Source organism: Candidatus Fukatsuia endosymbiont of Tuberolachnus salignus (assembly GCF_964030845.1).
GTDB lineage: Bacteria > Pseudomonadota > Gammaproteobacteria > Enterobacterales > Enterobacteriaceae > Fukatsuia > Fukatsuia symbiotica.
Genome location: NZ_OZ034983.1, coordinates 2,532,689 through 2,763,374, shown reverse-complemented (window position 1 = coordinate 2,763,374; position 230,686 = coordinate 2,532,689). Strand labels below are relative to the sequence as shown.

Annotated in this window: 207 protein-coding genes, 4 tRNA genes, 1 other RNA gene and 25 pseudogenes (2 of these 237 cut by a window edge); 105 read left to right on the top strand and 132 right to left on the bottom strand. The window is 43.8% G+C overall.

Annotated features, from left to right (window positions below):
* Positions 1–334 carry the beginning of a TcdA/TcdB pore-forming domain-containing protein gene (locus tag AAHH42_RS13290; RefSeq protein WP_342221341.1) on the bottom strand. 5,855 nt of this gene lie to the left of the window's left edge, so 334 of the gene's 6,189 nt are visible here — the first part of the coding sequence; the start codon lies at positions 332–334; its stop codon lies off the left edge, out of view.
* A gap of 21 nt (positions 335–355) precedes the next feature.
* Between AAHH42_RS13290 and AAHH42_RS13285 the strand changes: the two genes are divergently transcribed.
* A complete protein-coding gene (locus tag AAHH42_RS13285; protein ID WP_342221106.1) occupies positions 356–1,600 on the top strand; it encodes an IS256 family transposase in 1,245 nt (414 codons plus the stop codon).
* A 33-nt stretch (positions 1,601–1,633) separates the two neighbouring features.
* Here the strand turns inward: AAHH42_RS13285 and AAHH42_RS13280 are convergent, their stop codons facing one another.
* Complete coding sequence (locus AAHH42_RS13280) at positions 1,634–2,425, bottom strand: IS630 family transposase (RefSeq protein WP_425286335.1); 792 nt, start codon at positions 2,423–2,425, stop codon at positions 1,634–1,636.
* Positions 2,426–2,601: 176 nt separating this feature from the next.
* Here AAHH42_RS13280 and AAHH42_RS13275 point away from each other — a divergent pair.
* From AAHH42_RS13275 to AAHH42_RS13260, 4 genes and pseudogenes are all read left to right on the top strand, one after another.
* A pseudogene (locus AAHH42_RS13275) lies at positions 2,602–2,919 on the top strand (transposase family protein); the annotation flags it as partial.
* An 85-nt stretch (positions 2,920–3,004) separates the two neighbouring features.
* The gene (locus AAHH42_RS13270; RefSeq protein WP_342221339.1) at positions 3,005–3,235 is read left to right on the top strand and encodes a tail fiber assembly protein; all 231 of its coding nucleotides are present in this window, start codon (positions 3,005–3,007) and stop codon (positions 3,233–3,235) included.
* A 282-nt stretch (positions 3,236–3,517) separates the two neighbouring features.
* The gene (locus AAHH42_RS13265) at positions 3,518–4,873 is read left to right on the top strand and encodes a hypothetical protein (RefSeq protein ID WP_342221338.1); all 1,356 of its coding nucleotides are present in this window, start codon (positions 3,518–3,520) and stop codon (positions 4,871–4,873) included.
* Positions 4,874–4,905: 32 nt separating this feature from the next.
* On the top strand, positions 4,906–5,067 hold the full coding sequence (locus AAHH42_RS13260; RefSeq protein WP_342221337.1) for a hypothetical protein: 162 nt from the start codon (positions 4,906–4,908) through the stop codon (positions 5,065–5,067).
* A gap of 77 nt (positions 5,068–5,144) precedes the next feature.
* Here AAHH42_RS13260 and AAHH42_RS13255 read toward each other — a convergent pair whose 3' ends face one another.
* Positions 5,145–5,573, bottom strand: a complete 429-nt coding sequence (locus AAHH42_RS13255; protein WP_119797553.1) for a hypothetical protein — start codon at positions 5,571–5,573, stop codon at positions 5,145–5,147.
* 14 nt (positions 5,574–5,587) lie between these two features.
* Positions 5,588–6,319, bottom strand: a complete 732-nt coding sequence (locus AAHH42_RS13250; protein WP_119797554.1) for a hypothetical protein — start codon at positions 6,317–6,319, stop codon at positions 5,588–5,590.
* A gap of 98 nt (positions 6,320–6,417) precedes the next feature.
* On the opposite strand from AAHH42_RS13250, the gene AAHH42_RS13245 reads away from it, so the two are divergent.
* From AAHH42_RS13245 to AAHH42_RS13205, 9 genes are all read left to right on the top strand, one after another.
* Positions 6,418–6,999, top strand: a complete 582-nt coding sequence (locus tag AAHH42_RS13245; RefSeq protein WP_342221336.1) for a recombinase family protein — start codon at positions 6,418–6,420, stop codon at positions 6,997–6,999.
* Between the two features lie 98 nt (positions 7,000–7,097).
* Positions 7,098–8,267, top strand: a complete 1,170-nt coding sequence (locus AAHH42_RS13240) for a phage tail sheath protein (protein ID WP_342221335.1) — start codon at positions 7,098–7,100, stop codon at positions 8,265–8,267.
* Between the two features lie 12 nt (positions 8,268–8,279).
* Positions 8,280–8,795 (top strand): phage major tail tube protein, encoded by a 516-nt coding sequence (locus AAHH42_RS13235; protein ID WP_119797556.1) that lies wholly within the window; start codon positions 8,280–8,282, stop codon positions 8,793–8,795.
* A gap of 161 nt (positions 8,796–8,956) precedes the next feature.
* The gene (locus tag AAHH42_RS13230) at positions 8,957–9,307 is read left to right on the top strand and encodes a phage tail assembly protein (RefSeq protein ID WP_342221334.1); all 351 of its coding nucleotides are present in this window, start codon (positions 8,957–8,959) and stop codon (positions 9,305–9,307) included.
* A gap of 14 nt (positions 9,308–9,321) precedes the next feature.
* Positions 9,322–9,441, top strand: coding sequence for a GpE family phage tail protein (locus AAHH42_RS13225; RefSeq protein WP_119797558.1), 120 nt, complete (start codon positions 9,322–9,324; stop codon positions 9,439–9,441).
* Positions 9,434–12,205 (top strand): phage tail tape measure protein, encoded by a 2,772-nt coding sequence (locus AAHH42_RS13220; RefSeq protein ID WP_342221333.1) that lies wholly within the window; start codon positions 9,434–9,436, stop codon positions 12,203–12,205. Before AAHH42_RS13225 ends, AAHH42_RS13220 begins: the two co-directional genes overlap by 8 nt.
* 12 nt (positions 12,206–12,217) lie before the next feature.
* Positions 12,218–12,682, top strand: a complete 465-nt coding sequence (locus AAHH42_RS13215; protein WP_342221332.1) for a phage tail protein — start codon at positions 12,218–12,220, stop codon at positions 12,680–12,682.
* On the top strand, positions 12,679–13,776 hold the full coding sequence (locus AAHH42_RS13210) for a phage late control D family protein (RefSeq protein WP_342221331.1): 1,098 nt from the start codon (positions 12,679–12,681) through the stop codon (positions 13,774–13,776). Before AAHH42_RS13215 ends, AAHH42_RS13210 begins: the two co-directional genes overlap by 4 nt.
* Positions 13,777–13,855: 79 nt before the next feature.
* Positions 13,856–14,071, top strand: coding sequence for an ogr/Delta-like zinc finger family protein (locus AAHH42_RS13205; RefSeq protein ID WP_342221330.1), 216 nt, complete (start codon positions 13,856–13,858; stop codon positions 14,069–14,071).
* Between the two features lie 1,526 nt (positions 14,072–15,597).
* On the opposite strand, the gene AAHH42_RS13200 is transcribed toward AAHH42_RS13205, so the two are convergent.
* The 9 genes and pseudogenes from AAHH42_RS13200 to AAHH42_RS14955 form a co-directional block, all read right to left on the bottom strand.
* Positions 15,598–16,119, bottom strand: a complete 522-nt coding sequence (locus AAHH42_RS13200) for a hypothetical protein (protein ID WP_342221329.1) — start codon at positions 16,117–16,119, stop codon at positions 15,598–15,600.
* A gap of 71 nt (positions 16,120–16,190) precedes the next feature.
* A pseudogene (locus tag AAHH42_RS14965) lies at positions 16,191–17,268 on the bottom strand (transposase).
* A 360-nt stretch (positions 17,269–17,628) separates the two neighbouring features.
* Positions 17,629–17,697: a hypothetical protein gene (locus AAHH42_RS14960; RefSeq protein WP_353962778.1), complete on the bottom strand. Its 69-nt coding sequence runs from the start codon at positions 17,695–17,697 to the stop codon at positions 17,629–17,631.
* The gene (locus AAHH42_RS13180; RefSeq protein WP_240313915.1) at positions 17,694–17,759 is read right to left on the bottom strand and encodes a hypothetical protein; all 66 of its coding nucleotides are present in this window, start codon (positions 17,757–17,759) and stop codon (positions 17,694–17,696) included. Before AAHH42_RS13180 ends, AAHH42_RS14960 begins: the two co-directional genes overlap by 4 nt.
* The gene (locus AAHH42_RS13175) at positions 17,743–18,012 is read right to left on the bottom strand and encodes a hypothetical protein (RefSeq protein ID WP_342222099.1); all 270 of its coding nucleotides are present in this window, start codon (positions 18,010–18,012) and stop codon (positions 17,743–17,745) included. Before AAHH42_RS13175 ends, AAHH42_RS13180 begins: the two co-directional genes overlap by 17 nt.
* 35 nt (positions 18,013–18,047) lie before the next feature.
* Positions 18,048–18,551, bottom strand: coding sequence for a lysozyme (locus tag AAHH42_RS13170; protein ID WP_342221328.1), 504 nt, complete (start codon positions 18,549–18,551; stop codon positions 18,048–18,050).
* Complete coding sequence (locus AAHH42_RS13165) at positions 18,548–18,751, bottom strand: class II holin family protein (protein ID WP_072550910.1); 204 nt, start codon at positions 18,749–18,751, stop codon at positions 18,548–18,550. The genes AAHH42_RS13170 and AAHH42_RS13165 overlap by 4 nt, the downstream gene beginning before the upstream one ends.
* A 323-nt stretch (positions 18,752–19,074) precedes the next feature.
* Positions 19,075–19,699, bottom strand: a pseudogene (locus AAHH42_RS13160) (IS1 family transposase).
* Positions 19,700–19,828: 129 nt separating this feature from the next.
* Positions 19,829–19,930 (bottom strand): annotated as a pseudogene (locus tag AAHH42_RS14955) (IS982 family transposase); the annotation flags it as partial.
* A gap of 481 nt (positions 19,931–20,411) precedes the next feature.
* Between AAHH42_RS14955 and AAHH42_RS13155 the strand changes: the two are divergent.
* Positions 20,412–24,791 (top strand): ankyrin repeat domain-containing protein, encoded by a 4,380-nt coding sequence (locus AAHH42_RS13155; RefSeq protein WP_342221327.1) that lies wholly within the window; start codon positions 20,412–20,414, stop codon positions 24,789–24,791.
* A gap of 191 nt (positions 24,792–24,982) precedes the next feature.
* Positions 24,983–25,498 (top strand): non-heme ferritin, encoded by a 516-nt coding sequence (ftnA, locus tag AAHH42_RS13150; RefSeq protein WP_342221326.1) that lies wholly within the window; start codon positions 24,983–24,985, stop codon positions 25,496–25,498.
* A 33-nt stretch (positions 25,499–25,531) separates the two neighbouring features.
* Here ftnA and AAHH42_RS13145 read toward each other — a convergent pair whose 3' ends face one another.
* Positions 25,532–26,374, bottom strand: a complete 843-nt coding sequence (locus AAHH42_RS13145) for a heme ABC transporter ATP-binding protein (RefSeq protein WP_342221325.1) — start codon at positions 26,372–26,374, stop codon at positions 25,532–25,534.
* 1,028 nt (positions 26,375–27,402) lie between these two features.
* Here AAHH42_RS13145 and AAHH42_RS13140 point away from each other — a divergent pair.
* From AAHH42_RS13140 to AAHH42_RS13130, 3 genes and pseudogenes are all read left to right on the top strand, one after another.
* A pseudogene (locus AAHH42_RS13140) lies at positions 27,403–28,424 on the top strand (IS630 family transposase).
* Between the two features lie 205 nt (positions 28,425–28,629).
* Positions 28,630–29,381: pseudogene (locus AAHH42_RS13135) on the top strand (IS5 family transposase).
* Positions 29,378–29,647, top strand: coding sequence for a hypothetical protein (locus AAHH42_RS13130; RefSeq protein WP_342221324.1), 270 nt, complete (start codon positions 29,378–29,380; stop codon positions 29,645–29,647). The pseudogene AAHH42_RS13135 and the gene AAHH42_RS13130 overlap by 4 nt, the downstream one beginning before the upstream one ends.
* Positions 29,648–29,744: 97 nt before the next feature.
* Here the strand turns inward: AAHH42_RS13130 and AAHH42_RS13125 are convergent, their stop codons facing one another.
* Positions 29,745–30,047 carry a transposase gene (locus AAHH42_RS13125; RefSeq protein ID WP_342221323.1) on the bottom strand — a complete coding sequence of 101 codons (303 nt, stop codon included), beginning with the start codon at positions 30,045–30,047 and terminating at the stop codon, positions 29,745–29,747.
* Between the two features lie 304 nt (positions 30,048–30,351).
* On the opposite strand from AAHH42_RS13125, the gene AAHH42_RS13120 reads away from it, so the two are divergent.
* Positions 30,352–31,490 (top strand): IS3 family transposase gene (locus AAHH42_RS13120; RefSeq protein ID WP_342221322.1). Its coding sequence is split into 2 segments (ribosomal slippage): positions 30,352–30,604 and positions 30,604–31,490, totalling 1,140 coding nucleotides; the frame shifts between segments, so codons are not numbered across the junction.
* A gap of 40 nt (positions 31,491–31,530) precedes the next feature.
* On the opposite strand, the pseudogene AAHH42_RS13115 reads toward AAHH42_RS13120, so the two are convergent.
* Positions 31,531–31,894 (bottom strand): annotated as a pseudogene (locus AAHH42_RS13115) (transposase); the annotation flags it as partial.
* A gap of 201 nt (positions 31,895–32,095) precedes the next feature.
* On the opposite strand from AAHH42_RS13115, the gene AAHH42_RS13110 reads away from it, so the two are divergent.
* Positions 32,096–32,918 (top strand): IS5 family transposase gene (locus AAHH42_RS13110; RefSeq protein ID WP_342221321.1). Its coding sequence is split into 2 segments (ribosomal slippage): positions 32,096–32,484 and positions 32,483–32,918, totalling 825 coding nucleotides; the frame shifts between segments, so codons are not numbered across the junction.
* A 247-nt stretch (positions 32,919–33,165) separates the two neighbouring features.
* Here AAHH42_RS13110 and AAHH42_RS13105 read toward each other — a convergent pair.
* Both AAHH42_RS13105 and AAHH42_RS13100 read right to left on the bottom strand, forming a co-directional pair.
* Positions 33,166–33,978 (bottom strand): hypothetical protein, encoded by an 813-nt coding sequence (locus tag AAHH42_RS13105; RefSeq protein WP_342221320.1) that lies wholly within the window; start codon positions 33,976–33,978, stop codon positions 33,166–33,168.
* A gap of 812 nt (positions 33,979–34,790) precedes the next feature.
* Complete coding sequence (locus AAHH42_RS13100; RefSeq protein ID WP_342221319.1) at positions 34,791–35,423, bottom strand: helix-turn-helix domain-containing protein; 633 nt, start codon at positions 35,421–35,423, stop codon at positions 34,791–34,793.
* Positions 35,424–35,643: 220 nt separating this feature from the next.
* On the opposite strand from AAHH42_RS13100, the gene AAHH42_RS13095 reads away from it, so the two are divergent.
* Together AAHH42_RS13095 and AAHH42_RS13090 are read left to right on the top strand one after the other, a co-directional pair.
* On the top strand, positions 35,644–36,666 hold the full coding sequence (locus AAHH42_RS13095; RefSeq protein WP_342222079.1) for an IS630 family transposase: 1,023 nt from the start codon (positions 35,644–35,646) through the stop codon (positions 36,664–36,666).
* A gap of 6 nt (positions 36,667–36,672) precedes the next feature.
* Complete coding sequence (locus tag AAHH42_RS13090; RefSeq protein WP_119797527.1) at positions 36,673–36,837, top strand: helix-turn-helix domain-containing protein; 165 nt, start codon at positions 36,673–36,675, stop codon at positions 36,835–36,837.
* 246 nt (positions 36,838–37,083) lie between these two features.
* On the opposite strand, the gene AAHH42_RS14950 is transcribed toward AAHH42_RS13090, so the two are convergent.
* On the bottom strand, positions 37,084–37,269 hold the full coding sequence (locus tag AAHH42_RS14950; protein WP_420836492.1) for a hypothetical protein: 186 nt from the start codon (positions 37,267–37,269) through the stop codon (positions 37,084–37,086).
* A 14-nt stretch (positions 37,270–37,283) separates the two neighbouring features.
* On the bottom strand, positions 37,284–38,306 hold the full coding sequence (locus tag AAHH42_RS13080; RefSeq protein ID WP_342064682.1) for an IS630 family transposase: 1,023 nt from the start codon (positions 38,304–38,306) through the stop codon (positions 37,284–37,286).
* A 59-nt stretch (positions 38,307–38,365) separates the two neighbouring features.
* Here AAHH42_RS13080 and AAHH42_RS13075 point away from each other — a divergent pair.
* Both AAHH42_RS13075 and AAHH42_RS13070 read left to right on the top strand, forming a co-directional pair.
* A pseudogene (locus AAHH42_RS13075) lies at positions 38,366–39,028 on the top strand (IS630 family transposase); the annotation flags it as partial.
* Positions 39,029–39,036: 8 nt separating this feature from the next.
* Positions 39,037–39,255 (top strand): annotated as a pseudogene (locus AAHH42_RS13070) (integrase); the annotation flags it as partial.
* 265 nt (positions 39,256–39,520) lie between these two features.
* Here the strand turns inward: AAHH42_RS13070 and AAHH42_RS13065 are convergent.
* Positions 39,521–39,634, bottom strand: a pseudogene (locus AAHH42_RS13065) (site-specific integrase); the annotation flags it as partial.
* A gap of 61 nt (positions 39,635–39,695) precedes the next feature.
* Between AAHH42_RS13065 and vapB the strand changes: the two are divergent.
* The 5 genes from vapB to AAHH42_RS13040 all read left to right on the top strand — a co-directional run bounded on the left by vapB (position 39,696) and on the right by AAHH42_RS13040 (position 44,062).
* Entirely contained in the window at positions 39,696–39,929 is a 234-nt protein-coding gene (gene vapB / locus AAHH42_RS13060) for a type II toxin-antitoxin system VapB family antitoxin (protein ID WP_119797192.1), read from the top strand.
* Positions 39,922–40,347, top strand: a complete 426-nt coding sequence (locus tag AAHH42_RS13055; RefSeq protein WP_119797191.1) for a type II toxin-antitoxin system VapC family toxin — start codon at positions 39,922–39,924, stop codon at positions 40,345–40,347. Before vapB ends, AAHH42_RS13055 begins: the two co-directional genes overlap by 8 nt.
* A gap of 557 nt (positions 40,348–40,904) precedes the next feature.
* A protein-coding gene (locus AAHH42_RS13050; protein WP_342221318.1) for an IS5 family transposase occupies positions 40,905–41,728 on the top strand; the annotation gives its coding sequence in 2 pieces (ribosomal slippage) (positions 40,905–41,292 and positions 41,292–41,728; 825 coding nt in all).
* Between the two features lie 98 nt (positions 41,729–41,826).
* The gene (locus AAHH42_RS13045; protein ID WP_342221317.1) at positions 41,827–42,756 is read left to right on the top strand and encodes an IS630 family transposase; all 930 of its coding nucleotides are present in this window, start codon (positions 41,827–41,829) and stop codon (positions 42,754–42,756) included.
* A 61-nt stretch (positions 42,757–42,817) separates the two neighbouring features.
* A complete protein-coding gene (locus AAHH42_RS13040) occupies positions 42,818–44,062 on the top strand; it encodes an IS256 family transposase (RefSeq protein WP_342221106.1) in 1,245 nt (414 codons plus the stop codon).
* A gap of 3 nt (positions 44,063–44,065) precedes the next feature.
* On the opposite strand, the pseudogene AAHH42_RS13035 reads toward AAHH42_RS13040, so the two are convergent.
* Positions 44,066–44,801: pseudogene (locus AAHH42_RS13035) on the bottom strand (IS5 family transposase); the annotation flags it as partial.
* A gap of 164 nt (positions 44,802–44,965) precedes the next feature.
* Positions 44,966–45,064, bottom strand: a pseudogene (locus AAHH42_RS13030) (IS5/IS1182 family transposase); the annotation flags it as partial.
* 187 nt (positions 45,065–45,251) lie between these two features.
* Between AAHH42_RS13030 and AAHH42_RS13025 the strand changes: the two are divergent.
* On the top strand, positions 45,252–45,386 hold the full coding sequence (locus AAHH42_RS13025; RefSeq protein ID WP_342221316.1) for a hypothetical protein: 135 nt from the start codon (positions 45,252–45,254) through the stop codon (positions 45,384–45,386).
* A 31-nt stretch (positions 45,387–45,417) separates the two neighbouring features.
* On the opposite strand, the gene AAHH42_RS13020 is transcribed toward AAHH42_RS13025, so the two are convergent.
* The 6 genes and pseudogenes from AAHH42_RS13020 to lptF all read right to left on the bottom strand — a co-directional run bounded on the left by AAHH42_RS13020 (position 45,418) and on the right by lptF (position 50,487).
* Positions 45,418–45,615, bottom strand: coding sequence for a helix-turn-helix transcriptional regulator (locus tag AAHH42_RS13020; protein WP_072550837.1), 198 nt, complete (start codon positions 45,613–45,615; stop codon positions 45,418–45,420).
* 227 nt (positions 45,616–45,842) lie between these two features.
* The gene (locus AAHH42_RS13015) at positions 45,843–46,550 is read right to left on the bottom strand and encodes a hypothetical protein (protein WP_342221315.1); all 708 of its coding nucleotides are present in this window, start codon (positions 46,548–46,550) and stop codon (positions 45,843–45,845) included.
* A gap of 118 nt (positions 46,551–46,668) precedes the next feature.
* Positions 46,669–47,960 (bottom strand): annotated as a pseudogene (locus tag AAHH42_RS13010) (tyrosine-type recombinase/integrase).
* 163 nt (positions 47,961–48,123) lie between these two features.
* Positions 48,124–48,209, bottom strand: a tRNA-Leu gene (locus AAHH42_RS13005).
* A gap of 101 nt (positions 48,210–48,310) precedes the next feature.
* Positions 48,311–49,381, bottom strand: coding sequence for an LPS export ABC transporter permease LptG (gene lptG / locus AAHH42_RS13000; RefSeq protein ID WP_342221314.1), 1,071 nt, complete (start codon positions 49,379–49,381; stop codon positions 48,311–48,313).
* Positions 49,381–50,487 carry an LPS export ABC transporter permease LptF gene (gene lptF, locus AAHH42_RS12995; protein ID WP_072550833.1) on the bottom strand — a complete coding sequence of 369 codons (1,107 nt, stop codon included), beginning with the start codon at positions 50,485–50,487 and terminating at the stop codon, positions 49,381–49,383. Before lptF ends, lptG begins: the two co-directional genes overlap by 1 nt.
* A gap of 369 nt (positions 50,488–50,856) precedes the next feature.
* On the opposite strand from lptF, the gene pepA reads away from it, so the two are divergent.
* From pepA to AAHH42_RS12975, 4 genes and pseudogenes are all read left to right on the top strand, one after another.
* Positions 50,857–52,380, top strand: a complete 1,524-nt coding sequence (gene pepA / locus AAHH42_RS12990; RefSeq protein ID WP_342221313.1) for a leucyl aminopeptidase — start codon at positions 50,857–50,859, stop codon at positions 52,378–52,380.
* A gap of 721 nt (positions 52,381–53,101) precedes the next feature.
* A pseudogene (ldtD, locus tag AAHH42_RS12985) lies at positions 53,102–54,484 on the top strand (L,D-transpeptidase); the annotation flags it as partial.
* Positions 54,485–54,592: 108 nt separating this feature from the next.
* Complete coding sequence (locus AAHH42_RS12980) at positions 54,593–54,841, top strand: hypothetical protein (RefSeq protein WP_342220947.1); 249 nt, start codon at positions 54,593–54,595, stop codon at positions 54,839–54,841.
* 15 nt (positions 54,842–54,856) lie between these two features.
* Positions 54,857–56,038, top strand: a complete 1,182-nt coding sequence (locus tag AAHH42_RS12975; protein WP_342221137.1) for an IS91 family transposase — start codon at positions 54,857–54,859, stop codon at positions 56,036–56,038.
* 176 nt (positions 56,039–56,214) lie between these two features.
* Here the strand turns inward: AAHH42_RS12975 and AAHH42_RS12970 are convergent, their stop codons facing one another.
* Positions 56,215–56,733, bottom strand: coding sequence for a D-alanyl-D-alanine carboxypeptidase (locus AAHH42_RS12970; RefSeq protein ID WP_342221312.1), 519 nt, complete (start codon positions 56,731–56,733; stop codon positions 56,215–56,217).
* Between the two features lie 131 nt (positions 56,734–56,864).
* On the bottom strand, positions 56,865–57,341 hold the full coding sequence (locus AAHH42_RS12965) for a hypothetical protein (protein WP_072550298.1): 477 nt from the start codon (positions 57,339–57,341) through the stop codon (positions 56,865–56,867).
* A gap of 442 nt (positions 57,342–57,783) precedes the next feature.
* Here AAHH42_RS12965 and AAHH42_RS12960 point away from each other — a divergent pair, with 442 nt between their 5' ends.
* Complete coding sequence (locus AAHH42_RS12960) at positions 57,784–59,421, top strand: CTP synthase (RefSeq protein WP_342221311.1); 1,638 nt, start codon at positions 57,784–57,786, stop codon at positions 59,419–59,421.
* A gap of 30 nt (positions 59,422–59,451) precedes the next feature.
* Complete coding sequence (eno, locus tag AAHH42_RS12955) at positions 59,452–60,762, top strand: phosphopyruvate hydratase (protein ID WP_342221310.1); 1,311 nt, start codon at positions 59,452–59,454, stop codon at positions 60,760–60,762.
* A gap of 117 nt (positions 60,763–60,879) precedes the next feature.
* On the opposite strand, the gene sodA is transcribed toward eno, so the two are convergent.
* Entirely contained in the window at positions 60,880–61,503 is a 624-nt protein-coding gene (sodA, locus tag AAHH42_RS12950) for a superoxide dismutase [Mn] (RefSeq protein ID WP_342221309.1), read from the bottom strand.
* 445 nt (positions 61,504–61,948) lie between these two features.
* Here sodA and AAHH42_RS12945 point away from each other — a divergent pair, with 445 nt between their 5' ends.
* Positions 61,949–63,193: an IS256 family transposase gene (locus tag AAHH42_RS12945; RefSeq protein WP_342221106.1), complete on the top strand. Its 1,245-nt coding sequence runs from the start codon at positions 61,949–61,951 to the stop codon at positions 63,191–63,193.
* On the opposite strand, the gene AAHH42_RS12940 is transcribed toward AAHH42_RS12945, so the two are convergent.
* Positions 63,153–64,322, bottom strand: coding sequence for a TcdA/TcdB catalytic glycosyltransferase domain-containing protein (locus AAHH42_RS12940; RefSeq protein WP_342221308.1), 1,170 nt, complete (start codon positions 64,320–64,322; stop codon positions 63,153–63,155). The two genes, AAHH42_RS12945 and AAHH42_RS12940, sit on opposite strands and share 41 nt — an antisense overlap.
* An 848-nt stretch (positions 64,323–65,170) precedes the next feature.
* The gene (pmbA, locus tag AAHH42_RS12935) at positions 65,171–66,511 is read right to left on the bottom strand and encodes a metalloprotease PmbA (protein ID WP_342221307.1); all 1,341 of its coding nucleotides are present in this window, start codon (positions 66,509–66,511) and stop codon (positions 65,171–65,173) included.
* 146 nt (positions 66,512–66,657) lie between these two features.
* Between pmbA and yjgA the strand changes: the two genes are divergently transcribed.
* On the top strand, positions 66,658–67,203 hold the full coding sequence (yjgA, locus tag AAHH42_RS12930) for a ribosome biogenesis factor YjgA (RefSeq protein WP_072550642.1): 546 nt from the start codon (positions 66,658–66,660) through the stop codon (positions 67,201–67,203).
* Between the two features lie 175 nt (positions 67,204–67,378).
* Here yjgA and hldE read toward each other — a convergent pair whose 3' ends face one another.
* The 17 genes from hldE to AAHH42_RS12845 form a co-directional block, all read right to left on the bottom strand.
* The gene (gene hldE / locus AAHH42_RS12925) at positions 67,379–68,815 is read right to left on the bottom strand and encodes a bifunctional D-glycero-beta-D-manno-heptose-7-phosphate kinase/D-glycero-beta-D-manno-heptose 1-phosphate adenylyltransferase HldE (RefSeq protein WP_342221306.1); all 1,437 of its coding nucleotides are present in this window, start codon (positions 68,813–68,815) and stop codon (positions 67,379–67,381) included.
* Positions 68,816–68,985: 170 nt separating this feature from the next.
* Positions 68,986–70,050 carry a site-specific integrase gene (locus tag AAHH42_RS12920; protein WP_072550644.1) on the bottom strand — a complete coding sequence of 355 codons (1,065 nt, stop codon included), beginning with the start codon at positions 70,048–70,050 and terminating at the stop codon, positions 68,986–68,988.
* Positions 70,025–70,255, bottom strand: coding sequence for an excisionase (locus tag AAHH42_RS12915; RefSeq protein WP_072550645.1), 231 nt, complete (start codon positions 70,253–70,255; stop codon positions 70,025–70,027). The genes AAHH42_RS12920 and AAHH42_RS12915 overlap by 26 nt, the downstream gene beginning before the upstream one ends.
* Positions 70,256–70,541: 286 nt before the next feature.
* Positions 70,542–70,739, bottom strand: coding sequence for a hypothetical protein (locus AAHH42_RS12910; protein WP_342221028.1), 198 nt, complete (start codon positions 70,737–70,739; stop codon positions 70,542–70,544).
* A 257-nt stretch (positions 70,740–70,996) separates the two neighbouring features.
* A complete protein-coding gene (locus AAHH42_RS12905) occupies positions 70,997–71,305 on the bottom strand; it encodes a hypothetical protein (protein ID WP_342221027.1) in 309 nt (102 codons plus the stop codon).
* Positions 71,266–71,697 carry a PAS domain-containing protein gene (locus tag AAHH42_RS12900; RefSeq protein WP_342221026.1) on the bottom strand — a complete coding sequence of 144 codons (432 nt, stop codon included), beginning with the start codon at positions 71,695–71,697 and terminating at the stop codon, positions 71,266–71,268. The genes AAHH42_RS12905 and AAHH42_RS12900 overlap by 40 nt, the downstream gene beginning before the upstream one ends.
* A 137-nt stretch (positions 71,698–71,834) precedes the next feature.
* Positions 71,835–72,101 (bottom strand): transcriptional regulator, encoded by a 267-nt coding sequence (locus AAHH42_RS12895; RefSeq protein WP_342221025.1) that lies wholly within the window; start codon positions 72,099–72,101, stop codon positions 71,835–71,837.
* A 159-nt stretch (positions 72,102–72,260) separates the two neighbouring features.
* Positions 72,261–73,025 carry a Rha family transcriptional regulator gene (locus AAHH42_RS12890; RefSeq protein ID WP_342221305.1) on the bottom strand — a complete coding sequence of 255 codons (765 nt, stop codon included), beginning with the start codon at positions 73,023–73,025 and terminating at the stop codon, positions 72,261–72,263.
* 269 nt (positions 73,026–73,294) lie between these two features.
* Entirely contained in the window at positions 73,295–73,501 is a 207-nt protein-coding gene (locus AAHH42_RS12885; protein WP_119797157.1) for an ORF6N domain-containing protein, read from the bottom strand.
* Positions 73,502–73,866: 365 nt separating this feature from the next.
* Positions 73,867–74,850: an Rpn family recombination-promoting nuclease/putative transposase gene (locus AAHH42_RS12880; protein WP_342221304.1), complete on the bottom strand. Its 984-nt coding sequence runs from the start codon at positions 74,848–74,850 to the stop codon at positions 73,867–73,869.
* Positions 74,851–74,960: 110 nt separating this feature from the next.
* The gene (locus AAHH42_RS12875) at positions 74,961–75,581 is read right to left on the bottom strand and encodes a lambda exonuclease family protein (protein WP_342221064.1); all 621 of its coding nucleotides are present in this window, start codon (positions 75,579–75,581) and stop codon (positions 74,961–74,963) included.
* 44 nt (positions 75,582–75,625) lie between these two features.
* Complete coding sequence (locus AAHH42_RS12870; protein ID WP_342221063.1) at positions 75,626–76,072, bottom strand: hypothetical protein; 447 nt, start codon at positions 76,070–76,072, stop codon at positions 75,626–75,628.
* Positions 76,072–76,686, bottom strand: coding sequence for an ERF family protein (locus AAHH42_RS12865; protein WP_342221062.1), 615 nt, complete (start codon positions 76,684–76,686; stop codon positions 76,072–76,074). Before AAHH42_RS12865 ends, AAHH42_RS12870 begins: the two co-directional genes overlap by 1 nt.
* Positions 76,676–76,981, bottom strand: a complete 306-nt coding sequence (locus tag AAHH42_RS12860) for a hypothetical protein (RefSeq protein WP_342221061.1) — start codon at positions 76,979–76,981, stop codon at positions 76,676–76,678. Before AAHH42_RS12860 ends, AAHH42_RS12865 begins: the two co-directional genes overlap by 11 nt.
* A 124-nt stretch (positions 76,982–77,105) precedes the next feature.
* Positions 77,106–77,240, bottom strand: a complete 135-nt coding sequence (locus tag AAHH42_RS12855; protein WP_275887663.1) for a hypothetical protein — start codon at positions 77,238–77,240, stop codon at positions 77,106–77,108.
* A 36-nt stretch (positions 77,241–77,276) separates the two neighbouring features.
* Positions 77,277–77,600 carry a hypothetical protein gene (locus tag AAHH42_RS12850; protein WP_342221303.1) on the bottom strand — a complete coding sequence of 108 codons (324 nt, stop codon included), beginning with the start codon at positions 77,598–77,600 and terminating at the stop codon, positions 77,277–77,279.
* Positions 77,601–77,918: 318 nt separating this feature from the next.
* Positions 77,919–78,587: a LexA family transcriptional regulator gene (locus AAHH42_RS12845; RefSeq protein WP_342221302.1), complete on the bottom strand. Its 669-nt coding sequence runs from the start codon at positions 78,585–78,587 to the stop codon at positions 77,919–77,921.
* Between the two features lie 86 nt (positions 78,588–78,673).
* Between AAHH42_RS12845 and AAHH42_RS12840 the strand changes: the two genes are divergently transcribed.
* The 8 genes from AAHH42_RS12840 (at position 78,674) to AAHH42_RS12805 (ending at position 84,053) form a co-directional block, all read left to right on the top strand.
* On the top strand, positions 78,674–78,922 hold the full coding sequence (locus AAHH42_RS12840; RefSeq protein ID WP_119797009.1) for a YdaS family helix-turn-helix protein: 249 nt from the start codon (positions 78,674–78,676) through the stop codon (positions 78,920–78,922).
* 139 nt (positions 78,923–79,061) lie between these two features.
* A complete protein-coding gene (locus tag AAHH42_RS12835; protein ID WP_342221301.1) occupies positions 79,062–79,508 on the top strand; it encodes a YmfL family putative regulatory protein in 447 nt (148 codons plus the stop codon).
* 54 nt (positions 79,509–79,562) lie between these two features.
* The gene (locus AAHH42_RS12830; RefSeq protein ID WP_342222078.1) at positions 79,563–80,267 is read left to right on the top strand and encodes a phage antirepressor KilAC domain-containing protein; all 705 of its coding nucleotides are present in this window, start codon (positions 79,563–79,565) and stop codon (positions 80,265–80,267) included.
* A gap of 10 nt (positions 80,268–80,277) precedes the next feature.
* Positions 80,278–81,156, top strand: coding sequence for a helix-turn-helix domain-containing protein (locus tag AAHH42_RS12825; protein WP_119797011.1), 879 nt, complete (start codon positions 80,278–80,280; stop codon positions 81,154–81,156).
* Positions 81,068–82,033, top strand: a complete 966-nt coding sequence (locus AAHH42_RS12820; RefSeq protein WP_342221124.1) for an ATP-binding protein — start codon at positions 81,068–81,070, stop codon at positions 82,031–82,033. The genes AAHH42_RS12825 and AAHH42_RS12820 overlap by 89 nt, the downstream gene beginning before the upstream one ends.
* A gap of 34 nt (positions 82,034–82,067) precedes the next feature.
* A complete protein-coding gene (locus AAHH42_RS12815) occupies positions 82,068–82,430 on the top strand; it encodes a RusA family crossover junction endodeoxyribonuclease (protein WP_342221125.1) in 363 nt (120 codons plus the stop codon).
* The gene (locus AAHH42_RS12810; RefSeq protein WP_342221300.1) at positions 82,427–82,915 is read left to right on the top strand and encodes an antiterminator Q family protein; all 489 of its coding nucleotides are present in this window, start codon (positions 82,427–82,429) and stop codon (positions 82,913–82,915) included. Before AAHH42_RS12815 ends, AAHH42_RS12810 begins: the two co-directional genes overlap by 4 nt.
* A 115-nt stretch (positions 82,916–83,030) precedes the next feature.
* Positions 83,031–84,053, top strand: coding sequence for an IS630 family transposase (locus AAHH42_RS12805; RefSeq protein ID WP_119797580.1), 1,023 nt, complete (start codon positions 83,031–83,033; stop codon positions 84,051–84,053).
* A gap of 330 nt (positions 84,054–84,383) precedes the next feature.
* On the opposite strand, the gene AAHH42_RS12800 is transcribed toward AAHH42_RS12805, so the two are convergent.
* Positions 84,384–86,105 carry a hypothetical protein gene (locus tag AAHH42_RS12800; RefSeq protein WP_342221299.1) on the bottom strand — a complete coding sequence of 574 codons (1,722 nt, stop codon included), beginning with the start codon at positions 86,103–86,105 and terminating at the stop codon, positions 84,384–84,386.
* Positions 86,106–86,550: 445 nt separating this feature from the next.
* Between AAHH42_RS12800 and AAHH42_RS12795 the strand changes: the two genes are divergently transcribed.
* Positions 86,551–86,754, top strand: a complete 204-nt coding sequence (locus tag AAHH42_RS12795) for a class II holin family protein (protein WP_119797356.1) — start codon at positions 86,551–86,553, stop codon at positions 86,752–86,754.
* Positions 86,751–87,077: pseudogene (locus AAHH42_RS12790) on the top strand (lysozyme); the annotation flags it as partial. The gene AAHH42_RS12795 and the pseudogene AAHH42_RS12790, both read left to right, overlap by 4 nt.
* Before the next feature lie 68 nt (positions 87,078–87,145).
* On the opposite strand, the gene AAHH42_RS12785 reads toward AAHH42_RS12790, so the two are convergent.
* The 3 genes from AAHH42_RS12785 to AAHH42_RS12775 form a co-directional block, all read right to left on the bottom strand.
* Complete coding sequence (locus tag AAHH42_RS12785; RefSeq protein ID WP_342221298.1) at positions 87,146–87,709, bottom strand: phage antirepressor KilAC domain-containing protein; 564 nt, start codon at positions 87,707–87,709, stop codon at positions 87,146–87,148.
* A 51-nt stretch (positions 87,710–87,760) separates the two neighbouring features.
* The gene (locus AAHH42_RS12780; RefSeq protein ID WP_342221297.1) at positions 87,761–88,204 is read right to left on the bottom strand and encodes a YmfL family putative regulatory protein; all 444 of its coding nucleotides are present in this window, start codon (positions 88,202–88,204) and stop codon (positions 87,761–87,763) included.
* Positions 88,205–88,271: 67 nt separating this feature from the next.
* Positions 88,272–88,499 (bottom strand): YdaS family helix-turn-helix protein, encoded by a 228-nt coding sequence (locus AAHH42_RS12775; RefSeq protein ID WP_162860100.1) that lies wholly within the window; start codon positions 88,497–88,499, stop codon positions 88,272–88,274.
* 111 nt (positions 88,500–88,610) lie between these two features.
* Here AAHH42_RS12775 and AAHH42_RS12770 point away from each other — a divergent pair, with 111 nt between their 5' ends.
* The 6 genes and pseudogenes from AAHH42_RS12770 to AAHH42_RS12745 form a co-directional block, all read left to right on the top strand.
* Positions 88,611–89,222: a helix-turn-helix domain-containing protein gene (locus AAHH42_RS12770; protein WP_119797351.1), complete on the top strand. Its 612-nt coding sequence runs from the start codon at positions 88,611–88,613 to the stop codon at positions 89,220–89,222.
* Between the two features lie 525 nt (positions 89,223–89,747).
* The gene (locus AAHH42_RS12765; protein ID WP_119797350.1) at positions 89,748–90,071 is read left to right on the top strand and encodes a hypothetical protein; all 324 of its coding nucleotides are present in this window, start codon (positions 89,748–89,750) and stop codon (positions 90,069–90,071) included.
* Positions 90,072–90,235: 164 nt separating this feature from the next.
* Positions 90,236–90,541 (top strand): hypothetical protein, encoded by a 306-nt coding sequence (locus AAHH42_RS12760; RefSeq protein ID WP_342221296.1) that lies wholly within the window; start codon positions 90,236–90,238, stop codon positions 90,539–90,541.
* Positions 90,516–91,145, top strand: a complete 630-nt coding sequence (locus AAHH42_RS12755; protein WP_254052036.1) for an ERF family protein — start codon at positions 90,516–90,518, stop codon at positions 91,143–91,145. Before AAHH42_RS12760 ends, AAHH42_RS12755 begins: the two co-directional genes overlap by 26 nt.
* Positions 91,145–91,585, top strand: a complete 441-nt coding sequence (locus tag AAHH42_RS12750; protein WP_119797349.1) for a hypothetical protein — start codon at positions 91,145–91,147, stop codon at positions 91,583–91,585. Before AAHH42_RS12755 ends, AAHH42_RS12750 begins: the two co-directional genes overlap by 1 nt.
* Positions 91,586–92,285: 700 nt before the next feature.
* Positions 92,286–92,783: pseudogene (locus tag AAHH42_RS12745) on the top strand (reverse transcriptase domain-containing protein); the annotation flags it as partial.
* Here AAHH42_RS12745 and AAHH42_RS12740 read toward each other — a convergent pair.
* Complete coding sequence (locus AAHH42_RS12740) at positions 92,700–94,493, bottom strand: recombinase family protein (RefSeq protein ID WP_342221223.1); 1,794 nt, start codon at positions 94,491–94,493, stop codon at positions 92,700–92,702. The pseudogene AAHH42_RS12745 and the gene AAHH42_RS12740 sit on opposite strands and share 84 nt — an antisense overlap.
* Positions 94,494–94,668: 175 nt before the next feature.
* Between AAHH42_RS12740 and AAHH42_RS12735 the strand changes: the two genes are divergently transcribed.
* The 11 genes from AAHH42_RS12735 to AAHH42_RS12690 all read left to right on the top strand — a co-directional run bounded on the left by AAHH42_RS12735 (position 94,669) and on the right by AAHH42_RS12690 (position 102,284).
* Entirely contained in the window at positions 94,669–95,487 is an 819-nt protein-coding gene (locus AAHH42_RS12735) for a group II intron maturase-specific domain-containing protein (protein WP_342220949.1), read from the top strand.
* A gap of 150 nt (positions 95,488–95,637) precedes the next feature.
* The gene (locus tag AAHH42_RS12730) at positions 95,638–96,258 is read left to right on the top strand and encodes a lambda exonuclease family protein (RefSeq protein WP_342222001.1); all 621 of its coding nucleotides are present in this window, start codon (positions 95,638–95,640) and stop codon (positions 96,256–96,258) included.
* Between the two features lie 110 nt (positions 96,259–96,368).
* Entirely contained in the window at positions 96,369–97,340 is a 972-nt protein-coding gene (locus tag AAHH42_RS12725; RefSeq protein ID WP_342221295.1) for an Rpn family recombination-promoting nuclease/putative transposase, read from the top strand.
* A gap of 365 nt (positions 97,341–97,705) precedes the next feature.
* The gene (locus tag AAHH42_RS12720) at positions 97,706–97,912 is read left to right on the top strand and encodes an ORF6N domain-containing protein (RefSeq protein ID WP_119797157.1); all 207 of its coding nucleotides are present in this window, start codon (positions 97,706–97,708) and stop codon (positions 97,910–97,912) included.
* A 269-nt stretch (positions 97,913–98,181) separates the two neighbouring features.
* On the top strand, positions 98,182–98,946 hold the full coding sequence (locus tag AAHH42_RS12715; RefSeq protein WP_342221294.1) for a Rha family transcriptional regulator: 765 nt from the start codon (positions 98,182–98,184) through the stop codon (positions 98,944–98,946).
* A gap of 160 nt (positions 98,947–99,106) precedes the next feature.
* On the top strand, positions 99,107–99,373 hold the full coding sequence (locus tag AAHH42_RS12710; protein WP_342221025.1) for a transcriptional regulator: 267 nt from the start codon (positions 99,107–99,109) through the stop codon (positions 99,371–99,373).
* A gap of 153 nt (positions 99,374–99,526) precedes the next feature.
* Positions 99,527–100,213 carry a helix-turn-helix transcriptional regulator gene (locus AAHH42_RS12705; protein WP_342221217.1) on the top strand — a complete coding sequence of 229 codons (687 nt, stop codon included), beginning with the start codon at positions 99,527–99,529 and terminating at the stop codon, positions 100,211–100,213.
* 11 nt (positions 100,214–100,224) lie between these two features.
* Positions 100,225–100,368, top strand: coding sequence for a hypothetical protein (locus AAHH42_RS12700; protein WP_162920480.1), 144 nt, complete (start codon positions 100,225–100,227; stop codon positions 100,366–100,368).
* Positions 100,369–100,472: 104 nt separating this feature from the next.
* Positions 100,473–100,670 (top strand): hypothetical protein, encoded by a 198-nt coding sequence (locus AAHH42_RS12695; protein WP_342221216.1) that lies wholly within the window; start codon positions 100,473–100,475, stop codon positions 100,668–100,670.
* A 205-nt stretch (positions 100,671–100,875) separates the two neighbouring features.
* Positions 100,876–101,262 carry a helix-turn-helix domain-containing protein gene (locus tag AAHH42_RS14945; RefSeq protein WP_072551071.1) on the top strand — a complete coding sequence of 129 codons (387 nt, stop codon included), beginning with the start codon at positions 100,876–100,878 and terminating at the stop codon, positions 101,260–101,262.
* Positions 101,151–102,284, top strand: a complete 1,134-nt coding sequence (locus AAHH42_RS12690) for a tyrosine-type recombinase/integrase (protein WP_425286328.1) — start codon at positions 101,151–101,153, stop codon at positions 102,282–102,284. Before AAHH42_RS14945 ends, AAHH42_RS12690 begins: the two co-directional genes overlap by 112 nt.
* 32 nt (positions 102,285–102,316) lie before the next feature.
* Here the strand turns inward: AAHH42_RS12690 and AAHH42_RS12685 are convergent.
* Together AAHH42_RS12685 and AAHH42_RS12680 are read right to left on the bottom strand one after the other, a co-directional pair.
* Positions 102,317–102,413: transfer RNA gene (locus tag AAHH42_RS12685), tRNA-Ser, on the bottom strand.
* Between the two features lie 234 nt (positions 102,414–102,647).
* Positions 102,648–102,833, bottom strand: a complete 186-nt coding sequence (locus AAHH42_RS12680; protein WP_119797379.1) for a hypothetical protein — start codon at positions 102,831–102,833, stop codon at positions 102,648–102,650.
* A 382-nt stretch (positions 102,834–103,215) separates the two neighbouring features.
* Here AAHH42_RS12680 and AAHH42_RS12675 point away from each other — a divergent pair, with 382 nt between their 5' ends.
* On the top strand, positions 103,216–104,517 hold the full coding sequence (locus AAHH42_RS12675; protein ID WP_342221293.1) for a YopT-type cysteine protease domain-containing protein: 1,302 nt from the start codon (positions 103,216–103,218) through the stop codon (positions 104,515–104,517).
* A gap of 164 nt (positions 104,518–104,681) precedes the next feature.
* Here AAHH42_RS12675 and AAHH42_RS12670 read toward each other — a convergent pair.
* A pseudogene (locus tag AAHH42_RS12670) lies at positions 104,682–105,505 on the bottom strand (IS5 family transposase).
* Positions 105,506–105,741: 236 nt separating this feature from the next.
* Entirely contained in the window at positions 105,742–106,044 is a 303-nt protein-coding gene (locus tag AAHH42_RS12665) for a hypothetical protein (protein WP_342221292.1), read from the bottom strand.
* 63 nt (positions 106,045–106,107) lie between these two features.
* Between AAHH42_RS12665 and AAHH42_RS12660 the strand changes: the two genes are divergently transcribed.
* Complete coding sequence (locus AAHH42_RS12660; protein WP_119797033.1) at positions 106,108–107,130, top strand: IS630 family transposase; 1,023 nt, start codon at positions 106,108–106,110, stop codon at positions 107,128–107,130.
* 153 nt (positions 107,131–107,283) lie between these two features.
* On the opposite strand, the gene AAHH42_RS12655 is transcribed toward AAHH42_RS12660, so the two are convergent.
* Genes AAHH42_RS12655 through AAHH42_RS12645 form a run of 3 tightly spaced genes read right to left on the bottom strand, consistent with a single transcriptional unit; the run spans position 107,284 to position 108,795 of the window.
* Entirely contained in the window at positions 107,284–108,015 is a 732-nt protein-coding gene (locus tag AAHH42_RS12655; protein ID WP_342221291.1) for an IS4 family transposase, read from the bottom strand.
* A complete protein-coding gene (locus tag AAHH42_RS12650; RefSeq protein WP_342221290.1) occupies positions 107,982–108,425 on the bottom strand; it encodes a hypothetical protein in 444 nt (147 codons plus the stop codon). Before AAHH42_RS12650 ends, AAHH42_RS12655 begins: the two co-directional genes overlap by 34 nt.
* The gene (locus AAHH42_RS12645; RefSeq protein ID WP_342221289.1) at positions 108,367–108,795 is read right to left on the bottom strand and encodes an IS4/Tn5 family transposase DNA-binding protein; all 429 of its coding nucleotides are present in this window, start codon (positions 108,793–108,795) and stop codon (positions 108,367–108,369) included. Before AAHH42_RS12645 ends, AAHH42_RS12650 begins: the two co-directional genes overlap by 59 nt.
* Positions 108,796–108,820: 25 nt before the next feature.
* Between AAHH42_RS12645 and AAHH42_RS12640 the strand changes: the two are divergent.
* The 7 genes and pseudogenes from AAHH42_RS12640 to AAHH42_RS12610 form a co-directional block, all read left to right on the top strand.
* Positions 108,821–109,045, top strand: a pseudogene (locus tag AAHH42_RS12640) (transposase); the annotation flags it as partial.
* A gap of 510 nt (positions 109,046–109,555) precedes the next feature.
* Positions 109,556–111,556, top strand: a complete 2,001-nt coding sequence (locus AAHH42_RS12635; protein ID WP_342221288.1) for an inositol phosphate phosphatase SopB — start codon at positions 109,556–109,558, stop codon at positions 111,554–111,556.
* Positions 111,557–111,565: 9 nt separating this feature from the next.
* Positions 111,566–111,928, top strand: coding sequence for a hypothetical protein (locus tag AAHH42_RS12630; protein ID WP_342221287.1), 363 nt, complete (start codon positions 111,566–111,568; stop codon positions 111,926–111,928).
* Positions 111,929–112,716: 788 nt separating this feature from the next.
* Positions 112,717–112,953, top strand: coding sequence for an IS630 transposase-related protein (locus AAHH42_RS12625; RefSeq protein WP_342221286.1), 237 nt, complete (start codon positions 112,717–112,719; stop codon positions 112,951–112,953).
* Between the two features lie 16 nt (positions 112,954–112,969).
* Complete coding sequence (locus AAHH42_RS12620; RefSeq protein WP_342221285.1) at positions 112,970–113,203, top strand: transposase; 234 nt, start codon at positions 112,970–112,972, stop codon at positions 113,201–113,203.
* Between the two features lie 741 nt (positions 113,204–113,944).
* Entirely contained in the window at positions 113,945–114,736 is a 792-nt protein-coding gene (locus tag AAHH42_RS12615) for a hypothetical protein (protein ID WP_342221284.1), read from the top strand.
* Positions 114,737–114,745: 9 nt separating this feature from the next.
* Positions 114,746–115,780 carry a S8 family peptidase gene (locus AAHH42_RS12610; RefSeq protein WP_342221283.1) on the top strand — a complete coding sequence of 345 codons (1,035 nt, stop codon included), beginning with the start codon at positions 114,746–114,748 and terminating at the stop codon, positions 115,778–115,780.
* A gap of 210 nt (positions 115,781–115,990) precedes the next feature.
* On the opposite strand, the gene AAHH42_RS12605 is transcribed toward AAHH42_RS12610, so the two are convergent.
* Entirely contained in the window at positions 115,991–117,013 is a 1,023-nt protein-coding gene (locus tag AAHH42_RS12605) for an IS630 family transposase (protein ID WP_342222006.1), read from the bottom strand.
* Positions 117,014–117,179: 166 nt separating this feature from the next.
* Here AAHH42_RS12605 and AAHH42_RS12600 point away from each other — a divergent pair.
* Positions 117,180–118,690 (top strand): annotated as a pseudogene (locus AAHH42_RS12600) (IS3 family transposase).
* On the opposite strand, the gene AAHH42_RS12595 reads toward AAHH42_RS12600, so the two are convergent.
* From AAHH42_RS12595 to cydA, 12 genes and pseudogenes are all read right to left on the bottom strand, one after another.
* Positions 118,592–118,963: an IS4/Tn5 family transposase DNA-binding protein gene (locus AAHH42_RS12595; RefSeq protein WP_072550258.1), complete on the bottom strand. Its 372-nt coding sequence runs from the start codon at positions 118,961–118,963 to the stop codon at positions 118,592–118,594. The pseudogene AAHH42_RS12600 and the gene AAHH42_RS12595 overlap by 99 nt on opposite strands.
* A 967-nt stretch (positions 118,964–119,930) precedes the next feature.
* A tRNA-Lys gene (locus tag AAHH42_RS12590) sits at positions 119,931–120,006 on the bottom strand.
* A 242-nt stretch (positions 120,007–120,248) separates the two neighbouring features.
* Positions 120,249–120,590, bottom strand: a pseudogene (gene ybgF / locus AAHH42_RS14940) (tol-pal system protein YbgF); the annotation flags it as partial.
* Positions 120,591–120,751: 161 nt separating this feature from the next.
* A pseudogene (locus AAHH42_RS14935) lies at positions 120,752–121,016 on the bottom strand (YbgF trimerization domain-containing protein); the annotation flags it as partial.
* A 9-nt stretch (positions 121,017–121,025) separates the two neighbouring features.
* On the bottom strand, positions 121,026–121,538 hold the full coding sequence (gene pal, locus AAHH42_RS12580; protein WP_072550260.1) for a peptidoglycan-associated lipoprotein Pal: 513 nt from the start codon (positions 121,536–121,538) through the stop codon (positions 121,026–121,028).
* Between the two features lie 46 nt (positions 121,539–121,584).
* Complete coding sequence (gene tolB, locus AAHH42_RS12575; RefSeq protein WP_072550261.1) at positions 121,585–122,880, bottom strand: Tol-Pal system beta propeller repeat protein TolB; 1,296 nt, start codon at positions 122,878–122,880, stop codon at positions 121,585–121,587.
* A 153-nt stretch (positions 122,881–123,033) separates the two neighbouring features.
* The gene (gene tolA / locus AAHH42_RS12570; protein WP_342221282.1) at positions 123,034–124,089 is read right to left on the bottom strand and encodes a cell envelope integrity protein TolA; all 1,056 of its coding nucleotides are present in this window, start codon (positions 124,087–124,089) and stop codon (positions 123,034–123,036) included.
* A gap of 181 nt (positions 124,090–124,270) precedes the next feature.
* Complete coding sequence (tolR, locus tag AAHH42_RS12565; RefSeq protein WP_342221281.1) at positions 124,271–124,699, bottom strand: colicin uptake protein TolR; 429 nt, start codon at positions 124,697–124,699, stop codon at positions 124,271–124,273.
* A 38-nt stretch (positions 124,700–124,737) separates the two neighbouring features.
* Positions 124,738–125,421 carry a Tol-Pal system protein TolQ gene (gene tolQ / locus AAHH42_RS12560; protein WP_072550264.1) on the bottom strand — a complete coding sequence of 228 codons (684 nt, stop codon included), beginning with the start codon at positions 125,419–125,421 and terminating at the stop codon, positions 124,738–124,740.
* Positions 125,422–125,527: 106 nt separating this feature from the next.
* Complete coding sequence (cydX, locus tag AAHH42_RS12555) at positions 125,528–125,668, bottom strand: cytochrome bd-I oxidase subunit CydX (RefSeq protein ID WP_072550265.1); 141 nt, start codon at positions 125,666–125,668, stop codon at positions 125,528–125,530.
* Between the two features lie 12 nt (positions 125,669–125,680).
* A complete protein-coding gene (gene cydB, locus AAHH42_RS12550; protein ID WP_072550266.1) occupies positions 125,681–126,820 on the bottom strand; it encodes a cytochrome d ubiquinol oxidase subunit II in 1,140 nt (379 codons plus the stop codon).
* Positions 126,821–126,836: 16 nt separating this feature from the next.
* Positions 126,837–128,402: a cytochrome ubiquinol oxidase subunit I gene (cydA, locus tag AAHH42_RS12545; protein ID WP_072550267.1), complete on the bottom strand. Its 1,566-nt coding sequence runs from the start codon at positions 128,400–128,402 to the stop codon at positions 126,837–126,839.
* A gap of 483 nt (positions 128,403–128,885) precedes the next feature.
* Here cydA and AAHH42_RS12540 point away from each other — a divergent pair, with 483 nt between their 5' ends.
* The gene (locus AAHH42_RS12540; protein WP_342221280.1) at positions 128,886–129,347 is read left to right on the top strand and encodes a hypothetical protein; all 462 of its coding nucleotides are present in this window, start codon (positions 128,886–128,888) and stop codon (positions 129,345–129,347) included.
* Positions 129,348–129,468: 121 nt separating this feature from the next.
* Here the strand turns inward: AAHH42_RS12540 and purL are convergent, their stop codons facing one another.
* Together purL and AAHH42_RS12530 are read right to left on the bottom strand one after the other, a co-directional pair.
* Positions 129,469–133,359: a phosphoribosylformylglycinamidine synthase gene (gene purL / locus AAHH42_RS12535; protein ID WP_342221279.1), complete on the bottom strand. Its 3,891-nt coding sequence runs from the start codon at positions 133,357–133,359 to the stop codon at positions 129,469–129,471.
* Between the two features lie 220 nt (positions 133,360–133,579).
* A complete protein-coding gene (locus AAHH42_RS12530; RefSeq protein WP_072550269.1) occupies positions 133,580–133,975 on the bottom strand; it encodes an MAPEG family protein in 396 nt (131 codons plus the stop codon).
* Between the two features lie 369 nt (positions 133,976–134,344).
* On the opposite strand from AAHH42_RS12530, the gene aspS reads away from it, so the two are divergent.
* The 4 genes from aspS to ruvA all read left to right on the top strand — a co-directional run bounded on the left by aspS (position 134,345) and on the right by ruvA (position 138,096).
* Positions 134,345–136,135, top strand: a complete 1,791-nt coding sequence (gene aspS / locus AAHH42_RS12525; protein WP_342221278.1) for an aspartate--tRNA ligase — start codon at positions 134,345–134,347, stop codon at positions 136,133–136,135.
* Positions 136,136–136,196: 61 nt separating this feature from the next.
* The gene (locus AAHH42_RS12520; protein WP_342221277.1) at positions 136,197–136,940 is read left to right on the top strand and encodes a YebC/PmpR family DNA-binding transcriptional regulator; all 744 of its coding nucleotides are present in this window, start codon (positions 136,197–136,199) and stop codon (positions 136,938–136,940) included.
* A gap of 38 nt (positions 136,941–136,978) precedes the next feature.
* Complete coding sequence (gene ruvC, locus AAHH42_RS12515) at positions 136,979–137,470, top strand: crossover junction endodeoxyribonuclease RuvC (RefSeq protein ID WP_072550272.1); 492 nt, start codon at positions 136,979–136,981, stop codon at positions 137,468–137,470.
* Positions 137,471–137,481: 11 nt separating this feature from the next.
* Complete coding sequence (ruvA, locus tag AAHH42_RS12510; RefSeq protein ID WP_072550273.1) at positions 137,482–138,096, top strand: Holliday junction branch migration protein RuvA; 615 nt, start codon at positions 137,482–137,484, stop codon at positions 138,094–138,096.
* Positions 138,097–138,306: 210 nt separating this feature from the next.
* Here ruvA and AAHH42_RS12505 read toward each other — a convergent pair whose 3' ends face one another.
* Positions 138,307–139,341 (bottom strand): hypothetical protein, encoded by a 1,035-nt coding sequence (locus AAHH42_RS12505; protein ID WP_342221276.1) that lies wholly within the window; start codon positions 139,339–139,341, stop codon positions 138,307–138,309.
* A 112-nt stretch (positions 139,342–139,453) separates the two neighbouring features.
* Positions 139,454–139,702 (bottom strand): ubiquinone biosynthesis accessory factor UbiK, encoded by a 249-nt coding sequence (ubiK, locus tag AAHH42_RS12500; RefSeq protein WP_072550275.1) that lies wholly within the window; start codon positions 139,700–139,702, stop codon positions 139,454–139,456.
* Positions 139,703–140,069: 367 nt separating this feature from the next.
* Here ubiK and ribB point away from each other — a divergent pair, with 367 nt between their 5' ends.
* Positions 140,070–140,762 (top strand): 3,4-dihydroxy-2-butanone-4-phosphate synthase, encoded by a 693-nt coding sequence (gene ribB / locus AAHH42_RS12495; protein ID WP_072550276.1) that lies wholly within the window; start codon positions 140,070–140,072, stop codon positions 140,760–140,762.
* Here the strand turns inward: ribB and AAHH42_RS12490 are convergent.
* The 3 genes from AAHH42_RS12490 to tolC form a co-directional block, all read right to left on the bottom strand.
* Entirely contained in the window at positions 140,748–141,914 is a 1,167-nt protein-coding gene (locus AAHH42_RS12490) for a glutathionylspermidine synthase family protein (RefSeq protein WP_072550277.1), read from the bottom strand. The genes ribB and AAHH42_RS12490 overlap by 15 nt on opposite strands.
* A gap of 10 nt (positions 141,915–141,924) precedes the next feature.
* Entirely contained in the window at positions 141,925–142,629 is a 705-nt protein-coding gene (locus AAHH42_RS12485; protein ID WP_342221275.1) for a DUF1190 family protein, read from the bottom strand.
* Positions 142,630–142,813: 184 nt separating this feature from the next.
* The gene (gene tolC / locus AAHH42_RS12480; RefSeq protein WP_072550279.1) at positions 142,814–144,289 is read right to left on the bottom strand and encodes an outer membrane channel protein TolC; all 1,476 of its coding nucleotides are present in this window, start codon (positions 144,287–144,289) and stop codon (positions 142,814–142,816) included.
* Between the two features lie 281 nt (positions 144,290–144,570).
* Here tolC and nudF point away from each other — a divergent pair, with 281 nt between their 5' ends.
* The 3 genes from nudF to parE all read left to right on the top strand — a co-directional run bounded on the left by nudF (position 144,571) and on the right by parE (position 148,243).
* Entirely contained in the window at positions 144,571–145,203 is a 633-nt protein-coding gene (nudF, locus tag AAHH42_RS12475; RefSeq protein ID WP_072550280.1) for an ADP-ribose diphosphatase, read from the top strand.
* A gap of 203 nt (positions 145,204–145,406) precedes the next feature.
* A complete protein-coding gene (gene cpdA / locus AAHH42_RS12470) occupies positions 145,407–146,234 on the top strand; it encodes a 3',5'-cyclic-AMP phosphodiesterase (RefSeq protein ID WP_072550281.1) in 828 nt (275 codons plus the stop codon).
* A gap of 113 nt (positions 146,235–146,347) precedes the next feature.
* Complete coding sequence (gene parE / locus AAHH42_RS12465; RefSeq protein ID WP_072550282.1) at positions 146,348–148,243, top strand: DNA topoisomerase IV subunit B; 1,896 nt, start codon at positions 146,348–146,350, stop codon at positions 148,241–148,243.
* A gap of 220 nt (positions 148,244–148,463) precedes the next feature.
* On the opposite strand, the gene pgl is transcribed toward parE, so the two are convergent.
* Genes pgl through AAHH42_RS12450 form a run of 3 tightly spaced genes read right to left on the bottom strand, consistent with a single transcriptional unit; the run spans position 148,464 to position 150,462 of the window.
* Complete coding sequence (gene pgl, locus AAHH42_RS12460; protein WP_072550283.1) at positions 148,464–149,486, bottom strand: 6-phosphogluconolactonase; 1,023 nt, start codon at positions 149,484–149,486, stop codon at positions 148,464–148,466.
* 28 nt (positions 149,487–149,514) lie between these two features.
* Complete coding sequence (modA, locus tag AAHH42_RS12455) at positions 149,515–150,297, bottom strand: molybdate ABC transporter substrate-binding protein (protein ID WP_072550284.1); 783 nt, start codon at positions 150,295–150,297, stop codon at positions 149,515–149,517.
* A 33-nt stretch (positions 150,298–150,330) separates the two neighbouring features.
* Positions 150,331–150,462, bottom strand: a complete 132-nt coding sequence (locus AAHH42_RS12450; RefSeq protein ID WP_072550285.1) for an AcrZ family multidrug efflux pump-associated protein — start codon at positions 150,460–150,462, stop codon at positions 150,331–150,333.
* 436 nt (positions 150,463–150,898) lie between these two features.
* Between AAHH42_RS12450 and AAHH42_RS12445 the strand changes: the two genes are divergently transcribed.
* The gene (locus tag AAHH42_RS12445) at positions 150,899–151,720 is read left to right on the top strand and encodes a CPBP family intramembrane glutamic endopeptidase (protein ID WP_072550286.1); all 822 of its coding nucleotides are present in this window, start codon (positions 150,899–150,901) and stop codon (positions 151,718–151,720) included.
* Between the two features lie 108 nt (positions 151,721–151,828).
* On the top strand, positions 151,829–152,581 hold the full coding sequence (gpmA, locus tag AAHH42_RS12440; RefSeq protein ID WP_072550287.1) for a 2,3-diphosphoglycerate-dependent phosphoglycerate mutase: 753 nt from the start codon (positions 151,829–151,831) through the stop codon (positions 152,579–152,581).
* A gap of 223 nt (positions 152,582–152,804) precedes the next feature.
* Here gpmA and glnE read toward each other — a convergent pair whose 3' ends face one another.
* From glnE to trmB, 3 genes are all read right to left on the bottom strand, one after another.
* Entirely contained in the window at positions 152,805–155,642 is a 2,838-nt protein-coding gene (glnE, locus tag AAHH42_RS12435) for a bifunctional [glutamate--ammonia ligase]-adenylyl-L-tyrosine phosphorylase/[glutamate--ammonia-ligase] adenylyltransferase (protein WP_072550305.1), read from the bottom strand.
* A 166-nt stretch (positions 155,643–155,808) separates the two neighbouring features.
* The gene (gene hemL, locus AAHH42_RS12430) at positions 155,809–157,086 is read right to left on the bottom strand and encodes a glutamate-1-semialdehyde 2,1-aminomutase (RefSeq protein WP_072550288.1); all 1,278 of its coding nucleotides are present in this window, start codon (positions 157,084–157,086) and stop codon (positions 155,809–155,811) included.
* Between the two features lie 44 nt (positions 157,087–157,130).
* Complete coding sequence (trmB, locus tag AAHH42_RS12425) at positions 157,131–157,850, bottom strand: tRNA (guanosine(46)-N7)-methyltransferase TrmB (protein ID WP_342221274.1); 720 nt, start codon at positions 157,848–157,850, stop codon at positions 157,131–157,133.
* Between the two features lie 216 nt (positions 157,851–158,066).
* Between trmB and mutY the strand changes: the two genes are divergently transcribed.
* From mutY to mltC, 3 genes are read left to right on the top strand one after another with little or no spacing between them, the layout of a single operon-like run.
* Positions 158,067–159,116 (top strand): A/G-specific adenine glycosylase, encoded by a 1,050-nt coding sequence (gene mutY / locus AAHH42_RS12420; RefSeq protein WP_342221273.1) that lies wholly within the window; start codon positions 158,067–158,069, stop codon positions 159,114–159,116.
* A 13-nt stretch (positions 159,117–159,129) separates the two neighbouring features.
* Positions 159,130–159,405 carry an oxidative damage protection protein gene (locus tag AAHH42_RS12415; protein WP_072550291.1) on the top strand — a complete coding sequence of 92 codons (276 nt, stop codon included), beginning with the start codon at positions 159,130–159,132 and terminating at the stop codon, positions 159,403–159,405.
* A 55-nt stretch (positions 159,406–159,460) separates the two neighbouring features.
* Positions 159,461–160,537, top strand: coding sequence for a membrane-bound lytic murein transglycosylase MltC (gene mltC / locus AAHH42_RS12410; protein WP_342221272.1), 1,077 nt, complete (start codon positions 159,461–159,463; stop codon positions 160,535–160,537).
* A 99-nt stretch (positions 160,538–160,636) separates the two neighbouring features.
* Here mltC and crp read toward each other — a convergent pair whose 3' ends face one another.
* The 4 genes from crp to AAHH42_RS12390 form a co-directional block, all read right to left on the bottom strand.
* A complete protein-coding gene (crp, locus tag AAHH42_RS12405) occupies positions 160,637–161,272 on the bottom strand; it encodes a cAMP-activated global transcriptional regulator CRP (RefSeq protein ID WP_072550292.1) in 636 nt (211 codons plus the stop codon).
* Between the two features lie 248 nt (positions 161,273–161,520).
* Complete coding sequence (locus AAHH42_RS12400; RefSeq protein WP_072550293.1) at positions 161,521–162,390, bottom strand: phosphoribulokinase; 870 nt, start codon at positions 162,388–162,390, stop codon at positions 161,521–161,523.
* Between the two features lie 61 nt (positions 162,391–162,451).
* Positions 162,452–162,697 carry a YheU family protein gene (locus tag AAHH42_RS12395; RefSeq protein WP_072550294.1) on the bottom strand — a complete coding sequence of 82 codons (246 nt, stop codon included), beginning with the start codon at positions 162,695–162,697 and terminating at the stop codon, positions 162,452–162,454.
* Between the two features lie 274 nt (positions 162,698–162,971).
* Positions 162,972–164,216, bottom strand: coding sequence for an IS256 family transposase (locus AAHH42_RS12390; protein ID WP_342220829.1), 1,245 nt, complete (start codon positions 164,214–164,216; stop codon positions 162,972–162,974).
* Between the two features lie 64 nt (positions 164,217–164,280).
* On the opposite strand from AAHH42_RS12390, the pseudogene AAHH42_RS12385 reads away from it, so the two are divergent.
* Positions 164,281–164,406: pseudogene (locus AAHH42_RS12385) on the top strand (IS5/IS1182 family transposase); the annotation flags it as partial.
* 20 nt (positions 164,407–164,426) lie between these two features.
* On the opposite strand, the gene AAHH42_RS12380 reads toward AAHH42_RS12385, so the two are convergent.
* The 5 genes from AAHH42_RS12380 to AAHH42_RS12360 all read right to left on the bottom strand — a co-directional run bounded on the left by AAHH42_RS12380 (position 164,427) and on the right by AAHH42_RS12360 (position 167,039).
* Positions 164,427–164,642: a helix-turn-helix transcriptional regulator gene (locus tag AAHH42_RS12380; protein ID WP_119797434.1), complete on the bottom strand. Its 216-nt coding sequence runs from the start codon at positions 164,640–164,642 to the stop codon at positions 164,427–164,429.
* Positions 164,643–164,757: 115 nt separating this feature from the next.
* A complete protein-coding gene (locus AAHH42_RS12375; protein ID WP_162860024.1) occupies positions 164,758–165,216 on the bottom strand; it encodes a hypothetical protein in 459 nt (152 codons plus the stop codon).
* Positions 165,182–165,352, bottom strand: coding sequence for a hypothetical protein (locus tag AAHH42_RS12370; RefSeq protein ID WP_205411507.1), 171 nt, complete (start codon positions 165,350–165,352; stop codon positions 165,182–165,184). The genes AAHH42_RS12375 and AAHH42_RS12370 overlap by 35 nt, the downstream gene beginning before the upstream one ends.
* A gap of 169 nt (positions 165,353–165,521) precedes the next feature.
* Complete coding sequence (locus AAHH42_RS12365) at positions 165,522–166,766, bottom strand: integrase domain-containing protein (protein WP_342221271.1); 1,245 nt, start codon at positions 166,764–166,766, stop codon at positions 165,522–165,524.
* A gap of 197 nt (positions 166,767–166,963) precedes the next feature.
* Positions 166,964–167,039 (bottom strand) — tRNA-Phe (locus AAHH42_RS12360).
* A 174-nt stretch (positions 167,040–167,213) separates the two neighbouring features.
* On the opposite strand from AAHH42_RS12360, the gene parC reads away from it, so the two are divergent.
* The 4 genes from parC (at position 167,214) to queE (ending at position 172,925) form a co-directional block, all read left to right on the top strand.
* A complete protein-coding gene (gene parC / locus AAHH42_RS12355) occupies positions 167,214–169,463 on the top strand; it encodes a DNA topoisomerase IV subunit A (protein ID WP_072550883.1) in 2,250 nt (749 codons plus the stop codon).
* A 50-nt stretch (positions 169,464–169,513) separates the two neighbouring features.
* On the top strand, positions 169,514–169,966 hold the full coding sequence (locus AAHH42_RS12350) for a DUF441 domain-containing protein (protein WP_072550884.1): 453 nt from the start codon (positions 169,514–169,516) through the stop codon (positions 169,964–169,966).
* 96 nt (positions 169,967–170,062) lie between these two features.
* On the top strand, positions 170,063–172,096 hold the full coding sequence (locus AAHH42_RS12345) for a tRNA(Met) cytidine acetyltransferase TmcA (protein WP_072550894.1): 2,034 nt from the start codon (positions 170,063–170,065) through the stop codon (positions 172,094–172,096).
* Between the two features lie 145 nt (positions 172,097–172,241).
* Positions 172,242–172,925: a 7-carboxy-7-deazaguanine synthase QueE gene (gene queE, locus AAHH42_RS12340; protein ID WP_342221270.1), complete on the top strand. Its 684-nt coding sequence runs from the start codon at positions 172,242–172,244 to the stop codon at positions 172,923–172,925.
* A gap of 19 nt (positions 172,926–172,944) precedes the next feature.
* Here the strand turns inward: queE and queD are convergent, their stop codons facing one another.
* The 4 genes from queD to dksA form a co-directional block, all read right to left on the bottom strand.
* Positions 172,945–173,307: a 6-carboxytetrahydropterin synthase QueD gene (gene queD / locus AAHH42_RS12335; protein ID WP_072550886.1), complete on the bottom strand. Its 363-nt coding sequence runs from the start codon at positions 173,305–173,307 to the stop codon at positions 172,945–172,947.
* A gap of 133 nt (positions 173,308–173,440) precedes the next feature.
* Positions 173,441–173,923, bottom strand: coding sequence for a 2-amino-4-hydroxy-6-hydroxymethyldihydropteridine diphosphokinase (gene folK / locus AAHH42_RS12330; RefSeq protein ID WP_072550887.1), 483 nt, complete (start codon positions 173,921–173,923; stop codon positions 173,441–173,443).
* Positions 173,920–175,356: a polynucleotide adenylyltransferase PcnB gene (gene pcnB / locus AAHH42_RS12325; RefSeq protein ID WP_342222077.1), complete on the bottom strand. Its 1,437-nt coding sequence runs from the start codon at positions 175,354–175,356 to the stop codon at positions 173,920–173,922. Before pcnB ends, folK begins: the two co-directional genes overlap by 4 nt.
* 49 nt (positions 175,357–175,405) lie before the next feature.
* Positions 175,406–175,861, bottom strand: coding sequence for an RNA polymerase-binding protein DksA (dksA, locus tag AAHH42_RS12320; RefSeq protein WP_072550888.1), 456 nt, complete (start codon positions 175,859–175,861; stop codon positions 175,406–175,408).
* A gap of 593 nt (positions 175,862–176,454) precedes the next feature.
* Between dksA and AAHH42_RS12315 the strand changes: the two genes are divergently transcribed.
* The gene (locus tag AAHH42_RS12315; RefSeq protein WP_342221269.1) at positions 176,455–186,543 is read left to right on the top strand and encodes a C80 family cysteine peptidase; all 10,089 of its coding nucleotides are present in this window, start codon (positions 176,455–176,457) and stop codon (positions 186,541–186,543) included.
* Between the two features lie 398 nt (positions 186,544–186,941).
* Here the strand turns inward: AAHH42_RS12315 and AAHH42_RS12310 are convergent, their stop codons facing one another.
* Positions 186,942–189,224: a family 10 glycosylhydrolase gene (locus tag AAHH42_RS12310; protein ID WP_342221268.1), complete on the bottom strand. Its 2,283-nt coding sequence runs from the start codon at positions 189,222–189,224 to the stop codon at positions 186,942–186,944.
* A gap of 687 nt (positions 189,225–189,911) precedes the next feature.
* On the opposite strand from AAHH42_RS12310, the gene AAHH42_RS12305 reads away from it, so the two are divergent.
* Positions 189,912–190,334, top strand: coding sequence for a GNAT family N-acetyltransferase (locus tag AAHH42_RS12305; protein WP_342221267.1), 423 nt, complete (start codon positions 189,912–189,914; stop codon positions 190,332–190,334).
* Between the two features lie 11 nt (positions 190,335–190,345).
* Here the strand turns inward: AAHH42_RS12305 and AAHH42_RS12300 are convergent, their stop codons facing one another.
* The 13 genes and pseudogenes from AAHH42_RS12300 to AAHH42_RS12240 all read right to left on the bottom strand — a co-directional run bounded on the left by AAHH42_RS12300 (position 190,346) and on the right by AAHH42_RS12240 (position 197,181).
* Positions 190,346–191,590, bottom strand: coding sequence for an IS256 family transposase (locus tag AAHH42_RS12300; protein WP_342221106.1), 1,245 nt, complete (start codon positions 191,588–191,590; stop codon positions 190,346–190,348).
* Between the two features lie 189 nt (positions 191,591–191,779).
* Positions 191,780–191,965: pseudogene (locus AAHH42_RS12295) on the bottom strand (IS5/IS1182 family transposase); the annotation flags it as partial.
* 215 nt (positions 191,966–192,180) lie between these two features.
* Positions 192,181–193,089: a baseplate assembly protein gene (locus tag AAHH42_RS12290; RefSeq protein WP_342221266.1), complete on the bottom strand. Its 909-nt coding sequence runs from the start codon at positions 193,087–193,089 to the stop codon at positions 192,181–192,183.
* Complete coding sequence (locus tag AAHH42_RS12285) at positions 193,089–193,436, bottom strand: GPW/gp25 family protein (RefSeq protein WP_119797037.1); 348 nt, start codon at positions 193,434–193,436, stop codon at positions 193,089–193,091. Before AAHH42_RS12285 ends, AAHH42_RS12290 begins: the two co-directional genes overlap by 1 nt.
* Positions 193,433–194,027: pseudogene (locus AAHH42_RS12280) on the bottom strand (phage baseplate assembly protein V). Before AAHH42_RS12280 ends, AAHH42_RS12285 begins: the two are co-directional and overlap by 4 nt.
* Before the next feature lie 134 nt (positions 194,028–194,161).
* Positions 194,162–194,455 (bottom strand): type II toxin-antitoxin system YafQ family toxin, encoded by a 294-nt coding sequence (locus tag AAHH42_RS12275; RefSeq protein ID WP_342221265.1) that lies wholly within the window; start codon positions 194,453–194,455, stop codon positions 194,162–194,164.
* A 10-nt stretch (positions 194,456–194,465) separates the two neighbouring features.
* Positions 194,466–194,747, bottom strand: coding sequence for a type II toxin-antitoxin system RelB/DinJ family antitoxin (locus tag AAHH42_RS12270; RefSeq protein WP_342221264.1), 282 nt, complete (start codon positions 194,745–194,747; stop codon positions 194,466–194,468).
* Between the two features lie 78 nt (positions 194,748–194,825).
* Entirely contained in the window at positions 194,826–195,281 is a 456-nt protein-coding gene (locus tag AAHH42_RS12265; protein ID WP_425286299.1) for a phage virion morphogenesis protein, read from the bottom strand.
* Positions 195,269–195,736 carry a phage tail protein gene (locus AAHH42_RS12260; RefSeq protein ID WP_342221263.1) on the bottom strand — a complete coding sequence of 156 codons (468 nt, stop codon included), beginning with the start codon at positions 195,734–195,736 and terminating at the stop codon, positions 195,269–195,271. Before AAHH42_RS12260 ends, AAHH42_RS12265 begins: the two co-directional genes overlap by 13 nt.
* A 6-nt stretch (positions 195,737–195,742) precedes the next feature.
* Entirely contained in the window at positions 195,743–196,213 is a 471-nt protein-coding gene (locus AAHH42_RS12255; protein ID WP_342221262.1) for a lysis protein, read from the bottom strand.
* Positions 196,206–196,724, bottom strand: a complete 519-nt coding sequence (locus AAHH42_RS12250) for a lysozyme (protein ID WP_342221261.1) — start codon at positions 196,722–196,724, stop codon at positions 196,206–196,208. The genes AAHH42_RS12255 and AAHH42_RS12250 overlap by 8 nt, the downstream gene beginning before the upstream one ends.
* Positions 196,708–196,959, bottom strand: a complete 252-nt coding sequence (locus AAHH42_RS12245) for an HP1 family phage holin (protein WP_342221260.1) — start codon at positions 196,957–196,959, stop codon at positions 196,708–196,710. The genes AAHH42_RS12250 and AAHH42_RS12245 overlap by 17 nt, the downstream gene beginning before the upstream one ends.
* 18 nt (positions 196,960–196,977) lie before the next feature.
* Positions 196,978–197,181 carry a tail protein X gene (locus AAHH42_RS12240; protein WP_342221259.1) on the bottom strand — a complete coding sequence of 68 codons (204 nt, stop codon included), beginning with the start codon at positions 197,179–197,181 and terminating at the stop codon, positions 196,978–196,980.
* A 188-nt stretch (positions 197,182–197,369) separates the two neighbouring features.
* Here AAHH42_RS12240 and AAHH42_RS12235 point away from each other — a divergent pair, with 188 nt between their 5' ends.
* On the top strand, positions 197,370–197,618 hold the full coding sequence (locus tag AAHH42_RS12235) for a hypothetical protein (RefSeq protein ID WP_342220947.1): 249 nt from the start codon (positions 197,370–197,372) through the stop codon (positions 197,616–197,618).
* A gap of 15 nt (positions 197,619–197,633) precedes the next feature.
* A pseudogene (locus AAHH42_RS12230) lies at positions 197,634–198,809 on the top strand (IS91 family transposase); the annotation flags it as partial.
* Between the two features lie 212 nt (positions 198,810–199,021).
* On the opposite strand, the gene AAHH42_RS12225 reads toward AAHH42_RS12230, so the two are convergent.
* The 4 genes from AAHH42_RS12225 to AAHH42_RS12210 all read right to left on the bottom strand — a co-directional run bounded on the left by AAHH42_RS12225 (position 199,022) and on the right by AAHH42_RS12210 (position 202,130).
* Positions 199,022–199,501, bottom strand: a complete 480-nt coding sequence (locus tag AAHH42_RS12225; RefSeq protein WP_342221257.1) for a head completion/stabilization protein — start codon at positions 199,499–199,501, stop codon at positions 199,022–199,024.
* A gap of 96 nt (positions 199,502–199,597) precedes the next feature.
* Positions 199,598–200,251 (bottom strand): phage terminase small subunit, encoded by a 654-nt coding sequence (gpM, locus tag AAHH42_RS12220; RefSeq protein ID WP_342221256.1) that lies wholly within the window; start codon positions 200,249–200,251, stop codon positions 199,598–199,600.
* 6 nt (positions 200,252–200,257) lie between these two features.
* A complete protein-coding gene (locus tag AAHH42_RS12215; RefSeq protein ID WP_342221255.1) occupies positions 200,258–201,313 on the bottom strand; it encodes a phage major capsid protein, P2 family in 1,056 nt (351 codons plus the stop codon).
* 1 nt (position 201,314) lies between these two features.
* Positions 201,315–202,130: a GPO family capsid scaffolding protein gene (locus AAHH42_RS12210; RefSeq protein WP_342221254.1), complete on the bottom strand. Its 816-nt coding sequence runs from the start codon at positions 202,128–202,130 to the stop codon at positions 201,315–201,317.
* A gap of 163 nt (positions 202,131–202,293) precedes the next feature.
* Here AAHH42_RS12210 and AAHH42_RS12205 point away from each other — a divergent pair, with 163 nt between their 5' ends.
* The 3 genes from AAHH42_RS12205 to AAHH42_RS12195 all read left to right on the top strand — a co-directional run bounded on the left by AAHH42_RS12205 (position 202,294) and on the right by AAHH42_RS12195 (position 205,464).
* Positions 202,294–204,057, top strand: coding sequence for a terminase large subunit domain-containing protein (locus AAHH42_RS12205; protein ID WP_342221253.1), 1,764 nt, complete (start codon positions 202,294–202,296; stop codon positions 204,055–204,057).
* Positions 204,057–205,100: a phage portal protein gene (locus tag AAHH42_RS12200; protein ID WP_342221252.1), complete on the top strand. Its 1,044-nt coding sequence runs from the start codon at positions 204,057–204,059 to the stop codon at positions 205,098–205,100. The genes AAHH42_RS12205 and AAHH42_RS12200 overlap by 1 nt, the downstream gene beginning before the upstream one ends.
* Before the next feature lie 241 nt (positions 205,101–205,341).
* Positions 205,342–205,464, top strand: a complete 123-nt coding sequence (locus AAHH42_RS12195) for a hypothetical protein (protein ID WP_275887668.1) — start codon at positions 205,342–205,344, stop codon at positions 205,462–205,464.
* A 64-nt stretch (positions 205,465–205,528) separates the two neighbouring features.
* Here AAHH42_RS12195 and AAHH42_RS12190 read toward each other — a convergent pair whose 3' ends face one another.
* The 7 genes from AAHH42_RS12190 to AAHH42_RS12160 all read right to left on the bottom strand — a co-directional run bounded on the left by AAHH42_RS12190 (position 205,529) and on the right by AAHH42_RS12160 (position 210,772).
* Complete coding sequence (locus tag AAHH42_RS12190) at positions 205,529–205,810, bottom strand: type II toxin-antitoxin system RelE family toxin (RefSeq protein ID WP_119797051.1); 282 nt, start codon at positions 205,808–205,810, stop codon at positions 205,529–205,531.
* Entirely contained in the window at positions 205,800–206,051 is a 252-nt protein-coding gene (locus AAHH42_RS12185; protein ID WP_119797052.1) for a type II toxin-antitoxin system Phd/YefM family antitoxin, read from the bottom strand. The genes AAHH42_RS12190 and AAHH42_RS12185 overlap by 11 nt, the downstream gene beginning before the upstream one ends.
* Positions 206,052–206,257: 206 nt before the next feature.
* The gene (locus AAHH42_RS12180) at positions 206,258–208,285 is read right to left on the bottom strand and encodes a replication endonuclease (protein ID WP_342221251.1); all 2,028 of its coding nucleotides are present in this window, start codon (positions 208,283–208,285) and stop codon (positions 206,258–206,260) included.
* Positions 208,286–208,808: 523 nt separating this feature from the next.
* Positions 208,809–209,156 carry a DUF5347 family protein gene (locus AAHH42_RS12175; RefSeq protein ID WP_342221250.1) on the bottom strand — a complete coding sequence of 116 codons (348 nt, stop codon included), beginning with the start codon at positions 209,154–209,156 and terminating at the stop codon, positions 208,809–208,811.
* A gap of 12 nt (positions 209,157–209,168) precedes the next feature.
* The gene (locus AAHH42_RS12170) at positions 209,169–209,549 is read right to left on the bottom strand and encodes a phage filamentation protein Fil family protein (protein ID WP_342221249.1); all 381 of its coding nucleotides are present in this window, start codon (positions 209,547–209,549) and stop codon (positions 209,169–209,171) included.
* Between the two features lie 468 nt (positions 209,550–210,017).
* Positions 210,018–210,374 carry a hypothetical protein gene (locus tag AAHH42_RS12165; protein WP_342221248.1) on the bottom strand — a complete coding sequence of 119 codons (357 nt, stop codon included), beginning with the start codon at positions 210,372–210,374 and terminating at the stop codon, positions 210,018–210,020.
* A complete protein-coding gene (locus AAHH42_RS12160; protein ID WP_240313792.1) occupies positions 210,371–210,772 on the bottom strand; it encodes a Cox family DNA-binding protein in 402 nt (133 codons plus the stop codon). The genes AAHH42_RS12165 and AAHH42_RS12160 overlap by 4 nt, the downstream gene beginning before the upstream one ends.
* 10 nt (positions 210,773–210,782) lie before the next feature.
* Between AAHH42_RS12160 and AAHH42_RS12155 the strand changes: the two genes are divergently transcribed.
* Positions 210,783–211,007, top strand: coding sequence for a helix-turn-helix domain-containing protein (locus AAHH42_RS12155; RefSeq protein WP_119797058.1), 225 nt, complete (start codon positions 210,783–210,785; stop codon positions 211,005–211,007).
* 781 nt (positions 211,008–211,788) lie between these two features.
* Here the strand turns inward: AAHH42_RS12155 and AAHH42_RS12150 are convergent.
* The 3 genes from AAHH42_RS12150 to smpB form a co-directional block, all read right to left on the bottom strand.
* Complete coding sequence (locus AAHH42_RS12150) at positions 211,789–213,030, bottom strand: integrase domain-containing protein (protein ID WP_342221247.1); 1,242 nt, start codon at positions 213,028–213,030, stop codon at positions 211,789–211,791.
* Between the two features lie 195 nt (positions 213,031–213,225).
* Positions 213,226–213,605: a transfer-messenger RNA gene (gene ssrA, locus AAHH42_RS12145) on the bottom strand.
* Positions 213,606–213,654: 49 nt separating this feature from the next.
* The gene (gene smpB / locus AAHH42_RS12140) at positions 213,655–214,137 is read right to left on the bottom strand and encodes an SsrA-binding protein SmpB (protein ID WP_119797698.1); all 483 of its coding nucleotides are present in this window, start codon (positions 214,135–214,137) and stop codon (positions 213,655–213,657) included.
* A gap of 148 nt (positions 214,138–214,285) precedes the next feature.
* On the opposite strand from smpB, the gene AAHH42_RS12135 reads away from it, so the two are divergent.
* Both AAHH42_RS12135 and AAHH42_RS12130 read left to right on the top strand, forming a co-directional pair.
* Positions 214,286–214,720: a type II toxin-antitoxin system RatA family toxin gene (locus AAHH42_RS12135; protein WP_342221246.1), complete on the top strand. Its 435-nt coding sequence runs from the start codon at positions 214,286–214,288 to the stop codon at positions 214,718–214,720.
* Complete coding sequence (locus tag AAHH42_RS12130) at positions 214,713–215,003, top strand: RnfH family protein (RefSeq protein WP_119797061.1); 291 nt, start codon at positions 214,713–214,715, stop codon at positions 215,001–215,003. The genes AAHH42_RS12135 and AAHH42_RS12130 overlap by 8 nt, the downstream gene beginning before the upstream one ends.
* A 236-nt stretch (positions 215,004–215,239) precedes the next feature.
* On the opposite strand, the gene AAHH42_RS12125 is transcribed toward AAHH42_RS12130, so the two are convergent.
* The gene (locus AAHH42_RS12125; RefSeq protein ID WP_342221245.1) at positions 215,240–223,312 is read right to left on the bottom strand and encodes a TcdA/TcdB catalytic glycosyltransferase domain-containing protein; all 8,073 of its coding nucleotides are present in this window, start codon (positions 223,310–223,312) and stop codon (positions 215,240–215,242) included.
* Between the two features lie 97 nt (positions 223,313–223,409).
* A protein-coding gene (locus AAHH42_RS12120) for a TcdA/TcdB catalytic glycosyltransferase domain-containing protein (protein ID WP_342221244.1) crosses the window boundary here: on the bottom strand, positions 223,410–230,686 show its 3' portion. Its footprint extends 727 nt past the window's final position; 7,277 of the gene's 8,004 nt are visible here — the last part of the coding sequence; its start codon lies beyond the right edge, outside the window; its stop codon occupies positions 223,410–223,412.

Here is a 230,686-nt window from a genome sequence, read left to right as displayed (position 1 = left end):
TGTCATAATTGCTGTGCTGTGGAAACACATCGTACGGCAATTTTATCCCCGGCCCTCGTAAACGCGAAAGATAAGCTTCTTCAGTAGCGAAGAAGGCTGGAGTGACAGGAGATAAAATCTTATGCAGGGATGATCGTGGGTATCTATCAGGTACTACTCCAATATCCTCGAGCAATGCGGCATAAGCATGATCGTAAGCAATGATACCGCCAATCTCGCGAGTACCTGGGATATTAGCCGTGACGATACCTTCAGAACGATAAGAAAGTAAGGAAGAGTTATCACAAAATAGGAGCCTGTCCTGAAAATTGTGTAATTGCCTATATTTAAACAATTTGTGAATAGGATATAGACAATGGTAAGAAAGAATAAATTACCGGATACCCCGCAACAATCTCAGCTACGTCAGGTAGCTCAGGCGCTGGTAAAAGACATTAAAACTGAATCTGATCTAAACAAGATACTCAATGAATTCGTTAAGATGACAGTAGAAGCGGCATTAGGTGCTGAAATGGAACATCACCTAGGTTATGCCAAAAATGCGGCTGAAGGACGTGGCAGCGGTAATAGTCGTAATGGCTATTCTGCAAAAAATATTACCTCTCAGTACGGTGAATTAGCGATAGAAACGCCCCGTGACCGTAACGGCGAGTTTTCCCCGATAATGGTTGAAAAAGGGCAAACTCGGCTGACCCATTTTGACGATCACATTTTAGCGTTTTACGCTCAAGGCATGACCACACGGGAAATTACCGAAACCTTTAAAAAAATCTATGATGCTGAGGTATCGCCAACCTTGATATCTAAAGTCACTGATGCGGTAATTGACCGAGTAACCACCTGGCGTAGTCGCCCACTGGACAATCTGTATCCGATTGTTTATCTGGATTGTATTGTCGTTAAAGTTCACCAGGATAAGCGGGTTATCAATAAATCTGTCTATATCGCGCTAGGCATCAATATGGAAGGACATAAGGAATGCCTTGGCTTGTGGATAGCGGAGACGGAAGGAGCAAAGACCTGGTTATCGATTCTGACCGAGTTAAAGAATCGGGGCTTAAATGATATATTAATTGCTTGTATGGATGGTTTAACCGGGTTTCCTGAGGCTGTCAACACGGTCTATCCTGAGACAAAAATCCAGCTTTGCATTGTCCATTTAGTCCGTAATTCGGTCAAATACGTCAGTTGGAAAGATCGACAAGCACTCTGTGCCGACCTAAAACTCATTTACCGTTCCGCTACAGAAGAAAATGCTTTGCAAGAGCTTGATAGTTTTGAAGGACGCTGGGGTGAAAAATACCCAACACTGGTACAAATTTGGCGCAGAAATTGGGATAACCTATCCACATTTTTTACTTATCCCGACGAAATTCGCAAGGTGATTTATACAACAAATGCGATAGAATCACTCAATAGTGTGATACGTAAAGCCATAAAAAAACGCAAAATATTTGCACATGATGGGTCTGCATTAAAAGTGATTTATCTGGCAATAGAATCTGCATCAGAAAAGTGGACAATGCCGATACCAAACTGGCGTCAGGCTCTCAATCACTTTATGATCGAATACCCTGAACGGTTATCAGTGTATTTATGAGGAATCGGCAGTTACACAGAATCTTGTACAGGCTCAACTCTGTTTAGATGGGTAATATCTATTGTTTCGTGTTTGCTCATTCATCACCTTCCACAATCGCTCTATCGGGTTTAGATTCGGGCTATACGGCGGAAGGTAATGAAGCTGGATATTCAACGTAAGCGCGGCGTCTTGCACAAGCTGTGAACGGTGATAGCCTGCACCCTCGAGGATCACATGTGCCGTTGTCGTGATGGGATAATGCGCGCGAATGGCAGACAGGAAGTGAACCACATTTTCGCTGTTAATCGTCTCATCATCACGGATTATGGGGTTAGCCACATTCTGGATGTTCAAGGCTCCCATGATATTCAACCGCGTTCTGCTCCCGGTGGTCTCTATCGTTTTATCCTGGCCTTTTCGTATCCAGCCGTAGCTTATTTTGGTGGTTTGTGTCGGATGAACGGCATCAATAAACAGTATGGGGTCATTACCCGCGGCGTCTTTCAATTCGCTGTAGGTCTTTATAAATTGCTGCTGTTTCTCAACGGCAAATTTATGCGGAACACCTTTCGGCTTTTTATAGCTAAAGCCCTGCTGCTTCAACCCTTTATACAGACCTGATACGGTAAAGGTGATGTTCCAGCGTCCAGCGATATAGGCCACAATTTGGTGATTGTGGTGGTAGAGCGGCTGGGTGAGATGTTCAACCAGCGACGTGGTCTGTTCCGCATTGAGATAGCCATCGGAGCCGCCATTTTCAGGCTTGAGCTTGTTGAGTTTATGATAGTCTGTAAGGTGGCGCCGCACCGTGGTTTCATTAATGAGCTGTGAGTGAGCAATCATAGGGGGAGTCCAGCCGTCTGCGGACAACAAAACACACCGGATCCTGTCACAGACACGGCGGTCATGGCTTTGACGATGTTGGGCTTCGAGGGTAATTTTCTGGTCAGCAGTCAGCTCTATTTTCATGGCTATGAGCATGATCCTCATCGACTTCAAAATCAAGCATCTTCATTGATCACGGGTATAGGTTGTTCAAAGAGTCTGGCGTGCGAATACATCCTGAAATCAAAACAGTGACAGATACAGATTACCAAGGGCTTGGCAAGATCCATTCAAACTCGGTGTTGCCTAAGAAAAAGACAAAGAAAAATCCCTTAACAAAAGAAGATAAACGCAACAATCGTGAGTTATCAAGCCAGCGTGTATTAAACGAAAATGTCATTGGTATGATTAAACGATTTAAAATCGTATCAGATCGTTATCGAAACAGGCGAAAACGTTTTGGATTACGATTTAATCTGATTGCAGCAATTTATAACATGGAAATTAGATAAATCAGAGTTTCCGAAGAGGTCTAATGTTCCCGCCGATCCATATCAACTCACTGAAATGGGCTTCAGCTGGCAGAAGGCTACCGCGTTGCATCAACAAGCCTTGGCTGCCCAGCGAATGAAAACACGTGCCGAGAAGCGTCGCGATTTACTTAGAGAAGCGACGACGAAAATCGCGCCTCTGCAAGATGCGGTGGAGTTAGGGATTGCTACTGAGGATGAAATAGCAGCACTTAACACGTGGAAACACTACCGCGTGGCGTTAAATAGGCTAGATACTACGACGGTAGAGAGTGAGTGGCCGGTGGTGCTGAGGTGATTTGAGATCAACATATACCTAATGAATTTCGAGTTACGGCAAGGCCGTAATCAATCGAATCCCAGGAGTGTACAGGGAGTATACATGACTGGGATGAGTGCGAGCCGCCAACGCCGTAGTAACTTGAAAGGCGAAGGGTATACACTTGGAATAACACTGGTTTTTACCTAAGTAGTACTGAATTTTAATGAAATAAATTTAGGGGGAATACCGTATGCTCTAATACATATTATATCATTAATAATGAAAAAAATTTAGTGTTCTTTCTGAGAATAAAAAAAGATGAGTATAGTTTTCCCTCAAAACCTACAGGTTGAAAATGCCCCAGAAAAGGTGTTGAACCGAAAAATTGATACATTATGGTCGGAAATCCGGGATTTTTTTCCTAGTCAGCACCTTACTCAAACACAAAAAAATATTACTGATATATTATCAATAGAAAAAATTGCGAGAAGATGGCTACTTAATGAAGAGGAGATAATAACTCTGTCAAACAGCATTCAGAAACTGGCCTCACATATCAAACCAGAATATAAAGATTTATTTGATACATCCTTTAATGAAGAAGGAATATTTGAAATTAAATTTAATGACAATCTTGGATCTATAATTACTATTCGTATAACCGAGAACTTAAATCATTTAGCAAAAAAGTCATTGGGTGAAAATTTAGATAAATTAATGTTAGTGATGCCTGAAGAGCATAGGAATAAAACTGTTTATTCATTCAGTGAGGCAGCGGATTTAAAAATAGATTTTTCTAAATCTTCCATTATTTTAGAGGATCCAAATTTAGATTTATTGTGTATTACTTTGGATGACTTTGACTTGTATCCAGAAGGGAAAACTAAGACTACCAGCATGCTCAGTTTAAACTATCAACGGCTAAAAGAATTTGTTGCAGATATCGTAATACGCTTAAAATTGTATTATTGGCAGATTGTATTGGGCGATTCTATTAATATAAAAAATCAGTGTAATCGATTAAAAGAGCGCTATCCAAACATCAAACCGATTGAAATTAGGTATATCTACTTACAAGCTTTACAAAAATGTAGTAGTACTCGTCATCCCTTAAACTCAGAAAATCTCATCACAATTTCAGCTCTGATACTTTATACTTATGAAGACTATAATAAAGAAATCAAGGTAGGACTGAATGCTCCACCGGAAGATTTTGTATCTTGGAAAGGTTTCTTTCAAGACTTATCTCAAGGTATTGAGCAGTTATCTCGGTTAGGTGGCAATAGAGGTGAATCTTGTAGTAATAATCTTGATGATAGCGAGTTGGTTTTAAATACAATGTTTCCAGGCCCACTATTTCGCGGTTCGCCGGTGCGCAGCTCCCGAGTGATTTTTGGTAAATCTGGCCCTCCTGAGCAATTTCAGGAGGGAGACGTCCTTGGTGATAGAAATTTTTTCTCCACTTCAAAACATGAAAAAACTGCAAAATTTTTTGTAGAAGATAGGTCAACGGACACCACCAAACCTGAACACAAGGAGATGATGTATATTTTTGGTCACTCTGGCGCCGATATTTCTGCCTTTTCCACTGATCCTTGTGAGAATGAAGTACTGTTTAAACCACTGACACCCTTCACCGTACTATTCAAATATTTTGATAAAAAAAGCAAATAGTTAAGCTTGTTCTTGAAGAAAAAGGAATGACAGTGAATAGCCGTAACCCGATAAATGCCTTATCAATTGATGCTATTAAGAAAAAAATAACTTTAGAAGAAAGCAGTGATACGACAGCCCTATCTCTGCTTGATGCCTTAACTGATGAACCTATTCAAAAAAAAGCAGGGAATAGGTTTCAGATGTGGGCGTAAATAAGTTTTAAAATAGCAAGATCGCTCTTTCATTGGTGGAAATGATTTTTAATGAGATAGCTATCGCTATATCTTTTTCACTGATTCTGTTTTTGCTCGGTAAGCAACACCACAGTAATATCATTCGATAAGTGGCTCATATCAGCCAGTACGCCTTGTGCTCCGCGAGGTTTGACCCTATAAGGTAATTTCAATGTACCCGCTTTCACTTCTGCATCGATCACAGTGAATATATCGGCCAAGGGTTGAGCCGCCGCCTTGATATCTGACACCGTTTTTGCCTGTGCCATCGCCATGGTCAGTTGCGAGAAATTGACCAGCATTAACCCCAACACATCCGCTAAAATTCCTTCACGTGAACGGGTATCCGCGAACGTTTCAATCTGTTGACGAATCCATTCTCTTGTTTTTACAGTCTCTTTGGATTCCAGACCTTTACGGGTCACGACATAGCCATCATCACGAGCAAAAGATGGCTTAAGATTATCAGTGTTAACTTCATCCATTTTTTATACCTCCATTATGTACCAAGGCCTGCGCCCACATTATAAAACTGTGGGCAACGGTGAGCGGGGTTCCATTTTCCGGCAATAACTTGTGGCAACGCGATGTACAGGACATCGCCTATGGTAGGCTTACCGCTGATGCCAATGTCAACATGGGTGTAAGCACCTGCTGCATGTTTTCGTGATAAATCAGACAGCTTCCCGCCACGATGGTAGGTGCTTGCGGCTTTGCCGCTGAAGAGATGATGTGTTTTCTGGTGCCATCGTCCCTTTACCGCGTTGTCACACCACCACCAATCCGTATTACCCACAATGTTGTGATACAGCACGAAGCTCATAAAACACCCTGTTTTGATATGTTGATTGGGAATATGGAAAACATAAGAACCAAACCCGTCGACGGTCTTTTTGATGGTTAACTTCATGATATTAAAGCCAGCGGTAAAATGAATAGTATCCATGTTCATATACTGTAACAATTCACGCACAATGGCTGGACGCGTAGCCGGATCAACGCCGGACGTGGCCGCCATCAATTCCACCTCAAATTTTCCCCAAAAATCGCCGCCAGCATGTAATCCCATGCCCACGGGAAGTTGTTGAGGAGCCTCTCCAGCAACGTCGGTGAGAGACGCGTTCTTGTTAACGGCTAAAAAAGCATGCTCGTTGATGTGATCAACATCACATTTCACAACTCTGGGATCATCCCCTTTCATGAGGGTATTTTGTGTAGTGCCGATAGGCATTTTGGCGGCTTCTCGCAAACCAAGGTTTCTGAGAAACTTTTTTTAACCTCACACGCTGTTTAATGGCATACTTTCGGGCTTTTTAGACGAGGCTAACGGTGTTAATAGGCTATATTCGGGTGTCAACAAATGACCAAAATACACAATTACAGCGAAATGCGTTAATCAGCGTCAATTGTGAACAGATTTTTGTAGATAAAATAAGCGGAAAATCCAGTACGAACCGCCCTGGATTAAAGAAAGCGCTTAAAAAACTTTCTGCCGGCGATACACTGGTTGTCTGGAAACTCGATAGACTGGGTCGTGGTGTCCATCACCTAATTTCCTTGATTGAACAGTTGAAGAGCCAAGGTATCCATTTTCGTAGTTTGACAGACAATATCGATACCGGTACCGCAATGGGACGTTTTTTCTTTCATGTGATGAGTGCATTGGCTGAAATGGAACGTGAATTGATTGTTGAGCGCACAAAAGCCGGTTTAGAGGCGGCAAGGTTGCAGGGGCGTATTGGCGGTAGAAAACGGGTGATGACCCCCGAAGTAATCGAAACAGCAAAACGACTCTTTGCCACGGGTACCCCATTACGTCACGTGGCAATCGTGCTGGGAGTTTCACCCAAGACGCTTTATCGCTACATTCCGGCCAAGGAACAACATGAATTATCCGCGTCAGCAGGGTGATGAATCGGTATTGTTCCCTCCCTCACACAAGGTCACTCCCCTGCAAACCACAGCAAAACCCCTCACACTAGCGGAAATCGTAACCGGAGATCCGCCCCATGGCGCAAGCTTATCATCACGGTGTCAGTGTGCAGGAAATCAACCAAGGCACCCGCACCGTCACCCCTATTAGCACCGCGATTGTCGGCATGGTCTGTACCGCTGACGATGCCGATGCAAAAACTTTCCCACTGAATACCCCGATCCTGCTCACCGATGTCCTCACCGCCAGTGGCAAAGCCGGTGAAACCGGCACCTTAGCCCGAGCATTGGAGGCCATCAGTGATCAAACTCAGCCACTCACTGTGGTGGTTCGTGTCGCACAGGGGGACAATGAAGCCGAAACGACTTCGAATATCATCGGAGGCAGCACCCCTGAGGGGCGAAAAACCGGCCTCAACGCCTTGCTCGCCGCCCAAGGCCAATGTGGGGTGACACCGCGTATTTTAGGCGTTCCGGGTCATGACACCCAGGCCGTTGCCAGCGAACTGGTTGCCCTTGCCCAACGCTTGCGAGGGTTCGCTTACCTCAGTGCTTACGGCTGTAAAACCAAAGAAGAGGCCATCCATTACCGCAAAAATTTCAGCCAACGTGAAGCTATGCTGATTTGGTCTGATTTTCTCAGCTGGGACAGCGTCACCCACGCGGAAACCACCGCCTTTGCTACCGCGCGTGCGCTCGGGCTGCGAGCAAAAATCGACCAGCAAACCGGTTGGCACAAAACGCTTTCTAACGTCGGTATCAACGGTGTCACCGGCATTTCTGCCGATGTCTATTGGGATTTACAAAACAGCGCGACCGATGCCAATCTCTTGAATCAGCATGCCGTTACCACGCTGATCCGCAAAGACGGCTACCGCTTTTGGGGGTCACGTACCTGCTCTGATGACCCGCTGTTTCAGTTTGAAAATTACACCCGCACGGCACAGGTGCTGGCCGATACCTTAGCGGATGCACACCTGTGGGCAGTAGACAAACCGATACATCCCTCATTAATCAAGGATATCGTGGAAAGCATCAGCGCCACCTTTCGCACACTGAAATCAGCGGGTCATCTTATCGACGGTAGCTGCTGGTTCGATGAAACCCGCAACGACAAAGACGCTCTTAAGGCCGGAAAACTGGTGATTGATTACGACTACACACCGGTGCCCCCACTGGAAAATCTGCTGCTCCGTCAACGCATTACTGATCGTTATCTTATCAATCTGGCACAACAGGGCACTTAAGGGGGGAACACTATGGCATTACCACGCAAACTCAAATATTTCAACCTGTTTAACGACGGCGATAATTATCAAGGCGTTGTTGAATCGATCACCTTGCCCAAACTGGTACGCAAACTGGAAGACTACCGTGGTGGTGGCATGAACGGCAGCGCTAAAATTGATTTAGGGCTGGAAGAAGGCGCAATCGACATGGAGTGGACAATTGGTGGTGTTGAAGCCCAGCTTTACCGACAATGGGGCAGTGCTAAAATCGACGGCGTGCAACTGCGCTTCGCCGGTTCATTGCAACGCGATGATAGCGGTGACATCACATCCATCGAGATAGTGACGCGCGGGCGTCATCAGGAAATTGACAGCGGTGACTACAAACAGGGCGATAACTCACAGACCAAGATTTCATCAAAAAACACCTACTACAAATTGACGATAAATAACGAGGTGATTGTCGAAATTGACACCCTCAATATGATTGAAATCTCGAATGGCAACGATTTATTGCAAGAACACCGACGGGCAATCGGTCTGTAAGTCGCGGTTCACACAGTAACCTCCTGATGAGGGAGCCGTGCAGATTTTGATTTACCCTTAAATAAATTAGGGTTTGCCTCACACGGCAAACACATTCTTAAAGGACGTTACAGTGTAGTCTGCGAACCTGATCGCATTCTTGTTTATTTTTGGAGCAAAACATGAGCAAACCCACGGCAACACAAAACAACGATGTTATTATCACCCCATCGGAAGAAAATAAAACCTCGGCCAGCGTGACACTGGATACCCCGCTGGTCAGAGGGGAGAGCACACTCAATGACATCACGGTGCGTAAACCCTTGGCAGGTGCCTTACGCGGAGCAAAAATTCAAGCATTATTAGAAACCGATGTCGATGCATTGATGATCGTCTTACCGCGTGTTACCACGCCAGCGCTCACAAAAAGTGACATCATGGCACTGGACCCGGCGGATTTGTATCGCCTCAGTGTCGAGCTGATCTATTTTTTGTTACCGAAGTCGGTGAAGTCCAGTTTCCAGCCCGATTAACGGTAGAAGATCTCATGGCTGACATTGCGATGCTTTTTCACTGGCCGCCGTCCGTTACTGGCAGCATGACATTAACCGAATTACTGGATTGGCGTGAGAAAGCCATTATTCGCCGTGGTGCACAAGATGAGTGACAAAAACCTCAGATTACAGGTGGTGATGAGTGCGGTAGACAAAGTCACTCGTCCCCTGAAAACGATGCAGGCCGGTCATAAAAAGCTGGCAGCGGCGGTGAAATCCTCGCGCGATGCCCTGGGGCAGCTGAACACCGCAGGAAGCAAACTCACCGCCTTTCAGTCGCTGCAAGCCTCGCTGAAAAAAGTGTCCACTGAATTAGGCAGCGCCCGTCTCAACGCTCAGCTGATGACGCAGGAAATGTCAGGGTTAACCGCGCCGACGAAAAAACAGACAAAAGCCTTAGACGCACAATGGAAAGCCGTCAGTCAGCTAGAACAGAAGCAACGCAGTGAAACCCAACAGTTACAGCAAGTACGGGCTGAACTCCACCGCATGGGGATATCCGCAAAAGACAGTGCCGGGGCGACAGCGCGTATCAGCAGAGAAACGGACCGTTACACGCAACGTTTACAACAACAGACACGCCGACTCAAACAGGCGGCAGACCAGCAACAACGGCTGACAGCCGCCAAAGCCCGTTACAATAGGCTGCGTGACACCCGTCATCGACTGGTAGGCGCGGGCGTGGCGGCAACGGGAGCCGGCATCGCGATGGGCCTGCCGGTGCTGGCTACGGTAAAACGCTACCGTGATATTGAAGATGCGATGAAAGGGGTTGCCAAACAGGTCAGTGGCTTACGTGACGACAACGGCCAGCGTACTTTACGGTTCCATGAGCTGCAAAAGGCCATCAAAGACACAGCAGAACAGCAACCGATGGAACAGGGTGCCGTTGATTTTGCCGCGTTGGTGGAAGGGGGTGCCCGCATGGGCGTCACGCAGGGTAGCGCCTCATGGCAAGAGCAAAAAGATAACCTGCTCAATTTTGCCTGCACAGCCGCCAAAGCGTTTGAATTACCGGCCGGTGAACTGGCAGAAGACCTGGGAAAAATCGCCGGATTGTATAAAATTCCGATCAAAAACATTGAAGCCTTGGGCGATACCCTCAATTTTTTGGATGATAACACCCAATCTAAAGGGGCAGACATCATCGATGTGCTCAAACGGATGGGCGATGTGGCCGATAAAATGGATTTCAGGCAAGCCGCTGCCTTGGGTTCCGCTTTCTTGTCGCTGGGTGCCACCCCCGAAATTGCCGCCAGCGCCAGCAAAGCGATGGTGCGTGAACTAGGGATAGCCACCATCAAAGCCAAAGACTTTCAAGAGGCGATTGACCGCCTGGGCCTCGACGGGAAGGCGCTGCAACGGGGTATTGCTTATGATGCGGTGGGTACCTTGCAAACAGTGTTGGCTAAAATCACAACACTGCCCAAAGACCAGCAATTAGTTAATATGACGCAGATTTTTGGTAAACAGTTTGGCGATGATGCCACCAAACTGGGGCTCAATATTGAAGAATTCAGCCGCCAGCTCGCCCTCACCCGCAGTCAAAAAGCGACCGGTTCCATGCAACGGGAATCGGAGATTGACAAAGACTCACTCTCTGCACAATGGCTGCTGCTCAAAACCAGCGCACATAACACCTTCAGCAGTCTGGGCGAAACCCTGCGCAGTCCACTGCTGGGCATCATAGCGAAAATGAAAGCCGTCACCCGCAAAATACGCGATTGGGTAGAAGCCAATCCGAAACTGGCCGCCACCCTCATGAAAATCGCCACTGTGCTGGCCGTGTTCACCGTCGGTGTTGCGACGCTGGCCTTATCGGTGGCAGCCTTGTTAGCCCCGCTGGCAGTGTTAAAATTAACCTTTTCCGTACTGGGGATACGACTGTTACCCGTGTTATCTCATGGATTACACAAAACAGGCCAGCGGGTTGCCTGGCTGGCGCGTTCCTCGTTGCCATTACTGCAAACCGGTCTACGTCTACTCTCTGCTGCGCTAATAGGGTTACTGAGTCCGATGGGACTCGTTATAGCAGCGATAGCGGGCACGGCACTCACCTTAACCCGTTACTGGCAGCCGATGACGGCATTCTTACGTGGACTGATCGAAGGATTTAGGCAAGCAGCCGCGCCGATCAAAGAGGCGTTTGCTCCGTTACAACCGCTATTTGACTGGCTGACAGAAAAAATCAGGGCGCTGTTTGGCGGGTTGAGCGAGCTGCTCAGTCCAATCACCGCCAGTGCGCAAGCATTGGATACGGCGGCTGCCAAGGGGGAAAAATTTGGCGACGCTTTAGCCGCAGGTATCACGCTCGCTCTGACGCCGCTCAAACGGTTAAGGGAAGGTGTGTCATGGTTACTGGAAAAATTGGGCGTGATTGAAGCCAAATCCACAAAATTACCCCAGATAGCGGCCACACAACCCGTACGGCCTCGCCCTCATTACACCGCCCCGCTTTACCAATCGTATAAAGGGAGCTACGCAGGGCAATACGACACAGGGGGTCATATTCCACGGGGAAAATGGGGTATTGTCGGTGAGAAAGGGGCAGAAATCGTCTCCGGTTCTGCTCATATCCTCAGCCGTAAAAAAACCGCGGTGATGGCTGCAACGGCGAGCATGATGTTAACCGGCTATCAGGCCATGGCGGCGCCCTTACACCCCCAAAGCTTACCGGCGACACAGTATCACACCCGTCCTGTTACCTATACGCATCACCGTCAGGAAACACCGGTATCGATTCATGCCCCGATCCAGATCATCACCCAGCCCAACCACAGCCCACAGGATATCGCGCGGGAAGTCACCCGTCAGCTAGATGCCCGAGAGCGCCGAGCCAGAGCACAAGTCAACAGCCTCTACCAGGATAATGATTAAGGAAACAGCAACATGATGATGGCATTAGGGCTGTTTGTCTTTATGTTAAAAACGGTACCCTATCAACGCGTTCAACATCAAATGGCCTGGCGACACCCGACCAACAGTCGAGTAGGACAACGGCCACAAAGCCAGTTTCTGGGTGCTGACGACGAAATCATCACCTTGAGCGGGGTACTCTATCCGGAACTGACCGGTGGGCGTCTTTCATTGAGGGGACTGCAACAGATGGCAGAAACCGGTAAAGCCTGGTCACTGATTGAAGGCAATGGGACGATTTACGGCATGTTTGTGATTGAAAGCCTCAGCCGCAGTAACAGTATTTTTTTCAGTGATGGATCAGCACGAAAAATCGACTTCACACTCAGTTTGAAACGCACCGATGACAGCCTAAAAACGCTATTTGGCGATCTGACTCAACAGTTTGATGACCTGTCGAAACAAATAGCCGACAGCGCCAAGCGGTTATTATCATGATCCCGCTCGACGACAAATTTCTTTCAGGCAACCCGAGTCCAGCCTATCGGATTGATGTTGACGGTAAAGACATCAGCTCGACCCTGCAACCGCGTTTAATGTCGCTCACACTGACGGATAATCGTGGCTTTGAAGCGGATCAACTCGATATTGAACTCGATGACAGTGACGGCGAGTTAGCTTTACCACGCAGAGGGGTGACACTCTCAGTATCATTAGGCTGGCAAGGTGAAGCACTAATCCACAAAGGCACTTTTACGGTGGATGAAATTGAACACAGCGGCGCACCGGATAAATTAACCCTGCGAGGCAGAAGTGCGGATTTCAGGGACAGCTTAAACATTCGCCGTGAGCAATCCTACCACAACGTCACGCTCGGTGACATCCTCACGCTGATTGCCCAGCGTAATAAACTCACGGCGGCGTTAACGCCCACGTTGGCTGCGATCACAATCACACACATCGACCAGACTAACGAATCAGATGGCAACTTTATCACACGCCTGGCTCAGCAACAGGGTGCCATTGCCGCGATCAAGAAAGGCACATTGCTCTTTATTCCGCCAGGCAGGGGCAAAACGGCGAGTGGAAAACCGATCCCCGCCTTCACTCTGATCCGTAATCTGGGCGACAGCCATCAATTCAGTGTCGCTGACCGCAGTGCCTATACCGGTGTAGTTGCCCATTGGTTCAACACCCGCAGCACAAAAAAAGAAACCGTCAGCGTCAAACGCCGCTCAAACTCGAGCACAGTACGAGAAGATAAAAAGACAGAAAAGAAAGGCCGTTATCTGATTGGCACGGATGAAAATATCTTACTGCTGCGCACCACCTATGCGACAAAAACCAATGCGCAGCGGGCAGCCCAAGCAAAATGGCAACAACTGCAACGGGGCGTGGCAAAATTCTCTCTTCAGCTCGCCAAAGGCCGTGCTGACCTCTACCCGGAAACACCGATCAACGTCAGCGGATTTAAACAGGAAATCGACGAGGCTAACTGGACACTCACCACCGCGACGCATACCCTGAGCGACAATGGCTTTACCACGGCGCTCACACTGGAAGTAAAAATTGATAAAGGGGACATGGCCTAGAAAGAAGATTTTTTATCAGTAATAACATATCATTACCGTAATACTGACCGGAGTCAGGATGATGATGGAGTACAAAATCATGATGAATTGTCATCTCTGTAAACAGGCCGCCCACACCCGCACGAGTAGTTATTTATCCAGCACCACCAAAGAACGTTATCACCAATGTACCAACATTAATTGTGGTCATACCTTTATCACCATGGAAACTTTTGTCCGTTCCATTGTGACCCCGCACGATGTGCAATCTGCACCGCCACACCTGAAAAAACAGAAGCAGGCTGGGGGTTGTTGAGGGGGAGGGGTGATTATCGTGACGAATACAGACCGGATTATTAATGCGCTAAAGTAGGATGACTCTTTTTTATGGGACTACAGCTGGGACTATAAATTCACTTGTAGTGTACAAATATTTAAATAAATCAATTAAATACATGCCTAGTTAACATCCTCTCATGCCGACCAAAATTAATCAATTAAACCAACCACTTAGTGTTGGTTTTTTTGTTTCTGGAATTCGCAAATGGTAAAACTCTGGTAAAACCCCGGACGAAAAACACCTTGAGCGCGCGGACGTGATGAGTTAAACATCACCTGAAGGCTGTTACTCGTCCAGTTGAATTCCACTTTGATCACACTATAATTTTGTATTAAACAGACTGTTTAAGAACAGGAGCTTAAACTCAGGTGGATACGGTGCTTAAGTTAATTTTTATCGGGTTAAAGCAACTTACAGCTATAAACGGATGAGAGGAGGATGGCGTGTGAAAATAATAAAGACTTTTTTAAAAACAGTAACAATTTTATTCTTGCCCACACCTGTTTTGGCCTCTCCTACTTGGGTTGTGCCCACGTGGAATTCAGGTGATTGCAAAGTGTGGATAAAATCTCGATCAACATGGATTTTGATATCACCCAGGGCATGTCATAAAGAGGAGTCTCCTAAGACCGTGCGACCCACTCCCACAGAAGCCGCTCAGCGTAGAGCACAGGAGCAAATAGAATCCAAATCCAGAGCACGCGATCAATTTACAGCATTTCGGGCGTCAGCAGATGTAGATTAGTCATACCCTCTTTCATTTATAAAAAAATGAAAAATAAATAAGTTAAAAGAGAGAGATAAATGATTTGAGGTACATCTGGAAAAGTGGGTTAACTCAATTCAGCGTGCTATTTTCAGCACTTCAGGGAATTTACTGGGTACACCCTACAGCTACAGGATGCGGACTAGCGACCTACGGCTTAAAATTTTGCAGCAGACGAAATTCTCTCATATGTTTAATTAATACATATAAATTGAGCGTTTTATAATCTAAAATTGGTTAATTAATGAGTTTAATCCCGCCCTGCACACATGGATGAGGGTGATGCAGGGTTGTTTTTAGTTAACACGATATTGTTAATCCAACAATCCTCTAAAATGCGACTAGGTACATAGGAGTAACCATTTTTATTCTTTCCGGATATTATTTTTAATATAAATAAAACAATTAACATTGTATTTATCAGTAGCCTCCTTTTTTACCAGTTAAAATTCTTGAATTGTTCAAGCGATTTAACACCTGCTTTATCGTAATATTCTCCACTGTCCGGAGAGCACAATCCAGTTCCTAGGCTACCATCTTAATGAACATTGATTATAATCGAAGGAAAAGCAGATCAAATTCTTTGTCAGCAAAAAATTCATCAGGTTTATCCAACACGACGGAGTCAGAATTTTCTCCACAGAATCGAAATTACCCAGCCTACATAATTATAGGGGGTGTAATCTTTTTGTCCTATTTCACAGGGAAAAAACTCTATGAAAACAGAGAAGCGACACTACAAACATTTCGGAACAGTTGGTCTACGTGGATACACACTGGCTATAAACCTTTTATCGATGGCAGAAAGCTCGGTTGGATCGACCACCGCATGGCCGTCTAGCGTATGCTCTTTGGGTATATAATAGCCCATAATAGATTTTGGGTCGTAGACTGTATATTGCGTCCTATTTTTGGCATACTTCTTAAACAGGTTGTACTCCGTTTTGGCAGCATCCCAACCAAACATATCCAAATAATAGGCTAACACAACCGGTTTATTCCATTGGATGCCACATTCCGGATTGTGGTGTTCGTGTAGCAAACCTAAAGCATGCCCAAACTCATGCAAGGTGGTCGATTTTAAGTAGGCTGCATCAGAAGGATCGTCGGTAAAACCGTCGAAATTCATGGTAGGTTCATTCATGGCTGTCTTTATACTATTTGTTCCTAAGTCTGACCAATTTCCATCGCCTTCCTTAAAAGCAATCCGGATATCTGCCTTCTTTTTGCTTCTTACAGGTAACCACTTAAATTTCAAATTGGCATATTTAAGCCATTCATTTGCATGGTGTCGAACTGTGTCTTGTACAGCACGAGTTACGCACGGATCTAACCTGGGGAAGCCAAGAGTGATCTGATGTGTTCAGTAATGGCGTTTTTAATGACAGCCCAATTTTGTTGGTAAAGAGTTATTTTTTCGGACAGACGGCGTTTATGTTGTTCAAACCAGGCAGCCATGGCCAGAAAAATATGATTTCTTTACGCCCGGCCTGTGCGGGCCTGACAGCGTTCTATGCCACAAGTTTGTTTGACTTCCCGATGATAAACTTCAACAGACCAACGGGCTTCGGTGACAGCACTAATTTGTCCCCGAGTGGGGGTCTCTTGGTTCGTAGCAACATAATCAATGCGACCGTGTTTGGCCACAAACTTGAAGACTGTCACCTAACCATAGCCCCGCAGGTGTACTGAAAGCCCTTCTTCTGGAATATCAAGTGAGGCTAATTTTACGTTACGATTAACTATCCGGTTCTTTCTCAACGTGGTGACCCCAATCCAGCCAGGAGAACGAATGGCGTTGAGATTATCTAAACTTGAATACCACGCATCCATCACCACCGCTTCAGGACTTATGCCCCTCGCTTTTGCCAGTTTGAGCATGTCGCAAAAATGCGAGCTTTTTGTTTTTCCGGCGGTCTCTTTGTCGTCAATTCGGTAGTCAATAGGCACTGACTCTCCCGTTTCAAGACCCCTGCCACAGCAGATTAACCAAACCAATACCTGCTATAGCAGGAGCCGTATAAGTTGATTATGAAAATCAGAAATAACATATTGATATTAATTAATATTTATTAACAAAAGTGATCACGTTACATGGCGCCTGCTATATCACATCATGTTCATTACCAGAATATTGATAATGAAACAGCTCTATCTTCTTACTCCGTTTTTTTGCTAGCACAGTATCAGCCGCAATCAGTAAACAAGGCGCTCCCCGCTCAATCGAGGGCGCGACAAGGTGCCACAACTCTTTGGGACGAAAACAGCGGCTCTTTAACCTGCGAATTACGCTATCATGGGATACCCTCGACGGGCTCACTTCTGACAACGCCAGACTAGAATATCTCACACGACTCGCTTGTAAAAATGCTTTATAAAGGTCTTTCGTACAGGGATAACCTGACATCTCATTACCATTCTTATCTTTTTTTCTACTCTCCTTTTACCATCATTTATTACAGTGCGAAACTCGTGACATCGTCCAAATCAGCGGTAACAGCTACCGATTAAAGGGAAAAAAAACAGTTGGAATTGTACCTATCACCGATCTGGAAAAGCACTCATTTTGGGATGAAAAATAATCAGAGTGGGTCAATTTTATATTGCCGTTTTTACCGGGTTAGTGGGTCAAAATTCGATTGCTGTTGACACTCAAGGGTAGGATTTCAAATCCGACCCTTTGAAAAGGCTTACGGGTGAATTCACCCTCGGCATTTCAAATGCGTATGGCGCTAACACCGTAACCCAACGTTATCTTTTCGATTATTTATTGAGCCAAACAAACCTGGGTAATGTACGCCTGCAAGCCCACAATTTGCTGCGTGACAATTGCTATTCCTTCCCGGAGACGGAAATAATCGTTGATAACGGTGTCGTCAAGTCAGACACCGGTAGCATCATCCAGGCGGGTGGTCGTGGGGGTGTCGGGCAATGTTTCACAGCGGGCAGCGAGCTGAGTTTTACCATCGGTTAATTCTCGGGTGTGTTTGTTATCGAGCACGGCTATTTGTTGGTGTTGCTTCTGCGTTGTTTGGAGCGTGATAAAGAGGTTATCGCGCTCATCCCTTATCGTTTTGATGACGCTGTCTTTTTTTGCTGATTCAGTATGGTAATAAACAGCCACCAGACTGACGAGCAGAATGAGACTCATCAGGATAAAAAATGAATCGGTTAAACATCGAGTCCTCAACAGGTGAGTTCACTTTCTTGCGCTTGTCTCATTACTTGACCCGCACAGTTATTAGCTCGAATGCGACAATCTTTACCGCCATCAAATGGCCAGCGTTTGATTTCTGCACAAGCACCGTGGTAGTCACCGGCATTCAATTTTCGATAAAAAGTCGACGAGAAGCATTTACTTGCACCGATGTTATACGGACAAAATGAAGCAATACCGGCTTTCTGGGCGTCGCTTAACGGTACCTGAACATGACGTTCTACCCAGGCGATCGCTTTATCTACCTCAAATTTGTTAACTTGCTCGCATTTTTTTGCACTGAGTTGCAGGCTTTGCCTCACCGGCTTGTCATCAACTCGTGTCGCACCGCGGCAAATTGTCCACACATTCGCGCCGTCTCGGTAAGCTGTCAGCCGATTGCTTTCTTTTTCATGCAGAAATTGAGCAAGGATGGTTGTCGCTGTCGCTCCTGCCAAAATAAGTCCCAGCATGGGTTTGCTTAGCTTACTCATTTGCCTGTCCTGCTCTTGCGCTTATCTTCTTTAATTTTGAAATATAAATTCGTCAAATACGTCAGCACAGCCAGCGAGACGCCCGCGAGTACGCCAATGGCGATCCATTGTTCCGGGCTGTAGCTGTTTAGCAAACCATTCAGGATGCTACCGGCAGAAGCACCATAGGCCGCGCCTGTCGTCAGTTTTTCCATTGTCATTTTCGTCTCTCAGTGGGGGGAGGCGCTAAAATAGAAAAAGGCCATGTGATGCGCAGCCCTAAATAAGCGTTTTTTGCAAGCATGTTACAAAAATATTCCGTATAACGTCTCTTTGTATTAATACGTAAAGATACGTCATGATTATATTGCTAAACGTAAATATACTATTTGAAAGAAGAGTTTTTTCGATTAAAAGCGGTTGGATTGGTATTATACAATACCTTTAATCATCACCTATTAAATATAAATAAATCTAATTAAATTTTTCATTTAATTGTATAGCACTCTATTTCAGATCATGTATTCAATAGGTTGTTAAGGTATCAAAAGTAGTATTCCCTTTCAATGAATGTGCCAATCACCTTATCGTGCATTTTTTCGGATTTTGAGTAATCTATGGTTTTACGATTGAATCGTTTAAGTCGCATTCTCAGTGTTAAATTTTTTTTCTGTCCTTTGCGTATAAAGCTTGCCGGTGATGTGATTGGCAGAAGGTAAGATAGAATAAGCCGTAAAATTATCTGTACAGAAGAAGGCCACCTGAAAAGGGGCTAACAGGTCAAGGAGTCTCTGTAGCGTTGAGGTATCTCGTCGTCCGAAAACATGGGCGATGATCCGCTTAAATAGGGGCTCCCAGGCATACCACAGCCATCGCTGATTTTTTTTGTTCGCTACAAAAGACCCCTGTTCATCCACTTCACAGATAATCTTAATTTCAGCTTTATCAATGGGTAAGTTGGTTACATTGCGGGGGGGTGAGTTTTTTAAAATGCGCATCACCGCATTAATACTGATAGATAGCACGCTTGCAGTGTCTCGAATACCTAAATTATTCATCGCTATATCAACAACTTGCTCTTTAATCCCCGCTTTGCAGGCCGTATAAGAATAATTCAGTTGAAAGGTGCATTTGCAGGACAGGCAACGAAAACAGGGGGTGTCCGCCACTTCCTATCCCCTATTTTTTTACGTCACTCGTTTCACCACAGTAGCGGCAACGAACTTCTATTTTTGCCACCGGCGATTATCCTGCAAAAACAGAAATTCTAACAGAGAATAAACCTATTGAATACATGACCGCTGCTTGGAGCCCTCCGTTAAGAGCTTTGCATTGAGTACTGGCTCAAATTTTTTGCAAAAATCATCCAGTAAGCAATAAAGTTCGGTAATATCGTTCATGAGTGCCTCGCTATTTCGTGATGAATAATGTCCGCAAACATCATTGTCTTGAAGTACGAGGCACTTATCTATTCTTGAGCAAAAAGTTAGAGAAAATAAACGTCAATTCCTTATCCCGAACTCAGGTTACCAATACACTGGCGCGTTCGAAAAAAGGTAGTGTCATTTTCATCCATTAACTCCTGAAATCCGCATTCATTTAGCTCCAAAATGAAATTATTAATAGAGGGCGGATATTACCACAAAAGTGCTTTATACCCTTTGCCTTTGAAGCCGCCGCGTTGTTGGCTGCAGGCATATGTGCATTTCATTTGCCTAGGCGGCGTAATATAAATTAATAATACTAATAATATAAAAGAATATTTTTTTTGCCATTACTTATCATTTTCAGTTAGCTTAAGAAAATTATTGAATGACATTGATCATCACGAGTCGCCCTACTTACACCTTATTTTATAACAATATTGTTAGGAAAATAATTATGCCAGATACTCATGCCACAGACACCGTTACTCCCGCAGCTGATACAGCCGTTGCCAACGACACTACCGTTCACTATAGGGGGCAGGAGGCTACTGCGATTGCTGGTTTTATGGCATCAAAGGATTACCCTCGATTTCAGCAGCAATATCAGCAGGCGATTGATAGTATTGTCGCATTTTATAATCAACACGAAAGCGACGAAGAGAAAAAAAGAACAGTAGCCGATAACTTTAATAAATTAAAAATCAAGATCTCCGAAAACAGTGATCAGCATTCAGATAATACCTGGCATCATTATTTTCAAGCCAAAGACTGTTTAGAAAGGATAGTGCAATATTTAACAACAGAGAGTTTAATAACAGAAGGCGGAGCACCACTTAACGTAAAATTAGAAGCTATTCACGATCTCGCTCCGCATGTCATTGTTTGTCCAGAGGGCACCAAAACACACATCTTACATGCAACAATGCAATTAGAGAGTTACTACAACAGCTTGCCGCATAAAGTAGAACAAATCAGACAAACTCTCATCCATGCTGCCATAACAGAATTTATTAGTACCAATAGTGGACCTAACACCCAATTGGGTGAAAGGGCCTGGGTGCACCAGCATAATGCCTATGTCAATAGATTAGCGGAACAATTTGGCATCCCTACCATTCAGGACCAACATACTGACCCTATCAATATCACGCGAGAAGATCTCCTTGCCTGTCAGCAAAAGATTAATAGCGTCTTAACGCTCCATGCTATTACCTATCAGTTAGCGAAAAATTTGCTAGATAATCTTGAGGATATGCTGCTGAATAAAGATATTGACAGGCAGACTAACCGGTTTATTGATCCTGACATTATTCCTGGCACCTTAGCGGGTCTCGAAAAAAATTATGGTGAACTTGAGAGCGCCTCGTTATTTGAAGAAACTGAAGATTATCGCTACCAGCTACGATCCGAGCCGATACTATTACAAATAGACATCGCTAAAAAATTACTGGCGAGTTTACCGCCAGAAAAATTACAACAGATGGGCTGGTCAATAGAGACGCTGACAGATGACGGCAAAGGAGTGACGATCAAACGCATCGATACTCTTTTTTGGAAAGAAATCACAGCAGAAGAGGTCACTGAAACGCTTGAATTAAGCTTGTCTGATATAAAAGGTTTACATAGAGCCCTTGTGGACAGAATAGCGCCGGAACAATTGATCCGTATCTTGGCAGGCGCCTCTGAGCAGGATGCAGAATTTCTCACCCGTATCGATCCTCGCAGCTTATCAAGCGCCAATAGCAAAGAAATTGAATCTTTTTTCACAAAAATGGGGCCGGAAGCCAGTGTTTTTTATGCCACCAAGCACAGTGAATGGTTTAAGCGATTGGGCAGCAATCCTTTACTAAAGGTTTTTTTAGCATGGCCGGTCGATCAAATAATGACTACCTCCACTGCTCTCTTCCACGGATTTAACCAAGAACAAATTAGCGCGCTATTTGCGAAATTAGGTGTAAAAGGCATTGATTATGCGAAAAATAATCTCGCATGGTTCAAAAAACTGCCTGTCAATCCATTATTACCGGCCCTGTTAACACTCCCTAAAGATCAACTGTTCAACACGACTACCGATCTATTGCACGGCATGACGACGCCACAACTTGCTAATTTTTTCTTAAGACTCGGTGGCGAGCGTGGTATGGATTATGTAAGGGATAAGAAGACATGGTTTAAACGCTTAAGATACAATCCATTGATACTGGCTCTATTAACATTACCCATTGAGAAATTGGTTCAGGTCCACTCTTATTTTTTTGAAAATATAAGTTATTTAAGGGCTAAAGATTTTTTTTCCAAATTAGGTCCTCAACAGAGCCTCGAATATGTAAAACGCAATCCAGGATGGCTAATTGATCTATCCTATGGCGGGGCTATTCTTAACCCCTTGAGGCTGAACCCGGTAATCCCGACGCTGTTAACCCTCAACGGTGAAGAACTGTTACAGACTGTTATTCCTGGCAATCTGAAACAGATTACAGAAACAGAACTCAACCAGTTATTTGTTAAATTGGGGCCCGCTTTGGGCATTGAGTATGCAAAACGTCATCCAGCGTGGTTTGAGACATTGCCTATTAACCCGCTGCTGCCGGTTCTTGCGGATCTGTCTGATAACGAGTTAATAAAAATCCCGCCAGAGGTGTTTTATCCGATGACCGCTGAAGCCATCAGCGAATTTTTCCAGCATCGTCAACCGACTTCTTTGTCAGCGGATTATATCAAGCGCTACCTTGATCCGTTCCAAAATCAGCAGGGGGGTGGCGATCATGTGCAAATAAACGCGTGGGGACAAGGAAATCATCCCTTTAGAGAATTCCTGTTAAACATAGTGATAATAAAAAAACAAGCGACTATGTTTGAAGCGGATTCTTTTTACTCTCCTCTTAAGCAATTATTGATCGCGGCGATTGAATTTGACGATGAGGCTACTACCCGTTCACTCTTACTAAGAACAACGGAAACGGAAACGGATGATGAAAATATAAAAGAAAGATTAGGGCTAGAACAAAAATATTATGGTCATCATAAAAATCCTTTATTTTTAGCCTTGGAAAAGAATCGTACCTGGTTAGTCACCGAATTGTTATTGCTGCATCCACTCAAGGATTATCAAGATCATGGACGATATCACGTCCTTTCCTACCCGATACAATTCAAAAATGTGGAGATCCTCGAGGCGTTGTTGCTTGCGGGTGCTGATGCAAACGAGAAAGATGCACTGACTCAGCGTCCACGAATTGAAGAAGCGGTGTTATCCGGGGATCCACGTTTGGTAAGGGTACTTTTACAGCACCAGGCAAAAGATGAGGCAGGTAATGCTTTGCTGCTCGCCATACGGCAGGGAAATAGTGAGATGGTACAGGCATTATCGACCATAACCCGGCCGAATCCTCCCAGCTCGCTTTATGATGAAGCACTAGCTGCCGCCAGAATCTTGGCAGATCCCGCCACGTCAGCCGCCATCATTGCCGTCCTTGAGCAACACACCCAACAATTATCTCATTCGCACTCTGTGGAGCCGCCGGATCTGTTTCAGCATGTGGTGACCTCCCTTGAGTCAATACAAGGCGAAAGGGCACGTAAAAAACAATTTATTGAACTATCCATACAAGATAACTTGGATCGATTACATCAGACATCGGGCACCCCCCAGTTAGAAATTGCATTTAGACTGAAACAGCAAATTCACGCTTATCTCAGCCAACAGCGCGATCCTCTACGCCATAGCACCTTATTAACGTTGGATAGCCAACTCAATCGTGTTCTCTTTACTGGAGAAATGTCACCTTTCGAAACAGAGATGCACCACATACTATCAAAAGACCCGGCATGGTTAGCCTATATCTATCAATCTGTACATAATGAACCCTCTTCTTCCCGTGCAACCTTAATGGCTTTTTTCATTGCGGCAATAAAACATGAACACTACCTCAATCTAGGGGGTTTTCCTGAGCCGGTACCGTCCAACCAACAATTAGGGTTTAATGCCACCTTCCATAGCTCTTTGGAAAACATGAATTCAGAAGAGTTGGATCATTTTATCTCTCAGTTGCGACAAGATCAGCAAAGTGGCGAGTTGCAAAAAATCAAGGTTGATCGTAGCAAGAAACAGCTGCACATCGGCTACAGTTATGACGAATTAGTTTTTCTAGCAGAAAAATATGAGATCATCCGTTCTATAAAAAGGAAGTGGTTCTCCTATTATGATTCTTATTCTGGTGTTGATAGCGATGCTGATTATAAATATCTACAGGATCATGGTAATCCAACTTATATACACCAGCGACAGCGAGAACAGTTAACACAGATCAAAGAAAGCTATGACAGTCTTTACAGTGCTGACTTGAACACCTGGGATAGCCATTACACAGGGCAAGGGCGTCTCCAGCTTAATCAGCAACTGGCTCAACAAGCGGATATTAACGGGCAACTGAGACTTCTGCTTGATCAACGGCAGGGATTACTGCTGGGTCGCGCGGATGATTGGAGAAGAAATAGTGGCATCCCTGAGTTTATTATTCACCACCTAGATACATTGAAACAGCAGGGGGTATCGACACTGTTTCTGGATCTGCCTAATACCAAACTCGTTTTATCGCTGATTGATGATTACCAACGCACCAAGAGGATGTCGCCGATATTGCGTAAGATACTGCGTAATAATGGCACTGAAACGCTTTTTAGCGCCGCCAGTGAAAAAGGGATGACCATTATTCCTATGGGCAAAAAAATTGCCCGCTACAGCATACATGAATATGCTGTGGCTAATAATGTGGCGATGCAAACGTTAACAGGGTTGCCAACGGGGGAAAAATTCATCTTTTATTTGTATTAAATATCATAATGATAATAATTATGATTGTGATTTAAAATTTTATTTAATAATTTTTTTATATTTTAATCTCAAAATACAAATTGTTAGCAGTATTTTTTTATTAATGAAAATCAGATGTTTTTATTTTTATTTTATTTTGGCATAATGGTATTCATTAATTTTTACACTGTCGATAAATAAGGGTAATCATCATGCTAGCCAAAGCGATGGTAGAACGTCTTAATGAACAATTAAATTTAGAATTTTACTCAGCCAATCTTTATTTGCAAATGAGTGCTTGGTGTCGTTATAAAGGTTTTGATGGTGCTGCTGCCTTTTTAAAAACGCATTCTCAAGAAGAGATGAAGCATATGCAACGTTTGTTTGACTACTTAAGTGACACTGGGGCACTGGCCTTAATAGGACCAATAAAGGAACCACCGGTTGAATTTGATTCATTGGAAGATGTTTTTAAACAGACCTATGCGCACGAACAAGAGATCACCGAAAAAATTAACAATCTCGCCAATATCGCGTTGAAGACAAAGGATTTTCCTGCTTTTAATTTTTTACAATGGTATGTTGCTGAGCAACATGAAGAAGAAAAACTGTTTAAATCTGTGGTAGATAAATTTACATTAGTTGGTGACAGTGGTAGCTCGTTGTTTTTGGTTGATAAAGATTTACAGCATATGGCAAGCAACCTGCAGCATCGTGCTGCAGAATAATTTTGTTAAGATAAAGATACCTTTAGGTTAAGTTTATTGACGTAAAAATACCTGGGGTAGCTGGCTATCTGGATGATGACAAACAGCCAAATCAGCTTGATACCAACGGGTTAGAATGTCACTACGCAGTACTTTATGCGGTGTGCCTGATGCAACTAATTTCCCTTGATGCAGTAATAGGATCCGATCGGCATAGAGCGCCGCCAGATTGAGGTCATGTAAGATACAGCAAACAGCAAAAGGTTGCTGCCGAGTTAGCTGTCGTAGCAGACGCAAGGTATGTTGCTGGTGATACAAATCCAAAGCAGAGGTAGGTTCGTCGAGAAATAAACAGCAGGGGATGGGCTGTGGGTACCAAAGTTGGGCTAGTGCTCGGGCCAGTTGTACCCGTTGCTGCTCGCCCCCCGATAATTGCCGGTAATCACGTTGTGTCAACGCGCTACAACCGGTTTGTTCCATCACTTGTTGCACAATCATTTGTTGCGTAATCCATGGTTTGATTTGCTGATTGCCGTGTGGGATGCGCCCCATTGCTACCACTTCCTCAACAGTAAACGGAAATTCTAACGAACTAGACTGCCTCATTACCGCACGAATCTTGGCCAGTTGTTGAGGATGCCATTCATGTAAAGGTTTATCCAACAAACGGCAGCTGCCGCCATTGCTTACTAAATAACCGCTTAACAGCCGCATTAAAGTGGATTTCCCCGCGCCATTTGTTCCGATAATAGCGACGATCTCTCCACTATTAAGGTGCAAGGAGATATTGTTAATCAGATTACGATCACCGATGTTGTAATGCAGATGTTTAGCTTCAAGTAACATGCTGTTGTTCGAGAAGGAATAGTTGGTACCCGATGTGAGAAAATTATTCATCCAACCTCCCCTATTGACGTAATACTAGCCATAAAATAACTCATTAAAAACAAATAGATAAAATATTTTTGCTTATATAATAGGTAACAAATTACGACAAAACACAACTTTTCAGTCATTATTTATCAATACGTTGCTTATTTATTTCGACCTATTATTTTGCACTGAACGAAGGTTCCTTTTTTGATCTATCATAAAGTTATCCACTCTCCCAACGTCCAAGATAGCCTTGTTTGAAATGTGTTTCGTCGACATCGGTCATGTTATCTTTTTCTTTGACTTCGTGTCACCAATCTTTAACTCATTTTAAATATTGGCTTGTTCTGTATTCACCAATCAGATGGAGGCAAACAGTGACACTATATGACATATACATACTACACTATCTGTTACCACGAAGAGAGTAAGCAGATTATCGTAAGAAAAATTTGATAGTGAGTAAGTTTGCGATAATCTTTTCTCCCGTTTATGCTCCATCTCTCTTTTTAACTACTCAGTGTGGTTGATGTTAAATTTTGAATAGGCTTTCATTTTAAGCTAGCCTGCTATTTATAGCAGGCGCCATGTAACTTGAGCGATTTTGTTAACAAATATTCATTAAAATCAATATATTATTGTTAACTTTCATAATCAACTGATACGGCACCTGCTATAACAGGTTTTTTCCTAGTGCCAGATTGTTTTTTTCTCCTATTTATCGGAACAGTGGATCTTACAATAATGGGACCACGACAGCAAAAAAGCCAACAACTACGGACTTAAGTAATCAAAATATAAGTAATTGGAAATACGTACATGATTCTGTACTTTAAAATCTTAATTTACGGATTCTTAATTTTAAAAACAACCAACTAGATCTTAACGAAATAGATGAAGTACGGTCTTTGCTCAATGTGATGCCTGAGCTTGAGGAGCTGGATCTGAGTGGCTTCCAGTCACAGCCCAACCAGGCAAATTGATCGAAACTTTTATACCCGTGATCAATGAAGATGCTTGATTTTGAAGTCGATAAGGATCTGCTCATAGCCATGAAACTAGAGCTGACTGCTGACCAGAAAATTACCCTCGAAGCCCAACATCGTCAAAGCCATGACCGCCGTGTCTGTGACAGGATCCGGTGTGTTTTGTTGTCCGCAGACGGCTGGACTCCCCCTATGATTGCTCACTCACAGCTCATTAATGAAACCACGGTGCGGCGCCACCTTACAGACTATCATAAACTCAACAAGCTCAAGCCTGAAAATGGCGGCTCCGATGGCTATCTCAATGCGGAACAGACCACGTCGCTGGTTGAACATCTCACCCAGCCGCTCTACCACCACAATCACCAAATTGTGGCGTATATCGCTGGACGCTGGAACATCACCTTTACCGTATCAGGTCTGTATAAAGGGTTGAAGCAGCATGGCTTTAGCTATAAAAAGCCGAAAGGTGTTCCGCATAAATTTGCCGTTGAGAAACAGCAGCAATTTATAAAGACCTACAGCGAATTGAAAGACGCCGCGGGTAATGACCCCATACTGTTTATTGATGCCGTTCATCCGACACAAGCCACCAAAATAAGCTACGGCTGGATACGAAAAGGCCAGGATAAAACGATAGAGACCACCGGGAGCAGAACGCGGTTGAATATCATGGGAGCCTTGAACATCCAGAATGTGGCTAACCCATAATCCGTGATGATGAGACGATTAACAGCGAAAATGTGGTTCACTTCCTGTCTGCCATTCGCGCGCATTATCCCATCACGACAACGGCACATGTGATCCTCGAGGGTGCAGGCTATCACCGTTCACAGCTTGTGCAAGACGCCGCGCTTACGTTGAATATCCAGCTTCATTACCTTCCGCCGTATAGCCCGAATCTAAACCCGATAGAGCGATTGTGGAAGGTGATGAATGAGCAAACACGAAACAATAGATATTACCCATCTAAACAGAGTTTTAAGAACGATATCTTAAACTTCTTTGAAGTGAAGCTACCACAAATGGCAAGTTCTCTGGTATCTCGCTTAAACGATAATTTCCAGGCGCTAAATCCTGCATCTTGATTTCACTTGGGTATAGACGAAATGGCGAAAAGCAAAAAGCCAATAAAACTTATTTTCAGTGATAGACTGGCTGATGACTTGGACAAGCTAGCACTGTCAGAAAAAACACGAAAAAATTTAGTGATACCTTATAAATAGTGTCGTCACGTAATAAAAAATAGATTATCATGTAACAAATAGCGATAACTGTTGAGATGATTTAAAAATGAGTTTAGCCCCTCGCCATCACGATATATCCGATCCTGTTTGGAGCCGGCTGGAACCTCATCTAGCTGGAAGAAAAGGCACCTGGGGTGGTATAGCTCGGGATAACCGGCAATTTATTAATGCGGTGTTCTGGATATTGAGAACCGGCGCCCCCTGGCGTGATTTACCTCCTGATTATGGAGGTTGGAAAAATACTCATCGCCGGTTTTGTCGCTGGCGTGACAAAGGGCTGTGGGAGTCTCTCCTCGAAGAGCTGATTGTGGAGCCAGATTTTGAATGGCTGATGATTGATGCCACTCATAGTAAAGTTCACCCTCACGCGGCGGGCGCAAAAGGAAGCAATCAAGGTATGGGTCGCACAACAGCAAGATACACTTGGCCATGGATGCGCATGGTATGCCGGTCAGAGCGATTATTACATCAGGTACCACAGCGGATTGTACAGAAGATAAGCGCTTGATGGAGGGAATAACAGCAGAAAATCTGCTGGCCGACAAGGGCTATGACAGTGATGAGATTGTCAGACAAGCTGAAGAAGCGAATATGCAGGTGGTGATCCCACCTAAAAAGAATCGTAAAATTCAACTTGAATATGATAAAACCCTCTATAAACATCGACATCTTGTGGAAAATGCTTTTCTGCATCTCAAGCGCTGGCGGGGGATTGCTACACGTTATGCAAAAAATACCGCTTCTTTTCTCGCTGCTGTACAAATACGATGCCTTGCTCTATGGCTCAAAATTTTATGACGACACTATATAGACCTTTACTCATCACACTGGAAAAAAATATTGAATTTATGGATAACCTGGGTAGCCATGAAGTTCATTGCGCACTCTGTCGGGTTGGTGCCGAGGTTGCGCAATTCGTAACCTATCCTTTTAAAAAAATCGTTGATTGCACAGGCGCACTCCTCACCGTGTTCCTCTACAACCTGCTTCCTCAGCATCTCGCTCTCCCAGCAAGGCTGGTCCATCATGATCTTTTACCATTAACAGGGGCAGATATGGCATAGGTGGTATAAATTGATTTAAAATAAAGGGTCAGAAAACAAGGTATCGATATCACATTGTCGCTTTCTGCGAAGGGTTTTAGATTGAGCTCATTTGTGCTCAATGGGGGGGGTTCATATCAGGAGAATAAGTGGGAAAATATTCCAGAATAAAGCCGGCTTTCTGTCTAGCAGACTGGATGTCTTGGCGTTTATGGAAACTCACATTATCCATCACAAGGACCGCGCCTGGAGGGGATTTTGGCAGTAAATCTTGGGTGACCCAGGCATAAAAAATATCGCTGTTGATATGGCAGTCGAAGGTACAAACCGTGGTTAATTTTCCGTTAAGCTGGGCGCCAATGACGTTAGTACGCGCTTTGGCATGCCAATCGTGTTGGCCGTAACAGCGCTTACCTTTCACTCAATAACCATAAAGACACGGCATATCATGGGCAAAACCGCTTTCATCCACGTAAATTATCGGGGTACCACAGGCTTCATAAGCCTGTATCTTAGTCTGAAAATCTTTTCACGCTTGGACGTCGATTTTGGGATGATAAAATGTTTTTTTTATAGCTAAACCCAGCCCGTTTTAACGCATCGCATATCCCTCGAGCACTGACCCCCATACGTTGAGCGCGTTTATTCTGGCCTAATAAATTTGGACACTAAAGAAGGGAAAAATTTTAGTGAAGAGATAGTGAATAGATTAAGGTATAAAGAAGATGTCTCCCCAGAAATTTACGCCAGAATTTAAACATGAAGTGGCTAACTTAGTGATTGAGCAAAATTACACTATTTCCCAAGCGAGTACGGTCATGGGTGTTAGCAAAAGTGCGTTACGACACTGGGTTAAACAATTACTCAGTGAAAAGAAAGGAAATACCCCTTTGACAAGCAAAGCGATAACAGCAGAGCAGCAACGTATTGAAGAACTTAAAGCCAGATTGCGCCAGGTTGAACGAGAAAAAGAAATACTAAAAAAGGCTTCTGCTCTCTTAATGTTGGACTCCTACAATCGGTTAGTCTGATTGATAAATTAAGTGAGCATTATTCCCGAATGGAGTTGTGTCATGTCTTCGGCGTCAACCGAAGCAGCTACTACTATCAACGTAAACGTCAGCGAGAAGGTGACCCCGAACGCGAACGCCTGAAAACACGATTAACTGAACTGCATCAGGCTAGCCGAGAGTCTGCAGGAGCCCGTATGTTATCGGCAGCACTTAAACAGAAAGGGGAATCCGTGGGACGTTACAAAACAGTTCGATTGATGCGCGAGGTAGGCATTGAAAGCAAGCAACGCCGACATCGTTACAAACGCAGGGGTAAAGAAGCCTGTTATGCGCCTAATCACCTTAATCGTGAATTTACCGTTAGTGCACCCAATCAAGTGTGGTGTGGCGATGTGACCTACATTTGGGCGGGAAGGTGCTGGATATATCTCGCGGTCGTACTGGATTTATACGCAAGAAAAGTAGTGGGGTGGTCTTTTTCGACATCACCCGACAGTGAACTCACCCGACGGGCTCTCATGTTAGCTTATGAATCAAGAGGAAGACCTAAAGATGTCCTGTTTCACTCAGACCAAGGCTGTCATTACAGTAGTCTATCGTATAGACAACAGCTCTGGAAATATCAGATAAAACAGAGTATGAGCCGCCGGGGTAATTGTTGGGATAATGCGCCAATGGAGCGCTTCTTTGGCAGTTTAAAGTCAGAATGGAGACCAAAACAGGCCTATAGTACCGTTCAACAAGCACAAGCTGATGTACTTCCCTACCTCACTCATTATTACAATCAAGTCAGGCTACATAGTGTTAATGATTACCAAACGCCAATGATGAAAGAATACCAGGCGGCATAAAACACCTGAATTTGTGTCCAAAATTACTTGACCAGAACATGATTTCAAAAGCAATAAGTGATCCATAAGCATCCACACCGAGATGAATTTTTATGGTGTTACCTACTCTACTTTTTCCAATTGCCTCCGTACCACTGCTTGCAGCACCTGCACTGTGTTGATGCGTTTTTACATAACTGCCATCTATAAATTGCCATTCCAAATCAGGGGTATGAACTTACGCTTTGAAAATAAATAGCCATTTCCCTTTTTCAGACCCATTATTGAATTATTTTAAAAATAGAATTCCAGCAGCCAAATTGTTCAGGGAGGTCACGCCATGGGCATCCTACGCGTAGCCGGAAAAACAGGCCTTTTACCATTAAACGTAATTTTGGTTTGTCATAAATAGTGTGTTGAAGCATGATATTTTTCAACTTCGACCCGTGTTCATCATTAGACCTCTTCGGAAACTATAGCAGGCGCCATGTAACGTGATCACTTTTGTTAATAAATATTAATTAATATCAATATGTTATTTCTAATTTTCATAATCAACTGATACGGCGCCTGCTATAGCATTCATGTAGGAATGTTGTTAAAAATCTCCTGAACAAGGAGCCCCCATGAAATATGAACAAATAAAGGTATTGGAAGAGGAAAAATTTCGGCGCTTAACCGGAGTTAAACGCAGTACATTTGAAAAGGTGATAAAGATATTGAATGAAGCAGATAAATGTAAGCAAGGGAAAGGAGGTCGGAAACCCAAGCTGGGTTTAGAAGATCGCTTATTAATGGCCCTTGAGTATCTACGGGAATATCGCACTTATTTTCATGTTAGCCGAAGCGATGGGGTGAGTGAGAGCACCTGCTATGAAACGATTAAATGGATAGAAAATACGCTAATAAAGCATCCTGATTTTGCACTCTCTGGACGCAAAGCTTTATTAAAAAGTGATAGGGAGTATGAGCTCGTTCTTATTGATGCCACAGAAACGCCGATTGAACATCCAAAAAAAACAAAAGCAATTTTACTCAGGAAAAAAGAAACGACCCACCTTAAAAACCCAAGTGATCGTCGATAAAAAAAGCAAAGCAGTCATCTGTACAAGCTTTACTCATGGGAGGCGTCATGATTTTAGGTTGTTCAAAGAGTCTGGCGTGCGAATACATCCTGAAATCAAAACAGTGACAGATACAGGTTACCAAGGGCTTGGCAAGATCCATTCAAACTCGGCGTTGCCTAAGAAAAAGACAAAGAAAAATCCCTTAACAAAAGAAGATAAACGCAACAATCGTGAGTTATCAAGCCAGCGTGTATTAAACGAAAATGTCCTTGGTATGATTAAACGATTTAAAATCGTATCAGATCGTTATCGAAACAGGCGAAAACGTTTTGGATTACGATTTAATCTGATTGCAGCAATTTATAACATGGAAATTAGATAAATCAGAGTTTCCGAAGAGGTCTATTGAATATCAATCGTGGCACACTAAACTCCTCTTATTGGGTGTTGGAACCGTAATATTACGAGTTTACTCTTCTCTTTCAATTCTTTATTATCAAATGTCAACAGCCTCTAGGGAGAGGATCAAATACAGACAAATCAAACGGACAGATTCTGTCCGTTTAATGGTGATGTCATTTCAGTTTTAAGCGGTTCGTGGTGTGTGTCGACAATGCCTTGTACAGTCACTACGTTCCCAGCGAAAGCCTGATTAATGCGATAATGTGCTGATAGCTGTGGCCTTCTGGGCTGCCACCGTATTGGGCGGTGACACTGGCAATAAATTTTTCTAACGTGGTGTTAAGGCCATTGCCATTGATTCCCATGGAGCCATCTTGTTGTTTGAACGCAGTCACGGATTGGTTACGACAACCGATGAGCGAGACGGTGAAGTAGTCCGCATCATTCGCCACACGGGCATAGTCTCCCACCCGTGTTTGACCGTGCATTTTTACCTCCCCACAGACCTGAGCCGTGCCAAAGACCCGTGCTTGGCCGTACACCGAGGCCTGGCCGACAATACGTGCTCTCCCGCATACCCTCGCTTCGCCATATACCTGTGCATCATCACGCACCCAAGCATTTTCATACACCCAAGCTTCATTAAATACGGCTACTTGGCCATCAACATGCGCCTCGTTGGAGACCTGTGCCTTATGGCATACGCGGGCATTGCCGAATATTTGTGCATCATCGTAGATATGTGCTTGATCGAATGCTTGCGCATTATCAGATAACCATGCATTCCCAAATATCTGTGCGTGACCATACACACAGGCATGATCAAAAATTTGTGCATTATCGTAGACTCGGGCGTTACCATAGACCCGCGCATTATCATGTACCCAGCAATTGCCGTCTTGAGAGAGATTGGTTTCTGTTTCAATCCATCCCCCTACCTCACCGGCTTTCACGCCATCAAACGGTTTTCGTGCTGCTATTCGGTACAGCGTGATACCGTCGGTTTGCTGTTTTTCATCGGTTAACATAAATTTTTCCATGTCTTTTTTCCTCCAAAATAAAAAATATTGGCTTCTCACCTCTGTGGATTAACTGAATAACGCCTCTGCTAAGCAGAAGCGGTGATAGCCTTGTTTGTCCGGCGTGTTCCTCTAACTGAAAGTAACCAGGCTCTTGGCATTAGCCGTTTGTACATACTGCCCTGTGGCTTTTTACGTAAAGGGAAGGCCGTCGCTAGAGCCAATCGCCCGATCTACATCTGAGCGAGGTTGAGCACGCACTATTTTTGCGTGATGGCCCCTCTCCGATCAAGACTGTTTTCAATCGCCTCGCGCGAAATAGCCTGCGCTTTACGGCGTTGATGTCTGCGGTATTTGGCATTACCGCCATACATTGCCTTGCGTTTCGATGGTTTGTAAATAATCGTTGCCAGAACTTACCTCTGATTGATTTCTGGATAAGCTGGTTACATGACCTATTCAGAAATCAACGGGTAAACGTAAGGGTGCACTTTGTCAGTGCTATAAATCCCAAATTGTTAAAAAGCGTCCGCCTGGGCGGGGTAAAGCCGGTCTTGCAATTCGCGAATCATTCCGATCTTCATGTGCCTCGGACGGCTACTTCATGGGCTTTCCTTGCCTGCTTCACGTCGGCGTTTGCCGTGTTGATAGACTTAAATATACAGGTAAAAATGTATTTATCAAACAATTAATATTGTATTTTCATTTCGTTTATACATATCTGTTTGTATTTAAAATGAATTTATTTTGAAAAAACTTAGGATTTGACTCATCAGACCTATCGATTAGGTATGAAAAGAGTTGGGTGAATTGTGATCACGGGGAGGACCTAGCTAGCGCTTACGTCGATATATCCTATGTTCAACCATTGTTCCAATAATAGTCACTGGAACTATATCAGATTTGATTGTTGGATAATCGGGATTTAGAGGAATTAATTCAAATACAGCCTTACTATCCATGGCGGTAGTTTGAGGACGATATTTTTTAAATGTAGCTTCATTATCACAGTTTTTAGCAACAACAAACTCTCCAGGACATGGTTCTATTTCAGGATCAACGATGATAATATCCCCTGGTTCAAATTCTGGTTGCATTGAGTCCCCTTCGATTTTCAACGCAAAAGTATTCTCTGAACAATCTCTATCGGTCAGTATGTACTCAAATTCATCTGTCTCATTTAATATATGTGCGTTATACGCCAAAGCACCAGCTCGTATATAACTTATTAAGGGAATCTTCCTTGTTCCCACCTCTGCCAAGGTTTTAACCCCCCCCCCATGTACTAGCCAAGAAGGGTCACATTGTAAAACCTTAGCTAGTCCAAGAATATTTCTTGGTTTTTTTGTCTTTCCATTTTCGATGGCTTCTATAGACTGCTGAGATGTTTCAGCAATTTTTGCAACTTGAGTTTGAGTCAAGTTCAACTCTAGCCTTCTAGTTTTCACTCTATTTGCAAGGCTCATTATTATTCCTCGGTTAACTACTTTATATCTTCACAAGAAATTCTGTAATTGACAAACATGTATATTTGTATATTAATACAATTAATTTTGTGGAGGATAACAACGGAAACTATCTCGGAGAGAATCAAAAAAAGATGCTCTGACCTTTGTATGACCCATATATACCCGTGATCAATGAAGATGCTTGATTTTGAAGTCGATAAGGATCATGCTCATAGCCATGAAAATAGAGCTGACTGCTGACCAGAAAATTACCCTCGAAGCCCAACATCGTCAAAGCCATGACCGCCGTGTCTGTGACAGGATCCGGTGTGTTTTGTTGTCCGCAGACGGCTGGACTCCCCCTATGATTGCTCACTCACAGCTCATTAATGAAACCACGGTGCGGCGCCACCTTACAGACTATCATAAACTCAACAAGCTCAAGCCTGAAAATGGCGGCTCCGATGGCTATCTCAATGCGGAACAGACCACGTCGCTGGTTGAACATCTCACCCAGCCGCTCTACCACCACAATCACCAAATTGTGGCGTATATCGCTGGACGCTGGAACATCACCTTTACCGTATCAGGTCTGTATAAAGGGTTGAAGCAGCATGGCTTTAGCTATAAAAAGCCGAAAGGTGTTCCGCATAAATTTGCCGTTGAGAAACAGCAGCAATTTATAAAGACCTACAGCGAATTGAAAGACGCCGCGGGTAATGACCCCATACTGTTTATTGATGCCGTTCATCCGACACAAGCCACCAAAATAAGCTACGGCTGGATACGAAAAGGCCAGGATAAAACGACAGAGACCACCGGGAGCAGAACGCGGTTGAATATCATGGGAGCCTTGAACATCCAGAATGTGGCTAACCCCATAATCCGTGATGATGAGACGATTAACAGCGAAAATGTGGTTCACTTCCTGTCTGCCATTCGCGCGCATTATCCCATCACGACAACGGCACATGTGATCCTCGAGGGTGCAGGCTATCACCGTTCACAGCTTGTGCAAGACGCCGCGCTTACGTTGAATATCCAGCTTCATTACCTTCCGCCGTATAGCCCGAATCTAAACCCGATAGAGCGATTGTGGAAGGTGATGAATGAGCAAACACGAAACAATAGATATTACCCATCTAAACAGAGTTTTAAGAACGATATCTTAAACTTCTTTGAGGTGAAGCTACCACAAATGGCAAGTTCTCTGGTATCTCGCTTAAACGATAATTGCCAGGCGCTAAATCCTGCATCTTGATTTTACTTGGGTATAGAACTAGCGATAAAGGTTGGAATTAAGCAGCAATCAATTCAGCAAATAGAGTCAGGGGCTACAAAACGCCCAAAATTTCTATTTGAAATAGCTAAAGCTCTTAACTGTGATCCTCACAGGCTTATTTATGGAAGAACAAAATTCGAAGTAGCTTGAGGAGTATCAATCTCGCTTTAAAATTTTAGTCCATAGAGAAATTATTACCGACGGAAAAAATAAAGCGACCTAGCACAATCATTACCATTAACTATCTCATAACTAAACAGTAAACATAACTAATCTGAATTCGGGATAAGCCGACTATTCTATAATGTGACGATATTTGAGCAGTTCAGAGCGAATTTTGGTTTGGATGGTGTAAGGTAGTAAGCAACGCAGTGTGCTCGACAGATACCGTCTTGATTACGTCTTTGCAAGCGCTATTTTTGTATCAAAAGGGAGACCTGATTTCAGCACGCCATAGGCCAGTTGGAGTAATTTACGCATTGCAGCACAGACACCGACTTTTCCCCCTTTATTTCGTTTTACCCATCGTTCCCATTGAGATTTTATTATTGGGTTGTAAGTGATGGAGCTAAGGGCTGGCATATACCCAAGTGAAATCAAGATGCAGGATTTAGCGCCTGGAAATTATCGTTTAAGCGAGATACCAGAGAACTTGCCATTTGTGGTAGCTTCACTTCAAAGAAGTTTAAGATATCGTTCTTAAAACTCTGTTTAGATGGGTAATATCTATTGTTTCGTGTTTGCTCATTCATCACCTTCCACAATCGCTCTATCGGGTTTAGATTCGGGCTATACGGCGGAAGGTAATGAAGCTGGATATTCAACGTAAGCGCGGCGTCTTGCACAAGCTGTGAACGGTGATAGCCTGCACCCTCGAGGATCACATGTGCCGTTGTCGTGATGGGATAATGCGCGCGAATGGCAGACAGGAAGTGAACCACATTTTCGCTGTTAATCGTCTCATCATCACGGATTATGGGGTTAGCCACATTCTGGATGTTCAAGGCTCCCATGATATTCAACCGCGTTCTGCTCCCGGTGGTCTCTATCGTTTTATCCTGGCCTTTTCGTATCCAGCCGTAGCTTATTTTGGTGGCTTGTGTCGGATGAACGGCATCAATAAACAGTATGGGGTCATTACCCGCGGCGTCTTTCAATTCGCTGTAGGTCTTTATAAATTGCTGCTGTTTCTCAACGTCAAATTTATGCGGAACACCTTTCGGCTTTTTATAGCTAAAGCCATGCTGCTTCAACCCTTTATACAGACCTGATACGGTAAAGGTGATGTTCCAGCGTCCAGCGATATAGGCCACAATTTGGTGATTGTGGTGGTAGAGCGGCTGGGTGAGATGTTCAACCAGCGACGTGGTCTGTTCCGCATTGAGATAGCCATCGGAGCCGCCATTTTCAGGCTTGAGCTTGTTAAGTTTATGATAGTCTGTAAGGTGGCGCCGCACCGTGGTTTCATTAATGAGCTGTGAGTGAGCAATCATAGGGGGAGTCCAGCCGTCTGCGGACAACAAAACACACCGGATCCTGTCACAGACACGGCGGTCATGGCTTTGACGATGTTGGGCTTCGAGGGTAATTTTCTGGTCAGCAGTCAGCTCTATTTTCATGGCTATGAGCATGATCCTTATCGACTTCAAAATCAAGCATCTTCATTGATCACGGGTATAAATGGTTGAAGCAGCATGGCTTTAGCTATAAAAAGCCGAAAGGTGTTCCGCATAAATTTGACGTTGAGAAACAGCAGCAATTTATAAAGACCTACAGCGAATTGAAAGACGCCGCGGGTAATGACCCCATACTGTTTATTGATGCCGTTCATCCGACACAAGCCACCAAAATAAGCTACGGCTGGATACGAAAAGGCCAGGATAAAACGATAGAGACCACCGGGAGCAGAACGCGGTTGAATATCATGGGAGCCTTGAACATCCAGAATGTGGCTAACCCCATAATCCGTGATGATGAGACGATTAACAGCGAAAATGTGGTTCACTTCCTGTCTGCCATTCGCGCGCATTATCCCATCACGACAACGGCACATGTGATCCTCGAGGGTGCAGGCTATCACCGTTCACAGCTTGTGCAAGACGCCGCGCTTACGTTGAATATCCAGCTTCATTACCTTCCGCCGTATAGCCCGAATCTAAACCCGATAGAGCGATTGTGGAAGGTGATGAATGAGCAAACACGAAACAATAGATATTACCCATCTAAACAGAGTTTTAAGAACGATATCTTAAACTTCTTTGAAGTGAAGCTACCACAAATGGCAAGTTCTCTGGTATCTCGCTTAAACGATAATTTCCAGGCGCTAAATCCTGCATCTTGATTTCACTTGGATTTAACAGCCGGTGGCTAAAGGCCAAGCAAGAGGCAAAAATGAAATACCCTGAACTGGCATTTGACTTCACTTTTCACGATTTAAAAGCGAAGGGAATTTCCGATCTCGAAGGCTCATCGTATGAAAAACAGACTATTTCAGGTCATAAGAATGTGGCACAAACCGCTCGCTACGACAGGAAAATTAACGTAGTTCCGGTGGTAGGAGGTCAATAATATTCTGAAGCGATATTCTGAAAACCGTGCAGCTGATTAAAAAATGTACTTCTCATCATCAATTCGTTTAAGGACAACTATTTGATTTAAAACTTAAAACTCTCTGGTGCCGGGGCGGGACTTGAACCCGCACGGCCTTAAGGCCGAGGGATTTTAAAAAATAAAACGTGAACAATAAAAACAAACACTTAATTAATATCAAATAGTTAGTTTTGAGGATAGGTCAGTGTATTTACTTATCAGTCAGATCTGTCGCCATCAAATATCAGTCATTTTCAAGCTGATTATAAGGGTTTAACGTCAACACCGCGTCAAGGTGATCGGGAGCAAAATGAGAATAACGCATCGTCATCACAACGGTGCTATGTCCTAGAATTTGTGATTGACATATGTTTGGCATATGTTAAGGTATTTATGTGATTCAAAGAAGGAGCATGAAAATGAGAACAGTATCTATTTTTAACAATGGTAAAAATAGGGCTATTAGATTACCAAAAGATATGGATTTTGACAATATCACTGAATTGGAAATCATCAAAGATGGCGACAGCTTAATATTGCGTCCCATACGCCCGACATGGATTTCTCTTATAGAACAAGAAAAAGTAGTAGATGATGATTTTCTGTCAGAAAGAGAAAATATTATCGATGAGGGGCGTTTTTGTTATGATTAAAAGAGTTTATATGCTTGATACCAATATTTGTTCATTCATTATGCGAAAACGTCCCACTGAAGTGATAATCAAGTTACAACGGTGTGTCGAACGGAAAGATAAAATAGTAGTATCTGCAATAACCTATGCTGAAATGCGGTTCGGTGCTATTGGTAAGAAGGCGTCCCCCAAACATATTTATCTGGTTGATGAGTTTGTTAAGCGTTTTGATTCGATTCTTCCTTGGGATGTTGCGGCAATTGATGCAACCACTTCAGTTAAACTTGAACTGGCAAAATTAGGGACTCCAATAGGTGGCAATGATGCAGCCATTGCAGGTCATGCTCTTTCTGTTGGTGCCATATTGGTGACAAATAATGTAAAAGAATTTGAACGAGTTAAAGAATTAACAATAGAAGATTGGGTGTCTACCAGTTAACCCACAATATGTGCTAAAGCTAAAGCCAAGATCTGGTAGTCCATTCAATATTATGGTCGGTAAAGCCAAGTAATTAACAACTTTCATAACGGACTGCCACGCCTTTGCGTGAGCTTTATTACGTAAATCATAATGATGTATCTGTGCTAAATTTGTGATATTGATCACAAATTTTATCAAGGCTTCATTCGTGTTACTCTCGGTTTTTTTTAATAAGACATGAGCAATATAAGATAGTTAAGTAATACCAAATTATTACCCGTGAGAATATGCTGGTGTATTTGCGGATAAATCGAAATTTGTCGCCATCAAATATCAGTCGTTTTCAATTTGATCATAAGGGTTTAAAGTCAACGCGGCGTCAAGGTGATCGGGAGCAAAATGAGAATAGACCTCTTCGGAAACTATAGCAGGCGCCATGTAACGTGATCACTTTTGTTAATAAATATTAATTAATATCAATATGTTATTTCTAATTTTCATAATCAACTGATACGGCGCCTGCTATAGCATTCATGTAGGAATGTTGTTAAAAATCTCCTGAACAAGGAGCCCCTATGAAATATGAGGGACTCAAGGTACTGGAAGAGGAAAAATTTCGGCGCTTAACCGGAATTAAACGCAGTACATTTGAAAAGATGATAAAGATATTGAATGAAGCAGATAAGTGTAAGCAAGGAAAAGGAGGTCGGAAACCTAAGCTGTGTTTAGAAGAGCGCTTATTAATGGCCCTTGAGTATCTACGGGAATATCGCACTTATTTTCATGTTAGCCGAAGCGATGGGGTGAGTGAGAGCACCTGCTATGAAACGATTAAATGGATAGAAAATACGCTAATAAAGCATCCTGATTTTGCACTCCCTGGACGCAAAGCTTTATTAAAAAGTGATAGGGAGTATGAGCTCGTTCTTATTGATGCCACAGAAACGCCGATTGAACGTCCCCAAAAAAACAAAAGCAGTTTTACTCAGGAAAAAAGAAACGACCCACCTTAAAAACCCAAGTGATCGTCGATAAAAAAAGCAAAGCAGTCATCTGTACAAGCTTTACTCATGGGAGGCGTCATGATTTTAGGTTGTTCAAAGAGTCTGGCGTGCGAATACATCCTGAAATCAAAACAGTGACAGATACAGGTTACCAAGGGCTTGGCAAGATCCATTCAAACTCGGCGTTGCCTAAGAAAAAGACAAAGAAAAATCCCTTAACAAAAGAAGATAAACGCAACAATCGTGAGTTATCAAGCCAGCGTGTATTAAACGAAAATGTCATTGGTATGATTAAACGATTTAAAATCGTATCAGATCGTTATCGAAACAGGCGAAAACGGTTTGGATTACGATTTAATCTGATTGCAGCAATTTATAACATGGAAATTAGATAAATCAGAGTTTCCGAAGAGGTCTATTATCCTTTCAAAGCTAATAATCAAGATATACCCGTGATCAATGAAGATGCTTGATTTTGAAGTCGATAAGGATCATGCTCATAGCCATGAAAATAGAGCTGACTGCTGACCAGAAAATTACCCTCGAAGCCCAACATCGTCAAAGCCATGACCGCCGTGTCTGTGACAGGATCCGGTGTGTTTTGTTGTCCGCAGACGGCTGGACTCCCCCTATGATTGCTCACTCACAGCTCATTAATGAAACCACGGTGCGGCGCCACCTTACAGACTATCATAAACTCAACAAGCTCAAGCCTGAAAATGGCGGCTCCGATGGCTATCTCAATGCGGAACAGACCACGTCGCTGGTTGAACATCTCACCCAGCCGCTCTACCACCACAATCACCAAATTGTGGCCTATATCGCTGGACGCTGGAACATCACCTTTACCGTATCAGGTCTGTATAAAGGGTTGAAGCAGCATGGCTTTAGCTATAAAAAGCCGAAAGGTGTTCCGCATAAATTTGCCGTTGAGAAACAGCAGCAATTTATAAAGACCTACAGCGAATTGAAAGACGCCGCGGGTAATGACCCCATACTGTTTATTGATGCCGTTCATCCGACACAAGCCACCAAAATAAGCTACGGCTGGATACGAAAAGGCCAGGATAAAACGATAGAGACCACCGGGAGCAGAACGCGGTTGAATATCATGGGAGCCTTGAACATCCAGAATGTGGCTAACCCCATAATCCGTGATGATGAGACGATTAACAGCGAAAATGTGGTTCACTTCCTGTCTGCCATTCGCGCGCATTATCCCATCACGACAACGGCACATGTGATCCTCGAGGGTGCAGGCTATCACCGTTCACAGCTTGTGCAAGACGCCGCGCTTACGTTGAATATCCAGCTTCATTACCTTCCGCCGTATAGCCCGAATCTAAACCCGATAGAGCGATTGTGGAAGGTGATGAATGAGCAAACACGAAACAATAGATATTACCCATCTAAACAGAGTTGAGCCTGTCCTGAAAATTGTGTAATTGCCTATATTTAAACAATTTGTGAATAGGATATAGACAATGGTAAGAAAGAATAAATTACCGGATACCCCGCAACAATCTCAGCTACGTCAGGTAGCTCAGGCGCTGGTAAAAGACATTAAAACTGAATCTGATCTAAACAAGATACTCAATGAATTCGTTAAGATGACAGTAGAAGCGGCATTAGGTGCTGAAATGGAACATCACCTAGGTTATGCCAAAAATGCGGCTGAAGGACGTGGCAGCGGTAATAGTCGTAATGGCTATTCTGCAAAAAATATTACCTCTCAGTACGGTGAATTAGCGATAGAAACGCCCCGTGACCGTAACGGCGAGTTTTCCCCGATAATGGTTGAAAAAGGGCAAACTCGGCTGACCCATTTTGACGATCACATTTTAGCGTTTTACGCTCAAGGCATGACCACACGGGAAATTACCGAAACCTTTAAAAAAATCTATGATGCTGAGGTATCGCCAACCTTGATATCTAAAGTCACTGATGCGGTAATTGACCGAGTAACCACCTGGCGTAGTCGCCCACTGGACAATCTGTATCCGATTGTTTATCTGGATTGTATTGTCGTTAAAGTTCACCAGGATAAGCGGGTTATCAATAAATCTGTCTATATCGCGCTAGGCATCAATATGGAAGGACATAAGGAATGCCTTGGCTTGTGGATAGCGGAGACGGAAGGAGCAAAGACCTGGTTATCGATTCTGACCGAGTTAAAGAATCGGGGCTTAAATGATATATTAATTGCTTGTATGGATGGTTTAACCGGGTTTCCTGAGGCTGTCAACACGGTCTATCCTGAGACAAAAATCCAGCTTTGCATTGTCCATTTAGTCCGTAATTCGGTCAAATACGTCAGTTGGAAAGATCGACAAGCACTCTGTGCCGACCTAAAACTCATTTACCGTTCCGCTACAGAAGAAAATGCTTTGCAAGAGCTTGATAGTTTTGAAGGACGCTGGGGTGAAAAATACCCAACACTGGTACAAATTTGGCGCAGAAATTGGGATAACCTATCCACATTTTTTACTTATCCCGACGAAATTCGCAAGGTGATTTATACAACAAATGCGATAGAATCACTCAATAGTGTGATACGTAAAGCCATAAAAAAACGCAAAATATTTGCACATGATGGGTCTGCATTAAAAGTGATTTATCTGGCAATAGAATCTGCATCAGAAAAGTGGACAATGCCGATACCAAACTGGCGTCAGGCTCTCAATCACTTTATGATCGAATACCCTGAACGGTTATCAGTGTATTTATGAGGAATCGGCAGTTACACAGAATCTTGTACAGGCTCTTTCGTTTAATACACGCTGGCTTGATAACTCACGATTGTTGCGTTTATCTTCTTTTGTTAAGGGATTTTTCTTTGTCTTTTTCTTAGGCAACGCCGAGTTTGAATGGATCTTGCCAAGCCCTTGGTAACCTGTATCTGTCACTGTTTTGATTTCAGGATGTATTCGCACGCCAGACTCTTTGAACAACCTAAAATCATGACGCCTCCCATGAGTAAAGCTTGTACAGATGACTGCGTTGCTTTTTTATCGACGATCACTTGGGTTTTTAAGGTGGGTCGTTTCTTTTTTCCTGAGTAAAACTGCTTTTGTTTTTTTTGGGACGTTCAATCGGCGTTTCTGTGGCATCAATAAGAACGAGCTCATACTCCCTATCACTTTTTAATAAAGCTTTGCGTCCAAGGAGTGCAAAATCAGGATGCTTTATTAGCGTATTTTCTATCCATTTAATCGTTTCATAGCAGGTGCTCTCACTCACCCCATCGCTTCGGCTAACATGAAAATAAGTGCGATATTCCCGTAGATACTCAAGGGCCATTAATAAGCGATCTTCTAAACCCAGCTTGGGTTTCCGACCTCCTTTCCCTTGCTTACATTTATCTGCTTCATTCAATATCTTTATCACCTTTTCAAATGTACTGCGTTTAACTCCGGTTAAGCGCCGAAATTTTTCCTCTTCCAATACCTTTATTTGTTCATATTTCATGGGGGCTCCTTGTTCAGGAGATTTTTAACAACATTCCTACATGAATGCTATAGCAGGCGCCGTATCAGTTGATTATGAAAATTAGAAATAACATATTGATATTAATTAATATTTATTAACAAAAGTGATCACGTTACATGGCGCCTGCTACAGTTTCCGAAGAGGTCTAATATCTTTATCATCTTTTCAAATGTACTGTGTTTAATTCCGGTTAAGCGCCGAAATTTTTCCTCTTCCAGTACCTTGAGTCCCTCATATTTCATAGGAGCTCCTTGTTCAGGAGATTTTTAACAAAATTCCTACATGAATGCTAGTTTCCGAAGAAGTCTAATGAAAGGCGAGATCAAACGCCGCCAGAAAGAGAAAACTAAACCAGATGAATCAAAAGGTTGATTCCCGATAGCTAAACGCTCTTCAGCCAAAATGACACATGATGAATTAATTGCAAAAATGCTCACTGATCCGGCAGTCTGTGCAGAACACGAGCGCCTTGAATGTGGAGAGTTCGTTTTACTTGATGAGATCCTTGCTGCTCGGCATAACACGGAATTGACGCAAGCACAGCTGGAAATCAACTTTGTGTAGTTCATCGTGCTTTCAACAGCATATCTCCTCATCACGCCACCTCCTCACGTGATTCTATAATGCGTTGATTAATCCATTCATCCACTTCACTTTCGATAAAAGCGATAGCGCGCGTGCCAATCTTTACCGGCACAGGAAAACGATGTTGACTGATAAGACGGTAAATCCATGCCTTACTGTAACCAGTACGGCGCTGGACTTCGGGTAAACGGATAAATAATTGCGGCATGTAGCCTCCTGTTTATGTTGAGATCACAGGAGACATAGTTAATGATCGAAGAAAAGGAAAATAGATGGAAAGGGTTGCTATGGGGGATAACCGTTTTCCCTTAAAAGGTGGCTAGGTTTTCCAGGTTGTAATAACGCATTGATGCGTAGATTATCATCATTTTTGCAAAGCTTGCCAAAAAAGGCAGGAACTCTTAATTTATATCTAATATATGGAGTTATATTCAGTTACTGCCTTTTTTTAGGCCGCCCTTTATTTCTCAGCGTAAAGGGTCTCAGTATTAAATCAACGGCTTGAGCAATGTTATTAGATGCTCCCTTTCTTTCCAGATACGTTACTATTTCTGATTTTGATGGCGCAGTATTGGGATCATTTTCATCATAGGTTAACCAAAATTGGTTGATAGCATCGTCGACAAACTCCAAACCTTCTGACCGGTGTGTGGTTTCAAGCAAAGCACGTGAGGGAGGAGCATTAAAATGATTGCGGTTGATAGTCTTTGCTTTTACAGATTGATGAGGAATGATGGGCTTCGGTTTGCTAACAAAATGTACCTTTTCCTGCGCTGTCCAACAGAAGAGAGAATCCCTTGTAATGATGGTTTTTATTTTACTGACTTCTTTGCTTCTGTCCGTCGGCTTCATTTCTTCGTATACCACAACACACTCACCTCCCCATACTCCGTTCTCCCAAATCGTTTCTTCGCTGACACATTTAACGACAGATAAAACCCCTCGCCTTATCGCGCTCACCATACCGGATGCGAACCCCCAGGCATCTTTCCAGCGGGGATGAGGTAATTTCCGTGCTTCCTCAATGCCACCCAAAAAATCGAGCGGATCGATCCCGGCTAATAATAAAGCGGCTTGCTCTATCGAAAACTCCTGTACCGTTTTCCAGTGTGTCAAATCGGGAATATCATCTAAAGTAGGCATACCTTGCCCCCCATCCTTGTGTCGTCCTTGAAAATTATGTTTGTTTTTCGGGGAGAAGCCTAAACATAACCTGTTTTTTAATGCCTATTTTAGTCTAGCATTGTCTACTGACCCAGCCCTAAGCTGATTGGCTAAATCGACTTTGCATCACATTTTTAGTCCGTGCAAATTCATAGGGGGTGATGGTGCAGTCTCTATTCGCATCCAAATAATCTGCCCACCATTGCACCATTAAACGTCTTTCTTCTAGGTGTTCAGATGTGTGGATGTACGCCGCACGAACCCCATTGCGCTCTGTATGGCTCATTTGGCGCTCTATAGCATCTTCAGCCCACAGACCTGATTCCCCCATAGCACCCCGAGCCATCGTCCTGAATCCATGCCCACACACTTCCGTTTGTGTGTTATAGCCCATCACTCGCAGTGCATTATTCACCGTGTTCTCACTCATTACCCTACTTGGATCATGGTCGCCCGGGAAAAGTCGTTGATTATCTCCGCTCAGTTCTTTGAGTTGCTGTAAAACATCCATAGCTTGCCTACTCAACGGGACAAGGTGAGCCGTTTTCATTTTCATACCACGGTAAGAATACCGTACCCCTTTGATTGGCTCCCGCTCACCGGGGATTTCCCAGACAGAGCGATCAAAGTCAATCTCATACCAGCATGCAAAACGTAGCTCACTAGAACGAACAAAAGTGAATAAAGTCAATTCCACTGCCAAACGTGTCATTTTTCTGCCACGATAACCGCTTATGCGGGCTAATAATTCAGGAAATCGACCAGGTGGCAATGCGGGGTAATGCTTAACTTTAGTTGTCGATAACGCTCCCGCCATATCTGTAGCGGGATTGCTGTCGATAATGTCGTTTTGTACAGCATAACGCATAATAGCCGTCACTCGCTGCTGAAGTCGTTGTGCTACATCGTGTTTTCCTGACTCATCCACCACCCGAATAGGTGCTAATAGATGGCTAGTCTTTAACTGACGGATATCCGTTTTACCGAGATGAGGAAAAGAATATATTGTTCAAGACTACGCAGTACTAGTGCCCTGTTATATTCACCCCATCGTTTATTACTGGCGTGCCATCTTCGTGCTATTTTTTCAAAAGTGAATTCACCTGTTACTTCTGCTTGTGTTTCCCTCTTTACTGCTTTGGGATCGACACCGTTGGCAATGAGTTTTTTCGCTTCATCACGTTTAGCCCGCGCATCAGCAAGTGAAACCAGCGGATAGACACCAAAGGCTAATCTATCTTCTTTTTTATCGGTAGGACGGCGGTATTTCATGCGCCAATATTTTGAGCCGCGAGGAGTGACCTCTAGATACAATCCTCCACCGTCAGTGATTTTATAGGGTTTATCCTGGGGTTTTGCTGTCTCTATCTGTTGGGCATTGAGTTTCATTGGGGGCACATTATTTATCGAATCGGCTGATGCCCCCAATTATGCCCCCACTTGAGGGTAGAATGCAATAGACGACGGTTGACCTTGGTAGACTGGTTTTGCTCGATATATTAAGGAGTTACGGGGAAAAATAGACTTGAGTAGACCGCTGTAAACTTGTTAATGGTGCCGAAGGCCGGAATCGAACCGGCATGCCCAGAGGGCGGTTGATTTTGAGTCAACTGCGTCTACCGATTTCGCCACTTCGGCATCAAAGTCGTGTTCGGAAAACGAGGGCGATTATACCCGCCATTGCTGTGTATGCAACTGTTATTCCGTTTACTTTTATCTAACTGTCGAAAAAAAAATCATCAATGACGTCTTAACAAAAAATACAAGCTAATCAATAGGAAAAGGATACTTGGGGACAACGCACTTATGACCGGTGAGATCTTATATATCAGGCTGAGTGACCCAACAATTTGATTTAGTACATAAAAAATAAAACCAACAAAGATCCCTGTCACCACTCTGACTCCCATAGGTACAGTCCGTAAAGGGCCAAAAATAAACGAAAGTGCCAGCAACATCATGACTGCAACCGAAATGGGAGAAAATATTTTGCTCCACATGTTTAATTGATAGCGGTTTGATTCTTGTTGGCTTTGTTTCAAATATTTGATGTAGTTATATAATCCACTGATAGAAAGGGAATCTAAATCCATCGTCACAATACCTAATTTATCTGGTGTGAGATTTGTTTTCCATTGTCCGGTTAAAGTTTGCGATCCGCCAATTTGTTTCACGTCCCTTAAATCAGATTCATTAACCTGGAAAAGCTGCCAAAGGTTGTCTTGAAATGTTGCCCTAGCAGCATAACGCACAGACAACAAACGATTCTGCTGGTCGAAGTGGTAAATATTCACTCCACTTAATGTGTTATCATTCGATACCCGATTGATATAGACGAAATCTGTGCCATCCTTTGCCCACAAGCTTGATTGGGTAGTAAGTAAAGCGCCCCCGAACATTCTTTGTGTGCGATAGCTACGAGCAATTTGATCACCTTGTGGAGCAATCCATTCACCTATTGCCATCGTCAACAGTACTAATGGAAGGGCAGTCTTCATCACCGCTGCTGCTATTTGTATACGGGTAAAGCCTGAAGCCTGCATGACCACTAACTCACTGCGTGACGCCAAAGTACCTAGCCCTAATAAAGCACCAAGCAGTGCTGCCATAGGAAAAAATATTTCAATATCTTTCGGTACACTGAGTAAAGTGTAGATGCCCGCACTCATCACTGAGTACTCACCTTGGCCCACTTTACGTAACTGCTCGACAAATTTGATGATGCCAGACAAAGAAATGAGCATAAATAGCGTCATCAGAATGGTATACAAAATAGTTCGACCGATATAACGATCTAATACACCAAACATCAGGCAGCACCTCTTAAACTACTACGGAAATGAGCACGTAATTTACGCATTGCCAAGCTATCCCACATGTTGAGTATTATTGCTAATGCTAGATAGGCGCCATTAATCATCCATAACCAAAGTAATGGATCTAATCTGCCCTTGCCTGCATTAGAGCGCAGTGAACTCTGAAATAGAAAGAAAATTAAATATAACAATATAGCCGGCAACATGCTTAATACCCTGCCTTGACGCGGATTAACCACACTCAGTGGCACCACCAGCAGTGCCATAATCACCACGGCAATAATTAATGTTAGACGCCAGTGAAACTCGGCACGTGCATCTGGATGATCAGAATGCCATAAACTGCTTATCGACATTTGCTCAGATGCGCTGCTACTTGGTGTGATCGATTGGCGACCAATGGTCGCTTGATAGTCTTCGAAATCCGTGATTCGGAAATCGCGTAGTAGAGCAGTTCCCTCATAGCGAGTTCCTTTATCTAGAGTCACCACTTGAGAACCATCTGTGTGCTCCGACATGTGACCACTCTCAGCTACCACAATCGACGGCCGCTGATTGCCGTTTGGTCGTAATTGTGCCAAAAATACCTGATTGAATTTCTTACCGTTCACATTGCCGACAAAGAGCACCGCATTACCATCTTTTGATGATTGGAACTGTCCTTCAAGTAAAGCAGCTAAGGTTGGGTTGGCTTGTGCATTGCTGAGCACTTTTTCTTGATATTTCATAGACCAAGGGCCTAACCAAAGCGTATTGACTGCCGCTAGCACAGCAGTTATCAGTGCCAGGCTTAATGCTGCTAGAATGAGAGATTTTTTACCCAAACCACAGGCATGTATTGCAGTGATTTCACTCTCTGTGTACATTTTACCATATGTCATTAGCAGGCTAAGAAATAAGCTTAATGGTAGGATTAATTGTGCCATTTCTGGCAGCCCTAATCCTAAAAGGGAAAAAACTAGATTTGTTGGGATGTCACCGTTAACTGCCGCCCCCAATACCACCACCAATTTCTGGCTAAAGAAAATTAGTAGCAGGATAAATAGAATTGCAATTTGGCTTTTAACTGTTTCTTTTACCAAATATCTGATGATGATCACGCTGATTACACCTGTGAGAACTTGTCTTTTTGCAGGAAAGCCGATAATTTCTTCGTTAATCTGCTATTTGTCTTAATAATATGGCAGTTTTGACCGCCAACAAACGTAGCATTACAGCAGAGAGCATTATAGTACGTGGTATTACAGCATCTAGCACTTCGCTGTGCTACAAAAAACAGACTGCTAGTCGTTAAAGTAATTTGTCGTCACTTAAGGTAACTTGTAGCCAGGGTAAGGTAAAGAGTCGCCCCAAAAAAATAATTTATGCCATCGAGACTGATACAAGTTGTTAACACGATGGGAAGGAGCATCATGGAACGCTGTATTTTGGGCGTTAATTCCCCACCTTTGAAAGATTTAGGAGAGTACATGGACTTCAGTGTAAAGAAATGTAACCTGGAAGAGAAATACGATGCCTGTGTTGTTGTTGGCGTTTTCGAAGCTCATCATTTATCTTCAAGTGCTGAAAAACTCGATAAAGTGAGTGATAGCTACATCAGTGGTTTTTTGAGTCGTGGAGAACTTGAAGGCAAGGTAGGGCAAACGTTATTGCTGCATAATTTATTGCAACAAGATATTTCTAGAGCTTCTTTTGGGCGTATTTTGTTAATCGGCTGTGGTAAAAAATCTGAGTTTGATGAACGTCAATATAAGAAGGTGATGCAAAAAACGATTCGCACCCTTAACGAGATTGGTGCGACGGAAGCGCTCTGTTGCTTGACTGAGTTGCCAGTCGAAGGGCGCAATACTTATTGGAAAGTACGTCAAGCAGTAGAAGCAATTCAGGAAACACTTTATACCTTCGACCAACTTAAAAGTAAAAAAGTAGGGCCACGTCGCCCACTGAAAAAAATAATATTTAACCTCACCGAGAGCTCCGAATTAGATAGTAGTGATCGTGCCCTTACTCATGCTCTAGCAGTCGCTTCAGGTATCAAAAAGGCAAAAGATTTAGCTAATATGCCGCCAAACATCTGTAATGCAGCGTATCTGGCTAAACATGTTCGTGAACTGGAGAAGGTTTATAGTGCCATCACCACCGAGGTGGTTGACGAAAAGGAAATGAAAGAGCTGGGTATGAACGCTTATCTGGCGGTTGGGCAAGGTTCACAAAATGATTCACTCATGTCGATCATCAAATATAATGGCAATCCGGACCAAAATGTAAAACCCATCGTTCTGGTAGGTAAAGGGTTGACTTTCGATTCAGGTGGCATCTCTCTTAAGCCCGGCGAAAGCATGGACGAGATGAAATATGACATGTGTGGGGCTGCAACTGTGTATGGTGTTATGTGTGCACTGGCGCAATTGCAATTGCCACTCAATGTTGTTGGTGTTCTGGCAGGCTGCGAAAATATGCCTGATGGGAACGCCTATCGTCCAGGTGATATATTAACCACTATGTCGGGTCAGACAGTAGAAGTACTCAATACTGATGCCGAAGGCCGTATGGTACTTTGCGATGTTCTGACGTATGTAGAACGTTTCGATCCAGAATTAGTGATCGATATTGCTACTTTAACCGGAGCCTGTGTGATCGCTTTAGGTCATCACATCACGGGGTTGATGTCTAATAATACGCCATTAGCAGACGAATTAATCGGCGTCTCTGAACAGGCAGGCGATCGTGCATGGCGTTTACCACTGGGTGACGAGTATTGTGAGCAACTTGACTCCAACTTCGCTGATATGGCGAATATTGGCGGCCGCCCAGCGGGTGCCATCACCGCCGGTTGTTTTTTGTCACGTTTTGCTACTAAATATCACTGGGCGCATTTAGATATTGCGGGTACAGCTTGGTGTTCGGGTAAAAATAAAGGTGCCACTGGTCGTCCTGTAGCATTGTTAGCACAGTTCCTGCTAAATCGGGCAGAGTCAAACGGAGAGGGTTAACTTGTAGTTAAGAGATGATTCTATGTTATTGATACATTAATGTGAGGTGATTCTCTAGCAAGATTTTAATACCTTATGTCTGTTGCGCGCTATAATGCGCGCACGTCTCTTAGAGCCTGTTCCAAATCTTCTTGAGCGACGCTCAGTTAACGTTCATTTGTATTATCCGTGGACCACAGCAACCGAGCATTTTTTACCAATCCTTATTTGATATACCCAGTGTTGATTTGTTCCGAGTAGACTCCTTGTATACCCTTCGCCTTTCAAGTTACGGCGGCGTTGGCGGCTCGCACTCATCCCTGTCATGTACTACCTGTACACTCCTGGGATTTGATTGATTGCCGCCTTGCCGTAACTAGAAATTCATTGGGTATATACCCTTCAGTTCGAAATTAGACGAGGGGATAAATGCAATAATTGTCTTGAAAGAAGGGAGAGAGTTCTATCTCCAACCGGTGAAAAATTTTAATAAACTTGTTGCCTAACAAAAAAAGAACGTGTTTTAAGCATTTTTAGGAGTGCGTTTTACATTGCTTTGTGCGAAAAAATCGCTTAGAAGCCCTTCTATGACACCCATTGTTGCTTAATAAGTACCGAGCCACTATTAGGCAACAGGTCTAATAACAGGCTGATGATCAATATAAGTTATATAATTACATACATAATTAGCGATAATGACGAACTATAATATGCTTATGTAAGTATATTGGGGAAAACTAGAATGTTGATTGTAATCAAGCATTCACTTAGGGCGTTAATGCCACGTCGTGTCTTGGCCTGGAGTTTGATCCCGGTGTTTTCCGCATCGGCAATCACCTCCGGTTTGTCTGTGGATGTTACTTCCCCACCTATGGAAAAGGTGATGGAGATGACGGTATCGGGTGCACCCGTAGACGTGGTTCTGTCAGAGACGTTGCCTAAAAATATCACACCTTATTATTTCTCTGCACTGGAAGCACTTTATACGGCAAATAATTGGCAACCCATGTGGCAAGATCCGACGGCAATACAGCGTTTTCAGCAGCAATTAACGGAATTGGCTATTTCGGGCATCCAACCGCAATTTATTCAATGGGTCAAATGGTTAAGTGATCCCTCGGTAAATGGAATGGCACGTGACATAGTATTATCTGATGCAATGTTAGGTTACCTTCATTTCGTTGCCGGCGTAGCGGCGCACGGTAATTTGTGGTTGTACGATGACGCTCCCTATAAAATGGGGATGCCTCCCGTCTCATTATTAGATCGTTGGCAGCAGGCGATACATCAGGGTGATACAGCAGCTTACTTCAGTTCACTGGCACCGCAACACTCACAATATGAAAAAATGCATCAGGCGCTGAAAAAACTGCTGGCTGATCGACAATTGTGGCCGCAATTGCCTGATGGCTTGGCCTTACGACCCGGTCAGATAAGTGCAGCTATTCCTGCACTGCATAATATTCTCTCTCGTTCTGGTATGTTGCGGACGATAAGCACATCAGCGACAAAATCATCAGAAGCTATGCTGAATGGTAATGATTTCTTGACCGATGGGACAACAGCACCCTCAGAGCAGGCATCAATTCGCACGCGCTCTGCAAGTGACAATCGCTATAACCCAACTTTAGTAGCGGCAGTGAAGCGTTTCCAACAATCGAAGGGATTAACCCCTGACGGTGTTATCGGGGCACGTACTCGTGAATGGCTAAATGTCTCGCCACAGATGCGAGCTAATTTATTAGCACTCAATATTCAGCGTTTGCGTCTGCTCCCAAGTAATATCGAGAGCGGTATCATGGTAAATATTGCTGATTACTCACTGGATTATTATCAAAATGGCCGTGAAATATTGTCATCGCGGGTTATTGTAGGACGACCCAGTCGCAAAACACCTTTAATGAGCAGTGCATTAAGCAATGTGGTGGTTAATCCGCCTTGGAACGTCCCTACCTCGATGGTGAGACATGACATTGTGCCAAAAGCAAGATACGATGCCAGTTACTTTCAACGCCACGGTTATACCGTTTTAGCTAATTGGAATAACACTACCGAAGTGATAAATCCGGCAAAAATAAATTGGAATGTAGTTTCTGCCAATAATTTTCCTTATCGTCTACGCCAAGGCTGCCTCCTAAGGTCGGCGACGTGAAGTAGTCTGTTATCTCTTGATTTTTTTGAAGAAACGGTGTTATCTATTAGCCGGTCCCGTTACTCGTTCAGCTAAGGTGTTATGCCTAAAAATATCTGTCACTCACATCAAACAGCGCATACCAAAATGGTGAAGCAGACCTTGAAAGAGGTTGCTAAAGCCTTAGCCATGCCTTATCAGAAAACGCATCAGGCCTTTACTGGCGGAGATAATCTTTTCATTACAGAGACGTTTTGGGAAATATTCTGGGCTCGCTTTCCCGCAGAGTCTGCAATGAATGCGGTCTATTTTTGCCCGGAGTGTCGGTCGTTTGATCTAGAACACCCGTGATGCTTGAGCTGAAAGATGAACCGTAAACTGCGTCATCCTTTTCAGGTCGGTCATGCGTGGTGGAATTACTATTGTGCTCATGCGGATAAAATACGGCCGGTGGTGGTCGATAATCTGATTAAACTGTTTTCCTGCGGAACATCGGCGCTGGGGTTTGCCAGCTGGCGCTGTCAAAAGGCAGGCTGTACGCACACCAAACGGATTTGCTTTACCTGCCACAGCCGTTCATGCCCTTCCTGTGGTAAGAAAGCCACAGAGCGGTGGGTGGCCAAACAGCGCACGGTGCTTCCCATCACAAAATGGCAACACATTACGTTCACTTTTCCCCGTGAGTTCTGGCCGTTGTTTGAGCTAAATCGTGCGCTGTTAACGCATCTCAGTCGTCTCGCTGCCAAGGTTATTTTAGATTTTTGCCAGCCAAAAAACCTATTGCCTGGCCTATTCACGGCGTTGCATACGCATGGGCGAGCGCTGAATTGGCATCCTCATGTGCATCTTTCGGTGACCTGTGGCGGACTCGATGACAATGCCGAAAAATGGAAAAAAATCACGTTTAGCGGAAAAACGTTGATGAAACAGTGGCGTTATCAGATTATCACACTACTTCGTCAACAGTGGGATACCTTGCAATTACCACCGGAGTTATCACAAACCCTCACGAGGCCGGGTCAACGGGAGCAGTTTCTGGATTTCCATTACCAACGGCATTGGAATATCGACCTGGCAAAGCCGACAGACAATGCCCAGCAAACGCTCAATTATTTAGGCCGTTATTTAAAAAAGCCTCCGGTGTCGTTATCCCGGCTGGAACATTATAACGGCCAGGAAGTGACCTATCGCTACCTCAGTCATAAAACCCGAGAGCAAGAAAAACTTAACCTCAGTATGGACGAGTTTATTCAGCGTTTTATTAGCCACATTCCGGATAAACATTTTAGGATGGTCCGCTATTATGGTTTTTTAGCGCCCCGCCGTCGGACTACACTGCTGCCGATTATAGATGCTTTGTTGGGGCAGGAAAAAGAAAAAACCGTCAACATCACTTATGCGGCAATGTTAAAACGCCTAAGTCGTATTGACCCTCATGAGTGCATCCTGTGTGGCTCTCGTTTGGTGCTAAGCGGTATCACATCAGGCTTGCCGTGGCATCAGTTAATGCTTCACCATGAATCTCTGGCAAAAATGAAGGGGATTTAGCCTCTGCAGGGAAGGGGCGCCTCGCGTTCGAAAATGCTGGTTTTTTAAACGAAAATGACCCTATTATCACCCGGGACTCTCTACGTTAAGGAGAATAACCCTAAAGTTTGAAAATAATATCGTTTATTTTTTGATCCAATTCTGTTTTTGACAATAAAACCAAATTATTAAAATTCCTATCTATCAAGACTGATATTATCAAACCAAGTATCATCTATGATTAAATCGCCACTCACCCGCCTAATACCTTTAGCAGCAATACCCGCCGCTAGCGCTTGATAGTCTTCAAATAACATGGTGGGATCGCCCGAACCACGTAAATACAGATTTCCCCTCAGCTTTTCCTTATGCCGAGTGCCATCGGTAAGCGTAGAAGTAAGAAATTTGTATTCTGCACCAAGGATGTCAAAAGCTGCTGCTGAAGTAAATAATTTCATGCTAGAAGCAGTAATCAATCGGCTATTGGCATTATGTTGGTAAATGATTGCTCCACTATTAGCATCACGTACCATAATAGCCAATTGAGCACCTTTGAGTTTAGGATTGGTCAATAGCGTATCAATATTGTTTTTGATCTGAGACGTGCTTATATTTTGCGTCGAACTTATATTTTGAGTCCAACTGATATCTTGTTTCGAACAAGCCGTAACGAATAATGGAATGATCAGGATATAAATTATTTTTGACAAATTCATGATCGCTATTACCTCTATGTAAAGAAAAATTTTTTGTTTGGATACTGATTATTTTTATATCTACTTTTTATTCATGTTAATATATTGTAACAAACATAGGGATATTTATAAGTCAGAATATAAAAAAATAATTATTTTGATCTCCATATGTAACCCTTACCCAATATTTTAGAAATAGCGATATATTCGTGTTCACATTGAAAAAAATCATGGTTAAGAATGGTAGTATCAGGTCCCAATGATAGGTCTGACAGCCATCCACGGCGGTTGAAAGGAAGAACCAAAGGTAGTGTAGGTTCAATTTTTTTACATAAAGGAGGTAACCTGAGATCCGTATTTTTTACAAATGAAAATTTAATCATAGACAGGTTGGTATCTAAATCATGAATTTCAATTATTTCTGTCACTGTCGAGGGTAACCATTTCGGTAGCCAACCCGATCGCATTGCATTTTTTGCTTCAATATCTTTAATCGATGCGTAGGTACTTTCAACGGTTGTATCCATAAACCCCCGTAAAATTACGTGCACCAGGACAACCGATATTAAAAATAAACCTAACAGCCAATAAAGTGATTTCATTAGATTTGGCTGTAAACCCTTGCTCATGTTATTTCCTCATTTTAGAGCCTGTTCCAAATCTTTTTCGCTGTGCTTAGAAGAGGAAAAAATGGTCGAAAAAGCACATTTTTGACGAAGTATAATAGCGGTATAGCAGGCGCCATGTAACGTGATCACTTTTGTTAATAAATATTAATTAATATCAATATGTTATTGCTGATTTTCATAATCAACTTATACGGCCCCTTCTATACGATTTAATTTTGATTACATAATAAATACCATTCGATATAAATATACGATACGACTCATCTTTAATGGTGTCATCAGAATAAAATTGTTCTGCCATATCAGAGAACGCAACAAATTTCGCATAAGCTTTAGCCTATCCCAGGATAGGAGACGATTTGTGGCCTAACTAAGGTTCGGGTATACTGTTCTCCCGTCTTAGTTCTTCTATCATCTTTAAACCTAAACGCTCGGGTTCAGCATGACAACTAATTATATTTTTGTGACCGGGGGGGTTGTGTCCTCTCTGGGTAAAGGCATTGCCGCCGCCTCTCTAGCCGCTATACTCGAAGCCCGTGGCCTCAAAGTGACCGTAATGAAACTGGATCCTTATATTAATGTGGATCCAGGGACCATGAGCCCGACACAGCACGGGGAAGTCTTTGTTACTGAAGATGGGGCAGAAACGGATCTGGATTTGGGGCACTATGAACGTTTTATCCGTACCAAAATGACGCGCCGTAACAACTTTACCGCAGGTCGTATTTATTCCCAGGTTCTGCGTAGAGAGCGTCGAGGTGATTATCTAGGCGCGACAATTCAGGTTATCCCACATATCACTAATGCGATAAAAGAAAGTATCGTCGAAGGGGGTTCTGGGCATGATGTTGCCTTGGTTGAAGTGGGTGGCACTGTGGGGGATATTGAATCACTGCCGTTTTTAGAAGCTATCCGTCAAATGGCGGTGGACGTTGGTCGTGAACATACTTTGTATATGCATTTAACGTTAGTTCCCTATCTGGCGGCTGCAGGCGAAGTAAAAACCAAACCGACACAACACTCGGTCAAAGAGTTACTTTCCATCGGTATTCAGCCTGACGTATTGATTTGTCGTTCTGATCGTGAGGTTCCTGCTAATGAGCGGGCAAAAATCGCATTATTCTGTAATGTGCAGGAAAAAGCGGTAGTATCCCTGATGGATGTTGATTCTATTTATAAAATTCCCGGATTATTGCAATTGCAGCATCTTGATGATTATATCTGTCAGCGTTTTAATTTAAGCTATCCTGAAGCCGATTTGTCTGAATGGCAGCAGGTGTTGTACCAGGAATCGAATCCGCAAGGGGAAGTCACCATTGGCATGATCGGTAAATATGTAGAATTGCCGGATGCTTATAAGTCAGTGATTGAAGCATTAAAACACGGAGGGTTGAAAAATCGTTTAATGGTAAAGATTAAACTTATCGATGCACAGGAGATAGAAACACAGGGTAAGAATGTACTTCAAGGGCTGGACGCGATCCTTATTCCGGGTGGTTTTGGCTACCGTGGTGTAGAAGGCATGATCACTACGGCACGCTATGCGCGGGAAAATAATATCCCTTATTTGGGGATTTGCTTGGGTATGCAGGTGGCTCTAATCGAATTCGCTCGCAATGTTGCTGTTATGGAAGGCGCCAACTCAACAGAATTTGTGCCAGACTGTCAGAATCCAGTGGTTGCGTTGATTACTGATTGGCATGATGAAAAGGGGGGTATTGAAGTTCGTACAGAAGGGAGTGATTTTGGCGGAACCATGCGGGTGGGTGGGCAGCAATGTCATTTGATTGAGGGCAGCAAGGTACGGCAGATGTATGCTGCTACCATTATCACTGAGCGTCACCGTCACCGTTATGAGGTCAACAATATGTTATTGCAGAAAATTGAAGAGGCTGGACTCTCTGTCGCTGGGCGTTCTGCAGATAATAAATTGTTAGAAATCATCGAATTACCAAACCACCCATGGTTTGTGGCTTGTCAATTCCACCCGGAATTTACTTCGACACCACGTGATGGCCATCCATTATTTGCCGGTTTTATTAAAGCGGCCAGTGACTACCAGAAATCGGTAAAAAAATAGTTTAGCTTATGTGTACTAGAGGAAAATCTAATGTCCAAAATTGTTAAAGTCATCGGTCGTGAGATCATCGATTCCCGTGGTAATCCAACCGTAGAAGCTGAAGTACATTTAGACGGTGGTTTCATGGGGTTGGCTGCTGCGCCTTCAGGAGCGTCTACCGGTTCTCGTGAAGCACTTGAATTGCGTGACGGTGACCAAAAATGTTTCCTTGGTAAAGGTGTGACCAAAGCTGTTGCTGCGGTGAATGGTGCTATTGCCGATGCCATCCGTGGCAAAGACGCGAAAGATCAGGCGAATATCGATAAGATTATGATCGATTTGGACGGTACTGAGAATAAATCTAAATTCGGTGCAAATGCTATTTTAGCGGTATCCCTCGCGGTGGCGAAAGCGGCGGCGGCGTCTAAAGGTATGCCTCTGTACGAGCATATCGCCGGATTGAGTGGTACCCCATTAGATAGACTGTCGCTGCCATTACCGATGATGAATATTATCAATGGCGGTGAACATGCTGATAATAATCTCGATATCCAGGAATTTATGATTCAACCGGTTGGTGCTCAATCATTTAAAGAGGCACTACGTATCGGTTCTGAAGTGTTCCACACTTTGGCAAAGATTTTGAAAGAAAAAGGATTCAATACGGCTGTAGGTGATGAAGGCGGCTATGCACCCAATTTAGCGTCTAATGCTGCTGCATTGAAGGCCATCAAAGAAGCGGTAGAGCGAGCCGGTTATGTACTGGGTAAAGATGTGACTCTGGCGATGGATTGTGCGGCTTCAGAGTTTTACAACAAAGAAACCGGGAACTATGAGTTGAAAGGCGAAGGAACAACTTTCAGCTCAGAGGAATTTACCCATTATCTGGAAAAATTGACTCAAGAATATCCTATCGTTTCTATCGAGGATGGTCTCGATGAGTCCGATTGGGATGGTTTTGCCTATCAAACTAAAGTGCTGGGTAAGAAGATCCAATTGGTGGGAGATGATCTGTTCGTAACCAATACCAAGATCCTGCAAGAAGGGATTAAGAAAGGCATTGCTAATTCTATCTTAATTAAATTCAATCAAATTGGTTCTCTAACTGAAACACTGGCCGCCATCAAGATGGCGAAGAAGGCAGGTTACACCGTTATTATCTCTCACCGTTCGGGAGAAACGGAAGATGCCACCATTGCCGATTTAGCGGTAGGGACCGCTGCCGGTCACATCAAAACCGGTTCTATGAGCCGCTCTGATCGGGTTGCCAAGTACAATCAACTTATCCGTATTGAAGAAGCACTAGGTAAACCGGGTAAGCCAGCGAAGTGCAGCTGGTTAGAAGTTAAAAGCCAAGCATAATCATTTTTCGTCGTTGTGAATAACCCGCTGTGGCGGGTTATTCGTTACGATTTTGCAAAAAGTCTAGTCAATTCACACCACTTGCTACGATTTTACAAGAGGTCTGGTCGTTATAGTTCAGGATGGTCTCTCGTTATAACGTTCACTCGCTACGTCCCAATCCACTACATTCCAGAATGCTTTGATATAGTCGGGGCGACGGTTTTGGTATTGAAGATAATAAGCATGTTCCCATACGTCTAGGGCAATGATCGGATAACCCGATACGCCCGCGATAGCTTCACCCATCAGTGGATTATCTTGATTAGCCGTGGAAACTACCGCTAGCTTGTCACCTTTGCTCACCAACCAAGCCCAACCTGAACCGAAACGTGCCGCTGCTGCTGTTTCGAACTTAGTTTGGAATTCTTCAACCGTGCCAAAATCACGTTCGATGGCCGCTTTCAGATTGCCGGCCAGCGTAGTACCGATTTTCAGGCCTTGCCAAAACATGCTATGGTTAGCGTGTCCACCAGCATTGTTACGCATAAAAGTACGTTTCTCATCAGGGACTTTATTCAGATCTTTGATCAATTCTTCAACCGACTGTCCTGCCAAGTTTGGATAAGCCTCTAGCACGGTATTAGCATTATTAATATAAGTTTGATGGTGTTTGGTATGATGGATCTTCATTGTTTTCTCATCGAAATGAGGCTCTAGTTCATCATAAGCATAGGCGAGGGTAGGTAATGAGTAACTCATATTGTTATCGTCTCCATAAGTTTGATTGGTGGATAAAAAATCATCACAGTAGACAAAGACCTTGCATCCTGCGAAGGTAGCATCATTATAGTGAATTAAACGCTATCAGACGTCTAAGAATCTGTTCGAAATCTCTTGTGCTCGCCGTGTTTTGGTCAAGTCATTCGTCAAAAACGCGCTCAACATGCTCATTGACTCCCTTTTTGTTGTATACAAAGAATAAACTGCGCTTTTTCGCCCGTTTTTTCCTCGTCTGAACACAGCGAAAAAGATTTGGAACAGGCTCTTATGAAGCCATAAGGAATGCTGTCTTCACGTGGTCACTCGTCGATGAGTATAAACTATTAGACCTCTTTCGAAAGCTGAAACCTACTACGTGATCGAGCCTGTCCTGAAAATTGTGTAATTGCCTATATTTAAACAATTTGTGAATAGGATATAGACAATGGTAAGAAAGAATAAATTACCGGATACCCCGCAACAATCTCAGCTACGTCAGGTAGCTCAGGCGCTGGTAAAAGACATTAAAACTGAATCTGATCTAAACAAGATACTCAATGAATTCGTTAAGATGACAGTAGAAGCGGCATTAGGTGCTGAAATGGAACATCACCTAGGTTATGCCAAAAATGCGGCTGAAGGACGTGGCAGCGGTAATAGTCGTAATGGCTATTCTGCAAAAAATATTACCTCTCAGTACGGTGAATTAGCGATAGAAACGCCCCGTGACCGTAACGGCGAGTTTTCCCCGATAATGGTTGAAAAAGGGCAAACTCGGCTGACCCATTTTGACGATCACATTTTAGCGTTTTACGCTCAAGGCATGACCACACGGGAAATTACCGAAACCTTTAAAAAAATCTATGATGCTGAGGTATCGCCAACCTTGATATCTAAAGTCACTGATGCGGTAATTGACCGAGTAACCACCTGGCGTAGTCGCCCACTGGACAATCTGTATCCGATTGTTTATCTGGATTGTATTGTCGTTAAAGTTCACCAGGATAAGCGGGTTATCAATAAATCTGTCTATATCGCGCTAGGCATCAATATGGAAGGACATAAGGAATGCCTTGGCTTGTGGATAGCGGAGACGGAAGGAGCAAAGACCTGGTTATCGATTCTGACCGAGTTAAAGAATCGGGGCTTAAATGATATATTAATTGCTTGTATGGATGGTTTAACCGGGTTTCCTGAGGCTGTCAACACGGTCTATCCTGAGACAAAAATCCAGCTTTGCATTGTCCATTTAGTCCGTAATTCGGTCAAATACGTCAGTTGGAAAGATCGACAAGCACTCTGTGCCGACCTAAAACTCATTTACCGTTCCGCTACAGAAGAAAATGCTTTGCAAGAGCTTGATAGTTTTGAAGGACGCTGGGGTGAAAAATACCCAACACTGGTACAAATTTGGCGCAGAAATTGGGATAACCTATCCACATTTTTTACTTATCCCGACGAAATTCGCAAGGTGATTTATACAACAAATGCGATAGAATCACTCAATAGTGTGATACGTAAAGCCATAAAAAAACGCAAAATATTTGCACATGATGGGTCTGCATTAAAAGTGATTTATCTGGCAATAGAATCTGCATCAGAAAAGTGGACAATGCCGATACCAAACTGGCGTCAGGCTCTCAATCACTTTATGATCGAATACCCTGAACGGTTATCAGTGTATTTATGAGGAATCGGCAGTTACACAGAATCTTGTACAGGCTCCAAAATAGCAACCCGTTGGCTTGTAGGTCTTCCATGATTTCGTTGCTAATTGCACGTGGAATAGACTGAGTAGGGTTTAGTCCATCAATGTTATGTCTACCAATAACTTCGTGTATCTGCCTTACATTCGTCAATACCTGATCAATAAAGCGGCTGCTTGGTGTGGCTATAATTGCTTTGTTATTGCGATCGGCGTAATTATATTGGAAATAGGGATCGACGGTTAATTTTCCAAGCGGTGCAAAGAGTGGTTGCCTCCGATCGATGGCTTCAATCACCTTATCCCTTATACGTTGTACATCTATGTCATCGATTCCTTGCAGTTGATCAATATAGCCTCCCCGATTTTCACTGGCAAGAATGCTTGCACGCGCAGGCATTTCACCACAGCGTGTTAGCTCATCTAACACAACACGCATGATCACTTCCTGACTTTGTGTCTTTGACACATCGATGGCATCTATTTTGCCGATCTGAGTGATAAGCATATGATGTAAACTGGGCAGTAGCTCATTATTAAGGTAAAGCCCACCATATTCCTCCAATATTAGCAGGCGACTAATATCGGTAGCTGCGATTAAATTGCCTCTTGAAGCGAGTTCCTTAATGTAAAGTTGATAATCAGGTAGCTTATTCATTGGGTGAAAATCGATCAATCTAACATTGTCGGGATGATCTGTGCCCTGTCGCAGTTTTTCCAGGTCAAATTGAAAACTGTCAGCATTGGCTTTACGGATCCTGATCAACTCACCTGGTTTTGCTAGCCCGTTTGCCTCCAAAAATATTATCACTGCCTGGTCGAAAGAAAATTTTCGGTTATCGGGTTGACTGGCGTCGTACTGTGACATCGTTTTAACAATATTTTTATATGCTTTGTCTTGCCAATCAATCAGCTGTGTTTTAAAGGCTTCGTTGCTTCTATATCCCGCATTCAATGAATGTCTAATAGCTGCTTCCTGTAGACGCCCGCAAAGTTCGCCGGCCAGTAGCGTCCCGGAGTCCATCCATATATTTATCTTATAGTCGCTGGCGTTCTGCTGTATCCATAGCTTGATATAGTCTAGTTGGATCGCTTCAAACTTGACCAAAGACATGAAGTGTATTTCCTGTGGAATTGCTTCTGATAGTACAGCTATACGTTGCTTGATAGCTTTAAGCAATTTACTTTGATTGAAAGGATAGTAGTTACATCTCCCCATCCGGTAAAGTATGCTGGTTAGCGCTTCCATTTCGGATTTTGGTGAAAGCTGTTGGCTTCGGAGTAAATATTCTGTCATTGGTGTATTCGGCCTTTCGGAAAGTACTCTTTCTTCCTGTAAAGAGTACTTTTTGTTACTAGCGACATATTCTATTAGGACTGTAGCTAGCTCCTCTTCACCAGGTTTGGTTAATATGACGAGATTTTGTGTGAGAAAGGCGTCTATTTTTTTTGCGAGTTCTGAATTGGTCATGCTGTTTACCATTTTTGATTATTGTTGCTAAGACGAATATTTTTTGCTCACCATGGGCATGGATTATATTTTTTTGAATAGATTTTAAAAAATTGAAGTGGGTTAAAAAAAAGAGAAAAACCTGTAAATTGCGGTTTAATAGATCGGGATACTAAAAAAGCAAAAATTTTAAAAGAATAAGGAGGTTAGAGAATATCTAACTAAATGTTTAATGGGTTCGAAGCGGGAAACGGCGAACAGGATCCTTGAGCAAAGTTATTTGACCAGAATATAACGGAGAATGGCCCTATACTGATGACATTGCAATGGTTCTAATGGCGGTCTAAGAATGGAGGGAATTTACGTAAAGACAAACGCAGAATACTCCGGCAATCAATCAGGGTACCAAGGGAAGGAGGCAATAATAAAACCCCAACTTTCCGCGCACTCTACGCCCATTTTATGCAAAATGCAAAATCTGAGCACCCGATTACTCTACGCTTGTCTTCTCATTATTCACCCGCGATCTTCATTACGGGTAACAACACAGAACCACATTGGATGTTACTACGGGTTTCAATATCACTGCCGACACTGACAATATTGCGTAACATATCTTTCAGATTACCCGCAATGGTGATTTCACTGACCGGATACTGAATTTCACCCTTTTCAACCCAAAACCCGGCAGCACCACGCGAGTAATCACCGGTGACATTACTGACACCATCACCCATCAGTGCTGTTACCAGTAAACCTTTATCTAGCTGTTTCAGCATACCGGTAAAATCCTGCCCTTGACCCGCAATACACCAATTATGGATCCCGCCGGCGTGACCCGTGCTTTGTAGTTTCAGTTTACGTGCTGAATAGCTGCTCAGTAGATAGGTTTCCAGCACTCCGTTTTTAACTATCTCTCGTTTAACAGTACGCACGCCTTCACTATCAAAAGGAGTAGACGCCAAGCCACATAGTAAATGCGGATGTTCTGTTATCGTCAACCATTCGGGTAAAATTTGTTTACCCATATGATCAAGCAAAAAAGTCGATTTACGGTAAATACTGCCACCACTGATAGCAGCAACCAAATGCCCCAATAAACCCGTTGCCACTTCTGCGGCAAATAATACAGGTGCCTGCATAGTCAATAATTTACGGGGAGCCAAACGCGATAACGTACGGCGAGCGCATTCCTTACCTATCCATTCAGGAGTTTGTAAATCTTCCATTCGACGGCTGACGCTATAAGCGTAATCACGTTCCATTTTCCCTTCATGTACGGCAATCACGCTGCTGGAAAGTGAATGGCGGCTGGAGCAATAACTTTGTAACATGCCATGAGTGTTACCAAAGACCCTAACACTATAATGGCTATTAAAATTGCCTCCTTCAGTATTCGTGATACGCTTATCAGCCTCTAATGCAGCCCGTTCTGCTCTAGCCGCCAGTTCAATGCCATGAACAGCCTCCAAATCACCTGGATGAAAAAGATCCAGTTCCGGTGCATCAAATGCTAGCAGAGATTTATCTGCTATCCCCGAATATGGATCGACTGAAGTATAGCGGGCGATATCCAGAGCGGCGTTCACTGTACGAGCAATGGCATCAGGATTTAAATCTGTTGAAGATGCACTACCTTTACGCTGTTTATGATAAACAGTAATTCCTAACGCACCATCGCTATTGAATTCCACATTTTCCACTTCAGCGAAGCGAGTACTGACACTGATACCGGTCGTTTTGGTGATCGCAACTTCAGCAGCATCGCAAGAAGGGCTGGCCAATTCTAATGCCTGTGCAACAGCTTGTTCCAGAATTTTACGTTGTTCTACAACTTGAGTGACTACTTTCATCGATTTGCCATAGTTAATAGACTGTTTGCGAAAAATTTCTGTTCACAATCATAGTAAACAGCTGCCCAAGTTTAACAGGATCCACATACAATTTCTCACAAAGAGCAGAAGCTGATAGGATCGACCTCTTTTTAAGGAGTTCGACCATGAACCAGCAGCCCGAAAATTGGCTCGACAAAGTAACAGAAGATCAAAATGATGACGATGAAATTATCTGGGTAAGTAAAAGTGAAATAAAACGCGATGCAGAAATGTTGAAAGATCTTGGTAGTGAGTTAGTTGATCTGGGGAAAAATGCGCTGGAGCGTATTCCGTTGGATGAAGATCTGCTCGCCGCCATTCAACTGGCGCAAAAAATCAAAAAAGAAGGGCGCCGTCGCCAAATCCAGCTTATTGGTAAAATATTACGCCGCCGCGACATTGAACCCATTCAAACAGCATTAGACAAACTAAAAAATCGTCACGACCAACAAACTTTTCTGTTCCATAAATTAGAGGCACTGCGCGACCGCCTGATTACAGAAGGTGATGATGCCATCCTTGCCGTATTAGCACTTTATCCACATGCCGATCGTCAGCAATTACGTAGTTTGGTTCGTAACGCACAGAAAGAAAAAGCGACGGGTAAGCCAGCACAAGCCTTACGTCAAATTTTCCAGTATTTACGTGGACTCGCGGGTGAAACTCCGTAGCAAAACGCTCACTGATTGAATTTTCTACATGTGTTAGACTTCTTGCAAAACCGTTGTTCGTTATGTCAAGGCGCCCGGCGCGCAGCCACCGTAGTATATTGCGAACGCCGCGTAACGTAGAATTTAGACCACGTAGTAGGTTTTGCAAGAAGTCTATTGGTGAAGAATTTTTGTACTAATTGTCTGAATCTTTTATCATTGTGATAATATTACTGGTCGAAATGCCCTCTTCAAAATTCAATATTTTAACTTCACCGCCAGCCTTCCGTACTTCTTCGCTACCGGCAATTTCGTGTGCTTGGTAATCCCCACCTTTCACCAGTAGATCCGGCAAAATACCACTAATCAATCGCTGTGGCGTATCTTCTTCAAAAGACACCACCCAATCAACGGCTTCCAACGCCGCAAGTACTATCATACGTTGCCCCAAGGGATTCACCGGACGAGTAGGACCTTTGAGACGTTGTGTCGAGGCATCACTGTTGACTGCCACAATCAAGCGATCACCTAATTTACGTGCATTAGCCAAATAAGAAACGTGCCCAGCGTGAAGAATATCGAAACATCCGTTTGTCATTACAATTTTTTCACCGCCACGGTGTGCCTGTTTAATAGCATCTTTTAGCTGTTGCTCACTGACCACACCGAAGCCGGTTTTAGCTCGACCTCGGATAGCGTTTTCCAACTCAATGGGTGAGACTGTCGATGTTCCCAATTTGCCCACGACCACACCTGCCGCAGCATTTGCCAAAAAGCAGGACTCTTCTAGAGAGTCACCTGCTGCCAAGGCGGCGCCCAGAACACCAATCACTGTATCGCCAGCACCCGTTACATCAAACACATCTTGCGCCTGAGCAGGGAAATGTAACGGTTGTTTGCCCACCTGTAACAACGTCATTCCTTGCTCAGATCGCGTTACTAACAAAGCGGAAAATGCGAAATTTTTAATCAATTCCATGCCACGAATGACAATTTCATTTTCATCTTTACAATGACCGACGACAGCTTCAAATTCGGATAAATTCGGCGTCAGTAGGGTCGCACCGCGATAGCTTTCAAAATCACTCCCTTTCGGATCAATCAACACAGGAATATTTTTTTCTCGTGCCAGTTGGATCATACGCTGGACATCATTCAATGCTCCCTTGGCGTAGTCGGATAACACCAGTACCTGAGCATCAGACAACCCTTGCTGAATAATCGTAAACAATGATTGCGAATCAACATCGCTGAAACCCTCTTCAAAATCCAGACGAATCAGCTGTTGATGACGTGAAAGCACCCGCAGTTTAGTATTGGTAGGATGAGTCGGTAGCTCAACAAAATTACATTTCACATTAGCATCTTTTAATTTACTCCTTAGCACCTTTGCCGCCTTATCAGTGCCTGTCAAACCGATCACACGAGAAAAAGCACCAAGGGCGGCAATATTCACTGCCACGTTAGCAGCGCCACCCGGACGCTCTTCAATGCTATTTGTATCTACTTTTACAATAGGTACTGGTGCTTCTGGTGAAATGCGATTCGTCGATCCATACCAATAGCGATCTAACATCAGATCACCAACCACCAATACATTGCCACGACCAAAATGAGGTAGGGTAATTTTCACCTTTTGACTCCTAAAACCAACATCACTTAACTCCTCATAGTGCGAGTATTTTATTTATCATATAAATCAATAAATTAAAAACAAAAAGTCACAATCGATCGAAATTAGGTCAAAATACATAGATGCGGCTCGCATCCTAACACCTTACTTGGTAGCCCAAAAGGTAATAATTAGTATCGAATTTCGTCCCACTCACTTCCTCGGCTATCACGGTATTTATCCGTCATGGCAGAAGATTTGTGTCCCAGTAATTTTTGTGCAAAATCGTTACCTCTGGCTTCACTGTGCAGCCGCGCGGATAAACTTCTAATCTCGTGAAATGAAGGCGGTGTGCCCTGCCATTTCAAGCCTGATTTCTCTCTTGAATCGGCAAAACCTGTCGATAGCGATCTCTGACTGAAGCGGGTTTTATTCCTTCCCGCAAAGACATAATTTTCACCCCTTATTTGTTGCCGACAATCCGCAAGAACACCTTCAAGGTTCTTGTCAATCACCTCCAGATTCAAGGTTAAAGGTATCGCCAATTTCATCCCTGTCTTCTGTTGCTCTACCCACCATTTCCCATCATGAACATCTTGCCATTTCATCCGTTGGATATCCCCCACCCGCTGACCTGTCAGTAAGGCCAAATCCATGCTTAAACCTATCAACGGCTGCCGTTTGTTTGCCGCTTCTCTTATCACAAGAAACTCTTCCAGTGATAAACGTTCTCGCTGTATCTGTACGCGAGGCTTCTTCGTCGCTGTAGCCGGATTGGTTGCCAAATGCCCTTCTGCAATGGCTTCATTAAACATATCGATCAACAAGCTGCGAATTAATTTTGCACTGGCGGTTTTGCCTTGTTCGCTGTAACTCTTTAAAAATTTAGCAATGTCTTTGGTGGTAAGGGTGTTCAATGTACTATCAGGAAAAGCCTGGGTGATGGCCGTTAATCTTGATTGGTAGTCTGTGAGTGTTTTAGAACGAAGGCCACGTTGATGCAATTTTTCTTTAAATCTGGCTATCCATTCTGTCACCGACAGCGTATTCACCTCGTTAATTCTGTCTACCAAATTGTAGCGTTGGTCAAAAATCTGCATATTCATGGCAATCGCTTCGTTGATTGCGATACGTTTCACGCTCCCTAGGCCGTATTCCTTACCTGTGCGGGGGTCTCGGTAGCAATAGTAGCCGTTATTGCGGACATACAGATTGGGGGGCAGGTCTCGGTTAGCCGGCTTTCTTTTGCGTGCCATGATACAGTCTCTCCATTAAGCGCTTTCCGGCGTAACTGGCGGGGGTTGTGGGGTCGATCTTCACGGCATTAGCGTTAACAAGGTATTCTCTGCCATCGAGCCGTGGTGGCGGTTGGATGGCACCAGAGCGGACCCATCGACGTACTTGTTCCATGCAACGTGGGCGAGGCTGATTTTGATTCCATTGCTTGAGGCTGATTTCCATCGCAGTGCTTTCCTTATCAACGTTAAAAACGTCATGACCTCGTCCGTGTTGTAGACGGAAGAGTTATAGAGGGTCATGTGAATAACTTTATTTTAAGAATAAAAAATAATGAGAGGAATAATCAATATCAATAAATAATAGCGTCTTTCATTGTTATGAGGGGGTAGTATTAAAATAGGGTCTTCTCTTTATAGGTCGAATAATGAGGCAATCATATAAAATTTATCCAATAAAAATAGCCTTGATGAAGAAGGCTATTTTATTTATTCTGTAATAAAATCCATTTTCAATTTTTCAATGTGGCAATAATCGTGTCTTTGGCTATTTCACCATAATGGTCGATAAGGTATTGAGCAAAATGAGCTGCAGTGATTCTGTATCCACAATGAGCGCTGACAGACGCGGCAAAGGTTTCAAGTGCTTGGTGGAGTATCGCGCCAATATAAATCATCTCTGACGGTTCTTTCATCACGTCTTGTAACATAACGCTTCCTTTTTTTAGAGATAATATGTAAGTACTCCACTTGTATTGATAAGACGAAGCCCTTCGCTAAACGCATTATTTTTCGAAGAAGCAATAAAATGGTTTTATGGCAATCGATGTGTAGGCTTTTTTCTCTTTTTAAACCAACTTCTTAATCGAGTAAACCAATTTTTTTTCATTTCGCTTAGCTTCCAAGACCTTATCTTTTAACGCTCGTTTTCTCGCTCTGCTCTGTCTGTTGCTCATAAGAAAACCTCCTACTCAATAAACTGTATCCCGGGGCGTATAAACGCGTGGGGAACAGTGCGGTCAAAGCCGGTTTGATGACAAAAATGTTTAAAGTCCAGCAATGAATGCACTTTCGCTTTTTGGTATAGAATACGAATTCTATTTTCTATTGTGCGATGAGAACGTGCCAATTTTTTACCTATTTCCTTGGCACTCATCGTGCGTAATAAATAAAAGACTATCCTCAGTTCAGATTGTGTGAAGAGATTCGAGGGCGGTTCCAATAATAGCGTGGCAGTCAGCTTATCCACGTAGTGTGGCAGTGAAATAATAGCCAATTTTCTGCCATAAAAAACGGTGCCGATGCATTTCTTTCTTTATTATGCAACGGAAAGGTTTCGTATAAATAAGGTTGCAGTTTCTGCTCACGACCAAAGAAATGCGTTTTAATGAGGGTAATTTTCTGTCCGCTTTTTATAACCTCTCTTTCCAGTTTTTGAATTATTAAAGCAAATTCTGCAATACACGTAGGAAGTTCATCATCACGTCGTCCTATTACATCAAATCCTTGTGGCAAATTTAAAAAGTCAAAAAAAGCACGATTGGTATAAATAAAGCGTGAGTCACTGTCTTTTATTCCCCAAACATCTTGACTGTTTTCCATCATTGATGTCAGAGGCAATGAACTTGAGACCTTTGCTATTTTTTTCATCATCTGTCCTAACTCCATTCAGCCCCTTTCATTGTGGATGACGCCCATTTAGGAGAGGGTAAATTACTTAGTCAGTGCGAAAGTCTAATTAGAAAAATAAAATGGAATAGTCTCCACGAGAGAGACTCTCTTTTCTATTTTTATCATGCTAGACGCTATCGCTTTCTACATCCCTTCAAAGCAAAAAGCGCAAGGCGGACATGAAATACGGTAAACAGACCATGCAGAGAATACGGTTCAAATTTGAGTTTTGCACTTGCCAACGTCTGTTTCACTGCGGGATAGGACACAGAACGTAATAAGGCGATGTCTTTTTGTGACACGCCTAACGCGAAAAGCATCGCCGTTTCAAATTGCACCGGTGTTAATTCAGGAAAAACTTCCCGTAATTCAGGAAATTGGGTAATATCGATGTTAGCCATTGTAGCCTCTGTGGTAGGTTGTGGTGGTTAGCTGACAGGGGTGGTTAGTCCCACCTCTGTTAGCGCTAGGGTTAAGTGATATAAACGGGATTGCGTCACCGTCGCTATTTGTAAGTTGTTGTGGCTATTTATGTTTTCATGGTGAGTGACTCCGTGGGTTTATGATGCGATGCCAAGTTCTTTTTCGTGGGTGAAGTGTCCGTCCCAATGGGTTTTCATTGGCAGCTTATTTTTGCGGTAGAGGTCAAATAATCGGATTGCCCCTTTGCGCAGTAAAACGGGTTGGTACTTGATAAAGTCATCACCGCTATGAATGCTGATTTTATGTTGATGTTCCGTCAAATATCGGTCACGCGCATAAGAGGTTGCACGCCAGCGGGTATGGGATTTACTTTCGTTATAAAGCCAATTTCTGTCCGCTAAACAGTGATTAATCTGCTGTGTATTAATACCGTTGAGCATTTTGCAAAACTGAGTCGTCGTTATTCCTTCCTTAAACAGGTTTTTCAACTCGTGTAATTCCGCTTCCTGTTCTTTGTTCACTAAGGCTAACCTGGTTTTTTCGCGAAACTGCTCTGCCCATGCCATAGCCGCAACAGGGGGGTCTTCGAAATTAGGTAATATGCAGACAGGCCGTGTTGCTTTCTCTTCCAGCTCCCGCCAGCGTGTGGCGACTTTATGGCGAAGTGGAATACTGTAACCCATGACCAATGTCATGGTTAAATCTTGGTCAAGTAAATATTCCTGATAAGTGCGACCATTGGTGTCTTTGTAATCTCCCGAAAACTCGGGAGATTGAATATTGAGCGATTCGAACATTTTTCGGCAGTCGACTAGCACATGATCATGACGTTTACCCGTTAGTCGAGCAATTTCACGGCTAGACATTTTTACCTGTTGATAGATAGTGATGACATTTGACATAGAGAAATTCCTTATCTTGAACTTATATGGTGATTAACTCATCAGTGAAGTGGGGTTTGCGGGCACTTCCCATCCGATAACCGAGAAGGTATCCATCTTGGGATGGTTCCAGCGTGTTGTGTGTTTATTAACCGAATGACTGTCAATTAGTTCCTGAACGCTTTAAGCTCTTCACCTTCTACCTTGTGATATAGCAATGGCCGTATAAGTTGACTGTAAAAATTTACACTAATACATTGATATTAAATAATATTTACTGGTAAAATAAATCATGTTACATGGCCCCTGCTATAATGCTTACTCTCAATGAATCTCTCTTTATTCCGTTTAAAATTTTGCTGAATGTTATTACTATCCGTACCGTATCCTTGTGCTAACAGTTCAGTGGTGATAACCCGCTTGTGGTGATAGATAATAACGGGTAAGTTTTCGGGACTTAATGGGGCTTGTTGATGAATATCAATGATATTTGGCATGCAAAATTCCTCACAAATGAATTGCGATTCGTAGAATCCCGGTACGTTACCGAGATGAGAGATTAATTACGTCTTGGTGTTGTGCCAGCGGGGAGCTGAGCGTTTAGGCTTCTATTAACAAAATTGGCGAATACCATCCCATCTTTGAAACGATCACAAAGATGGTAGGCTAAAGGTGAATTTAGTTTTATTGAAGGTGTATAATTGCTCATTGTCTGACCCATAACACGCTATGGGCGTAAAAAAACCGCACTACTTATGTATGCGGCATTCGCTAGTTAAAGTTATTTAACACCTTTAACGAAATATTCCTCGAGGCTGAATCATCATTCAGCCCGTCCGGGTATAGCAGGTGTTAAGACACCTTAATGTAGCAATACTTCAATATCTTTAATATCTTGGTCAGAAAGTCCAGTATATTTTTTAATCTTTTCTTTGCTTGCTCCGTCAGCAAGAAGTTCTTTCGCGATTTTTAAGGACGCTTGTTTTTCTCCCTGTTGCATGCCCTGTTGCATGCCCTGTTGCATGCCCTGTTGCATGCCTTGTTGCATGCCTTGTTCCAGACCTTGTTCTATGCCTCGTTTTTCGCCCCGTTTTTCGAGTTGTTGTGCAATTGTCATAATGTCCTCACGGTAAGTGGGTGTCTGATCCACGAGCGCTTTGAAGAACTTTTCAGTATTCTTCGTTTCCCCTTGGTAGGTGATATAATAGAGCAAAGCGTGGAACAATTCACGGTTTGTATAACCTTTATTCAATAGTTCTGCAATGGGTCCGACAATGTTTATCATATCACGCATGTAAATGTGTTTTTGCACCAGTTCCATCAACGCCACATGGCCGTGTGTCATGATTTCCTCATCAGGAATAACGCTAATATCCACCAAAGGAAACGGCTTGGTGTAGATTTCTCTGGCTAGCTCCGGGTCAACAAAACAATCCATCAAATCCCTGCTGTAAGGATAGGGCCGCCTTTTCCCGTGATAAAACAATATCGGCACCACAATAGGTAATTTTTCGTTCGGGTTTTTGTCAAAATATTTTTGCCAAATCCCCACACAATAGCGTAATTCACGAAACGTCATCAAAAGTTGCGGGTTGCTTTGATGTTCGATAATACACTGAATGTACGCCTTGCTGCCGTCGTTCATCTGCATTGAATAAACAATATCAGAGAAATATTGTCTCAAATTTTCATCAACAAAGGAGCAATCTTCTACTTTCAGTGTAGAAAGGTCACATTTCTCCAAAATAGCGGGCGGTAAATGTGTTTTCAAAAAGTCTCGTGCCACCTCAAGATTGCCCAAAAACTTCTTACAGAAGGCGTCGTGAGGAGAAATTATTGCTTTCATCGCTTTATCCTAAGCTTAATATAACGACGTTTCAGAAAGGCATGACCTGTATCATACCATCTCTGCCCCTGTTTTGATGTTGACGACCACTTTTTTTAGTGGCGTTATCTTCATGCCACTTTTCCATACGTTTTAATCTGTTCGATTTCATCTTCAAGTTCTTGCAGAAATTTGCGCACTTCTGTTTCAATTTCCTTGCCCAGTGCCTCATCAAAGTGAATGCGCTTTTTGAAGTAGGCTAATGTGTCAGGCAGTCGATTATCATAGCTGACAAAGTCACACCATCGACGCCCCGTACACAGCATTTGTGCATGCATTTGCAGGCGGTATTTTTTTTCTGGTTCACCTGTTCTTATCGTTTTCAGATGTGTCCAGGTTTTTGGGCATTTGATTTCGATGAGGCCATCCTCATTAACCAGTCCGTCGGGACTGGCGGCAAACCCCTCAATAGTGGGGTGGTCGACGAGACCGACCTCCGTGACTTCTACTGCAAATTCACGCAAGATGTAAGCCTCACGGGCGACGGGTTCCAGTGCCGTCCCGTGCTTCATTTCAGGTGTGACAAAGGTGTCTTCCCGTTTCCCCGTCAGACGCTGGCAAATCAGCTCGGCCCTGTATTTTTTTCGCGTTGCGGCGTCGCCTGTTTTGACTTTTGCCATCACCTCTGCCAATTTGCTGGCTGTGACCTTGCCACAGCGGGCAGCAAACCACTCGTCTGTTCGTTGTTCCATTTTTTACCTCGATAGCTGTGTTATCCGTAAAGACTGAGTTTGATTTAAAAGGGAATGGGTTCATCAAACGCAATCGGTGGCGTGGGGTTACATTGCTGCTGTGACACCGCCTTCATAGACGCCTGTCCCCACAACTGCTGATTTTGTTGCCGCTGCTGTCCTTGTGGTTGTGTTCCACCCGCTTCGATAAAACCTAATCGGGCATTGTTCAGTTCCAGGACGATCGCTTGCCCGTTTTTTCCTTCGTAGGTGTCGATTTTGATGCTTTCACCGAAGAGCTCAACGATGGCGCCTGGGTTGAGTGTTTCGCGGTAAAAATCTGCTTGATTGCCGGCTTTGGCGAACAGTACCGCCTGGTAGTTAGTGAAAGCATGGGTTTTTAATTTGCGATCGTAGTATTTAACGCCACCCCGTAGGGCGAAGCCGATGGCGTCAGTGGCCGCAAATTCTCTGGCGGCCTGTTGGAGTTTGAGGGTGATGGTATGTGCCATTAGGCTGCCTTTTCTAAGGTTGCTGAGTGGGTGAGATAAATGTCGTTGGCTTTTTGTGCTAAATCAGGCTGCTGGATAAGCAACTGGCTTAGTCGGTTATAAGCCCCCTGTAAGGCCACTTTATCCTTGCATTGATGCGCCCAGTGGGTGAAATCGGTGAGGTATTGTTCTGGGGTGCGTGCAGCGGTGGGCTTCGTTTGTGGGGTCCCCTTGTTTTCTTGCTGCTTGTAAGCTTCGGTGTCGGCATCTTTGGCATCATCAATCGCAAACAGGCCGTTCAGGCAGTACTTGCGCGCGTAGGAGCTGGTTGCCCCGGTCAGCTGTGCCGCATCCATGCCTTTTTTGTTCAATTCTTCCCGTGCAATTGCGGAGGCCTGAAACGAATTTTCACCGTCCGTCAAGGTTGCAGTCGCTTTGACGTAATAGCGATCGCCCATTTGTACGATTTCATCACTTATTGATAAAAACAGGTCGCCCAGCAGCGGTTTAACGCCTTCCAAAATGTCTTCACAGCTGCGGTAGTGGTATTTGCCAAAGGTATTATATTGATTTTTCGGTGCATTGAGTTCACGTTGAATAGTCGCTAGCTTAAGATAAAATGCTTTATTCTCCATAATAGACCTCATTGTATTCATCACGGTGGTAGAGCCGTTCTTTGGCTAACATCCACTTTGCTTTTGAGATAAAAATGCTGAAAAATGCCTCATCGATGTCATCGGGTTCAGTGTCAGCCAAGGCGAGGGACAAAGCCTCACTATCAAAATGGGGCAATTTTTTAAAGAGCTGGGCGATGTGGTCAAAGGTGAAATATTTGTCCCACTCTTCCGCCTGTTCATTAATGTTGTGCCAATCTTGATCACTGAACGTGTTCATTATTTTTCGTGCTTCAATAAGCGTCTCGGGTGTCATGCCAGTCGCCCTCTGCTTTTACAATACGCTTGAGACATGCGGGCATAGCCCCGCTCGCTGTTAAGGAAAACTCGCTTCACACCGTTGATCATGATGATTAATGCGTTATCTTGGATAGTAAAAATCATGGTTCACCTCGTTGGTTGAGTGTTTTTTTTAGCCAGATAAAAAGGTCAATGAATTGATTGCGTTTGGGTTTTTCCGCAGGCGTGCTGTAAGGCCATAGGGTGATACGGTGTTCGCTTAAAAAATCGTTCATTGTTCACCTTTGTGGGTTAATTCAATAACGCCCCTGCTAAGCAGAAGCGGTGATAACTTTGTTTGTCCTGCGGGTTCCTCGAACCGAAAATAACCAGGCTCTTGGCATCAGCCGGTTGTACAGGCTGTCCTGTGGCTTTTTACGTAAAGGAAAGGTCGTCGCTAGAGCAATCGCCCGATCTACCTCTGAGCGAGGTTGAGCACGCGCTATTTTTGCGTGATGGCCCACTCTCCGACCAAGGCTGTTTTCGATCGCTTCGCGAGAGATAGCCTGTGCTTTACGGCGTTGATGTCTGCGGTATTTGGCATTACCGCCATACGTTGCCTTGCGTCTCGATGGCTTGTAAATAATCGTTGCCATAACTTACCTCCGATTGATTTCTGGATAAGCTGGTGACACAACCTATTCAGAAACCAACGGGTGAACGCAAGGGTGCACTTTGTCAGTGCTACCAAACTCCAAATTGTTAAAGAGCATCCGCCTGAGCGGGGTAAAGCGGGTATTCTATTTCGCGAATCATTCCGATTTTCATACGCCTCGGACGGCTACTTCATGGGCTTTCCTTGCCTGCTTCGCGTTGGTACATAATGTTTCTTTTTGATACATTATGTACCAATAAAGTACATTGTCAAGCACAAAAAAACCCGCATAAAGCGGGTTAATTTCATAAAAATTTAGTTAGCGCTTATAACGTCTTGGTTTACCAGAAAAAATTACAGTCCCAATTATTGAACAATTACCGTTTATTTTGATGTATTGCTCTGGCCAATTTTTGTTTAAGGCTTTGAGGTATTTTTTCCCACTGTCTTCTACAAGTCGTTTAAACGTGGCTTCGGATGAATCAATACATAAAGCAACAACATCGTCACCATGAACCGGTGCCACTTCGGGATCCACAAAAATCATATCCCCGGGTTTGTATTCATCAATCATTGAATCACCTATAACTCGTAGAATGTACGTCATTTTTCCACAAGGAATTGGGCACGGATACTTTTCTGTCAAGCTCAAATCCACCTCCGTATGATTGATTTCAGTCCATGCTCCTGCTTGTACCCAAGAGATAATCGGGATCATCCTTATCTCAAAATTTATGGTCGATATGTCTTGGAAGGTAGCAGTATCAGTAGCCAGGTGTTCTTTATCTAGCCAACCTACAGGTAAAGAAAAACATTTTTCAATATGGCGCGCCAAATCATCCCCAATCTTTTTAGTGGGATTTTTGCCGATAATACGACTTATTTGTGTCGCTTCACGGTCAAGCAGCATCGAAAAGGATTTATTTCCGCCCGTGCTATCACGTAGCTTTCTAGCGTTATCTTGCCTGATTTTATCATTAGTTTTCATGCTTACCATTCAACTATATGTACTGATAAGGTACAAGGGTCTTGAAGATTCATTTAAGTAGTGCATAATGTATCCTGGAGGTACAAATGAAAGAGTATTGGAACAACCTGACTAAATCAGAACAGCTTGCTCTTGCTAGACATGTTGGCAGCAGTACAGAGTATTTGAGGCTCGTCTTCAACGGCTACAAGAAAGCAGGCTTTTCTCTTGCTAAAAGGCTAGAAGGAGTGACTCAGGGTGGAGTTACCAAAAATCAACTCCGTCCAGATATCTACGAAAATTTTACTATTAAGTTACAAGCTGAAGAATTACCAATAAAAAAGCAGTACACATAGGAAACTTTAATTTATTCCATCAAGCAAACTCATTAACACACCAGAAAAGAGTACTGGATGGGAAACGAAGAAAGGCCTAGCACAAGCAACTATCACACAATTTGAGTATAAACATAACTACAGAGGCAGCACTGACATTATGGAAAAACGCGAACTAATTAATCAAATGTGTGAGCGTATTGAAGGCGGGAGAAGTGTAGCGGCGGCTTATCTTGGTATGCCGGAATCCAAGTTTAACAATCGGTTATACGAAAGCAAAGGCTGTCGATTCTTTAGCATTGATGAGCTATTGGCCTTGCAAACATTGAGTCAGTCAACGTTAGTTGCAGAGTATTTTGCCGAGCGGTCAGATGCCTTGGTTGTTCCTATTCCCTCCGCCGGTGATGTCGACGCGGTAGAACTACACCATATGGGATTACATACCACGGTGAAACGCAGTGCTGTCGACCAGTTAATTCTTGATGCGATTAGGGACCACGGGGGGATTAATGAACAAGCCCAACAGAAAATTCTGGATGCTCACCGTAAACACATCGCAACACGAGACGGTGAAGTTCGCGCCACGCTGCAGGTTTACAGTAAGTAAAAACACCGCGACTGCGGACCAGGCAGTCGCCCTACACAAACACACGGCGTGATGATGAACCCATTATCAAACGCAGTCAACCCCAGCATGGGGAGTCGAGAGATAGCCGATTTAGTGGAGTCTCGTCACGACAATGTGAAAAGAGCCATTGAGCGCTTGGTTGAAAAGGGGATTATCAGACTTCCTCCAATGGAGGAGGTTAAAAATCAATTAGGCCAATACGTTTTTGAATACAGGGTAGGTAAACGTGATAGCTATGTGGTGGTCGCCCAACTCTCCCCTGAATTTACCGCCCGCGTAGTCGATCGTTGGCAGCAACTGGAAGAGAAAGCGGCCTACTCGTTTTTACCGGTCGATTATTTATCAGCCTTGAAAACATTAACGCAAGAGGTTGAGCGACGCCAACGGCTAGAAAACCCGTTAGCACGGGCTGCCCCTAAGATAGATTTCGCCGACCGTGTGAGCGAGGCCAGTGGCATTCTGGTGGGCAATTTTGCCAAGCTGATGGGCCTTCGTCCCAACAAATTGTTTGTTTGGTTACGCAAAAATCACGTGCTAATGGGTATTCCTTCTCGCAGAAATGTGCCTCGACAGGAGTACCTGGAGCGGGACTATTTCACCTTCAGAGAAACGCCCATCGAGACGGAGCACGGGATGAAAATCACCTTCACCCCGCTACTGACCGGCAAGGGCCAAGCGTGGCTAACAAAAAAGCTATGTGAAGCAGGCTTATTGAAAACGATCACAAACGCGGCATAGGGAATAGACAATGAGTATGAAATTAATGACACACGCCATGAGTATCAAAGTGGGGAATCCGCTGAGAAAACTGATTTTACTCAAATTGGCTGATAATGCCAACGACCAAGGCGAATGCTGGCCGTCAGTGCCCTATATCGCTCATCAGTGTGAAATGACAGATCGCTCGGTACAAAAACATCTTCACCAGTTGGCAGTAGACGGCTTGCTGTGGATTGAATATCGTAAAAATGAGCAGGGCGTGAATAAATCGAATGTTTATCATTTGACGTTAAACAATGCCCCAAAAGTGAAGGGTGAAAATAAGTCACCCGGGGAGGATACAGGTTCACCTCCTGGTGAATCAAGAACGCTGGGTGGAGTATCTGGCACACGGGGTAGCGCATCTGGAACACCAGGAAGGGGTGAATCAGGAACACCCAGAATCAGTCATTCTTTTGAACCAGTCATAGAACCTGTCATAGAACCTAACACCCCAACTGCGAGCAAAATTTGTGCAATCAAAGTCGATGAGTGTCCTGCCAAGCGAGAAGACCCCATCCCCCACCCTGACTGTTTTCCTGCTCAGCGTAATTCCCCTCACGTTGACACTCAGACCAGCCTAGCGAGCCGTTACGCCTTCGAAGGGAAGATAATCCGCCTGACCCCGCAAGATTTCGACAGCTGGCAAACGCTATTCCCGCATTTGGACTTGGTCTACGAGCTGACACGATTGGATTTAGAGTTTCGTCACGACACGCCTAAAAGCTGGTTTTGCACCGCCAGTCAGAAACTGAATTACCAGAACAAACGGGCAGTGGATGGCACCACCTTCAAACGGGTTTCTGGCGACCGCTTCGCCAAAAAAGACTACGGCACCACGGTATTTCCGGCGTGGATGGAAGGGTAATGTGATGAATGTCATTGAAAAAATAGAAAATTCGCGTCAGCAGCAAGACCTCACTTTTCTTGAAGACCGGTTGAAAAGTGCCCGTGCCCCGCTGAAGGAAATAGCAGGGGTTCGGGTTGATGTAGCAGAGGTCCTCTGCCCACAACACGGGGCTTTTGAACAACGCTGTCGAACCCTGCAGGGCTTTGCCAACGTGCAACAGAAAACGGACTGTCCGGCGTGTTTACACGAAAAAATCACCGTATTGAAAAAGAATATCGCCTCAGACCAGCAGCGAAATCAGGCCCAATTGATTAAAAATTTGCTGAGCCAGACGGGTATCCCTGCGCGCTTTACCACTGCCAGTTTTGAGTCTTATCAGCCGATTAATGCTGAATCCTTGCGTTGCCAGAAGGTATGCCAGGCCTATGCACAAAAATGGCATGAGCGTTTAGCGCAAGGCGGTGGGTTGGTGATGTGCGGCAAACCCGGGACAGGAAAAAATCATCTGGCGGTTGCGATTGCTAAACACATCATTACGACACACCACGCCTCGGTTGTTCTGACATCCGCGCTACGTATTACTCGAGAGGTCAAGAGCACCTGGGCGAAAGACGCCACCCAAACCGAATCCGAGGTGATTAAGCACTACACCGGTGTCGACATGTTGATTATCGATGAAATCGGTGTGCAGTTTGGCAGTGAGGCCGAAAAGCTGATTTTATTTGAAATCATCAACACCCGCTATGAAAACATGAAACCGACGCTGCTGCTGAGCAATTTGCCGAAAGAAGACTTAACGACTTACCTCGGTGAGCGAGTACTGGACAGAATGAACGAAGGTGGCGGTTGTACTTTGGCGTTTACCTGGGAGAGCTATCGGGTCAGGACGGCATAACACATCAACCGGCGCCAGTAGAGACAGATGAAACATGAATGAATATCGAATAGTGCTGCCTTACCCGCCGACAGTGAATACCTATTGGCGACATGCCAGAGGCCGACATTACATCAGCAAACAGGGCAGGCAGTACCGTACCGAGGTTATTGCGTTAATTGCACGTAAGGGGCTTACCCTGTGCCTAAAAAGCAAACTTCGTGTCAAGGTACGAGTTCATGTCCCATACCGCAGGAAACGCGATTTAGATAATCTGCTAAAGGCACCGTTGGATGCCTTGGTACACGCGGGCATGATTGCCGATGACAGTGTGATTGATGACCTGCACATCATTCGGGGTGAACAGGTGCAAGGCGGCAGGAGGGAGATAATCATAACGGAACAGGAGGCAGCATGAACGTCACACAACTTAGGCTCAATAATGAGCAGTATCACTGGGTTAACAGCTGGCTGGAACGCTGGGGAGCCTGGGTATACAGCGGTCGATTGGAGAAGCCACAGAGTAGCCTCATCGCCCACTGTATGGCGACAAAAAAGCAGCAAGAAAATCCTACCAGGCCAATGTGTAATGATGATGACGGGTTGTTGATTTCTCGGGTGGTGGATACGGTGATACCGGTGGATAACCAGGCTTTTGGCATCCTGCTCAGTTACTACGTACAACGCCTTTCCCGTTATTCGATAGCGGTTTATAGCCAGAAAGCCGCTATACCGCGCAATATCAGCACACGAGGAGGCAACCGATTTAAAAAGCCTTCACTCGCTACCTGTCGTAGAGAAGTCGACCAGATACTAGAGGAAAGTCTGTATCTACTTCATAATTCTATAGAACAGGCGTTTAAATGTCGCAAACGTGTCGGTAAAATTAAAAAAGTGGCGTAATGCTATTGACTGAAAAGAGCAAATGAGCAATGATTGCAGGATATCCTGCCGTGTCTATACCCGTGATCAATGAAGATGCTTGATTTTGAAGTCGATAAGGATCATGCTCATAGCCATGAAAATAGAGCTGACTGCTGACCAGAAAATTACCCTCGAAGCCCAACATCGTCAAAGCCATGACCGCCGTGTCTGTGACAGGATCCGGTGTGTTTTGTTGTCCGCAGACGGCTGGACTCCCCCTATGATTGCTCACTCACAGCTCATTAATGAAACCACGGTGCGGCGCCACCTTACAGACTATCATAAACTCAACAAGCTCAAGCCTGAAAATGGCGGCTCCGATGGCTATCTCAATGCGGAACAGACCACGTCGCTGGTTGAACATCTCACCCAGCCGCTCTACCACCACAATCACCAAATTGTGGCGTATATCGCTGGACGCTGGAACATCACCTTTACCGTATCAGGTCTGTATAAAGGGTTGAAGCAGCATGGCTTTAGCTATAAAAAGCCGAAAGGTGTTCCGCATAAATTTGCCGTTGAGAAACAGCAGCAATTTATAAAGACCTACAGCGAATTGAAAGACGCCGCGGGTAATGACCCCATACTGTTTATTGATGCCGTTCATCCGACACAAACCACCAAAATAAGCTACGGCTGGATACGAAAAGGCCAGGATAAAACGATAGAGACCACCGGGAGCAGAACGCGGTTGAATATCATGGGAGCCTTGAACATCCAGAATGTGGCTAACCCCATAATCCGTGATGATGAGACGATTAACAGCGAAAATGTGGTTCACTTCCTGTCTGCCATTCGCGCGCATTATCCCATCACGACAACGGCACATGTGATCCTCGAGGGTGCAGGCTATCACCGTTCACAGCTTGTGCAAGACGCCGCGCTTACGTTGAATATCCAGCTTCATTACCTTCCGCCGTATAGCCCGAATCTAAACCCGATAGAGCGATTGTGGAAGGTGATGAATGAGCAAACACGAAACAATAGATATTACCCATCTAAACAGAGTTTTAAGAACGATATCTTAAACTTCTTTGAAGTGAAGCTACCACAAATGGCAAGTTCTCTGGTATCTCGCTTAAACGATAATTTCCAGGCGCTAAATCCTGCATCTTGATTTCACTTGGGTATATGTATTGATAACTAGCAGCTGTAAAACCTTGACCTTCGCCGTCGCGTCGGAGTTTTGTCAGGGCAATCGAATCTAAATATCTAACCTGAATTTTGGATAAGAAATTATAGATAAAACGCTAATATTCGATTTTTTAAATAAAAACTCTCCACAAAGAGATGGCTGGATTGTTTCATTAAAGATCGAGACTATTATGGATGATATTGAAAAACTTTATTTGCTTGATTTATGAAGTCTGCGAGTTGAAAATCTTGCTTAATTCTCTTGATTTCTAATATAGATGCTCAAGTTATACTTTGAAAAATTTAAAACAGATCACGTTCGAGTGCCGTCGTCAATAGGATTTAGATGCGATTGCATTGCATCAATGTAAAGTTTCCGATCTTTAGCTAATGTAGCTGCCTGCTTTCGCGGGACACCTAGATTAATAGACGCATTAAAGACACCAGAATATTCTTGAGAATAGGCATTACCACAATAAATAATATGCATAATTCTCCACGAAAAATTCTGGAATATAGACTTACTCTGACTTTTATCTGAACTCCATTGTTTCAATCTAGCTTTTAAAACTTTTTGTTGAATGTTTGTATCTAAGGCATTAAATATGTTTAAAATACGCTTACTAAGAAGAGACGGTTTGCGGCCAGTATTTTTATTAATTTGATTTATAAAATCTAAGATTTCTTTCGTCGATGCTATCTGAGTATTTAAAGGTAAATTAATATTATTATATTGTCTAAACTTATTTATCCAATTTTCTATAGTGCGATGAGATACACATAAGTTTTTTTCTGTGACTGATTTATCCCAGTTATAAGAAACTATTGCTACCAGCAAGTGTAAGTTCTCTGAGGCATTAAATAGTTCATGACCGTTTCCTTTCTCTTTATTACAATCTCTTACTTTTTCCAGGGCTGTTTTGATAATCAAAATTAGATTAGAATTAGACACCACGAGTGTTTTTACCCATGATACATCTAGTGTTGATTCTTCCTGTGACAATTGCTCCACTATCTTTTCATCTTCAGCAGTTAATTTATTCGGTTTCTCCAAGATGGTACGGGTACTAGCGGTAGTGGTAGTGCTTGTATTCGCGGTTTGTGAAAACTGCGAAGGTAATTGCTGTAAAAGGCTAAGATTAGCAGTGCTTACAGCCATTCGAACCGTAGGTTGTGGAATAGTAGATGGAAAAACTGGATTTTTCATTACTGGAGCGGCGTGAAGATCACTATCAGCATGGAACGATCTTTGAGAAAAAGAGGAGGAGGAGGGGGAGGCTGGCTGTAGCAACTTTGCCGAAGGACTGCTATCTGTTGCTGTGTCCAACTTACTAAAAAAATCAAACACATCATTTCTCAAATCTGGAAGCTCCGCATCAGGATCAGGAGCTCTAGGTAAATCGAGATTACCACTACCGTAGCTTTCGTGAACTTGCCTGTAAGGATGATGGCGAGAACCTGTAAAAGTGGAAACGTGTGTCAACTTGGTTTTTAAAACAGAAGAAACTTGTCCATTACCACTATCATTACTTGCACCTCCCCTCTGAGAAGACTGAGAAAAACATGGCATTCCCTTGGATAGAGTTTCATACGGAAAGAATTGATGGTCGTCATTTGTACCTGAAGAACTGGTTCGTGAATGCTGTTGAGCTAATGTAGATTGATTAATAGACACTGCATCTACATTAGGATGAACGACAACATCAGGATTGTTAGGCGAAGTTTTCATCCATTCTCGATAAGGGGCCTCTTTTCCTTGACAAGGGGTCTCCTTAACATGTACGCCTGATGCTTGTTTTGCGTCAGTTAAATTGAACCCGAAAGCTCCAGGAGCTGTTCTTAGCTGTCGTAGATGTTGAGAATCTAGGAGAGCTTCAGGACTAGTATATGTATCATGATTTATAGGTAACGTTCCAAATGGCATTTTACTTTTCTTCTCTGGTAATGAAATAGGTAATAAATTGCTATGCAATTGAATGAAAAATTTAATTAGATTATTTATATTTAATGGGTGATGGTTAAAAGTACTAAACAATCACCGTCCGAGCGAGTCTAATCGATAAAATTCTACTTTCAAATAACCTATTTACGTTTAGCAATATAATAGTTACGTATCTTTACGTATTAATACAAAGAGACTTTATACAGAATATTTTTGTAATACGCTTTCAAAAAACGCTCATTTAAGGTTGCGAATCGCGTGGTCTTTTTCACATTTAGCACCTTTCTCCAATACCCATCAGTGCTATATCTTTTTAATTCACGAGATATACCCATTTGACATGAAGATACTGGTTTTTGTATTTAGAATAATATTATTACTTTATGATTAAAATCATAATTTTACATTAAATTCGAAATCTAATTTTTCCAGTGTTTCGAATGGTAATGAGTATATAAGTGGCCAGGGAAGCGACACTATTTCTATGACACCACCCCCGACCCCTAGCGGGAAACGGTATTCCCACTGAGAGACGAGAATGAGCATGGAAAAACTGACGACAGGCGTTGCCTACGGGGCCTCAGCCGGTAGCATTCTGAATGGTTTGCTAAACAGCTACAGCCCGGAACAATGGAACGCCATTGGCGTGCTGGCGGGCGTCTCGCTGGCGGTGCTGACCTATTTGACCAATCTGTATTTCAAGATTAAAGAAGACCGGCGTAAGAGCGCAACAGGCAAATGAGCAAGCTAAGCAAACCCATGCTGGGACTGATTTTGGCAGGGGCGACAGCGACCGCCATCCTTACACAATTTTTGCATGAAAAAGAAGGCAATCGGCTGACGGCCTATCGAGACGGCGCGAATGTGTGGACGATTTGCCGCGGTGCGACACGAGTTGATGACAAGCCGGTAATGCAAGGCCTGCAACTCAGTGCAGAGAAATGCGAGCAGGTTAACAAATTTGAGGTAGATAAAGCGATCGCCTGGGTAGAACGTCATGTTCAGGTGCCGTTAAGCGACGCTCAGAAAGCCGGTATTGCTTCATTTTGTCCGTATAGCAGGGGCCGTATAAGTTGATTATAAAAATCAGCAATAACATATTGATATTAAATAATATTTATTAACAAAAGAGATCACGTTACATGGCGCCTGCTATATCGAGGCACATTTCTGCGAGAAGGAATACCCATTAGCACGTGATTTTTGCGTAACCAAACAAACAATTTGTTGGGACGAAGGCCCATCAGCTTGGCAAAATTGCCCACCAGAATGCCACTGGCCTCGCTCACACGGTCGGCGAAATCTATCTTAGGGGCAGCCCGTGCTAACGGGTTTTCTAGCCGTTGGCGTCGCTCAACCTCTTGCGTTAATGTTTTCAAGGCTGATAAATAATCGACCGGTAAAAACGAGTAGGCCGCTTTCTCTTCCAGTTGCTGCCAACGATCGACTACGCGGGCGGTAAATTCAGGGGAGAGTTGGGCGACCACCACATAGCTATCACGTTTACCTACCCTGTATTCAAAAACGTATTGGCCTAATTGATTTTTAACCTCCTCCATTGGAGGAAGTCTGATAATCCCCTTTTCAACCAAGCGCTCAATGGCTCTTTTCACATTGTCGTGACGAGACTCCACTAAATCGGCTATCTCTCGACTCCCCATGCTGGGGTTGACTGCGTTTGATAATGGGTTCATCATCACGCCGTGTGTTTGTGTAGGGCGACTGCCTGGTCCGCAGTCGCGGTGTTTTTACTTACTGTAAACCTGCAGCGTGGCGCGAACTTCACCGTCTCGTGTTGCGATGTGTTTACGGTGAGCATCCAGAATTTTCTGTTGGGCTTGTTCATTAATCCCCCCGTGGTCCCTAATCGCATCAAGAATTAACTGGTCGACAGCACTGCGTTTGACTGCTGTGTTCAGGCTCATGTGGTGCAGTTCCACGGTGTCCACCTCCGCAGAAGGTGCAGGTACGACGATGGCATTCGATCGTGCAGCAAAATATTCCGCAACCCAGGTTGACTCACTCAGTGTTTGCAGTGCTACCAGTTCATCGACGCTGAAAAATCGAGCACCTTTGTTCTCATACAAGTGATTGTTAAATTTAGATTCAGACATCCCTAAATACGCCGCAGCAACGGCGCGTCCGCCTGTCACTCGCTCACACATCCGGTTAATTAATGCGCGTTTGTCCATAATTTATCCTGTTCCTTATTGGGTTATACTTTTGTTTGCGTTATGAGAGCATGGCGTCACGATGAGATCAGGCCGCTTCGTCTGGATGTGGAAAAAGGTCGGGCAAATCCGGGCGAATTTGGTAAGCCTTGAATTCACCATCAACAGCTCTTATAAAAGCGTTTACATTTTTGGGTGAAACTTTTTTCTTTAGGTGAAGCCAACACCAAATAGTTGGCTGAGCTACACTTACCTTGTCCGCTAGTTTTTTCTGGCTACCAGCGATACTGATTGCACGTTGCACATATAAATTTATAGACATAAGTAATTCCAATTTTGAACACAAGAGATAATAACTTTGAGATTCGACAATTGCAATACTTTTGGATATTTGACTAAAAATACCCAAAGCTATATGTTGGAGAGTATGAAAGAGACCACACTAGCTGAACGCCTAAAAATGGCTATGGATACGGGTAAATTTACGCAAGCAAAATTGGCGTCCGCCACGGGCATGGCTCAACCTAGTATCTGGAAACTACTTAGCGGAAAAGCGTTAAGTAGTACCAAAATTCTTCAACTATCCAGGGTGCTTAACGTTAGGGCTGAATGGTTAAGCGAAGGAAAGGGGCCAATGAATGACAACAGCAGCAATGATATAGCAGAAATAAAGCGGTCATATGATGATGTTTTTTCAGTCGATGTTTATGGAAAAAATGGCCTGACAGGAGAAAGAGTTTTAGTTCCCGACTCAGTTAAATCAAAAACTTGTAGGGCATACAGGCTTAATGTTAACAGTGGTTGTGCCGAAGCTCCATCAGGGACATTGATCGTTGTAGATATAAAAGAAATACCAGGAACAAATGATTTAGTATACGCCCACGTCAACGAATTAGCATCGGTTTACCGTTTCATGCAAGGTGGTTCATTTGGATTTTTGGCGGTAGATGATCCAAGGATACCTTTGCTTGAATTAACATCAAAATCGTCGCTGATAGGTGTTATTGTGTACCTTTCTCGGAGCCTTCGCCGTAAATAACACGCCAAAGATGGATGGGTTGTCTCATATTTTCCAGCCCCTACCCTTACCATTTCTATCATAAAAAAATCCTTTTTCTGAAAAAACAAAATCGGCATTATACAGTATTGGACCAAAATGGTCTGTAAAAAAACACAGTTCATCATACCCGAATACGTAATTTATTCTTTATTAAATAAATTACCCTTCCCTTGATTGCCATATATATAAAAAATAAATCACTTTAATTATCAAGAAACTATCATGATTATAGCCAAAAGTTCACTTATGGATATTGAAATAATATATATCTTTGGTTATATTAACTTCATCACTAACGCGAAGCAGGCAAGGAAAGCCCATGAAGTAGGCGCATGAAAATCGGAATGATTCGCGAAATAGAATGCCCGATATACCCCGCTCAAGCGGATGCTCTTTAACAATTTGGAGTTTGGTAGCACTGACAAAGTGCACCCTTGCGTTCACCCGTTGGTTTCTGAATAGGTTGTGTCACCAGCTTATCCAGAAATCAATCGGAGGTAAGTTATGGCAACGATTATTTACAAGCCATCGAAACGCAAGGCAACGTATGGCGGTAATGCCAAATACCGCAGACATCAACGCCGTAAAGCGCAGGCTATTTCACGTGAGGCGATCGAAAATAGCCTTGATCGGAGAGGGGGCCATCACGCAAAAATAGTGCGTGCTCACCCTCGCTCAGAGGTAGATCGGGCGATTGCTCTAGCGACGGCCTTTCCTTTACGTAAAAAGCCACAGGACAGCCTGTACAACCGGCTGATGCCAAGAGTCTGGTTATTTTCGGTTCGAGGAACCCGCAGGACAAACAAAGTTATCACCGCTTCTGCTTAGCAGGGGCGTTATTGAATTAACCCACAGAGGCGAACCATGATTTTTACTATCCAAGATAACGCATTAATCATCATGGTCAACGGTGTGAAGCGAGTTTTCCTTAACAGCGAGCGGGGCTATGCCCGCATGTCCCGCGCCTATTGTAAAAGCAGAGGGCGACTGGCATGACACCCGAGACGCTTATTGAAGCACGAAAAATAATGAACACGTTCAGTGATCAAGATTGGCACAACATTAATGAACAGGCGGAAGAGTGGGACAAATACTTCACTTTTGAGCACATCGCTCAGCTCTTTAAAAAATTGCCCCATTTTGATAGTGAGGCCTTGGCACTCGCCTTGGATGAGACCGAACCCGATGACCTCGATGAGGCATTTTTCAGCATTTTTATCTCAAAAGCGAAGTGGATGTTAGCCAAAGAACGGCTCTACAGTGGCGATGACTATGACAAGGTCTATTATGGAGAATAAAGCCTTTTATCTTAAGCTGGCCACTATCCAACGCGAACTTAATGCACCGAAAAATCAATACAATACCTTTGGTAAATACCACTACCGCAGCTGTGAAGACATTTTGGAAGGCGTTAAGCCGCTGCTGGGTGATTTATTTCTCTCGATAAGTGATGAAATCGTACAAATAGGCGATCGCTATTACGTCAAGGCAACAGCGACCCTGACGGACGGTGAAAATTCGTTTCAGGCCTCCGCCATCGCACGGGAAGAATTGAACAAAAAAGGCATGGATGCGGCACAGCTGACCGGGGCAACCAGTTCCTACGCGCGTAAGTACTGCCTGAACGGCCTGTTTGCGATTGATGATGCCAAAGATGCCGACACCGAGGCCTATAAACAGCAAGAAAACAAGGGAACCCCACACACGAAGTCCACCGTTGCACGGACACCCGAACAATACCTCACCGATTTCACCCACTGGGCGCGTCAATGCAAGGATAAAGTGGCCTTACAGGGGGCTTATAACCGACTGAGCCAGCTGCTTATCCAGCAGCCTGATTTAGCACAAAAAGCCAACGACATTTATCTCACCCACTCAGCAACCTTAGAGAAGGCAGCCTAATGGCACACACCATCACCCTCAAACTCCAACAGGCCGCCAGAGAATTTACGGCCACTGACGCCATCGGCTTCGCCCTACGGGGTGGCGTTAAATACTACGATCGCAAATTAAAAGCCCATGCTTTCACTAACTACCAGGCGGTACTGTTTGCCAAAGCCGGCAATCAAGCAGATTTTTACCGCGAAACACTCAACCCAGGTGCTATCGTTGAGCTCTTCGGTGAAAGCATCAAGATCGACAGCTACGAAGGGAAAAACGGACAAGCGATCGTCTTGGAGCTAAACAATGCACGTTTGGGCTTTGTCGACGCGGGACAGCAGACACAGAGACAACAACCCACCCAAGCGCTACCCCAATACCCTACCAAGGCACCCTGTCAACAAAGCAATGTGATGCCGTTCACAAATTTTAATGACGACGGGGATGATATCCCGTTTTGAGCGGTTCGTTAAGCTGCTCAGTTTCTTGCAGGTGCGAGTCCTGCTGCAATAATTGGTTAGTTTGATTGCGTAGCTATGGCGTACATGTGGAAGGCGACTGAAACATGGAAGCAACGCCGGATAAACGTTGCCCCTGACCCAGTCCATGGGCGCGCGCAAGCACACAGCCCGTAACGAAAGTGAACCTGAACAAGCCTCGTAAATGTCAGCCACACGGCAATGCTGGGAGAGTGTGGTGTAGGGTGGTTCCGCCGAGCCTTTGGAATGGGGGCGAAGGTCATCGAGTTCTAGTGGATTAACTAACCACTTGAAGCTAGAACGGGAACTCGGGGTATTGAGGATGGGATGTGCGCATAGAACTGAGCGGAACGAACGAGACCTCTACCCGTCGTGGTTTAACCCACCGCGTAATTGAAGATATAAGGTAACCGCCGAAGTTCGAATAGACGCGGGATAGAGGAGTCGGAGGAGGCCATAGTACTGTTGATGATGAGGACAACATAACCTCGTCGGAGAGAAGGGCCTCTGCTTCTGTCATGCTATTTTTTGTAGGAGGCATTACGTGATTGCGAAAGCTGAAAACACGTCGCTAGAAAGAGTGCGAGTACTGCAACGAAAGTTATACCTAGCAGCCAAGACGAATCCAACACGGAAATTCGGCGTGCTGTATGACAAGGTGTGTCAGATCGATGTGTTATGGATGGCCTACAAGCAAGTCCGAGCCAACAAAGGTGCCCCAGGCATCGACCAGCAGACTTCTGAAGTCATTGAAAAGGAAGTTGGAGTTGGGTCATTCTTGGCTGAAATCCAAACAAAACTCATGGAAAAGAGGTACACGCCTCTGCCGGTCAAACGGGTGTACATCCCCAAGGCTGACGGAACGCAAAGACCTCTAGGCATTCCCGTTATCGCAGATCGTGTTGTTCAGGCAGCGGTGAAAATTGTTATCGAACCTCTTTTTGAGGCTACCTTCAAGGATTGCTCGTATGGCTTCCGGCCTCGGAAGAATGCACAACAAGCATTGCGGGAAATCTACAAGTGGCTGAATTTCAAGTGCCACTGGGTGGTAGATGCGGATTTGAAGTCGTACTTTGACACAATTCCGCACGATAAATTACTGCTGTCCGTTCGAACCAGAGTCATTGATCGCTCGGTTGTAAAGCTGATCGAGATGTGGCTTAAAGCTGGAGCGATGGAAGAGATGAAAATCCGGAAGGAGACGACCGGTACGCCGCAAGGGGGAGTGATTACTCCGCAAACAATCTGGCAAACTTCTGCCATATGTTTTGTCTGATCCTGCTTCCAGGCTGGTATCATTCCCGGGATTCACCCGAAAAACCACCACAATTTCATCACGATAAATTTCTATCCGTTTCACCAGCGCACGCAGAATTTCTCGCTTCATCAGAAAATCGTCCGTACTCAGGCGTTCCGTGACCGCAGCAGCAAAATCCTCCACCCGGTTAACCAGTAGCAGCAACTCATGCTGGTTCTCTGTGGCCTGTTTCACCTTCACTCTCTGGCGCGCAAGTTCCGCCAGCCTGAGCGTCATCACTCTGATCCGTGGTTCAAAGTCTGTTTTGCCAATCAGCCCTTCGGCAAAACTATCAATCAATCGGGACCGCCCCACGTTTAGCTGATTTTCTTGCTTTTTCAGACGCTCAGCATCTGCGGTCTGTCCACTGTGCTCTGACGCCTGCGTTAGACGCTGCTCATATTCTTTTTTCAGCCGTTCCGGCTCAGACAGCAGCGCAATGACCTGTGCCCAGACCGTTTCATCCAGCATGGATGTCCTGACCTGTTTATTGTCACACACCCGAATGCCCCCAAAGCGGTAAGCATCCGTCCCAGTACAGTGGTAATAAGAATACTGCGCCCCCCCTTTTGCCGCAGATTTACTGACTTTTTTGCCATAATACGCATAGCGACAGTGGCCGCACACAGTCAGCCCCTGTAAGAGATAAGCGGCTCCCCGGCGCCCCTGTCGTGCATGTCGGCGGTTTTCTTCCAGCTGTTCGTTGACCGTCAAGAAAAGAGCGCTGTTGATGATGGCAGGCACAGGGATCCCGATGCCGTCATCCGGCTTACTTCGTATTACTGAATAACCGTTCTTGAGGATATCTGCACTGTTGCGCGCTGCTCTCACCCGGGGACGGGGGGCGCAGTTTTTCGTTTTTCCGAACACAGCAAGTCCTTTGTAAGCGGGGTTCTTTAACATGCCCCATACCGTACTGCGGTCCCAGCCGGGTTTGCCGGTGGCGCTTTCTATGCCTTTCTCAGCCAGACGTCTGACCACACCGCCTAGACTCAGGCGCTCTATGCCAGCCCAACTAAATATCTTCCTGACCACGGAGGCTTCATGAAGGTTGACAATATACTGTGCGGGTGTCCCGTCCGGCTGCCTGCGGATATACCGATAACCGTAAGGTGCACCGGAAAGGACACCGACATTACCACAGCGTGCACCGTGAAGCTTACCACGCCGGTTGCGCTCCATAATCTTTGCCCGCTCATATTCAGCAAACATCCCCTGCATCTGCAGAAGCATCATGTCTTCCAGCGTGTCGCCGGGGGTGTGACAGATAAAGATAACCTCCACGCCGCAGGCGCTGAACTCTTCCATCAGCAGAGCCTGATAGGCGTATTTACGGGCTAGCCTGTCGGGCGACAGGATGTACAGGCATTCAATATCGCCTGCCGCCGCGTAGTCCCTCAGGCGCTCTAGTTGCGGGCGGATAAGTGTAGCACCGCTGACACCATCATCGATAAAGAGCATGGCGTCAGGCAACACGTGGCCGTCCTCACGGATGCGGTCCTTGATTGCTGCAAGCTGACTGCCGATGGTGCCATTTTTTACCTGTTGCCCGGAAGAAACGCGGGCGTAGAGTGCGACCAGTGCCTTGTTCATAACATTTTGCTCCGTCTAGCGGTTGAGCGGGCAGGAGCCCGGTGAGGTTTGGCCTGGGCCTGGTCGTGAGGGGTAAGCACGTGGTGGTTAACGGGAGTCAGCTGTTCATAAACATCCGTCAGCTGGTCGTCAGAAAACCGGCTGGGCTCGAAAGTGATACGTACGTGTTGTGAAAATGGCTTCGGTTTCATTGCTGAGGGTCACTCCGTGTGCCGTTATCAGTCTCAATAACGAGGGAAAACTCAGTGATGCTCCCATCCGGATGACCAGACTTGAGGCAGCGCCGGTGAAAACGCAGGCCCCAGCTTACGCGAAAGTTTGCACTATTGTTTGCGGAGTAATTTCTCCCTTGCTCGCTAATCTCTACCTGCACTGGCTTGATTCGACGTGGGAGAAAAAGGCGTTCGGTAAACGTCCGCATGATGCTCATATCGTGCGATATGCCGACGATTTTGTGATTTTGTGCAGCAAGCGCCCGGAGTTTTATCTGGATCAGGCCAAGAAAGTCTTAGACCGACTTGGGTTGACGCTTAATGCCAAGAAAACGCGGATAGTTAATGCCATGAAAGAGCCGTTTGACTTTCTAGGTCACAGGTTCGCAGTTCAACCATCGAAAGTGACGGGCGAGTTGAAGACCTTTTACTATCCGACTCCCAAGGCTATGAAGTCTGTTAAGCAGAAAATCCGTGATGTTGTCCGAAAAGGGCAGCACTGGGATTGGCCCACATTGGTGAAAGAAAAGGTAAACCCGATTCTTCGCGGATGGGGGAATTACTTCAAGACAGGTAATTCAAGGAAGCATTTCTTGAGCATAGCGAATTACACGATATGGACACTCTGCATCATGTTGCGGAAGAAGCACAAGAAACGGGGTAAGGGGTGGAGGGACCACCCGCCGTCCTGGTTCTACGATTACCACGGGCTGTTTAAGCTGTACAGCCTGTCCATAACCGGAGATGAAGGGAGTCGGTATGCCCGACCTGTGCCGTCGTAACGCTGTGGAAAGAAGACAGTCGGAAAGCCGTGTACGGGAAAACTGCAAGCACGGTTTGACGAGAGGTCGCTGGGGAGATGATGTCAAACCAGAGACCTACTCTACGAGCGGTTCTCCGTTTTGATGACAAGACAATTTATCGAGGTAAAAATGGAACAACGAACAGAAGCCTGGTTTGCTGCAAGATGCGGCAAGGTCACAGCCAGCAAATTGGCAGAGGTGATGGCAAAAGTAAAAACAGGCGACGCCGCAACGCGAAAAAAATACAGGGCCGAGCTGATTTGCCAGCGTCTGACGGGGAAACGGGAAGACACCTTTGTCACGCTCGACATGAAGCACGGGACAGCACTGGAACCCGTCGCCCGTGAGGCTTACATCTTGCGTGAATTTGCAGTAGAGGTCACGGAGGTCGGTCTCGTCGACCACCCCACTATTGAGGGGTTTGCGGCCAGTCCCGACGGATTGGTTAATGAGGATGGCCTGATCGAGATTAAATGCCCCAAAACCTGGACGCATCTGAAAACGATAAGAACAGGTGAACCAGAAAAAAAATACCTCCTGCAAATGCACGCGCAAATGCTGTGTACGGGGCGTCGATGGTGTGACTTTGTCAGCTATGATAATCGACTGCCTGACACATTAGCCTACTTCAAAAAGCGCATTCACTTTGATGAGGCACTGGGCAAGGAAATTGAAACAGAAGTGCGAAAATTTCTTCAGGAACTTGAAGATGAAATCGAACAGATTAAAACGTATGGGAAAGTGGCATGAAGATAACGCCACTGAAAAAAGTGGTCGTCAACATCAAAACAGGGGCAGAGATGGTATGATACAGGGCATGCCTTTCTGAAACGTCGTTATATTAAGCTTAGGATAAAGCGATGAAAGCAATAATTTCTCCTCACGACGCCTTCTGTAAGAAGTTTTTGGGTAATCTTGAGGTGGCACGAGACTTTTTGAAAACACATTTACCGCCCGCTGTTTTGAAGAAATGTGACCTTTCTACACTGAAAGTAGAAGATTGCTCCTTTGTTGATGAAAATTTGAGACAATATTTCTCTGATATTGTTTATTCAATGCAGATGAACGACGGCAGCAAGGCGTACATTCAGTGTATTATCGAACATCAAAGCAACCCGCAACTTTTGATGACGTTTCGTGAATTACGCTATTGTGTGGGGATTTGGCAAAAATATTTTGACAAAAACCCGAACGAAAAATTACCTATTGTGGTGCCGATATTGTTTTATCACGGGAAAAGGCGGCCCTATCCTTACAGCAGGGATTTGATGGATTGTTTTGTTGACCCGGAGCTAGCCAGAGAAATCTACACCAAGCCGTTTCCTTTGGTGGATATTAGCGTTATTCCTGATGAGGAAATCATGACACACGGCCATGTGGCGTTGATGGAACTGGTGCAAAAACACATTTACATGCGTGATATGATAAACATGGTCGGACCCATTGCAGAACTATTGAATAAAGGTTATACAAACCGTGAATTGTTCCACGCTTTGCTCTATTATATCACCTACCAAGGGGAAACGAAGAATACTGAAAAGTTCTTCAAAGCGCTCGTGGATCAGACACCCACTTACCGTGAGGACATTATGACGATTGCACAACAACTCGAAAAACGGGGCGAAAAACGGGGCGAAAAACGGGGCATGCAACAGGGCATGCAACAGGGCATGCAACAGGGCATGCAACAGGGCATGCAACAGGGAGAAAAACAAGCGTCCTTAAAAATCGCGAAAGAACTTCTTGCTGACGGAGCAAGCAAAGAAAAGATTAAAAAATATACTGGACTTTCTGACCAAGATATTAAAGATATTGAAGTATTGCTACATTAAGGTGTCTTAACACCTGCTATACCCGGACGGGCTGAATGATGATTCAGCCTCGAGGAATATTTCGTTAAAGGTGTTAAATAACTTTAACTAGCGAATGCCGCATACATAAGTAGTGCGGTTTTTTTACGCCCATAGCGTGTTATGGGTCAGACAATGAGCAATTATACACCTTCAATAAAACTAAATTCACCTTTAGCCTACCATCTTTGTGATCGTTTCAAAGATGGGATGGTATTCGCCAATTTTGTTAATAGAAGCCTAAACGCTCAGCTCCCCGCTGGCACAACACCAAGACGTAATTAATCTCTCATCTCGGTAACGTACCGGGATTCTACGAATCGCAATTCATTTGTGAGGAATTTTGCATGCCAAATATCATTGATATTCATCAACAAGCCCCATTAAGTCCCGAAAACTTACCCGTTATTATCTATCACCACAAGCGGGTTATCACCACTGAACTGTTAGCACAAGGATACGGTACGGATAGTAATAACATTCAGCAAAATTTTAAACGGAATAAAGAGAGATTCATTGAGAGTAAGCATTATAGCAGGGGCCATGTAACATGATTTATTTTACCAGTAAATATTATTTAATATCAATGTATTAGTGTAAATTTTTACAGTCAACTTATACGGCCATTGCTATATCACAAGGTAGAAGGTGAAGAGCTTAAAGCGTTCAGGAACTAATTGACAGTCATTCGGTTAATAAACACACAACACGCTGGAACCATCCCAAGATGGATACCTTCTCGGTTATCGGATGGGAAGTGCCCGCAAACCCCACTTCACTGATGAGTTAATCACCATATAAGTTCAAGATAAGGAATTTCTCTATGTCAAATGTCATCACTATCTATCAACAGGTAAAAATGTCTAGCCGTGAAATTGCTCGACTAACGGGTAAACGTCATGATCATGTGCTAGTCGACTGCCGAAAAATGTTCGAATCGCTCAATATTCAATCTCCCGAGTTTTCGGGAGATTACAAAGACACCAATGGTCGCACTTATCAGGAATATTTACTTGACCAAGATTTAACCATGACATTGGTCATGGGTTACAGTATTCCACTTCGCCATAAAGTCGCCACGCGCTGGCGGGAGCTGGAAGAGAAAGCAACACGGCCTGTCTGCATATTACCTAATTTCGAAGACCCCCCTGTTGCGGCTATGGCATGGGCAGAGCAGTTTCGCGAAAAAACCAGGTTAGCCTTAGTGAACAAAGAACAGGAAGCGGAATTACACGAGTTGAAAAACCTGTTTAAGGAAGGAATAACGACGACTCAGTTTTGCAAAATGCTCAACGGTATTAATACACAGCAGATTAATCACTGTTTAGCGGACAGAAATTGGCTTTATAACGAAAGTAAATCCCATATCCGCTGGCGTGCAACCTCTTATGCACGTGACCGATATCTGACGGAACATCAACATAAAATCAGCATTCATAGCGGTGATGACTTTATCAAGTATCAACCCGTTTTACTGCGCAAAGGGGCAATCCGATTATTTGACCTCTACCGCAAAAATAAGTTGCCAATGAAAACCCATTGGGACGGGCACTTCACCCACGAAAAAGAACTTAGCATCGCATCATAAACCCACGGAGTCACTCACCATGAAAACATAAATAGCTACAACAAGTTGCAAATAGCGACGGTGACGCAATCACCGTTTACATCACTTAACCCTAGCGCTAACAGCGGTGGCGTGAACCACCCCTGTCAGCTAACCACCATAACCTCTCTCGGAGGCTACAATGGCTAACATCGATATTACCCAATTTCCTGAATTACGGGAAGTGTTTCCTGAATTAACACCGGTGCAATTTGAAACGGCGATGCTTTTCGCGTTAGGCGTGTCACAAAAAGACATCGCCTTATTACGTTCTGTGTCCTATCCCGCAGTGAAACAGACGTTGGCAAGTGCAAAACTCAAATTTGAACCGTATTCGCTGCATGGTCTGTTTACCGTATTTCATGTCCGCCTTGCGCTTTTTGCTTTGAAGGGATGTAGAAAGCGATAGCGTCTAGCATGATAAAAATAGAAAAGAGAGTCTCTCTCGTGGAGACTATTCCATTTTATTTTTCTAATTAGACTTTCACACTGACTAAGTAATTTACCCTCATCCTAGATGGGCGTCATCCACGATGAAAGGGACTGAATAGGGTTAGGACAGATGATGAAAAAAATAACAAAGGTATCACGTTCATTACCTCTGACATCTATGATGGAAAATAGTCAAGATGTTTGGGGAATAAAAGACTGTGACTCACGTTTTATTTATACCAATCGTGCTTTTCTTGACTTTTTAAATTTGCCACAAGGATTTGATGTGATAGGGCGGCGTGATGATGAACTTCCTACGTGTATTTTAGAATTTACTTTAATCATTCAAAAACTGGAAAGAGAGGTTATAAAAAGCGGGCAAAAAATCACCCTCATTAAAACGCATTTCTTTGGTCGTGAACAGAAACTGCAACCTTATTTATACGAAACCTTTCCGTTGCATAATAAAAGAAACAAGTGCATCGGCACAGTTTTTTATGGCAGAAAACTGGCTATTATTTCACTGTCCCACTACGTAGATAAGCTAACTGCCACGCTATTATTGGACCCTCCCTCGACTCTATTTACGCAATCTGAACTGAGGATAATCTTTTATTTATTACGCACGATGAGTGCCAAGGAAATAGGTAAAAAATTGGCACGCTCCCATCGCACAATAGAAAACAGAATTCGTATTCTATACCAAAAAGCGAAAGTGCATTCATTGCGAGACTTTAAACACTTTTGTCATCAAACCGGATTTGATCGCATTGTTCCCCAAGCGTTTATACGCCCCGGGATACAGTTTATTGAGTAGGAGGTTTTCTTATGAGCAACAGACAGAGCAGAGCGAGAAAACGTGCGCTTCGTGAGCGGGAACGGGAAGCGAAAAGAAATGAAAAGAAAAATTGGTTTAACCGATTAAGAAGCTGGTTCAAGAAGAGAAAAAAGCCTAAACATCGATTGCCATAAAACCATTTTATTGCTTCTTCGAAAAACAATGCGTTTAACGTAGGGCTTCGTCTTATCAATACAAGTGGAGTACTTACATATTATCTCTAAAAAAAGGAAGCGTTATGTTACAAGACGTGATGAAAGAACCGTCAGAGAGGATTTATATTGGCGCAACCCTCTACCAAGCACTTGACACCTTTGCCGCTTCTATCAGTGCTCACTCTGAGTATAAAATCACTGCATCTCATTTTGCTCAATACCTTATCGACCACTATGGTGAAATAGCCAAAGACACAATTATTGCCACATTGAAAAATTAACAAGGTATTGACCGTCATCATGATGTTGTAATAATAGGTTTTCTAAGAACCCCAACGCGTTATAATTTTTATTATCCGCGTTTATTTATATTTATTATCCCTTCCTTTATTTTCATCACTGACAGCTTTCTCTTAGCAGAGAGAGCCTGTCATTATTTTTTATGCTTGAAATGACTTTATCTCACGCCCCCATGTGGACGGCGTGATGACGTTTTTAACCAATAAGAAGAGAGCCAGGATGAGTGAAGAAATCTTCACACTGAAAGAAGCCTGCAGATTCATGAAACTCAGTGAAAACACGCTAAAAGAGTGGATTAGAGCGGGCAGGCTGCCCTGTAACAGGACAGGCCACGATGGAAAAAGTGGGGGTTACAGAATATTAAAAACAGCGTGTATTGAATCAGTCCGTCGCAGGAATAACGACATAATCGTGAAGGCGACTGGCACACACAATGAGGAACAACGGGTATGTCAATCAAAATGCGGCACGGTGGGTGGCACTGTGATTTCGTTACGCCGGACGGTAAAAGAATTAGGCAATCTCTTGGAACAACGGACAAGCGGAAAGCACAGGAGCTGTACGATAGCTTAAAAGCTAACGCATGGAGAGAGAGTAAACTGGGCGAAATGCCACACAAAACATTTGAGGAGGCTTGTGTAAGGTGGATCAACGAAAAACAACATAAGCGATCGCTTGACGATGATAAAACGAAAATCGGGTTTTTCTTGCTGCATTTTTCAGGAAGAAATCTATCGAGTATCAATGAAGAGGAGGTGATAGAGGTGGTTTCAACCATGAAAAACCGGCGACACCGGCAACGGTGGGAATTAACCCAGAAAGCGTCATTAAAAAAGGGGAATGAGACCCCTGATTTCAAAGAAAAGCCGCCCTCGCAAGCCACCCGTAGCCAATACCTTTCTTTTATACGAGGTCTGATGCGGATTGCAGCAAATGAATGGGGATGGTTAGAAAAGCCTCTGAATTTGAAAGCCCGCAAGCCGAATGACAAGCGTGTTCGCTGGTTATCTCACGAAGAAGCCAACCGTCTGATTGCCGTGATGCATGAAAATTTCAGGCCGATAGTGGTGTTTGCGTTAGCAACCGGATTACGTCGGTCGAATATTATTAATTTAGAGTGGGACCAAATAGATATGGCAAGACAGGTTGCCTGGATCCCCCCTGAAAAGGCCAAGGCAGGCAAAGCGATAGGGGTGGCACTGAATGAAACAGCCTGTGCTGTTCTACGGGAACAGCGGGAGAGACATTCACGCTGGGTCTTCGTCAGGAGAAAAAAAGTGCCAGGTAGTGAGGGGAAAGACACGGCGATAATAACCAAATTTAGAGTCGATGATAATCGCGCGTGGCAAACTGGCTTAAAGCGCGCGGGGATCAGTGATTTCCGTTTTCATGATTTGCGGCACACCTGGGCCAGTTGGTTGGTTCAATCGGGTGTTCCCCTGTCAGCACTCCAGGAAATGGGAGGCTGGGAAAGTGTCGAGATGGTGCGTCGTTATGCTCATTTATCTCCCACTCATTTAACGGAACATGCTAAAAAGTTGGATGAGGTGATCACAATGCATGGCACGTTTCTGGCACGTGGCAAAAATAGGTAAGAAAAAAAAGGGTGCTAACCTATTGATTTACTTGGTGCGCCCTACAGGATTCGAACCTGTGACCTACGGCTTAGAAGGCCGTTGGTAAAATTATAATATATTGATTTAAAACAAAATAACTGCATTCGCAATATAACAAACCATCAAAAAACATCAATAACCATCAGTCTCCCTCAAATCGCCGTGGCACGTTTATGGCACGTAATATAATTCCCTATCATTGCACTTCCACAGACTTCCCCTCTTCGTTTTTGATTTCCCAGCCAGACTCACTCCATAAAAGTTTCCCTTTTCACTTACTATTTTTGCCGAGATTTTTACCACTTAGTTCAAAATATAAAATTCGTACTCGTCTGAGTATTCTCACAACGATTTCAAATTAACCTCCAAGACTGTATCCTCTGGCGTAGGCAATATCGACAGACTTACCTTCACATCAATAATACCAACCGGCGGTTTTTTCCAATAGGATTTAATATCCCGATGATGCGATGATGCGATGATGCGATGATGCGATGATGCGATGGTCTGATTGGCACTGACCATCATTCTGGCAGTGTCACCGGTGATGCCGAAAAAACTGTAGATTTTCGACTTAACTACAACTGTAGTATTTTGCCAAAGAAGGGCAACTGCACTGGGTAGTGTGAAGCCTGTTCCTGTAAGTCGACTCAAGAAGGCCTAGTCCTATCTCTAGTACAGCACCATAACTTACGTTCATGTTCGTGACACACATTAATTTAGTAAAACCTACTTATTATTAACCATAAAATTTATGGTATTAAATTTAATCGTGACTAATTTAATATTATATTGTGGCTTTGCCATTGTTATTCATCATATTCTTATCAGGATCATTTGTTCTCTCCTCTATTATAGTAGGCAGTAATTAATTAACCATAGATAATTTACAGTATATATCGTAAATAACATGCCAATAACAGACAATAATTTTTCATTAGCCAGAAAAGAAACAAATAAGGTATTAAGTAATCAACATCATACCTCTAAAAGTACTTTGCAAAGAATTGTTGAAGTTTCTCAAAGTGTGGAGGAACTTACAAAAAATTTAATACAAAAAGTGAAAGAAAATCCGCAACAAGATATATCCATTACAGAATATCAGGAAAATAGCCATTATCTTGATAAAGAAACTATTGCTTCTCTTAAAAAACTGGCGGAACGTTATAATGGATTCTACAAAATGGCATTTTGTCAGGCTGATTTTACTAGTCGTTCTTTAAAAAATCTAGAGCTAGCAACGCGCGGGGTGTGTTCTCCACTTGTGGAGACTTGGTTAGGTATGCGTGATCCGTTGCTGCAAAATAATTTTTTCAATTTTATAAAAACAGAAGATGGAGCTAAAAAAATAGCACAACTAAATATAAAAACATTAATTACATTCACTAAAAATGAAACACAGGATGAATATGAACTTAGATATTTTTCTGAAGACAATAGAAAATTAATTGAATTGATTAAATATTTCGGTGAGAATGATAGCGATATAATTGAATTAGCAAAAGAAAATGTTTTTATAAAAAATAAAGAAAGTATTAGAGAGCTAGTCAGTATTTTTAATAAAAATCATAAAGAATTTGTTGAGTTTGTTAAAATCATAGCCCAAGATGATAGTTTCATAAATAAATTAGTAAATAAACATAATATTATAAATGATGAAAAAATAACTGAATCATTAGTTCAATATTATAGTCTACACAAGTCAGAAATACATGATTTGGTACTAGAAGCTTACCTTACAAAAGAAGATATAATTGGATCAGCAGTTCAATATTGTTCTGATCATAATGAAAAAATAGTTAACTTATTAAAGCGATATAATAGAAATAGCAATCCAGGTGATAAAAAAATACATATAAAACACAATATAATAGATGGAATGTATGAAATAGACGAAAAAAAATACTGTTTTAGCCATATTAACGATCTAGAATCAAAATTGGGTAAGAACGCAATAGCAACATTAGAGCTACCCATTAGCGATGGTAGATATTACCTTACAATCCGTCCTTATAATGAAAAGGGACTTCATGCTGTTGGAATGTATATTGATATAAAGTCCAACACTTTTCAATTTTTTGATCCTAATTTTGGAGAATTTTTGTTTAGTTCTATTAATGATATGCAAAAATTTTTCAGGACCTTTACTATGCATAATGATACATACGACCTATCTGATTTAACTGTACAAACCTTTAGCCCGATAAACTAACCATAGGCGTTGCTGCCTGGCTCACCTTCAAAGCAACGTATTACGCTAAAAGTTCTGTCTACAACAGTCGATAATCCTTTACCTAGTAGTACATAATCTACGTAACCTGTTACTTTGTTTTTCAACTTGCTTATTCTTCAGTAGACCTCTTCGGAAACTCTCATTTATCTAATTTCCATGTTATAAATTGCTGCAATCAGATTAAATCTTAATCCAAACCGTTTTCGCCTGTTTTGATAACGATCTGATACAATTTTAAATCGTTTAATCATACCAATGACATTTTCGTTTAATACACGCAGGCTTGATAACTTACGATTGTTGCGTTTATCTTCTTGTGTTAAAGGATTTTTCTTTGTCTTTTTCTTAGGCAACGCCGAGTTTGAATGAATCTTGCCAAGCCCTTGGTAACCTGTATCTGTCACTGTTTTGATTTCAGGATGTATTCGCACACCAGACTCCTTGAACAACCTAAAATCATGGCGCCTCCCATTAGTAAATGGTTGTACAGATGACTGCGTCGCTTTTTTTATCGACGATCACTTGGGTTTTTAAGGTGGGTCGTTTCTTTTTTCCTGAGTAAAACTGCTTTTATTTTTTTTGGACGTTCAATCGGCGTTTCTGTGGCATCAATAAGAACGAGCTCATACTCCCTATCACTTTTTAATAAAGCTTTGTGTCCAGGTAGGGCAAAATCAGGATGCTTTATTAGCGTATTCTCTATCCATTTAATCGTTTCATAGCATGTGCTATCACTCACCCCATCGCTTTGGCTGACAGGAAAATAAGTGCGATATTCCCGTAGATACTCAAGGGCCATTAATAAGCGCTCTTCTAAACACAGCTTAGGTTTCCGACCTCCTTTTCCTTGCTTACACTTATCTGCTTCATTCAATATCTTTATCATCTTTTCAAATGTACTGCGTTTAATTCCGGTTAAGCGCCGAAATTTTTCCTCTTCCAGTACCTTGAGTCCCTCATATTTCATAGGGGCTCCTTGTTCAGGAGATTTTTAACAAAATTCCTACATGAATGCTAGTTTCCGAAGAAGTCTAGTGAATCCAGCGTTGTGACTTCTCTTGCAGAAGAGCTTCCTACCAACAAACTATCTACCTGCTAGTAAAAAATACAGTGGTAGCACGTTGTTACTCAGAACTCACATGATTGCCAATAAGCAATCATGTAATATTCTGCTTTTTAATTTATTTTAAAATGGAAAATAAATTAGGCGTATTGACCAGGAGGCACAGCATGTGAAGCTGGTTTTATTCCTGACGTGTTCCCTTTGGGCCAAGGGTAAACATTTCTTCCACTATTTTGGCGATTTTCAATTTGTGGACTAGAGCTTTCAGATTTTTTAACATCTTTTGCTTGACCATTACATCCAACACCATGTTGTTCGTGGAAACATTTATGAGAACGATGTCCGTTTTTTATATAGAATTCTGCTGCAGCGGCATGATCAACCATATATGGAAATTCTGAGGATCCCTTTTCCAACTGTGAAGGTGCTTTTTCTTGGGACATAGCTATACCCGTGATCAATGAAGATGCTTGATTTTGAAGTCGATAAGGATCATGCTCATAGCCATGAAAATAGAGCTGACTGCTGACCAGAAAATTACCCTCGAAGCCCAACATCGTCAAAGCCATGACCGCCGTGTCTGTGACAGGATCCGGTGTGTTTTGTTGTCCGCAGACGGCTGGACTCCCCCTATGATTGCTCACTCACAGCTCATTAATGAAACCACGGTGCGGCGCCACCTTACAGACTATCATAAACTCAACAAGCTCAAGCCTGAAAATGGCGGCTCCGATGGCTATCTCAATGCGGAACAGACCACGTCGCTGGTTGAACATCTCACCCAGCCGCTCTACCACCACAATCACCAAATTGTGGCGTATATCGCTGGACGCTGGAACATCACCTTTACCGTATCAGGTCTGTATAAAGGGTTGAAGCAGCATGGCTTTAGCTATAAAAAGCCGAAAGGTGTTCCGCATAAATTTGCCGTTGAGAAACAGCAGCAATTTATAAAGACCTACAGCGAATTGAAAGACGCCGCGGGTAATGACCCCATACTGTTTATTGATGCCGTTCATCCGACACAAGCCACCAAAATAAGCTACGGCTGGATACGAAAAGGCCAGGATAAAACGATAGAGACCACCGGGAGCAGAACGCGGTTGAATATCATGGGAGCCTTGAACATCCAGAATGTGGCTAACCCCATAATCCGTGATGATGAGACGATTAACAGCGAAAATGTGGTTCACTTCCTGTCTGCCATTCGCGCGCATTATCCCATCACGACAACGGCACATGTGATCCTCGAGGGTGCAGGCTATCACCGTTCACAGCTTGTGCAAGACGCCGCGCTTACGTTGAATATCCAGCTTCATTACCTTCCGCCGTATAGCCCGAATCTAAACCCGATAGAGCGATTGTGGAAGGTGATGAATGAGCAAACACGAAACAATAGATATTACCCATCTAAACAGAGTTTTAAGAACGATATCTTAAACTTCTTTGAAGTGAAGCTACCACAAATGGCAAGTTCTCTGGTATCTCGCTTAAACGATAATTTCCAGGCGCTAAATCCTGCATCTTGATTTCACTTGGGTATATACATCTTCCAGAGGTTTTTTTAAAAACGCTATTTTCATATATTCTCTTGGGTTTGGAAGGAACTCTATTGTTACAACAGTTGAAAGAAAAGGGGAGCACCTTGAACACTCGAGTTCGTCGCAACTGAAGCCTCACTTTTACCCACAATTTTTGTTATTAAGAATAATGAACAATCTCACATTTTCTTGCAGGATCTCATACCCTCGCCAAAGCGACATTATTCCCGGTAAACCCTCGGCACGTCGGTTAAGAAATCCTCCCAATTGACCCAGCCATGTTATTGCCTGAAGCACTGTGGGGGGATGCTCGGGAAGGCGGCTTGTTGTCTGTATTCTGCAATACAACGTTTGCCATTCTATCTTTGACAACACATCGGTGCAGGTAGCCTCAGGACACAACGCTGCCATTTTGGTCATATGCATCAGTTTGAAGGCGATAATGCTTTTGAGTGTGATCATTTTCGTTAATTGGGTTGCCGTATTTAAACGACATTGTTCAACACAACATCCTGATTTAAGTGTGTTGAAGAACTCTTCTATCTTCCATCTCAGTCTATACCCATTCACTTTCTCTTCTGCTTCAAAGGCGTCAGTGGCCGTCAAATGGGTCAATAATACCCATTCGACAGGCGCTACTCCTTCTGGAGGAGGCTGTTCTTTAACACTGATGGCAGATACGTGAACCTTTTCATGGATATGCCGTGAAGCGTCTTTATTGGTAGGCCCATAAACTAGATTATTTCTAATGGGGAGCCAGCCTGAAATGGAGCGAATATCCACATAAGCCGTTCTTGCTACCCTTTGCTGATTTTTGGGCAGGGTGAGTGCTATGGTTTTTAAAATCGGCGTCTTTGACAAGGCGGTTTGCACCGTTGTTTTTTTCCCCTTTTCATCTCATCGATAAATTTTCTGTCTTTCCGGTTGCGGATAATAAAAAATGGTTTTAGTGAGCTTGCAACCCGAAAAAGTTCGAAAATATCCGCTTCTCTGTCTCCCAGCGTGATTAAGCAGGTATCTTTGGGTATCCGCGCCGCTGTCTCGTAGAGGGTCTCTATCCACTTAATACTTTCTTTTTCTTTCATTGTCGATTGATAAAGCCGCCGCTGTTTTTCCTGAGGGGTTTCCTCTCGGGAAACACGTGACCCGCATTTAAGCGAGGATAACCCAAGCGGCAAGCCCTCCTGAGTTACCATCAAACTTGCATGAAGCATCAACCCCATTTTATGTTTGTGATAGGCTTGAGATAGACTTCCCAACCCCTCTCTTTTTATGTGAGTCAACGTTCAACTCTGATGTGTCCTGAAGAGAAAAAACCAGTGAATGCCCCTCCAGACGTTTTTGTGTTTGCACACAATGTGTACGGAATATCGCGCTCTCGCTCACTCTCTCATTGCTAAAAAATCGATAAGCTCCTTTGGCCTGTGACCAGGAACCATGACAGCTTGGGTAAATTGAACCTGACGCTTTTGATGATAAGAAGCCCGCTGTTTCAAAAAAACGCTCTTTAAGGCGTTTATCTCCGAAATCAATTTGATGAAATTCTTCACGGATCCACTCATTCCCATTACCCGTTACTGTTTTCATGTGCCTGTTTCCTGATTTAACTATTGACTCTACCAATAATCCAATTTCACCTGAATCATTTTTCATTCAACGTTGTGGGTAAAAGTGAGAACTGAAGCCTGTCGAGCACACTGTGTTTGATAACGCCCTTTTGCGTAAACGGTCATTGGTTGAAACCGTTTTTGAACAACTAAGAAATATGTGCCAAATAGAGCAGACTCGTCACCGCTCACCACAGCATTTTATCGTCAATTTACTCTGGGGCATCTGCGCTGACTGCCTTACACCATCCAAACCAAAATTAGCTCTGCATTGTGCAAATATCGTCACATTATAAAATAGTCGACTTATTCCGAACTCAAGTTAAGATTACAATCTACAAGGGGTAAGCTTAGAATGTTCAACTGGCAGGCAAACGGTGATATCTACACCATGAAAAACGCAGCCAGTGTCAAAATAGCCTGATTAAGATAACTACCCGCCTATGAATTTTACTGTATGTGAGATGACGTTTTTTGTCATCCAAAGTTTTATATAAAGTAGATGACAAATAACCACACAAATTAACGAAAATAAAAATGGATTGATATAAAATATCGCTTGTCAGAATAGTATACCATACTCTTTTCACCTGTTATATTATTTCAAAGCCTGTCATAAATAATAAAAGTAACTTTTCCATTAACATGATTATGTTAGACTTTAGTATAGAAAGGTAAAGTAATAATTTTATTTGTAAATTTATTTTTTATATTATAAAATGAGCGTTTTTTGTTTTTTAAATATGATTATATGTAATATTATAGCTCATAATAATATTTATCAAAATAATAATGAAATAATAACTATGACTAACGTTGATTTTTTAAAAAATAAAGTGGTTACAGCGTATCATCAAGCAACTACAGTGTTAAAACAATCACTTGAATTTCCTGATTTCTTAAGAAAACACACAGGAACCAGTAATTCGTCGGTAAAATTAACATCTTTTACATCAATATCAGAGCAAAATGGAGAATTAAAAAAAACGGTCATTCATGAGGCTAGTAACAATAAACACAGTTTTTTATTATCTAGTGATGATAGACGTAGTTCTTTATCATCAATGGAAAAAGATAAACTAGAACAACAAAAATCTTCAAAGTCATTACAAAAAAACGAGATAAAAAATACTGAACCTCAAGGTAAAACAAGTATTGGTAAGGACATTACCAAATTTTTTGCGTCAACAGTCGCTAAGCTAAAAACAGTGAGACCTTTTGTACCCATAATATCCAGCCAGCGGCAGGAAAATTCTTTGACAGTGAAGCAAGTTAACAATTTTAAAATGAATAAATTACAGGTTTGTATTGATTTATTGGAGCAATCACCAGTAAAAAATACACCTAAAATTATAGCACTACGCTGTGAACTACAAAATGATTTAAATACTGAACAAAATATTAATAAAAAATTAGAGATAATAGAGAATCAGGAGGCCAAAGCTGATAGTGAATACATCTTATCAGCGAAATCGTTGGTACCTGGTGTTGTTAATAAACTTGCAGCCTGTTTAAAGAAATCTCGGCCGGAGTTATCCGATAAACAAGCAAAGAAAGAGATTAAAACTCAATTCAAACAATGTGACATCAATAGACTTAACAACTCAGAATGGAATAAAATTACCAGCCAATTTTCGTTCGGCGGTCAAATGTTCAAAAGCGTGTTAACTCCGGCAGCACAAATGAAATCAGTTGGTAAACACAATATATTCGAGACCGATTATAAGGGTAAGGGTGTTTGTAGTGCTGACCAGAAAAATACCACCCATGCTGTCAATTTGTGGACCTCAGAAATTTTTATAATAGATAAAAATGGCAAGGAAACCAGAATTTTTGCAGGGGTACGTCATGCAGTGCACAGCCCTTATTTGCTAGCTAAGGGCAGTAATGAACGCAAGGTAGGGGCTGAACAACGTGCAAAAGAAATGGTTACAGCCGCTCTGTTTCTTGACAAGGACAAACTAGAGAAAGCTCGAAAAGGCCAGACCGTACAACTTCGCGTAATCTCGACCAGTCTGCTGGCACCGAAGGATATTTTAGGCTCCAAAGAAGGGCGTCAACTGGCTGATCAGATGGCTGCCTACGAGGCCTTATCGTCTCAAAAACCACTTAAACTGTCTCTGCGGGACGAAAATGGAAAACTCATCACAGTTAAAATAAATCTCGACATTGCTGCATTCAATTTTCCTGTGAATGAAAGAGGACTGAAACTGGGCTTCGGCATAAAAACGTCTGATAAATATAACCAGTCCGGCTTGACTAAACTGCTGGGTGATCTCTCACCCAAAGCAAAATTAGGCGGCTGGGTTGGCAATTATCTTGAAGGTAAACCTAAACCTGAGAATGCTGAAAGAGTACATGCATTGGCAAAACAACTAAAAACGATGTTGGCTGACAAGGCTCATCATAATGATGCGGGAGATGCATACAAGGCCGCGAGGGTGATGATTTTACTAGCCTATGAAATTGGCATCACCCCTGCTTTTAACTGCAAAAGTGGTAAAGATCGCACTGGTATGCTAGATGCTGAAATAAAACGTGAAGTGGTCTTCATGCACCAGGCAAAAGATAAGCTACCGAGCAAACCTGGTCCTCTTGATGCCAGCGGTAGTAAGTTATTACAGGCAGTGTTACTCCACAGCGGAAATCTTGAAATACAAGAACAAAATACGGGTGCTGAAGGCAATAAAGTTCTTGGTAAGCACAGGCTGCGGGACATCTTAGGACTGGGCTTATCTACGCGCCAAAAGCGCATTATAAACCAACAGGTTGCAGACCAAGCTCGTGGCTTGTCTGGCCTTGTTTAGGGAGATATCATGGAAAATTTATTACTCGCTTTATATCAAAACTTTAGCCTTATCCCTGAGAATGAAGATAACCTTATTCGGATTATGGATGGTGATAAGGAACGATGGATTTTTATTTCGGAAGATGACGATAACGGCACACTGACCCTTTTCTGTGCGTTGTCATCACCACCCGTCGATAGTGATAGCCTAATGAAATTACTGACGTTCAATTTTGAGAGTGAAGTTGTTTTTGGCATAGCAGGCAAGCGTATAGTCGCTATGATCCGCCTCGATCCCGAAGCATCGCCAGATGTTATGGCGGAGAAATTTAAGCTATTGCTCACCAAGATACATGACGCAGCACAGGTATTACGGATTGACGAAAACTAGAAACAAAACTGTTAATCTTTCTCAATTGACTACACACTAGACTCATCTTCTTGCTCGTTATAGCGGCGCAATTTAATTTTGATTGCCTAACGGATACATTAGACTTGTTGCTTAAAATAACCCTTTCAATCGTACATATAATAGTTACCGTCCGTACAAAACGGGCATCAGACACTCAATACTTTTATACTCGTAAAAAGTATTTATAATAATAGGTATTTACACAATTGAATCAGGGTGAGAGCACGAATATTTTTTAATCTAAAAATACATATTATTTATATTTTATTAGTTCAGGAAATAGAAGAGAATATTTTTCAAGCACTAGTTAGATTAAATATTAATCAATTTTTTATTTTTTGCCAATTCGTATTCTTGTCCTAGATGGTTCATTGAGTTGTAAAACGAAAAAAATTTACTATAAACAAAATAAATTACACTTTATTAGAAGATAAATTTATTAAAAAGAGTCTAATGAATAATAATGTTTTTATGATTAAATAATATCGTGGCAGGTGAAAATGGGCGACAGTATATACTTAAATTCTGGCGGAAAACTTGTTGAAGTGACTTTTGAAAGGATAAAGTCTATTTTCAATAAAGATAAAAAAAAGCGACACACATGAGTTTTCTTTATCGTTTTTTTGATTTATTTAGAAGTGAACGTAGAAAAGAAAAATTCGAACGATTGTATCATGAATTAAATAATAATTCTGGGGTATAAGATGATATAGCTATACTTTTTAATTTTGATTACAATGTAAAAAAATAATCCAAACGAGCTAAAGATGAGTTATTCAGTTGATTTTCGGCGAAAAGTCCTGAGTATTCGAGAGCAGGAAGGCCTGAGCATAAGAGAAACAGCGAAGCGCTTCCACATTGGCACGGATCCGCTAACGCGTTGGCTGAGGCGAATAGAGCCACAGCAGTCTGGCTCGCGTCGGCGTAAGATTGACAAAAAAGTCCTAGTCAAAGATGTTGAGCGTTATCCAGATGCTTACCAACGGGAACGTGCGGCCCGTTAAGGCCGCACTAACGTGATTGGCGCCTTATTGGGCTTTACCGCTGATAGCGTTCGGACTCTTTACCTGTTCAATTAACAGTGATGTTTTTTACACCTGGGTCACACAACTGCTCCTCCCTTCTCTCCCTAAAAATTGTGTCATCGTCATGGACAACGCCAGTTTCCACAAGCGTCAGGACATTCAACACGCGATTATCAACGCCAGGCATCTAACTGGCGTATGGCCTGCTGAAATCAGGCATCCCTTTTGATGCAAAAATAGCGCTTGCCAAGACGTAATTAAGACGGTACCTGAGCTAAAGCTTGTTGGCGAAATTTCACTGGATATGTCGTCGCAATATTATATTTCAATTTATATGGAGTCAGCTATATCTGTCGTCTTGCTCTGAACGAAGGTTCCTTTCTGTACTCTTCCAACGTCCAATGTAGCCTTATTTGAAATCTGTTGTATGACACCAGTCATACTTCACTTCCAGGACGGGATTCCCCTTTGTATTGTTTGTAATCAATATAGCAGGGACCGTATAAATTGACTGTAAAAATTTACACTAATACATTGATATTAAATAATATTTACTGGTAAAACCCATCATGTTACATGGTCCCCGCTATAAGATTTATATTTAAGTATTTTGCAGGCGAAATTTTCTCATATATTTAATTAATATACATAAATTGAGTTTTTATGATCTAAAATTGGCTAATTAATGAGTTGAATCCCGCCCTGACCTCAGAGGCTTTGTACGTCAAACGAATACTTATTAGCTATTTTATACTAAAAATTGGTCAATACAAAACCACTATTGGTATGTCATTGTAAGCATCACTGAACCGATTATCTTATTATTTATTTTTATGAAGATACATTAGGTTGTTACTCTTATCATTACATGAAAATTATAATAAATAGAAAATGACCAATAAAAATAATTAACAAAAACCAAAAAATATTATAGCCACGTAAAATTAATTAGTAATAAAAGGATAACCACATGGATATTGAATTGGAATTTTTTAGAGATTATAAATTTAAAGGAAATATTTATACAAAATGTACTAGTGATTTCTATACGGGAGAAATAAAATATATTTTATTTGAACACAAAACAGCTCATTCTGATAAAAAAGGAGACCTTGAAGAGAAAATAATTATTTCTGAGAAAAAAGAAAATGCTAATAAGCTGGTTTGTTTTTCAAATTTACCTATCTCTGTGTATTCAGTTTCAGCATTCATTGGTGAAAAAAAATTACACTCGGCTAAAATGGATATTCCGTCAACATCGATATCAATGGCTTCAATTAATATTCCTACACCTAATCTAAAAGGAGGATTAAAACTAGATAGTAAAGAACATAATACACTTAGTGTGATGTTCTTCCCCGACGGGTTTAATTGTCTACAGGCACTCCAAGAAAAATCACCACAGGCAGTTCCCATATATACAAAATGGAAAGATAAAATAAAATTCGTCCAAAGCTTTAACCCAAAAGATATCGAAAAAAAGATTGAGTTTTACTCCCAATTCGAACAATGTTTTAACATTTTTGACGTAGAAACAGATCTTTCTGATGAGGAGTTACTTAGTTTAGCCAAAGAATTAGAGTCGCATATTTTTGTAAAATATTGCTCTTTATCAATAGATCCTGATTATTTTATACCTCCATCAGAAGTTAACGATCTTGCTTTTAATGCCGAGAATAATTCTATAACGGATACACCTGATTTTTCATCTAAACAAGGTTATCTGGATGAAGGTGTAGGAATGAATGTCAGGGCCGCCTAGAAAAATGGTGTGACCGGAAAGGGGGCAACTGTCCGTCACCTCGACTTTGGCGTGTACCATGCACACGAAGATCTCAAAGGAAATATTACTGTAATTAATAGTAGAGCAGGAGACTGTAACCATGGAACTGCCTCTACGGGCTGTATCGCTGCAATAGGAAATGACTATGGCGTGACAGGAATTGCACATAATTGTCACTTCTTTTTTTACGATACAGGAGATCTAAATAAAATAGTTAGGGATGTGGAACCAGGAGATATTATCAGTATAGATAACCAATTTAAACTGGGCTCATACTACGTACCTATGGTTCATAGTAAAGATTACTGGAACAAGTTTAAACTCTGTGTCGATGCTGGGGCTATTGTCATTTACGCCGGGGGCAATGGAGGGCAAAATTTAAAGAGCCTCGCACCATTTAATAACTGGGGATCGAGTGGAGCCATTATGATTGGGGCATGTCATTCTGAAAATGGCCGAAAAATTAGTGCCTCTAATTACAACCACGATAAAGTGATCAATTCATGGGGTATGAAAGTCACCACGACAGGATACGGTGACCTTCAAAGGGTGGAAGGTAGTAATAGAAACTATACTTCCTCGTACAGTGGTACATCAAGTGCTACACCATTAGTGGCTGGCGCGTTAGCACTGATTCAGTCCTACGCAAAAACCAAATATCATGTGGTTTTTAATGCTTTTGATATGCATCAAATTATCGAAGAAAGTGGATATAAAGATGCAAAAGGAGAAGATATCGGTTACAGACCGAATGTAATCGAAGCCCTAAAACGGGTAGATGAAAAAATGATCCCCTTTGTACCAGCGCTACCATTGTGGAATAAAGATAAAGAATATGATAATTACGGCCACGAAGTGAGTTGGGCTAATAAAAATTGGGCCAATAAAAATTGGGTTAAGGGTACGGAGCCGGGCACTGAGAGAGGACAAGACGACTGTCCCTGGGTTGAAATAGGCAGTAATGAATATATAAAAGAATGGTGGGTTGTTAAAAAGCCCCTCTCCCAGGCGAAAAGCACATAGTCCGTCCTGATTAGCAAGAAATCTAAGCCAAGTCTCCAATAATTATGCTTAAAAAAATAACTCATTGATTTAAAATTATTTTAATTTCAACAAGGGAATTATCTTTCCATATCGAAAAATGGCTTGAGTACTGGCTCCACCGAAATGACCGATTAGCATGGCTTGACTTCCTTGCTAATCAGGTCTATTTTTATATATACCCAAGTGAAATCAAGATGCAGGATTTAGCGCCTGGAAATTATCGTTTAAGCGAGATACCAGAGAACTTGCCATTTGTGGTAGCTTCACCTCAAAGAAGTTTAAGATATCGTTCTTAAAACTCTGTTTAGATGGGTAATATCTATTGTTTCGTGTTTGCTCATTCATCACCTTCCACAATCGCTCTATCGGGTTTAGATTCGGGCTATACGGCGGAAGGTAATGAAGCTGGATATTCAACGTAAGCGCGGCGTCTTGCACAAGCTGTGAACGGTGATAGCCTGCACCCTCGAGGATCACATGTGCCGTTGTCGTGATGGGATAATGCGCGCGAATGGCAGACAGGAAGTGAACCACATTTTCGCTGTTAATCGTCTCATCATCACGGATTATGGGGTTAGCCACATTCTGGACGTTCAAGGCTCCCATGATATTCAACCGCGTTCTGCTCCCGGTGGTCTCTATCGTTTTATCCTGGCCTTTTCGTATCCAGCCGTAGCTTATTTTGGTGGCTTGTGTCGGATGAACGGCATCAATAAACAGTATGGGGTCATTACCCGCGGCGTCTTTCAATTCGCTGTAGGTCTTTATAAATTGCTGCTGTTTCTCAACGGCAAATTTATGCGGAACACCTTTCGGCTTTTTATAGCTAAAGCCATGCTGCTTCAACCCTTTATACAGACCTGATACGGTAAAGGTGATGTTCCAGCGTCCAGCGATATACGCCACAATTTGGTGATTGTGGTGGTAGAGCGGCTGGGTGAGATGTTCAACCAGCGACGTGGTCTGTTCCGCATTGAGATAGCCATCGGAGCCGCCATTTTCAGGCTTGAGCTTGTTGAGTTTATGATAGTCTGTAAGGTGGCGCCGCACCGTGGTTTCATTAATGAGCTGTGAGTGAGCAATCATAGGGGGAGTCCAGCCGTCTGCGGACAACAAAACACACCGGATCCTGTCACAGACACGGCGGTCATGGCTTTGACGATGTTGGGCTTCGAGGGTAATTTTCTGGTCAGCAGTCAGCTCTATTTTCATGGCTATGAGCATGATCCTTATCGACTTCAAAATCAAGCATCTTCATTGATCACGGGTATATGCTGCATATTATCATCAAGACGATCACCGAATAACATTGATGGAGATCACTCAATAACCCCCTATGTCAGCATAGTTGTCGCCTGTTAATATTAAGGAGAACACCATGCCCGCAAACCCCGTGCCTATCAATATCAAGCAACAAGGGTTGCTCTGGTTTCAACCTCCGTATAATTGGTCTGACCGGCAAATAGCTAAAAAGCTAGACGTGAGCCCTTCCGTTGTTTCAAGATGGAGAAACGAGTTAATGAATGATGGCCTGTTATGTGAAGATGAGTGGTTTTTAAAGAATAACGAAGGTTGGTCCCCCGAGCAGCGCTTTGCGGTGGTCCTCGAAAGCGTAGTGATGTCTGAAATTGAGCTGGCGGAATACTGTCGGCATAAAGGATTGTTTGTTGAACAGGTTAAGGAATGGCGAACGATTTCGACCCAGGCACATGAGCTGAAAGCCCTAAATAATCATAAAGTTGATAAGGTCGTCAAAGAATACAGACAAAAGGTCCGTGAACTTGAAAAAGAACTCGCCAGAAAAGAAAAGGCGCTTGCGGAAACCGCAGCCCTACTGGTAAACAGCGAGGACGCCTGATCCCTCTCCCGGAGCGGCATAAAATAATTGATATGCTCAGAGATGCGATGCAACAAGGGGCTCGTAAGGCGCCGGCATGCTAGGCCCTTGGGATTTCAGTCAGAACACTGCAACGCTGGAACAACAACCGTCACAACTCCCCCCTGGCCGACAAACGGTCAAAGGCAGTTCGCAATGCCCCCAGTAACAAATTGTCTGATGCTGAACGACGGCGGATCATAGAAATCTGTAATTCGCCAGAGTTTGCGAGTTTCCTTCCGAATGTAATCGTCCCGACGCTTGCTGACAGGGGAATTTATATCGCATCTGAGTCTACGTTTTATCGGGTGCTCAAAGCTAACAAATTGTTCACTCCTAGATGTCGAGAGAGAAGTTATAAGCGCCCATGCGCACAAAAAACGACAGCACCGAATCAAGTATGGTCCTGGGATATCAGTTATTTACCAACACCTATAAAAGGCCGGCATCTTTACCTCTACATGATGATGGACATTTTCAGTCGGAAAATTGTGGGGGCAGATGTTTTTGAACAAGAATCCGGCGAACAGGCTGCAGAGCTACTGCAACGATGCATCTGGAGAGAAAAATGCGCTGACAAAAAAATTATTCTTCACTCAGCTAATGGTAGTCCCATGCGCAGTTATACCCTGTTGGCGAAAATGTGCGATCTGGGGGTAATTAGTTCATATTCCCGCCCGCGAGTCAGTAATGATAACCCTTATTCTGAATCATTGTTTCGAACGGTGAAATATTGCCCCCAGTGGCCGGCCGAGGGTTTTACCTTGCTCAATGATGCCAGAACCTGGGTAACCCAGTTCGTGGACTGGTACAACCTTGAGCATAAACACAGTGGTATCAAATAGGTTACTCCAGATGAGCGTCATAGGGGAGCAGACAGAGAAATATCAGCCAAACGGAAAGCCGTCTATGGATTAGCTCGAGCTAAAAAACCCGAACGTTGGAGCAAAGGCTGTCGTAACTGGAATTTTATTCATGAAGTGATGCTGTATCCGGAAGCAAATGCTGCATAAAATTAGAAATAAGGCGACAACTAGCTTGAAAAACAGCGAAGAATGTGTACGGAATATCGCGCTCTCGCTCACTCTCTCATTGCTAAAAAATCGATAAGCTCCTTTGGCCTGTGACCAGGAGCCATGACAGCTTGGATAAATTGAACCTGACGCTTTTGATGATAATAAGCCCGCTGTTTCAAAAAAACGCTCTTTAAGGCGTTTATCTCCGAAATCAATTTGATGAAATTCTTCCCGGATCCACTCATTCCCATTACCCGTTACTGTTTTCATGTGCCTGTTTCCTGATTTACCTTGCTCTTCTTTACTATTGACTCTACCAATAATCCAATTCCACCTGAATCATTTTTCATTCAACGTTGTGGGTAAAAGTGAGACCTCAATCCTATCGAACACAAATGGGCTCAAGCCAAAGCACTTCGTAGAAAGCAACAATGTCACATTGACTCTCTGTTTTCTTATGACTTTATTTAAATCAATTTATAAGGCCCCTGCTATATCTATTGAACTGGAGGCTTCAGGATCGACGGTTTCTGAAGTAGAGGGATTTGGTATAATAATACTGGATAATATCTGTTTTTCATATTTACACCACGCAAAATACCAAACTCATTTCAGAAAAAACCTTGCTAACTGTGCCATATGATTATTTTGACTCACTGCGATGACCATTTTTTAGTAGATAAAACAAATTATTTTTATATGTTTCGTATCTATAAAATAGAGTATAGAATGATATTTTCTACTGCAAAACATCGTAATTTGTTACTTAAACATTTTTTTAGTTGAAAATTTTGCTTAATTCATTTGATTTCTAATACAGATGCTCAGGTTATTTTAATAATATTTACAATGCAAAAAATTCAAGCTTATCTTAAAAACTATTCTGTTATTAATATGGTAGAAAAAATAAATAAGAAATAATGAAATCGTTTTACGGTAATATTTTTATTCCAATTTATTGATGTTTCCATCAGAGTTTTTTACAGTTATGGAAACAGTGGATAGCATTTTATTCAGCCATGAATACCTCAACCATCTTTGATAAATTCAGTCAGACATTTATTATCTGCATTACAAAAAATGGGTAATAGGACGGTGTTGAAATGGTATTTATTTGGTACCGATTCATTTAGCGCAACATGTTTAATAAACCGATAATAGATTACATATCAATGGTATTAATACGACACAAGAATATTTTAGATCTGTCTAAAACGTTATAACTGATTGATATTACTGGTGGGTCGTGCAGGATTCGAACCTGCGACCAATTGATTAAAAGTCAACTGCTCTACCAACTGAGCTAACGACCCGCTGCTGCTTCATATCGACAGGAACAAACTAATCATCCTGCGCGCCACTCTTGACTAGGGCGATGCATGTTACCAATTTATCTTGGTAGTGCAACTTAAATTTCCTGAAAAGCTTTAATTTTTTGCTATTTATTTAATTATGCGCAAAATAACACCCATTTAATTTGTTTTTCAGTTTATAGGCTGCCATCAAAGCAAGTTCATAGCCTAGTACAGTAGCAGTTTTTGATAATACAAAGAGGCTAAAAAGAAGCCAATTTCTTCTGTGCTTCTGCGGCTGCCTGGCTATTAGGGTACTTTTTAATCACTTGCTGATAAACCGCCTTCGCTTTGTCGGTTTGTTTTTTATCCTGCATAATCATACCCACCTTAAGCATCGCATCTGCACTTTTTGCTGATTGTGGGTAATTCTTAACCACGAATGCATAATAGGAAGCAGCGATATCTTTTTCGCCTTTATTATTATAGTACAACTGCCCCAACCAATAATTGACGTTAGGTAGATAAACTGATTCTGGATATTGAGTCAAAAAATTTTCAAATGCTACAATAGCTTGATCATATTGTTGTTTTTCCCGGGAAGAAGTGGCTTGTTTGTAAGCATTCTCGTCATCATTCACAGGTATCTTTGTATTGCTGGCAGCCTCCGGAACCACAGTACTCTTAGCACTGGTATCAGGTTCTGTATTACCCGGTATTTCTTGCCCTATTAGACTTTCTGCCCGTTGAGCCATCTTTGGCTGCCCAACGATCTGGTTGAGTTGATACTGGTTATTCTGGATTTGACCCCGCAAACTTTCAATATCGCGTTGCGAATCTGACAGTTGCTGTTGTAATTGGGTTAATAATTGGCTGTGCGCATTAACAATACGTTCCAGCTGAGTGACATGATCTTCTAACGATCCCGAGCCAACACCACTGATCGACGCTTCGGCTGTAGCGGCCGATGGAACCGCTACGCCAAAAAGTAACGACAAACTTAGCAAATAGCATCTGCAGTTACTGTTCATCTGATTCTCTTAGTAAACCAAAACTGCGCGACGGTTTTTCGCGTATGCCTGTTCATTATGCCCCAATTCCGCTGGTTTGGCTTTACCATAAGAGACGATAGAGATTCGATCCGCAGATACACCTTTACCTTGCAGGTACATTCCAACAGCATTCGCACGACGTTCACCCAAAGCAATGTTATATTCCGGCGTACCACGTTCGTCCGCATAGCCTTCAACAGTTACCTTGAACTTCGGATTATCCCGCAGGAAATTGGCATGTTTGTTCAGCATATCCATGAAGCCAGCATTAACATCATATTTATCAAGACCAAAATAAACTGTCTTATTTGCTTGCAGTTCTTGCATTTGCAAACGTGCCTGCTCTCCAGAGGACAAACTGCTAATATTTTCGCTACTCATGCCGGAGTCAGAACCCATAGCCGATTGATCATTATCAACCTTTTTATTAGAACTACAAGCGGCCACAGCCAGAACAGGTAATACCAACATCAACCCTTTTAGCATTTTGTTCAGTTGCATTTTTTGGATCCTTTAATTTTATAGTTTGCCATAGATTATATGTGCATCACAGATACGGCGACCAGGCAGGAAATTTGACTTGTCCATCGGTTGCCGGAAGACTCGCTTTGAAACGTCCATCAGTCGATACCAGTTGTAACACTGAGCCTAGCTCCTTGGTCGAACTATAGATTACCATGGTACCGTTAGGCGCGATACTGGGCGTTTCATCCAGAAAGGTATCCGTTAATACTTGAACGGCTCCCGTTGCCAGATCCTGTTTGACGATGTGCTGAGATCCACTCTTGCTACCCACCATGATCAAAGATTTACCATCAGGGCTAACATCCACATCCTGATTTTGCGATCCTTCCCAGGTAATTCGCTCCGGCACACCGCCGTTAATGTCTATTTTATACACTTGCGGACGTCCACCTTGGTCTGAAGTGTAGGCGAGATGTTGGCTATCTTGGAACCAGCTTGGTTCAGTATTGTTACTACGACTATCAGTAATCTGACTGATGCTACCAGAAGCAAGATTCATCAGGTAAATATTGAGACTACCACTTTTAGACAAAGCAAAAGCTAATTTAGACCCATCTGGAGAAAATGCAGGCGCACCGTTGTGGCGTGGAAATGAAGCAATCGGTTTGATGTTACGATCAGCGAGCGTCTGCATAACCAGAGCAGATTTACCACTTTCAAAAGTAACGTAAGCGATTTTGCTGCCATCCGCCGACCAAGCGGGTGACATCAGAGGTTGAGGAGAACGATGAACAGTGACTTGATTGTAACCATCGTAATCTGAAACACGTAATTCATAGGGAAACTGACTGCCATTACTGGTCTCTACAATATAGGCAATGCGAGTACGAAAGGCACCTTTAATACCTGTTAATTTTTCAAATACCTCGTCACTGGCAGTATGAGCCGCATAACGTAGCCATTGTTTAGTAACTGTGTACTGATTTTGCGCTAAAACGCTACCAGCCATGCCCGAAGTATCGAGCAGTTGATAAGAAACCACATAGCTACCATCAGCACTCGGCTGGATCTGACCGATCACTACGGCATCAATCCCCAGTGTGGTCCAGGCTGTGGGGGTGACTTCAACCGAGCTGCCCGGCTGCTGCGGCATACGTGATACATCGATGGGGTTAAATTTGCCACTGTTGCGCAAATCGGCGCTTACTATCGAGGCAATTTCTTCAGGTGCGATGCCTGGCCCGAGCCATTTAAATGGAATGACCGCGATGGGCCGAGCTGAGTCAACACCCTGGGTGATTTCAATACGCACCTCTGCGTGCAAGATAGTCGCCCACAATATTAAAAATCCTAGTGCTACTCGAGATACTCGCTTCATTTTATCTCCCTTTCTAAGAAAACTTATTTCGCAATAATTTAAAGCGGTTGACCAACTTCCTGCAACACTTCAACGTGTGTACTTAAAGCGTAGAGAAATAACGTAACACAAAGACAACCTGACTAAAATTTCACGGGTGTTTATCAAACCTTATTACGGCTTAAATACAAGCGCAGCATTCTTAAACACCTGGTAAACATCATCATTCGGTGGTTTAGGTATTTTAGCCTGTTTCGCAGCTGCTATCGCTGCCTGACATAAGGCAGGATCCCCCCCTTCAGCCGTTACACCCATCAATATACCTTCCGGAGACAATTGAATTCTCAGATCACATTTACGCCCCCGATAAAGATTTGCATCGTAAAATCTGCTTTGAATGGCGGCAGTGATTTGCCCTAAATAGCCATTAATTTCAGATCCCGATGCGCCACTCTTTCTACCTCCACCTTGACCTGCCGCTGCTGCACTACCTTGGGGTACATTTTTTTCTGCTGCCAAGCCTCCCAATAGATCATCCACTTCTGTTGTCCTTGCGGCCTCAGCAGCAGCAGCTTTTTTTTTGGCCTCGGCTGCAGCGGCAACTTTCTTGGCCTCAGCCGCTGCTTTTTGTTTTGCCTCATTTTCTGCTTTTTTCGCCTCAGCCTGTTTTTTTGCCGCAGCAGCGGCTGCTTTTTTCGCTTCTGCCACCGCTTTTTCTCTGGCCTCCGCCGCCGCTTTCAGCATTTTATCGGCTTCTGCTTTTGCCTGAGCAGCCTCGGCCTCCGCCCGTCTTTGTTCTGTTTGCGCTTTTTCTATCGCCGCCGCGGCTTTTTCCTGTTGTTCTGCAAACTGTTTTTGCTGTTCTTCAGCCGCTTGTTTCGCATTTTCTTGCGCCTGTAGACGTTCTTTTTCTAGATCTTTCAAACGTTGCCGTTCTGCTGCCTGTTTTTGCTGTAGCTCTTCAGCCTGTTTCTCAGCTCTTTTTTTATATTGTTGTTGTGCACGTTTAGCTTCAGTCTGTTGCTGCTCTTGACGCTGATATTGCTGTGCAACGGCGCCAGGGTCAACCATCACCGCGTCGATAACAGTACCACTTGCACCAGAGCCACCAATATCAGCATTCTGCGTCGAGGATCCCCAAATTAATAAGGCAATCAATACCAGGTGCAGAATGACCGAAACAATCACAGCCAGCTTCAACTTATGGTTTTGTTCGGTTCCTTTTGTCACATTCGATTTCCAGAAACAAGATTTTAATAATAGACTTTTTGCAAAACTGTAGCGAATGCTGCAAATTCAAGGTGCCTTGCGCGCAGTAACTGCACGGTACATACGAGTACATGAGGATTGCGAGCACCACGTAACGCAGAACTTGCAGCACGGTAGTAGGTTTTGCAAAAAGTCTACGAAGTTATATCGGTTGCGTCATCAAGCCCACAGAAGTAACGCCAGCCTGCTGAAGCATATTCAATGCTTTAATAATCTCATCATAAGGTACTTCTTTTGCACCACCAATTAAAAACACAGTTTTCGGATCAGCCTGCAAACGCGCCTGTGCTTCGGCAACCACTTGCTGTTCTGGTAGTTGTTCCATACGTTGATGATCGACAACTAGGGTATATTGACCCACCCCAGAGACTTCAACAATGATTGGTGGATCACCCTTGCTAGACACTGTTTTTGAATCTGTCGCATTAGGTAGATCAACTTCAACACTTTGCGTAATAATGGGCGCTGTCGCCATAAAAATCAGCAATAGCACCAGTAACACATCGAGTAAGGGAACAATATTAATTTCAGATTTAAGCTCGCGACTTTTACGGTTTGATGCTCGTCTCATGTGCCCCCGCCCCTCACTTATTAGAACCTGTTAAAAATCTATTGCGTAGCACGTGCAAAAGCTTGGCGATGCAGAATAGCGGTGAATTCTTCCATAAAATTATCGTAGTTCTGCTCAATTTTATTCATGCGTTGGTTAAGCCTGTTGTAGGCCATGACCGCAGGAATCGCCGCAAATAAGCCAATAGCCGTTGCAATCAAAGCCTCGGCAATACCAGGTGCAACCATCTGTAACGTTGCCTGCTTCGCGGCACCTAAAGCAATAAAAGCATGCATGATACCCCACACCGTACCAAACAGACCGATATACGGGCTGATAGAACCAACAGTACCAAGGAACGGAATATGGGTTTCCAAAGATTCTAATTCACGGTTCATCGCGATACGCATCGCCCGTGATGCACCGTTAACAACCGCTTCAGGCACCTGACTATTAGCACGATGTAAACGAGCGAACTCTTTAAAACCAGAATGGAAAATTTGTTCTGAACCGCTGATGCTATCATGGCGCGCCTGACTTTCCTGATACAGGATAGATAGCTCGCCACCCGACCAGAACTTATCTTCAAAAGCTTCAGCATCACGGCCGGCGGCATTCAGAAGACGCGTCTTCTGAATAATGATCGCCCATGAAACGATAGAAAATATAATTAATACCAGCATGATAAACTGCACCAAAAGGCTTGATTTCAAGAATAAATCTAAAATACTCATGTCAGTCACTGCGTAAACTCCGCGATAATAAACTTAAGAAGTCAAAAACCAACCACAACACGATACTCAAGAGTTTCAAACTCGGGAATGAATTGTCCAACGAGGAAGAAAATAATTATAGGTTGGCCTCATCGTTGTCATTCTTAGCTGCATTTTTACGCGTCTTGCTAATTTCACTCTGCTCCAGTGCCAAAGCAGAAATAATACCGAAACAACAGGCCAAAAGCGTGCCAAATATCCAGGCAAGATACCACATGATCTGTGCTCCTTAATACAACGAATGCGGATTTTTATCGATAAAATCTTTATCAATACGACCAAACATTTTGTAATAACACCAACTCGTGTAAATAAGAATAACAGGGATGAAGACTAACGCCACCCAGGTCATCACTTTCAGGGTTAGTAAGCTCGATGTTGCATCCCACAGTGTCAAACTGACGTTAGGATCAGTGCTTGATGGCATAATAAACGGAAACATAGCGACACCCGCCGTCAGAATAATACAAACAAGGGTCAACGAAGATGACACAAACGCCCAAGCGCTTTGCGTAAAGCGTGACAGTAATAGAGTAAACAGTGGCAAGATCACACCCAACTCAGGCAACGCCCATAGAATAGGGTACTTATTGAAATTCAGCAACCAGGCACCCGCCTGATGCGCGACTTCTTTGCGCAATGGGTTAGATTCTGCTGTCGTATCCAGTGCCGAAGTAATGACAAAACCATCAATACCTTTCATCAACCAAATTCCCGCTAATAAGAAAGCGGTAGCCGTTAGCAACGCTGAAATCTGTGCAGTGCTACGGGAGCGTAAATGTAATTCACCTCGAGTACGTATTTGCAAGTAAGTGGCTCCCTGTGTCACTAACATGGCTAAACTCACCCCCCCGGCAAGTAAACCAAAAGGATTGAGTAGCTGGAAAAAATTGCCACTATAGAATAAACGCAAATAACTATCGATGTGAAAAGGCACCCCTTGCAGCAAGTTACCAAAAATTACACCAAATGCCACGGCTGGTACGAAACTACCGACAACAATGCCCCAATCCCACAGGTTACGCCAACGAGGATCATCCAGTTTGGCACGGTAGTCGAAACCAACCGGGCGGAAAAACAGCGCGGCCAATACCAACATCATCGCAACATAAAAACCCGAAAATGCGGCGGCATATACCATTGGCCAGGCAGCAAATAACGCGCCACCAGCGGTCACTAACCAAACCTGGTTGCCTTCCCAGTGCGGAGCGATAGAATTAATCATAATGCGGCGATCGATATCACTTTTACCTATGATGCGCAGTAAAATCCCTATGCCGATATCGAAGCCATCAGTGACTGCAAAACCTATCAACAGTAAGCCAATCAGCAGCCACCAGGTAAAACGTAGTTCTTCATAACCAAACATAAGTGAGTCTCTCTTACTAGGCTTGTTGTACCCTATGAATCGCCTGTTCAAAATGATAGCGACCTGTTCTTAGGCTACTTGGCCCAATGCGGGTGAATTTGAACATCAGATACATTTCTACGATCAGGAACAAGGTATAAAGCCCACAAATTAGTATCATAGAAAATAGGATCTCACCGGCGCTCACTGACGAATTTGCCATCGCTGTTGGCAGAACCTCACCTATCGCCCAAGGCTGACGGCCATACTCAGAGACAAACCAACCCGCTTCTACCGCGATCCAAGGCAATGGCAGGGCGTAAAGTGCCATCCGATGTAACCATTTTTTCTCACCTATCTGGCTACGTACAACAGTATAAAAAGAACAGGCCATGATCAATAACATCAACAAGCCACAAACGACCATAATACGGAACGCAAAATAGAGGGGCAACACAGATGGAATAGAATTTTTTGTCGCTAGCTGAATTTGTTCTTCGGTCGCCTCAATAATATCTGGTGCATATTGTTTCAGCAATAAGCCATAGCCTAAGTCTTGTTTGCTTTTATCAAATGCTGCACGTACTGCAGGATCAGTATTGCCCGAGCGCAGTTGTTCGAGTAACTGATAGGCCTGGATACCGTTGCGGATACGTCTTTCATGTTGAGACATCAATTCGCGTAGTCCCAATACTGGAGTGTCTATTGATCGTGTAGCGATCAAGCCAAGTACGTAAGGGACTCGAATGGCAAAAGCGTTCTCCATTTTTTCCTGGTTTGGAATAGCAAATAAGGTGAATGACGCAGGGGGAGGCTGAGTTTCCCACTCCGCTTCGATGGCTGCCAATTTCGTTTTTTGCACATCACCCATTTCATAACCGGATTCATCACCCAGTACAATGACCGACAACACAGCCGCTAAACCAAAACTGGCCGCGATAGCAAATGAACGCTTAGCAAACGGGATATCACGACCTTTCAACAAATAATACGAACTGATCGCCAGTACGAACATGGCACCCGTTACATAACCTGCGGCAACGGTATGGACAAATTTCACCTGAGCGACGGGATTAAACACCAGTTCAGAAAAACTGACCATTTCCATTCGCATGGTTTCGAAATTAAAATCAGAAGCGATCGGATTTTGCATCCATCCATTAGCAATCAGGATCCAAAGCGCAGAAAAATTAGAGCCTAACGCTACCAACCAGGTTGCTCCTAGGTGCTGATATTTGCTTAATCGATCCCAACCAAATAAAAACAGACCGACGAAAGTGGATTCAAGGAAAAATGCCATTAAACCTTCAATCGCTAAGGGTGCACCAAAAATATCGCCAACATAATGGGAAAAATATGACCAATTAGTACCAAACTGGAATTCCATAGTCAAACCCGTGGCTACTCCCAGAGCAAAGTTAATCGCAAATAATTTACCCCAAAACTTGGTCATATCCTTATAGATCTGTTTACCGGACAAGACATAAACTGTTTCCATTATTGCCAGTAAAAATGCGAGTCCAAGCGTTAATGGAATAAAAAGGAAGTGATACATTGCTGTTAAAGCAAACTGTAACCGGGAAAGCTCTACAATATCAAACATCTTGATTCCTCGTTCCTCACGAAAATATCGACTTTGCAGTAGTTTTATTCTCGCTTGGGTAGCACTCTTATGACCAGTAGCAACAAATACTCAGACATATAGCGGCCTAATATTTTAATAACATAATAATACCCTCGTAATCATAGAGAATAAATGGGCTTTTACCACATGTATTTATTTACATATAGAGGATTAAAATGTGCTTCCACTATTAAAATTTCATTATTGACACCTTTGATAGAAAAATAATGTTGTCCTTGTATGAATAACATCGGTCAAAAAAGTCACTTATTGGATAATATTCCATCAATGATTGAAATTCATATTGCAAATAATAAGCTTTAATCAACCGCAGTGAGAGGGCATGATAAAAATCTGACTTCCAGATTGTGGAAGAAGAGAAAATAAAAACTTTTTTTATTTTGAGGATAAATATGAATGAGGATAAATATGAATATATATCATATCGTTATAGCATGTATCATGTTGGTCAGCGCCCCACTTATGGCTTCGGAAGAAAGTGAGTTTCTTAATCCTTGTACCTTTCCTATATCTGATGTAGAAGCCCCTGATTATACACTAAGAAATATCGCAACCAACTACGTTATTCAGGATGCTCAAGTCAAGATAAAATATGATCTGGAAGTGGGAGAACCACGTCCATTTTTGCTGATAATGACGCATTTATGTGATAACAATAACCAGGACTTAGCCCGTAATATAACCACTAACTTCAATTTACGCTGGAAGGAGGGTGTAGATGATGAGGACGAGAAGTTCTTAAAAAATAAGGAGATTAAGTTACGAGTTCAAGATCCTGCTCCTAGCGATTATAAACTGGTTGTCAGAGTGTTGAGTACCACACGTCAAGAGAGATTAGAGAATTTTCCAGTCACTTTCTCCCATGAAACTGATGTCACAACAACTGATACCACCCCCCACTGATATTAAGTAAAATTAAAACCATAGAATAACCTTAGTTTAGAGATCTCGTCATGTTGAACGTAGTCCAACCACAGCCACCAGCGTCAACCTGGTGGCTTGTACGATCAGCAAGCAAATAACACTAACCGAGTTGCTTACGTGCATGACGGAACATCCGCATCCACGCACCATCTTCACCCCACTCTGGCGGATGCCAGGAGTTGCTAACAGTGCGGAAAACTCGTTCTGGATGAGGCATCATGGCTGTCGCCCGACCGCTACTGCTGGTTACTGCGGTAATACCTTGTGCGGAACCATTTGGATTAGCAGGATAGCGTTCAGTGACCTGGCCGAAGTTGTCGACAAAGCGCATGACCACCTGATTCTGTTGCTGTAACATTGTTAGCTGCACCACATTTTGCACTTCTAGCCGTCCTTCGCCGTGTGAAACGGCAATAGGTATACGTGAACCTGCCATATCCTGTGTAAATAAGCAGGGGCTGACAGCCACTTCAACCAGGCTAAAACGCGCTTCAAAACGTTCGGACAGATTACGTCTAAAATTCGGCCAATGCTCCGTACCGGGGATCAACTCACGCAAATGGGACATCATCTGACAACCGTTACACACACCCAATGCCAAAGTATGTGGACGTTGGAAAAAAGCGGCAAACTCATCACGTACCCGGTTATTAAACAAAATGGATTTAGCCCAACCCTCACCGGCACCTAAAACATCACCGTAAGAAAATCCCCCACAAGCGACCAACGTTTGAAAAGCGTTCAAATTTATTCTGCCGCTCAATAAATCACTCATATGCACATCGACAGCATCAAAACCTGCACGATGAAAGGCAGCAGCCATTTCAACCTGAGAATTCACGCCCTGTTCACGCAATACCGCCACTTTGGGGCGTATTTGTTGAGCAATATAAGGTGCCGCAATATCCTCGCTGGGATCAAAACTCAGTTTAACGTTAAGACCCGGATCCGTTTCATCTTGTTTGGCTTGATGTTCTTGATCCGCACAATGTGGGTTATCACGCAACCGCTGCATTTGCCAGGTAGTTTCCGCCCACCAGCAACGCAACTTCGCTCGACTCTCTTGATATAAGATTTCATCACCATGACGGATGATAAAACTGTCACCTGTTATCGCCTTTCCTAAATAGTGCACAGCGTTTGCCAAACCCAGATCAGCCAGCCATTGTTCTACCGTTTCACGCTGATCAGCACGTACCTGGATCACTGCACCTAATTCTTCATTGAATAAGGCTGCAAGGTGATCCTTACCCAACGACTGAATGTCTACATCGATACCACAATGACCGGCAAATGCCATCTCCGCCAAGGTCACTAATAAACCACCATCGGATCGATCATGATAGGCCAGTAAGCGCTGATCGGTGATCAACATCTGTATGGCTTTAAAAAAAGCTGCCAGCTGTGACACATTGCGCACATCAGCAGGTTTATCCGCTAATTGACGGTAAACTTGTGCTAGTGCAGTCGCCCCTAATGCGTTGTATCCTGCCCCTAAATCGATCAACAATAACGCATTTTCACAGTGATCAATCTGTAGCTGTGGTGTGATGGTACGGCGAACATCTTCCACTCGGGAAAAAGCGGTGATCACCAATGACAAGGGTGATGTCATTTCACGCTGCTCGTTGCCTTCTTGCCAGCCAGTCTTCATCGCAAGCGAATCTTTTCCTACTGGAATGGTCAGCCCCAGAGCGGGACAAAGCTCTTCACCGAGAGCGCGTACTGCGGCATATAATCCGGCATCCTCCCCCGGATGCCCTGCGGCAGACATCCAGTTAGCCGAAAGTTTAATGCGCTTTAAATCACCAATCTGGCTGGCGGCAATATTGGTTAATGCCTCTCCAACGGCAAGACGCGCCGAAGCGGCGAAATCCAACAAAGCCACGGGGGCACGTTCACCGATAGACATGGCTTCACCCTGATAGCTATCCAGGCTCGCGCTGGTAACAGCACAATTGGCTACTGGAATTTGCCAGGGACCCACCATCTGATCACGTGTCACCATACCCGTGACCGTACGATCACCGATGGTAATCAAAAACGTTTTTTCGGCTACCGCCGGTAAATGTAGAATCCGTTTTACCGCATCAGCGATATCGATCTGCGCACGTTGTAATGGCTCACCCTGTGCTTGCAATCGCGTGACATCCCGCAGCATTTTGGGTGTTTTACCCAATAAAATATTTAATGGCATCGTGATCGGTTGATTGTCGAAGTCACGATCGTTCACCAGCAAATTTTTTTCTTCAGTCGCTTCACCGATAACCGCATAAGGTGCGCGTTCACGACGACAAATTTCATCAAATAACGCTATCTGTTCTGGTGCAACCGCCAATACATAGCGCTCCTGCGACTCATTACACCAAATTTCCAATGGACTCATGCCAGGTTCATCATTTAGGATATCCCGCAACTCAAAGCGCCCACCACAACCGCCATCATTGATCAGTTCTGGCATCGCATTTGACAGGCCACCCGCCCCCACATCATGAATAAACAAAATAGGATTGCGATCACCTAGCTGCCAACAACGATCGATCACTTCCTGACAGCGACGTTCCATCTCTGGATTACCTCGCTGTACCGAAGCAAAATCGAGATCAGCATTTGATTGACCGGAAGCCATCGAAGAGGCCGCGCCACCCCCTAAGCCGATATTCATTGCTGCGCCGCCAAGGACGATCAGCTTCGCGCCCAGAGTAATTTCACTTTTTTCTACATGATCGGCACGAATATTGCCCATGCCGCCTGCGAGCATAATCGGTTTATGATAACCACGTAGCTCACTACCGTTATGGCTATTAACACGTTCTTCGTAGGTACGAAAATAACCGAGCAACGCGGGTCGACCAAATTCATTGTTAAAGGCAGCAGCACCAAGAGGCGCATCGGTGATAATCTCAAGCGCGCTCACGATACGATCAGGTTTACCAAAATTTTCTTCCCAAGGTTGTTCAAAATTCGGAATACGCAAATTAGAAACCGAGAAACCGACCAATCCAGCCTTGGGTTTAGCGCCGCGTCCAGTGGCGCCTTCGTCGCGGATTTCACCACCAGAGCCTGTTGCTGCTCCTGGCCAAGGTGAGATTGCCGTTGGATGATTGTGAGTTTCTACTTTCATCAGGATAGGTGTTTCCTCCTGATGATAATCATAGATCCCGTTCTGTGGTGCCGCGAAAAAACGCCCAACCCGAGAGCCTTGCATCACCGCTGCATTATCTGTATAGGCAGACAACACATAATCTGGCGTTTGTTTAAACGTATTTTTAATCATGTCAAACAGAGAATATGGCTGGTCAATCCCATCAATCCGCCAATCTGCGTTGAAGATTTTATGGCGACAATGTTCCGAATTGGCTTGGGCAAACATATAAAGTTCAACGTCTGTTGGATTGCGTCCGAGAGTCTTGAAAGATGCCAGCAGATAGTCTATTTCTTCCGTTGCAAGTGACAAACCTAATTGGCTGTTCGCCTGCTCTAATGCTTTTCGCCCTTGCCCTGCGATATCGACCCGCTGTAGCATCCTGGGAGGATGATGAGAGAAAAGTTGTTCTGCCTGTGCCAAGTCGCTAAATACCGTTTCCATCATCCGATCATGCAGCATCGCCTCTAGCTGTTGCCATTGGGCAGATGTCAGCTCGCCACTCTGAATGTAGAAAGCGACACCACGTTCCAGACGTAGCACCTTGGATAAACCACAATTATGCGCAATGTCGCTGGCTTTAGAGGACCAAGGAGAAATAGTGCCAGGACGAGGCGTTACCAACCGTAAAACTCCCGCCACTGTACATTCAGGTGAAACAGCCCCATATTTGAGTAAATGTTGTAATTTAACGTTTTCCTCAGCATTCAGCGGCGCACTGAGATTGACAAAATGCACATATTCAGCGTAGATATCACGTACCGGTAATTGTACATCCTGACAGCGGGACAGCAGTTTAGTGATCCTAAAAGCTGACAAGGCGGGTGAACCGCGCAGTATTTCCATAAGCAAAGTTTCTCTCATCGATGAAGCAAAGGGAGTAGCATGTTAACGCGCGCTATTATAGTGAATCCCCAACAGCGACGGAACCGTCTGCCTCTTTATTCTTGATGACAGGCTTGACTTCACACGACAAATACTGATTTGGCGCCAACTAGAGAGCTGAAGAAATGTGGCATACAATGGACTGTGGGTAGCACCTCAGACTAGAAACAAAAAAATGTCATCAGTATAAACTAAAGAGCTGACTCCAGGGCATATAGTAGATATTGCCGATGATCATGAGCATAAGAGAAATGTAAGCCGTGTTGATGGCAGAACCCTGCCAACGGATATCGTGATAGCGCAGGTGATAAAAGTGTAATAAACGCTCCACGATTAATATTAGCCCACAAAGATGAATTATCCAGGTTTCTGCGCCGTTCATCTCAAGTATTATGAGTAAAATAAGTGCGATAGGGACATATTCCACAGCGCCGCTATAAACAGCAATGGCGGTTTGCAATTCAGAAAAACCGCCATCACCATAGGTTACCCGGTATTGATTTCTGAGTTTTACTACATCTAACGAGAGCTTGAGCAGCAATATTGCGCCCAAAACAACATAAAACGAGCTAACCATTTTAGACTCCATAGCCCAATTTCAACATCCTCCTTGCTTTAAAGGGCAAAGATCCCTACCGTGCAAACCAAAGCCTAATTTGTCTCGGTGGGTTTTCATTTCATATACTCTAACAGCAAGAAAAATTTTAACACAAATCAGGTAGAAAACTGTGCCTTATATCCTCCCCGGCGCTTTGCTCACAACAATTCTAAACAGACTCTCAAAACTTTGCATCATCTGCATAAACACTCACCAAAATACAGGATAATAAAAGCTGTTCTTGATTTCATACCTTAGCTAGACTAGGACATATTTGTTTTTTAAATGGCAAAAATAAGCGCAACAGTTTCCGGCAACCTCGTTGAAGGATAGTTTAAAGGGTAGGGTATGCGTACTGAATATTGTGGGCAGTTAAATTTGTCCCATGTCAATCAAGAAGTCACTTTGTGTGGCTGGGTTAATCGTCGCCGTGACCTCGGTAGTTCTATTTTTATTGATATGCGCGATCGAGAAGGCATTGTCCAGATATTTTTCGATCAGGGTCAACCCCTCGCTTTTGCACAGGCATTGTTATTGCGTAATGAATTCTGCATTCAGGTAACAGGTACTGTGCGGGCACGCATCGGTGAACAAATAAATAAAAAGATGCTGACCGGTGAAATTGAGGTACTCGCCGAGACACTCAATATTATCAACCGTAGCGAACCCCCACCACTAGATAATAAGCAGATTAATAATGAAGAGCCTCGTTTAAAATATCGCTATCTGGATTTGCGGCGTCCAGAAATGGCACTGCGGATAAAAACACGCGCTAAAATTACTCGTTTTGTGCGCCATTTTATGGATAGTCATGATTTCCTCGACATTGAAACCCCAATGCTCACCAAAGCCACACCAGAAGGCGCCCGTGATTATCTGGTGCCGAGTCGAGTGAGTAAAGGCAAATTCTATGCTCTGCCACAATCACCACAGTTGTTTAAACAGTTGCTGATGATGTCAGGTTTCGACCGTTACTATCAAATTGTGAAATGTTTCCGTGATGAAGATTTGCGTGCCGATCGTCAGCCTGAATTTACCCAAATCGACGTTGAAACCTCCTTTATGAGTGCTGAACAGCTGCGTCATCTGATGGAAGAACTGATCTGCAAACTGTGGAAAGAAATCAAAGGGGTCGATCTCGGCACCTTTCCCATCATTACTTTTTCTGAAGCTATACGCCGTTTTGGTTCCGACAAACCGGATTTGCGTAATCCATTGGAGCTAGTCGATATCGCTGACTTAGTCACCTCAGTCGAATGTAAAGTTTTTGCCGATCCTGCCAATGATGCAGCAGGACGAGTAGTCGCGATACGTGTTAAAGATGGGACACAAATCACTCGTAAACAAATTGATGAATACACTGAAATTATTAAACAACAGGGTGCTAAAGGCTTAGCTTGGCTAAAGGTGAATGACCGCGAAGCTGGGTTAAACGGCGTGCAAGGCCCGATTGCCAAATTTCTGAATACCGATGTATTGAAAAATATTCTGGAACGTACTAAGGCTGAGAATGGCGATATCTTATTTTTTGCTGCAGATAATTTTAAAATTGTTAGCGATGCAATGGGGACACTGCGTGTAAAACTGGCAATTAACAGGAAATTAATCAAACAGGATAGCTGGGCTCCCTTGTGGGTAATTGATTTTCCCTTGTTTGAAGACAACAAAATGGGGGGCATGAGCGCCATGCATCACCCCTTTACCGCACCCAAAGAAATGACACAAACTGAACTGGCAGCAAACCCAGTCGCCGCTATCGCCAACGCCTATGATATGGTGATTAATGGTTATGAAGTTGGCGGCGGATCAGTACGTATCCACCATAGCGAAATGCAACAACAAGTATTTTCTATTCTCGGCATCAATCAACAGGAACAACGCGAAAAATTTGGTTTTTTACTCGATGCGCTGAAATACGGGACGCCGCCACATGCAGGTTTGGCTTTTGGCCTGGATCGTTTAGTGATGTTGTTGACAGATAGCGATAATATCCGTGATGTGATCGCCTTTCCAAAAACCACTGCTGCCGCCTGTTTGCTAACAGAAGCACCTGGTTTCGCTAACCCTGCCTCATTGCAAGAACTGTCGATCAGCACGTTGATAATGGAAAACGCGGAAAAAAAGCCGAATGAACCGTAAACGCCCTGGAGTCATCGACGAGCAATATTGGGATCTAGAAAAATGATTTTTGGAGATTTTTATGGCAGGTCATAGCAAATGGGCAAACACCAAACACCGCAAAGCCGCGCAGGATGCCAAACGTGGAAAAATTTTCACTAAGATTATCCGTGAGTTAGTGACCGCTGCCAAGTTGGGTGGCGGCGATCCGGCGGCAAATCCGCGTCTGAGGGCTGCCATCGATAAAGCGTTATCGAATAACATGACGCGTGATACGTTGAATCGTGCGATTGCCCGTGGTGTCGGTGACGATGAAAATAATCACATGGAAACCATCATCTATGAGGGATATGCCCTTGGTGGTGCCGCAGTGATGGTTGAGTGCCTAAGTGATAATCGTAACCGTACGGTGTCTGAAGTACGGCATGCTTTCACTAAAACCGGCGGTAATTTAGGTACCGATGGTTCGGTAGCCTATTTATTTAGCAAAAAAGGGGTAATCTCTTATGCACCCGGTCTGGATGAAGGAACGATGATGGAACTGGCGATAAGGGCAGGCGCTGATGATATAACGGTTTATGACGATGGTACTATCGATGTGCTTACCACGCCGGAGGATTTCGATGCAGTAAAGGATGCATTGGATGAGTCTGGCTTAAAAGCACAGATGGCTGAAGTATCCTTTATCCCCTCAACTAAAGTGGATTTGGATGCAGAAACTGCACCGATACTGCTACGTTTGATCGATATGCTGGAAGAATCAGACGATGTGCAAGAGGTTTATCACAATGGTGAAATTTCCGATGAAATTGCTGCCACATTATAATTGGCCTCTGCAATTGATGCTAAAGGTGAATACTGGTCATGGCAATTATTTTGGGTATCGATCCCGGCTCTCGTATCACAGGTTATGGTGTTGTTCGTCAGCAGGGAAACCGCTTGAGTTATCTGGGCAGTGGGTGCATTCGTACACAGGTAGAGGGCACACAGCTAGATGATTTACCCAGCCGATTAAAGTTGATTTATGCGGGTGTCACTGAAATTATTACCCAGCAGCAGCCGAATTTTTTTGCTATCGAACAAGTCTTTATGGCAAAAAATGCGGCTTCTGCATTGAAACTCGGTCAAGCACGGGGAGTGGCTATAGTCGCAGCCGTAAATCAGAATTTACCGGTGTTCGAATATGCTGCCCGGCAGATTAAACAAACAGTGGTTGGTACGGGTTCGGCAGATAAGAGCCAAGTGCAGCATATGGTACGTTCTTTATTGAAACTGCCTGCCAATCCTCAGGCAGATGCCGCCGATGCCTTAGCAGTAGCCATCACTTACTGCCATTTTAATCCAACCTCATCTTAAAGAGAGTTAACATGATAGGGCGTCTTCGGGGTATCATTTTAGAAAAACAGCCGCCGTTAATGTTGTTGGAAGTTCAGGGTGTTGGCTATGAAATCCAGTTACCTATGACGTGTTTCTGTCAGCTACCCGATTTGGGGCAAGAAGCGATTATCTTTACCCAATTCGTGGTACGTGAAGATTCACAGCTACTCTATGGTTTTAATGATAAACAGGAACGCGCCCTCTTTCGTGAATTAATTAAAGTCAATGGTGTTGGGCCCAAATTAGCGCTGGGGATTTTATCTGGCATGTCGGCACATCAATTTGTCGGCGCAGTAGAGAAGGAAGAAATCACCACCTTGATCAGACTCCCAGGGGTAGGTAAAAAAACAGCAGAGCGTTTAGTAGTCGAAATGAAAGATCGCTTTAAAAGCTTACATGGTGATCTGTTTAGTAACCGTGGTGATATTCCATCGCTAGCCGAGCCGGCGAAAGTATCAGATGCAGATATTGAAGCTGAGGCCGTATCAGCGTTAGTGACTCTAGGTTATAAACCGCAGGAAGCCAGTCGATTGGTCAACAAAATTGCCAAAACAGGGGTGGATTGTGAAACATTAATACGTGACGCTTTACGCTCCGCCTTATAGGTCCAGCATGAATGCTTTCTATACCCAATGAGTTTCGAGTTACGGCAAGGCGGCAATCAATCGAATCCCAGGAGTGTACAGGTAGTACATGACTGGGATAAGTGCGAGCAGCCAACGCCGCCGTAACTTGAAAGACGAAGGGTATATGCTACTATCGCTTTTGTCTGAGCTTCTATTAGAACCTGTTCGGAATCTTTGTTGCTCGCCGTGTCAAGACATAGGGACATCAATATGAACGGATGCTCCCTGACGAGTGCTAAAATTAGATTCATCATAACTTTCAGCCAATACCTCGGATTCGACTAATATACCGTCTATAATTTGCTTTAAGAATCTTTTTTTTATTGTCTTCTCGTCTTCATCTGGAAAATTATTTTTAATAACATCAAAAACCTCATCTTTTATCAGTGGATCAATAATTTTATTATCCTTACTCCAAGGGTCAAGAATCAGAAATATTTCTTTTTTTTCATTTATTTCAGCGCAAAAATCGATAAAAAGAGAATATGAATTAGGGGTGCCTTCATTAATACCACAGTAAAATTCCATATTTGTGAATAGATTCGGGTCTGAAGAGTAGATAATTAGGGCGTGATTATTAGCGAAATCAGGATTATCTGGGTTATTTTCTGTAAAACAGATCACTCGCATTATCTCCGGATTTACACCTTGTCTACATAACAAGGTGTAAACTAAATAAGAGATCTCTCCACAATAAGTTGGGATCCCCTCTTTATATTCACTCTCGTGGGTTGTGGCGCTTGCTTCTACTTTTGTTGAAATTGAAGCTAAGTTTCCAGCAGAAAGATTATCCTGATCGGTTTGATGATTTTCATAGGCTTTCACAACTAATTCACCATAAATTCTTTGTATGATGACCCAATTATTATTTTTACAAGCATCATCAAATTCTTGTCGTAGATCGTCTGACATATCGGCGGCTTTTCTACGTACCCATTTACGTACAGTTTGAATAGTATCTATGCCATTGGGAGAATTGCTTGTTGGAACATCACGCCGATTTGCCTTATTGTAAAAGACATCCGCTTGAATAAAAGCGGATCTAACGCTATCCCTTAAAACGTAATCCTTTTCCAAAGATGGATAGCGCCCGTCATCGATGTTAGCAATACAATCGTTCGTGCTTCGATGCCGTACAAATTCAAATTTTTTCCGTCTTCTACCAGAGGGAGCCGCATAATTGCCGGATATTAAATTTTCATTGCTAACTGGAGGCGAACACATAGAGCACCTCTATCACATTTATGAAAAAACCTGAGGCCACAATCGATAGGGCGAAGCCGCTGTAGTGGTCATGTTTCGAGGTGCCACCTCATCGAAAATTCATAACTCGCATTCATAGGCTAGATTTTGCTTCTAACTCATCCAGCCGCTGCTCCAAAGTTACAAGTTTCTCTCGGATACGTGATAAAACCTGAGTTTGTACGTCAAATTCCTCTCGATTAACCAAATCGAGACGGGTGAGCTGTGTTTGCAGTATCTGACGGATTTTTTTTTCAACGTTATCCCCGAACTCGCGTACGCCATAAGGCAGTGATTCATGCACCTGGCGAGCGATTTCTTCAATCTTTTTCGCATCTATCATAATATTCTCCAGTAATTCAAGCTCTTTCGAAAACCCAAAGCGACTTGAAGCCTAGGATACAATGTAGGATCCACGTCACACAGCAGATTTTGAAAGAGGCATAATGAGATCTGTGGTCAAGATGCTATAAGTGTAATGCCTGATCCACTTTGGATAAACCTTTTGGTAGTGTCATTCAATTCAATAGAGCTCACAGTAACACACAACAAGTAGGTTTCACCGTGGGTCTATTTTGTGGATTGCCTGTATGAATGATTAACGATATAGTTCCGAATCTCATTCTCAGATCAGTATGTACGAGGATCAGGATAGTAATTCATTCCCTTGTGGAAGTCTGTGAAAGCTTATTTTATTGAGGTTTTTTACCGTGGATCAGACACTGTGCTCTGAATTTGGCCCCCCTATAGAACGCGTAAAGCGTGCACTCTGTGCTTTACGTAATGGTCTTGGTGTCATGGTACTGGATGATGAAAACCGTGAAAATGAAGGCGATATGATCTTCGCGGCAGAAACAATGACCGTAGAGCAAATGGCGTTAACTATCCGTCACGGTAGCGGTATTGTCTGTCTGTGTATTACTGAAGATCGTCGTTGTCAACTTGAATTACCAATGATGGTCAATAAAAATTCTAGCCAGTTTAAAACTGCGTTTACCGTGAGTATTGAAGCGGCAAAAGGTGTGACAACAGGGGTTTCGGCAACAGATCGACTTACGACTATCCTTTCAGCTATTGCTGATAACGCAAAACCTGCTGATTTAAATCGCCCCGGTCACGTCTTCCCGCTGCGTGCAGAAACAAACGGCGTGCTTTCCCGACGTGGGCATACTGAAGCGGCTATCGATCTGGCTCAATTGGCAGGGTTAAAGCCTGCTGCGGTGCTGTGTGAACTCACTAACGATGATGGCAGTATGGCACGCATGCCAGAAGTGGTTACATTTGCTAAACAACATAAGATGCCGGTGCTCACGATCGAAGATTTAGTATGCTATCGACAGCGAGGCGAGCCGCCGGACAATCCGATGGCGGCATCACTCATGACGATTTCACATAGGATCTAGGATAATATGTGGATAAAAACGGGATGAATCCTGTGTAATTAACTGCCGATCTTCACGTACACCAATGCCACAGGGCTGATCATTTATTAACCAACTACCAATTAAGGTGTAACTGTCACCAAAGCGAGGTAATGGGTGGAACTGTTGCACGATCATGCCTTCTGCACCATAAGGCCCCTCCGTTTGAGCTATTCTTTGACCGTTTTCGGTTATTTGGATATTAGCGCCTTCACGTGAGAACAGAGGCTTAGTGACGTAGTGAGTCAACGGCTGATTCTTATCTTGAGCGAAGTAAGCTGGGAGTAAATTGGAATGACCAGGAAACATTTCCCACAACAATGGTAGCAGTGCTTTATTAGCAAGGATACTCTTCCAGGCCGGTTCGAGCCAACGTACGCCAGCATCCTCGAGTTTGGTGGAAAACATTTCACGGAACATAAATTCCCACGGATAAAGCTTGAAAAAATTGCTGATGACTTGGTTGTGTAGATCGGTAAATTGTCCTTTTTCGCCTAGTCCGATTTCGTCGATAAATAAAAACTCACTGGGCAGCTCAGCGTCCAAGGCGCAATCTTGCAAATACTGTACTGTAGCGCGGTCTTCTGTCGTATCCTGGCAACAGGCCACATGTAATAAATTAAATCCGTGGCTTTCCCGTAGCTCAGCAAAACGCTCAATCAGTTTTTCTTGCAAACTATTATATTGATCCGCACGTTGAGGCAGATGGCCGGCGTTTATCTGGTCTTGCAACCATATCCATTGGAAAAAGGCGGTTTCATATAATGAAGTGGGGGTATCTGCGTTGTTTTCTAACAACTTGGCCGGATTTTTGCCGTCATAGGCCAGATCGAGACGTGAATAGAGCGAAGGCTGGCACGTTTTCCATGAAGATCGAACAAAATCCCAGCAGTGTGGCGGGATACTAAATCTAGTCAATAATTCTTCATTATTGACTACTTTTTCCACCACCTTTAGGCACATTTGATGCAGTTCAGCAGTGGTTTCTTCCAACTCTTCAATCTGAGCAAGGGTAAACTCATAGTAGGCTTCTTCACACCAGTAAGGCTCATTATTTATAGTGTGAAAATGAAAACCGAACTCAGTGGCTTTGTCACGCCAGTCAGGGCGTTCATTAATAGTTACACGTTTCATTCTTTAGATCTTAACTCCCCATGCTACGTGCGCTGGATTTGGATGAAGAAGAAGTATTGCTATGTTGCATCGACGCTTGTTTAGCAACGGATTCGCCGAAACCGCCACGCGTGGTAGTGGTCGTGACCGCGGGCTTGGGTGCAAGTGTGCTTCCAGGTACGGTCACCGAGCGACCCGAAGTGGCGGCACCATAATTTTTACCACTGGCATCGACAAACTTACCGTTAGCGGGGCTGGTTGGTTGATTTGAGGTAAACAGAGGTTGTTGAGCAAAACCACTGCGCCCCATCATATAGCCTGCCATTAACGGCATCCAGGCACTGCCACCGTGTGATTCTGCTGTTTTGCTAGTTTCAGCGGTGTTAGACGCAGATCCTGTTGTACCAGGTACCATCCCTGCCTGTGCTGGAGCGGGAGCAGGGGTACACTGTGATTCGCCAAATTCGGCCACACAATCAGCCTGGGTGGCGTATTTCGGTGCCGTTCTCGCTGCCTCTTGCAGCGCCTTATTGTACGAAGCGCTGCATTGTTCACTCATTGATGGGTTGGCTTGTGAACAATCGCTAGCATTTTGATACATCGAAACAGTTTCATCTGTTTTCTCGCAGCCTGCCAGGATGAATACGGCACTCAGTGATAACGCTATGGGTGCTAGACGATAGCTACGCCAAGATTTACGAAATGCCTCTTGATTGATATTCTTAGTCCGTTTCATGGTTATACATCCTATTTTAGTAACAGATTATTGATCTCCCAGTGAATGACATAAGAATAGAGGAAAGCGGTACAAAATTAAAGCGTGAGATAACAGCAAAATTTTGTCGCCTGGAATATATCCGTGGATAAAAAACAAATCGGGTACTGATGAAACCAGCACCCGAAGGCAGTGTGTTTAACCGTTAACCACGAAATGGATTGCCGCTATTGCGGGGCTGAGTATTCGCAGGGGGTGTCATGTCAGTCGGAGCGACTTGCCGGTTATCTGTCGTAGCATCCGGGCTTTCTGGTGCTAGCTTGGTGGTAGAGGTAGAAATAGGCGTATCCAGTACGCTATTGAATGCCATCAAATCATCCTGGTTTAAGGTTCCTAATGCTGATTTAATACTTAATTCATTGATTAAATAATCATAACGTGCATTAGCAAGCTGCTGTTTAGCATTATATAGTGTGGTCGTTGCATTCAAGACATCGAGAATAGTATGAGTACCCACTTTATAGCCTGCCTCCATCGAATCCAGCGAGCTTTTGCCAGAAATAACGGCCTGTCTATAGGCATTGATGCTGCTAATTGAAGCTGAAATATTATTGAATGAAGAGCGCACTTTTTGTACTACATTACGGTGGGCGTTTTCCAGACCTTCACTGGCACCAACAAAATTGTATTGAGCCTGTTTAACCTGAGAGTAAGTCGAACCACCGTTATATAAAGGCATATTGAGTGACACACCAATTTTATTTTTGCCTGCTTCGGTGTTGTTTGAACCGCCGTATATATCCTTGATGCGATTGTTGCTCAGCTCAGTGGAAGCCACCAGATCCAGCGTTGGCATATAACCGGTTTCAGCGATTTTAATTTGTTGCTGTGCCAGATCCTGGTTTAGACGAGCAACAAGCAACGCCAGATTATTTTTTTCCGCTTCTTGCAACAGGGTATCAACCTTATTTGGGTGTTTAGTTTGCAGTCGTTTGAGGTTTAGAGAAGCCAGTTCATGATAGTAAACACCAGTCACTTGACGCAGAGACTCTAATGCATTATCCAATTTGTTGCGACTATTGACTTCACTGGCTAATACACCATCATAATTTGCGCGCGCGCTCTGCACATCGGTGATGGCAACTAAGCCAACATTAAAACGCTGGGTTGTTTGGTCTAGTTGGCGGTAAACAGCTTCTTTTTGCGCTTCAGTGTAAGAGAGCGCGTCGATGGCGCGTAATACATCAAAATAAGCGGTAGCTGTATTGAGAATCAGATTTTGTCTACTAATTTGATAGTTGACTTCCTGAATACCCGCGGTTTTTTCCTGCAATGTTCGAGCGCGCCATTTTGACATATCGAAAATGCTTTGCGTCAATCTCAGTGAACCCGAAGTGCTATGGGTATTCGGATCTGAACGATGTATATTAACGTCGCGTCTTGAATCATTACGAAAATCGCGGCTATAGCCATAGTCGGCACTCAACCCCAATTGCGGTAACAGCGAGCTGCTTGCTTGATTAATTTTTTCAAATGCGGCATCACGTTCAGCCGCTACTTTACGTAACTCAGGGTTACTGTCTCTGGCTTGTTGATAAACTTGCAGCAGATTTTCTGCCTGACTTAGGGTACTGAAGCCGACTAAATTCAGTCCGATCAGCAAGGGGAGTAACTTCTTCATTAGTAATCCTTGTTATACAGTCACTTATTGTGCACTACAAATAGAATTTGTGCCATCTTGCCTTAATTCATCTAAATCTAACATAAACTTAAGCGAATATATTACGTTTAAGACTAACGGTTATATAGGCTAGCATATTTATTATTTTAAATATTGGTGGCAAAAATTATGCTTAATAAGGTAGTTTTGTAAAGTAATAAATCCTTTTTTATTAGATCTCTTGCATAATTTGCGGCGTGGTGTGAATAAGTTAAAAATCATATGGAGAGAGAGAGGAACAGATGACTGACTCCCAAAAATCACCGGTTACTTTTGGTAAGGGTGATGTAGAAATTATTACACGTGAGCTACTTTATAAAGGTTTTTTCACCTTAACTTTGTATCGATTTCGTCATAAATTATTCAGTGGTGCCATGAGTAATGAAATAACCCGTGAAGTTTTTAAACGCCGTCATGCTGCAGCACTATTGCCCTATGATCCGCGGCAAGATCAGGTGGTGTTGATAGAACAAGTACGTATTGCTGCTATGGATAATAGCAGTACGCCTTGGCTGTTAGAAATCGTTGCTGGAATGATAGAACCGGGTGAAACGGTTGAACAGGTAGCACGGCGTGAGGCCAAGGAAGAAGCAGGGATTGAGGTGGGGCGTTGTAAATTAACACTCAGTTATTTAGCCAATCCAGGTGCAGTCAGTGAACGCTTATCGATCATGGTGGGCGAAGTGGATGCGAGTACCGCCACCGGTATCCATGGCTTAGCGACGGAGAATGAAGATATTAAGGTTCACGTGGTGAGCCGTGAACAAGCTTATCGTTGGGTTGAAGAAGGCGTGATTGAGAATGCCGCATCGGTCATTGCACTACAGTGGTTAGAATTGCACCATCACGCATTAAAACAAGCGTGGACAAAATAATCGACTTCTTACAAAACCTGGTGACAGTGGAAGTGTGTACCAGCCCGCAGATCTTTTATTTTGAAGCAAGTTATACTGATTTCTATTCTACTCAAACGGGTATTCGATGATGATGTTGGAATAGGCGTCTTGTATAACCTACTGAGTGGTGTGTGTTGCAGTTTTGCAAGAAGTCTGATGAACGACGAAAATAAGGAGAACATTTGGAAAATCTGTTTAAACTGCCGATGGTAAATGGAACCAAGGTAAGAATTCTACAAATAACAGATAGCCATCTTTTTACAGATAAAAATCAAACTCTATTGGGCGTTAATACGGCAGAAAGTTATCATGCTGTATTGGCGGCTATTGTTATGCAACAGCACCATTGTGATCTGATCATAGCTAGCGGTGATTTAGCGCAAACACCTTCCGTAGTGGCCTACCAACGTTTTGCCGCTGGCGTGTCTGAACTGGCAGCGCCTTGCGTTTGGCTACCAGGAAATCATGATGATCAATCGGTGATGGTTAAAGTATTGGCGGATGCTGGCATTGTCTCTGCCAAGCAGGTTATGGCGGGTAATGATTGGCAGATCCTTTTGTTGGATAGCCAGGTAGTGGGTCAATCTTACGGTAATCTCAGTGAACATCAGTTGTTATGGCTGGAGCATTGTTTACAAGCACATCCACAACGTTATGCTTTAGTGACACTGCATCATCATCCACTCGCTTGTGGTTGTAGCTGGCTTGATCAGATTAGCTTGCGTAATGCATCACAGCTGGCAGAAATACTGATGCGTTATCCACGTGTTACTACCTTATTGTGTGGGCATATTCACCAGGAGTTAGAGGGTGATTGGTATGGTAGACGCCTGTTAGCTAGCCCGTCTACCAGTGTACAATTTAAGCCAAATAGTCTTATTTTCACTCTTGATAACTTGGCACCAGGGTGGCGTTATATCGATTTACAGCCCGATGGTTCAGTTGCAACTGAAGTATGCCGTTTAGCGGATGGCGAATTCTGTCCTGATATCAATTCGGATGGTTACTAACTTGTGTTAAAATTTTTTTGCTAGCCGGTACATAAAGGCAACTTAAGACTGTGGAGAGAGGGTACAGTGAAACCGCTCTGTCGTTCAACTATTAGCCAAGTATTAATTATAAAATGAATAAATCAAGTTATAACGCTGACGCTATTGAGGTGCTCAGCGGGCTGGAACCCGTCCGCCGTCGACCTGGAATGTATACCGATACGACCCGTCCAAACCACCTGGGCCAGGAGGTGATCGATAACAGCGTTGATGAAGCCTTGGCAGGGCACGCACGGCGCATTGAGGTAATTTTACATGCTGATCAATCATTGCAGGTCAATGATGATGGTCGTGGTATGCCGGTGGATATCCATCCTGAAGAAGGTGTTCCCGCAGTTGAGTTAATTCTGTGCCGTCTCCATGCTGGGGGAAAGTTTTCGAATAAAAATTATCAGTTTTCTGGCGGGTTGCACGGCGTTGGTATTTCGGTAGTCAATGCATTATCACGCCGACTGGAAGTGAAAGTACAACGTAATGGGCAGATATATAGCATTGTTTTTGAAAATGGCGATAAAGTGCAAGATTTGCACGTCATAGGTACTTGTGCCAAACGTAATACGGGTACTTACATTCATTTTTGGCCTGACACCTCTTTTTTTGACAGTCCCCGTTTCTCGGTTTCTCGCTTATCACATTTATTAAAAGCCAAAGCGGTGTTGTGCCCCGGCGTGGAAATATTTTTTAAGGATTTGATCAATAACAGCGAACAACGTTGGTGCTACGCCGATGGCCTGACAGATTATTTAATGGAAGCGGTTGACGGCCTGGTCACGCTGCCAAAAGTGCCTTTTATCGGTACTCTCACTGCCGCGACTGAAGCTGTTGATTGGGCATTATTTTGGCTGCCAGAAGGCGGTGAATTATTGACGGAAAGTTACGTTAATTTGATACCCACGGTGCAAGGGGGGAACCATGTTAACGGGCTGCGTCAGGGTTTGCTAGATGCCATGCGCGAATTTTGCGAGTTTCGCAATATGGTACCTCGTGGCGTAAAACTTGTCGCTGATGATATTTGGGATCGATGCGCTTATGTTTTGTCGGTCAAAATGCAGGATCCACAATTTGCCGGGCAGACCAAAGAACGCCTTTCCTCTCGCCAATGTGCCGCTTTTGTTTCTGGTGTGGTGAAAGATGCCTTCAGTTTATGGCTTAACAAAAACGTACCGGTAGCGGAACAACTCGCCGAACTCGCTATCGCTAATGCTCAACGACGGATGCGCGCGGCTAAAAAAGTGGTGCGTAAAAAACTGACGAGTGGTCCAGCGTTACCAGGCAAACTGGCGGACTGTAGTTCACAGGATCTCAACCTTACCGAATTATTTTTAGTCGAAGGGGACTCTGCAGGGGGATCGGCGAAGCAGGCACGTGATCGCGAATATCAAGCTATCATGCCGCTAAAAGGTAAAATTCTCAATACATGGGAGGTTTCTTCTGATGAAGTGTTGGCTTCGCAAGAAGTGCATGATATTTCGGTGGCTATCGGCATCGATCCTGATAGTGAAGATTTAAGTCAGCTCCGCTACGGTAAAATCTGTATTTTGGCTGATGCAGATTCCGATGGTTTGCATATTGCTACCTTATTGTGTGCGTTATTTGTGCGTCATTTTCGCTCTTTGGTATGTGGCGGACACGTTTATGTTGCTATGCCACCGTTGTACCGTATTGATTTGGGCAAAGAAATTTTCTACGCATTGGATGAGGAAGAAAAAATCGGCGTGCTAGAACAATTGCAACGTAAACGTGGTAAACCGAATGTTCAGCGTTTTAAAGGACTCGGTGAAATGAACCCACTACAATTACGTGAAACCACGCTCGATCCTAATACACGTCGCTTAGTACAACTGACCATCGATGACGAAAATACGGCTAAAACGCTGGCGATGATGGATATGCTGTTAGCCAAAAAACGGTCGGAAGATCGCCGCAATTGGTTACAGGAGAAGGGTGATGGGCTAGCAATCGAGCTCTAGACAGAAAGGTACTACGTAACGCAACATTTGCGCTACGCAATAGCATCCATGCAGTAAAATCAATCAGCAAACTTTATATACTGTGAACAACGTCAATCTTTAAGAACCTATTTGAAATCTCTTGTGCTCGCTGATACTTCGTCAAAAACGAGCTCAAAATGCGCATTGACTTTATGTAAACTGTGCTTCTTCGCCCGTTTTTTCCTTGTCTGAGCGTCGCTCAAGAAGATTTGGAACAGGTTCTAAGCGCTAAAACTGTTACCCACATTGGTCCTTTACCTACCGGATAACGTGCCAGTAGAGTTAATTTTCCAGTGTGTTCATCAATACCATAAACGGCAATATGATCGGATTGTTGCCCTGCGGCGATTAAAAAATCACCGCTATGATCAATATTGAAACCGCGTGGTTGTGTTTCTGTCGGCTGATGCCCTATCAAGGAAATTACCGTACCCTCTTGCTCTATGCTAAAAATCGCCAGGGTGCTAGCCGTACGATCACTGATATACAGATAGCGTCCATCGGGAGTAATATGAATATCGGCGGCCCAACAAGTGCCGGTAAAATCAGTCGGCAGTGCATTCAACGTTTGGATCCGTCTATATTGTTGGCCATTATCCGTGATTTGATAAACGTCTACCGTACTATTTCGCTCATTAACACAATAAGCGACCTGATGATGAGGATGGAATGCCATATGACGTGGACCCGCCCCTTTTGCTGTTTTCACTTCTTTCTGTTGCTTGTGTGGTGTTAATTTTCCATCAGTACTTAACTTAAATAGACATATTCGGTCTTCTTCCAGACAAGGCACCAGTACCAGTTGATTGCCCAGATCGATGTTTGCTGAATGTGGTGTCTTTAAATCATCCAATTGCTGGATCCATTTTTTTACCACGCCCTGGTTATCGATCGGGCTGACGCTAACACAATTTGCATTATAGGATGCTGAAAATAAAAAACGTCCTTGCAAATCAGTCGAGATATGTGTTGGGCTGCCAGGCAGTGCAGCACTAGCCACCTTTTTTAGCCTACCATCATCAGTAATACGGTAAGTCAGGATGGCAAAATCGGGGCGCACGCCCACGTACAAATAACGCTTATCAGGGCTAATAACCATAGGTTGCACCTGCTGATCGGACACTCTCTCAGTTTGCAGCAACGTTAATTCACCTATTAGATTTAATTGCCAAACATCGATCTGTGAGCTGTTTGGACTTGCCACATACACTATTTGTTTCATCATCGTTCCTTAATCGACCTTTTCATCTTCATTCGAGATTATTAATGTAGGAAAATCCATTATTTCTGAAGATTGTGATGGCAGCGGGGCTTTTCAGATAATCATAAAAAGCGCTGACTTGCGGGTTTTCATGACCACGAATTATTGCCATCGGGTATTCAATGGGATTATGACTTTGATCGGGGAAAACACCAACAACCCTGACCTTATCACTGGATACTGCATCTGATCCGTAAACAATACCCAACGGTGCTTTTGACCGTTCTACCAGTGCTAATGCACGACGAACATCGCTGGCAGCGATAATATCCGTCGCTAATGTCGACCAGGCTCCCCAATATTCCAATGCCTGTTTGGCATAAACCCCAGCAGGAACATGGTCTGGATCGCCAAGTGCCAGGCGCCCCCCGTCCAACAAGTTTTTCCAATCGGTTTCTTTATTGATGGCAACGTTATAAATATTGCTGTCTGTTGGTGCGATAAGCACTAGTTCGTTACCCAATAGAGTGTAGCGACTAACAGAAACAATGGCCTGTTTTTCAGCGAGATAATCCATCGATTGTTGATCGGCCGAAATAAACAGATCCGCTGTTATGCCCTTTGCTATTTGCTGTGCCAGCGTGGAAGATGATGCGTAAGAAACCACCACCTCTATTTGTTTTTCTACCTGATACTGTTTAGCAATATCCTGTAATGCATTAGTTAATGAAACAGCGGCAAACAAGGTAACTTTCTCTGCCGCTACAGCAGACAGGTTCCCTACACAAACCAATATGACGCCAAAAATCCATTTATCCCACCGATATTTCATCCCCTTCCCCTTAATAAAAAACTATTAACACTGTTATTTCGACTGACTTGTCCTGGAAATCAAATTAAATATACCGCCTAAACCATAAATTAGCCCCAACATCACCGCCATCACTACCGGCACCATCACCACCGCTAACAACAAACTTTGCAATAATTCCAACATGGTAGCCCCACTTAACTATACAATTAGCGATAATTTATACCACCGTCTATTATTAGATCTATTACTAGAATAACTTATATTCACGATACTTATCATATTTATGGATGATAGACTTGCAATAGAGCTCTTGTAAAAACTATTCGGTGCTGCAAATTCTGCGTTATCTGGTGCTAGCAAATGTACGTACAGGGATTGCAGCGCTCTATACGTCTTGACTTCGCAGCACTTGCTATCGTTTTACAAAGGGTCTAATAAAAAAGATAATCCCTATGATGCTCCCATGCTAGATAACATAACAGAGTTATGTGATAACGATATAATTTTGGATAAATAACAAGGATTAATCAATCTCCATAAACAATTAGCTCTATCTATTAATAGTCACTACAATCGATTAAAGTATGTTATCAAGAAAAACAAACAAAAGGACTTTATCATGTGGGCAACTCTTGCTGCTTCATTGTTTTTTTTACCATTTAACCACACACTATCCCTGTTGCTACTACTTTGTTCGTTAGCAGGGGCTGTTTATTATGCTGTATTAACTCTGCCGGCGATGGCTTTCTTATTATTCATGCTAGTAGTCGCTGTTGCCGTAACGCTATTACGTCATCGTCAGCAGAAATGGCGAGTAGTGGTGATGGAATTACTGCTACTTCTTGGTTGCATCGCACTTCTTTTTCACGTCTCTGGTTTCAACAACTTTAAAATATTAGATAAAGTTCAAGTTGGCATGCTGAGCGGGCCTTTCTCCATGTATTACAACTTTGACAAGGCGCTGATACCCTTCTTTGTATTGATATGTTTGCCAGATTTATTCACTACCCAAAAACATCCTTCGATCAGTCAACTCAGCTGGATAGGATTAATGTGTACAGTACCGGCCTTGCTTTTACTGGCTGTTGCCATCGGTGGCTTAAAGATAGAATTCCATTTTCCACAATGGATTGGGCAGTTTTTTATCGCCAATGTCTTTTTTGTCTGCCTAGCTGAAGAAGCGCTGTTCCGCGGATATTTGCAACGAAGACTTAGCCAGTGGTTAGGGGCTTATCCAGCACTGCTATGCAGTGCGTTGGTATTCGGTGCCTATCATTTCGCTGGCGGCTCCTCACTGATTATTTTTGCTACATTGGCCGGAATAATTTACGGCTTGGCCTGGCTATGGAGTGGTCGTCTATGGGTTGCTGTTAGCTTCCATTTTGCATTTAATCTTATACATTTGCTGTTTTTCACTTATCCAATATATTTGCCAAAATAATCATTAGGCAAAAAATCAGCCAGGGTTAAAACAAACGATTGCTGTACGTAGCCGTCCCGCAATATGATATTCTTGTTGAATAAATTAGCGAGTTAAGGATTTTACGTTATGGCGGTGACTAAATTGGTTCTGGTAAGACACGGTGAAAGTGAATGGAATAAAGAAAATCGTTTTACTGGCTGGGCGGATATTGGCCTATCTGAGAAAGGTCGTAGCGAGGCGAAACAGGCTGGTGACGTATTAAAAAAAGAAGGCTTGATTTTCGATTTTGCCTATACTTCGGTTTTGCAACGCGCTATCCATACCCTGGATTATGTATTGGATGTGTTGGGTCAATCTTGGCTACCGGTTGAAAAATCCTGGATGCTCAACGAACGCCATTATGGGGCGTTACAGGGGTTAGACAAAGCGGAAACGGCTAAAAAATACGGTGATGATCAAGTAAAACTGTGGCGTCGTGGTTTTGCCATCTCTCCTCCTGAATTAACCAAAGAAGATCAACGTTTCCCCGGTCATGATCCGCGTTATGTGAAGCTCAGCGCCGACCAATTGCCACTGGCTGAAAGCCTTGCAACCACAGTCGAGCGCGTTATCCCCTACTGGGATGAGGTTATACAACCGCGCATCGCCAGGGGTGAGCGCGTTATCATTGTGGCTCATGGTAATTCTTTGCGAGCGCTAATAAAGTATCTCTATGACATGACTGAAGATGAAATCCTTGAATTAAATATCCCGACTGCTGCGCCTTTAGTGTACGAACTTAATGAAGATTTTAAACCTATCAAGCATTATTATCTGGGGAACGCAGAAGAAATCGCGGCAAAAGCAGCGGTCGTTGCTAATCAAGGAAAAGCCAAATAACTTGTGCCAAAACTGGCTAAATATCTCAACGATGAGCACCCGATCTAATCTGACAGACAACTGTATTTATAACCAGAAACTGTTAGAGCCTGTTCCAAATCTTTTTCACTGTGCTCAGACGAGGAAAAAACACAGCGAGCACAAGAGATTTCGAACAGGTTCTTAGGTCGGGTTTGAGCTACTACATAACAAGGTAATTTAAAGATTTTAAGATAGGCGATTTCTATTCTCGTAACCACTTACACCAACTGGCCATGACCTGCCGCCTTTCACTGTGAAAATCATTGGCAGCAACAATACCTGGCAACTCTTGCAATACTAAACGATGAATTCTATCACGCATGCCAATATAAGCAGCAGTTAATGCCGCCGCTTCTGACTGTGCCATGATGCCGAAATCCACCATACAGGCAAAAATACGCACATTATCTGACCAATTGGCCAGGTCCGGTTGTGCCGCTGCGTGGCGTAACACCAAATATTGCGCGATAAATTCAATATCGATGATACCACCTGTATCAGCTTTGATATCAAATAGATCTGGCTGTTTATCGCCAAGGTGATGACGCATTTTTTCACGCATGGAGATGATATCTTTTCGTAGCTGCTGATCATCTCGCCGATGACATAAAACCTGTTGCCGAATGGCGTCAAATTGTTGCTGTAATTTGGCTTCACCATAGACAACACGCGCACGAACCAACGCTTGATGTTCCCAGCTCCAGGCTTGATGCTGTTGATAATCGACAAAGGCTTCAAAAGTACTGACTAACATGCCAGATTCACCCGATGGACGCAAACGCGTATCGATCTGATACAGAATACCGGACAAGGTACGAGTGCTAAATAAATGCATAATGCGCTGAGCCAAACGCAGATAGAATTGTCGACCATCAATACTACGTTCCCCTTCGGTCATCACATTTGACGGGCAATCTAGCAGAAACACCAGATCTAAATCCGAGTGATAATTTAGCTCCCAACCACCGAGTTTGCCGTAGCCAATAACAGCGAAACCCTGTCCTTGATCTTGATGTAAAAGAGCCGGTTGACCATAACGTGCTACCATTTGATGCCAGGCTTGCTGCACCACAGTAGCAATAATGGCTTCCGCAAGATAGGTTAAGTGATCACTCACTTTCATTACCGGCAAGGTACCGCTGATATCGGCAGCAGCAATCCGTAGTTGCTGTGTCTGTTTGAATTGGCAGAGTGCTTCTAACTGCAGCTCTTCATCACCCTGAGCGATACGCAACAGATATTGGCGCAGTTCATCATGGTAGGCAACGGGTGCCATTGGTTGATATAGCGCCTGAGGGTCCAATAATTCATCCAGTAATAACGGATAACGTGCCAGTTGATTGGCAATCATCGGCGAGGCTGCACAAAGGCGGACGACATGAGTCAGTGCAGCCGGGTATTCCAACAGTAATTCCATATAAGTGGTACGTGTGACAACACTGAGCAATAGCAGGGTCACACGTGCTAAAACAATATTGGCATCAGGCCGTGAGCAGACTTCAGTCAACAGGTGTGGCATAAGCTGATCTAACACCTCACGCCCACGTCGACCCACCGCCCTTTTATTAACATCGTGGCGGAAATGGTCGATGATATGCAGTAACTGGCGGCAGAGAGTCTGCTCTAAATGAGGTGCTAACACGGCCAGATCGCTTTCTTCCAATTTATCCTGCCATAAACTGTTGTAACCGCTATAACAGGGATCTTCGCCAATATGTGCACTATCATCACCAATTAATTGATTGAAAATCTGTCGTACTGCTTGCATATGCTGCTGTAGTGTTATGAGCAGCGCTGGCCAATCAGTCTTATTCATACCATAAGCCAAACGAGCCTGATTCAGGCTGTCATGCGGCAGCGTCTGTGTCTGTTGATCAGCAATTGTTTGTAACAAATTTTCCAGACGACGTAAAAATAGATAACTTGTGCTGAGTTGATCCACCTGTGTTAGCGGTAGTAAACCCAATTCAGCGATGGTCTGTAACGTTGGCAGTAAAGCACGCTGTTGTAAACTTGGCTCACGACCACCCCGTATCAGTTGAAATACTTGTGCGATAAATTCGATTTCACGGATACCGCCTGCACCCAGTTTAATATTATCTTGCAACCCACGACGGCGTACTTCACGTGCAATCATCACTTTCATACTTCGTAACGACTGGATAACGCTGAAATCGATATAGCGGCGAAATACAAAAGGCCGCAACATATGGCATAATTCCTGAGCGTAATGATTATCGTCACCACCGATTACCTTAGCCTTCACCATCGCATAGCGTTCCCAGTCTCGGCCTTGCTGTTGATAGTAATTTTCCAATGCTGCAAAACTCATCACCAAGGGGCCGCTGTCGCCAAAAGGACGCAAACGCATATCGATACGATAGACAAAACCGTCAATAGTTTGCTGATGCAAAGCGTTGATCAATCTTTGGCCCAATCGGATGAAAAATTGCGCATTATCTAACTGCCGTCTACCTCCTGTGGTTTTACCATTCTCTGGATAGACAAAAATCAAATCGATATCGGAAGAAAAATTTAGCTCCCCCGCGCCCAATTTTCCCATACCTAAAATCAGCAACGGCTGTCTCATTCCATCATCATTACAGGGTGTACCGAAATCACGACAAAAAAGCCGATAAAGCCAATCACGCGCAGCAATAAGCAAACTTTCTGCCAATTGACTCAGTTGTTGCAGGGTTTCTTCTGTGCTGCTGGTTGACAGTAGCTGTGACCAGGCAATACGTACCATTACTCTGCTACGGAATAGTCGCAACGTTTTTAGTAATGCGCTTTCATCCTGTACTTGATTGAGCTCCCTGGCTAATTCATGTTGATAATATTGCCATTCCTGTCTCTGGGGAGGGTGCTGATGTAACTCTTCCCACCATTGGGGATGCATAAACAACATGTCACTGACAAAATCGCTCAACGCCAATAGAATGCTATCTTGCTGACCAAGCGTGACAGGAGGCGTCAGTTGAAGAAAACGCTGTTGCACATACTGTGCTTGCAATTGTAGAGGAGTGGAAACAGGTAACATAAATTCTCGGTGTAGCTGAGTGCCGGCACGGTTTTGCAAGAGTCTATACCCAATGAATTTCGAGTTACGGCAAGGCGGCAATCAATCGAATCCAGGTAGTACATGACTGGGATGAGTGCGAGCAGCCAACGCCACCGTAACTTGAAAGGCGAAGGGTATATTGTATTTATAATTTAGCGAAGCAACGCTGTGCGGCTGCTACCGTTTCTTCAATCTGTTGGTCACTGTGTGCCAGTGACATAAACGCACTTTCAAAAGCCGAGGGTGCCAGATAAACACCTTCAGCTAACATCAAATGAAAGAAAAGTTTAAAGCGTTTAACATCACATTGTATGACATCTTGATAACAATTTATCCGTGAAGCATCAGTAAAAAACAGGCCAAACATCCCCCCAATGTGGTTAATCACCAGCGGAATATTTTTTACCTTAGCCGCATCAGATAATGCTTGAACTAAATTTGCAGTCAGTTGCGTTAGTCTACTGATGCTATCTTCAGACAACTGATTTAAGCAGGCAAAACCCGCCGCCATGGCGATCGGATTACCGGACAATGTTCCTGCTTGATAAACGGTACCCGTAGGTGCCAGTTGTTTCATTATTTCGTCACTGCCACCAAATGCCCCCACAGGCAAACCGCCACCGATAATTTTGCCTAAACAAGTGAGATCGGGTTTGACATTATAAAGCGCCTGTGCGCCTCCCAAAGCGACGCGAAAACCGGTCATCACTTCGTCGATAATCAATAGAGCACCAAATTCATCGCACAAAGTACGCAGGCCGGGCAGAAAATCGGCGGACGGTAGTACACAGTTCATATTACCGGCGACCGGTTCGACGATAATGCCCGCTATTTCTTGCGGGTACTGTGCAAAAACTTGCCGCACCGAATCCAAGTCGTTATAAATGCAAGTCAAGGTATGTTTTGCAAAATCGTCTGGAACACCTGGCGAATTTGCTTCTCCGAAAGTTAACGCACCCGAACCCGCCTTTACTAATAGACAGTCAGCATGACCGTGATAACAGCCCTCAAACTTGATAATTTTGTCGCGTTTGGTGTAAGCACGTGCCAAACGAATCGCACTCATGGTAGCTTCGGTACCTGAATTAACCATGCGTACTCTTTCCATACTGGGTATCAAAGAAGTGATTAACTTTGCCATCCTGACTTCAATTTCAGTCGGAGCACCAAAGCTTAGTCCACGCTCAACCGCAGCGATTACAGCATGGCGAATAACTGGATGATTATGACCCAGTATCATTGGTCCCCATGATCCCACGTAATCGATATATTCTTTACCGTCAACATCGTATAGATAGGCACCATTAGCTCTTTCAATAAATAATGGCGAGCCACCAACACCGTTAAATGCTCGAACCGGGGAGTTGACCCCTCCCGGGATAAATTTTTGTGCCTCGGCATAGAGAGTTGCGGACTTATTCATTAATGAGTTCCTGAATTTGGTGGAGAAGGCAGGTTTCGCGAGGTCTATTCCTTGCGTTCAAACATCAGATCCCAAACACCATGTCCTAGACGTTGACCGCGTAATTCAAATTTAGTCAATGGTCGTGAATCAGGACGAGGAACATACCTCTTATTGGTGGCAAGATTATGATAGCCGGTAATATTCGACATCACTTCCAGCATATGTTCTGCATAATGGTGCCAATCGGTTGCCATATGGAATATTCCCCCTACCTTTAACTTGTTTTTTACCAGTTCAGCAAAAGCAGTTTGCACAATACGCCGTTTGTTATGGCGAGCTTTAGGCCAAGGATCAGGAAAAAATAGCTGTAATCTGTCGAGTGAACTATCTGGCAACATATTTTCCAACACTTCAAGCGCATCATGGCGCATAACACGTAGATTTTTCAAACCCATTTCATGCGCAGCCGCCAGACAAGCACCCACCCCAGGAGCATGGACTTCAATACCGAGAAAATTTTGTTGTGGATTATCCGCTGCCATCGTCACCAAAGATGTCCCCATACCAAAGCCGATTTCTAATACCAACGGCGCCGTACGACCAAATATTGAGTTAACTTCAATGACAGTTGCCTGATAATCGATGCCCATCAGCGACCAGTAGCTATCCAACGCGAGTTGTTGCCCTCGGGTCAATCGCCCTTGGCGACGAACAAAACTACGAACGCGACGTAAACCACAACCATTTTCAGCAAATTGTTTCGATATAACCGTATTTATCATGGAACTTTCTAGCTATCAATAAAGTTCCAGTTTACAGTCTTACAACTCTATGCTGCAATCCCAAGCTAATTTATTTATACCCAATGAATTTCGAGTTACGGCAAAGCGGCAATCAATCGAATCCAGGTAGTACATGACTTGGATGAGTGCGAGCAGCCAACACCGCCACAACTTGAAAAGCGAAGGGTGTATCTGCCAATTTACCGATGGCGACTTATGATACCAGCACAACAATTCGCACAATGGGTACTGGAATGGTACCAATGCTATGACCGCAAAACGTTGCCGTGGCAACAGGATAAAACGCCCTATCAAGTATGGCTGTCTGAAGTCATGTTGCAACAGACTCAGGTTGCTACTGTCATTCCTTACTTTCAACGTTTTATCACGCGTTTCCCTGATATACTGACGTTAGCCTCCGCGCCCTTGGACGAAGTGCTTCATTTGTGGACAGGTTTAGGTTACTACGCCCGTGCCAGAAATTTGCATAAAACAGCACAAACGATTGTTGACCATCATCAGGGAAAATTTCCTACTACTTTTGCTGAAATTGTCGCGCTCCCTGGTATTGGTCGTTCTACCGCCGGTGCCATTTTGTCTCTGGCATTAGGGCAACATTTTTCGATCCTCGATGGTAATGTTAAACGAGTATTGTCACGTTGTTATGCGATATCCGGTTGGCCGGGTCAAAAAGAGGTAGAAAAACGCCTGTGGCAGATGAGTGAAAAAGTCACTCCTGCTAATGGTGTAGGGCAATTCAATCAAGCCATGATGGATTTAGGTGCGACGGTATGCACCCGATCTCAACCAAAATGCGAATTTTGTCCACTCAATAGTGGCTGTTTGTCTCATGCTACTCGTAGCTGGCTTCACTATCCGGGTAAAAAACCAGCACGTAAACTACCAGAAAAAACTGCTTATTTTTTATTAATGCAACAGGGCACACAAATCTGGCTAGAACAGCGCCCGCCGGTCGGTTTATGGGGCGGGTTATTCTGTTTCCCACAGTTTAGCCAACGCACAGAACTGGTTTTTTGGTTACAACAGCGTGGATTGCAAGAAAAAGATTTACATCAACTCGGTGCTTTCCGTCACACCTTTAGCCACTTCCACTTGGACATCATTCCCCTGCGATTGTATAACTCCTTGGTGAAAGGATGTATGGATGACAGTGCCGGTCTCTGGTACAACCTGAAGCAACCGCCGTCAGTCGGGCTTGCTGCTCCGGTTGAACGCTTATTGCAACAGATTTCGAATAGGTTCTAAAAGAGGATAGAGTATGAGCAAAATAATTTACTGTACATTTTTAAAAGAAGAAGCCGAAAGACAAGATTTTCAAATTTATCCAGGAGAAATAGGCGAACGTATCTATAATGAAATTTCTAAGCAAGCGTGGGCGCAATGGATAAACAAACAAACTATGCTGATCAATGAAAAAAAGTTGAGCATGATGAACCTCGCTGATCGCCAGTTACTGGAAAAAGAAATGTGCAATTTTTTATTCGAAGGCCAAGAAATACATATTGCAGGATATGTCCCGCCAAGTAAGTCATAGAGGTTTAGATGATTTTGAAAAAATTATTTTTTTTCATCATGATATGGTTTATAAGATGAAGAAAATTTTAGTTCTACTCATGATCACACCTTTGCTGATCTCTTGCTCAGGGAATAAAGAGCAGGCTGATAATGAAATGTTTATCAAAGATACCAACAGTTTTGATATTTTGATGGGGCAATTTGCCCACAATATCGAAAATATCTGGGGCTTGGATGAAATCTTGATCGCAGGCCCAAGAGACTACGTAAAATACACGGATAAATATCAAACGCGCAGTCATATCAATTTTTACGCCGGTACCATTACCTTTGAAACTATCGCCACGACCAATCCTGAGGCTCATCTGCGTCAAACTATCATCGCCACCTTACTCATGGGTGACGATCCCGGTGCAATTGATCTTTATTCTGACGTTAACGATATTCAAATCAGTAAAGAGCCGTTTTTATATGGTCAAGTATTGGACAACAATGGTCAACCGATCCGTTGGGAATGGCGTGCTAGCCAGTTCGCAGACTCTTTGCTGCAAACTAGAATGCAAAAACGCAACAAGGGATTGCAGGTTATTTGGTCGATTACAGTGCAGCTGGTACCTAACCATCTGGATAAACGGGCGCACAAATATTTGCCTTTAATACGCCAGGCTGCCGCAAAATACCAGGTTGAAGAATCGTTAATACTGGCTATTATGCAGATTGAATCTAGCTTTAATCCCTATGCTATCAGCAGTGCTAATGCGTTAGGTCTGATGCAGATAATGCAACAGACCGCTGGCAAAGATGTATTCAAAATGAAAGGGAAAAATGGTCATCCGAGCCGCAGCTATTTATTTGACCCAGAAAATAATATCGACGCGGGTGTTGCCTATTTATCCATTTTGCAAAATAGTTACCTTGGAGGGATCCGTAATAGCACCTCGCGCCTCTATGCCATGATCACGGCCTATAACGGTGGTGCAGGTAGTGTATTACGTTTATTTTCCAACGATAAAGACCAGGCATTCATTATGATCAACAGTATGGAGCCAGGAGAGGTATTTAACACACTGATCACTAAGCATCCTGCTAGCCAATCACGTCGTTATCTAATGAAAGTGAATAACGCTCAAAAAACGTATCGTCGTCGCTAAAAGCGCGTTCGAAATCTATTCTAGTCAGAGAACCACGCCCCTTGAGCCGCGAGAGAAGACATAGGAGCAGTCGTGCAACCTGCTCCGATTTTTTTACCATTATCGGGTGCCATAAACGACAATGGTTTTACCGTGAGCGGAAATCAAATTTTGTGCTTCTAGCATTTTAAGGATACGTCCTACTGTTTCACGTGAGCAACCCACGATCTGACCAATTTCCTGACGGGTGATTTTAATTTGCATACCATCTGGGTGGGTCATAGCATCAGGTTGTTTTGCCAAATTAAGCAACGTTTCTGCGATACGCCCGGTAACATCCAGAAAAGCAAGATTACCCACTTTTTCGGAAGTAACCTGTAAGCGTTGCGCCATTTGTGCAGATAAGCGCGTCAGAATTTCTGGATTCACCTGAATAAGCTGCCGGAATTTTTTGTAAGAAATCTCAGCAACGTCACAAGCGCTTTTTGCTCTAACCCACGCACTGCGTTCTTGGCCTTCTTTTTTAAATAACCCCAGTTCGCCAATGAAATCTCCCTGATTTAGATAGGCAAGGATCATCTCTCGACCCTCTTCATCCTTGATCAGAACCGCTACTGAACCCTTTACGATATAGTAAAGCGTTTCGGCCTTTTCACCCTGATGAATCAAAGTGCTCTTCGATGGATATTTGTGGATATGGCAATGAGACAGGAACCATTCAAGAGTAGTGTCTGGTTGTGGCTTGCCGAGAACCATATGCGGTATCCTCTGTTATTATTGCAGCCTAATATTATAGCCTGATCATCATCAGGCAAGTATATAAGAACCTGTTCGAAATCTCTTGTACTCGCCGTTTTTTGGTCAAATAATTCGTCAAAAATAAGCTTAAAATGCTCATCGACTCCCTTTTTGTTGTATATAAAGAATAAACTGCGCTTTTTCGCCCATTTTTTCTTCGTCTGAGCACAGCGAAAAAGATTTGCAACAGGCTCTCAGATCATAGATTAAACTGTTTTCTTCTTTTCTAGCAGACGCTGCACGAGCGGCGCCATTATCAACTCCATCGCTAATCCCATTTTACCGCCAGGCACAACTAATGTATTAACATTTGAGATAAAAGAGCCTTGTAACATCGCCAATAAATAAGGGAAATCAATGTGATCTAAGCCACGAAAATGGATAACCACAAAACTTTCATCCAGCGATGGGATCGCTTTGGCAGAAAAAGGATTAGAGGTATCTATCGTGGGTACGCGTTGGAAGTTGATATGGGTAAGGGAAAACTGGGGAGTAATGTAATTAATGTAATCGTCCATAGAACGTACCACTGAATCCATTACTGCTTCACGAGAATGACCACGTTCATTGGTATCCCGTACCAGTTTTTGAATCCATTCCAGGTTAACAATAGGCACCACGCCAACCAACAAATCCACATATTGGGCTACATCGTATTCTTTGGTGACCACACCACCATGTAGCCCCTCGTAAAACAGCATGTCAGTCTGTGTCGGTAGAGCCTCCCAAGGCGTAAAAGTCCCTGGGATCTGTTTATAAGGCATAGCTTCATCATAAGTATGTAGATATTTACGTGCTTCACCGCTTCCCTGTTTGCCGTAGTCGGCAAAACTCTTTTCTAGCAGACCAAAATCATTGGCTTCTGGACCAAAATAACTGATATGACGCCCTTGATCGCGTGCTTTCCGAATCTCTGTATCCATTTCCGGACGAGTATAACGATGAAAACTATCACCTTCTAATTCGGCGGCACTGATATTTAATTGTTGAAATATTTTACGAAAAGCCACACTGGTAGCCGTCGTTCCTGCGCCACTGGAACCCGTGACGGCGATAATGGGGTATTTGGCTGACATAATAATTTTTTCTCCATAGGCGGGCTCCTGCCGCGTTGCAAATGAGGTCTAATGCTATTTTTCAGGATGATTCTTCGATACTGAAAGTGCTAACGTTACTTTGTGTTCGTGGCATAATATTGATGGTTTCCTGTACTTCAGACCACACCACTAACGCTTCTCCAATGATCAACTGATGACGAACATCGGCCACTTTTTGCTCTAGTAAAAATTCCTGCTCACCATAATCTGTACCTTCACGTAATACAAAAGCCTCAATTAAGCTGTCTAGCGTTTCACTGTTGATGTGTTGCCAAGGGATAATCATTATTAGCATTCCAGAGAGAAAAAAATCAAGTAGTCTACTATCGAACCATGACCTATTTAACTGCCACTCAATAGACGCCTAATATTAACAAATCCAACCTCACAATAGACCTCTTTCGAAAATTGAAAGCCGAAGGCTACTTGAAACCGTAGTTTGTTATGTGAAGTCATGGTACACAGCAACCTGAGTTAACACAGAGACACATGAGGATTGCGAGCAACACAGGATCCAGATCACGTGAGCCTGTACAAGATTCTGTGTAACTGCCGATTCCTCATAAATACACTGATAACCGTTCAGGGTATTCGATCATAAAGTGATTGAGAGCCTGACGCCAGTTTGGTATCGGCATTGTCCACTTTTCTGATGCAGATTCTATTGCCAGATAAATCACTTTTAATGCAGACCCATCATGTGCAAATATTTTGCGTTTTTTTATGGCTTTACGTATCACACTATTGAGTGATTCTATCGCATTTGTTGTATAAATCACCTTGCGAATTTCGTCGGGATAAGTAAAAAATGTGGATAGGTTATCCCAATTTCTGCGCCAAATTTGTACCAGTGTTGGGTATTTTTCACCCCAGCGTCCTTCAAAACTATCAAGCTCTTGCAAAGCATTTTCTTCTGTAGCGGAACGGTAAATGAGTTTTAGGTCGGCACAGAGTGCTTGTCGATCTTTCCAACTGACGTATTTGACCGAATTACGGACTAAATGGACAATGCAAAGCTGGATTTTTGTCTCAGGATAGACCGTGTTGACAGCCTCAGGAAACCCGGTTAAACCATCCATACAAGCAATTAATATATCATTTAAGCCCCGATTCTTTAACTCGGTCAGAATCGATAACCAGGTCTTTGCTCCTTCCGTCTCCGCTATCCACAAGCCAAGGCATTCCTTATGTCCTTCCATATTGATGCCTAGCGCGATATAGACAGATTTATTGATAACCCGCTTATCCTGGTGAACTTTAACGACAATACAATCCAGATAAACAATCGGATACAGATTGTCCAGTGGGCGACTACGCCAGGTGGTTACTCGGTCAATTACCGCATCAGTGACTTTAGATATCAAGGTTGGCGATACCTCAGCATCATAGATTTTTTTAAAGGTTTCGGTAATTTCCCGTGTGGTCATGCCTTGAGCGTAAAACGCTAAAATGTGATCGTCAAAATGGGTCAGCCGAGTTTGCCCTTTTTCAACCATTATCGGGGAAAACTCGCCGTTACGGTCACGGGGCGTTTCTATCGCTAATTCACCGTACTGAGAGGTAATATTTTTTGCAGAATAGCCATTACGACTATTACCGCTGCCACGTCCTTCAGCCGCATTTTTGGCATAACCTAGGTGATGTTCCATTTCAGCACCTAATGTCGCTTCTACTGTCATCTTAACGAATTCATTGAGTATCTTGTTTAGATCAGATTCAGTTTTAATGTCTTTTACCAGCGCCTGAGCTACCTGACGTAGCTGAGATTGTTGCGGGGTATCCGGTAATTTATTCTTTCTTACCATTGTCTATATCCTATTCACAAATTGTTTAAATATAGGCAATTACACAATTTTCAGGACAGGCTCAAACGAAAATGTCATTGGTATGATTAAACGATTTAAAATCGTATCAGATCGTTATCGAAACAGGCGAAAACGGTTTGGATTACGATTTAATCTGATTGCAGCAATTTATAACATGGAAATTAGATAAATCAGAGTTTCCGAAGAGGTCTATTGAGTGATCTCCCTTGGTAAACGTTCTAAATCCCGCTCCTTTAGCCAGCCCTCAACTTCATCGGCATACCATCCAGTACGACGAATGCCAATACGAATAGGCTTAGGAAAATCATGTTGTTTCCACATTTCATCAAAGGCACTGTCTGCGGAAATACGTAGAATGGACTTAACTTCTTTCTTCAGTAGTATTTTACGATCTAACATTGACATCTCTCTATTTTCCTTGAGTAAACGGGATGACCAGCGGATATAGATAGGATTGATCTTTTTTTTATAGATTGAAAGAAAGAGGGGGGCTTAATAAGCCCTCTCGTCTCTTAATGCGCTATTGTGTTCTTTTTTTTATCACTTTTATCTCTTCACACCATCGCTTAATAGTATCTTTATTGAACTTATGGTTATAACCCGCCTCAGTCACATAAGCCGACAATATGTTTGCCGCTTGCGTATAATTAGCTGAAAGAGTGCCGTGTGTTTTCTCGTAAAGAGTGACAATGGCTATTTTACAGGTTGTCGATAGTCGACCCGTGTTGCTAGTACTAGCTTGGTGACGACGTGAAATGATGGCGTTAGGAATGGGCTTCCCTGTAATCTTAAGTCGGTGAATTAATGCCTTTCGCTGTAGATAAGTGATAGAAAAATTCTGATCAGTATTAAAATAAGCGGCGTCTCTCAACGCTTTTATCACGGACTCCCTTTCGGTTTTTTCAAATTCTTGATAGTCATCAAAAGGCAGAGGATTGAAGGGCTTACGATAAAGTGCCACAGGGGGAAAGGGTGGCACTGCCTTTAATTATTCGGCACAGATAAGAATGCGCTTCGCAGTGATTTAAATAGCCTTCAGTGATAAAAGCATCCAACACAACACTTAAATCCATGTATGCAAACTCGGCGTATTCGTCAAGGAATGAATCGTTCATTAATTAATGCCTATTATCCATTTACTAATATGAAACACACATCGAAAAGTGTCAGTTAATATTTGAGGCCAGTATTTTATGCATGAAAGAGAAGGGGTCTACAGAAATTAACGTAAACGTCTGATGGCAACATCATGCTTTGACTATTTTTCCTTATTCCATCTTGTTATTATTTAATTCGTAATCCTCTCACGCCTTCGGCGGCAGTAAATTTCCCTGTTGCAGCTTGTTCAACGAACTCACCCCACCAATCCATCAATACTCTGCGTTGTTCCAAATAGGTGCTGCGGTTGTAGGCACTACGTACTTTGTCCGTATCAACATGTGCCAAGGCTGCTTCGATCACATCTGGAGCAAACCCTTCCTCATTGAGAGTTGTACTGGCAATGGATCTAAATCCATGTGCCACCAATATGCTTTTATACCCCATACGGCGTAAAGCCATATTCGCCGTTGTGCTATTCATTGGTTTTAATGGGTTCTTGAATGACGGGAATACGTAAGGCCGGTGTGCACTGATCGGCTTCATAGCTTCTAATACCGCCAGTGATTGGGGAGACAGTGGAATCACATGCTCACGGCGCATTTTCATTCTACTTGCTGGGATCGTCCACGTTTTATCTGCCAGATTTATTTCATCCCAACGAGCAGTAGCGGCCTCCGCAGGTCTGGCAATGGTCAATAATTGAAATTCTATAACTAATCTGGTTTGCAATTCTATATTAGCGACGGACAGTGTACGCATGAGTTCTGGCAATTTTTCCGGCCTAATTGTGGGCATGTGCTTTACTGTAGGATTTTCAAAGACCTGACTAATCTTCGCGGCAGGGTTTGCCTGTATCAACCCCGCATTAACGGCATAGTTCATCACTTCATTAATACGCAGTGTAACCCGCCGTACTGTTTCTAATCGACCACTAGCACGAATAGGCTCCATTGCTTGTATAAATGTTTGTGCGGTTAGATTAGTGATAGAAACCCCTTCCACGTAAGGGAATATGTTCTTTTCCAGTGATCTCCATATGTTATTAAGTGTATCTTCGGTCAAACCCTTTGATTTTTTTACTGTGAACCAATCAGCAGTAATTTTAGCAAAAGTATTGTTATTAAACGCTTTTTCTTTCTCTTGTTGCTGTCTTTGTTGTTCCTGAGGGTCGATTCCTTGTGCCAAGAGTGCTCTTACCTCCTCTCGTACACGTCTTGCTTCTGCCAGCGATAAAGTAGGGTAATGTCCTAGTGTTAAAGTTGTCCGCTTGTTCGTTGTAGGATGGTAGTAGCGTAGACGCCATGTTTTAATGCCTGATGATTTAACAAACAGCAGTAATCCACCACCATCGTATAAAGATAAATCTTTGTTGGTTGCCTTTGCCGCTTTCACTTCGGTATTAGTCAAGGGTTTTGCTTGTATTGCCATATTAATCACCATTAATAGGACTATGGGACTACCTATTTTGGAGATTAAAAAATAGAGTCCCAAATCTAGTCCCTAAAAAACAGAGTATAACCATGCCACACTCAAAGATAACAGGCAACAAAAAACCCGCAAATCTAGTTAGAGTGCGGGTTTCTTTAAAACCACAGTCAGTAAAAGATACTGGCTGATATAATGCTTGGTGCCCGGACTCGGAATCGAACCAAGGACACGAGGATTTTCAGTCCTCTGCTCTACCGACTGAGCTATCCGGGCAACGGGGCGCATTAAACCTCATTGACGTTTCAGCGTCAATGAGTTTTTCTTATCAAGGAGTCAGTTGCTTTTTTTTTGGGCGTAACTCATGCAATACATTGACCGATTGTGACAGTGACCCAACAGATGAGTTACTATCGTAGATACTGATCAGGATTTAAGGATAATTAAGTAGTGAGTGAATTAATTCATGATGGGATAGAGCGTCAAGCTTTGTACACTTTTACTGAAAACGCCTACCTGAATTATTCCATGTACGTCATCATGGATCGGGCGTTGCCGTTTATTGGTGATGGGTTGAAGCCGGTACAACGCCGCATTGTCTATGCTATGTCGGAGTTGGGACTAAATAATAACGCTAAATTTAAAAAATCAGCGCGGACCGTAGGTGATGTGTTGGGTAAATACCATCCGCACGGTGACAATGCCTGTTATGAAGCGATGGTGCTAATGGCACAAACTTTTTCTTATCGTTATCCGTTAGTCGATGGACAGGGAAACTGGGGAGCACCCGATGATCCCAAATCTTTTGCGGCAATGCGTTATACCGAATCCCGTTTGTCAAAATACGCTGACGTGTTGTTGGCTGAATTGGCTCAGGGAACAGTGGACTGGATCCCCAATTTTGATGGCACCCTGCAAGAGCCCAAAATGCTGCCTGCCCGCCTGCCTAACATTCTGTTAAACGGCACGACCGGTATAGCAGTGGGTATGGCTACCGATATTCCACCCCATAATGTGCAAGAGATCGCTGACGCTGTGATCCTGTTGATCGATAAACCCACAGCATCGTTGGAAGATATACTAAGCTGTGTACGAGCACCTGATTTTCCCACCGAAGCAGAAATCATTACCCCTGCTAATGAGATCCATAAGATTTACCAAAGTGGTCGCGGTTCAATACGTATGCGAGCGCTATGGAATAAAGAAGAAGGCAATGCTGTAATCACCTCTCTGCCGCATCAGGTATCTGGTGCTAAAGTGTTGGAACAGATCGCCAATCAAATGCGTGCCAAAAAATTGCCGATGATAGAGGATTTACGTGATGAATCTAATCATGAAAATCCTACACGTTTAGTTATCGTTCCTCGCTCTAATAGAATCGATTTGGAATCGGTGATGAATCATTTATTTGCCACCACCGATCTTGAAAAAAGTTATCGTATCAATATGAATATGATCGGGCTGGATCGTCGCCCATCCGTCAAAGGATTATTGGATATTTTGAACGAATGGTTAGTCTACCGTCGTAATACGGTGCGTTGTCGTCTGCATTATCGTTTAGAAAAAGTGCAGAAACGTTTGCACGTTTTGGCAGGTTTACTGATTGCCTTACAAGATCTTGATGACGTGATCCATATCATTCGCACGGAAGATGACCCCAAAGTTGTACTAATACAGCGTTTTACACTTTCGGAAATCCAGGTTGAAGCGATCCTTGAACAAAAACTTCGTCAGTTGGCTAAGTTGGAAGAGATAAAAATCGCAGATGAGAAGGATGAATTAGCCAAAGAGCGGGATCGACTGCAGGAATTGTTAGCATCAGAAAGTGAATTAAACAGCTTATTGAAAAAAGAAATCCAAACCGATGCTGCTAAATACGGTGATAAGCGCCGATCTCCCTTGATCGCACGAGGAGAAGCCAAGGCGATGAGTGAACATGATATTGTGCCTTCTGAATCTGTCACCGTAGTGTTATCTAAAATGGGCTGGGTGCGTAGCGCCAAAGGGCATGAGATTGATCCCAGTGGATTAAGTTATAAAGCCGGTGACGGTTTTTGCGCTTGTGCTCAAGGTAAAAGCAACCAACCCGTGGTGTTTATTGACTCTACGGGTCGTAGTTATTCGCTTAATACGCTGGCGTTGCCTTCCGCTCGTGGCCAAGGAGAGCCGCTCACTGGCAAATTCACTCTACCTCCCGGAACCACCATCGAACATCTGCTTATGGCTGCCGACGATCAAAAATTGTTGATGGCCTCTGATGCAGGTTACGGTTTTATTTGTAGCTTCAGTGATCTTGTCACTAAAAATCGAGCAGGTAAGACATTAATTGCGTTGCCAGAGAATGCCAGAGTCTTACCACCACTGGAAATTTGTGATTCTAACGATATGTTGCTATCAATTACCGCTGCGGGACGGATGCTGATGTTTCCGGCCGCCGACTTGCCTACCCTACCGAAGGGGAAAGGCAACAAAATTGTGTCTATTTCATCGAAGCAAGCAGCAGCGGGCGAAGATCGATTGATGTGGCTATTGATATTACCGCCTCAAGCGTCGATCACACTGTACAACGGCAAACGTAAATTAACCTTACCGCCGGAAGAATTACAGAAATTTCGCGCTGAACGTGGGCGTAGAGGTTGTGTATTGCCACGTGGCTTAACACGAGTTGATCGAGTTGATGTCTTAGGTAAATTATCCTGATATCTATCCAGGAGTCCACCATTCGAAATGATAATTATTAGGAATATCCGATGGCTTTTCTTGATCCAACTTTGCTGATTTTACTGGTGCTCGCTACATTAGGGATCTTCAGCCATAACATGCCATTAACCTGGGCAATTTTGACGTTGTTTATCGTCCGTATCACACCCATGAGTCAGTTTTTCCCTTGGATTGAAAAATATGCTCTCACTCTCGGGATACTGATTTTGACCATTGGGATGATAGCCCCGATTGCCAGTGGTAAGATCAATGTCAATGATATTACTCACTCTTTTCTTCATTGGAAGCCTCTTTTAGCGATTGTCGTTGGTGTGGTGGTTTCCTATTTAGGCGGCAGAGGTGTATCACTGATGACCAATCAACCTTCAGTGGTCGCCGGATTACTTGTCGGGACGGTTTTAGGTGTGGCGTTGTTCAAAGGGATTCCGGTAGGGCCGCTGGTTGCTGCTGGTTTGCTTTCATTGCTGATTGGTAAGCAGTAAAAATGGCGAAACAGTCACTCAGTAAACAGAAGTTGGTAAGCGAGATTGGTAAACAATAAGATAATCAGTCCATTATTTTACAATAGTCAACAGCAGATGCAGCAACAAGGTGTCCGCCGTTTATTTGTTATCAGTGGTGATGCTGACTGGTGTCGGCAACAGGCTCGACTACTGGGTCAATCGTTGCCTGGCGATTGGCAATGGATCAGTGAGATGGAAACTCAAGTGAGTGCCATCCCGGCTATCGCCGCCAAAAAATTGCTGGGACAAGAAAAAATGCACGCTGTATTTGATGCCACCATGGCACTCAATGTCGAAGCCTTGGCGATATTAGCGGGTACTTTGCGTGCCGGTAGCTGGTTACTACTGCTAGTGCCGAAGTGGCGTCTTTGGCCGCAGCTAACGGATAAGGATAGTTTACGTTGGAGTGAACAACATGATCCCCTTGCCACTCCAAATTTTATTAATCATTTTCAGCAACAACTTTTGGTGGATAAAGAAATCGCTTTTTGGCATCAGGGACATCCTTCCTTTATCCCTAGAATGCAGACGCGGCCTGAGCATCGATGGCAGGATGGTATGCCGACTTCGGAGCAACAGACTATTTTGCACCGATTAATGCGAGCTAAAAGGGGTGTATGGGTACTAACTGCAGCACGTGGACGAGGTAAATCCACACTGGCAGGTATGTTAATTGCGCAATGGCAGGGGATTTGTTGGATAACTGCGCCGAGTAAAGCTACGACCGAAGTATTGTGTCAGCAGATACGGTGCCAGAAAACAGATAAACCCGTGGTGTTTTGGGCACCCGATGCTCTGCTAAATTTTTGTCGTCAGTACAGTGTCAGTCAGGTGGATTGGTTGCTTATCGATGAAGCAGCAGCGATCCCCATTCCCTTGCTCTCCTCGCTGCTGAAGTATTTCCCCAGGATCCTACTAACTACCACTATCCAGGGCTATGAGGGTACCGGTCGTGGTTTTTTGCTGAAATTTTGTGCCAATCTAACACAGTGGCATCATCTGATCCTCACCGATCCTATTCGCTGGGCGGTTGATGACCCACTGGAACGCTTTTTAAATCAAACATTGTTGTTTAATGATCCTCCTCCTACAGTCGTTAACTCTAGTGTAAGCGTGCAGATCCTGTCTTGCCAACAACATGAATGGCGCCTGAAACCGCATTTACTACGCTGTTTCTATGGTTTGTTATCCAGCGCTCATTATCGTACGACACCACTTGATCTACGACGCTTGATGGATGCGCCAGGGATGCATTTTACTACCGCTTTTGCAGCGGGATCACTGATTGGGGCGATATGGCTAGTGGAAGAGGGTGGCTTAGATAGTCAATTGGCGCGAGATATTTGGGCGGGACGTCGACGACCAAGAGGCAATTTAGTTGCACAGTCGCTAGCTGCACACAGTGGACAATGGTTAGCACCGACTCTGCGCTCTCGCCGTGTTAGTCGAATAGCCGTAACGGCAATATGGCGGCGACAAGGGATTGCCAATCGTATGATACAAGAAGAGAAAGAATCTGCACTGCAACAGAAACGAGATTTTTTATCTGTCAGTTTCGGTTATAACGATGAATTAAACAGTTTTTGGCAAGCATGTGGTTTTAAATTGCTGCGAATAGGTGACCGTAAAGAAGCCAGCAGTGGTTGCTATACCGCGATGGCAATATTGCCGCTAAGTAAAGCAGGAGAGATCTTGTGTCAATCGGCACAACAACAATTGGCACGGGACGGAGCCTGGTTACAGGCTTGGTTACAACCTTCGTTACAGCCACAGCAAGAATATTTTTTACAGCAAGGTAAAATTGATCAATCACTCAATGATGATGACTGGCGTGAATTAGCCGGTTTTGCCTATGCTTACCGCTCACTGGCGACGAGCTTGGCGGCTCTACAGAGATTGTTGCTTAGTAGTCCGCTACCATTACCTATGCTACGCCAGCATTTACAACAGCGGTTATCGACGATGGAAGTGGTAGCAAGTCGCAATTTGAGTGGACGCAAGGCGTTGATGTTACTCTGGAGACAGGAGGTTCAACAGGCATTGCTAGCGTTAGATAAGGCACGTAGCGATATTTGGAAAGCGTGGGCGATAGATACTTCCTATTTGTGAATTAAGACCGCAAAACATATAAAGAGTCTACCTCTTCTTTTGAGTATACAATGTGAAACTTGTGTCTAATGTTAAATAGAGCATTTGGTGAAAAGCTAAGAATCTGCAATAATCGCCCACTGATTTATTCTATGTAGAGATATCGATGTTGTACCCGATTAATGAGATCTTTCAGTCGTTGCAGGGAGAAGGTTATTTCACTAACGTTCCGGCAATTTTTATACGGTTACAAGGCTGTCCGGTAGGTTGTAGCTGGTGTGATACCAAACACACTTGGGAAAAGAAAAACGACCGAGAAGTTGACCTACAACGTATCATGGTGAAGAACTCAGTGAGTGATGATTGGAGTAATGCCAATGAGCTACAGCTGTTGAATGTCTTGCAGGAACAGGGATACAGCGCCCGTCATGTGATCATAACCGGTGGAGAACCTTGTATTTATGATCTGGTGCCGTTAACCGCAGAACTAGAAAAAAATGGCTATCGTTGCCAGATCGAAACCAGTGGTACTCATGAAGTACACTGTTCTGCTGCAACCTGGGTGACGGTATCGGCAAAAGTCGATATGCGCGGTGGATTGAAAGTACTTGAGCAAGCATTACAGAGAGCTGATGAAATAAAACATCCCGTTGCGCGTGAACGGGACATTGAGCAGCTAGATGAGTTACTGGCTAAGTTACACGATGATAAAAAAAGGATCATTGTGTTACAACCTATCGGAAAAGAAAACAAGCAGACAGATGGGGCAACCCAGCTCTGCATTAAAACCTGTATTGCCCGTAATTGGCGATTATCTGTACAAATGCATAAATACTTGAATATCGCTTGATACTTCTGTTCTTCTAGATTCATTCACCTTTATATATGCAGCCTGCTGAACAGGTTTCTTTTATTATCACAGCACTGAGTTCAGCAAGTTCTGGTTTAAGCTGTTTCCAAATCCAACTTGCTAATATTTCACTGGTAGGGTTCTCCAGGCCGGGAATATCATTCAGATAATGATGATCCAAACACTGCCAAATGGGTTGAAATGCCTCTTTCAGTTTAGAGAAATCTATCAGCCAACCTTGATGAGGATCCACTTCACCCGTCACTTCTAGCCGAACCGTAAATGAATGACCATGCAAACGCCCACATTTATGGCCTTTGGCAACATTCGGTAGCCTATGTGCGGCTTCAAATTGAAAATCTTTAAACAAAGTGGTGATCACAATTTCAGTCTTCCTTTGTTAGAACCTGTTCAAAATCTATTGCGCTTACTGATACTTTGTCAAAAATGCGCTCAGCATGCTTATTTATTGACCAGGATCCAAGATGATGCTTTTATCATTTTCGATGGCTTTATCACTTCCAAAGCATCAAACCATTTTTCGTTATCCTTGTCAGATTTTCTGCCAAAGATTCACCATCAGGAAAAATTAGCCCTGATGCAATATCCGCTAGAGGGTAGAGCATAAACTCTCTTTCTTTCAGACCGTAATGAGGAACGACAAGGCGCTCGCTATTTATGATGTGATCACCGTATAACATGATATCCAGATCCAATGTGCGAGCTCCCCAGCGTTGTTCTTTTCTAACTCGCCCCTGCTGAAGTTCAATAGCTTGAGTATAATCCAGCAATTTTTCTGCCGACAAGAGAGTGTCCACAGCAACCACAGCATTAAGATAATCTGGTTGTTCCTGTGATCCTAAAGGTTTACTACGATAAAACGGCGAACATTTTATCAGTTCACTACATGGCAAATTGGCCAATGCCTTCAATGCTGATGTAATTTGCTGCAGCGGCTGTGCCAGGTTACTCCCCAAGGAAATATAAACTCGGATCATAGCGATTTTGCTACCATTTCTTTACGGTATCTGTGTCTCTGGTTTGTGGAACGACGGAAGTGGTATGGTGCCACCGCTAAGGTTCCTAGCATCAATTGCTGCTGCTCCGGCAGCCCTTCCTGAAATTCGCTCCACCATTGACTCAGGCTCTGTAATTTATGGCTTTTTTCTGTTTCGGCTCGTAGCACGAGTAGATCATAGGCAGCTCGAAATTTCGGATGTTCCATAAGCTGGTAAGCACGTTTCCCTTGACGGAGAGAAAAGCGTAACTGCAATAACCAAATGTCTTGTACCATCATAGTGATGCGTTTCGGAATAGCTAATGAACGGCTTACTTCTTCCAGTACATTATCTATCGCCAAAGAGAAAGCATCACAATAGGGTAAACCACTTTCCTGTTTTAGCTTTTGAGTACATTCAACCAACGGGTACCATAACATGGTCGCAAATAAAAATGCTGGATTGACCCGCTGATCATGATGCAATCGATAATCGGTATTTTTCAGTAGCTGAATTAAAATACGTTCCATTAATGAGTCATGTTGCTGAGTAAAATAGCGAGAAACCAGCGGGAATAGCGGTTGAAAAAGCTGGTATTCACAGAGTTTTAAATAACTTTTATAGCCATAACCGCCCTGTAATAATTTAAGGGTTTCTTCGAATAAACGAGCCGATGGAATTCCGCTCAATAGTGGAGCCATACGCGGGATAGGTTCAGCCGTCTCAGGGCTGATAGTCATATCCAGCTTGGCAGCGAAGCGCACGGCACGCAGCATTCGCACAGGATCTTCCCGATAACGAACTTCAGGATCACCTATTAAGCGAATAACCCCTTTTTTTAGATCACGTAGACCATCAGAGTAATCTCGTAGTACGAAATCTGAACCTCCATAGTAAAGGCTATTTATCGTGAAATCGCGACGTTGCGCATCTTCTTCAATAGAACCGAAGATATTATCTCGTAATAGCATCCCATTTTCGGTCTGCTGTGAAGAGTGTTCATCACCATTTTCATCATGATGACCACGGAAAGTTGCGACTTCAATAATTTCATGACCAAATATGATATGAGCCAAACGGAAGCGACGTCCAACTAAGCGGCAATTATTGAATAACTTGCGCACCTGCTCTGGTGTGGCATTAGTTGTAATATCAAAATCCTGTGGCTTTTTACCGAGCAGCAAATCACGAACACCACCACCGACTAAATAAGCCTCATAGCCAGATCTATTCAAACGATGAAGCACCTTCCATGCATTATCGCTGATATCTCTGCGAGCAATGTTGTGCTTACCACGAGGAACCACTGTCATTAGACACTTTTCCTCAGGCAGCCTCCGCGCAGTTGCCTGGCTGGCAATTTTATCTTCAATAACAACTTTACTTTTGCAGATCAGGATCTTGCGGCAGAAATTGGCGACTCGGGTAAAAATGGTACACCTCGATAGTGACGAATAAAAAAAGTTAAACAACGATAACACCCTAGCCTGTCATCTGCTTTTCACGTATTTCAGCCAAGGTTTTACAATCAATACACAGATCAGCTGTGGGTCGCGCTTCCAAGCGGCGAATACCAATTTCTTCATAACAGACATCACAGAAGCCGAAGTCTTTATCTTCGATTCTGTTCAGCGTTTTTTCGATTTTCTTGAGCAACTTACGTTCGCGGTCACGGTTACGCAGTTCGAGGCTAAATTCTTCTTCTTGTGCCGCCCTGTCAACAGGATCAGGAAAGTTAGCCGCCCCGTCTTGCAAATGGGTTACAGTATGATCGACTTCACCCCTGAGTTGATGCCGCCATTCTGTCAGGATCCTTTTGAAATGAGCCAGCTGATTAACATTCATGTACTCTTCACCTGGTTTCTCTTGGTAACGTTCCAACCCAGCGTTGGCGAGAATGCTCAAGGGTATGGTTTTATGTTTCTGCCCTTCTTGCATGATGTTTCTCCTACATTCATACGCACTGTATTCATACGCATTATTGAAAACCCCAAACAGGGGAAAATCAGGCCGCTATAAATAACAGATGAAAGATAAATTGGCAATTATTCCTGTTACTGGCTTAAGAAGTGTAGCCAATTATTTTTACTGTAGACTACCGTGCTTACGTCAGCAGCTCTATTAACGGTGATAACGGTTCTGACAATAGCCATTTTTTTGAGGGTCTATTCGAAATCTGTTGCACTCGCTGATGTCCAGGCAGACAACCGATCCCAATATAGCAGTTAGATGTACTCTCTGCCCGAAACAATTTGACCACAGCAATAGGTCTATACGGCTGTCTTCATTAATATATTTAATTTCTTATTACTCATAATTGTAACTAATTGATTCAATAATAGACTTTTTGCATAACCTACTGCGTGGTGTGAGAATGATAGAGATAACCCAGCCGAGATACTCTACAGTGCAATTTACATTTACCTCCATTCAAAACGACATAAAATAAGTATGGTAAAAAAGCCAGGGACGGTCTAGATTTAGCGTATTGTCATGGAAGCGTTATATCAAGCAGATTAAGGATGATTGCTATGCCAAGAATGCAGGCTTCAACAACAGTTCACCCCTCGACGGTCTCACAAACCCCTTATGTACCCATTTACTATACTGGTGAACAGGCCACTGAGATCCATGTTTTTAAACAGTCTGCAAACTATCCTCAATTTAGAAAAGAATATGAGCAGGCTATTGATAATATCATTAGGTTCTATAACCAACATAGTCCGGATAAAGGGCTTAGTGTTATTACATCGGAACATGGGATCAAGGCCACAGTAGAGGAAATGTTAACGCAATTCAAAGCTGAACTGTTTGCCGGTAACGTTGATGTGACTTATCTGCATAGTCTTTATTCAGCAAAACAACATATGGAAGAGATTGCTCAACTTCTTGTAGAAAGAGACAAAGAAGGTAAACGAGAGGCAGGAATAGAGAGGATAGAAAAACAACCGGTAGAAGAAAGGGACGTTCCTCTCGAAAAAAAACTGGATGAAATTTGTGAACTGGCAAAAAAAATTAAGTGGTGTGGTTCTGGCGTTAAAAGTTATATCTTGAATACTAAACTCAGCCTGAGTACTCCATTTGGCGATCTCTTAAGCAAAATGGATATCGTTAAATTAAAAATAGCAAGTCGGGTGGTCACTGAGTTTACCAGTAGTGATGCTATACCCGTCTATTATAGAGCCGGTGTACACACTTTTAATTTTTACCTTGATCGATTTAGTGAAGAACTTAACATCCCTCGCAGTCACGATCCACACGCACGATTTATGCCGATAGACTCACGAAATTACCTGGCTTGTCAGCAAGCGTTAATGGCTGCCGTAACGCCCTATAACCTGACTTATGAGCTGGCTATGCATTATTTGCACAATCTGCGTAATATCTTCCCAAAAAACCCGTCCGACAAAATGCCAGAATTTTCTTTAATACGGGATACTGTCATTGCTTTGCAACCGGGCTATGGAGAAATCAGCTTATCTTCTCTTATCGAGGAAGCCGCAGACGGTGGCTATCAGCTACGGCAAGATATGACTTTACTGCAGGTGGACATCGCCAGACAACTCTCTCAGCTCTCACGTTCATTGCCTAAAAACCGCTGGCCAAGCTGGTCAATAGAAACATTATACGATGATAGCAGGGGGAATAAGATTCAGCGGATAGGTGACTTATTTTGGCGAGAAGAAGAGGGTGAGTTAAGCCCACTGGATATGATACATCTCAAGCAATACAGCCACTATACCGATCAAATTGCTTCTGGGCAGATAATGCGCATTCTGGGGAAAACCAGTGAGCAAGATGCGCAGTGGCTAAGTCAACTTAATCCTAGATATCTACAGGCAGCAGAGCCGAAGGAAATTGCCTTGTTTTTCTCAAAACTGGGTGACGAGGAGAGTATCGCCTATGCAAGACGCCATAGTGGGTGGTTCAAAACACTGGCAACTAATCCATTAATGCCGATTCTATTAAAACGCCCAGGTGATCAACTGGCTAACATTCCGGCTGATTTGTTACAGGAAGCGTCCCCTGCAGACCTTGCTTTGTTTTTCTTAAAATTGGGTGATGAGGGAGGTATTGATTATGCGCAACGTTATATTGAATGGTTTAAAACGTTAGCAGTCAATCCATTGATGTCGGTACTCTTAACACTGCCTAATGAGAAGCTAGCCGACATTTCTGTTGATTTATTGCCAACGATGAACACGGCAGAAATATGCTATTTTTTTGAGCAGCGTAACAATTATCGTGCTGCAACTTATATCCAAAATTACGTTACCTGGTTTAACAGTCAATATCAGAATATATCCTATGATGTGGCAGATCCTTGGACTGCCCAGGATATCGAACCAAGGCGTCTACTGTTAGAAATAATTATTAAGCAGGCCTTGGCAGCGCCGCACAGTCCCCCCATTAGTCATGCAGGTATTCTGGGTAATTTATTGATTTGTGCTATCGAATATGAAGATAAGTACATGGCTCGTTTATTGCTGCAACGAGAAGAAATCGGTTTAAAGCAGATTCAGTATGGGCATCGTGAGAATCCTTTATTTTTGGCACTAAGGAAAAACCAAACCGAATTAGTCACCCTATTGTTAGCTCGGCATCCATTAGCAGATTATCAAGATCCCGGTCGTTATAACGTGCTTTATCATCCAGTCGCACACAAAAATTTCGAGATACTTAGAGAACTGTTGATTGCCGGTGCTGATCCGGATGAAAAAAATGTGTTGATGAGAGATTTATTTAACACGCGTGTCGCGACCAAAACCACGATTTTGGAACAGGCTGTTTTGTCAAAAGACAGCAGGATGGTGAAGATATTACTGGCGTATCAAGCCAAGGATGATTCCGCTAATGCATTGATGCTTGCCATCGAACAAGGAAATATCGAAATGGTTAGAGCGTTGGTAACCTTAGAGCGCCCACCTCCCTCCAACCCAGACCAATCCAACATTTACCATCGAGCGATAGCTTGTGCACAGCGAGCCCCCAATTCCCCAGCCGTTATCAGCATTCTTCAACGGGAAAAACATAATTTAACATGGCCAAATAATCTGCCGGATCATGCGACTTCAAATCTATTTCGTTACCGGGTATTTTCCATTGCTGAGCTAGATGAACCGGCAGTAATATCTGGTCAATTCTATAAAGATATACAGAGTTCTCTTGCTAGATTAAACGATCCACTGATATCCGATAGCGAGCAGATCGAAACTGCTTTCATTTTGAAAAACCAGATACAGTCTTATATTCGTCGGTATCCGAATTCTAAGCGTAATCCGGATTTTTTAACGCTCAATTATCAAATCGATAAGGTGTTATTTATCTCGGATGAGCAAAAATCTGTCAATAAGGGGATCCTTGATATTGCACAAACACAGCCGGCATTGGCGGCGGATGTGTATCAGATGATATTTAATGAGTCTCTTTATGTTCGACCCATTTTAATGGATTTTATTATCCGAGGGATGAAAAAAAATTATTACTTCATGGTAACCCAGGGAATTTCTGGTGCACTGCCGGATGAAAATAATCTGGGCTTTGGCGTCATCTTCCACATTCCACTGACCGAGAAATTTAAAGATTTTGAGACTGCATTATCAATGGCGCAAGAAAAAAGGTTATTAAAGAAAATTGCGGTTGATAGAGTAAAAAGATGGATCCATGTGGGCTACACAGTTAAAGAATTATACGCATTAAATTTCCATCAAAAAGAGGCAACACAGGCTATTGTTCCCCTACTGCTTGCACTCCATTCTGACCATAATCATTATAATGATGAACATAAGGTGTTTGATAAATATGCCAATAAAGAGTATGTACGCAAGCAGCAGAAAGCAGGTTTACTGCGCATAAAACAAACTTACCACAGCATTTACCATACCAATATAGCGGCTTGGGATAAGCAGTATTCATTTGAATCTCGGCTTCAGCTCAATCAACTACTCCATCAACAAACCAGCGTAAAAGGGCGGTTCGCTCTGCTGCTTGAGGGGCGTCAGGGGTTGTTGATGAACCTGCAATTTGGTTTGTTAGATCGGCATGATCTTATTATTCCACAGATTGATACACTGAAAGAACTGGGTGTCACTACCCTGGCTTTACCTCTGCTCGGCATAACACAACCGTTCATCGATGATTACCAGCGTACCAGGCAGATGCCAATGTATTTACAAATGATGTTACATCATGCTGGTCTGGAAAGATTGTTTATTGCTGCCTGTGAAAAAGGGATGAACGTCATTGCGCTGGGCAAAAGAACTTCTGCTTGGAACACCATGTACAAAAAAAGTATGGTAAATAATCTGGCGGAGGAAAAACTAAAATCGGTGCCTAAAGGTGAAAAATTCATTGTCGTCGCTGATGATACGCTTTTTCTATCTAATCCTGGTAGAGGACGTTTCTTACCAGGTATTGCTCACCGTTTGGGATTGCCTGTAGTGGGTATCGATGAACAAAACAGGTTTTATATCCGAGCCGATGATCTCTCGCAGCGTGGTGTTTATGACAATGTGGGAGATGCTTATCACCAAGGATTAAGTGATCATCATTCTCACTCAGCATGGCGAAATAATGATGTGGACGGATGGAGCCGGGCAACAGTTAATCTGGTTAGCAACCACACCAATACGCGATTTGATGGCCAGCTTATTCTTCAGCTTGAAGATGACGTCGAAGTCAGAGACGCGGCAGCAAAATTGGCCGGAAAGCATCCAAATAAATCGGTGTTTGTGCAGCTCGACAGTGAGGGCAACTATCGTGTCATCTATGGCTCCTTGCGGTGGCTGACCGGTAATCTGCGCTGGCAAGTGGTAGGGCATGGCCGTGGCGGTGAAAACCATATTAATCATCAAACACTGGCCGGGTATAATCCTGCTAGCTTGGCTAAAAAGATAACACAGCTTAGTACTCAATTGCATGCTAACTATGGTATCCATGCGGTGCCTAGCTACGTTAGCCTTGTAGGATGTTCGTTAACTGACGAAAGCGGACAACCTGGCGGTTATGCTAAAGAATTTGGCATATTACTGGCTAAGCAAGGTATCTATGCCGACATTGGTGCTCGCAGAACGAGGCTGACTGTCAATGAGCTCGGCCAGAAACTCACACCACAGGGAGCAGGTGCCTGGCAGGATAAAATAGGTGATGACAAGTTAGTATTCAGTTGGAATAAAGACGGCCAATTAGTCTCAGCCAGAAATCTGGCCGCACGCTTAGAACGTGCCGTCGTGTTGATAGATAAGCTGGCGGCGGGAGAGGTGAAATATGTTGCACTGGATGACCAGCAACGCCGTGATCTGACGGATTCTTTTCATGTAACAGAACACAGCTCAGGCACGTTAGCTGAAAAGGTTTTGGACGTAAAACAATTAATGCTAACTGTTTTTGATAGTAAGTACCATCAGTGGTGGCGCCACCAGGTTGATCAACTTTTACAACTGCAAGGTATTCACTCACAATTACGTGAATTAAGTGGTCAAGTAGCGCGGCAACAAAGCCAACATTGGAATACCAGCCAGGCAAGCAGCCTCGCTGCGTGGCAGAACGCAGGCATAAAAAATCTCACGTCTGGTGTAGAAATTCAGACACACCTTTCTCCTCAAGGGCTATTTATTAGCAATAAAAGCGCTCGTGCTCAGGCTGCCGCTGCCGGGCTCGGATTAATCTGGCTTCATGCTCACATGTTGGGAACAACCGAAACACAGCGTTTTTTTCAGGGTGTAGTGACGCACGCCCTGATTAACGAACAAAGAGCAAAAGGCAGCCTATCCGATGTAAATTCACGTCAGATTGATGCATTCCGCCATAAATTTAATCAATTGGCATCAATCGATCTCAATAATCAAGCGATCTTTACTCGTCTGCAGGCGCATGCTTCTGATCATGATGGTGGAGAATATCTATTAAAAACTGACCATCATGTATTGATGTTGTCCAGTCGTTATCAAGGTAGGCAACACAGCTATTTTTTGTATGATCCCGCTGTTGGAGAACTTAGAGTGAGTGGCCCTGATGTAGTAAAAAACAGGGAAGTATTGAATACGGTGCTGCAAAACTATCTCGCGGGTAAAATTTACCCATTGGATAACCAAACTCGGGCAGAATATTATGGGGTCAAGCAACAAAGGGGCCAATATTTGTTTGAAACCTACAAAATTAATATTGCCCAGGCAAGAACGACCTATCCCGCGTTGACGGCTCTACAAGTATTGTTGAGCGATTTTCGCCATCCCCCACAATCCCTCCACACACCGCAACTTCACCATCAGTCAAAAAGGCTGGACCGGGCATTTAATTTTGTCTTAAATACGTTCACGTTAGCTCCCCGAATATTAGAAAGTATGCGTGTGACCCACGGTTGGCAACGTGCCATCAAGTTTAGTCACCGTGCAGGTATCGGGATGCAGGGATACGGTTACCTGCGTGGACTTTATGATCTTAAAAGGTATGATGAAAGAGTTAATAACAGTGCCCTTATCCAGCAAGAGATTGCCACACAGCCGGTTGATTTAGAGTTTGAAAGAAATTTTGCTATGGCTTCTTTTGCTTCAAATATAGCGATTGATGTGACTCAATACGGCTTGGGTAAACTGGGCGGCTATCTAGCGAACAGAATGGTTCCTGGCTCTCGTCTGGGCCAGATAGGCGTTAGTGCAGGTTCTAAGTTAGCCAGGTTTGGTGGGCCAATACTAGGCGGATTATCCAGTGGTTTTGATATCTTCCAGGCTCAACGGTTATTCCGTGCCCAGGCGGACATCTTAGACCCCAAAATACGACAAGATTTCATCGTTAGTGGTTCGCTTTCAGTGGTAGGGGCGGCGATCAGCATTGGTAGCGCGATTGCTTTTGCCTTAGGAGGCACGGCTGCTGCTGTCGCCGTGCCTGTTAGCCTGATTATTGGCGCAGGAATGATATTGGGTTCAGAAATCTACGGGGCTGTACGTCAAATAGAGGAGATTCAGCACCATGTGAGTTTGGATTTTATGGAAACCTTGAGCAACGGTTGGCGGGTTTTCACTGGAGAAGGACTGGATAATAGGGTACAAAATAGGATAAGTTTTAGTCAAGCAAAAAAGCTGGCTCGTCAGGAATATGACCGCCTGCTCAGAGAGCAGTCCCGGAAGATACTGTTGTCTAATAGAAATATCGACGTTCTTTACACCACTCGTGGTCAGATTAAATTGCAACAACATTATTATCGGAAAATAGTGGCTAAAGATCTGGCGGGTAGAGAGCACACGATACGTGATCACATTCTTGCCAGTGAAAATGCCAAGGCTATGGTGGCACCCTCCCTGTCTGAATATTTATTACAACATGCGCATAATCAGTACCCACCCAAACTTGGGCCACCCTCAGTAACCGACAGTGACTACCTTTATTACACCCCTGAACAACTAGTGGGTACCGACGACACTGTTGATGATAGTGGTCATCTTTCTCACCAGGTGCTTAAGGCACGGGTTGCTAATCAGTACCAAACAGTAGGTCAATTTACTGATCCTAGAGGCAAAAAACTCAGAGTACAGATCAATAATCACAATCCTATCTATTACAACATAGGTGATCACAGTGTCATGGGGGATTTTAACGGTGATGGTTGGCGTGATATCGGTTATTTTTCTCTGCAGGGATTTTATCTGTTACTGGCCGATAAAAAAGGGGGTTATGGTCAAGCCCAGCGGATAGGGCAAATTGAAGAGATCGAATCGATCTATCAGGATGCAGCAAAAAATCCAATAAAACCACGGCTTTTTGTCAGAGATATCAACCATGATGGCCGTGATGATATTGTTATCAAAGCCGGTAAGCTGAAGCCGATTCATATTTTATTAGCGCAAGAAAATAACGGTTTTATCATTAAAAAACCTAAGATGAGTTTTCCTTCTCTATGGCAATTGCGAGCAATAACCGTCCTGGCGGATATTGATGGTGATTTGCGTGCTGATTTAGTGTCATTTATCGATGATCATATCAGTATCCATTATGGTGGCACGGATGGAGAGTTTACCTCGGAAATTAGTGTACCGGTATCGAGATTAAATGGGCGCTTGGGACATGACTATATCCACCACCTCTCTGGTGATATCGATGGTGATGGTTGTGACGATATTGTTTCAATTACGCGTGAAGGCCAATTACACATCTTGTTGGGTAAAAACGACAGTTTTTTGTGGGAGCCATTTAAAAAAATATCAAAACAATCTCATCACTCTGTTCAAAAGCTACTGGCTAATTTTGGTCGCCAGCGGGTGCAGTTACATGACATGAATACTGATGGTTATGCTGATCTAGTCGTCATACAGAATGATGGCAGTTATACCATTTCTTACGGGGGAGAAGAGGGAGTATTCCGTGCCGAGATCGATGATACCTGGCGCCAGGAAAATGGCCAGACTGTAGCCTATCGTCCTAATCGATTAGCGGCCGGTGAACAACATATTCTTGGCCTTAACACAGGTAAAGATGGCCAGGCGGTCTTGTTATCTCTCAATAAGCAAGGAGACGTTAATGCGCATACTTTTAGTTCCACTCGTATTAAGGATACTATCGCCTGGTTCCGATTAGGCGATGGTAACGATAGCGCTATCGGCCATCAGCACCAGATAAATCATTTCGATGTGGCGGCAGGAAGAAAACAATTTACCGGTGGGCATCAGGCAGATCGTTTCCTGTTGATGGGTAAGGCGGCGCCAGATCAGCCCAGTGTACTGAATGGGGGAACTGCATTACAAGATCAGGGTGATGCAGTCATAGCAGCGGCTCAACTGGTTGGAACAGAAGGGTATAACATTAACCTCGATGTGGGTTACGCAAAATACCGACACAGTAAAAAAATTATTGCTGAATTACACAACATCGAACATGCCTACGGACATAGTGGCACCAATGACATATTAGTGGGTGATAATGGTAACAATGTTCTCGACGGCATGGGGGGTATAGATACTCTGATTGGCAACGATGGCAATGACATTTTGACGTTACAGGCAGGTATGGCATCGGGCGGCAGAGGAATAGACAGTTATCACATTTTACAAAATAATTCGGATCGAAATGTGACAATAGTTGTGGAAGAAACCCAGAATTTGCCGGAAATTAGCAACATACTACTCGACTACAAAGCAGAGCAAATTACATCGATTACATTACACAAGCAAGATGTCTGGATCAGGCTACGCAATGATGAGGGGCGACTCACCACAGTGGTATTACGTGCAATGTACAGCTCCGTCGAAAATAAGCAAAGAAAACGTCAACATATTTATCACTTATCTAGCCGTGACGGTCTATTAATAACAGAATGGCCAGCTATCATGGAACATAGCTCAGACGGTGGTGGGAGGCTGCCCCATTTAACCGCGCAGTATAAACCTGAACGCGATCGTAATTGGCAGGAGCGTATTCAAGGAGCCAGAGCAGAAAATGTACAGGTTCATCTGACCGCACGTAACAGATGGGGACAGGGGCAGATTAATATCAATATTGTCGGGCATGCCAGCACAATAAATACACCTGTTATTGCGCTTCCAAGTTTTATCCAGCTGGATATGGTAGGCACAAAATTTGTCAATTACTTGGAAGGAGATGATAACAGTAACTACTTATGGAGTACTCACGGCAAAGACCTTCTCGTAGGAAAAGGGGGAACCGATCACTATATGACGGGGCTTGGGAATCGAGAAATAACCATTGACAACTATGACAATGGTGCTTCAAGTGGTGGAGAGCCTGCAGAAGACATCTTGTTGCTACCCTGGCTGTTCAAAGATATCCGTCTGACACAAAAGGGTAAGGATATTGTGCTCAGTCACCGTAATGCACCCGCTCTACACTCTAGCATCCGTCTTCTCAATTTTATGCAACATCGAGATTACCGCCATCTCTGGCTACAGGATGAGAACAGGGTACTTCAGCCGTTAATTCGTAACGATTTGGGTGCGGTATCTTTGGGACAGGTGCAGGTCACATCAGGCGATGACGTCGTCATGGTATATCATGAGACAGTGCTTACCGTTAATAAGCTTAACTTACTGGCAGGGGATGACATTTTTATTGCTCGCAGCATGGGTGGCTATACCGTGGAGGGTGGGGAAGGTGACGACGTGATAGTCATTGAAACAGGTAATAACATCCTGATAGGTGGGAAAGGTAAGGATACAATGGTAGCAGGCAATGAAAATGATATCTATCAATACGCCCGCGGTGATGGCCAGGATATTATTACCGACAGTGGTGGCCATGATAGGCTCTATTTCTCTGACCCTGATATCACCAAAGAGGATATCAGATTAAAAAGACAGGGTAATGATCTCGTTGTGTTGATTGATGGCTTGGATTCAACAAGCAGTTTGAGTGACAGTGTAACGATAAAAAATCATTATTCTCTCTCAGAGAGAGGATTACTGGAGTACAAAATCGAAATAATAACAGTGGGTGCATTTCAGTTAGCTATCAGCAGCATTGACGATCTGTTGATTGATAACATGGTTGAAGCAATGTCGAATTTTCCTTTTTCAGAACAGGCCGTATTTGACATGGGACTGACACAAGCGTCATTTTCAACGACAGATTTTCCAATTGCTGACAGAGAAAATCGTCAAGCATCCCAAGTTTAATTTGATAGAGGATTCGCTTTTTCACTCCTTATTTGATGCTCTTTCCAGAAAGAAACATACCCTGTCAACCCTACAGGAGGGAGCATCTCATTAAAAATTGCCTTGGCACCTCTACCTCGGATTGATGCACAGGGCCAAACAGGTGCCCGAGTTTTCCGTGCACAGTGCGTAGGGGGGGATTTTGCCATGTAGGGGTTCCTGATAATAAAAAAGGCTGCATAAGCAGCCAAGTTTTATTATTAATCTATTGGTTATATTTGCATTATTTAATCTTGTAATTTATAAAATGTTTTTCTTGATTCAATCAACTTTTGACATTATTAAATACCATTAATCGCATCTAATAAACCCCATTCTTTCTTGCCAACTCAAATCCCATTCCGGAGCGCTAGGCCATATTACCCCATATATTTTTTAGCCAAGGCAGCCAATATTGCACTGGTTTCTACATCCAGCAGCCCGTCATACTTATCCTGGCGGAAATGCAGCTGAAATGCTCGAACCAGCTTTTGCAACCCTACCGGCGTTGCTGCTTCACTGGTATTATAACCATATTTTTTAAACAGCTTTATGGCCTCATCGTTAGACAACGGATTCTGTGTGTATTGAGCAATATATTTGCACTTCGTTTCTTCATCATACCAGGCTCCGATCCCCGCCTGATAAAGGGTAAACCATGGAAATGCGGCACCAGGATCACTTTTGCGTCCCAGCGCAATATCAGAATGACCAATAACATGAGTGGGCGAAATATCAGGGTGACGCTGTAAAATATTCAGTGCTAGCTGTTTAACCGCTTCAATTTGCTCATCATTGAAAGGAGGAAAAGTAAATACGCCACTAACATCTTTGGCCTGATTAACGATCTCAATGCCAATTGAATTATCATTAAGATTCGTACGATTTCCCCATGCGCTGACACCAGCATGCCATGCCCGTTCTTTTTCATCAACCAAGTTGAAAATTCGCTGTTCCTTAAATCCAGCACTGATATAAGTTGGATCTGTAAGATCTGGCACGAGGTAATGCGCACTGACCAATGGCCCGGTTAAGGCATTGACTGAACCAGAAAAATTAAGCGCAGTATAATGCATAACCAAGAAACGAACCCGGCTATTAAAACTTTTCACTGAGCGGTAAGAATTATAATCAATATTTATCTTTTTACTCTTTTCCATTAATTTCCGACAAGGCTTGCTTTCATTATGGTTACGATCCAGGGCCGTCACGGCATACAACACGCCAGTATCTTGAGTTGTCGACTTGTCAATCCAGCTTTGTTGTTGCCCACTCACTTTACGTACGGTGGCCAGCAAGCAGTCAGTCCGATTAATATCTACCGTGTTGCCATCAATGAATCTATAAATAGCATAATAAACGCTAGCGTCATCGGCGTGTTCCCATCGTAATTCAATACCGCCGGTTGTCACGACTTGTGTCAAGTTAACTGGGGCGCTTGGCGGGATACACCCTTTCCATGGCATGGAAGGGATCAGCGCCACAGAGGACCATACCTCTTGTTGAATAGCCGTTTTTGCTGGCAGTACTGCCGCTTCTCGCAGGAATAAATGCCGAAAAAGAATGCTACCCTGAATCTCAGCTATCTTGATATTTGAGAGAAGTTGGTCCTTTATTTCCTTCACCCCATTATCAACCATCCACTCTGGCTCTGTGGTACTCGGCACACCCACTTTGTACAGGGCTTCTCCAATATACAGGTGAACATTTTTACCGCGCACGGTATCAGCCCACCACTGTGTGATGACACCAAATCGAGCAGCTTGTCGAGTAAAAGGCCAATACACCTGTGGTGCAATGTAATCAATTAATTCATTCAGCACCCAAAGTCGGGTATCGGCGTATTGATTATCATAGTTTGGACTACCCGCAGACGTATCTGAACCTGCAGGATCGTTAGTTTTATTGCGCCAAACGCCAGCAGGGCTAATACCAAATTTAATCTGTGGCTGAGTAGAACGGAGTTTTGTGGAAAGCTCGGTTATCAACAAGAGTGTATTATTACGCCGCCAGTCTCCCTTATTCGAAAATCCGCCACCGTGAAGGGAAAAAGTAGCATCATCATCCAGTGTAGAAGCATCAGTCTCATAATAAAAATAATCGTCGAAATGAACACCATCGATATCGTATTTTTCAGCCACTTCCATCACACCTTGAATAACCCACGCCCGTGCCTCTGGCATACCAGGATCAAGTACAAATCGGTTAGCAGCAGTCTTTACCCAATCGGGATGATCTTTATAAACACTGGCAGGCGATCCAGCTGGCACATTGTTCAGCGCGTCAATTGTACTTTGCGTGGTATTCATCGATATCCTGTACGGGTTGAACCAGGCATGTAGTTCCAAATTACGTCGGTGAGCTTCATCAATAGCGAATTGCAGCGGGTCATAGCCAGGGTCTTTCCCTAACGTGCCGGTCAGATAAGTAGACCACGGCAGCAGAGTTGATTGATAAAATGCGTCAGAACAGGGTTTCACCTGAAAAAAAACAGCATTCATACGCATACTCACTGCTTCATTCAATATACGGATTAATTCATTCTTCTGAGCATGTACCCGTGCGGTCTCATCGGTGATTGCCGATGATTCTTTTGATGGCCAATCAAGGTTGATCACTGTGGAAATCCAAGCACCGCGTAAATTTCGCTTGCGTTCTGACATTTTTGCCGCTCCTTTATGATTTTTTCTGATTATATTGGTGTGGTGACAGTTTATATAGGTCCAGATACACTAGCGACCTTCCCTGTTTTCTATAGCAGGCTATCTTTTCCTGGGAGGTACGTCGTGTGTCTTCGTCGGTTTTGGGGTGACCATAGATTTTTTCTACACGAAAAATAGGCACAGATAATAATATAGAGACAGAATGACGTTTTAAATCATTTTTTATATCTATAAGATTAATTTTTATCATCGTGCTAAAGAAGGCAAGGGAAGTTTAAATAAAGGTTCCAACTCACTGTAGTAACTCAAATTTTTACACATGACCCGATCAAAGAAGCTTATTCTACAAAAGAAATCTGACATTGTATCCTGAGTTATTATAAGCGCACTAATTAGTGCTAACAATGGAGTGTGCTGTTTGTTGTATAGCCTGTAAACCTTGTTATAGCAGGTTCGGATTCAAGTTGTGACGTAATGCCTAATAAAATTTTTTTATTAGGCAAACAACGGTAATATTGGCACGCTGGGACGTGAATAATAGGTCAAAATGAGGAGGCAATTGATTGATAAATCATGACTGAAAAGTTGTGTTTTGTTGCCCGTAATTTAAGCCAAAATATTTTATTTAATTATTTTTAATGAGTTGTTTTATTTTGTGGTAACTATACTGGCGATTGGCATATGAGAATGATTGATGAAGGTGATAACTACCAATGTCGATTGGCAGTTCCGGAGGACATTGCCTCACTGGCTAACCTCCGTTGGAGGCTTTGCACAGATGATGCCCCTGTAGCTGATCCCAACGTGAAAAAAGAATTTATAGAAAAATGCGAGTGTACATTATCACAAATGGCAGGCCACAAGGGTATCGTACATTTTATAGCTGAGACTGGAGGGACTGTAATAGCTATTTTGTCGATAGTAAAAGTAACGAAAATGCCCAGTCCTAATGATATTAATGGCCAGTGGGGATACCTCACTAATGTTTACACATTACCGGAATACCGTAACAAAGGGATTGGCACGGCTTTACTATCAGAAGCACGTGATTGGGCGGAAAATGAACAACTAGAGTTACTTGTTGTCGAGCCTGTACAAGATTCTGTGTAACTGCCGATTCCTCATAAATACACTGATAACCGTTCAGGGTATTCGATCATAAAGTGATTGAGAGCCTGACGCCAGTTTGGTATCGGCATTGTCCACTTTTCTGATGCAGATTCTATTGCCAGATAAATCACTTTTAATGCAGACCCATCATGTGCAAATATTTTGCGTTTTTTTATGGCTTTACGTATCACACTATTGAGTGATTCTATCGCATTTGTTGTATAAATCACCTTGCGAATTTCGTCGGGATAAGTAAAAAATGTGGATAGGTTATCCCAATTTCTGCGCCAAATTTGTACCAGTGTTGGGTATTTTTCACCCCAGCGTCCTTCAAAACTATCAAGCTCTTGCAAAGCATTTTCTTCTGTAGCGGAACGGTAAATGAGTTTTAGGTCGGCACAGAGTGCTTGTCGATCTTTCCAACTGACGTATTTGACCGAATTACGGACTAAATGGACAATGCAAAGCTGGATTTTTGTCTCAGGATAGACCGTGTTGACAGCCTCAGGAAACCCGGTTAAACCATCCATACAAGCAATTAATATATCATTTAAGCCCCGATTCTTTAACTCGGTCAGAATCGATAACCAGGTCTTTGCTCCTTCCGTCTCCGCTATCCACAAGCCAAGGCATTCCTTATGTCCTTCCATATTGATGCCTAGCGCGATATAGACAGATTTATTGATAACCCGCTTATCCTGGTGAACTTTAACGACAATACAATCCAGATAAACAATCGGATACAGATTGTCCAGTGGGCGACTACGCCAGGTGGTTACTCGGTCAATTACCGCATCAGTGACTTTAGATATCAAGGTTGGCGATACCTCAGCATCATAGATTTTTTTAAAGGTTTCGGTAATTTCCCGTGTGGTCATGCCTTGAGCGTAAAACGCTAAAATGTGATCGTCAAAATGGGTCAGCCGAGTTTGCCCTTTTTCAACCATTATCGGGGAAAACTCGCCGTTACGGTCACGGGGCGTTTCTATCGCTAATTCACCGTACTGAGAGGTAATATTTTTTGCAGAATAGCCATTACGACTATTACCGCTGCCACGTCCTTCAGCCGCATTTTTGGCATAACCTAGGTGATGTTCCATTTCAGCACCTAATGCCGCTTCTACTGTCATCTTAACGAATTCATTGAGTATCTTGTTTAGATCAGATTCAGTTTTAATGTCTTTTACCAGCGCCTGAGCTACCTGACGTAGCTGAGATTGTTGCGGGGTATCCGGTAATTTATTCTTTCTTACCATTGTCTATATCCTATTCACAAATTGTTTAAATATAGGCAATTACACAATTTTCAGGACAGGCTCACAGAGTTTTAAGAACGATATCTTAAACTTCTTTGAGGTGAAGCTACCACAAATGGCAAGTTCTCTGGTATCTCGCTTAAACGATAATTTCCAGGCGCTAAATCCTGCATCTTGATTTCACTTGGGTATATACTCAAGGGCCATTAATAAGCGATCTTCTAAACCCAGCTTGGGTTTCCGACCTCCTTTCCCTTGCTTACATTTATCTGCTTCATTCAATATCTTTATCATCTTTTCAAATGTACTGCGTTTAACTCCGGTTAAGCGCCGAAATTTTTCCTCTTCCAATACCTTTATTTGTTCATATTTCATGGGGGCTCCTTGTTCAGGAGATTTTTACCAACATTCCTACATGAATGCTATAGCAGGCGCCGTATCAGTTGATTATGAAAATTAGAAATAACATATTGATATTAATTAATATTTATTAACAAAAGTGATCACGTTACATGGCGCCTGCTATAGTTTCCGAAGAGGTCTATTAATGTCTCCTCGTTAAAGAAGAAAAACTGACCCATCTCAGACAGCTATTCATCACAGCCGTCTATTTTCAAGCTATAACCTGTGCACCAGGCGGCCTGGGTTTTATCCAGTATCACATCACGTAAGGGGGCAGCCAGTTCTACCCGCTGTACCCCCTTGACATGCAGGGCACCATAAATCGCCGACAAACGGATATCACGCCCTAAACGACGTTGCGTACTGATATAGGCAGTGAGACGATTTTCGGCAGCCATGCGGATCGGTTCGGCTTCCGGTTTAGGGTAGAGCGTGAGCGTGGCATCAATGCGGTAATCAATAATGGTTGCCGATTGTACGGTGAGGCGATCAGCGACGGGGCGGATGTTTTCATCATTGAGTGCGCTGTTAACCCGTGTTAGCAGGTCTACCGAAGCAATACCGTTGTTTTCTCTGGATAATACCGTGAGGGTCACGCAAGCTGGCGAGGGACTGATGGCGGAAGCATCGGCTACACGGCCATCGGCACTGAGAGCGTGAAATTCGTAAGCACCGGTCGAACCAGCAACACTTAAGCCTTCAAAGGCCTGTTGAATGCGAAGGCGGAAATCGGTGTCATTTTCTGTTATCAACGCCAGCGGCGGGATAACGTCAGGATTGGCTGCTTGAAGGATTAAGCGTTTAACCTGGTAGTTGGCGCCAATCTGATCGAGATCGGCGTCTTTGGCATAGGCCAACAGGGTGGCTTGCGCGGCTTCGTTGATCCGTTGGCGTAATAGTAATTCGCGGTAGGTGTTTTCTTGCAGTAGTTTGGTGATCGGCTCGGATTCATAGTTGAGCGTCTGGCTAATCGCTGCTTGCTGTTCCGGGGGAGATAAGGCAATAAATTGGGCTTTACGCTGCTTAAGGAGTGTTTCAAAATCCAGCGGTTCTACCACCTGGGGGGCCGGCAGTAAGCTTAAATCCAGGTTAGGCATTATTTTCCTCCTATCGGTAAGGAGAGCCTGAGAGGAACCCCGGTATCACTGCGATGGCCGCGCAGGTCGATTTGCATGATGCCGTTGATGTCAGAGGTAATGTCGATGGCGCTCAGGGTGAGGCGGTTTTCCCAACGTAATAAGGCACTGTAAATGGCGGCCATCATTCTGAGGCGCAGTGCCGGACTCTGCGGGCTGTCGATCAGGGTTGAGAGCAGCGAACCGTAAGCACGGCGCATCACCCGTGAGCCTTGTGGGGTGATGAGAATGTCGCTGATCGATTGGCGAATATGCGCGATGTCGGTGATCACTTTGCCACTGTGGCGGTGCATGCCAAGGTACGTCATCGGGGGTTCCCACTATTATTGCCACCACTTTTTACTCCGCTGTGTTGATGGCGGTGCAGGGTGATACCGTTAGAGGTCAAGTTGCCACCACTGTGGGTGAATTCTCCGGTGATTTTGCCACCCTGATTAACCTGTAAGCTGTCGGTGATCAGCTGTTGTGTGCAGGTGACAACCGGGGTATCCAGGGTGATGGCACTAGCGGCGGTTATCGTTGCAGTTTTGATGCCTGTTAGCGCTAAGTGGCCGGTTTTTGGCTCATAATTAAATTGGGCACCGTCTGGGAAGGTGAGCATGATCGCATCCGGTGAGGCCGAAGGCGCAGGGTTAACATCGGAAAAGACCGCCGGTAAAACAAATGCGGTGGTCAATTCGCCACCCAGACTGAGGATCAGGACTTGTTCACCCACCGAGGGTGCAGACCGACTTTTGACACGCCCTGCATGTGAAGTGAGCCAGTTTAGCCAGTCGGTTTCTAACTTCACCGGTTTTTACGCGGCATTGTCCTCGGGCAAGATCCATGGCGGATACCGTGCCAATCCGGATCAGGTTTGCCAGCAGGCGTTGATATTCTGCATGATTGAAGGTTTTCATGCCGTCAGTGTGCCGCGTGTGCGACATTCGGGCATGTGATCGGCGTTGTGTGAGGGGTGAGACAGGGGAGAGAAAGATTAATTAATGAGAATAAAAACCGGTTACGTTGCAGTCTAATCAAACAGGTTTAATTTTTACCCGTTAAATAGCTCTGCATGCGTACCGGCACGAACAAAAATAATAAGACCTGTTTTATTCGTATTATCAATTTTATACGTCAGCAGGAAATCACCCCCGATATGACATTCACGATGTCCTTCCCATTCTCCTTTTAGCGGGTGATCAAGCCATTCTATGCCCAAGGGTTCATCATTGGCGATCAGAAGAAGCATGGCTTGCTTGAGCCGGTTCATATCATATCGTCCAGAACGTGACAGCCTTTCCCAATCTTTGAAGAACGTTTTGGTATAATCTGCTGCCCGTGGCATTGTCGCTCGTTTACTTGCTGCTGTTTTTTTCAAGGTCAGTAAATAACTCATCAGAAGTGGCAAAACGTGCATTATGGTTATGGGCGATATTTTCTGCTTCGGCCATTGCTGCCCGTGTTTTTTTGTTCGGTACTTTCAGATCAAACGGGAATGTTTCGTCTGCAATGACGCGGCACAAGAATAAACGAACCGCTTCCGAGACAGAAAGCCCCATAGCATTAAGCGTTACAGTCGCCTTTTCCTTGATTTCATTGTCAATACGGACATGCATCATTGATGTGTGTGTTGTCATTTTTATACCTCTTTAATAGAGGCTTATTATGTAACTCAAATGAGATACGGTAAAGTCATATTTACCAATGAGTATTGATTAACCCACCAGATGCGCCAACGCAAGATCAGTGATCTCGTCAATATCCCTGTCAGTCAACCCCAGTAACGGGCGGCTTTCGTAACGCACGGTCACGCCGTTGCGTGTCACTTTATCCTGCAGGCCATAATGATGCACCCGTGCTACTTGTGTGACCTGGCTCGCAAAACTCACCATAGCTTCATCGGCGTTACTGTGGCTCTTTAAAAACCGGGTTGTACGCAATTTGCTGAACATCTTACGTTTGATACGTCCGTTTTTGTCGCGGCATTTTTTCTTGCGTGGGGCAAACGGGGTACCGTCGGGTTTCTGTTGTGCTTGAATGCGCTGTTTTTGCCGTTCCCGTAGCTGTTTGGCTATCTGGCGCGTAAAAGATTTTCTGCTCGCGGGTGATAATTGCTTCAACAGCCTGGCGAGCGCTTGGTTAAGTTGATCGCGGGTGTTTATTGTTGCCATTGTGCCACTTTTTCCTCTTTGATAAAGAGTTCATAATGGCGGTGTGTCGTATCAGGGGCAGGCGGTTCATCCAGATGGGTGACCTGTAAGACGCCCTGTTCTTCTTTGACGATCACCCGTTCGGTCAGTCTGAGATTAATGCTGATATCACGCAGGCTGTTGTTTAAATGATCGGCTTCAAAGGTCAGTCCTTCTGCGCGGGTAGCATGTTGCGCCATGATGTCCGGCTGATGGGTGCGTAACCAGTGTAAAATAGGTACAAACAGGGTATCGGCGTCGTCTGCATAATCGGTGATGATCAGATTGAGGGTGTATTGGTATTCAAAGGACAGGGACGACGCCAATGTGGAGACAATAGCGCCCCGATCAATAAAAATATGCAAGCTATCGGGATTTTGTTTGAGATAAGGCACGGCATCTGTCAGTGCCTTTCTTAGCAAAGTGGGTTTTAACATCGCGGGTTATCCTGGGTGAGTTAAGCACACTGTTTGAATGTAAGCCTGTAATCCCGCTATTTGCTGAGTTGCGGTTTTGATACGTTCTCGGAGATGGAAATAATGTTTGATAGCGGTGTCGTTAAGTCTGGCGCGGGTACCATCATCCAGGCGGGCGGCGGTGGCGGCGTGGGGCACGGGTTTGGGGCAAGTGGCGTTGAGCTGCATCCTACGGTGCTTATCATTAATATCACGTTCAAGGGCAGCCAGCTGAGTTTTGGCATCGGTTAATTCCTGTGTATAGTGACTGTCCAGCGCGGCTATCTGGGCGTACTGTTTTTCCAGTGTCTGGATAAGGGAAAAGGCCGTATCGCGCTCTTGGGTGATTGTTTTGATGGCGATATCCTTTTCTACGGTTTCTTCGTGATAATAAAAAGCCGTGAGGAGTAATCCGCTAAAAATCAGTACCAGTACGCCGGTAACGAGTCGATTAAGCATCTAACCCCCAACAGCTGAGTTCACTTTCCTGCTCCCGTCTTATCAGTTGACCTGCACAATTATTGGCTCGAATGCGACAATCTTTACCGCCATCGAAGATCCAGCGTTTAATTTCTGCACAGGCTCCGAGGGTGTCACCGGCATTGAGTTTGCGATAAAAAGTGGATGCCGTGCATTTACCTGCGCCGATGTTGTACGGGCAAAACGAAGCAATACCGGCTTTCTGTACGTCGGTTAAGGGTACCTTGATATGGTGTTCGACCCAGGCAATCGCCTTATCCACCTCCATTTTGTTAACCTGCTCGCATTTTTCGCGACTGAGTTGCAGCCCTTGTCTCACCGGCTGCCCATCAACCCGCGTCGCACCGCGGCAAATCGTCCACACGTTAGCGCCATCCTGATAGGCACTGAGTCGGTTGCCTTCTTTCTCTTGTAGGAATTGTGCGAGCAGGATCGCAGTACTGGCACCGGCTACGATTAAGGTCTGGATTTTTTTACTGAGTGGGCGCATTCTGACCACCTTGAGTGCGTTGTGTACGTTGGTGTTCAGTCAGCTGTTGGCGCTGGAGTGCGTGGATTTCCTGTTGACGTTGATCTTCACGCCGTTTGTAGTAACGGTTATTGAGGTAAGTCCCCATTGCCAACACGACGCCGATCAGCGTTGCCCAGTCCTGTAATGTCCAGGCACCCAGACAGGTCAGCAGCCACGCCGATGAATAAGAAAGCCAAGAAGTGTGTCTGTCCATGCGGTGTTTTCCCTAGCATCAGTCCCACAATTGGAGATGTTGTTTGAGGGGAGAAGGCGTCGGATCGGGCATGTCCACACTGTAGCCGTGCGGCAAGATAACGCCCGCGTCGGCGAGTCCGGGGTTACAGGCAAAGATCTGTTCCGTCACGCCCTCGGTACGCTGGTAATAACGCCAGCATAAGGCGTCTACCGTGTCGTTTTGCTGTGCAAAGATTTTCATGACCGTCGCTCAAAGTGATTAATGGGTTCCATGTTTAAATGCGTTCGAGATTAAAATGGTTCAGGGTTAAATGTGTTCAAGGCTGCCTCCTAAGGTCGGCGACGTGAAGTAGTCTGTTATCTCTTGATTTTTTTGAAGAAACGGTGTTATCTATTAGCCGGTCCCGTTACTCGTTCAGCTAAGGTGTTATGCCTAAAAATATCTGTCACTCACATCAAACAGCGCATACCAAAATGGTGAAGCAGACCTTGAAAGAGGTTGCTAAAGCCTTAGCCATGCCTTATCAGAAAACGCATCAGGCCTTTACTGGCGGAGATAATCTTTTCATTACAGAGACGTTTTGGGAAATATTCTGGGCTCGCTTTCCCGCAGAGTCTGCAATGAATGCGGTCTATTTTTGCCCGGAGTGTCGGTCGTTTGATCTAGAACACCCGTGATGCTTGAGCCGAAAGATGAACCGTAAACTGCGTCATCCTTTTCAGGTCGGTCATGCGTGGTGGAATTACTATTGTGCTCATGCGGATAAAATACGGCCGGTGGTGGTCGATAATCTGATTAAACTGTTTTCCTGCGGAACATCGGCGCTGGGGTTTGCCAGCTGGCGCTGTCAAAAGGCAGGCTGTACGCACACCAAACGGATTTGCTTTACCTGCCACAGCCGTTCATGCCCTTCCTGTGGTAAGAAAGCCACAGAGCGGTGGGTGGCCAAACAGCGCACGGTGCTTCCCATCACAAAATGGCAACACATTACGTTCACTTTTCCCCGTGAGTTCTGGCCGTTGTTTGAGCTAAATCGTGCGCTGTTAACGCATCTCAGTCGTCTCGCTGCCAAGGTTATTTTAGATTTTTGCCAGCCAAAAAACCTATTGCCTGGCCTATTCACGGCGTTGCATACGCATGGGCGAGCGCTGAATTGGCATCCTCATGTGCATCTTTCGGTGACCTGTGGCGGACTCGATGACAATGCCGAAAAATGGAAAAAAATCACGTTTAGCGGAAAAACGTTGATGAAACAGTGGCGTTATCAGATTATCACACTACTTCGTCAACAGTGGGATACCTTGCAATTACCACCGGAGTTATCACAAACCCTCACGAGGCTGGGTCAACGGGAGCAGTTTCTGGATTTCCATTACCAACGGCATTGGAATATCGACCTGGCAAAGCCGACAGACAATGCCCAGCAAACGCTCAATTATTTAGGCCGTTATTTAAAAAAGCCTCCGGTGTCGTTATCCCGGCTGGAACATTATAACGGCCAGGAAGTGACCTATCGCTACCTCAGTCATAAAACCCGAGAGCAAGAAAAACTTAACCTCAGTATGGACGAGTTTATTCAGCGTTTTATTAGCCACATTCCGGATAAACATTTTAGGATGGTCCGCTATTATGGTTTTTTAGCGCCCCGCCGTCGGACTACACTGCTGCCGATTATAGATGCTTTGTTGGGGCAGGAAAAAGAAAAAACCGTCAACATCACTTATGCGGCAATGTTAAAACGCCTAAGTCGTATTGGCCCTCATGAGTGCATCCTGTGTGGCTCTCGTTTGGTGCTAAGCGGTATCACATCAGGCTTGCCGTGGCATCAGTTAATGCTTCACCATGAATCTCTGGCAAAAATGAAGGGGGATTTAGCCTCTGCAGGGAAGGGGCGCCTCGCGTTCGAAAATGCTGGTTTTTTAAACGAAAATGACCCTATTATCACCCGGGACTCTCTACGTTAAGGAGAATAACCCTAAAGTTTGAAAATAATATCGTTTATTTTTTGATCCAATTCTGTTTTTGACAATAAAACCAAATTATTAAAATTCCTATCTATCAAGATTAAACGTGTTTAACGTTAAATCAGCTCAATGGTGGTGCGAGTGAAGCCTTGTATGTCCTGGATTGCCCAAGCCGCATCACGGCGGAGGTGATCAATCGTCTCTTCCCGTGCTTCTGCCCGTTTCGTGCCCGAGGCCGTGGCATCAACGCTGCGAAACCGTTCCGTTACTGTGGCCTGTATCAGGCAATAGACAGCACGGCGGTAGAGGAGCAGGCAGCTACTTTCATTGCCTACCTGCTTCGCAGGCACCTCAACCAGTGAGGGATAGCCCGCCTGTTGTTGTTTTTTTCGCCATGCTGCAAGCCGATCATGGGTTTCATTGAGGGCACTGTGTGCCGCTTCAAGTAAACGCGCGGGAGTGAGTGTGCCGTCTTGTCGCATGGCATCACGGTAGTGCTGGAGATCGAGATCCGGCCAGAACCCATTATTTTTGATGAATTGTTCAGTTTTTATCCCGGCTTCATCCCCCATTGGGTTGATTGCAATGCTGACCATTAACTTTCTCTCAATAAAAGGGCGGTGAACGGGCGCATTGATAGCAATACATTTGTCCTGTCAATTGCCCGTGCCGCCCTGCCGTTGGGCATAGGGTTAAGCAGCATGAAGTAATTTTTCAAGCTGTTTGATGTCGGTTTTGACCCCACTGCGGCTGTCCAGGGTGAGTGCCTGCTTTAAATGGAGACAGGCGGGGTCATATTTCCCATCTTGACGCAGGGCATAGCCCACCATTTTATGCAGACGGGCTTTGACCGGATCGGGCATGTCTTGCCCGTGTAAAAGGTGTTGCGCCCGCAGCAATTGGACAGTATCAAGCGGGCGTTTTTCGAGCAGTGTTCGGCTGGCTAGCGCCGCCACTTCCTCGGCGATTAAACAAGCCGTGGAACGCTGGAAACTGTCCGGTGTAGCCAGATCGTGTTTGATAGCGTAGTCAGCAATGTCGAGGGCACGGGTGAGATCGCCGACATCCAGTTGCCAAATCAGCGTGCGCATCAGGATCGCATCTTGCGTGCCTGTGCCGTTAGCTAGTACGCCTGCTACCCACGGGCTGTAGGTCGGTAACAAGCTGCGTTTGACTTCAGCTTTGCGGCTGATCGAGGCAATGCTTTTTAGGTGCAGTAAATCCTGCTGTAATTTAAACAGCAATAAGTCGTAGGTGCTGGCATGGCGCAGTCCCGCCGTCTCACGCGATGAGGCCGCTTGCTGGGCAGCAACAAACTGTTTATGGCGACGGACAGGATTGCTCATGGCGTGTTAATCCTCGGCAAGCGGCGTGATGTCGCCAATGACGATATTTTCAATCAGTGCGGTGCAGCCGTAATCTTCCACCACGTAGGCTTCATTGACTGATTCAAAATTTTCCACCCGATCACGTTTCGGGTTGTCAATGATCGCGCGACGGCGCGTCCCTTCCTGCCAGTAAATCGACAGGTTATCCAGACGGGTAATTAACAGCGCGTTAGCCGGGAAGTAAGGTGCGCGGACAGCGGGTAGGCCGCCGATCCGTTTTTGGCTGATGATCAGATCGGCTGCCAGGCTTTCGCTGTTGGCTTGGTTCTGGTTGATAATCGGAAAATATTTATCCGCCAATAACGCACGACCGCAAATCACCACCAGTTCGGTATCATCCTGAAACCATGTTTCAATCAGTTCATCGACCGCATTCATCACCAGTGCATCCAGATTGGCAAAATCCCCGCCTTGACCGATGCGGATGGTGTCTGACGTCACCGCCCCTTGTGCATTGATGATTTTATTCATCACCTGTGAGGCGGCCTGGGCGCGGATATGCTGTAACCAGCCGATATTGACATCTTGCAACAACGGATTTTGGGTCGCATTGGAGGTGGCTTCCCGTTTGATGCCGTTAAAGCCAATCATGATGCGATCTAAGGCTTGCCGTTTAACCAGCGTGTCACGGATCAGCGGTTGAAAGTGGGGGAATTTTGCCCACATGTCCAGCTTTTGATAGCTGAGAGCGGTATCAAAGTTGGTTTGTGTGCAGCGGTAGGGGTGGTTGTCCAGGCTAGTGGGATCGGCAGGGCTGCGTTCTTTTTCGCTAGTCTGCGTGGTACTGGCGATCGGACGTTCAATCCCTAAGCCCACTTTTTCGCCGGTTTGTTCATCCACCGGAAACAGGTTGATTTTTGATAAAAAACTGCTGCTTTCCTGTTGTTTGGCTTCCAGTCTTTGTGCAATCGACGGTTCGACGGTGAATTTTGCGGCGATATCGGCGGGGTTTTCCAATCCGTTGAGCGTGACGACCTGATGAATATATTGGTTAAATTGGCTGCGGGTGTGTTTTTTCATGTTAGCAATCCGTCAGGTGAGTTGGGTTGGCACCCGTGGTCAGGGGGCGTGAGTGGGTACTGCGATCCGCGTGAGTTAACTGGGCAGTGAGTGTGGTCACGCTTTGTTGTGTTGTCTGATGCGCGGCCTGTAATGCCGTGACAGTGCTTTCTAGCGCTGTTAAGTGAGCACATTTTTCGGCTAGCTGTTGCTGATGCTCGGCTATCAGGGAGACCGCCTGATGGATATCCGTGAAACGTGCGTCATCGCTGAGGTGTTTTTTGCCAAACAGGGCTTTGACGCTGTGAAACAGCGCCGGTTTTTGTTCGGTTTCAAATTCCAGCGTGATTTCTTCCGCTGCGCTAAACAGCGCCTCTGCCTGGCTTTTACGTGATGCCAGCGGGTTATGTTGACTGTTAGCACAGAAGGTGAGCATTTCAGCGCCCAAGGATGCCGGGTTGTCGGTGAAGGCGATGCCAGTCAGGTAAGCTTTACCGGTATCGGCGAATTTGAGCACGTATTCAATGCTGGTGTACACCTTTTGCCGATTTTCTCGCAGTTTGACCAGTTCCTCGGTCGCATCTACCTGAACCAGTAAGGCGATTTTTCCTTTAAGCGGGCCGGCGCTAATTTCTTCATATTTTGTTGCGACGATATCGCCATAAGCACGAAACGGGCTATCCGGTAACAGGCTTTTGATGTGTTCCAGATTGGCACGTGCGCCGCGATAGGACGGGTTATAACTTTCCGCCATTTCAATAAGGTGTTGCCGTGAAATGCTGCGCCCGTCACTGGTCGCTCCCTCAACGGCGGCGCGGAAAAAGGTGGATTTTGCCATGCTGTTGGCTCCGGTTAACAATGATGGGGTCTAGGATGGCGAGCCGAGCGCACGTGAACAATCCGTCGCTGTTGTTTCAGTGCTAGCACAGCGCGTCGCGAGAGAGGGAGGGGGGGTTGCACGGTAGCCTTGCGGGATCTGATTCAATTAAGGTTATTTTTGCATGGATAACATCACCCTGACGAGGGAGTTAGATCCGCGCCGTCAAGCCATGTATTTGTATTGGCAGGGGCTACAGGTGGCGCGTATCGCTGAAATCTTAGGCATCAAGGCAACGACGCTACACAGTTGGAAACGTCGTGACCAGTGGGATCAATATGGTGTGTTGGAAAAGATGCAACTCACTACCGCCACACGCTATTGTCAGTTGGTGGCTATCGAGGCAAAGAGTGGGCGTGATTTCAAAGAGTTGGATGCCCTGGGGCGTCAGGCAGAACGGCATGCCCGTATCGGCAAATACAATAATGGGGGCAATGAAGCCGATCTGGATCCGAACCGGGCAGCGCTCCCGCGAGGAAAACGTAAGGTGTCGGTGAAAAATGTTTTTTCAGACGAGCAGATTAGCCAGCTGGCGACCTTATTTCAAGCGTCCTTGTTTGCTTATCAGCGTGCGTGGTATCAGGCGGGTTTGGATGATCGTTTTCGCCTGCGTAATCTGCTGAAATCGCGGCAAATCGGGGCGACGTTTTATTTTGCCCGTGAAGCCTTGCTTGATGCGTTGACCACCGCACGTAATCAGATGTTTATTTCTGCTTCGAAGGCGCAAGCCCATCAATTTAAACATTATATCGTCGATTTCGCCGCCGAAGTGGGCGTAGAACTGCGCGGTGATCCGATTTGTTTGCCCAATGGGGCCGAATTGCATTTTTTAGGCACCAATACCAATACCGCGCAGGGGCGGTCCGGGTGTTTGTATGTCGATGAGTATTTTTGGATCCCCGGTTTTAAGAAGTTACGTCGTGCGGCCTCGGGCATGGCATCACAAAAACGGTATCGGCAAACCTATTTTTCCACGCCCTCGAGTGTCAATCATGAAGCCTATCCGTTCTGGAATGGCACCTTGTTTAATCAGGGACGCGCGAAAAATCAACGCATTGAGGTCGATGTCAGTTATCCGCGTCTGGCTGCCGGCGCTTTGTGTGAAGACGGGCAGTACAAGCAGATTGTGACCCTTGAGGATGCGCTGGTCGGTGGCTGTGATCGCTTTGATATCGCGCAATTACGGCGTGAGAACAGTGATGACGATTTTGATAATCTGTTTATGTGTCAGTTTATCGACGATGCGCAATCGGTATTTCCGATGAAGGAGATGCAACGTTGTATGGTCGACAGCTGGGAGCAGTGGCCGGATGTGAAATTACTGGCAACGCGACCTTATGGGTATCAACCGGTGTGGATTGGCTACGATCCGGCTAGTACCGGTGATGCCTCGGGCTGTGCGGTGATGGCGCCGCCCAAGGTGGCAGGCGGGAAATTTCGCGTGCTGGAACGTTTTCAATGGCACGGTATGGATTTTTCCGAGCAGGCACGGCATATCCAGACACTGACTGAGCGCTATAACGTGAGCTATATCGGCATTGATGATACCGGCCTGGGGCGGTCTGTGACCCAGCTGGTCAGGCAATTTTTCCCCGCCGTGCAGGCCATTCATTATACCGTCGAGATGAAAACCGATCTGATTTATAAGGCCAAGGATGTGATCACCTCGGGCAGGCTGGAATTTGATGCCGGTGCGATGGATATCGCCAAGGCGTTTATGTCGATCCGCAAAACCTTGAGCGCCAGTGGTCAGCGTGCCACCTATGTCACCAACCGCGCCGAGGGCACCAGTCATGGCGATGTTGCCTGGGCGATTATGCACGCCCTGTTTAATGAACCGCTGGCCGGTATCACTGTCAATAACAGCAGTTTTATGGAGTTATTTTAATGCGTCAGTCTGATAAAAAACACCGTGATAATCACAGTACCCGGCGCCTGCAGCAGAATACAAAGCAGTCTTGTGAAGCCTTTACTTTTGGCGATCCTATCCCGATGCTCGATCAGCGGGATATGTTAGATTATCTGGAATGCGCGATAATTGACCGTTGGTATGAACCACCAGTGTCGTTTCATGGGCTAGCAAAATCCTTTCGTGCCGCGGTGCATCACAGTTCACCGATTTATATGAAGCGTAATTTGCTGGTAAGTCTGTTTCAACCGCATCGCTGGTTATCCAAACAAGATTTTAGCCGCTATGCGCTGGATTTTTTAGTGTTTGCCAATGCCTTTTTAGAGGTGCGCACTAACCGTTTGGGCGGGGTACTAAAACTGGTGCCCAGTCCGGCAAAATATACCCGCTGCGGCGTTGAAGCGGGCACCCATTGGTATGTGCAATCCTGGGCAGCGCCGCATCTTTTTGCTGAAAATAGCGTCTTTCATCTGCTCGATCCGGATATTAATCAGGAAATCTACGGCGTACCGGATTATCTGGCGGCGCTGAATTCAACCTGGCTGAATGAAGCTGCCACGCTGTTTCGGCGCAAATATTATCTCAATGGCAGTCATGCCGGTTTTATTTTGTACATGAACGATGCGGCGCATAAACAGGAAGACATTGACCGCTTGCGCCAAGCGTTGAAAGAATCAAAAGGACCGGGAAATTTTCGTAATCTGTTTATGTATGCCCCGGGCGGTAAAAAAGACGGGTTGCAACTGATCCCCTTGGCAGAGGTGGCAGCCAAAGATGAATTTATCAACATTAAAAATGTGACCCGTGATGATCAATTAGCGGCACAGCGGGTACCACCGCAACTGATGGGCATTTTACCGCACAATACTGGCGGTTTTGGTGATATCGAAAAAGCGGCACGGGTGTTTGCCATCAATGAATTGGCACCATTGCAAGAGCGACTGAGTGAAATTAATGACTGGCTGGGCGAGGAGGTGATCCGTTTTAAACCCTATGAATTAGTCGACAAAGCCTCAGTGTAAACGTGCAAGTCTAGACTGCATGGATCTGCACGTTTTTTTGCAGCCTGATTTAAGGCTAAAACCCAGGCTACAACAGGTTTTATCACGGATCCACAGATGCATGAAAAAGCTGATTATTAAATACCCAGACCGCGGGCGAGGGGAGCGCACGGCTTCGGGGTTGAAGAGCATTGCGTTTTGATGGCAGAAAATGCGTTTTTTTACCACGGGTGGAATATGAGGTGTTGTTAAAGACGGTACGATGACAGCACTATGGGATGATAAAGCCATTCGGGTGGTGAAAAATACCGGCAGGGCCCGTCATGCCTGCGCAGGTGTTAACCACTTTTCTGCGCAGGAGGGGGATTTATTGACGGATTGTTAACAGGCAGAGCGGATAAGGTTTTCTCATCCGTATAGTAAGTGAATAATAGCCGTATAAATTTTACTTAACGTTGATCAGCAGAGTGATAAATGTCATCCCCTGCTCTTTTTCCTATAGCGATCACAAGTAAAACGACGTCGCTATCATTAACTTCGTAGACTAATCTGTAACCAGACGCTCTTAATTTAATTTTATAGCGATTAGTCTTCCCACTTAACCTTGCTGATGGAATATGCGGATTGTCCAACCTTTCAGACAGCTTATTTTTTAACTGTTGTTTCAGTGTATGACCTAATTTATCCCATTCTTTTAAAGCGCGTTTTTCAAATTTTAACTTATAAATCATCTAGATTTACGCTCACAAACTCGGGGTTTGCCATTCGCTCATCAGCGATACGGTTAAGCTCAGCATCTTCGGCGAGTTCCTGATAGTAAGCATAAAGTTTAGGCGGTACACAATAAAAAGCGGGTTGATTACGATTAAGGATAGCGATGGCCTCACCCTCAGCGTCTGCAACCGTACCCATAGGGTTACGTTTGAGATCGGTAATACTGGCAGCCATTTCCGCTAGGATTTGATGAGCCATATGTTTTCCTCTATTTATAGTAAAAACTTATAATAGCACCTTTAAAGATGCGATATAAAGACTTATTTTTATACTCGCGTAATTTTGGCTTCTTAATCTGGTTCTGTTGAGCAATGTTAGCTGTTAAGCACAAGCCATCTTCCCAAAACTCCTCAAATCCTCATCGGAACCGCCTCTTTCCCTCGCTTTTTATTTTTGATTATTTTTCACGCAAGGGGACAGTTATTGCCACGAGTCCGAGTCCAAGGGACGGTAACCCCGTCCTGAAGGGCAACACCTAACCCCAGATCACTTTCTGCCTGATTAACAGGATGAACAGGCTGCTTATCACTTTTCGCCTTACGCACCTTTTTCCACGTATCCACATGGGTACAAATCCGTGACGCCATGCCCAGCCGGGGCGACCACACCCCGTAAATTTTCACGCCCTGCTCACCGTAGGCATTCAGGGTCTCAGATTTGATATAAGCGGTACGTACAGTATGGTCTTTACGTGGGATCAATACCCCGCCTTGCTTAATAATATAGGTCGCCATACAACCGGCATCGGCGGCAGCCAATACATCATCCATCGGCTTATCATCAAGTAATTGCGTGCTTTTTTTCGATTTTGCTTTGCGCTGCAATTGACCGGCCAGCAAACGCAATTCACGGTACGTTTGACGCGAAGGAATACCAAAAAACTGAAATTGTCGTACCCGATGCAAACTTGCCCAGGCTACCGCGTTTTCAACTGATTCATTAAGTGGCTTACCGGTCTCGGTACTTAATAGGGGCTCATCGGTCGCCTTATCAACGACTTTTTTCAGTACGGTGCCATCCATATTTTTACTGATGTATTTCGCCAGATAACTGGTGGGCGACCCTTTACTCTTCAGCACCGGCTTGACATCAAAGCGTGGTTTGATATTTTTTCCTAGCTCCTCACGATCGCTACGGATCGCAAATTCACGTAACACCGCGGTAATGGCGACCCGATCTTTTCTCGCCATAAAACACAGCAAATGCCAATGCACGGTACCATCATGATGAGGCTCTGCTACCCGCACGCCGTACCAGCGCAGCCCCATTTTGTTCATCTTTTTGCGCACACCCGCAAACAGAGCGACCAGATAATCACTGCTTTCACGTACCGTATGGGTTGCCCATTTGGGATTAGGTTTACCGCAGGATAAGGTAGCGTGATAGCGCGACGGACAGGTAAGGGTATAAAACATCGCATAATCGCCACGCTGTTCTGCCAGATTTTCCAGACCTCTGGCGGTGGTCATCATTTCCAGATGACGTAAGTGAGGATTGCTGGTACTCGCGTTAACCACCTTTTCCATGTCCAGCGTCACCCCGTCCTCATTCACCAGTTCATGTGAGCGGATAAATTCCCGTGCACGGCGATCCTGCTCACGCTTACGGGTCAAGGCATCATAGCTGACATAGGCAGAAGCTTGTTTATGCACCAAACAAATGGCACGGTATTGCTCCTCACGCCATTCACAACGCAACCGCCACAGTTTACGTGCCCACCAGTCAGCACAACACAGCCGTGCCAGTGCGCCAGGGATCAGATGATAAGGCATTTTGCCACGGTGCTGGATATGCTCACGCAAACTGTGCCAATGCGGGGGTGTAATAGAAAACCGTTTAGCTTCCGCGGCCACACGCTGATAAAGTCGCAATATTTTATCCGGATCCGTATTATCATCCGGTAACACCTCGGCGCAGGCACAGAAAAACAGTTCCATATGTCCTGCCACCCTCGCTGCCACATTCTTTACTTCCTTTTGCATCAGTGTCGGTAAATCCAATAACACGCGTAGCGCAGGATAGTAGGTAACACGCTGATAATCCTCCGTCCTCTGCTTTTTACGCACGGTTTCAAGACGGTGCAAGACTGGCTTAATCACCTCCAATAAAAAGGTTTTGGCTCTTGCTTCACCGCCCTCACGACGCAGATAATCCAGGCGCTGCTGCAACGGCTGCTGGATAAATTTCGGCTGACGGCGTAAATCTGCTTGTATTGCTAATTCGGGATCAGCCTGCCACTTCCGTTTTATGTGATCGAGATGAGCAAGATGATTGGCTTGCGCCACCTGACGTTGCCAATAGGCTTCTATCCTCGGTTCCAGGATGGCAGGCAATTGCTCGCGCTCCCACATTAACGGAGAAAAAATGTGACAGGGGGCAGGATTGAGAGAACGCGGTGCGGGGATAGGGATTTCTTCTGAATAGAGGGTCATCGGTAACGGCCTTGTTTTTGAATAAAACGGTTCCCACGTCATCACGTGTTTATTTATTTCAGGTATGAATTAATGGCGTTAATCAGGAAGTCGATAATGCTCGATATACGTTATGCGATTAGGCAGTAATAATCTGCGTTTTATTCCTGGCCCTATTTCGTATTCATCTGGATCTAATAGCGGGACAGGTTTAAACACCTCGTGGCACGTTCTAAAGATGTGTTGTATTGCATTATGCCAGTCTTCCATAATCTGATTGTCTACCCTCAACCCATGATGGCGGATCAGACTCTCAATGAACGCGGGGAAGGATGAATAACACGCCAAGAATTCAAGATAATTTTTGATGGCCTTTTTTGACGAATTAAAATAGATTTTCTTTTTATATAAAATAAACCGTGAGTTATTATGGGCTGATAACATAATCGTTATCGATATACAGGCTCATAATACGTCCTTATTTAGATGACAGGAATACCGACACAATAACGCGTCTGTTCATTTTAAAAATGAAGGGATGGTGTTATTCCGTCTTGTTCGGCAGCGGATCACAATCAATATACGTCACCCTGTCAGGCAATAAACTGATAACGGCACGTAAGCGAATAATCGCGTCAATAATATTCATCTGTTCTTCTGGAGATAACTGTTTAAATGCCAACGCATGCTTTTTCTTTTCAATACCGGCCAAATAATACAAAGCCCCTTTCATTTGCGGATCGGTTTCCTGCATTTCAGTGATCAGCGCGGGAATAACCCCTTTATATTTTGCGTCAGGAAATGCCCCCCATAATAACGCGATGTGCTTAAGACTGCATTGACGCTGTTCTAAATTCAGCGGGACGACACGTGCTGGCTCTGTATTCGCCATAACCCCTCCTTATTAAGCAAAAATCCCCATCAAATGTGCAAACCAACGGCGGCGTGGTTTATTGATGACGGGTGTACTCATTCCTTTAATAAATTGTACATTCTGCGCATTAGGCTGAACATGGCGACCATCAGGGGTCTCCAGCCAGCCACGGCGATGACGGCGATGCGTAATGTGCAACGGGTTATCTGGCAATACGGCTACGGATGTGCAGGTTTTTATTAACATGGTGCCATCTCCATTAAGTGAAAGAAGTGCCGGAATGTTTACCCCGTCCGGCGCGGGTTTGTGTGGTACTATTTTTATGCCGGCTTCTGCTCTACCAAAGATGACGCCGGCATAACCTCCCACCACAACAAGGAAAATAGGTTGATGTTTAACAATAAAACGCAAAGTGTGATTAACATTCGCATCTCATTTAATCGCCCTTGGTACTCTCTACGAAGACATTAAAATCTCTGCATTCAATTTGAAAAGATTTTATTCTTAGCATGAAAAAGAAATGACTGCACTGCCTAAAAAATAGATAAAGATAGAAAAATATGAATTTCAGGAGAATATTTTCAGTTCTATCGTGATGGTATTTAAGCTTGTGCATTATAATAAAGCACTTCCCAAACATATATACTCCCATTGCACCATAGACTTTGTAATATCCCCGTTGCACCTTAGAAGGTAAAGTGACAGGGAATAGCTTAATTGTCATAAATGTTATCTCGAAATAGCGTTAAAACACAGTGTGTATTTTAAAATTCATCACTTATTCCTGTAATAAATAAAACCTCTTCATAATGCTAATTTAGGGGAAGGCTTTACGCTTTGATTTAAAGGGCATGACGTGTTTTGCATTTAATTTCTGCTTCATGCATGAGAAATTGCTGCCAACCGGTTAATTTTGCGTGTTTCTTTCGGTATGTATGGATTGCCATCACAATACGCATGGCACCGTAGACCATCACAGCGAGAATAATCGTGATTGATATCAGTAGTTCTGTTGAATAACTCATTATTATCATTCCGCTCTATTTTCTTCGTCTGATGTAACTGATCGATGTAATCTGTTGCTTGTGCCAGCGTATCCACCTTGCCAAACGACTGATCACCTAACCACAGGTGATAACAGGTAATCGGTTGAGCCACTGTTTTCTGCAGGAAGACAAGGGTAAATCCACGGTATTCCTGTGAGTGGCGACTGATTGGGGTTGGGGTGTAGATCATGTGTTTTCACTTACCGTTGTATGTGCTACTGCTGTTAGTAGCCCCAGATCTCCCACGAGTCCAAGCTTTTGTGCACGCTTAATCCATGTATGTTTCCAGCCATAAGACTCCACAGGACGGCTAATTGTCGCCATATGTACCATTTCTAACCATTCATTCCACAGAATGTAAATACGACGACTGCTGCCAGTGGCACCGATAATTTCACGCTCAGTAACCATAGGTAAAAGGCGGCGATCCATCATATGGCGTACTGATGTTTCGGTTTTTCCAGTACGGCGGGCAAATTCAGATACAGTAATCCCATCTGGGATTTTGAATAGATGTTCTAGTTGCAGTTCTGGCATGTTAACCTCTTGTTTGCCATATTGGAGTATAAGTTGATGCTTATGATTCATAGATACGTTTATGCTTGGCATAAACCGGGATGCGCTCTGGCGTTATGAGTCGGGAAAGACAACACCTAACATTGATGTGGTAACAAAAATCCTCAATCATCCACGGTTCGAAAAATACGCATTGTGGTTTATGACTGGGAAAATTGCTCCCGAATTCGGGCAAATAGCACCCGCTCTCGCACACTATAAGCAAGAAGATGAAAAATTTAGCCGTCCAGACAGAAAAATGGATTAATTTTGCGCGTTTATTTTATTGAATAGATAGAAGTTTTATCGTGCATATTGCACAACTGGTTTTGGATATATCGATGAGATTAGTCAAGAAATGAATTGCTAGAAAGTAGGTATGAGGCCAAATGGAGTTGCTGAATGTATATCCCGCAGATATTCAACAAGAAAGATAATATTGTTGTGTTTCAAAAATTTATACCTACTCAGACTAGCTATCATAGAAAACGGTATCAATAACGTGTAGCCATTAGGCTCAGTCTGAGCAGGTAAAAACCCATTCAATTATTTTTTGAGACAATCATCACAGAAACCGTTATTCTGTAATTCATTGAGTACAAAACAAATGTCATCTGCGATATAAGTAAATAAGTGAGGGAGATAAAGTTGATATATCCCATTGATTTCTTGATGTATTAAGTCTAATCGCAGGAAGTTTAATAAACTTCTTGAACGATTTAATTTGTGATAGCTTTCAATACTCATTTGTGCCTTTTTCATTAGACCTCTTCGGAAACTATAGCAGGCGCCATGTAACGTGATCACTTTTGTTAATAAATATTAATTAATATCAATATGTTATTTCTGATTTTCATAATCAACTGATACGGCGCCTGCTATAGTTTCCGAAGAGGTCTATTTAATAATATGAAACACACATCGAAAAGTGTCAGTTAATATTTGAGGCCAGTATTTTATGCATGAAAGAGAAGGGGTCTACAGAAATTAACGTAAACGTCTGATGGCAACATCATGCTTTGACTATTTTTCCTTATTCCATCTTGTTATTATTTAATTCGTAATCCTCTCACTCCTTCGGCGGCAGTAAATTTCCCTGTTGCAGCTTGTTCAACGAACTCACCCCACCAGTCCATCAATACTCTACGTTGTTCCAAATAGGTGCTGCGGTTATAAGCGTTACGGACTGAATCCTTACCGGTATGTGCCAACACTGCCTCGATAACATCAGGATTAAATTCCTGCTCATTCAATGCGGTACTGGCAATGGATCGCATCCCGTGCGCAACTAATCGCCCGCCGTACCCCATGCGCTTAATGGCGGCGTTGGCCGTCTGACTGTTCATGGGTTGAAGTACATTTTTTCTACTTGGAAATAAATAGTTTCTATGAGCGCTAATCGGTTTCATGGCGTCGAGTACAGCCAGTGCTTGAGATGACAGGTGGATAATATGATCACGCCTCATTTTCATCCGTTCGGCAGGGATCCGCCATTCCTGCAAGTCGTAATTGATTTCTGACCACATGGCACCCACAGCTTCGGACGGTCGGGTTACCGTCAGCAATTGCCACTCGATCAGTAATCGGGTCTGTAATTCTATACTGGCAACCGACAGTGCTTGCATAAACTCAGGTAATTCCTTTGGTGTCAATGCGGGCATATTTTTCTTTTTCGGTTTTTCAAAGGCTTTACCGATACCGCCTGCAGGGTTGGCATCAATTACCCCGCAATTAACGGCGAAAATCATGATTTCATTTAACCGTTGGGTTAATCTTTTTACGGTTTCCAAAACACCTTTGGCCTTGACTGGCTCCAAAGCAGCAATAAGCGTGCGTGCTTTAATCTCCTGTATCCCGATATGTCCAATGGCAGGAAAAATATCACGTTCAAGTGATCGCCATATGTCACGTGCATAGTTTTCCGTGATACTGGATTGCTTGATTTTAAACCAATCAGCCGCAACCTTCTCCAAGGTATTAATTCTAGCCTCTTGCTCACTGGCTAATGCTGTTCGTTGGTACTCTTGTGGATCAATCTTTTTTACCAACAGTGCTTTTGCTGCCTCTCGTTTCTGCCTGGCTTCAGCCAGTGAGAGTGCGGGATAATTGCCAAAAGTGACCGTCGTTCTTTTTTTGCTAACGGGGTGATAGTAGCGAAAACGCCATGTTTTAACGCCGGATGTTTTAACAAATAGCAGTAATCCACCACCATCGTGTAAAGATAAATCTTTGTTGGTTGCCCTTGCCGCTTTCACTTCGGTATTCGTTAGGGGCTTCGCCTGTAGTGCCATATCATCACCCTTTAAGGACTATGGGACTACCTATTTTAAGGACTAGAGAATAGAGTCCCTCATGTAGTCCTAAAGAAACAGGGTATAACCATGCCACACCGAAAGACAACAGGCAATAAAAAACCCGCAAACCTAGGTAGAGTGCGGGTTTTTCTTGGTTTACCGGTACTTTCTGGTGACTACCGATAGTTTATTTGGTGGAGCTGGGGGGATTTGAACCCCCGTCCGAAATTACTACGCCGTCGGCACTACATGCTTAGTCCAGTCATTACATTCACCGGTTAGCTGCGGATGGACACGCCACTAACAAACTAGCTTGATTAAGTTTAACGCTTCAACCCCAAGCAAGGCATCCACGCGATCTCTTTTAAATTTGACCTCTCTTGATCCCCGTCCTAAGAGCGGAGGCTAGGGAGAGAGGAAACCTTCAGTTTTTTAAGCTGATCAAGCTGCCATAGCAGCAGGTTCGTGTATTGCGTCGTTTGCAACTATTTTTTTGCGGTTTTTTACGAGGCCACCGCGCCTCGGCATGCACCTTGGGGTTCGCTAATCTCGTCGAATCCAGAATCAGCCCCAAAGAACTCAGTCAAGTATAACAGAACTCCACGTTGTTAAGCCAGCGACTTAACGGTTCGCATTTTTCATAATTCGCGCCTTGTCTACACGCCATTCACGATCTTTGATCGTATCTCGTTTATCGTGATCTTTTTTACCTTTGGCAACACCAATCTTTATTTTGCTCCACGCATTTTTCCAATACATGGAAAGGGCTACCACGGTATAACCTTCGCGATTAATGCGTCCGAACAGGGAATCAAGTTCGCGTTTGTTAAGCAGCAGTTTCCTGGTTCGTGTTGGATCACAGACGACGTGCGTGGAAGCAACACTCAGTGGTGTAATGGTTGCACCCAAAAGGTGAGCTTCACCGTTTTTTAATATCACGTAGCTATCACTGATATTGGCTTTACCTGCACGTAAGGACTTAACCTCCCAACCTTGCAGAGACAGCCCTGCTTCAAATTCTTCTTCAATGAAGTAATCATGTCGCGCGCGCCGATTTTGTGCGATGGTTGCAGAACCGGGTTTGTATGTTTTTTTCTTTATCATAATGTTGGTCATTATACTGTATGTGTTGATGAATGAAATGATTTCCCACTGGATGTTGGTGTATTTTATATCAGGATATCTATCGGTTTTTTGTCTGTTAGCGGATTAATGATATTATTTAGCAGTTTTGGATCCTACCGGAGATGTTATGCCACAAATTAATTGCGCTGAATTAGTGCCATTTAGTGCAGAACAAATGTACAAATTAGTGAACGATGTGCCCTCTTATCCCGAGTTTTTACCCGGTTGCGTTAGTAGCCGTGTGATCGGTGCCAGTGAACGTGAGGTGACAGCTGCCGTAGAAGTCGCTAAAGCAGGGATAAGCAAAACGTTTACTACACGTAATACACTTATGGATAACCAGAGTATCAATATGGAATTGGTCGATGGTCCTTTCCGTAAGCTTTTGGGAGGCTGGCATTTTACACCTTTAAGCCCCGAGGCCTGTAAAGTAGAGTTTCATCTTGATTTTGAATTCACTAATGCCTTGATTGAGCTAGCATTTGGTGGTTTTTTTAAAGAATTAGCGGGAAATATGGTGCAAGCTTTTACACAACGGGCGAAAGAGGTTTACTGTGCCTGAAATCCGTGTTGAGGTAGTGTATGCATTACCTGAACGCCAATATATCCGTACGTTGCTACTTGCTCAAGGGAGCACGGTTCTACAGGCGATCGTAGCTTCAAAGTTACTTCAGTTGCGTTCTGATATTGATTTAGAACACAACAAAGTGGGGCTTTATGGTCGACCAGCAAAGCTGGGCGATGTCATTAATGATGGCGACCGTGTTGAAATTTATCGCCCATTGATCGCGGATCCTAAAGAATGGCGGCGGCAGCGAGCGGATAAAGCACAAAAGAACCGCTAATCAGTGCTAAACAAGTCAATTCTCTTCTGATTAAAAAGTATATTAATAGCGAGGGGTTTTGCTCGCCCTCGCTGAGGATCCTTAGAACCTGTTCCAAATCTTCTTGAGCGATGCTCAGACGAGGAAAAAACGCGAGAAAAAGCGCAGTTTACATAGAGTAAATGAGCATTTTGAGCGCGTTTTTGACGAATGACTTGACCAAAACACGGCGAGCACAAGAGATTTCGAACAGGTTTTTAGGGGGGGCTGTTGAGAAGGTCGCTTAAAATATAGATAGGATAAACTACTTCATCATAAAATGTCTCCGGTTGATCAGCTTGATGGTTATATTTTTCAATAAGTTGACTCAAAGGAATTGTCATCGTGATACTCTCATTGACTACCTTCAAATCGATGTCTTCAGGCACAGGCTCTGTGTTCAATACGTTAGAAACACACAGAGCGAATTTTCTTTGAGTTTGGAAAATCCATAGATCTTGTTCTTCTCTTTGTACCTTATAAGTACCCAAATCTTCTTTTTCGATAATTAACTCAACATCTTCTTCAAATGCCCTATTATGGGCCTGAATGACGAAAGTGATTGCTGACCAATTCTGTAATTGGATGAGGAGCGTGGCAGATTTTTGCCGTGGATACAGAGTTTTTATCTCTTTGATGTCGGCAAGAAAATAAGCAGAAAAAGCCAGGTTTTTTTGCAGCCCAGATAGCGTACTTTTTTTCTCAATATAAATCAGCTCATCACCAAAGCGTTTAATACAGAGAAGATCTGCTATTTTTTGCCATCCAGCAGGCCAGTCTTCCGCCATTTCCCACTCTTGTAACCCCGATATTTTATACACTCTCTTTTCTTCAGCGCTGACATAGCTGTGGTATCCATCTCGGCTCAGCCCCAAATACTGATAGTCAACGTGTTTATCTCTCTCTTTTGGTATCATGAAAAGTGCTGATAACTGTGTGTTATACCATCCATATTGGCTAAATCTCAGAAGTCTTTTGGGCTTTAATTCAATATTACAGGCCCCACTTTTACGGATCGCAATGAAGGCCTCTCTTATCATGTTGTTTATGTCGTCAACATGGAGTCGTGCTTTCGGCAGAAGCTGAGCAAGGTGTGCGGCTAAAAAAGACCACATATTTTTTGGCGTAACCGATAGACATTCTGGTGTTCTTTTAACTATTTTTTCTATTAGCATTTTCCATATTTGCGTTTTTCTTTCAGTAAAATTGATCGTGAATAAATCTTGCGCGCCAGGAGGTGTATTGGGAATATGGGTTTGCCAAATCGCGTAGTGATCACAGGGATAAGCACGATTTTCATCACTGAAGACCCTGTAAAACTCTTTTTTCAAGGCACTCGCTAGTTGATAAGACAGTAAATAGGGTGAGATGTATCCCTCAGCGATGCCCTGTAGAGAAAAGTGATAGGGCGATTGTTTAAAATCGGAAAAAAAGATCAGTTGATTATTTTCTAGATAAAGTAATTCCTCATTTTTCCATGCTTTTTGTACACCATACAGGACAATCTCTACAGGTGGCAGTCTGTTTTCAGGGATCACAGGGTTGAATGTTTGTACTTCATCAAGGGCTATACTGCTGATATAAAGGAGATTTTTGTTATGCGGATCCCAAAATGCGGCTTTTTCCTGTGTGTCATGGGTGAGGTAGTGTAATTTCTGTCCGTGGGATGAGTAATAGAAATAAAATCTTTTTAAGTGCGTCTCATACCAGGTTTGTAAGGACTTCGTATTGTGTGTAGAAACTCCGCATAAAAATCCTTCGATACCCAGCACGGGAAGATGAAAACGTTCGTCTGCTTCATTATCATTGAGCGCCAGTAAGGCGGTAAAGGCGGTTGAGAGATCATCTTGATGATTTGTTAGCCATCTGCTACCTATAGTCGATAAATACGCGCGTCCAGAAACATCGATGGCATAAATATTGCCCTGAGTGTCTTCAGTATAAAGCCGTTCAGGCGTATGTCCGACATGTTTGAGTAGACCCAATTTGCTGTAATCGATATAAGGCTCTGTGTCGTGTTTTATATAGAGCTTGCCCTCTTCATTTTCGTTGTCTACGGGAGTCTGATTGCCCGTGGACATCCAAAAGCTAACCCTTTGATAATCATTTCTGCCGCTCCATATTGGCTTGATTTTTTCCTGTTTGCCGGTCGGCAGCGTTATTGGAGCGAGGATACCGCATGATCGGCTCCACCAATACGCCTCAGTATTCTCATTGTCAGTAATTTGAATAATTTCATCGGCGTAGATCTTTCCACCAGACGATTTTTTGTTCAATGGGTTATGGTTATCGGGATAATCATCCAGCAAATAAATGTCCAGCAACATGGTACACAGCAGACCTCGCAACTGCTTAAGGGTGGTTTGTGAAGATCGCTCGCCAAAAAATAATTCGTTTTGTACTAAAACACTGAAAATATCGCTGCTGCATTGAATTTTTCGCAACAACAGCGGGTTGTGGGCGGTAGGAGTGATATTAATTGCGTAATGCACTGCTACCGATGAAGCCCCTTTTTTGAAATGTTCTATCAGTGTCAGTTGCTCCCCTACTTGCGTAATTTTGACCCTGATTTTTAATCCGGTCGATGAGGTAAAGAGAGGAAGAAAAGAATAATTGACGAACTCCAATAGAGAAGATCGGCTATGTGTAATCCAGAAAGTAGGCTGAAAAGGGGACTCTCTGGTTTTCAGTTTCCCGTTTGTTTGCGTATTCAAATCAATGTGGGCATAGAAAAAAACCTTTTCTGCTTCAATGGTTAATAATCGCGCGCAAGCGATAGAGAATTTAAAAGCAGCGAAGGCCGGTACCCACAGTATGGCTCCATTTTTAGTCACATAATGGGCATTCCCCTGGTAAGTTTCTGCCTGATAATTTTTAATCAATAAGGATGGTAACCTGTCAGCGTCTGAGAGCGTTTTTATCTGCTGTTCATATAAAAGATTAAGCTCTGCTTTTAGGCTGTTTGCGGGCGACTCGCTGGCATCGAAAACGATTGAAGCGATATTCATCTCGCTTGCGGTAATATTCTGGATTAGGGTCACTTTTTCATGGATCAGGCATTGAATCTGTATGCTTTCGTCCGCAGTGAGCATAAGCTCGATTTCATGTCCGCCGATCTGTAGTTGAGTATTTTTTCTGCTAGGTAACGTTATCACTCCCAGGGTAAGGGCGCTAATAAGCCAGTTTCCTCCTTGTAAGTGCAATTTTAATGGAAAGGCAACAGGTGGCAGTACCAAGATTTGGCACAAATTTGAAGTGTTATCCATGTGGTAGGTAATTTCACTGGCGTTATCGATGATGTCTTGCCGAAAAGCTTGCTCTGTTGCTGTTATTTTTTCTTTAAATTGTTCATATCCCGATCCAAATTTTTCCCAATCCGGATTTTCTTTTTTAAAAACGGTGTATTCCTGGCTGTAATCTTCCTTGGTTTTTGCCCAAGGAAAATGCAATGCCCATTGATTTTGTACAAATTGATTTTCAGAAATCGTCACCCAGATGTTGGTCAATTTTTTCGTAGGTATAATTTCTTGCATCTCATAATAGATCGATCGCGCCATCCCTCGTGGTACATCGTTGATATGCCGTTTATGAAAAAAAACAAAATCTTTATTCTCTTTCTCTAGTTCTCTAAGGGGGGCAAAGGCTTCACTGGATCCATACTCCTCTATTTTAGCCACACCACGATCATAAGAAAAATCATAATCGGTCTGCGCCACACAAGGCAAAACCAGGTTATGTGTCAAGATATCATCTTGCTCGTTATTGGGTGGTAGCTCGGTGACAGAGACATCAGCACGATGAAAAGGCTTTAATACGTTTAATTTTCTGAGTTCACTTTGTATACCACCGATGAAGGTACTGCCATATGCTTGGTATCTTTGTGTTCCGAATGCGATGCGGAAAGCCCTCCCCAATACTCCTAACTCGAGCAAGGTAATACTGGCAGGTCCCTCATGGATGAAGCAGCCCTGTTTCAATACATAGCCCTGCTTCCAGCTCTTCTTAAGGTTTTTGAAAAATTGCGCGCTGGCTTTAATCGTATTGATTTTCTGTTGGAAATGCTCCAGCAGAAAAATAATCACTACACCGATTATCGCCACCACCAAAACAGCGGTACCTAGCGCCAGCGCCAAGCTGGTGGCACCGAGTAATGCCGCACCTATCGCGAATAACTGCAAGCCAAAACCCAGCACACTGAAACCCAGTTGTATGCCGAGGATCATTTGTGCATCGCTATTAGGCGCATTTAACAACGCGCTGGTCGTCAATACGATATCTGTGGCACTGAGGATAAGCCCCAACCCCATAAAGGTTTTGCTGATACCGTTCACCAGTTTTTTCACCACATGCTGGATATGGTCTTTCTGCAAAATACCTTTAATCAGAAACGCATACCGGCTGGTTTCTGTCGTGCCCGAGAGCAGCTCTGCAGAAAAATAGGCTATCCTGTGTAAAGAAAATTCTACTGCCTGTACACTCACTACCCTGCTCAATGTAAAGTAAGACAGTCTGGCAGCATCATCGAGTAGATCACTCGCCATTCCGACGACACCGACATAATGCTGTAATGCGAGAGATTGCCCGAATTTATTAGGCAGCCCACGCGTGTCAGGCATAGCAAACAGGCCTTTGCCGGATTTTATCTGCTCAATGAGAAAGCGGGCTACGAAAATTTTATTGAAAAGCCAGCTCGAGAGATCCAGTGCCACCCTACTGTGATAGTGATTCACTGCCAGTGCCAGATTGTCTTCATTGGAGAGGGGTATGCGGTAACTTTTTTCCAAAGAATCGCGGACCTGTTTAAAAATCGTTTGCTCGGTCTCAATCTCTATCAGCACACCTGTTTTGGGGTTCAAGAAAGGTACTCTAAATGTGTTCCGACCGCTAACCGGCGTGACTTTTTGTAAGAGAACCAGAGAACCTTCGGGAACAGCACGACCCAGGAGGGCGATTTCTTTAGTCAAATTTTCAAAGATCAGAGCACTGTTGAGATAAGATTCCGCCAAGGGGATTGTTTTTTTTCGGCCGGTAACGGGTATTAACTCTGAAGCTATATTACGTAAATCTGATTGAAAGACTTCGATGCCTGTCGATTTTCTATTTGTATTCTGCGCGGTGTAATAGATAAAGAAGGTGTGATCACCACTCAGTTTTAATACATTCTCTTCAAAATATTCTAATGATGAATCTAGGATGGGGGTGTCGAATACTTTCTTTTTGAACAGGATAGAGAGACGTCTTTCCATATACCCCAAATAAATCACTTTAATATTTTTAGCCTCAGAACCCAGGTAATTGATGATGGGGTAATAAGCGTTTTTTTGTGCCAAATCCATATAGTAAAAATCAAACAGATCTTCATCTACTGATGTTTTAAGAGAGGCATAGTACTCTGGGTGGCTTATTAACAGTGCTTGCAGCCGTTGTTGCGTTTTATCCAGAACCAGATTGGAAGACGCCAACCATGCAAGCCATTGCTCTGGTTTTTCGTTGAAAATCACTTGTCGAAGAATATCTCTTAGTATGCGCAGCTGATCAGCGCGATCGTCGACAATAGCAGTCCGGATTTTTATCCCGCCAGAAAGCTCCCCTCTTTTCATGCCAGAAAACAGTGCAGACACATCTGCCATAAGAATACGGTGCCCAGCAATGTTACCGAATTGATCGGCAAGGTGGATAAAATCCGGTTCACAAAAAAGATCACTCATTTTGGCCGGAAGTAACCCATCACTGAAGGCATATACACTGAAAAGACCAAATCTGCCGTGCTTATTGATGTCGATCCAAGGGCGTATCTGGGTCAAGATATCTTTTTCCAACAGGGTTTTTCCAAATTTTACTGCATTGCCTGAGGGGGTCAAAACACCAACCCACTTATAAGCCTCTTGAGAGGAGCGCCAGAGGATTTTTTCGCTCAGCACGTCCCAACTTCCTACCCATTTACGTCCAACAACATCGACACCGATGATGGCATCACACACAGCCACGCCTTCATAGATTTCAATGCGTGATTTACGCAGATGTGCCAGCAGTTGATAAGTAAATCCACGACTGAGTGAAGAGTTCCAGCCGTTACTTGAGCTTGGACTATGGCTTTTAACGGGTTCGATATCACTGGCTACCACGTGGATGCGTGAGATAACATCTGGGGTTTGATCACCCGGTACCAGATTCCGATCGATACAATTTTTTAGCACCTGACTTGCCAATACATTGATTATTTTTTGAGCGACATCTTCGCCGCTAAGGCCGCTTAATTGCTTGTTATAACCCTGCCCAATCAGCAAAATACGGGCTTTTTTATCCGCCTGATTATCATAAAACTGAAAACCTTGTGGAATGGTGCCATTGATCATGATGCGTTCTTGACGACCTGACTGTACTATTTTTACCCAAATGCTGATCTCTTTACGTTTGTTATACAGCCAATGTGCCGCTGCTTCCGTGGATGGCTGATTATCAAATTGTATAATGAGCTGACTTTGATAGCGGGAAGGTTTTTCGTAATAGTGATCTCGACTCATCATCGCCGATCCGATCCAGGTCGATTGCAAATTTTCTTCGGTGTTGTAACTGATGTGTGTAAAAACAAAAAACTGTTGCTTAAACACCTCAAAATAGGCTGTTAACTCGGGATGACTGGCACTAAACTTCTTTTCATACTCAGCTAACCAGGCGACGATAATTTTGGGCCCCGAACTATAGACGGTCGCGACTGCACCCTCTATCCAGCCATCATAGCGGTACATCATTAAATTGATATCTAACGTGGAATATTTGTCGGATGATGGGCCAGGTGGACGGGAAACATCGAGCCGATCTATCTGGTGTAGTTCTATTTTTATATCCCTTTGCAAAACGATATTAAGTATCTCCAACATCGCGAGGCTATCTTTCGATGCAAATAGACAGGAGTTGGTTATCTCACCTTCTACATAAGGATGCTTTATATAGCCTATTCCATCGGGCAACACGTGTAACTCACCCAGAGGGATCATCAAGCTGTCTTTTGACAGGGACTCGACAATGTGATTAATCTCTGGTGATAGGAGCTGGACGGTTTTAAAAAAGGGATCCTGATTGCCCTGATTAATGTCCAGGGCAAGTTGCTGATAACTTGGCAGAGGTAACAGACTGTCATCATTACAGGCACGTAGCAGGCTGTTCATCAACATCATTTCCACATAAGCCTGTCGGTGATAGGTGTTTTCTTCAAGAGCGAGCGCTTTACCCGTGAAGATCGATTCCAGCACATCGGCTAAATAGAACCAGAATACGCCTCTCATGTAAGAGAACTCATTCTGTGGATAATGATCATTGATAATTTTTCTTTTGCTGATGTTGTCAAATAAATCTGTTTTTATCTTTTGCCAGAGCCTGTTATCTGGATGCGGTAAAAGGTCAACATCAAGATAAATGCCGCCTTCTTTGTAAAGGATCATGTAACGGACTTTGTCAGAAGCAGAAGCCGAGTTTTGGCGTAAGCCAAGTTCTTTGAGGTAATATTTGTAATAATCTTTTTTGGCCGTGTTCTGAAACAGGGTAGCATTGATCTCGACCAAACGAATCGGCATTTTTGGCTGAGCTTGAGTTGCACGGCTTCGGGCGACGTTGAGCGCATTGATGGCCTGATCGAAAGAGTACGCATGTGTCGACTTTATTTCGTCTAGTTGATCGGTCGTACTCCATCCTTTAGCCAACAAAAATTGCGTAGCGCAGTCATCAAAAGTTTGCTGTTGACGCATTCCGGGGAGGAAATAATCTTTATAAAATTCGTTTTGTAAATCGATAATGGCTCTAACATGGATCGAGGCCGTGCTTTCAATGTCGATGTCATTACCGATCCCCTGTAGTGTCCCCGCGTAGAGCTTAATTTTTTGGCGCAGGATGCCGGAGAGTAAGGCGTGAGGATCGTGCCATAGCTGGATTTCGTAATCAGGGTTGTAATAAGCCCAGGTTTTCATGTAAGCGATCTGAAAAGAACCGAGCGTGCCAATCCAAACGAAATGGATTTTTTTCTCTACCGGCGTTAATAGGTGCTGTTTTTTTTGTAACACGTGGTTTAAAGCGGTTTGAATCTTTGGCCTCGAAGGCGGGTCAGCGAATTTGTTCCCACCGATTAAAAGTAATTCCAGCTCGGTTTGTATACGTGCCAACAGGCAGAGTTCTTGGACATCGCCGGTAATGCTTAGCCTTTGGTATTCATTAAGTAATAGCTTGATTTTGTAAAAAATAGGAGCGTCAATACCGAGTACATCCTGTATTTCACGTATTAATGTTTCTTTGTCCATGATTCAATTAATCCCTTTAATTGAGTATCCATTCATTCCGTCCAATTTGCCGGTTAATTCTTTTATTGACAAGCTATTTTTTAGGTTTTTAGGATACCTAGATAAAATCAGTTAAGAGATCATCCAGGAGATAGGTGGGATGAATGACTTCATCATAAAATGTCTCCAGCTGATTGGGTTTATTGTTGTATTTTTCGACCAGTTGACCCAGTGTCACTGTCACTTCGCTCACCTTTGTGGCTACCTTCAGAGTGATATCTTCAGGCATAGGATCTGAATCCAATACGTCAGTAACACAGAGTGCGAATTTTCTTCTACCGCGAAAAATCCATAGATCGCTCCCCTCTCGTTGCACCTTGTATTCAGCTAATTGATTTTTGTTGATAAGCAAATTCACACTTTCTCCCCGCCCTCTGCCCTTAGCCCGAATGACAACATGGATCTCTGACCAATCCTGCATCTTGATAGGCAGGGTTGCAGATTTTCGCCCCGGATACAGGGTTTTTATCTCCGGCATGTCTGAGAGAAAATCAGCAGAAAAAGGTATTATTTCCTGGCGTTCAGATGAAGGGGAAACTTTTTCAATAAAGATCAGCTCATCGCCGAGACGTTTGATAAACAGAGGTGTGACCACGGGTTGCGATGCGGCAGGCCAATCGTGCGTTGTGGTCCACTCTTGTAATGCTGCCAGTTTATACACCTTTTGTTCTTCGGCACTGACATAGAGGCTGTTTCCATCTCGGCTCATCGACAAATATTGACAGTTGACCCGCTCGTTTTTTTCTCTCGGCATGATAAATAACACCGCCGCCTGGCTGTCATACCATCCATATTGTCCAAATTGTAGGCATTTTTTTTGATGCAGTGAAATACGTACAACACGACTTTGAATGGTCGTGAAGGCTTCTCCAATCATTTTTTGCAAGTCGCGAGTACGGAGCTGTTCTTGTGGCAGGAAATTGACAAGATATGCCGCTAAAAAAGCCCACATATGTCTAGGCGCAATAGATTCCTCTTGAGGTGTTTTTGTGACTATTTTATCTATCAAAATTTTCCGTAGTTGTGCTTTTCGTTTGGCGAAATTAATCGCAGACAGGTCTGGCACACCAGAAGACGTATCGGCAAGGCGGGTTTGCCAACTGCTGTAGTGATGGTAGCTGTAGGTGCGACTATTGAAAAGGGTGAAAAATTCTTCTTTTAAGGCCTGTGTTAATTGGTAAGACAGTAAATAGGGCGCAAGGTATTCTTCGGTAATACCGTGCAAAGAAAAATCATGGGGAGATTGTGTAAAATCAGAAGTAAAGAGCAACTTGCCGTTTTGCAGATAGAGTAACCCTTCATTTTTCCAGGCTTTCTGTACATGACTCATCATCCGTTTTGCAGGTGGCAGCCTGTTTATCGGGATCACGAGGTTGAAGGTTTGTGCCCTACCAATGCTCATACTGCCTACCTGAAGCAGAGCTTTGTCACGTGTATCCCACAGTGCAGCTTTACGCTGAGCATCGTCACTGAGGTAATCCGGCTTTTGTCCATCAACCGGTTGGTAGAAATAAAATCTTTTTAAGCGCTTGTCATACCAGGTTTTTAATGGATGCGTATCGTATGCAGCAGCGTCCCCTCTTTCGGTACATAGAAATCCTTCTACGCTGAGCACGGGAAGATGAAAACGTTCTTCTACTTCATCACTGTTGCTGGCAAATAACGGCTCAAAAGCGGCAGGGAGATCGTTTCTATGCGTGTTCAACCAGGCGCTGCCTATACGTGATAAATATGCTCGCCCAGAAACATCGAGAGCGTAAGTATTCCCTTGCGCATCTTCAACATAGAGCCGTTCCAGCGTGTGTCCGCTGTGTTTAAGGAGACCCAGTTTGGTATAATCGATGGTATAATCGATATGAGGTTCAGTGTTACGTTTTACATAAAGTTTTTTCAGCCCCTGTGCATTTTCATCGCCCACGGGCGTCCAAAAGCTGGCCCGTTGATAATCGGTTCTTCCGCTCCATATTGGTTTGATCTTTTCCTGTTTCCCTGTCGGCAGAGTGATCGAGGTGAGTATCCCGCATGATCGGCTCCACCAATACTCTTTTGTGTTCTCGGTGTTGGTGATATAAACCATTTCATCAGCATAGATCTTGCCTGCAGATATCGACGTATGGTTGCCCAGTAGTGTGGTACAAAGGAGAGCTTGCAGTTGTTCCAGAGTAGTCTGTGAGGATCCTGAGAACCATTCACCGACACGGGAAATGCTGAAGATATCTTGGCTAAACTGGATTTTTCTCAACAATAAAGGCTGATTGGCAGCAAAATTGATATTAATCGCGTACTGTATCTCTACCGATGAGTTGCTTTTTTTGTAGCGTTCTATCAGCATCAATTGCCCTTGCTCTTCTACTATCTCTGTCTTGATCTGTAACCTTGTCGATGAAGAAAAGAAGGGAAGAAAAGAATAATTGATGAACTCCAATCGAGACAGTCCGCAATGTGTGATCCAGAAAGTTGGCTGAAAAGGATGATTGATCCTGCCTGAAGTTGCCATTGCAATAGATTCAGCATGTAGATCAAGGTTGGCATAGAAAAAAGCCTGATTGGCTTCCTCGACGAGGAATTGAGCATATTCAGTGGCAAATTTAAAGGGAGCCAGTACCGGAGCGAAGACCAGTTTTTTATTTTTAATCAGATAATGCGCATTCCCATGGTAATCACCTTCGTGGTAATTTTTGATCAACAGATGTTGTAGCCCAGAAAAGTCGTTGTAGGCGTTTTTTTGACTCTGATATAAAAGCTCAATCTCTCTTTTTATGCTGTTTTCGGGGCAGTCGGCGGCATCAAAGACTAGCGAAACAATATTCATTTCGCTAACGGTAATACGCTGGATCAGGGTTGCTTTTCGATGGATCAAATACTGGATCCGAATGTTTTGATCGGCGACAAGCGCTACGTAGATTTTGTGTCTACCAATCTGTAATTGATCGCTTTCCCTTCTGAGTGGTGCTATTGTTCCCAAGTTAAGGGCACTAATCAACCAGTTACTTCCTCGTAGCCACAATGTTAGCGGAAAGTCAGGGGGCGGCAAAACCAGGATTTGTTGAGTGTTTGCAGCGTTGTCAATATGGTAAGTGATCTTACGGGCATTATTGATAATTTCCTCTCGAAATAGCTGCTCCTGTACTTTGACTTTTTCCTTGAACTCTTCATATTCCATTGTCTGCCAATCGGGGTTTTCTGTTTTAAAAATCGCGTGTTCTTCGTTGTAGTCCTCTTTATTTTCTATCCAGGGGAAATGCAGTGCCCATTGCTGTTGAAACAGTGGGTTAATCCTCACCCTGATGTTGGTGGGCCTTCTGCTGGCTGTGATCGCTTTTATTTCACGATGAAGATAGGTCACCTGTGCAAGGCCGGTGACGATTTTGCTATGAGAAAAGACAAAATCTTCGTGATTCCTGGCCAGCGCCCTGAGGCTAGCAAAGGTTGCATCGGATTCATCGTCTATGGTTCTAGATCCACTCATTGTATAAGAAAAATCGTAGTCAGTCCGCGCAATACAAGGCAAAACGAGGTTATGATTTAACACTTCACCGGTATCATTGCCGGATGGCAGTGCGGTGAGAGCGACACCAGAACTCTTAAATTCCTTTAATACATTTAATCTCTCAAATTTAGCATGAGAACTGCCTGATGAAGTGCTCCGATACGCCTGGTATCGTTGTGATCCAAAAATAATCTTGCAGTCAGTACCTAATTCCAGCCCGCGGATACACGCGGTACCTTCATGAACAAAGCAGCCATTCTTCAGTAGGTAGCCTGTCTCACGGCTCTCTTTCAGCGTTTTGAGAAATAAAGCGCAAGTCTTAACTTCATTGGCTTCTTTCTGAAAAGATTCCAACAGCAAGACGACCAATACACCGGTCACGGCAACAACCAAAGCCAGTACGCCAAGCGCCAGCGCCATGCTTGTCGCACCGGTTAATGCCAGCCCGATAGCACCCAGCTGTATGCCGAAACCTAGCACACTAAAACCCAATTGTGTACCGAGGATCATTTGTGAATCGTTATCCGGGGCATTTAAAAAAGCCTCGGTCGTCAATGCCACATCGATGGCACTGAACGCCAGCCCTAAGCCCATAGCGGTTTTGCTGATATTGGTAGTGAATTTTTTCAGTGCGTACTGGATCTGGTTTTTTTCCAGGATCCCTTTGGCTAACACCGCGTAACGATGGGTGGTCGTCGTGCTTGCGAGGAGCTCTGAAGAAAGATAGGCCATCTTACGTAAAGAAAACACCACCGTTTGTCTGTTCAAAACCTTGCTCGCCGTGAAATAAGACAATCTGGCGGCGTCATCGACCAGATCATTGGTCATCCCCATGATGCCGACATAATGTTGTAGCACCAGAGTTTGTCTTAATCCATCGGGGAGACCTTGTGTCTCAGGCTGAGCGAACAAACCTTTACCCGCTTTGATTTGCTCGATAAGAAAATGTGCTACAAAGATTTTATTAAACACCCAGCTTGAAAGATCGACCGCCTTTTTATATGAATACCCCTTTTCTGAAAACATCATTAAACTGTTATCAGGCCAAGGGATGAGGTAATTTTTTTCCAGGCTGTCCCGTGCTTGTCTGAAGGCGTTTTTGTTGGTTTCAACCTCCGTCATCACGCCCGTGTTGGGATGCAAAAAGGGGACTTTCGATTTATTTTGACCATTCACCGGCGTGATTTTTTGCAATAAAGCCAGAGAATCTGCTGGAACTGAGCGACCTAGAAGGGCAATTTCTTCTGTTAGATTTTCAAAAAGGAAGGCACTGTTAAGATATGATCCGGCAAGAAGCAAGGTTTTTTCTCGCGGGATCATTGGCGGTAAATCAGCGGCGATCTCGATTACATTTGCTTGGAAAATGGCCGTAGAAACCGTGCCTTGACCGGTTTTCCAAACAGAATAAACCAAGTGTGTTTGCTCACTGCTTAATTTTAAGATGTTTTCTTGAAAAAAATCCAATGATGAGGTTGAGACGAGTGATCCAGGTTGCGCTATTTTTTTCATCAGGGCTTGCAGACGTTTTCCCAGATTACCCAGATAAATCAATATAATATTCTGGGATTCAGTCCCCAGGTGATTGATGATCGGGTAGTAGGCATTTTTTTGGGCGAAATCAACATAATAAAAATCAAACAATTCTTCATCTGCCGATGCTCTTAGCTGAGCATAGTAATGTGGATTGTCGGTTAGCAATTGTCGCAGTTTTTGTTGCGTTTTTTCTTCTACCAGTCTAGAAGAGGCAAGCCAGGTCAACCATTGATCCTGTCGCTCGTTAAACGTCACCTGTTGTAGAACATCTCTCAGTATACGCAATTGATCAGCGCGTTCGTCGACAATAGCTGAACGTACTTTCTTCCCCCCGGGCAATTCTTTTTTTTTCATGCCAGAAAACAACGCCATGACATCTGCCATAAGAACGCGGTGCCCAACAGCATGATCGAATTTATCAGTAAACAGGGCAAAATCGTCTTCATTAAAAGTATCACTCATTTTGGATGGAATGAGTCCATCTCTAAATGCGTAGCGGCTAAAAAGGCCAAACCTGCCGTGCTTATTGATGTCTATCCAGGGACGTATTTGTGTTAGGAGGTCTTTTCCCAATACGACTTTAGTAAACTTGACGGTTTTATCCGCAGGGTCTAACACACCGATCCATTTATAAGCGGATTGAGCAGAGTGCCAAAGAATTTTTTTGCTCAATGTATCCCAATTCCCCGTCCATTTTCGTCCCACCGTATCAACACCGATCATAGCATCACGTATAGAAATTCCTCCCTGGATCACCAGGCCGGCTTGCCGCAGCTGTGTCAGTAGCTGATAAGTAAATCCATGATTGAGGGAGACAGAGGTGCCAGAGCGGATGTCTGATGCCTCTGTGTCAAAGGATTCGATGCCACTGGCGACGACACTAATCCGTGAGATCACATTTGTGGATTGGTCCGTAAACGAAATGCGTGCATCGATATAGGGCTTGACTTCCGGGCTGGCGAGTACCTTTACGATTCCTTCCGCTATTTTATCGCCGTTAAGACCATTCAATTGCCCGTTTTCACCACGCCCAATCAGCAGGATACGGGCTTTTTCCTCAGCACCGTTATCGTAAAATTTAAAATTCGTTGGGATGTGGCAATGAAGAGCGATACGCCCACCATTACGAATTATTTTCACCCATAGACTGTTCTCTCTGCGCTTGTTATACAGCCAACGTGCTGCAGCTTCAGTTGAGGGGTCACTATCAAATTGTATAATCAGCTGACTTTTATAGATGGAAGGCTTTTCGTAGTAGTTATTCCGACTTATCATTGCCGATCCAATCCAAGTAGACTTCATATCCTCTTCGGTATTTCTACTGATGTTTGAAAAAACAAAAAATTGCTGTTTAAACACCTCAAAATACGCGGCCAATTCGGGATGCTGGGTGACATAATCGGTTAACCAGGCGGTGATGATCTTTGGCCCCGAACTGTAGACGGTGGCTACTGAGCCATCTATCCAGCCATCATAGCGGTACATCATTAAGTTTATATCTAGTGTGGAGTACTCGTTAGAAGAGCGGCGCGGTGGGCTGGGTGGATTGGAAACATTGACCCTATCTATCTGATCCTCTTCTATTTTTGTATCTTTTTGAAAAACCAGATCCAGTATTTTCAATAGCGCAGCGCTGTTTTTAGGGGCAAGAAGATAAGAGTTGGTGATCCGTCCTTCTACATAAGGGTGCTCCATATAGCCTATGCCATCCCGTAGTATTCGCAGCTCACCCAGGGGATCCATCAACATTTTTTTGGGTAGGGTCTCGATGATGCGGTCGATCTCTGGAAACAGGGGTTGGATAGCGTTGAAAAAGGGATCCGAGTTTCCTCGATTGATATCCAGGGCCAGCTGTTGGTAATCTGGTTTCGGTGGCTGACCGTCACCATGACAGGCGCGTAACAGACTGTTCATCAAAACTATTTCGACATAAGCACGTCGGCGATAGATGTTTGTTTCAAACATGGTTGGCTTATTCGAGAAGAGGGATCGGAATACATCCACTAACTCTAGCAAAGATACCCCTTTCACATAAATGGGATCATCTTGTGGATAAGTATCATTGATGGCTTTTTTCTTGTTGATATTGTCCAGAAGTTCTGTTTTTATCTTCTGCCAAACCTCTCCATGAGGATGTGGCAATAGGTCAGCATCCAGATAAACACCGCCCTCTTTATAGAGGATCATGTAACGGGCCTTATCAGAAGCCGAAGCGAGATTTTGCCTTAAACCCAGCTCTTTAAGGTAATATTTGTAATAGTCTTTTCCTGCTGTATTTTGAAACAGGGCCGTGTTGATTTCACGTAAACGAA

Excerpts from the sequence above, each read along its gene's own strand:
- AAHH42_RS13285 (WP_342221106.1), top strand. The coding sequence starts at position 356 with ATGGTAAGAAAGAATAAATTACCGGATACCCCGCAACAATCTCAGCTA.
- AAHH42_RS13280 (WP_425286335.1), bottom strand. The coding sequence starts at position 2,425 with ATGATTGCTCACTCACAGCTCATTAATGAAACCACGGTGCGGCGCCAC.
- AAHH42_RS13265 (WP_342221338.1), top strand. The coding sequence starts at position 3,518 with ATGAGTATAGTTTTCCCTCAAAACCTACAGGTTGAAAATGCCCCAGAA.
- AAHH42_RS13255 (WP_119797553.1), bottom strand. The coding sequence starts at position 5,573 with ATGGATGAAGTTAACACTGATAATCTTAAGCCATCTTTTGCTCGTGAT.
- AAHH42_RS13250 (WP_119797554.1), bottom strand. The coding sequence starts at position 6,319 with ATGCCTATCGGCACTACACAAAATACCCTCATGAAAGGGGATGATCCC.
- AAHH42_RS13240 (WP_342221335.1), top strand. The coding sequence starts at position 7,098 with ATGGCGCAAGCTTATCATCACGGTGTCAGTGTGCAGGAAATCAACCAA.
- AAHH42_RS13235 (WP_119797556.1), top strand. The coding sequence starts at position 8,280 with ATGGCATTACCACGCAAACTCAAATATTTCAACCTGTTTAACGACGGC.
- AAHH42_RS13230 (WP_342221334.1), top strand. The coding sequence starts at position 8,957 with ATGAGCAAACCCACGGCAACACAAAACAACGATGTTATTATCACCCCA.
- AAHH42_RS13225 (WP_119797558.1), top strand. The coding sequence starts at position 9,322 with ATGGCTGACATTGCGATGCTTTTTCACTGGCCGCCGTCCGTTACTGGC.
- AAHH42_RS13220 (WP_342221333.1), top strand. The coding sequence starts at position 9,434 with ATGAGTGACAAAAACCTCAGATTACAGGTGGTGATGAGTGCGGTAGAC.
- AAHH42_RS13215 (WP_342221332.1), top strand. The coding sequence starts at position 12,218 with ATGATGATGGCATTAGGGCTGTTTGTCTTTATGTTAAAAACGGTACCC.
- AAHH42_RS13210 (WP_342221331.1), top strand. The coding sequence starts at position 12,679 with ATGATCCCGCTCGACGACAAATTTCTTTCAGGCAACCCGAGTCCAGCC.
- AAHH42_RS13205 (WP_342221330.1), top strand. The coding sequence starts at position 13,856 with ATGATGAATTGTCATCTCTGTAAACAGGCCGCCCACACCCGCACGAGT.
- AAHH42_RS13175 (WP_342222099.1), bottom strand. The coding sequence starts at position 18,012 with ATGAGTCTCATTCTGCTCGTCAGTCTGGTGGCTGTTTATTACCATACT.
- AAHH42_RS13170 (WP_342221328.1), bottom strand. The coding sequence starts at position 18,551 with ATGAGTAAGCTAAGCAAACCCATGCTGGGACTTATTTTGGCAGGAGCG.
- AAHH42_RS13165 (WP_072550910.1), bottom strand. The coding sequence starts at position 18,751 with ATGACAATGGAAAAACTGACGACAGGCGCGGCCTATGGTGCTTCTGCC.
- AAHH42_RS13155 (WP_342221327.1), top strand. The coding sequence starts at position 20,412 with ATGCCAGATACTCATGCCACAGACACCGTTACTCCCGCAGCTGATACA.
- ftnA (WP_342221326.1), top strand. The coding sequence starts at position 24,983 with ATGCTAGCCAAAGCGATGGTAGAACGTCTTAATGAACAATTAAATTTA.
- AAHH42_RS13145 (WP_342221325.1), bottom strand. The coding sequence starts at position 26,374 with ATGAATAATTTTCTCACATCGGGTACCAACTATTCCTTCTCGAACAAC.
- AAHH42_RS13130 (WP_342221324.1), top strand. The coding sequence starts at position 29,378 with ATGACGACACTATATAGACCTTTACTCATCACACTGGAAAAAAATATT.
- AAHH42_RS13105 (WP_342221320.1), bottom strand. The coding sequence starts at position 33,978 with ATGGAAAAATTTATGTTAACCGATGAAAAACAGCAAACCGACGGTATC.
- AAHH42_RS13100 (WP_342221319.1), bottom strand. The coding sequence starts at position 35,423 with ATGAGCCTTGCAAATAGAGTGAAAACTAGAAGGCTAGAGTTGAACTTG.
- AAHH42_RS13095 (WP_342222079.1), top strand. The coding sequence starts at position 35,644 with ATGAAAATAGAGCTGACTGCTGACCAGAAAATTACCCTCGAAGCCCAA.
- AAHH42_RS14950 (WP_420836492.1), bottom strand. The coding sequence starts at position 37,269 with ATGCCAGCCCTTAGCTCCATCACTTACAACCCAATAATAAAATCTCAA.
- AAHH42_RS13080 (WP_342064682.1), bottom strand. The coding sequence starts at position 38,306 with ATGAAAATAGAGCTGACTGCTGACCAGAAAATTACCCTCGAAGCCCAA.
- vapB (WP_119797192.1), top strand. The coding sequence starts at position 39,696 with ATGAGAACAGTATCTATTTTTAACAATGGTAAAAATAGGGCTATTAGA.
- AAHH42_RS13055 (WP_119797191.1), top strand. The coding sequence starts at position 39,922 with ATGATTAAAAGAGTTTATATGCTTGATACCAATATTTGTTCATTCATT.
- AAHH42_RS13045 (WP_342221317.1), top strand. The coding sequence starts at position 41,827 with ATGCTCATAGCCATGAAAATAGAGCTGACTGCTGACCAGAAAATTACC.
- AAHH42_RS13040 (WP_342221106.1), top strand. The coding sequence starts at position 42,818 with ATGGTAAGAAAGAATAAATTACCGGATACCCCGCAACAATCTCAGCTA.
- AAHH42_RS13025 (WP_342221316.1), top strand. The coding sequence starts at position 45,252 with ATGCTCACTGATCCGGCAGTCTGTGCAGAACACGAGCGCCTTGAATGT.
- AAHH42_RS13020 (WP_072550837.1), bottom strand. The coding sequence starts at position 45,615 with ATGCCGCAATTATTTATCCGTTTACCCGAAGTCCAGCGCCGTACTGGT.
- AAHH42_RS13015 (WP_342221315.1), bottom strand. The coding sequence starts at position 46,550 with ATGCCTACTTTAGATGATATTCCCGATTTGACACACTGGAAAACGGTA.
- lptG (WP_342221314.1), bottom strand. The coding sequence starts at position 49,381 with ATGTTTGGTGTATTAGATCGTTATATCGGTCGAACTATTTTGTATACC.
- pepA (WP_342221313.1), top strand. The coding sequence starts at position 50,857 with ATGGACTTCAGTGTAAAGAAATGTAACCTGGAAGAGAAATACGATGCC.
- AAHH42_RS12980 (WP_342220947.1), top strand. The coding sequence starts at position 54,593 with ATGCCTAAAAATATCTGTCACTCACATCAAACAGCGCATACCAAAATG.
- AAHH42_RS12975 (WP_342221137.1), top strand. The coding sequence starts at position 54,857 with ATGAACCGTAAACTGCGTCATCCTTTTCAGGTCGGTCATGCGTGGTGG.
- AAHH42_RS12970 (WP_342221312.1), bottom strand. The coding sequence starts at position 56,733 with ATGAATTTGTCAAAAATAATTTATATCCTGATCATTCCATTATTCGTT.
- AAHH42_RS12965 (WP_072550298.1), bottom strand. The coding sequence starts at position 57,341 with ATGAGCAAGGGTTTACAGCCAAATCTAATGAAATCACTTTATTGGCTG.
- AAHH42_RS12960 (WP_342221311.1), top strand. The coding sequence starts at position 57,784 with ATGACAACTAATTATATTTTTGTGACCGGGGGGGTTGTGTCCTCTCTG.
- eno (WP_342221310.1), top strand. The coding sequence starts at position 59,452 with ATGTCCAAAATTGTTAAAGTCATCGGTCGTGAGATCATCGATTCCCGT.
- sodA (WP_342221309.1), bottom strand. The coding sequence starts at position 61,503 with ATGAGTTACTCATTACCTACCCTCGCCTATGCTTATGATGAACTAGAG.
- AAHH42_RS12945 (WP_342221106.1), top strand. The coding sequence starts at position 61,949 with ATGGTAAGAAAGAATAAATTACCGGATACCCCGCAACAATCTCAGCTA.
- AAHH42_RS12940 (WP_342221308.1), bottom strand. The coding sequence starts at position 64,322 with ATGTCTTTGGTCAAGTTTGAAGCGATCCAACTAGACTATATCAAGCTA.
- pmbA (WP_342221307.1), bottom strand. The coding sequence starts at position 66,511 with ATGAAAGTAGTCACTCAAGTTGTAGAACAACGTAAAATTCTGGAACAA.
- yjgA (WP_072550642.1), top strand. The coding sequence starts at position 66,658 with ATGAACCAGCAGCCCGAAAATTGGCTCGACAAAGTAACAGAAGATCAA.
- AAHH42_RS12920 (WP_072550644.1), bottom strand. The coding sequence starts at position 70,050 with ATGGCACGCAAAAGAAAGCCGGCTAACCGAGACCTGCCCCCCAATCTG.
- AAHH42_RS12915 (WP_072550645.1), bottom strand. The coding sequence starts at position 70,255 with ATGGAAATCAGCCTCAAGCAATGGAATCAAAATCAGCCTCGCCCACGT.
- AAHH42_RS12910 (WP_342221028.1), bottom strand. The coding sequence starts at position 70,739 with ATGTTACAAGACGTGATGAAAGAACCGTCAGAGATGATTTATATTGGC.
- AAHH42_RS12900 (WP_342221026.1), bottom strand. The coding sequence starts at position 71,697 with ATGGAGTTAGGACAGATGATGAAAAAAATAGCAAAGGTCTCAAGTTCA.
- AAHH42_RS12895 (WP_342221025.1), bottom strand. The coding sequence starts at position 72,101 with ATGGCTAACATCGATATTACCCAATTTCCTGAATTACGGGAAGTTTTT.
- AAHH42_RS12890 (WP_342221305.1), bottom strand. The coding sequence starts at position 73,025 with ATGTCAAATGTCATCACTATCTATCAACAGGTAAAAATGTCTAGCCGT.
- AAHH42_RS12885 (WP_119797157.1), bottom strand. The coding sequence starts at position 73,501 with ATGCCAAATATCATTGATATTCATCAACAAGCCCCATTAAGTCCCGAA.
- AAHH42_RS12880 (WP_342221304.1), bottom strand. The coding sequence starts at position 74,850 with ATGAAAGCAATAATTTCTCCTCACGACGCCTTCTGTAAGAAGTTTTTG.
- AAHH42_RS12875 (WP_342221064.1), bottom strand. The coding sequence starts at position 75,581 with ATGGAACAACGAACAGACGAGTGGTTTGCTGCCCGCTGTGGCAAGGTC.
- AAHH42_RS12870 (WP_342221063.1), bottom strand. The coding sequence starts at position 76,072 with ATGGCACATACCATCACCCTCAAACTCCAACAGGCCGCCAGAGAATTT.
- AAHH42_RS12865 (WP_342221062.1), bottom strand. The coding sequence starts at position 76,686 with ATGGAGAATAAAGCATTTTATCTTAAGCTAGCGACTATTCAACGTGAA.
- AAHH42_RS12860 (WP_342221061.1), bottom strand. The coding sequence starts at position 76,981 with ATGACACCCGAGACGCTTATTGAAGCACGAAAAATAATGAACACGTTC.
- AAHH42_RS12855 (WP_275887663.1), bottom strand. The coding sequence starts at position 77,240 with ATGAACGATTTTTTAAGCGAACACCGTATCACCCTATGGCCTTACAGC.
- AAHH42_RS12850 (WP_342221303.1), bottom strand. The coding sequence starts at position 77,600 with ATGGCAACGATTATTTACAAGCCATCGAGACGCAAGGCAACGTATGGC.
- AAHH42_RS12845 (WP_342221302.1), bottom strand. The coding sequence starts at position 78,587 with ATGAAAACTAATGATAAAATCAGGCAAGATAACGCTAGAAAGCTACGT.
- AAHH42_RS12840 (WP_119797009.1), top strand. The coding sequence starts at position 78,674 with ATGAAAGAGTATTGGAACAACCTGACTAAATCAGAACAGCTTGCTCTT.
- AAHH42_RS12835 (WP_342221301.1), top strand. The coding sequence starts at position 79,062 with ATGGAAAAACGCGAACTAATTAATCAAATGTGTGAGCGTATTGAAGGC.
- AAHH42_RS12830 (WP_342222078.1), top strand. The coding sequence starts at position 79,563 with ATGAACCCATTATCAAACGCAGTCAACCCCAGCATGGGGAGTCGAGAG.
- AAHH42_RS12825 (WP_119797011.1), top strand. The coding sequence starts at position 80,278 with ATGAGTATGAAATTAATGACACACGCCATGAGTATCAAAGTGGGGAAT.
- AAHH42_RS12820 (WP_342221124.1), top strand. The coding sequence starts at position 81,068 with ATGGCACCACCTTCAAACGGGTTTCTGGCGACCGCTTCGCCAAAAAAG.
- AAHH42_RS12815 (WP_342221125.1), top strand. The coding sequence starts at position 82,068 with ATGAATGAATATCGAATAGTGCTGCCTTACCCGCCGACAGTGAATACC.
- AAHH42_RS12810 (WP_342221300.1), top strand. The coding sequence starts at position 82,427 with ATGAACGTCACACAACTTAGGCTCAATAATGAGCAGTATCACTGGGTT.
- AAHH42_RS12805 (WP_119797580.1), top strand. The coding sequence starts at position 83,031 with ATGAAAATAGAGCTGACTGCTGACCAGAAAATTACCCTCGAAGCCCAA.
- AAHH42_RS12795 (WP_119797356.1), top strand. The coding sequence starts at position 86,551 with ATGAGCATGGAAAAACTGACGACAGGCGTTGCCTACGGGGCCTCAGCC.
- AAHH42_RS12785 (WP_342221298.1), bottom strand. The coding sequence starts at position 87,709 with ATGATGAACCCATTATCAAACGCAGTCAACCCCAGCATGGGGAGTCGA.
- AAHH42_RS12780 (WP_342221297.1), bottom strand. The coding sequence starts at position 88,204 with ATGGACAAACGCGCATTAATTAACCGGATGTGTGAGCGAGTGACAGGC.
- AAHH42_RS12770 (WP_119797351.1), top strand. The coding sequence starts at position 88,611 with ATGAAAGAGACCACACTAGCTGAACGCCTAAAAATGGCTATGGATACG.
- AAHH42_RS12765 (WP_119797350.1), top strand. The coding sequence starts at position 89,748 with ATGGCAACGATTATTTACAAGCCATCGAAACGCAAGGCAACGTATGGC.
- AAHH42_RS12760 (WP_342221296.1), top strand. The coding sequence starts at position 90,236 with ATGACACCCGAGACGCTTATTGAAGCACGAAAAATAATGAACACGTTC.
- AAHH42_RS12755 (WP_254052036.1), top strand. The coding sequence starts at position 90,516 with ATGACAAGGTCTATTATGGAGAATAAAGCCTTTTATCTTAAGCTGGCC.
- AAHH42_RS12750 (WP_119797349.1), top strand. The coding sequence starts at position 91,145 with ATGGCACACACCATCACCCTCAAACTCCAACAGGCCGCCAGAGAATTT.
- AAHH42_RS12740 (WP_342221223.1), bottom strand. The coding sequence starts at position 94,493 with ATGAACAAGGCACTGGTCGCACTCTACGCCCGCGTTTCTTCCGGGCAA.
- AAHH42_RS12735 (WP_342220949.1), top strand. The coding sequence starts at position 94,669 with ATGGCTTCGGTTTCATTGCTGAGGGTCACTCCGTGTGCCGTTATCAGT.
- AAHH42_RS12730 (WP_342222001.1), top strand. The coding sequence starts at position 95,638 with ATGGAACAACGAACAGAAGCCTGGTTTGCTGCAAGATGCGGCAAGGTC.
- AAHH42_RS12725 (WP_342221295.1), top strand. The coding sequence starts at position 96,369 with ATGAAAGCAATAATTTCTCCTCACGACGCCTTCTGTAAGAAGTTTTTG.
- AAHH42_RS12720 (WP_119797157.1), top strand. The coding sequence starts at position 97,706 with ATGCCAAATATCATTGATATTCATCAACAAGCCCCATTAAGTCCCGAA.
- AAHH42_RS12715 (WP_342221294.1), top strand. The coding sequence starts at position 98,182 with ATGTCAAATGTCATCACTATCTATCAACAGGTAAAAATGTCTAGCCGT.
- AAHH42_RS12710 (WP_342221025.1), top strand. The coding sequence starts at position 99,107 with ATGGCTAACATCGATATTACCCAATTTCCTGAATTACGGGAAGTGTTT.
- AAHH42_RS12705 (WP_342221217.1), top strand. The coding sequence starts at position 99,527 with ATGATGAAAAAAATAACAAAGGTATCACGTTCATTACCTCTGACATCT.
- AAHH42_RS12700 (WP_162920480.1), top strand. The coding sequence starts at position 100,225 with ATGAGCAACAGACAGAGCAGAGCGAGAAAACGTGCGCTTCGTGAGCGG.
- AAHH42_RS12695 (WP_342221216.1), top strand. The coding sequence starts at position 100,473 with ATGTTACAAGACGTGATGAAAGAACCGTCAGAGAGGATTTATATTGGC.
- AAHH42_RS14945 (WP_072551071.1), top strand. The coding sequence starts at position 100,876 with ATGACGTTTTTAACCAATAAGAAGAGAGCCAGGATGAGTGAAGAAATC.
- AAHH42_RS12690 (WP_425286328.1), top strand. The coding sequence starts at position 101,151 with ATGCGGCACGGTGGGTGGCACTGTGATTTCGTTACGCCGGACGGTAAA.
- AAHH42_RS12680 (WP_119797379.1), bottom strand. The coding sequence starts at position 102,833 with ATGATGGTCAGTGCCAATCAGACCATCGCATCATCGCATCATCGCATC.
- AAHH42_RS12675 (WP_342221293.1), top strand. The coding sequence starts at position 103,216 with ATGCCAATAACAGACAATAATTTTTCATTAGCCAGAAAAGAAACAAAT.
- AAHH42_RS12665 (WP_342221292.1), bottom strand. The coding sequence starts at position 106,044 with ATGTCCCAAGAAAAAGCACCTTCACAGTTGGAAAAGGGATCCTCAGAA.
- AAHH42_RS12660 (WP_119797033.1), top strand. The coding sequence starts at position 106,108 with ATGAAAATAGAGCTGACTGCTGACCAGAAAATTACCCTCGAAGCCCAA.
- AAHH42_RS12645 (WP_342221289.1), bottom strand. The coding sequence starts at position 108,795 with ATGAAAAATGATTCAGGTGAAATTGGATTATTGGTAGAGTCAATAGTT.
- AAHH42_RS12635 (WP_342221288.1), top strand. The coding sequence starts at position 109,556 with ATGACTAACGTTGATTTTTTAAAAAATAAAGTGGTTACAGCGTATCAT.
- AAHH42_RS12630 (WP_342221287.1), top strand. The coding sequence starts at position 111,566 with ATGGAAAATTTATTACTCGCTTTATATCAAAACTTTAGCCTTATCCCT.
- AAHH42_RS12625 (WP_342221286.1), top strand. The coding sequence starts at position 112,717 with ATGAGTTATTCAGTTGATTTTCGGCGAAAAGTCCTGAGTATTCGAGAG.
- AAHH42_RS12615 (WP_342221284.1), top strand. The coding sequence starts at position 113,945 with ATGGATATTGAATTGGAATTTTTTAGAGATTATAAATTTAAAGGAAAT.
- AAHH42_RS12605 (WP_342222006.1), bottom strand. The coding sequence starts at position 117,013 with ATGAAAATAGAGCTGACTGCTGACCAGAAAATTACCCTCGAAGCCCAA.
- AAHH42_RS12595 (WP_072550258.1), bottom strand. The coding sequence starts at position 118,963 with ATGAAAACAGTAACGGGTAATGGGAATGAGTGGATCCGGGAAGAATTT.
- pal (WP_072550260.1), bottom strand. The coding sequence starts at position 121,538 with ATGCAACTGAACAAAATGCTAAAAGGGTTGATGTTGGTATTACCTGTT.
- tolB (WP_072550261.1), bottom strand. The coding sequence starts at position 122,880 with ATGAAGCGAGTATCTCGAGTAGCACTAGGATTTTTAATATTGTGGGCG.
- tolR (WP_342221281.1), bottom strand. The coding sequence starts at position 124,699 with ATGAGACGAGCATCAAACCGTAAAAGTCGCGAGCTTAAATCTGAAATT.
- cydX (WP_072550265.1), bottom strand. The coding sequence starts at position 125,668 with ATGTGGTATCTTGCCTGGATATTTGGCACGCTTTTGGCCTGTTGTTTC.
- cydB (WP_072550266.1), bottom strand. The coding sequence starts at position 126,820 with ATGTTTGGTTATGAAGAACTACGTTTTACCTGGTGGCTGCTGATTGGC.
- cydA (WP_072550267.1), bottom strand. The coding sequence starts at position 128,402 with ATGTTTGATATTGTAGAGCTTTCCCGGTTACAGTTTGCTTTAACAGCA.
- AAHH42_RS12540 (WP_342221280.1), top strand. The coding sequence starts at position 128,886 with ATGTTGGTCAGCGCCCCACTTATGGCTTCGGAAGAAAGTGAGTTTCTT.
- purL (WP_342221279.1), bottom strand. The coding sequence starts at position 133,359 with ATGGAAATACTGCGCGGTTCACCCGCCTTGTCAGCTTTTAGGATCACT.
- AAHH42_RS12530 (WP_072550269.1), bottom strand. The coding sequence starts at position 133,975 with ATGGTTAGCTCGTTTTATGTTGTTTTGGGCGCAATATTGCTGCTCAAG.
- aspS (WP_342221278.1), top strand. The coding sequence starts at position 134,345 with ATGCGTACTGAATATTGTGGGCAGTTAAATTTGTCCCATGTCAATCAA.
- AAHH42_RS12520 (WP_342221277.1), top strand. The coding sequence starts at position 136,197 with ATGGCAGGTCATAGCAAATGGGCAAACACCAAACACCGCAAAGCCGCG.
- ruvC (WP_072550272.1), top strand. The coding sequence starts at position 136,979 with ATGGCAATTATTTTGGGTATCGATCCCGGCTCTCGTATCACAGGTTAT.
- ruvA (WP_072550273.1), top strand. The coding sequence starts at position 137,482 with ATGATAGGGCGTCTTCGGGGTATCATTTTAGAAAAACAGCCGCCGTTA.
- AAHH42_RS12505 (WP_342221276.1), bottom strand. The coding sequence starts at position 139,341 with ATGTGTTCGCCTCCAGTTAGCAATGAAAATTTAATATCCGGCAATTAT.
- ubiK (WP_072550275.1), bottom strand. The coding sequence starts at position 139,702 with ATGATAGATGCGAAAAAGATTGAAGAAATCGCTCGCCAGGTGCATGAA.
- AAHH42_RS12490 (WP_072550277.1), bottom strand. The coding sequence starts at position 141,914 with ATGAAACGTGTAACTATTAATGAACGCCCTGACTGGCGTGACAAAGCC.
- AAHH42_RS12485 (WP_342221275.1), bottom strand. The coding sequence starts at position 142,629 with ATGAAACGGACTAAGAATATCAATCAAGAGGCATTTCGTAAATCTTGG.
- tolC (WP_072550279.1), bottom strand. The coding sequence starts at position 144,289 with ATGAAGAAGTTACTCCCCTTGCTGATCGGACTGAATTTAGTCGGCTTC.
- nudF (WP_072550280.1), top strand. The coding sequence starts at position 144,571 with ATGACTGACTCCCAAAAATCACCGGTTACTTTTGGTAAGGGTGATGTA.
- parE (WP_072550282.1), top strand. The coding sequence starts at position 146,348 with ATGAATAAATCAAGTTATAACGCTGACGCTATTGAGGTGCTCAGCGGG.
- pgl (WP_072550283.1), bottom strand. The coding sequence starts at position 149,486 with ATGAAACAAATAGTGTATGTGGCAAGTCCAAACAGCTCACAGATCGAT.
- modA (WP_072550284.1), bottom strand. The coding sequence starts at position 150,297 with ATGAAATATCGGTGGGATAAATGGATTTTTGGCGTCATATTGGTTTGT.
- AAHH42_RS12450 (WP_072550285.1), bottom strand. The coding sequence starts at position 150,462 with ATGTTGGAATTATTGCAAAGTTTGTTGTTAGCGGTGGTGATGGTGCCG.
- AAHH42_RS12445 (WP_072550286.1), top strand. The coding sequence starts at position 150,899 with ATGTGGGCAACTCTTGCTGCTTCATTGTTTTTTTTACCATTTAACCAC.
- gpmA (WP_072550287.1), top strand. The coding sequence starts at position 151,829 with ATGGCGGTGACTAAATTGGTTCTGGTAAGACACGGTGAAAGTGAATGG.
- glnE (WP_072550305.1), bottom strand. The coding sequence starts at position 155,642 with ATGTTACCTGTTTCCACTCCTCTACAATTGCAAGCACAGTATGTGCAA.
- hemL (WP_072550288.1), bottom strand. The coding sequence starts at position 157,086 with ATGAATAAGTCCGCAACTCTCTATGCCGAGGCACAAAAATTTATCCCG.
- trmB (WP_342221274.1), bottom strand. The coding sequence starts at position 157,850 with ATGATAAATACGGTTATATCGAAACAATTTGCTGAAAATGGTTGTGGT.
- mutY (WP_342221273.1), top strand. The coding sequence starts at position 158,067 with ATGATACCAGCACAACAATTCGCACAATGGGTACTGGAATGGTACCAA.
- AAHH42_RS12415 (WP_072550291.1), top strand. The coding sequence starts at position 159,130 with ATGAGCAAAATAATTTACTGTACATTTTTAAAAGAAGAAGCCGAAAGA.
- mltC (WP_342221272.1), top strand. The coding sequence starts at position 159,461 with ATGAAGAAAATTTTAGTTCTACTCATGATCACACCTTTGCTGATCTCT.
- crp (WP_072550292.1), bottom strand. The coding sequence starts at position 161,272 with ATGGTTCTCGGCAAGCCACAACCAGACACTACTCTTGAATGGTTCCTG.
- AAHH42_RS12400 (WP_072550293.1), bottom strand. The coding sequence starts at position 162,390 with ATGTCAGCCAAATACCCCATTATCGCCGTCACGGGTTCCAGTGGCGCA.
- AAHH42_RS12395 (WP_072550294.1), bottom strand. The coding sequence starts at position 162,697 with ATGATTATCCCTTGGCAACACATCAACAGTGAAACGCTAGACAGCTTA.
- AAHH42_RS12390 (WP_342220829.1), bottom strand. The coding sequence starts at position 164,216 with ATGGTAAGAAAGAATAAATTACCGGATACCCCGCAACAATCTCAGCTA.
- AAHH42_RS12380 (WP_119797434.1), bottom strand. The coding sequence starts at position 164,642 with ATGTCAATGTTAGATCGTAAAATACTACTGAAGAAAGAAGTTAAGTCC.
- AAHH42_RS12370 (WP_205411507.1), bottom strand. The coding sequence starts at position 165,352 with ATGAACGATTCATTCCTTGACGAATACGCCGAGTTTGCATACATGGAT.
- AAHH42_RS12365 (WP_342221271.1), bottom strand. The coding sequence starts at position 166,766 with ATGGCAATACAAGCAAAACCCTTGACTAATACCGAAGTGAAAGCGGCA.
- AAHH42_RS12350 (WP_072550884.1), top strand. The coding sequence starts at position 169,514 with ATGGCTTTTCTTGATCCAACTTTGCTGATTTTACTGGTGCTCGCTACA.
- AAHH42_RS12345 (WP_072550894.1), top strand. The coding sequence starts at position 170,063 with ATGCAGCAACAAGGTGTCCGCCGTTTATTTGTTATCAGTGGTGATGCT.
- queE (WP_342221270.1), top strand. The coding sequence starts at position 172,242 with ATGTTGTACCCGATTAATGAGATCTTTCAGTCGTTGCAGGGAGAAGGT.
- folK (WP_072550887.1), bottom strand. The coding sequence starts at position 173,923 with ATGATCCGAGTTTATATTTCCTTGGGGAGTAACCTGGCACAGCCGCTG.
- dksA (WP_072550888.1), bottom strand. The coding sequence starts at position 175,861 with ATGCAAGAAGGGCAGAAACATAAAACCATACCCTTGAGCATTCTCGCC.
- AAHH42_RS12315 (WP_342221269.1), top strand. The coding sequence starts at position 176,455 with ATGCCAAGAATGCAGGCTTCAACAACAGTTCACCCCTCGACGGTCTCA.
- AAHH42_RS12310 (WP_342221268.1), bottom strand. The coding sequence starts at position 189,224 with ATGTCAGAACGCAAGCGAAATTTACGCGGTGCTTGGATTTCCACAGTG.
- AAHH42_RS12305 (WP_342221267.1), top strand. The coding sequence starts at position 189,912 with ATGATTGATGAAGGTGATAACTACCAATGTCGATTGGCAGTTCCGGAG.
- AAHH42_RS12300 (WP_342221106.1), bottom strand. The coding sequence starts at position 191,590 with ATGGTAAGAAAGAATAAATTACCGGATACCCCGCAACAATCTCAGCTA.
- AAHH42_RS12290 (WP_342221266.1), bottom strand. The coding sequence starts at position 193,089 with ATGCCTAACCTGGATTTAAGCTTACTGCCGGCCCCCCAGGTGGTAGAA.
- AAHH42_RS12285 (WP_119797037.1), bottom strand. The coding sequence starts at position 193,436 with ATGACGTACCTTGGCATGCACCGCCACAGTGGCAAAGTGATCACCGAC.
- AAHH42_RS12275 (WP_342221265.1), bottom strand. The coding sequence starts at position 194,455 with ATGCCACGGGCAGCAGATTATACCAAAACGTTCTTCAAAGATTGGGAA.
- AAHH42_RS12270 (WP_342221264.1), bottom strand. The coding sequence starts at position 194,747 with ATGACAACACACACATCAATGATGCATGTCCGTATTGACAATGAAATC.
- AAHH42_RS12265 (WP_425286299.1), bottom strand. The coding sequence starts at position 195,281 with ATGGCAACAATAAACACCCGCGATCAACTTAACCAAGCGCTCGCCAGG.
- AAHH42_RS12260 (WP_342221263.1), bottom strand. The coding sequence starts at position 195,736 with ATGTTAAAACCCACTTTGCTAAGAAAGGCACTGACAGATGCCGTGCCT.
- AAHH42_RS12255 (WP_342221262.1), bottom strand. The coding sequence starts at position 196,213 with ATGCTTAATCGACTCGTTACCGGCGTACTGGTACTGATTTTTAGCGGA.
- AAHH42_RS12250 (WP_342221261.1), bottom strand. The coding sequence starts at position 196,724 with ATGCGCCCACTCAGTAAAAAAATCCAGACCTTAATCGTAGCCGGTGCC.
- AAHH42_RS12245 (WP_342221260.1), bottom strand. The coding sequence starts at position 196,959 with ATGGACAGACACACTTCTTGGCTTTCTTATTCATCGGCGTGGCTGCTG.
- AAHH42_RS12240 (WP_342221259.1), bottom strand. The coding sequence starts at position 197,181 with ATGAAAATCTTTGCACAGCAAAACGACACGGTAGACGCCTTATGCTGG.
- AAHH42_RS12235 (WP_342220947.1), top strand. The coding sequence starts at position 197,370 with ATGCCTAAAAATATCTGTCACTCACATCAAACAGCGCATACCAAAATG.
- AAHH42_RS12225 (WP_342221257.1), bottom strand. The coding sequence starts at position 199,501 with ATGGTCAGCATTGCAATCAACCCAATGGGGGATGAAGCCGGGATAAAA.
- gpM (WP_342221256.1), bottom strand. The coding sequence starts at position 200,251 with ATGAGCAATCCTGTCCGTCGCCATAAACAGTTTGTTGCTGCCCAGCAA.
- AAHH42_RS12215 (WP_342221255.1), bottom strand. The coding sequence starts at position 201,313 with ATGAAAAAACACACCCGCAGCCAATTTAACCAATATATTCATCAGGTC.
- AAHH42_RS12210 (WP_342221254.1), bottom strand. The coding sequence starts at position 202,130 with ATGGCAAAATCCACCTTTTTCCGCGCCGCCGTTGAGGGAGCGACCAGT.
- AAHH42_RS12205 (WP_342221253.1), top strand. The coding sequence starts at position 202,294 with ATGGATAACATCACCCTGACGAGGGAGTTAGATCCGCGCCGTCAAGCC.
- AAHH42_RS12200 (WP_342221252.1), top strand. The coding sequence starts at position 204,057 with ATGCGTCAGTCTGATAAAAAACACCGTGATAATCACAGTACCCGGCGC.
- AAHH42_RS12195 (WP_275887668.1), top strand. The coding sequence starts at position 205,342 with ATGACAGCACTATGGGATGATAAAGCCATTCGGGTGGTGAAAAATACC.
- AAHH42_RS12190 (WP_119797051.1), bottom strand. The coding sequence starts at position 205,810 with ATGATTTATAAGTTAAAATTTGAAAAACGCGCTTTAAAAGAATGGGAT.
- AAHH42_RS12185 (WP_119797052.1), bottom strand. The coding sequence starts at position 206,051 with ATGGCTCATCAAATCCTAGCGGAAATGGCTGCCAGTATTACCGATCTC.
- AAHH42_RS12180 (WP_342221251.1), bottom strand. The coding sequence starts at position 208,285 with ATGACCCTCTATTCAGAAGAAATCCCTATCCCCGCACCGCGTTCTCTC.
- AAHH42_RS12175 (WP_342221250.1), bottom strand. The coding sequence starts at position 209,156 with ATGGCGAATACAGAGCCAGCACGTGTCGTCCCGCTGAATTTAGAACAG.
- AAHH42_RS12165 (WP_342221248.1), bottom strand. The coding sequence starts at position 210,374 with ATGATCTACACCCCAACCCCAATCAGTCGCCACTCACAGGAATACCGT.
- AAHH42_RS12160 (WP_240313792.1), bottom strand. The coding sequence starts at position 210,772 with ATGAATCATAAGCATCAACTTATACTCCAATATGGCAAACAAGAGGTT.
- AAHH42_RS12155 (WP_119797058.1), top strand. The coding sequence starts at position 210,783 with ATGCTTGGCATAAACCGGGATGCGCTCTGGCGTTATGAGTCGGGAAAG.
- AAHH42_RS12150 (WP_342221247.1), bottom strand. The coding sequence starts at position 213,030 with ATGGCACTACAGGCGAAGCCCCTAACGAATACCGAAGTGAAAGCGGCA.
- smpB (WP_119797698.1), bottom strand. The coding sequence starts at position 214,137 with ATGATAAAGAAAAAAACATACAAACCCGGTTCTGCAACCATCGCACAA.
- AAHH42_RS12135 (WP_342221246.1), top strand. The coding sequence starts at position 214,286 with ATGCCACAAATTAATTGCGCTGAATTAGTGCCATTTAGTGCAGAACAA.
- AAHH42_RS12125 (WP_342221245.1), bottom strand. The coding sequence starts at position 223,312 with ATGGACAAAGAAACATTAATACGTGAAATACAGGATGTACTCGGTATT.